General features: G+C 67.0%; 217 protein-coding genes, 1 tRNA gene and 1 riboswitch (2 of these 219 running past the window's edge). Of the genes, 107 read left to right on the top strand and 111 right to left on the bottom strand.

What is annotated here, in order from left to right; genetic code table 11:
- From GY40_RS06000 to GY40_RS05965, 8 genes are all read right to left on the bottom strand, one after another.
- Positions 1 to 207 carry the 5' portion of a thiosulfate oxidation carrier complex protein SoxZ gene (locus GY40_RS06000; protein WP_038359442.1) on the bottom strand. It extends 114 nt beyond the left edge of the window, so 207 of the gene's 321 nt are visible here — the first part of the coding sequence; it begins with the start codon at positions 205 to 207; the stop codon falls past the left edge of the window.
- Between the two features lie 3 nt (positions 208 to 210).
- Positions 211 to 570: a thiosulfate oxidation carrier protein SoxY gene (locus tag GY40_RS05995; RefSeq protein ID WP_051987558.1), complete on the bottom strand. Its 360-nt coding sequence runs from the start codon at positions 568 to 570 to the stop codon at positions 211 to 213.
- Between the two features lie 94 nt (positions 571 to 664).
- Entirely contained in the window at positions 665 to 1,129 is a 465-nt protein-coding gene (gene soxX / locus GY40_RS05990) for a sulfur oxidation c-type cytochrome SoxX (protein ID WP_051987557.1), read from the bottom strand.
- Entirely contained in the window at positions 1,107 to 3,290 is a 2,184-nt protein-coding gene (locus tag GY40_RS05985; RefSeq protein ID WP_038359436.1) for a xanthine dehydrogenase family protein molybdopterin-binding subunit, read from the bottom strand. The genes soxX and GY40_RS05985 overlap by 23 nt, the downstream gene beginning before the upstream one ends.
- A gap of 17 nt (positions 3,291 to 3,307) precedes the next feature.
- Positions 3,308 to 3,775 carry a (2Fe-2S)-binding protein gene (locus GY40_RS05980; RefSeq protein WP_038359435.1) on the bottom strand — a complete coding sequence of 156 codons (468 nt, stop codon included), beginning with the start codon at positions 3,773 to 3,775 and terminating at the stop codon, positions 3,308 to 3,310.
- A gap of 421 nt (positions 3,776 to 4,196) precedes the next feature.
- Entirely contained in the window at positions 4,197 to 4,979 is a 783-nt protein-coding gene (locus GY40_RS05975; RefSeq protein ID WP_038359432.1) for an ABC transporter ATP-binding protein, read from the bottom strand.
- 10 nt (positions 4,980 to 4,989) lie between these two features.
- Positions 4,990 to 6,033, bottom strand: a complete 1,044-nt coding sequence (locus GY40_RS05970; protein WP_038359430.1) for a FecCD family ABC transporter permease — start codon at positions 6,031 to 6,033, stop codon at positions 4,990 to 4,992.
- Positions 6,030 to 7,067: an ABC transporter substrate-binding protein gene (locus GY40_RS05965; protein WP_248311096.1), complete on the bottom strand. Its 1,038-nt coding sequence runs from the start codon at positions 7,065 to 7,067 to the stop codon at positions 6,030 to 6,032. The genes GY40_RS05970 and GY40_RS05965 overlap by 4 nt, the downstream gene beginning before the upstream one ends.
- A gap of 211 nt (positions 7,068 to 7,278) precedes the next feature.
- Positions 7,279 to 7,489: riboswitch (cobalamin riboswitch) on the bottom strand.
- A gap of 579 nt (positions 7,490 to 8,068) precedes the next feature.
- Here GY40_RS05965 and GY40_RS05960 point away from each other — a divergent pair.
- From GY40_RS05960 to GY40_RS05945, 4 genes are all read left to right on the top strand, one after another.
- Positions 8,069 to 8,785, top strand: coding sequence for a DUF3102 domain-containing protein (locus tag GY40_RS05960; protein ID WP_197062701.1), 717 nt, complete (start codon positions 8,069 to 8,071; stop codon positions 8,783 to 8,785).
- 129 nt (positions 8,786 to 8,914) lie between these two features.
- Positions 8,915 to 10,483 carry a Wzz/FepE/Etk N-terminal domain-containing protein gene (locus tag GY40_RS05955; protein ID WP_038359426.1) on the top strand — a complete coding sequence of 523 codons (1,569 nt, stop codon included), beginning with the start codon at positions 8,915 to 8,917 and terminating at the stop codon, positions 10,481 to 10,483.
- Between the two features lie 17 nt (positions 10,484 to 10,500).
- Entirely contained in the window at positions 10,501 to 11,793 is a 1,293-nt protein-coding gene (locus GY40_RS05950) for a polysaccharide biosynthesis/export family protein (protein ID WP_038359423.1), read from the top strand.
- A 98-nt stretch (positions 11,794 to 11,891) separates the two neighbouring features.
- The gene (locus GY40_RS05945; protein WP_051987556.1) at positions 11,892 to 12,497 is read left to right on the top strand and encodes a sigma-70 family RNA polymerase sigma factor; all 606 of its coding nucleotides are present in this window, start codon (positions 11,892 to 11,894) and stop codon (positions 12,495 to 12,497) included.
- Between the two features lie 220 nt (positions 12,498 to 12,717).
- On the opposite strand, the gene GY40_RS05940 is transcribed toward GY40_RS05945, so the two are convergent.
- From GY40_RS05940 to GY40_RS26475, 3 genes are all read right to left on the bottom strand, one after another.
- The gene (locus tag GY40_RS05940; RefSeq protein ID WP_081925179.1) at positions 12,718 to 14,652 is read right to left on the bottom strand and encodes an HlyD family type I secretion periplasmic adaptor subunit; all 1,935 of its coding nucleotides are present in this window, start codon (positions 14,650 to 14,652) and stop codon (positions 12,718 to 12,720) included.
- A gap of 90 nt (positions 14,653 to 14,742) precedes the next feature.
- On the bottom strand, positions 14,743 to 17,010 hold the full coding sequence (locus tag GY40_RS05935; RefSeq protein ID WP_248311095.1) for a type I secretion system permease/ATPase: 2,268 nt from the start codon (positions 17,008 to 17,010) through the stop codon (positions 14,743 to 14,745).
- A gap of 120 nt (positions 17,011 to 17,130) precedes the next feature.
- A complete protein-coding gene (locus GY40_RS26475) occupies positions 17,131 to 19,860 on the bottom strand; it encodes a hypothetical protein (protein WP_156115881.1) in 2,730 nt (909 codons plus the stop codon).
- Positions 19,861 to 20,221: 361 nt separating this feature from the next.
- On the opposite strand from GY40_RS26475, the gene GY40_RS27475 reads away from it, so the two are divergent.
- Positions 20,222 to 20,362, top strand: coding sequence for a hypothetical protein (locus GY40_RS27475; protein WP_156115880.1), 141 nt, complete (start codon positions 20,222 to 20,224; stop codon positions 20,360 to 20,362).
- Positions 20,363 to 20,470: 108 nt separating this feature from the next.
- Here the strand turns inward: GY40_RS27475 and GY40_RS05925 are convergent, their stop codons facing one another.
- The 4 genes from GY40_RS05925 to GY40_RS05910 are packed head-to-tail and all read right to left on the bottom strand — an operon-like array spanning position 20,471 to position 24,781.
- A complete protein-coding gene (locus GY40_RS05925) occupies positions 20,471 to 21,445 on the bottom strand; it encodes a hypothetical protein (protein WP_038359420.1) in 975 nt (324 codons plus the stop codon).
- 37 nt (positions 21,446 to 21,482) lie between these two features.
- Complete coding sequence (locus GY40_RS05920) at positions 21,483 to 22,664, bottom strand: glycosyltransferase family 2 protein (RefSeq protein WP_038360254.1); 1,182 nt, start codon at positions 22,662 to 22,664, stop codon at positions 21,483 to 21,485.
- 5 nt (positions 22,665 to 22,669) lie between these two features.
- A complete protein-coding gene (wecB, locus tag GY40_RS05915) occupies positions 22,670 to 23,995 on the bottom strand; it encodes a non-hydrolyzing UDP-N-acetylglucosamine 2-epimerase (RefSeq protein WP_081925176.1) in 1,326 nt (441 codons plus the stop codon).
- Between the two features lie 12 nt (positions 23,996 to 24,007).
- Positions 24,008 to 24,781, bottom strand: a complete 774-nt coding sequence (locus tag GY40_RS05910; RefSeq protein ID WP_051987553.1) for a WecB/TagA/CpsF family glycosyltransferase — start codon at positions 24,779 to 24,781, stop codon at positions 24,008 to 24,010.
- Between the two features lie 447 nt (positions 24,782 to 25,228).
- Between GY40_RS05910 and GY40_RS26470 the strand changes: the two genes are divergently transcribed.
- From GY40_RS26470 to GY40_RS05805, 21 genes are all read left to right on the top strand, one after another.
- On the top strand, positions 25,229 to 26,683 hold the full coding sequence (locus tag GY40_RS26470; protein WP_051987552.1) for an exopolysaccharide biosynthesis polyprenyl glycosylphosphotransferase: 1,455 nt from the start codon (positions 25,229 to 25,231) through the stop codon (positions 26,681 to 26,683).
- An 18-nt stretch (positions 26,684 to 26,701) separates the two neighbouring features.
- Complete coding sequence (locus GY40_RS05900; protein WP_081925172.1) at positions 26,702 to 28,048, top strand: glycosyltransferase family 4 protein; 1,347 nt, start codon at positions 26,702 to 26,704, stop codon at positions 28,046 to 28,048.
- A 41-nt stretch (positions 28,049 to 28,089) separates the two neighbouring features.
- Positions 28,090 to 29,103 (top strand): glycosyltransferase family 2 protein, encoded by a 1,014-nt coding sequence (locus tag GY40_RS05895; RefSeq protein ID WP_038359418.1) that lies wholly within the window; start codon positions 28,090 to 28,092, stop codon positions 29,101 to 29,103.
- Complete coding sequence (locus GY40_RS05890) at positions 29,100 to 30,512, top strand: O-antigen ligase family protein (protein WP_038359416.1); 1,413 nt, start codon at positions 29,100 to 29,102, stop codon at positions 30,510 to 30,512. Before GY40_RS05895 ends, GY40_RS05890 begins: the two co-directional genes overlap by 4 nt.
- Before the next feature lie 519 nt (positions 30,513 to 31,031).
- Positions 31,032 to 32,387, top strand: a complete 1,356-nt coding sequence (locus GY40_RS05885; protein WP_197062700.1) for a tyrosine-protein kinase family protein — start codon at positions 31,032 to 31,034, stop codon at positions 32,385 to 32,387.
- Positions 32,388 to 32,438: 51 nt separating this feature from the next.
- Positions 32,439 to 33,293 carry a glycosyltransferase family protein gene (locus GY40_RS05880; RefSeq protein WP_051987551.1) on the top strand — a complete coding sequence of 285 codons (855 nt, stop codon included), beginning with the start codon at positions 32,439 to 32,441 and terminating at the stop codon, positions 33,291 to 33,293.
- Positions 33,294 to 33,295: 2 nt separating this feature from the next.
- On the top strand, positions 33,296 to 33,946 hold the full coding sequence (locus GY40_RS05875) for a PIG-L deacetylase family protein (RefSeq protein ID WP_038359412.1): 651 nt from the start codon (positions 33,296 to 33,298) through the stop codon (positions 33,944 to 33,946).
- Between the two features lie 20 nt (positions 33,947 to 33,966).
- A complete protein-coding gene (locus tag GY40_RS05870; RefSeq protein ID WP_038359409.1) occupies positions 33,967 to 35,421 on the top strand; it encodes a lipopolysaccharide biosynthesis protein in 1,455 nt (484 codons plus the stop codon).
- 188 nt (positions 35,422 to 35,609) lie between these two features.
- On the top strand, positions 35,610 to 36,179 hold the full coding sequence (rfbC, locus tag GY40_RS05865) for a dTDP-4-dehydrorhamnose 3,5-epimerase (protein WP_038359407.1): 570 nt from the start codon (positions 35,610 to 35,612) through the stop codon (positions 36,177 to 36,179).
- A 36-nt stretch (positions 36,180 to 36,215) separates the two neighbouring features.
- Positions 36,216 to 37,544, top strand: coding sequence for an NAD(P)H-dependent oxidoreductase (locus GY40_RS05860; RefSeq protein ID WP_038359405.1), 1,329 nt, complete (start codon positions 36,216 to 36,218; stop codon positions 37,542 to 37,544).
- 93 nt (positions 37,545 to 37,637) lie between these two features.
- Complete coding sequence (gene rfbG / locus GY40_RS05855; protein WP_081925228.1) at positions 37,638 to 38,792, top strand: CDP-glucose 4,6-dehydratase; 1,155 nt, start codon at positions 37,638 to 37,640, stop codon at positions 38,790 to 38,792.
- A complete protein-coding gene (locus GY40_RS05850) occupies positions 38,716 to 40,170 on the top strand; it encodes a protoporphyrinogen/coproporphyrinogen oxidase (RefSeq protein ID WP_349236398.1) in 1,455 nt (484 codons plus the stop codon). The genes rfbG and GY40_RS05850 overlap by 77 nt, the downstream gene beginning before the upstream one ends.
- Complete coding sequence (locus tag GY40_RS05845; protein WP_038359400.1) at positions 40,167 to 41,627, top strand: polysaccharide pyruvyl transferase family protein; 1,461 nt, start codon at positions 40,167 to 40,169, stop codon at positions 41,625 to 41,627. Before GY40_RS05850 ends, GY40_RS05845 begins: the two co-directional genes overlap by 4 nt.
- A complete protein-coding gene (locus GY40_RS26465; protein ID WP_051987549.1) occupies positions 41,624 to 42,646 on the top strand; it encodes a glycosyltransferase family 2 protein in 1,023 nt (340 codons plus the stop codon). Before GY40_RS05845 ends, GY40_RS26465 begins: the two co-directional genes overlap by 4 nt.
- 595 nt (positions 42,647 to 43,241) lie before the next feature.
- Entirely contained in the window at positions 43,242 to 44,030 is a 789-nt protein-coding gene (locus GY40_RS05835; RefSeq protein WP_081925167.1) for a LuxR C-terminal-related transcriptional regulator, read from the top strand.
- 226 nt (positions 44,031 to 44,256) lie between these two features.
- A complete protein-coding gene (locus GY40_RS05830; protein WP_038359398.1) occupies positions 44,257 to 45,219 on the top strand; it encodes a carbohydrate kinase family protein in 963 nt (320 codons plus the stop codon).
- Between the two features lie 129 nt (positions 45,220 to 45,348).
- A complete protein-coding gene (locus tag GY40_RS05825; protein WP_038360230.1) occupies positions 45,349 to 45,819 on the top strand; it encodes a MarR family winged helix-turn-helix transcriptional regulator in 471 nt (156 codons plus the stop codon).
- Positions 45,812 to 47,065, top strand: coding sequence for an HlyD family secretion protein (locus GY40_RS05820; RefSeq protein ID WP_081925164.1), 1,254 nt, complete (start codon positions 45,812 to 45,814; stop codon positions 47,063 to 47,065). Before GY40_RS05825 ends, GY40_RS05820 begins: the two co-directional genes overlap by 8 nt.
- 44 nt (positions 47,066 to 47,109) lie before the next feature.
- Positions 47,110 to 48,657, top strand: a complete 1,548-nt coding sequence (locus GY40_RS05815) for a DHA2 family efflux MFS transporter permease subunit (RefSeq protein ID WP_038359395.1) — start codon at positions 47,110 to 47,112, stop codon at positions 48,655 to 48,657.
- 176 nt (positions 48,658 to 48,833) lie between these two features.
- Positions 48,834 to 49,058 (top strand): hypothetical protein, encoded by a 225-nt coding sequence (locus tag GY40_RS05810; RefSeq protein WP_038359392.1) that lies wholly within the window; start codon positions 48,834 to 48,836, stop codon positions 49,056 to 49,058.
- 200 nt (positions 49,059 to 49,258) lie between these two features.
- Entirely contained in the window at positions 49,259 to 49,834 is a 576-nt protein-coding gene (locus tag GY40_RS05805) for a WecB/TagA/CpsF family glycosyltransferase (RefSeq protein ID WP_038359389.1), read from the top strand.
- 73 nt (positions 49,835 to 49,907) lie between these two features.
- Here GY40_RS05805 and GY40_RS05800 read toward each other — a convergent pair whose 3' ends face one another.
- Complete coding sequence (locus tag GY40_RS05800) at positions 49,908 to 51,356, bottom strand: undecaprenyl-phosphate glucose phosphotransferase (RefSeq protein ID WP_051987547.1); 1,449 nt, start codon at positions 51,354 to 51,356, stop codon at positions 49,908 to 49,910.
- Between the two features lie 208 nt (positions 51,357 to 51,564).
- Complete coding sequence (locus GY40_RS05795) at positions 51,565 to 51,939, bottom strand: hypothetical protein (RefSeq protein WP_038359386.1); 375 nt, start codon at positions 51,937 to 51,939, stop codon at positions 51,565 to 51,567.
- 211 nt (positions 51,940 to 52,150) lie between these two features.
- On the opposite strand from GY40_RS05795, the gene GY40_RS05790 reads away from it, so the two are divergent.
- Together GY40_RS05790 and GY40_RS26460 are read left to right on the top strand one after the other, a co-directional pair.
- Positions 52,151 to 52,900, top strand: a complete 750-nt coding sequence (locus GY40_RS05790; protein ID WP_038360221.1) for an aspartate/glutamate racemase family protein — start codon at positions 52,151 to 52,153, stop codon at positions 52,898 to 52,900.
- A gap of 77 nt (positions 52,901 to 52,977) precedes the next feature.
- Complete coding sequence (locus GY40_RS26460; RefSeq protein WP_051987546.1) at positions 52,978 to 54,372, top strand: DUF2793 domain-containing protein; 1,395 nt, start codon at positions 52,978 to 52,980, stop codon at positions 54,370 to 54,372.
- Positions 54,373 to 54,378: 6 nt separating this feature from the next.
- Here GY40_RS26460 and GY40_RS05780 read toward each other — a convergent pair whose 3' ends face one another.
- Together GY40_RS05780 and GY40_RS05775 are read right to left on the bottom strand one after the other, a co-directional pair.
- Entirely contained in the window at positions 54,379 to 55,296 is a 918-nt protein-coding gene (locus tag GY40_RS05780; RefSeq protein ID WP_038359385.1) for a dihydrodipicolinate synthase family protein, read from the bottom strand.
- Positions 55,286 to 55,987, bottom strand: coding sequence for a GntR family transcriptional regulator (locus GY40_RS05775; protein ID WP_038359383.1), 702 nt, complete (start codon positions 55,985 to 55,987; stop codon positions 55,286 to 55,288). Before GY40_RS05775 ends, GY40_RS05780 begins: the two co-directional genes overlap by 11 nt.
- A gap of 199 nt (positions 55,988 to 56,186) precedes the next feature.
- On the opposite strand from GY40_RS05775, the gene GY40_RS05770 reads away from it, so the two are divergent.
- Positions 56,187 to 57,158 (top strand): Bug family tripartite tricarboxylate transporter substrate binding protein, encoded by a 972-nt coding sequence (locus tag GY40_RS05770; RefSeq protein ID WP_038359381.1) that lies wholly within the window; start codon positions 56,187 to 56,189, stop codon positions 57,156 to 57,158.
- 22 nt (positions 57,159 to 57,180) lie between these two features.
- Here the strand turns inward: GY40_RS05770 and GY40_RS05765 are convergent, their stop codons facing one another.
- The 3 genes from GY40_RS05765 to GY40_RS05755 all read right to left on the bottom strand — a co-directional run bounded on the left by GY40_RS05765 (position 57,181) and on the right by GY40_RS05755 (position 61,940).
- The gene (locus GY40_RS05765) at positions 57,181 to 58,602 is read right to left on the bottom strand and encodes a phosphomannomutase (protein ID WP_197062699.1); all 1,422 of its coding nucleotides are present in this window, start codon (positions 58,600 to 58,602) and stop codon (positions 57,181 to 57,183) included.
- Positions 58,603 to 59,070: 468 nt separating this feature from the next.
- A complete protein-coding gene (locus GY40_RS05760) occupies positions 59,071 to 60,489 on the bottom strand; it encodes a mannose-1-phosphate guanylyltransferase/mannose-6-phosphate isomerase (protein ID WP_038359378.1) in 1,419 nt (472 codons plus the stop codon).
- 104 nt (positions 60,490 to 60,593) lie between these two features.
- Entirely contained in the window at positions 60,594 to 61,940 is a 1,347-nt protein-coding gene (locus GY40_RS05755) for a UDP-glucose dehydrogenase family protein (protein WP_038359376.1), read from the bottom strand.
- Positions 61,941 to 62,084: 144 nt separating this feature from the next.
- Between GY40_RS05755 and GY40_RS27470 the strand changes: the two genes are divergently transcribed.
- Together GY40_RS27470 and pgm are read left to right on the top strand one after the other, a co-directional pair.
- Positions 62,085 to 62,246: a hypothetical protein gene (locus tag GY40_RS27470; RefSeq protein WP_156115878.1), complete on the top strand. Its 162-nt coding sequence runs from the start codon at positions 62,085 to 62,087 to the stop codon at positions 62,244 to 62,246.
- A 153-nt stretch (positions 62,247 to 62,399) separates the two neighbouring features.
- Positions 62,400 to 64,049, top strand: coding sequence for a phosphoglucomutase (alpha-D-glucose-1,6-bisphosphate-dependent) (gene pgm / locus GY40_RS05750; protein WP_038359374.1), 1,650 nt, complete (start codon positions 62,400 to 62,402; stop codon positions 64,047 to 64,049).
- Positions 64,050 to 64,158: 109 nt separating this feature from the next.
- On the opposite strand, the gene GY40_RS27465 is transcribed toward pgm, so the two are convergent.
- From GY40_RS27465 to GY40_RS05740, 3 genes are all read right to left on the bottom strand, one after another.
- Positions 64,159 to 64,317 (bottom strand): hypothetical protein, encoded by a 159-nt coding sequence (locus GY40_RS27465; RefSeq protein WP_156115877.1) that lies wholly within the window; start codon positions 64,315 to 64,317, stop codon positions 64,159 to 64,161.
- A 27-nt stretch (positions 64,318 to 64,344) separates the two neighbouring features.
- Entirely contained in the window at positions 64,345 to 64,599 is a 255-nt protein-coding gene (locus tag GY40_RS05745; RefSeq protein ID WP_038359372.1) for a hypothetical protein, read from the bottom strand.
- A gap of 337 nt (positions 64,600 to 64,936) precedes the next feature.
- Positions 64,937 to 66,073, bottom strand: a complete 1,137-nt coding sequence (locus tag GY40_RS05740) for a branched-chain amino acid ABC transporter substrate-binding protein (protein ID WP_051987544.1) — start codon at positions 66,071 to 66,073, stop codon at positions 64,937 to 64,939.
- Positions 66,074 to 66,365: 292 nt separating this feature from the next.
- Here GY40_RS05740 and GY40_RS05735 point away from each other — a divergent pair, with 292 nt between their 5' ends.
- The 6 genes from GY40_RS05735 to GY40_RS05710 are packed head-to-tail and all read left to right on the top strand — an operon-like array spanning position 66,366 to position 72,136.
- Complete coding sequence (locus GY40_RS05735) at positions 66,366 to 67,283, top strand: branched-chain amino acid ABC transporter permease (protein WP_038360211.1); 918 nt, start codon at positions 66,366 to 66,368, stop codon at positions 67,281 to 67,283.
- Positions 67,284 to 67,287: 4 nt separating this feature from the next.
- Positions 67,288 to 68,463, top strand: coding sequence for a branched-chain amino acid ABC transporter permease (locus tag GY40_RS05730; protein ID WP_038359370.1), 1,176 nt, complete (start codon positions 67,288 to 67,290; stop codon positions 68,461 to 68,463).
- A gap of 2 nt (positions 68,464 to 68,465) precedes the next feature.
- Entirely contained in the window at positions 68,466 to 69,284 is an 819-nt protein-coding gene (locus GY40_RS05725) for an ABC transporter ATP-binding protein (RefSeq protein ID WP_038359368.1), read from the top strand.
- A complete protein-coding gene (locus GY40_RS05720) occupies positions 69,271 to 69,969 on the top strand; it encodes an ABC transporter ATP-binding protein (RefSeq protein WP_038359365.1) in 699 nt (232 codons plus the stop codon). The genes GY40_RS05725 and GY40_RS05720 overlap by 14 nt, the downstream gene beginning before the upstream one ends.
- A 16-nt stretch (positions 69,970 to 69,985) precedes the next feature.
- Positions 69,986 to 71,134, top strand: a complete 1,149-nt coding sequence (gene argE, locus GY40_RS05715) for an acetylornithine deacetylase (RefSeq protein WP_038359364.1) — start codon at positions 69,986 to 69,988, stop codon at positions 71,132 to 71,134.
- 48 nt (positions 71,135 to 71,182) lie between these two features.
- Entirely contained in the window at positions 71,183 to 72,136 is a 954-nt protein-coding gene (locus tag GY40_RS05710; RefSeq protein WP_038360209.1) for a LysR family transcriptional regulator, read from the top strand.
- Between the two features lie 33 nt (positions 72,137 to 72,169).
- On the opposite strand, the gene GY40_RS05705 is transcribed toward GY40_RS05710, so the two are convergent.
- From GY40_RS05705 to mnmA, 6 genes are all read right to left on the bottom strand, one after another.
- Positions 72,170 to 72,844 (bottom strand): DUF1028 domain-containing protein, encoded by a 675-nt coding sequence (locus GY40_RS05705; RefSeq protein WP_038359361.1) that lies wholly within the window; start codon positions 72,842 to 72,844, stop codon positions 72,170 to 72,172.
- A 4-nt stretch (positions 72,845 to 72,848) separates the two neighbouring features.
- Positions 72,849 to 73,265, bottom strand: coding sequence for a RidA family protein (locus tag GY40_RS05700; protein ID WP_038359358.1), 417 nt, complete (start codon positions 73,263 to 73,265; stop codon positions 72,849 to 72,851).
- A gap of 42 nt (positions 73,266 to 73,307) precedes the next feature.
- Entirely contained in the window at positions 73,308 to 74,594 is a 1,287-nt protein-coding gene (locus GY40_RS05695; protein WP_038360207.1) for a flavin-containing monooxygenase, read from the bottom strand.
- Between the two features lie 358 nt (positions 74,595 to 74,952).
- Positions 74,953 to 75,029 (bottom strand) — tRNA-Met (locus GY40_RS05690).
- Positions 75,030 to 75,134: 105 nt separating this feature from the next.
- The gene (locus tag GY40_RS05685; RefSeq protein WP_038359356.1) at positions 75,135 to 75,776 is read right to left on the bottom strand and encodes a class I SAM-dependent methyltransferase; all 642 of its coding nucleotides are present in this window, start codon (positions 75,774 to 75,776) and stop codon (positions 75,135 to 75,137) included.
- Positions 75,777 to 75,818: 42 nt separating this feature from the next.
- Positions 75,819 to 77,003, bottom strand: a complete 1,185-nt coding sequence (mnmA, locus tag GY40_RS05680; RefSeq protein WP_038359355.1) for a tRNA 2-thiouridine(34) synthase MnmA — start codon at positions 77,001 to 77,003, stop codon at positions 75,819 to 75,821.
- 234 nt (positions 77,004 to 77,237) lie between these two features.
- Here mnmA and GY40_RS05675 point away from each other — a divergent pair, with 234 nt between their 5' ends.
- The 8 genes from GY40_RS05675 (at position 77,238) to GY40_RS05640 (ending at position 85,157) form a co-directional block, all read left to right on the top strand.
- Positions 77,238 to 78,722 (top strand): flagellar hook-length control protein FliK, encoded by a 1,485-nt coding sequence (locus tag GY40_RS05675; protein WP_038359352.1) that lies wholly within the window; start codon positions 77,238 to 77,240, stop codon positions 78,720 to 78,722.
- A gap of 15 nt (positions 78,723 to 78,737) precedes the next feature.
- Positions 78,738 to 79,403: a flagellar hook assembly protein FlgD gene (locus tag GY40_RS05670; RefSeq protein ID WP_038359350.1), complete on the top strand. Its 666-nt coding sequence runs from the start codon at positions 78,738 to 78,740 to the stop codon at positions 79,401 to 79,403.
- Between the two features lie 108 nt (positions 79,404 to 79,511).
- A complete protein-coding gene (locus GY40_RS05665) occupies positions 79,512 to 79,787 on the top strand; it encodes a CtrA inhibitor SciP (RefSeq protein WP_038359348.1) in 276 nt (91 codons plus the stop codon).
- A 200-nt stretch (positions 79,788 to 79,987) separates the two neighbouring features.
- Positions 79,988 to 81,685, top strand: a complete 1,698-nt coding sequence (gene fliF, locus GY40_RS05660) for a flagellar basal-body MS-ring/collar protein FliF (RefSeq protein ID WP_038359345.1) — start codon at positions 79,988 to 79,990, stop codon at positions 81,683 to 81,685.
- 86 nt (positions 81,686 to 81,771) lie between these two features.
- Complete coding sequence (gene fliG, locus GY40_RS05655) at positions 81,772 to 82,779, top strand: flagellar motor switch protein FliG (protein ID WP_248311119.1); 1,008 nt, start codon at positions 81,772 to 81,774, stop codon at positions 82,777 to 82,779.
- Position 82,780: 1 nt separating this feature from the next.
- Complete coding sequence (locus GY40_RS05650; RefSeq protein WP_051987542.1) at positions 82,781 to 83,380, top strand: FliH/SctL family protein; 600 nt, start codon at positions 82,781 to 82,783, stop codon at positions 83,378 to 83,380.
- A gap of 11 nt (positions 83,381 to 83,391) precedes the next feature.
- Positions 83,392 to 83,742: a flagellar motor switch protein FliN gene (gene fliN / locus GY40_RS05645; RefSeq protein ID WP_038359342.1), complete on the top strand. Its 351-nt coding sequence runs from the start codon at positions 83,392 to 83,394 to the stop codon at positions 83,740 to 83,742.
- 44 nt (positions 83,743 to 83,786) lie between these two features.
- Complete coding sequence (locus tag GY40_RS05640; protein WP_038359340.1) at positions 83,787 to 85,157, top strand: sigma-54-dependent transcriptional regulator FlbD; 1,371 nt, start codon at positions 83,787 to 83,789, stop codon at positions 85,155 to 85,157.
- A 15-nt stretch (positions 85,158 to 85,172) separates the two neighbouring features.
- Here GY40_RS05640 and GY40_RS05635 read toward each other — a convergent pair whose 3' ends face one another.
- The 3 genes from GY40_RS05635 to GY40_RS05625 form a co-directional block, all read right to left on the bottom strand.
- A complete protein-coding gene (locus GY40_RS05635) occupies positions 85,173 to 85,484 on the bottom strand; it encodes a hypothetical protein (RefSeq protein WP_197062698.1) in 312 nt (103 codons plus the stop codon).
- A 139-nt stretch (positions 85,485 to 85,623) separates the two neighbouring features.
- A complete protein-coding gene (locus tag GY40_RS05630) occupies positions 85,624 to 87,066 on the bottom strand; it encodes an MFS transporter (protein ID WP_038359336.1) in 1,443 nt (480 codons plus the stop codon).
- A 76-nt stretch (positions 87,067 to 87,142) separates the two neighbouring features.
- On the bottom strand, positions 87,143 to 87,448 hold the full coding sequence (locus GY40_RS05625) for a hypothetical protein (RefSeq protein ID WP_038359334.1): 306 nt from the start codon (positions 87,446 to 87,448) through the stop codon (positions 87,143 to 87,145).
- A gap of 246 nt (positions 87,449 to 87,694) precedes the next feature.
- Between GY40_RS05625 and flhA the strand changes: the two genes are divergently transcribed.
- Positions 87,695 to 89,824, top strand: coding sequence for a flagellar biosynthesis protein FlhA (gene flhA / locus GY40_RS05620; protein WP_038359332.1), 2,130 nt, complete (start codon positions 87,695 to 87,697; stop codon positions 89,822 to 89,824).
- A 122-nt stretch (positions 89,825 to 89,946) separates the two neighbouring features.
- Entirely contained in the window at positions 89,947 to 90,849 is a 903-nt protein-coding gene (locus GY40_RS05615) for a DMT family transporter (protein ID WP_038359329.1), read from the top strand.
- A gap of 4 nt (positions 90,850 to 90,853) precedes the next feature.
- On the opposite strand, the gene GY40_RS05610 is transcribed toward GY40_RS05615, so the two are convergent.
- The 3 genes from GY40_RS05610 to GY40_RS05600 form a co-directional block, all read right to left on the bottom strand.
- The gene (locus tag GY40_RS05610) at positions 90,854 to 91,891 is read right to left on the bottom strand and encodes a lysylphosphatidylglycerol synthase transmembrane domain-containing protein (protein ID WP_038359327.1); all 1,038 of its coding nucleotides are present in this window, start codon (positions 91,889 to 91,891) and stop codon (positions 90,854 to 90,856) included.
- 144 nt (positions 91,892 to 92,035) lie between these two features.
- Complete coding sequence (locus GY40_RS05605) at positions 92,036 to 92,428, bottom strand: CopM family metallochaperone (RefSeq protein WP_038359326.1); 393 nt, start codon at positions 92,426 to 92,428, stop codon at positions 92,036 to 92,038.
- Positions 92,429 to 92,506: 78 nt separating this feature from the next.
- Positions 92,507 to 92,947 carry a hypothetical protein gene (locus GY40_RS05600; protein WP_038359324.1) on the bottom strand — a complete coding sequence of 147 codons (441 nt, stop codon included), beginning with the start codon at positions 92,945 to 92,947 and terminating at the stop codon, positions 92,507 to 92,509.
- A gap of 70 nt (positions 92,948 to 93,017) precedes the next feature.
- Here GY40_RS05600 and GY40_RS05595 point away from each other — a divergent pair, with 70 nt between their 5' ends.
- A complete protein-coding gene (locus tag GY40_RS05595; RefSeq protein WP_038359323.1) occupies positions 93,018 to 93,632 on the top strand; it encodes a GNAT family N-acetyltransferase in 615 nt (204 codons plus the stop codon).
- Positions 93,633 to 93,819: 187 nt separating this feature from the next.
- Here the strand turns inward: GY40_RS05595 and fliJ are convergent, their stop codons facing one another.
- Positions 93,820 to 94,224: a flagellar export protein FliJ gene (gene fliJ, locus GY40_RS05590; protein ID WP_038359320.1), complete on the bottom strand. Its 405-nt coding sequence runs from the start codon at positions 94,222 to 94,224 to the stop codon at positions 93,820 to 93,822.
- A gap of 227 nt (positions 94,225 to 94,451) precedes the next feature.
- On the opposite strand from fliJ, the gene GY40_RS05585 reads away from it, so the two are divergent.
- Positions 94,452 to 95,675, top strand: coding sequence for an MFS transporter (locus GY40_RS05585; protein ID WP_156115876.1), 1,224 nt, complete (start codon positions 94,452 to 94,454; stop codon positions 95,673 to 95,675).
- Here GY40_RS05585 and GY40_RS05580 read toward each other — a convergent pair.
- The 3 genes from GY40_RS05580 to fliI form a co-directional block, all read right to left on the bottom strand.
- The gene (locus GY40_RS05580; protein ID WP_185747930.1) at positions 95,669 to 96,022 is read right to left on the bottom strand and encodes a DUF1304 domain-containing protein; all 354 of its coding nucleotides are present in this window, start codon (positions 96,020 to 96,022) and stop codon (positions 95,669 to 95,671) included. The two genes, GY40_RS05585 and GY40_RS05580, sit on opposite strands and share 7 nt — an antisense overlap.
- Positions 96,023 to 96,056: 34 nt before the next feature.
- A complete protein-coding gene (locus GY40_RS26455) occupies positions 96,057 to 96,530 on the bottom strand; it encodes a hypothetical protein (RefSeq protein WP_156115875.1) in 474 nt (157 codons plus the stop codon).
- A gap of 98 nt (positions 96,531 to 96,628) precedes the next feature.
- Positions 96,629 to 97,975 carry a flagellar protein export ATPase FliI gene (gene fliI, locus GY40_RS05570; RefSeq protein ID WP_038359316.1) on the bottom strand — a complete coding sequence of 449 codons (1,347 nt, stop codon included), beginning with the start codon at positions 97,973 to 97,975 and terminating at the stop codon, positions 96,629 to 96,631.
- A 344-nt stretch (positions 97,976 to 98,319) separates the two neighbouring features.
- Here fliI and ctrA point away from each other — a divergent pair, with 344 nt between their 5' ends.
- Complete coding sequence (ctrA, locus tag GY40_RS05565) at positions 98,320 to 99,021, top strand: response regulator transcription factor CtrA (protein WP_038359314.1); 702 nt, start codon at positions 98,320 to 98,322, stop codon at positions 99,019 to 99,021.
- Between the two features lie 242 nt (positions 99,022 to 99,263).
- On the opposite strand, the gene GY40_RS05560 is transcribed toward ctrA, so the two are convergent.
- The 6 genes from GY40_RS05560 to GY40_RS05535 form a co-directional block, all read right to left on the bottom strand.
- Positions 99,264 to 100,154: a CheR family methyltransferase gene (locus tag GY40_RS05560; RefSeq protein WP_038359312.1), complete on the bottom strand. Its 891-nt coding sequence runs from the start codon at positions 100,152 to 100,154 to the stop codon at positions 99,264 to 99,266.
- The gene (cheB, locus tag GY40_RS05555; RefSeq protein ID WP_038359311.1) at positions 100,151 to 101,260 is read right to left on the bottom strand and encodes a chemotaxis-specific protein-glutamate methyltransferase CheB; all 1,110 of its coding nucleotides are present in this window, start codon (positions 101,258 to 101,260) and stop codon (positions 100,151 to 100,153) included. The genes GY40_RS05560 and cheB overlap by 4 nt, the downstream gene beginning before the upstream one ends.
- Positions 101,261 to 101,327: 67 nt before the next feature.
- The gene (locus GY40_RS05550) at positions 101,328 to 101,693 is read right to left on the bottom strand and encodes a response regulator (protein ID WP_038359309.1); all 366 of its coding nucleotides are present in this window, start codon (positions 101,691 to 101,693) and stop codon (positions 101,328 to 101,330) included.
- A 29-nt stretch (positions 101,694 to 101,722) separates the two neighbouring features.
- A complete protein-coding gene (locus GY40_RS05545) occupies positions 101,723 to 102,220 on the bottom strand; it encodes a chemotaxis protein CheW (protein WP_038359307.1) in 498 nt (165 codons plus the stop codon).
- Complete coding sequence (locus tag GY40_RS05540; protein WP_038359306.1) at positions 102,217 to 104,844, bottom strand: hybrid sensor histidine kinase/response regulator; 2,628 nt, start codon at positions 104,842 to 104,844, stop codon at positions 102,217 to 102,219. The genes GY40_RS05545 and GY40_RS05540 overlap by 4 nt, the downstream gene beginning before the upstream one ends.
- A 94-nt stretch (positions 104,845 to 104,938) precedes the next feature.
- Positions 104,939 to 105,583: a histidine phosphotransferase ChpT gene (locus GY40_RS05535; RefSeq protein ID WP_038359304.1), complete on the bottom strand. Its 645-nt coding sequence runs from the start codon at positions 105,581 to 105,583 to the stop codon at positions 104,939 to 104,941.
- Positions 105,584 to 105,710: 127 nt separating this feature from the next.
- Here GY40_RS05535 and GY40_RS05530 point away from each other — a divergent pair, with 127 nt between their 5' ends.
- Positions 105,711 to 106,535, top strand: coding sequence for a 3'(2'),5'-bisphosphate nucleotidase CysQ family protein (locus tag GY40_RS05530; RefSeq protein WP_051987540.1), 825 nt, complete (start codon positions 105,711 to 105,713; stop codon positions 106,533 to 106,535).
- A 56-nt stretch (positions 106,536 to 106,591) separates the two neighbouring features.
- On the opposite strand, the gene GY40_RS05525 is transcribed toward GY40_RS05530, so the two are convergent.
- Entirely contained in the window at positions 106,592 to 107,149 is a 558-nt protein-coding gene (locus GY40_RS05525; protein ID WP_051987539.1) for a YHS domain-containing (seleno)protein, read from the bottom strand.
- A 296-nt stretch (positions 107,150 to 107,445) separates the two neighbouring features.
- On the opposite strand from GY40_RS05525, the gene GY40_RS05520 reads away from it, so the two are divergent.
- The 4 genes from GY40_RS05520 (at position 107,446) to GY40_RS05505 (ending at position 111,316) form a co-directional block, all read left to right on the top strand.
- Positions 107,446 to 108,039, top strand: coding sequence for a DUF1134 domain-containing protein (locus GY40_RS05520; RefSeq protein ID WP_038359302.1), 594 nt, complete (start codon positions 107,446 to 107,448; stop codon positions 108,037 to 108,039).
- Between the two features lie 132 nt (positions 108,040 to 108,171).
- Positions 108,172 to 109,416, top strand: coding sequence for a coiled-coil domain-containing protein (locus tag GY40_RS26450; protein ID WP_051987538.1), 1,245 nt, complete (start codon positions 108,172 to 108,174; stop codon positions 109,414 to 109,416).
- An 83-nt stretch (positions 109,417 to 109,499) separates the two neighbouring features.
- On the top strand, positions 109,500 to 110,441 hold the full coding sequence (locus GY40_RS05510) for a sugar kinase (protein WP_248311094.1): 942 nt from the start codon (positions 109,500 to 109,502) through the stop codon (positions 110,439 to 110,441).
- Positions 110,441 to 111,316, top strand: a complete 876-nt coding sequence (locus GY40_RS05505; RefSeq protein WP_038359298.1) for a TIGR01459 family HAD-type hydrolase — start codon at positions 110,441 to 110,443, stop codon at positions 111,314 to 111,316. The genes GY40_RS05510 and GY40_RS05505 overlap by 1 nt, the downstream gene beginning before the upstream one ends.
- Before the next feature lie 39 nt (positions 111,317 to 111,355).
- Here the strand turns inward: GY40_RS05505 and ribA are convergent, their stop codons facing one another.
- Positions 111,356 to 112,483 (bottom strand): GTP cyclohydrolase II RibA, encoded by a 1,128-nt coding sequence (gene ribA, locus GY40_RS05500; RefSeq protein WP_038359295.1) that lies wholly within the window; start codon positions 112,481 to 112,483, stop codon positions 111,356 to 111,358.
- 233 nt (positions 112,484 to 112,716) lie between these two features.
- Here ribA and GY40_RS05495 point away from each other — a divergent pair, with 233 nt between their 5' ends.
- Positions 112,717 to 113,292, top strand: a complete 576-nt coding sequence (locus tag GY40_RS05495; protein WP_051987537.1) for a cytochrome b — start codon at positions 112,717 to 112,719, stop codon at positions 113,290 to 113,292.
- 67 nt (positions 113,293 to 113,359) lie between these two features.
- On the opposite strand, the gene GY40_RS05490 is transcribed toward GY40_RS05495, so the two are convergent.
- Genes GY40_RS05490 through GY40_RS05475 form a run of 4 tightly spaced genes read right to left on the bottom strand, consistent with a single transcriptional unit; the run spans position 113,360 to position 116,614 of the window.
- A complete protein-coding gene (locus GY40_RS05490) occupies positions 113,360 to 114,199 on the bottom strand; it encodes a class I SAM-dependent methyltransferase (protein ID WP_038360195.1) in 840 nt (279 codons plus the stop codon).
- Positions 114,199 to 115,260: a glycosyltransferase family 4 protein gene (locus tag GY40_RS05485; protein ID WP_038359290.1), complete on the bottom strand. Its 1,062-nt coding sequence runs from the start codon at positions 115,258 to 115,260 to the stop codon at positions 114,199 to 114,201. The genes GY40_RS05490 and GY40_RS05485 overlap by 1 nt, the downstream gene beginning before the upstream one ends.
- On the bottom strand, positions 115,257 to 115,658 hold the full coding sequence (locus tag GY40_RS05480) for a 6-pyruvoyl trahydropterin synthase family protein (RefSeq protein WP_038359288.1): 402 nt from the start codon (positions 115,656 to 115,658) through the stop codon (positions 115,257 to 115,259). Before GY40_RS05480 ends, GY40_RS05485 begins: the two co-directional genes overlap by 4 nt.
- 56 nt (positions 115,659 to 115,714) lie before the next feature.
- Entirely contained in the window at positions 115,715 to 116,614 is a 900-nt protein-coding gene (locus GY40_RS05475; RefSeq protein ID WP_349236397.1) for a zinc-dependent alcohol dehydrogenase, read from the bottom strand.
- Between the two features lie 151 nt (positions 116,615 to 116,765).
- Between GY40_RS05475 and mdoH the strand changes: the two genes are divergently transcribed.
- The 5 genes from mdoH to GY40_RS05450 all read left to right on the top strand — a co-directional run bounded on the left by mdoH (position 116,766) and on the right by GY40_RS05450 (position 122,450).
- Entirely contained in the window at positions 116,766 to 118,595 is a 1,830-nt protein-coding gene (mdoH, locus tag GY40_RS05470) for a glucans biosynthesis glucosyltransferase MdoH (protein ID WP_051987536.1), read from the top strand.
- Complete coding sequence (locus GY40_RS05465) at positions 118,592 to 119,350, top strand: FkbM family methyltransferase (RefSeq protein WP_038359286.1); 759 nt, start codon at positions 118,592 to 118,594, stop codon at positions 119,348 to 119,350. Before mdoH ends, GY40_RS05465 begins: the two co-directional genes overlap by 4 nt.
- A gap of 227 nt (positions 119,351 to 119,577) precedes the next feature.
- Positions 119,578 to 120,357 (top strand): 2-oxo-tetronate isomerase, encoded by a 780-nt coding sequence (gene otnI / locus GY40_RS05460; protein WP_038359283.1) that lies wholly within the window; start codon positions 119,578 to 119,580, stop codon positions 120,355 to 120,357.
- Entirely contained in the window at positions 120,357 to 121,361 is a 1,005-nt protein-coding gene (locus GY40_RS05455; RefSeq protein ID WP_038359281.1) for a glucokinase, read from the top strand. The genes otnI and GY40_RS05455 overlap by 1 nt, the downstream gene beginning before the upstream one ends.
- Positions 121,362 to 121,403: 42 nt before the next feature.
- On the top strand, positions 121,404 to 122,450 hold the full coding sequence (locus tag GY40_RS05450) for an acyltransferase family protein (RefSeq protein WP_156115874.1): 1,047 nt from the start codon (positions 121,404 to 121,406) through the stop codon (positions 122,448 to 122,450).
- Between the two features lie 10 nt (positions 122,451 to 122,460).
- Here GY40_RS05450 and GY40_RS05445 read toward each other — a convergent pair whose 3' ends face one another.
- Positions 122,461 to 122,805: a hypothetical protein gene (locus tag GY40_RS05445; RefSeq protein ID WP_051987535.1), complete on the bottom strand. Its 345-nt coding sequence runs from the start codon at positions 122,803 to 122,805 to the stop codon at positions 122,461 to 122,463.
- A gap of 192 nt (positions 122,806 to 122,997) precedes the next feature.
- On the opposite strand from GY40_RS05445, the gene GY40_RS05440 reads away from it, so the two are divergent.
- Together GY40_RS05440 and GY40_RS05435 are read left to right on the top strand one after the other, a co-directional pair.
- A complete protein-coding gene (locus GY40_RS05440; RefSeq protein WP_038359278.1) occupies positions 122,998 to 124,809 on the top strand; it encodes an ABC-F family ATP-binding cassette domain-containing protein in 1,812 nt (603 codons plus the stop codon).
- 205 nt (positions 124,810 to 125,014) lie between these two features.
- Positions 125,015 to 125,761: an SDR family oxidoreductase gene (locus GY40_RS05435; RefSeq protein ID WP_038359276.1), complete on the top strand. Its 747-nt coding sequence runs from the start codon at positions 125,015 to 125,017 to the stop codon at positions 125,759 to 125,761.
- A gap of 61 nt (positions 125,762 to 125,822) precedes the next feature.
- Here the strand turns inward: GY40_RS05435 and GY40_RS05430 are convergent, their stop codons facing one another.
- Together GY40_RS05430 and GY40_RS05425 are read right to left on the bottom strand one after the other, a co-directional pair.
- Complete coding sequence (locus GY40_RS05430; protein ID WP_038359274.1) at positions 125,823 to 126,458, bottom strand: hypothetical protein; 636 nt, start codon at positions 126,456 to 126,458, stop codon at positions 125,823 to 125,825.
- An 87-nt stretch (positions 126,459 to 126,545) separates the two neighbouring features.
- Positions 126,546 to 127,439, bottom strand: coding sequence for a metallophosphoesterase family protein (locus GY40_RS05425; protein WP_038359272.1), 894 nt, complete (start codon positions 127,437 to 127,439; stop codon positions 126,546 to 126,548).
- Positions 127,440 to 127,795: 356 nt separating this feature from the next.
- Here GY40_RS05425 and GY40_RS05420 point away from each other — a divergent pair, with 356 nt between their 5' ends.
- The gene (locus GY40_RS05420; RefSeq protein WP_038359271.1) at positions 127,796 to 128,278 is read left to right on the top strand and encodes an NUDIX domain-containing protein; all 483 of its coding nucleotides are present in this window, start codon (positions 127,796 to 127,798) and stop codon (positions 128,276 to 128,278) included.
- Positions 128,279 to 128,322: 44 nt separating this feature from the next.
- Here GY40_RS05420 and GY40_RS05415 read toward each other — a convergent pair whose 3' ends face one another.
- On the bottom strand, positions 128,323 to 129,864 hold the full coding sequence (locus tag GY40_RS05415) for a lyase family protein (protein ID WP_248311092.1): 1,542 nt from the start codon (positions 129,862 to 129,864) through the stop codon (positions 128,323 to 128,325).
- A gap of 304 nt (positions 129,865 to 130,168) precedes the next feature.
- Between GY40_RS05415 and GY40_RS05410 the strand changes: the two genes are divergently transcribed.
- Complete coding sequence (locus tag GY40_RS05410) at positions 130,169 to 130,684, top strand: GNAT family N-acetyltransferase (RefSeq protein WP_038359269.1); 516 nt, start codon at positions 130,169 to 130,171, stop codon at positions 130,682 to 130,684.
- Here the strand turns inward: GY40_RS05410 and GY40_RS05405 are convergent.
- The 4 genes from GY40_RS05405 to GY40_RS05390 are packed head-to-tail and all read right to left on the bottom strand — an operon-like array spanning position 130,668 to position 137,556.
- A complete protein-coding gene (locus GY40_RS05405) occupies positions 130,668 to 132,758 on the bottom strand; it encodes a membrane protein (RefSeq protein WP_038359267.1) in 2,091 nt (696 codons plus the stop codon). The genes GY40_RS05410 and GY40_RS05405 overlap by 17 nt on opposite strands.
- 2 nt (positions 132,759 to 132,760) lie before the next feature.
- Positions 132,761 to 135,598 (bottom strand): DUF4159 domain-containing protein, encoded by a 2,838-nt coding sequence (locus GY40_RS05400; protein ID WP_038359265.1) that lies wholly within the window; start codon positions 135,596 to 135,598, stop codon positions 132,761 to 132,763.
- A 13-nt stretch (positions 135,599 to 135,611) separates the two neighbouring features.
- Positions 135,612 to 136,529: a DUF58 domain-containing protein gene (locus GY40_RS05395; RefSeq protein WP_038359263.1), complete on the bottom strand. Its 918-nt coding sequence runs from the start codon at positions 136,527 to 136,529 to the stop codon at positions 135,612 to 135,614.
- A gap of 4 nt (positions 136,530 to 136,533) precedes the next feature.
- Positions 136,534 to 137,556: an AAA family ATPase gene (locus GY40_RS05390; RefSeq protein WP_051987619.1), complete on the bottom strand. Its 1,023-nt coding sequence runs from the start codon at positions 137,554 to 137,556 to the stop codon at positions 136,534 to 136,536.
- A gap of 240 nt (positions 137,557 to 137,796) precedes the next feature.
- Between GY40_RS05390 and GY40_RS05385 the strand changes: the two genes are divergently transcribed.
- The 4 genes from GY40_RS05385 to GY40_RS05370 are packed head-to-tail and all read left to right on the top strand — an operon-like array spanning position 137,797 to position 140,526.
- Entirely contained in the window at positions 137,797 to 138,375 is a 579-nt protein-coding gene (locus GY40_RS05385) for a DUF1285 domain-containing protein (RefSeq protein ID WP_248311118.1), read from the top strand.
- The gene (locus tag GY40_RS05380; protein WP_038359262.1) at positions 138,372 to 139,025 is read left to right on the top strand and encodes a CoA pyrophosphatase; all 654 of its coding nucleotides are present in this window, start codon (positions 138,372 to 138,374) and stop codon (positions 139,023 to 139,025) included. Before GY40_RS05385 ends, GY40_RS05380 begins: the two co-directional genes overlap by 4 nt.
- An 11-nt stretch (positions 139,026 to 139,036) precedes the next feature.
- Positions 139,037 to 139,294: a DUF6111 family protein gene (locus tag GY40_RS05375; RefSeq protein ID WP_038359260.1), complete on the top strand. Its 258-nt coding sequence runs from the start codon at positions 139,037 to 139,039 to the stop codon at positions 139,292 to 139,294.
- On the top strand, positions 139,291 to 140,526 hold the full coding sequence (locus tag GY40_RS05370; protein WP_038359255.1) for a CCA tRNA nucleotidyltransferase: 1,236 nt from the start codon (positions 139,291 to 139,293) through the stop codon (positions 140,524 to 140,526). Before GY40_RS05375 ends, GY40_RS05370 begins: the two co-directional genes overlap by 4 nt.
- 41 nt (positions 140,527 to 140,567) lie before the next feature.
- Here GY40_RS05370 and hemF read toward each other — a convergent pair whose 3' ends face one another.
- Both hemF and GY40_RS05360 read right to left on the bottom strand, forming a co-directional pair.
- Positions 140,568 to 141,500: an oxygen-dependent coproporphyrinogen oxidase gene (hemF, locus tag GY40_RS05365; protein ID WP_038359253.1), complete on the bottom strand. Its 933-nt coding sequence runs from the start codon at positions 141,498 to 141,500 to the stop codon at positions 140,568 to 140,570.
- A complete protein-coding gene (locus tag GY40_RS05360; RefSeq protein ID WP_051987534.1) occupies positions 141,478 to 141,996 on the bottom strand; it encodes a tRNA (cytidine(34)-2'-O)-methyltransferase in 519 nt (172 codons plus the stop codon). The genes hemF and GY40_RS05360 overlap by 23 nt, the downstream gene beginning before the upstream one ends.
- A 119-nt stretch (positions 141,997 to 142,115) precedes the next feature.
- Here GY40_RS05360 and GY40_RS05355 point away from each other — a divergent pair, with 119 nt between their 5' ends.
- The 8 genes from GY40_RS05355 to GY40_RS05320 all read left to right on the top strand — a co-directional run bounded on the left by GY40_RS05355 (position 142,116) and on the right by GY40_RS05320 (position 150,432).
- A complete protein-coding gene (locus tag GY40_RS05355; protein WP_038359252.1) occupies positions 142,116 to 143,981 on the top strand; it encodes an ABC transporter ATP-binding protein in 1,866 nt (621 codons plus the stop codon).
- 189 nt (positions 143,982 to 144,170) lie between these two features.
- Positions 144,171 to 144,719: a ubiquinol-cytochrome c reductase iron-sulfur subunit gene (gene petA, locus GY40_RS05350; protein WP_248311091.1), complete on the top strand. Its 549-nt coding sequence runs from the start codon at positions 144,171 to 144,173 to the stop codon at positions 144,717 to 144,719.
- Positions 144,720 to 144,772: 53 nt separating this feature from the next.
- Entirely contained in the window at positions 144,773 to 146,056 is a 1,284-nt protein-coding gene (locus GY40_RS05345) for a cytochrome b (protein WP_038359251.1), read from the top strand.
- A gap of 7 nt (positions 146,057 to 146,063) precedes the next feature.
- Positions 146,064 to 146,948: a cytochrome c1 gene (locus tag GY40_RS05340; RefSeq protein ID WP_038359249.1), complete on the top strand. Its 885-nt coding sequence runs from the start codon at positions 146,064 to 146,066 to the stop codon at positions 146,946 to 146,948.
- Positions 146,949 to 147,194: 246 nt separating this feature from the next.
- The gene (locus tag GY40_RS05335) at positions 147,195 to 148,073 is read left to right on the top strand and encodes an S-methyl-5'-thioadenosine phosphorylase (RefSeq protein ID WP_038359248.1); all 879 of its coding nucleotides are present in this window, start codon (positions 147,195 to 147,197) and stop codon (positions 148,071 to 148,073) included.
- Positions 148,074 to 148,135: 62 nt separating this feature from the next.
- The gene (locus tag GY40_RS05330) at positions 148,136 to 148,672 is read left to right on the top strand and encodes an adenine phosphoribosyltransferase (protein ID WP_038360183.1); all 537 of its coding nucleotides are present in this window, start codon (positions 148,136 to 148,138) and stop codon (positions 148,670 to 148,672) included.
- 9 nt (positions 148,673 to 148,681) lie between these two features.
- The gene (gene mtnA, locus GY40_RS05325; protein WP_038359246.1) at positions 148,682 to 149,791 is read left to right on the top strand and encodes an S-methyl-5-thioribose-1-phosphate isomerase; all 1,110 of its coding nucleotides are present in this window, start codon (positions 148,682 to 148,684) and stop codon (positions 149,789 to 149,791) included.
- Complete coding sequence (locus GY40_RS05320; protein WP_038359243.1) at positions 149,788 to 150,432, top strand: class II aldolase/adducin family protein; 645 nt, start codon at positions 149,788 to 149,790, stop codon at positions 150,430 to 150,432. The genes mtnA and GY40_RS05320 overlap by 4 nt, the downstream gene beginning before the upstream one ends.
- A gap of 75 nt (positions 150,433 to 150,507) precedes the next feature.
- Here GY40_RS05320 and GY40_RS05315 read toward each other — a convergent pair whose 3' ends face one another.
- From GY40_RS05315 to ychF, 5 genes are all read right to left on the bottom strand, one after another.
- The gene (locus GY40_RS05315; protein ID WP_038359241.1) at positions 150,508 to 151,827 is read right to left on the bottom strand and encodes an MFS transporter; all 1,320 of its coding nucleotides are present in this window, start codon (positions 151,825 to 151,827) and stop codon (positions 150,508 to 150,510) included.
- A 46-nt stretch (positions 151,828 to 151,873) separates the two neighbouring features.
- Positions 151,874 to 152,569 carry an RraA family protein gene (locus tag GY40_RS05310; protein ID WP_038359239.1) on the bottom strand — a complete coding sequence of 232 codons (696 nt, stop codon included), beginning with the start codon at positions 152,567 to 152,569 and terminating at the stop codon, positions 151,874 to 151,876.
- Complete coding sequence (locus tag GY40_RS05305) at positions 152,566 to 153,273, bottom strand: FadR/GntR family transcriptional regulator (protein ID WP_051987533.1); 708 nt, start codon at positions 153,271 to 153,273, stop codon at positions 152,566 to 152,568. The genes GY40_RS05310 and GY40_RS05305 overlap by 4 nt, the downstream gene beginning before the upstream one ends.
- 212 nt (positions 153,274 to 153,485) lie before the next feature.
- Entirely contained in the window at positions 153,486 to 154,499 is a 1,014-nt protein-coding gene (locus tag GY40_RS05300; protein WP_038359237.1) for a MaoC family dehydratase, read from the bottom strand.
- A 22-nt stretch (positions 154,500 to 154,521) separates the two neighbouring features.
- Positions 154,522 to 155,619, bottom strand: coding sequence for a redox-regulated ATPase YchF (ychF, locus tag GY40_RS05295; protein ID WP_038359234.1), 1,098 nt, complete (start codon positions 155,617 to 155,619; stop codon positions 154,522 to 154,524).
- A 207-nt stretch (positions 155,620 to 155,826) separates the two neighbouring features.
- Between ychF and GY40_RS05290 the strand changes: the two genes are divergently transcribed.
- Positions 155,827 to 156,426 carry a DUF5666 domain-containing protein gene (locus GY40_RS05290; protein ID WP_038359231.1) on the top strand — a complete coding sequence of 200 codons (600 nt, stop codon included), beginning with the start codon at positions 155,827 to 155,829 and terminating at the stop codon, positions 156,424 to 156,426.
- A gap of 175 nt (positions 156,427 to 156,601) precedes the next feature.
- Here GY40_RS05290 and pth read toward each other — a convergent pair whose 3' ends face one another.
- The 6 genes from pth to GY40_RS26445 all read right to left on the bottom strand — a co-directional run bounded on the left by pth (position 156,602) and on the right by GY40_RS26445 (position 161,209).
- On the bottom strand, positions 156,602 to 157,216 hold the full coding sequence (gene pth, locus GY40_RS05285) for an aminoacyl-tRNA hydrolase (RefSeq protein ID WP_038359229.1): 615 nt from the start codon (positions 157,214 to 157,216) through the stop codon (positions 156,602 to 156,604).
- Between the two features lie 149 nt (positions 157,217 to 157,365).
- A complete protein-coding gene (locus tag GY40_RS05280) occupies positions 157,366 to 157,986 on the bottom strand; it encodes a 50S ribosomal protein L25/general stress protein Ctc (protein WP_038360177.1) in 621 nt (206 codons plus the stop codon).
- Positions 157,987 to 158,165: 179 nt separating this feature from the next.
- Entirely contained in the window at positions 158,166 to 158,729 is a 564-nt protein-coding gene (locus GY40_RS05275; RefSeq protein WP_038359226.1) for a VUT family protein, read from the bottom strand.
- The gene (gene queC / locus GY40_RS05270) at positions 158,719 to 159,447 is read right to left on the bottom strand and encodes a 7-cyano-7-deazaguanine synthase QueC (RefSeq protein ID WP_038359223.1); all 729 of its coding nucleotides are present in this window, start codon (positions 159,445 to 159,447) and stop codon (positions 158,719 to 158,721) included. The genes GY40_RS05275 and queC overlap by 11 nt, the downstream gene beginning before the upstream one ends.
- Positions 159,448 to 159,454: 7 nt before the next feature.
- Positions 159,455 to 160,399, bottom strand: coding sequence for a ribose-phosphate pyrophosphokinase (locus GY40_RS05265; RefSeq protein WP_038359221.1), 945 nt, complete (start codon positions 160,397 to 160,399; stop codon positions 159,455 to 159,457).
- A 228-nt stretch (positions 160,400 to 160,627) separates the two neighbouring features.
- A complete protein-coding gene (locus GY40_RS26445; RefSeq protein ID WP_051987532.1) occupies positions 160,628 to 161,209 on the bottom strand; it encodes a hypothetical protein in 582 nt (193 codons plus the stop codon).
- Between the two features lie 195 nt (positions 161,210 to 161,404).
- Between GY40_RS26445 and GY40_RS05255 the strand changes: the two genes are divergently transcribed.
- From GY40_RS05255 to GY40_RS05230, 6 genes are all read left to right on the top strand, one after another.
- Entirely contained in the window at positions 161,405 to 161,659 is a 255-nt protein-coding gene (locus GY40_RS05255; RefSeq protein ID WP_038359218.1) for an accessory factor UbiK family protein, read from the top strand.
- A gap of 304 nt (positions 161,660 to 161,963) precedes the next feature.
- Entirely contained in the window at positions 161,964 to 162,470 is a 507-nt protein-coding gene (locus GY40_RS05250; protein ID WP_038359216.1) for a type III secretion system chaperone family protein, read from the top strand.
- 120 nt (positions 162,471 to 162,590) lie between these two features.
- Positions 162,591 to 163,412, top strand: a complete 822-nt coding sequence (gene proC, locus GY40_RS05245; protein ID WP_038359214.1) for a pyrroline-5-carboxylate reductase — start codon at positions 162,591 to 162,593, stop codon at positions 163,410 to 163,412.
- Between the two features lie 165 nt (positions 163,413 to 163,577).
- The gene (locus tag GY40_RS05240) at positions 163,578 to 164,336 is read left to right on the top strand and encodes a hypothetical protein (RefSeq protein WP_051987531.1); all 759 of its coding nucleotides are present in this window, start codon (positions 163,578 to 163,580) and stop codon (positions 164,334 to 164,336) included.
- 151 nt (positions 164,337 to 164,487) lie between these two features.
- Positions 164,488 to 166,476 carry a methyl-accepting chemotaxis protein gene (locus GY40_RS05235; protein ID WP_038359211.1) on the top strand — a complete coding sequence of 663 codons (1,989 nt, stop codon included), beginning with the start codon at positions 164,488 to 164,490 and terminating at the stop codon, positions 166,474 to 166,476.
- Positions 166,473 to 166,832 (top strand): tRNA-binding protein, encoded by a 360-nt coding sequence (locus GY40_RS05230; protein WP_081925155.1) that lies wholly within the window; start codon positions 166,473 to 166,475, stop codon positions 166,830 to 166,832. The genes GY40_RS05235 and GY40_RS05230 overlap by 4 nt, the downstream gene beginning before the upstream one ends.
- On the opposite strand, the gene GY40_RS05225 is transcribed toward GY40_RS05230, so the two are convergent.
- Together GY40_RS05225 and GY40_RS05220 are read right to left on the bottom strand one after the other, a co-directional pair.
- Entirely contained in the window at positions 166,829 to 167,779 is a 951-nt protein-coding gene (locus GY40_RS05225) for a pyridoxamine 5'-phosphate oxidase family protein (protein ID WP_038359210.1), read from the bottom strand. The two genes, GY40_RS05230 and GY40_RS05225, sit on opposite strands and share 4 nt — an antisense overlap.
- Positions 167,772 to 168,401 carry a glutathione S-transferase family protein gene (locus GY40_RS05220; RefSeq protein WP_038359207.1) on the bottom strand — a complete coding sequence of 210 codons (630 nt, stop codon included), beginning with the start codon at positions 168,399 to 168,401 and terminating at the stop codon, positions 167,772 to 167,774. Before GY40_RS05220 ends, GY40_RS05225 begins: the two co-directional genes overlap by 8 nt.
- Before the next feature lie 111 nt (positions 168,402 to 168,512).
- On the opposite strand from GY40_RS05220, the gene GY40_RS05215 reads away from it, so the two are divergent.
- A complete protein-coding gene (locus tag GY40_RS05215) occupies positions 168,513 to 169,412 on the top strand; it encodes a LysR family transcriptional regulator (protein ID WP_038359205.1) in 900 nt (299 codons plus the stop codon).
- Between the two features lie 30 nt (positions 169,413 to 169,442).
- Here the strand turns inward: GY40_RS05215 and GY40_RS05210 are convergent, their stop codons facing one another.
- From GY40_RS05210 to GY40_RS05195, 4 genes are all read right to left on the bottom strand, one after another.
- Entirely contained in the window at positions 169,443 to 170,141 is a 699-nt protein-coding gene (locus GY40_RS05210; protein WP_038360166.1) for an alpha/beta fold hydrolase, read from the bottom strand.
- Positions 170,142 to 170,216: 75 nt separating this feature from the next.
- Positions 170,217 to 171,560 carry an ATP-binding protein gene (locus tag GY40_RS05205; RefSeq protein ID WP_248311117.1) on the bottom strand — a complete coding sequence of 448 codons (1,344 nt, stop codon included), beginning with the start codon at positions 171,558 to 171,560 and terminating at the stop codon, positions 170,217 to 170,219.
- 110 nt (positions 171,561 to 171,670) lie between these two features.
- Entirely contained in the window at positions 171,671 to 172,414 is a 744-nt protein-coding gene (locus GY40_RS05200; protein ID WP_038359204.1) for a response regulator, read from the bottom strand.
- A 134-nt stretch (positions 172,415 to 172,548) separates the two neighbouring features.
- Entirely contained in the window at positions 172,549 to 173,040 is a 492-nt protein-coding gene (locus tag GY40_RS05195) for a MarR family winged helix-turn-helix transcriptional regulator (protein WP_038360160.1), read from the bottom strand.
- A gap of 214 nt (positions 173,041 to 173,254) precedes the next feature.
- On the opposite strand from GY40_RS05195, the gene GY40_RS05190 reads away from it, so the two are divergent.
- A complete protein-coding gene (locus GY40_RS05190; RefSeq protein WP_038359202.1) occupies positions 173,255 to 174,142 on the top strand; it encodes a branched-chain amino acid aminotransferase in 888 nt (295 codons plus the stop codon).
- An 89-nt stretch (positions 174,143 to 174,231) separates the two neighbouring features.
- Here GY40_RS05190 and GY40_RS05185 read toward each other — a convergent pair whose 3' ends face one another.
- From GY40_RS05185 to GY40_RS05160, 6 genes are all read right to left on the bottom strand, one after another.
- The gene (locus GY40_RS05185) at positions 174,232 to 175,320 is read right to left on the bottom strand and encodes a DUF1176 domain-containing protein (RefSeq protein WP_038359200.1); all 1,089 of its coding nucleotides are present in this window, start codon (positions 175,318 to 175,320) and stop codon (positions 174,232 to 174,234) included.
- A complete protein-coding gene (locus GY40_RS05180; RefSeq protein WP_038359197.1) occupies positions 175,295 to 175,753 on the bottom strand; it encodes a molybdenum cofactor biosynthesis protein MoaE in 459 nt (152 codons plus the stop codon). Before GY40_RS05180 ends, GY40_RS05185 begins: the two co-directional genes overlap by 26 nt.
- A gap of 7 nt (positions 175,754 to 175,760) precedes the next feature.
- On the bottom strand, positions 175,761 to 176,048 hold the full coding sequence (gene moaD, locus GY40_RS05175) for a molybdopterin converting factor subunit 1 (protein ID WP_051987528.1): 288 nt from the start codon (positions 176,046 to 176,048) through the stop codon (positions 175,761 to 175,763).
- Entirely contained in the window at positions 176,045 to 176,656 is a 612-nt protein-coding gene (gene pgsA, locus GY40_RS05170; RefSeq protein ID WP_038360155.1) for a CDP-diacylglycerol--glycerol-3-phosphate 3-phosphatidyltransferase, read from the bottom strand. Before pgsA ends, moaD begins: the two co-directional genes overlap by 4 nt.
- 66 nt (positions 176,657 to 176,722) lie before the next feature.
- Positions 176,723 to 178,837 carry an excinuclease ABC subunit UvrC gene (gene uvrC, locus GY40_RS05165; RefSeq protein ID WP_081925147.1) on the bottom strand — a complete coding sequence of 705 codons (2,115 nt, stop codon included), beginning with the start codon at positions 178,835 to 178,837 and terminating at the stop codon, positions 176,723 to 176,725.
- 71 nt (positions 178,838 to 178,908) lie between these two features.
- Entirely contained in the window at positions 178,909 to 179,301 is a 393-nt protein-coding gene (locus tag GY40_RS05160; RefSeq protein ID WP_038359193.1) for a RidA family protein, read from the bottom strand.
- Positions 179,302 to 179,415: 114 nt separating this feature from the next.
- On the opposite strand from GY40_RS05160, the gene GY40_RS05155 reads away from it, so the two are divergent.
- The 7 genes from GY40_RS05155 (at position 179,416) to GY40_RS05125 (ending at position 185,107) form a co-directional block, all read left to right on the top strand.
- On the top strand, positions 179,416 to 179,994 hold the full coding sequence (locus GY40_RS05155) for a chloramphenicol phosphotransferase CPT family protein (RefSeq protein WP_038360152.1): 579 nt from the start codon (positions 179,416 to 179,418) through the stop codon (positions 179,992 to 179,994).
- 75 nt (positions 179,995 to 180,069) lie between these two features.
- Positions 180,070 to 181,089 carry an NADP-dependent oxidoreductase gene (locus GY40_RS05150; RefSeq protein WP_038359191.1) on the top strand — a complete coding sequence of 340 codons (1,020 nt, stop codon included), beginning with the start codon at positions 180,070 to 180,072 and terminating at the stop codon, positions 181,087 to 181,089.
- Between the two features lie 86 nt (positions 181,090 to 181,175).
- Entirely contained in the window at positions 181,176 to 182,015 is an 840-nt protein-coding gene (gene lgt / locus GY40_RS05145) for a prolipoprotein diacylglyceryl transferase (protein WP_038360149.1), read from the top strand.
- Positions 182,012 to 183,103 (top strand): class I SAM-dependent methyltransferase, encoded by a 1,092-nt coding sequence (locus GY40_RS05140; RefSeq protein WP_038359189.1) that lies wholly within the window; start codon positions 182,012 to 182,014, stop codon positions 183,101 to 183,103. Before lgt ends, GY40_RS05140 begins: the two co-directional genes overlap by 4 nt.
- Positions 183,104 to 183,153: 50 nt before the next feature.
- Positions 183,154 to 183,918: a peptidoglycan editing factor PgeF gene (pgeF, locus tag GY40_RS05135; RefSeq protein ID WP_038359187.1), complete on the top strand. Its 765-nt coding sequence runs from the start codon at positions 183,154 to 183,156 to the stop codon at positions 183,916 to 183,918.
- 159 nt (positions 183,919 to 184,077) lie between these two features.
- The gene (locus GY40_RS05130) at positions 184,078 to 184,347 is read left to right on the top strand and encodes a hypothetical protein (protein ID WP_318652234.1); all 270 of its coding nucleotides are present in this window, start codon (positions 184,078 to 184,080) and stop codon (positions 184,345 to 184,347) included.
- A 130-nt stretch (positions 184,348 to 184,477) separates the two neighbouring features.
- Positions 184,478 to 185,107, top strand: coding sequence for a 2-hydroxychromene-2-carboxylate isomerase (locus GY40_RS05125; RefSeq protein WP_038359183.1), 630 nt, complete (start codon positions 184,478 to 184,480; stop codon positions 185,105 to 185,107).
- Here the strand turns inward: GY40_RS05125 and GY40_RS05120 are convergent, their stop codons facing one another.
- Both GY40_RS05120 and GY40_RS05115 read right to left on the bottom strand, forming a co-directional pair.
- Positions 185,108 to 185,854 (bottom strand): SDR family oxidoreductase, encoded by a 747-nt coding sequence (locus GY40_RS05120; RefSeq protein WP_038359180.1) that lies wholly within the window; start codon positions 185,852 to 185,854, stop codon positions 185,108 to 185,110.
- Positions 185,847 to 186,662, bottom strand: coding sequence for a glycosyltransferase family 2 protein (locus GY40_RS05115; RefSeq protein WP_051987527.1), 816 nt, complete (start codon positions 186,660 to 186,662; stop codon positions 185,847 to 185,849). Before GY40_RS05115 ends, GY40_RS05120 begins: the two co-directional genes overlap by 8 nt.
- A gap of 394 nt (positions 186,663 to 187,056) precedes the next feature.
- Here GY40_RS05115 and GY40_RS05110 point away from each other — a divergent pair, with 394 nt between their 5' ends.
- A complete protein-coding gene (locus tag GY40_RS05110) occupies positions 187,057 to 187,710 on the top strand; it encodes an outer membrane protein (RefSeq protein ID WP_038359178.1) in 654 nt (217 codons plus the stop codon).
- Positions 187,711 to 188,029: 319 nt separating this feature from the next.
- Here GY40_RS05110 and GY40_RS05105 read toward each other — a convergent pair whose 3' ends face one another.
- The 4 genes from GY40_RS05105 to GY40_RS05090 form a co-directional block, all read right to left on the bottom strand.
- On the bottom strand, positions 188,030 to 188,635 hold the full coding sequence (locus GY40_RS05105; protein ID WP_038359176.1) for a glutathione S-transferase: 606 nt from the start codon (positions 188,633 to 188,635) through the stop codon (positions 188,030 to 188,032).
- A gap of 34 nt (positions 188,636 to 188,669) precedes the next feature.
- Positions 188,670 to 189,521, bottom strand: a complete 852-nt coding sequence (rlmJ, locus tag GY40_RS05100; protein ID WP_038359174.1) for a 23S rRNA (adenine(2030)-N(6))-methyltransferase RlmJ — start codon at positions 189,519 to 189,521, stop codon at positions 188,670 to 188,672.
- A gap of 70 nt (positions 189,522 to 189,591) precedes the next feature.
- Positions 189,592 to 190,257 carry a ribonuclease T2 family protein gene (locus tag GY40_RS05095; RefSeq protein ID WP_038359171.1) on the bottom strand — a complete coding sequence of 222 codons (666 nt, stop codon included), beginning with the start codon at positions 190,255 to 190,257 and terminating at the stop codon, positions 189,592 to 189,594.
- 10 nt (positions 190,258 to 190,267) lie between these two features.
- Positions 190,268 to 190,729: a hypothetical protein gene (locus tag GY40_RS05090; RefSeq protein ID WP_038359169.1), complete on the bottom strand. Its 462-nt coding sequence runs from the start codon at positions 190,727 to 190,729 to the stop codon at positions 190,268 to 190,270.
- 222 nt (positions 190,730 to 190,951) lie between these two features.
- On the opposite strand from GY40_RS05090, the gene GY40_RS05085 reads away from it, so the two are divergent.
- Positions 190,952 to 191,587, top strand: coding sequence for a pyridoxamine 5'-phosphate oxidase family protein (locus GY40_RS05085; RefSeq protein ID WP_051987526.1), 636 nt, complete (start codon positions 190,952 to 190,954; stop codon positions 191,585 to 191,587).
- Between the two features lie 15 nt (positions 191,588 to 191,602).
- Here the strand turns inward: GY40_RS05085 and GY40_RS05080 are convergent, their stop codons facing one another.
- On the bottom strand, positions 191,603 to 192,733 hold the full coding sequence (locus GY40_RS05080) for an iron-containing alcohol dehydrogenase (RefSeq protein ID WP_038359168.1): 1,131 nt from the start codon (positions 192,731 to 192,733) through the stop codon (positions 191,603 to 191,605).
- A 165-nt stretch (positions 192,734 to 192,898) separates the two neighbouring features.
- Entirely contained in the window at positions 192,899 to 193,813 is a 915-nt protein-coding gene (locus GY40_RS05075; protein ID WP_051987525.1) for a DMT family transporter, read from the bottom strand.
- A gap of 134 nt (positions 193,814 to 193,947) precedes the next feature.
- On the opposite strand from GY40_RS05075, the gene GY40_RS05070 reads away from it, so the two are divergent.
- Positions 193,948 to 194,265: a metalloregulator ArsR/SmtB family transcription factor gene (locus tag GY40_RS05070; protein ID WP_038359166.1), complete on the top strand. Its 318-nt coding sequence runs from the start codon at positions 193,948 to 193,950 to the stop codon at positions 194,263 to 194,265.
- 2 nt (positions 194,266 to 194,267) lie between these two features.
- Positions 194,268 to 194,810, top strand: a complete 543-nt coding sequence (locus GY40_RS05065) for an SRPBCC family protein (protein ID WP_038359165.1) — start codon at positions 194,268 to 194,270, stop codon at positions 194,808 to 194,810.
- Between the two features lie 63 nt (positions 194,811 to 194,873).
- Here the strand turns inward: GY40_RS05065 and GY40_RS05060 are convergent, their stop codons facing one another.
- The 5 genes from GY40_RS05060 to GY40_RS05040 all read right to left on the bottom strand — a co-directional run bounded on the left by GY40_RS05060 (position 194,874) and on the right by GY40_RS05040 (position 199,933).
- Positions 194,874 to 196,217: a chloride channel protein gene (locus tag GY40_RS05060; RefSeq protein ID WP_038359164.1), complete on the bottom strand. Its 1,344-nt coding sequence runs from the start codon at positions 196,215 to 196,217 to the stop codon at positions 194,874 to 194,876.
- 141 nt (positions 196,218 to 196,358) lie between these two features.
- Positions 196,359 to 196,883 (bottom strand): winged helix DNA-binding protein, encoded by a 525-nt coding sequence (locus tag GY40_RS05055; protein ID WP_038359162.1) that lies wholly within the window; start codon positions 196,881 to 196,883, stop codon positions 196,359 to 196,361.
- 160 nt (positions 196,884 to 197,043) lie between these two features.
- Positions 197,044 to 198,033, bottom strand: a complete 990-nt coding sequence (locus GY40_RS05050) for a TRAP transporter substrate-binding protein (RefSeq protein WP_038359159.1) — start codon at positions 198,031 to 198,033, stop codon at positions 197,044 to 197,046.
- A 40-nt stretch (positions 198,034 to 198,073) separates the two neighbouring features.
- Positions 198,074 to 199,381, bottom strand: a complete 1,308-nt coding sequence (locus GY40_RS05045) for a TRAP transporter large permease (RefSeq protein ID WP_038359157.1) — start codon at positions 199,379 to 199,381, stop codon at positions 198,074 to 198,076.
- Positions 199,382 to 199,384: 3 nt separating this feature from the next.
- Positions 199,385 to 199,933 (bottom strand): TRAP transporter small permease, encoded by a 549-nt coding sequence (locus GY40_RS05040; RefSeq protein WP_038359155.1) that lies wholly within the window; start codon positions 199,931 to 199,933, stop codon positions 199,385 to 199,387.
- Positions 199,934 to 200,156: 223 nt separating this feature from the next.
- Here GY40_RS05040 and GY40_RS05035 point away from each other — a divergent pair, with 223 nt between their 5' ends.
- Positions 200,157 to 203,753, top strand: a complete 3,597-nt coding sequence (locus GY40_RS05035) for a hydantoinase B/oxoprolinase family protein (RefSeq protein ID WP_038359152.1) — start codon at positions 200,157 to 200,159, stop codon at positions 203,751 to 203,753.
- 30 nt (positions 203,754 to 203,783) lie between these two features.
- On the opposite strand, the gene GY40_RS05030 is transcribed toward GY40_RS05035, so the two are convergent.
- Positions 203,784 to 204,578, bottom strand: coding sequence for a class I SAM-dependent methyltransferase (locus GY40_RS05030; protein ID WP_038359150.1), 795 nt, complete (start codon positions 204,576 to 204,578; stop codon positions 203,784 to 203,786).
- Positions 204,579 to 204,673: 95 nt separating this feature from the next.
- On the opposite strand from GY40_RS05030, the gene GY40_RS05025 reads away from it, so the two are divergent.
- Entirely contained in the window at positions 204,674 to 205,369 is a 696-nt protein-coding gene (locus GY40_RS05025; protein ID WP_038359148.1) for an SDR family oxidoreductase, read from the top strand.
- A gap of 13 nt (positions 205,370 to 205,382) precedes the next feature.
- On the opposite strand, the gene GY40_RS05020 is transcribed toward GY40_RS05025, so the two are convergent.
- A complete protein-coding gene (locus GY40_RS05020) occupies positions 205,383 to 206,000 on the bottom strand; it encodes a LysE family translocator (protein WP_038359145.1) in 618 nt (205 codons plus the stop codon).
- 90 nt (positions 206,001 to 206,090) lie between these two features.
- Between GY40_RS05020 and GY40_RS05015 the strand changes: the two genes are divergently transcribed.
- Positions 206,091 to 206,675, top strand: a complete 585-nt coding sequence (locus GY40_RS05015; RefSeq protein ID WP_038359142.1) for a GNAT family N-acetyltransferase — start codon at positions 206,091 to 206,093, stop codon at positions 206,673 to 206,675.
- 21 nt (positions 206,676 to 206,696) lie between these two features.
- Here the strand turns inward: GY40_RS05015 and GY40_RS05010 are convergent, their stop codons facing one another.
- The gene (locus GY40_RS05010; RefSeq protein WP_038359139.1) at positions 206,697 to 207,686 is read right to left on the bottom strand and encodes an alpha/beta hydrolase; all 990 of its coding nucleotides are present in this window, start codon (positions 207,684 to 207,686) and stop codon (positions 206,697 to 206,699) included.
- A gap of 330 nt (positions 207,687 to 208,016) precedes the next feature.
- Between GY40_RS05010 and GY40_RS05005 the strand changes: the two genes are divergently transcribed.
- The 6 genes from GY40_RS05005 (at position 208,017) to GY40_RS04985 (ending at position 215,639) form a co-directional block, all read left to right on the top strand.
- Positions 208,017 to 209,663: a methyl-accepting chemotaxis protein gene (locus GY40_RS05005; RefSeq protein ID WP_038359136.1), complete on the top strand. Its 1,647-nt coding sequence runs from the start codon at positions 208,017 to 208,019 to the stop codon at positions 209,661 to 209,663.
- Positions 209,664 to 209,748: 85 nt separating this feature from the next.
- Entirely contained in the window at positions 209,749 to 210,840 is a 1,092-nt protein-coding gene (locus GY40_RS05000; protein WP_038359135.1) for an ATP-dependent DNA helicase, read from the top strand.
- Positions 210,841 to 210,988: 148 nt separating this feature from the next.
- Positions 210,989 to 211,165, top strand: a complete 177-nt coding sequence (locus tag GY40_RS26955) for a DUF3311 domain-containing protein (RefSeq protein ID WP_081925143.1) — start codon at positions 210,989 to 210,991, stop codon at positions 211,163 to 211,165.
- A complete protein-coding gene (locus GY40_RS04995; RefSeq protein WP_038359132.1) occupies positions 211,162 to 212,673 on the top strand; it encodes a monocarboxylate uptake permease MctP in 1,512 nt (503 codons plus the stop codon). The genes GY40_RS26955 and GY40_RS04995 overlap by 4 nt, the downstream gene beginning before the upstream one ends.
- 189 nt (positions 212,674 to 212,862) lie before the next feature.
- On the top strand, positions 212,863 to 214,386 hold the full coding sequence (locus tag GY40_RS04990) for a DUF1800 domain-containing protein (protein ID WP_038359129.1): 1,524 nt from the start codon (positions 212,863 to 212,865) through the stop codon (positions 214,384 to 214,386).
- 5 nt (positions 214,387 to 214,391) lie between these two features.
- Entirely contained in the window at positions 214,392 to 215,639 is a 1,248-nt protein-coding gene (locus GY40_RS04985; RefSeq protein WP_038359127.1) for a DUF1501 domain-containing protein, read from the top strand.
- Between the two features lie 46 nt (positions 215,640 to 215,685).
- On the opposite strand, the gene leuD is transcribed toward GY40_RS04985, so the two are convergent.
- The 9 genes from leuD to rplS all read right to left on the bottom strand — a co-directional run bounded on the left by leuD (position 215,686) and on the right by rplS (position 222,557).
- On the bottom strand, positions 215,686 to 216,288 hold the full coding sequence (gene leuD, locus GY40_RS04980; protein WP_038359125.1) for a 3-isopropylmalate dehydratase small subunit: 603 nt from the start codon (positions 216,286 to 216,288) through the stop codon (positions 215,686 to 215,688).
- Between the two features lie 35 nt (positions 216,289 to 216,323).
- Complete coding sequence (locus GY40_RS04975) at positions 216,324 to 216,746, bottom strand: metallopeptidase family protein (protein WP_248311090.1); 423 nt, start codon at positions 216,744 to 216,746, stop codon at positions 216,324 to 216,326.
- Positions 216,747 to 216,763: 17 nt separating this feature from the next.
- A complete protein-coding gene (locus tag GY40_RS04970) occupies positions 216,764 to 217,009 on the bottom strand; it encodes a hypothetical protein (RefSeq protein ID WP_038359123.1) in 246 nt (81 codons plus the stop codon).
- 22 nt (positions 217,010 to 217,031) lie between these two features.
- Positions 217,032 to 218,450 (bottom strand): 3-isopropylmalate dehydratase large subunit, encoded by a 1,419-nt coding sequence (gene leuC, locus GY40_RS04965; protein ID WP_038359120.1) that lies wholly within the window; start codon positions 218,448 to 218,450, stop codon positions 217,032 to 217,034.
- Between the two features lie 108 nt (positions 218,451 to 218,558).
- A complete protein-coding gene (locus GY40_RS27460) occupies positions 218,559 to 218,732 on the bottom strand; it encodes a hypothetical protein (protein WP_156115872.1) in 174 nt (57 codons plus the stop codon).
- A gap of 55 nt (positions 218,733 to 218,787) precedes the next feature.
- Positions 218,788 to 219,846 (bottom strand): HlyD family secretion protein, encoded by a 1,059-nt coding sequence (locus tag GY40_RS04960; RefSeq protein ID WP_038359117.1) that lies wholly within the window; start codon positions 219,844 to 219,846, stop codon positions 218,788 to 218,790.
- 16 nt (positions 219,847 to 219,862) lie between these two features.
- Entirely contained in the window at positions 219,863 to 221,434 is a 1,572-nt protein-coding gene (locus tag GY40_RS04955) for an efflux MFS transporter permease (protein WP_051987616.1), read from the bottom strand.
- Positions 221,435 to 221,502: 68 nt separating this feature from the next.
- Entirely contained in the window at positions 221,503 to 221,952 is a 450-nt protein-coding gene (locus tag GY40_RS04950; protein ID WP_038359114.1) for a MarR family winged helix-turn-helix transcriptional regulator, read from the bottom strand.
- 209 nt (positions 221,953 to 222,161) lie between these two features.
- The gene (gene rplS / locus GY40_RS04945) at positions 222,162 to 222,557 is read right to left on the bottom strand and encodes a 50S ribosomal protein L19 (protein ID WP_038359111.1); all 396 of its coding nucleotides are present in this window, start codon (positions 222,555 to 222,557) and stop codon (positions 222,162 to 222,164) included.
- Between the two features lie 209 nt (positions 222,558 to 222,766).
- On the opposite strand from rplS, the gene GY40_RS04940 reads away from it, so the two are divergent.
- Positions 222,767 to 223,381, top strand: partial view of an SDR family NAD(P)-dependent oxidoreductase gene (locus GY40_RS04940; protein ID WP_038359109.1) — the 5' portion only. The gene runs 174 nt beyond the window's last position; only the first 615 of its 789 coding nucleotides appear in the window; it begins with the start codon at positions 222,767 to 222,769; its stop codon lies off the right edge, out of view.

The following is a 223,381-nucleotide window of genomic DNA, read 5'->3' as shown; positions in this document are numbered from 1 at the left end:
GGCGGCGACGCCGGTGTTCATGTCGATGCGAAAGATCTCGGCGCCGGCATAGGTCGCGGTCATCCGGTTGAGGATCTTGCGCGGCACGATGCCGCCCTTGCCGTCCGACTGGCCGCCGCGGTCCATGGGATGGCGGACCAGCACCTTGATCTCGACGGGTTCTCCCGCCTTGGCCTGGGGCGGCACGGTGATGCGGGCATTGAACATCGCTCAGCCTCCGTCGATGCAAGCGCTCAGCGTCACCACGACAGGCGCCCTGGCGATCGCGTAGCGCCCGTCGCTATGGGCAACCACCGCGGCGACGGTCTGCGACTGCGCGAGACGCAAGGTGATCGCCACCTCCGCCCGGCCCGCACGCGGCGAGAGATGGATCCGCGCCATGTCCGGAAAGGGGTTCTTGTCGGCAATCAGATGGATCCAGCGAACATGCGCCGCCTCGGTCATCGGGCTGTCGACGGCGATGCGCACATCCACCGAATTTCCATTCTCGACCAGCGCCGGGATCTCCAGCCTGACACCGCCTTCGGCCGGAACCGTGCCCTCCGTGACGCGCCGGACGAGATCGTCCATTGTTTCGGTTTCAGCGGCTCTGGACATCTCGGGCCATGTCGCCAGTGCCAGGCCCGCCGCAGCGATGGCGACCGCCTCCCGGCGGCTCAGGGCCTCACTGCGTCCTGAGCGAGGCGAGATAGGAAACGACATCCTCGATCTCCTGTGCCGAGAGCGCGGGCTGGCCGCGATAGGCCGACGCCACGTCTCGCATGTTTTCCGTACGGAAGTAGGGCGGCATCACCGTGTCGGGATCGAGCCGGGACATGTCGACCAACCGCAAACGGACCTGTCCGGTGTCGAGCCTTGCGCCTACTCCCTTGAGCGGCGGCCCGATCGAACCCTGGAAGGGTTCGGCCGGATCGTCGCCATGATGGCAGATCAGGCAGTTGCCGCGCTCGCGATCCCTGACGAGCGCCGCCCCGCGCGCCGCGTCGCCGACCTTCCCGGCCAGCGGTTCCGGTATGGTGTCGGCGACGATGCGGTAAGGCTCCAGCGCCGCCACCTGCCCGGCGAGCAGGGCGAGGACGATGGCCCCCGCCCAGCCCGCCGCGCGGTTAGGCCTTGCGCAGGTCGGCATTCTTCAACGGAAGCGAGCGGACGCGCTTGCCCGTGGCCGCGAAGATCGCGTTCAGGACGGCGGGCGCCGCGACGGCGATGGTCGGTTCGCCCACGCCGCCCCAGAAACCGCCCGATGGCACGATCACCGTCTCGACCTTCGGCATCGCCTCGAGGCGCATCACCTCGTAGGTGTCGAAGTTCTCCTGCTCGACGCGGCCATCCTTGATGGTGATCTCGCCATAGAGCGCCGCCGAAAGGCCGTAGACGAAGGAGCCCTCGACCTGCCGCTCGATCTGCGCGGGATTGACGGCGTGGCCCGGATCGGTCGCCGCGACGATGCGGTGGATGGTGAGCTTGCCATCGGCGCCGACGGAAACCTCCGCCACCGCCGCGACATAGGAGCCGAACCCCATGGTCTGGCAGATGCCGCGGAAGACACCGGCCGGCAAGGGCTTGCCCCATTCGGCGCGTTCCGCAGCAGCGTTGAGCACGGCAAGATGCTTGGGGTGGCTCTTCATCAACGAGCGCCGGAATTCGAGCGGATCCTTGCCCGTTTCATGCGCGAGTTCGTCGATGAAGCTCTCCAGATAGATCGTGTTCTGGTTGAGGTTGACGCCGCGCCAGAAGCCTGGCGGCACATGCGGGTTGCGCATCGCATGGTCGATCAGGAGGTTGGGAAAGGAATATCCGATCGAGGCTTCGGGGCCGGGGGCGTTGAGCCCCTGGAAAACGACCGGGTCGCGCCCGTTCTGGATGTTCTGCGGGAAGAGGCCGGCGACGATCGATTGACCGGAGATGCGCATGTGGAGCGCGGTCACATTGCCGTCCTTGTCGAGTCCGGCCCTGAGCTTGCATTGCGTGATCGGGTGAAAACGCCCGTGCAGCATGTCCTCCTCGCGCGACCAGATCAGCTTCACCGGCGTGCCGGGGATCTGCTTGGCGATGGCGACGACCTGCCTGACCCAGTCGTGCACCGCACCGCGCCGGCCGAAGCCGCCGCCGAGGTCGATCTTGTAGGCTTCGCATTTCGCCAGCGGCAGGCCCGAGGCTTCCGCGGTGGCGGCCAGCGCTGCCTCGCCGTTCTGCGTCGGCGTCCAGACCTCGCATTTCTCGGGGGTATAGAGCGCGGTCGCGTTCATCACCTCCATGCAGGCGTGATTCTGGAAGGGGTAGCTGTAGGTCGCCTCGATCACGCGGGCGGCTCCGGCCAACGCCCCCTTGGCGTCGCCATTCTGGTTGCCGACCACGGCGTCGGGCGCATCGAGCCCTTCCTTCAGCCAGGCCGCGATGCTTTCGCTCGTGACCTTGGCGTTGGGACCCTCGTCCCATTCAATCGGTAGCGCGTCGAGCGCGGTCTTGGCCTGCCACCAGGTCTCGGCAACGACGGTGACCGCGCTGTCCCCGACGGGCAGGACATGCTTCACGCCCGGCATGCCCCTGACCTTGGCCGCATCGAAGCTCTTCACCTTTCCTCCGAAGACCGGGCAATCCTTGATCGCGGCGTTGAGCATTCCCGGCAATTTGAAATCCATGCCGTAGATCTTCTTGCCGTTGGTCTTGTCGACCGTGTCGAGGCGGGGCAGCGCCTTGCCCGCGATCGTCCAATCCTTCGGGTCCTTGAGCGGCACCTCCTTCGGCGCTTCCAGCTTTGCGGCCGCGGCGGCCACCTGTCCGTAACGGAGCGAGCGGCCGGACGCCTTGTGCGTGATCACGCTCTTCTCGGCGCTGCATTCGGCCGCCGGCACCTTCCATTCGTTCGCCGCCGCCTGGATCAGCATCATGCGTGCCGCGGCGCCGCCCTTGCGGACATAGTCGTGCGACTCGCGGATGCCGCGGCTGCCGCCGGTCGAGAAATTGCCCCAGACGCGGTTGCGCGCGATGTTCTGGCCGGGCGTCGGATATTCGGTCGTCACCTTCGACCAATCGCAATTGAGCTCCTCGGCGACGAGCTGTGCGAGGCCGGTGAGCGTGCCCTGGCCCATTTCCGAACGGGCGATGCGGATCACCACCTTGTCGTCGGGATGGACGACGACCCAGGCATTGATCTCGGGGGTTCCCGCCTGCTGAGCGCCGGCAGGAATGGAAAAGCCGAAGGTGAAGGCGCCGGCAACCGCGGCCGAACCGGCGAGGATGTGGCGGCGGGATGGGCGGAAAGAACGGGGGGCGGATAAGACGGTCATGATCGCTCTCCTTTCCCTCAACCGCGGCCGAGCTGGCCGCCGGCGGCGACGTCGAGGATTGCCGCCTTGACGCGGACATAGGTGCCGCAGCGGCAGATATTGGTCATCTCGCTGGCGATGTCGGCTTCGCTCGGCTTCGGATTGGCCTGCAGCAGCGCAGCCGCGGTCATGATCATGCCGCTCTGGCAGAAGCCGCATTGCGGCACGTCGTGCTTGATCCAGGCCTGCTGGACCGGGTGGGTTCCGTCAGGGGAGAGCCCCTCGATCGTGACGATCTTCTGCTCCTCGGTCACGGCGCTGACCGGCAGCGCGCAGGAGCGCGTGGCGACGCCGTCGATATGCACCGTGCAGGCACCGCACTGGGCAACGCCGCAGCCATATTTCGTGCCGGTCAGACCGATCTGTTCGCGGATCACCCAGAGCAGCGGCGTGTCGCCATCGACTGCGACGTCCAGAATCCGGCCATTCACATTCAGCTTCGTCACCGTAAACCCTCCCGGTTCGGTTCAAGCAGGACGGCGAGAGAGCCAACGCGCCTCGCCGGAAGCCTCGGGATGCCGTGCGAGCATGCCGAGGATTTTTGAAGTGGAATGATTGAAACTCAGAAGTCCGGCGGCGCCAACGGCCAGCATCTGCCGATCACGTTTCGTGAGCGCTGCCAGAAGAGCGAATGCAGCGCCGTATCGTGCGAAAACGGCTTTTGCTCCGCGCAATTCGGACGCTTCTGCCCGCATAGCGGGTGCTCAGCCACCGTTGCGTGTTTCACGCAGATGTGAACCTCGGGATTGCCTGAGGCTGCGTGACGTCGTCGGGCGATAGCCCCGCCATCGGGACGAGACGCGGATCGCGTTCGATCACGCGAACGACATGGCGCCGCGGCCTGTCCTCGCAGGGCGCCGGGAGCGATTAAGACCGCTCTCTTCCCTCGGCCTCGATCAGGTATTCGATGTGACGCCGCCCGGACGCTCCGGGACGGATCGCGACCGCGACGCCGAAGATGCGTTGGATCGTTTCGCTTGTCAGGACCTCGTCCGGCGAACCCGCCGCCTCCAGCCTCCCTTCATGCAGCAGTGCGATCTCGTCGCAGAACATCGCTGCGAGGTTGAGATCGTGCAGCGCCATGATGCAGGTGATGCCGAGGCGGCGGATGAGGTTGAGGATCGCGAGCTGGTGCTGGATGTCGAGATGGTTGGTCGGCTCGTCGAGGATCAGCTCGCTCGGTTCCTGCGCCAGCGCCCGGGCGATATGGGCCCGCTGGCGCTCGCCGCCCGACAGCGTATGCCAGGACTGGTCGTGCCGCTCCGCGAGCCCGACCCGCGCCAGCGCTTCGTTCACCGCCGCCTCGTCCGCCGCGCTCCAGGATGCCAGCGCGGCGCGATGCGGCGTGCGGCCGAGGCGGACGACGTCGCAGACGGAGAGCTGGATCTCGGTCGTCGCCTGCTGCTCCACGAAGGCGAGGCGGCGCGCGAGATCGCGCCGCGCCACGCCGGCGATGTCACGCCCATCGAGCATGACGACGCCGCTCGCGACATTGCGCAACCGGCAAAGCAGCCTGAGAAGGCTCGATTTGCCCGAGCCGTTCGGACCGATCAGGCCAAGCACCCGGCCTGGCGCCGCCTGCAGCGTCACCCCGTCGATGATCATCCGGCCGGCGGTGCCCCAGCGCACCTCCCGCATCGCGAGCGTCATGTCGGCCCCATCATTTGGGTTTCCTGGCGCGATAGAGGATCAAGGCGAAGACCGGCGCGCCGAACAGCGCGGTGACCACGCCGATCGGCAGGATCTGCTGCGGGATCAGCACGCGCGACAGGATGTCGGCGAGGATCATGAAGATCGCACCGATGACGAGGCAGGCGGGCAAAAGCCGGGCATGGCCGGAACCGACGAGGAAACGGGCGGCATGGGGAATGATCAGCCCGACGAAGCCCACCGTTCCGACGATCGAGACCATCACGGCGGTCATCACCGCGGTCGTGGCGAAGAGCACGATTTTCACCCGCGTGACCGCGACGCCGAGCGAGGCGGCCGCGTCGACGCCGAAAGCGAAGGCGTCGAGCGCCTTGGCGTGCAGCATGCAGATGCCGAAGCCGATGAAGGCGACCGGCGCCGCAATCCACAGGTCCGGCCAGCGGACGCCGCCGAAATTCCCAAGGAGCCAGAACATCACGCCCCGCGCCTGCTCGGCGCTGGCGAGCGTCGTCACGATCGTGGCGGTCGCCGCGTTGAAGAGCTGCGAGGTGGCGACGCCGGCGAGGATGACGCGATCGCTCGCCCCGCCCGCTCCGGTCGCCAGGAGCGCGACCACCGCGAGCGCGGCGCAGGAGCCGATGAAGGCGCCGGCCGAGACCGTCAGCGCCGTGCCGCCGATGCTGACGCCGAGGATCAGCACCGCGACGGCGCCGGTCGAGGCTCCCGCCGAGATGCCGAGAACGTAAGGCTCCGCCAGGGGATTGCGCAGCAGCGCCTGCAGGATTGCGCCTGAGAGAGCGAGCGCGCCGCCGCACAACCCCGCCATCAGCGCCCGGCTGAGGCGATAGTCGAAGATCACGCCCTGCTGGATCGCGCTGACAGGCCAGTCGAGATCGAACAGCCCGTTGCCGAGCGCCTTCAACGCCGTCTCCAACGGGATGCGCATCTCGCCGATCGTCACCGCCAGCGCCACCGCGAAGGTGAGCGCCAGCAGCGAAACCAGCGCGACGGCGATCCGCGCCGGCCAGTTCGGGCCGTGGGCTGCGTGGCTCAAGGAGTCAGACCGAAGCCGGCGATCGCCTTGGCGAGCGTCTCGATGCCGTCCACCGTATCGAGCCCGGCGCGGGTCGCTCCGACATCCATGATGACGATGCGATTGTTCTTCACCGCGTCGAGCTTGCTGGCGACGGGGTCGGTTTTCAGGAAATCGAGCTTCTTCTCGATATCATCGGCCGGAAAGCGGCGGCGATCCATCTTCACCGTGACGATGACCGCGGGATTGGCGGCGGCGATGCTCTCCCAGCCGACCAGCGGCCATTCCTCATTGGTCGTGATGATGTTGCGCGCCCCGAGCTTCGACAGGATGTAGGCGGGCACGCCGTTCCTGCCGGCCATGAAGCCGTCGCCCTTGATGTCCTTGCTGGAGAACCAGACGACGACCGGCACGTCCTTGACCTTTGCATCCGCCACGGCCTGGACCGCCTTCTCCTCGCGCGCCTTGAGCTCGGCGACGAGCGTCTCGGCGCGGTCGGACACGTCGAAGATCTGCCCGAATTCGCGGATGTTGCGATAGACCAGCTCCATCGTGAACATCTGGGTGCGCACGCCGTCGCCGCCGCCGGAATTGTCCTTGCCGACGCAATCGGTCGGCGAGACATAGGTGGGCACCTTGACCTTGGCGAACTGATCGCGCTTGCCGACGATGCCGTTGGGGCCGACATGCCATTCGAACATTGCGGTGACGAGGTCCGGCTCCTGCGCGAGAACCGCCTCGAAGCTGGGGTCGTTGTCGGCGAGGCGCTTCACCTTGGCATTGACCGCCTCATAGGGCTTGGCGATGGGCGAGAACCAGACGGCGGTGCCGACGACGCGGTCGCCGAGGCCGAGCGCATAGAGGATCTCGGTCTGCGTCTGGCCGATCGAGACGACGCGCTTGGGCGCGGCGTTGAAGGTGATCGTCTCGCGGCAGTTCTCCAGCGTCAGCGGATACTGGGTCGGCGCTGCGACGGCCGCGCCCGCGGCCAGGCTGCCGAGGAATGCCAGGACGGGCCATTGAAGCAGGCGGACGAGAGGGCGCGCAATCGGCACAGAGGAAGCCTTATATGAAACATTGTTACATTTCTGATAGGGCGAGCGGCGCGCAGCCGTCAAGCTCCCCGCGACAGCGCGGCCGGCGGTCTTCATGAACATGGACTTCATCGCTCCCCGAGATGACGGATGCGGGAGCTGCGCAGGATGCGGACGGATGACGGCCGCATGGCCATCACCGACACACACCTCCGGAACACCCCGTCCGAAAGACGTCTTCGATGACCGGGGCAGGTCTCCTGGCTCGCGGGTCGACGCCGGTTCCGCCCGGCCTTCCCGGCGCGGCACGCGCCAGTGGACGATGGACGGAGAGCTCGCCGCTTACAGTTGCGGGGGCAGCCTCGGCTTTGGCGCAACGCGCCTCACCGAATTCCCTCTTAGCTCCAGGCTGAATCTGGAGAACCTCGATCACGTCCAACCTATAAGGTCGTGCCGCACCGTCAAGCTCGGTTCGGGACCATCATGATCGACGTCGATATGCCGCCGGCACTGTAGATCTGGGGCCCAGGCGCGGCGGCTTCGCAGACCGGTGTGATGTCCGGGCTTTCTCCGCTCGACGCAGCGTCACTGGCTATGTTGCTGCCCGGGTTTCTGGTTCGCCCTGCCAGGAGATCGGTTCACTGCGGGCGTGACCTTCCGGCAGCCAAGATCTCGCTTGCGGCGATTTCTGCCACGCGGCATCCCGTCTTGATACTTACGTAAGGTAATGTTTCTGAAGGGAGGCCGAGCTGCCATCAGGCGGGAGCTTCCGAAAAGCGAGGCTCATTTCGCTTGTCGCGGAGCGGAACGGGGGTAGCTCCGATTCTCCTAAAATATGATAAGTAACTGATATAAATTAGATTTTTATTTAATCTCTGTCGCCGCGCCGGCGTCGTAAACGGATCGCGTGTCGCCTCAAGGAGCTACTCCCTTTGCGCCGACGGGAACCCCTTTGCTCGCTTCACGGTGCAGTGCACCAAGCGTAAGCTGAATAGTACTGTGGGTTGAGTGAGGGTATAGCCGTGTTGCCGAATGCACAGCTCTCCGCGATAGAATTGCAGGATGCCGCTCAAAGGATCAAGGTCCTGCGTCGGGCTGCGACCGAACATGCTGTGGAAATCGGCCGCGAGCTCCTTCGCGTCAAGGAGCGGCTGCCCCACGGGGTCTTCGTCAAATGGGTCGAAAAGGCGTGCGAGTTCAAGATCAGGACCGCGCAGGACCTGATGAAGCTGGCGCGCGGCGCCGATTCCGATGCGAATGCGAAGCTCGTCGCGCTGATGGTTCCATCGACGCTTCGTGTCTATCTCGCCAAGACGACCCCGCCGGCGGTTCGCACCACCATCCTGCAGCGACTCGAGAATGGTGAGCGCGTGTCCCGCAGCGAGCTGCATTCGCAGGTCGTGGATACGCGCAAGACCAGGATGGAGGCGGTGCAGCGTCCGGCGCAGGAAGGATTCTCCTCGTCGTTTCTTCCCGCGCGCGAGCTTAACGGGCCCGCCGAAGGGAGGCGAAACGACCCGGGCGCGGACCGGGCCCGCAGGGTGGCTGAGCTGATTTTGCGGCGGCTCAGCCCGGAGGATTACGGGCTCATCATGGAGGAGATGAGCTGGGAGGTCTGGAACAGAGCCTTTGTCTGGATGAGAGCGGCGCGTGTTGTGGACGCCGAGCATCTGGAATTGGCTTTGCCCAGTACAGCGACGAATCAATCGTGCGAATTCGTTCCTGCAAAGCTGCAGTGAAAAATATCGAAGTTTTATCGTGACTTACAGTCCGCGTATTCGCGTTGTGTGACTTGCGAACGCCGTCTTTGAGGGAGCGGAGTTCCTGCAAAGACATCAAATGGTCGGTGGATACAGATCGGAAGCCCAATGTCGGTCTATATTGACGAGCGCCAGCCCTCCACAACATTCGGCCTTCTCAGCCTACGCCGCCGCTGGAAGCTCATTGCCGCATGTGTCGGTCTCGCGGCGATGCTTGGCCTGCTCTACACGGTGCTGAGGCCAGCGAGCTATACGGCGTCGACGCAGCTCCTGGTCTATGTGAAGGAAGTTCAGCCCGGCCCCGACCTCGTCATTTCCCTCGGGCGCGCCGATCTCACGCAGGTCGAGAACGAGAGCGAGGTCATCCGCTCGCGCGGTACCCTGGCCAAGGTCGTAGGGTCGCTGGACCTTACCGAGGATTCCGAGTTCGTTCCCGCGGCGACGGCGTTTCAGGGGCTCGCCCGGTGGCTTTCCGGCACGTCGCCAGCGACCTCCGACGGGAGCCGCGCGAAGCAGGAAGCCGCCATCGAGTCCCTCGCCAGGAGCATCGCGGTCAAGCGGGTCGGAACCAGTCACACGATCCTCGTCGACGTCACGACCTCCGATCCGGAGAAGTCCGCGCTCATCGCCAATGGCATCAGCCAGGTCATGCTCCAGGCGCGTCTCAACGCGGAGCAGGATGGCGAGCGCTCGCCATTGCTGCGCGAGCGGCTGCAGGGCTTGGGACCCAGCGTCTATGTGATGACGCCGGCGCTCGCTCCGGACAAGCCCAACGGACCGCGGAAGATCCTGATCATCATGGCTACGGTCATGGCCGGATTGGTGATCGGGGCGGCGCTGGTGCTGTTTCTCGACTTCCGGGACAAGACGATCCGCAGTGCCGCGCAGATTCAGCGTTTCGGCCTGGAGTGCATCGGCGCGATCCCCTTGTTCAAAAGCGGCAAGCCCGCGATTTCGAGCCAGGCTCGGCAGCGTGCCGGCCAGGATCGCCTGCCTGAAGCCTTGCTGGCGCAAACGCTTCTGCGGGCGACGGTCGCGATCGAGGCGGCCAAGGCACGCACCGTCGGCGTCGCCTCCTCGATCGCAGGAGATGGCGCGACGACCGTGGCGCGGCACCTCGCCCAGATGGCCGCGCGCAGCCAGAGGAAGGTTCTGCTCGTGGAGGCCGGCGGCAGCGAGACGTCGCGATCGTCCGCGAGGGAGATGTCCTCCGCGCCGGCATTCTCGGGGACGCAGCCGCAGCCGCTCGGCGGCAGCCTCTGGAACAATGGCGGCGACGGACCCGATCTTCTCATCACGCCTCCTCCCGGCACCGGCGAGGGCGTCGCCAACTGGTGGATGCATTGCGATCAGACATCGCTGGCAGCCTACGACCTGATCGTCGTCTGCCTGCCGGCCCTCGAACGCGGTCCCGAGTTTCGCATGGCCGCGCAGAACATCGACGGAATCCTGCTGGTGATGAAATGGGGCGGCGCCGAGATGGAGCGGATCGAGCGCGCCTTCACGGTCTCCGGCGCGGCGCCGTCGGATTTCATCGGAGCGGTTTTGAACATGGTCGATGACCGGATGATCGGCCGTTTCGGGGACAAGCTCTGGGAGGCGGAAGGGTTGATGGCCGCCGGACGAGGCCTGTTCGGGCCTGCGATGCCTATCGAGCCGGTTGCCGGATCGTCATGAAGCGGAGAGGTGCTACGATGAAGCGAAGCCGTTCATGGGTAAATGTCGTCGGGACAGTTTCACTGGTCCTGTTCACGCTCAACGGCAACACTGTGCGCGCGACGTCCGACTACGTCGTTCGGGCCGATGACAAGCTCAAGATCAAGATCTTTCAGTATCCTGAGCTGAGCGGTGAATACAAAGTCCGCGCGAATGGAACGATCTCCATCGCGCCGATCGGGGATATTCCCGTCAACGGCCTTTCGACCAAGGAAATCGCGGGCCAGATTGCCGAGCGCTTCGTGCGCTCCGGCATTTCCGATAAGCCCGGCGCCTCGGTCGAGGTCCTCGAGACCCGGCCGGTCTATGTGCTGGGCGACGTGCAGAAGCCCGGCGAGTATCAGTTCCGCCCGGGAATGACCGTTCTGCAAGTCGTCAGCCTGGCCGGCGGGTGGCTGCGGTTCAGTGACCCCGGCCTGATGCGGCTCGACCGCGACAGCATCAACATCACCGGCGATATGCGGAATCTCGTCAGGCGGTATTACGAGCTGACGGCGCGCCGGGCCCGCCTGAACTCCGAGCTGGTGATGAGGAGCGACATCCAGTTTCCGCCCGAGCTTCTCGCCCGGTCGCAGAGCGATGGCGGGGTGAGACAACTGATCGACGAGGAGCGTTCGCTCCTGAACATCCATGTCGATTCCCTGAAGACCCAGATCGACAGCCTGGAGCAGAACCGGGCCCTGTATGAGCGCGAGATCGAGGCGATCAAGCGCCAGATCGAGGCCAACAAGGTCCAGGTCGCGAGCGTCGAGAAGGAGCTCAAGGAGGTTCGGGATCTGGTCAAGCGTGGCCTGACGACCATCAGCCGCCTGGCGAACCTCGAGCGCATGCAGGCGCAGCTCGAAATGAACGAGCAGGGCTTCCAGACGCTGATCCTGCGGTCGCGCCAGAACATCACGCAGGCCGACCAGAGGATCTTCGACCTGAAGAGCGAGCGCAACGCGTCCCTGACCGCCGAGGTGCAGAAGGTCCGGATGGATCTCGACGAGGTCAGCGTGAAGTTCGACACCAACCGGAGTCTTCTCGTGGAGGCCAAGGTGACCGTCCCGACGCTGATCGGAAACTCCGACGGCCCCGTCGAGACCCGCAGCCTGACGGTCGTCCGCATTCAGGACGGAAAGTCCGAGACGATCGACGCGCCGGAGAGCATGGAGCTCCTGCCCGGGGACGTGCTCAGGGTCCAGCGGAGCATCATCCCCGGAGGAGGGCTCGGCATCGCCGGTCCGCTCGAGCAGACCAACATGATGATGCCGGCCAAAGTGAAGCAGTAACGGTTCGGCTGCGCGGTCCGCGCTGCCGGGAACGCAGGCTCGTTTCGTCTGCGAGCGGTGGATGGTTTTGTCTCGTGGTTGTGAGTGGGAGATCGACGATGGCCTGCGGAGACAATAATTCCGGGAAGTTGGAAGCCGGCTCTCTCTCCCTTCAGCAGCAAATGCTGACTTTCGAGCCGCAATTGCGCGCCTATGCCATGTCCCTCAGCCGAAGCGCGGACAGGTCAGACGATCTCGTGCAGGAAACGCTGATGCGCGCGATCAGCAAGATCCACACCTTCCGGCCCGGCACCAATCTCGGTGCCTGGCTGACGACGATCTTGCGAAACTGCTACCTCTCCGATCTGCGCCGGCGGCGCCACGAGGTCGAGGACGCCGATGGCTGCTATTCCGAGTCGCTGCGCGCGGCGCCGGAGCAGGAGGGCCTGCTGGAATACAAGGAGTTCTGTGCGGCCCTGCGCGAAATTCCGTTCGATCAGCGCGAGGCGCTGATGCTGGTCGGCGCGGCGGGGCTTTCCTACGAGGATACTGCGACGCTTTGTCGAACCACCACCGGAACGATCAAGAGCAGGATCAACCGCGCCCGTTCGCGGCTGGCAGCCCTGCTCGGGATCGACAACATCAGCGAGATCGGTTTCGACAGCCGGGTCCGGGCGGTCATGGCGGTCCATCAGGCCGCCGGCGCGACACGGCGGCTTGCCTGAACGCACCGGGAAGACCGGCTTTCGGAGACGCCGAAAAGAGGGACGCCCATGGCATCGGGCCGAATGCGAAATCCGGCCCGATGCGAAGCTTTCGGTTTGGGTCCCCCCGGGCCGGCTCCTGGATCATTTCCGCGGTTCTCTGAATCGCAGGAATGATCCATCTCTTTGTTTTATAGCATTTTCTTTACGCGAACCGGTGTCCGTTTCGCTCGAAAATGCCTTAGCGTTCCCGCATGCTGTCGTGCTGGTAGCGGGAGAGCGGCGAGAGCAGATAGCTGATGATCCGCCGCCGGCCGGTCTTGACCTCCGCCGTCACGGCCATGCCGGGCGACAGGTTGACCTGCTTGTCCTCGATCGCGAGTTGCGTGCGGTCGAGCGAGATGCGCGCGGCGTAGAGGAGTTCCTGCCCGCGCGGTTCGCTGCTGTCGTTTCCCGCTCCCGAGGTTTTGTCACCGGCGGTGTCGGGAATCTTGTCGCGCGGGATGGCATCCTGCGAGATGCTGAGGATGGTGCCGCGCAGCAGGCCGTAGCGGGTGAAATTGAAGGTGTCGATCTTGACGGCGGCTTCCTGGCCGGCGCTGACGAAGCCGATGTCGCGGTTCGAGATCATCGCCTCGATTTCCAGCCGGCTGTCTGCCGGAACGATGTACATCAGCGTCTGCGCCGGCGTGACGACGCCGCCGATCGTATGAATCGCGAGCTGCTGCACGATGCCGTCGACCGGGGCCGTCAGCCTCTGCAGGTTCCTGCGCTGCTCGGCCTTGACGATGTCCCGCCTGAAGCCGGCCTCCTTCTGCTGGGCCTTGGTCAGGTCGTCGAACAGGGTTCGCTCGTACTCCGCCACGGTCTTCGCGCGCGTCTCGGTCAAGGCGGTGACCGCGGCATTGGTTTCGCTGCCGCGCTTCTCCTGAACGAGGATGTCCTGACGCTGGCCGACGAGATCCTGCAATTCGGTGAGATAGGTGACCTTGGAGCCGAGCTCCTTCTGGAAAAGCTGCTCGCGAATCTCGACGCGTTGCTGGAGCGGCACGAGCGTGTTCTTCAGCTTGTCGACGGAGGCCTGAATCGTGTCGCGCTCCGCCGCCTTCTGCGCCAGCTGCCCATCGATGCTCGCGAGCTTGGCCTTCTGCTCGCTGCTCTGGCTGAGGAGGAGGCCGCGATACATCTGCACCAGGTCAGCAGACGCGTCCTTGGGTGGAGTAAACGCCGAAAGGGGGTCTTCCTTGTTGGCGATCGCCGCCCGCAGCCTCGCGATATCGAGGCGAGCGGCCATCAGATCGCTCTGCAGATGCCCGACCTCGGCATCGGCGGTCGTCGAGTCGAGATCGACCAACACGTCGCCTGCCTTGACGCTCTGGCCGTCGCGGACCTTGATCTCGCGCACGACACCGGTCTCGAAGGGCTGGACCATCTTGGTCCGGTCGCTGGGGATGATCTTTCCGGGCGCGACGGCGACGATGTCGACGGTGCCGATGCAGGCCCAGAGCAAGGCGGCGGCGAAGATGGAAACGATGCTCAGGCCGATGATGCGCCCGAGTGGGGAGGGCGGCGTCTCGACGATTTCGAGCGCTGCCGGCAGAAATGCGAGCTCCAGGGAGCGCAGGTGCTTCTCATCGGTCGATCGGGCGATGACGGCCTGCTGAAGGGCCTGCGAGCGCGTGGCGAGGCTCGTCACGGCGGCGCGGGTGTTGCGAGCGCCCCATTCCGCCGTCGATGTCAGAGCCTGACGCGCCCTGATCGCCACGGCCCTGTCGAGGCGCGGCATGTTCTCGGCAGCCGTCTTCGCCTGCTTCAGCAGGACCAGACGCCCGCCCCATTGGTCTTCGAATTCGGCCCGCGTCATCAAGGTCGGCTGCGTGATGTTCGACGCGACGACGACCGCGTTCTCGTGATTGACCTTTCCGAGCAGGAGGAAGCCGCCGTTGCGAAGCGCCGCAATGCAAGGCAGCGGAAGCTCGGCCAGCTTGTCCCATGTCGCGGAGAAGGAGCGGGCGACAAAGCCATAGGCCCGTGCGCCCTTCAGGATCTCGGTGACGCCGACGGCGCCGTCACCGAGATGGTTGCGAAGGTCTTCCTTCGTGGCGATGGCGCCGCGCAGGCGCAGCAGCATCTCCAGTGCGAAAAGTCCCGATTGATCGTTCGTGAGCGCGTGCATGGCTTTTTTCTCGTCGCCGCTGCTTTCCCAAGGGAAATCAGCGCGGCGTAGAGGCTCCCGGGGTTGTGGAGGATGCGGTCATCCGACGTCTCAAAGATGCTTGTGGGTACGGGCGGTGGCCAGGTTGGACGGCTGATGCCCCGCGAGCGTTGTCAGTGGGGAGGGCCCCCACGCCCCGGATCGGGACGCGGCCTGACCCGCCGCGGCTTGCGTGTTTGCGGCCTCCGGCAATCCGGACTGAAGCCGATGCAAGGTGGCGTAGCGGCCGCCGGTGCGCATCAGTTGCTCGTGAGTGCCGTCCTCGATCAGGCGGCCGCCTTCGATGGTGACGATGCGATCGGCCATCCGCAGGGTGGAGAGACGGTGCGCGATGACGAGCACGGTCCGGGAGCGCGCGATCTGCGTCATGTTCTGCTGGATGATGTGCTCGCTCTCGTAGTCGAGCGCGCTCGTCGCCTCATCGAAGATCAGGACGCGGGGATCGGTCGCCAGGGCCCGGGCGATGGCGATACGCTGCCGCTGCCCACCCGACAGGCTACCGCCGCGCTCACCGACGATTGTGTCGTAGCCCTCCGGCAATTTGAGGATGAAGTCGTGCGCGCCCGCCAGTTTCGCGACTTCGATCACCTTGTCCGCCGGAAGGGCGGGGTCGGCCAAAGCGATGTTGTCGCGCACCGAGCGGTTGAACAGGATATTGTCCTGCAAGACGACGCCGATCTGGCGACGCAGCCAGGACGGGTCGATCTGGGCGACGTCGATACCGTCGACCAAGACCCGGCCGCTTTCCGGCACGTAGAGCCTCTGGGCGAGCTTGGCCAGCGTGCTCTTGCCGGAGCCTGAGGGCCCGACGATCCCGATCATCTGCCCAGCCGGAATGCTCAGGCTGACCTTGTGGAGGATCTCCGGGCCGTCGATCCGGTAGCGGAACGTCACATGCTCGAAGCTGATGTCGCCGCGGATGGCGGGAAGGGCCGTCCGGGAGGGATTATAGGCAGGCTCGGGGGTGGTGTTCAGAATATCGCCGAGGCGGGCGATCGACAGCCGCGCCTGATGGAAGTCCTGCCAGATCTGGGCCAGTCGCAGGACGGGTCCGCTGACGCGGCCGGCGAGCAGGTTGAACGCGACGAGCTCGCCCACCGAAAGGTTGCCGGCGATGACCAGCTTAGCGCCGACATAGAGGATCGCTGCGGTCACCAGCTTGCTGATGAGCTGAACGGCCTGGCTGGCGACGTTGCCCAGGCTCAGCACCCGGAAGCTCGCGGCGATATAGGCGGCGAGCTGCTCCTCCCAGCGCTGCTGCATCTGGGGCTCGATCGCCATGGCCTTGAGCGTTTCGACCGCTGTCACGCTCTCGACCAGGAAGGCCTGGTTCTCGGCGCCGCGGGCGAACTTGTCGTCGAGATAGCGGCGGAAGAGCGGGGTCACGCCCACGGATATCGCGATGTAGAGCGGCAGCGACGCCAGCACGATCCAGGTCAGCAGCGGCGAATAGAAGAACAGCGCGGCCACGAAGACGATCGTGAAGAACAGGTCGATGACGAGCGTCAGCCCCGAACTCGTGAGGAAGTTGCGGATGTTCTCGAGCTCACGCACGCGGGCGACGGAATCGCCGACGCGACGTGCCTGGAAATAGCCGATCGGCAGCGCCAGCAGATGGCGGAACAGGCGCGCCCCGAGCTCGACGTCGATCCGGTTGGTGGTGTGCGAGAACAGATAGGTCCTGAGCGCGCCGAGGACGACTTCGAATACGGCAATGGCGACCAGCCCGATGACCAGCACGTCCAGCGTGCTCATGCTGCGATGCACGAGCACCTTGTCGATGACGACCTGGAAGAACAGGGGCGAGATCAGGCCGAAGAACTGGAGGAAGAAGGACGCGATCAGGACTTCGCCGAGGAGCCAGCGATATTTGTGGATCGCGCCCATGAACCAGGTGATGTCGAAACGGCGGGCGAGGTCGGTCAGCGTCGCGCGCTTCGTCATCAGGACGAGCCGGCCGTCCCAGATCGCTTCGAGCTCGGCCCGCGACATCACACTCGGCCGCGGGGCGTTCGGCGCCTGGACGAGGATCTGGTCCTCGCCGCAGCGGCCCAGGACCAGGAAGCTGCCGTCGCGCATCGCGGCGATCACCGGCAACGGCGTGCGCGCCAGCCGCTCCCAGCTCGTCGTCACCGAGCGGGCCTTGAGGCCCAGGCCCTTGGCGCATCGGATCATTTCCGAGACCCCGATCGGCCGACCGGGAAATTGATGCTGGATCTGTTCCGGAAGGACGCTCACGCCCTGGCTGCGCAGGATGAAGATGAGCGCAGTCAGGCCGTCGTCAGATCGCGGATGGGTATCGTTATCGGGATTTTCCAAGTGGTGGCCCCGCATACATGCTGTTTGAGGCGTGCGCGCGAGGAAGGCCTCGCGCGCACGGGACATTTTTTCGAATTCGTGTCGGTGCGGAGGCGCCGGACCCGGCGCCTCCGCTTTAAGTCAGCCGCGTGGCTTCGCGAGCGTCTGGGTGGAGGAGTTCAACCAGGCCTGCGTCATCGCCCCGAAGGACGTCGGCGCGGGCGTGGCGAAACTCGACGCCGCGTACTGATTGAGCAAAGCGAGCTTCGACATCGCCGACCCCTGGGACGGATCGGCGCTCGCGCCTCCATCCTGGGAACCGGAGTAGCCGAGCGTCCTGCCGCTGCCGAAGGCGGCATCCGTCACGCTGCCGCCATGGCCGCCGAACCACTGCTGCGACGCCGTCTGCGCGGAGGTGCCGGACGTCACCGTCGCGGGGGGCGCGAGGTCGGACGCCGCGGAGGCGACAGTCTTGGCCAACGGATTGACCGACGCCGTACCCGCCGACGCATCGGCGGCGATGGTCAGCACGCCAGCCGGCTGATGCGGCGCGCCGGCAATGTTGACGCTCTTGCCCGCGCGGTCCGTCACGCCCTTCAGATCGTATCCCGAGACTTCGAGATCGGGCGCGCTTTCGCCGGCTCCCACCACATATTTGAACTGCAGGGTGTTGGTGCCGGAACCGCTGACGTATTTGGCGGTGCCGCCGCTGCTCAACGACAGGGACGGCGCGCCGTTGACGGTCATCGCGTCCTTGAAGTTGACGGACAGCCAGACGGTGTCGCCCGCCTTGACGGTGCCGCTGCCGTCGCTGATGCCGGAACCGCTCGCGGCGATCCATTGCACCTTGGGCGCCGTGGGGTCGCTGGCCGTCGTGGCGCCGACGGCCAGAACCCCGGCCGGCTGATGTGGCGCACCGGCAATATCGACGGCATTGCCAGCCCGATCCTTGACGCCGCCCAGATTATAGCGGGCGACTTCGAGGTCGGAGGCCTTCTCGCCGGCCTGCACCTTGTAGTCGAACTGCAAGGTGCTGGTCCCCGCGCCGCCGACATATTTGGCGGTGCCGCCGCTGTTCAGCGACAGGGTCGGAGTCCCGCTGACGGTCATCACGTCGTTGAAGTTGACCGAGAGCCGAACGGTGTTGCCGGCCTTGACGGTGCCGGTGCCGTTGCTGAGCTCGGTTCCGGTCGCGGCGATCCACTGGACTTTCGCCGCGGAGCCGCCGACGGCCAGCACTCCGGCCGGCTGAAGCGGCGCGCCGGCAGCATTGGCGGCATTGCCCGCCAGGTCCGTCACACCCTTCAGATTGTAGCCGGCGACCGCGAGGTCGGAGGCTTTCTCGCCGGCCTTCACCACATAGTCGAACTGCAGCGTGCTGGTGCCTGCGCCGCCGACATATTTGGCGGTGCCGCCGGTGTTCAACGACAGGGTCGGCGTGCCGTTGACGGTCACTCCCTCGTTGAAGTTGACCGACAGCCGGACGGTGTCGCCGGCCTTGACGGTGCCGGTGCCGTTGGTGATGCCGGCACCGGTCGCGGCGATCCATTGCACCGTCGGCGCCGTGGTATCCTTCGGCGTCGTGGTGCCGGTCGAGGTCGAAGTATCGACGACCAGTGTTCCCGCCGGCAGCGTCGGAGCGCCGTTGAGGTCGACAGCGTTGCCGGCCTTGTCCTTCACGCCGGAGAGGTCGTAGCCGCTGATCGCGAGATCGGCGGTGTTCTCGCCGGCGGCGACCTTGTAGTCGAACTGCAAGGTGTCGGTGCCGGTACCGCTCACATATTTCGCGGTGCCCTTGTCGTTCAGCGACAGGATCGCGGTGCCGCTGACATCGACCGCCTCGCTGAACTTCAGCGTCAGGCGCACGGTGTCGCCGGCCTTGACGGTGCCGGTGCCGTTGACGACGCCGGGGCCGTTGGCCGCAACCCACTGCACGGTCGGCTTGGTGGTGTCGGTGGTCGGCTGGGTCGTGACCGGTGGCGGGTTGGTGATGACCGGCGGCGGATCGGTGACCGTGCCTCCCGTACCGCCCGTGCTTCCGGAGCCCGAGTTATTGGACACACCCTGCAGCAGGGGGGTGATATTTCCCATGTCGTGCCACAACGCGGTCATCGTCGCGTCGTCGTAGGCGTTGGCCTGCGCGCGAATATTGGTCGTGCCGCCCGCCACATCGATGACATAGGCGCCATAGGTCTGCATGGCCTTGAAGACCTGCTGGCCCAGCGGAGAGAGGCCGGCAGGCATCGGGGTGCCCGGCGGAATCGCGAGGAGCTGCCCTTCCTGGACGATACCCGACGCGTTGCTGCCGTCGCTGGAGATGGCCTGGCCGACGGCGCCGGGCTTGGCGAGCGAGAAATCGACGGCGAGCTGCAGCGCGTGATCGATCACGCCGTCATCCGTTTCCGCCTTGACGAGCAGACCGCCGAGCTGACTGGCGCCGGCAGCCGTGATGCCCGCGCTGAGGAAGGGCGACTTGGTGCCCCAGCCATCGCCGGTGACGATGTTTTCGGACCCGAACGACGCAGCCGATGCTGTCGTGTTGCTGGTCCGGTTGAATTGCCAGAAGTTGTACGCGATGTCGCCATCGATGACGATCAGTTCGCCGTCAGTACCCGCGGCGCCGTTCGCCGCTGCCGGCATGTGAACACTGACGGTGCCGCCAGGATAACCCCATCCCGGGGGGTAGGTGACTTGAACCAGCGGGTCAGAGGCGGAAGCAACGTAAACCGAAGGAGAGTAACTATCCCATGCTACACTGTAATTGTATCCCGTCGAGGCGGGCCATCCAAGTTTAGTGAAGGTTGCATTGCTTGATACTGGAGTATTCCAACTCGAAGACGCAGAAAATGGGCGAGTTTCGAGTGAGGTCATATGCCTATATTCCTTAGCTTATCCAGGAGGAACGGCGTGCGGGTATGGATAGGCCAGGCAGGTATTTAACGCCGTTCCGAGGAGACAACGCAGCGATTAGCCAGGCATGCTGCGAGATCGGCGGGTGGATGACGGGTCATCGCCATATCACAGGCGGCGAATCATATTCCCATCCACTAACGAACGTGGCCAGATATCGTGTTTGGAATATGATGCCAAAGAGAAAATGTCGCGACGTCGATTTTTGTGGATATCCCGCCGGTCTCTGTGGATGCGGATGTTGACATCATGTATAATATGGTTAACGCGTCGCGTATGCGTGCCATATATCGCCGCCTAGACCTGACGCATGGCAAACGCCATGCCCGATGCGCTGTGCAGGCGCGACCTGCTTCGAGTCAATAGGCTCGGTTGCCGCAAAGTTGCCACGATTGAGCCGATTTCGGCGCTTTTCGATCCGACGCAGGCAAAGGCGCCGGGCCTCGTCGAGATGAACGGATGAGCCTCACAGGGGCATTGTGGCTGATCCCGGTATCGCGGAGGCGGTCTTGCGTTGCCGGCGAGACAGGCGCGGTGATCGGGAGACCCTTACGGCCGTGTTGTTGGCCGCTCAGTCGGCCGGCCGCCTCACACGCTGAAGCAGCGGCGATATCCGGGTCAGGTCCTGCTGGAGCGCCGTGATCGTTGCCTCGTCATAGGCATTCGCCTGGGCGCGCAGGTTCGTGATGCCCCCGGCCACGTCGATCACGAAGGCGCCGTAGGTCCTGTAGGCGCGAAAGACCTTCCGCCCGAGCGGCGACAGCCCCGGCGGCATCGGTACGGTGGCCGGGATGGCCAGGCGTTCGCCTTCCTGGACGAGGCCCTCCGGATTTCTGCCGTCACCGTTGATCGCCTCGCCGATGCGGCCCGGCCGCGCCAGGGCCGCATCGATCGCGATCTGCAAGGCGTGCGTTATTTCACCCCGATCGGTCTCGGCCTGAACCAGCAGGCCGGCAAGCTGGCTCGAGCCGGCCGCCACGATGCCCGCGCCGAGAAAGGGCGATGTGCGACCCCAACCGTCGCCGGTGACGATGTCCGCCGCAGCGTAGGACCGCGCGGTGGCCCTGTCGGCGCTCAACCGCTTGAACTGCCAGAGATTATGGACGGTGCCGCCATCGATGACCAGCAGTTCGCCGTCGGTCCCCTGGGCGCCATCGACCCCGACCGGGATGCGAATGCTGGCGACACCGGCGGGACGCCCCCAGCTTGCCGGGTGTTCGACGGATACGACGGGGTCCGAGGCCGAGCTGACGTGAATTGCGGGCGAGTAGCTGTCCCAGGCCACGCCGAAGAGGGCGCCGGGTGGCCAGGCGAGCTTTTCGAAGGTCGCATCCGGCGCGATCGGCCTGTTCCAGGAGGAGCTCGCCGCGAAGGGCCGCTGGCCGAGCGTGAATGTGCAGGGCTGCCTGCCGCCGCCGGCGCCGCACGCATTGTTCGCCAGAGCGGGTGAGCAGCACCCCATCGCGATCGCGAGGGAAATGGCGAGCCGCGCCAGCGCCCGGACCGGCGGGGCATGAAGGACAGGCGGTGCGCGGCGTGGTCTCATCCGGCCGAGTTCCAGAGCGATCGGTCCGCATCCGTCATCACCGCTCCGTCCGGATCCAATCGACCTGGCGATGAATGAAGAAGCGGATGAAGGAGGGGATCTTGAGCAGGCAATAGGCCGGGCCCGCCGCCAGCTCGCGCCCGGAAATGATCTCCTGGCCGAAACGCCGCCACGCGACGACGATCGCTCCGGCGAAGCCGGCCAGCACGACCGAGGAGGCGACGAGCGGGCTCGCCGCACCCGTCGCGGCGAACCAGGAGAGGTTCAGGCCGCCTATCAGCATCAGGGACAGGGCCAGAAGCGTCAGGGGCGGAATGCACAGGTCGAGCGTGAATGCGAGGAGGTGCAGGCTCGGTTTCGAGACCACACGCCGGATCAATGGCAGGAAGAACTGCCCGATGACCGCCAGATGTCCATGCTCCCACCGCGTGCGCTGCTGGCGCTTGCCCGTTTCCCCCTGGGGAAGCTGGCTGACGACCTGCGCGTCCGGGCAGAAGAGCGGCGATGACCCGGCGAGCGCAAGCTCGGCACCGAATTTCTGATCTTCTGCGAGATGGCCGGTTGCGAGATCGAGCCGGGTGACGAGGGCGAAGGGCAGCGCCATGCCGGAGCCCATCAACTGGCAAGGCCAGCCGAGACGCGCGGAGCCCAGCGGCCGCACGAAGGTCTTGATCGTCCAGGCCAGCCGGGAAACCTTGTCGGCCGAGCTCGGCAAGGGAGGCGCCAGCATCGTATAGCGCGCCTGGACCGGGCGCCCCGTCGCGACGCAACGCTTCGCCAGAAACTCGAGCGTCCCGGGCGCGACCTCGCAATCGGCGTCGACGACGATGACGACTTGCGGCGGATCGGCCGCGAGGGCGCGAATGCCGTGATCCAGCGCGTAGCCCTTTCCGAGCCGTGTCGTGTCCTGACGGATGACGACCTCCGCCCCCGCGCTCGAAGCGATGCGCGCGGTGTCGTCGGAGCAGTTGTCGGCCACCACGAGCAAGTGCCCCGCGGCAGGCAATTGAGCCATGATCGAGGCAATGCTGCGCGCGATGACGGCTTCTTCGTCATGGGCGGGCATGACCGCCACGAAACGCGGACAGGGCGTGGAGATGATCGCCACGGACCGCCTCGCGGGCAGGAGTGCCGCGCCGATCTGGACGACGAGGAAGGCGACCGGGATCGCCGTCAGGAGACCAAGAGCGAGCAGAGCGTGGGTGACTGCGTCGACCATGGCGATCACGACGATCCCGGTCCCTGAAGTCCCGATGGCATCAGCGCGACCGTGTCGGCCGCGAGCGCCGTCTCACGGCGCGCGCGGCGCGGTTTGGCGGCGGTGGCGAAGCCTTGCGGCGTTGCGGATGGGCCGGCGTTGAGGACGGCTGCGACCGACGAACGGGCTGCATGCGGGAAGGTTTCGAGCACCTTGGCGGGGTCGGTCCGCTCGCGGCGATCCGTGCTGCCGAGCGACCGGGCCAGGACGTCGAGGATCTGTTCGGAAGCATGGCCGTCGCCGAACGGATTCCTGGCCTGGGCCATGGCGCGATAGGCTTCGGGGTCCGTGAGCAGCTCCTTGCAGGCCGAAACGATCGAGTCGACTTCCGTTCCGACGAGGCGGGCGGTGCCGGCTTCGACGGCTTCCGGCCGTTCGGTCGTATCGCGCAGGACGAGAACCGGCTTGCCGAGCGCAGGCGCCTCTTCCTGGACGCCGCCGGAATCCGAAAGGATGATGTGGGCGCCATTCATCGCCAGCACGAATTGCTCGTAGCCGAGCGGCTCGATCAGCGACACGCGCGGATGCGAGCCCAGCATCGGGCCGACCACCTGGCGGACGCGCGGACTGAGATGCACGGGGCAGACCACCCGTAGGTTCGGGAAACCCTGCAACAGGATCAGGATCGCCTCGCAGATGCGCTGCATCGGCTCGCCATGGTTCTCCCGGCGATGGGTGGTGAGAAGGAGCGTCTGCGCTGCCGCGCGGCGCACCGGCTTGGGGGCTGCCTTCGCCAGCGTGAGGAACAGCGCGTCGATCGCAGTGTTCCCGGTGACCCAGATCGTCTCCGCCGGCACATTCTCCTTGAGCAGGTTGTATCGCGACGTTTCGGTCGGCGCGAAATGATAGTCCGCGATGACGCTCGTCAGGCGGCGATAAACCTCCTCCGGAAAGGGCGCGCGCTTGTCATAGGTCCTCAGCCCGGCTTCGACATGGGCGACGGGGATGTTTTCGTAGAATGCCGCCAGCGCCCCGACAAAGCTCGTCGTGGTGTCGCCCTGCACGACGACGACATCGGGCCGGGCCTTGGCGATCACCCGCTGCAGGCCTCCCAGCGCCGCCATCGTGACATGGGCGAGGTTCTGGTCTTTGCGCATGATGTTGAGGTCGGCGAGGATCGGCAGGTCGAAATAGGTCACGACCTGGTCGAGCATTTCCCGGTGCTGGCTGGTGCGCACCGCCAGCACCTCGAAACGTTCGGGGTCGGCATTCGCCTTCAGGATGAGCGGCGCGAGCTTGATGGCCTCGGGCCGCGTGCCCATCACGACGAGAATTCGCTTGCGGGTTGCCATCTCAATCCTCGTTCAGGGTCGCGGGACGACGCGCCGGGGATGGGAGATCTGGGCGATAGCGCTCCAGGAAATCAGGCCGAGGAACTGGGAGTTCGTGATCAGGTAGCGCCTGAACAGCCGGCGCGGTTCCTGGATGAGACGGTAAGCCCATTCGAGCCCGGCGCGCTGGATGAAGGCGGGGGCCCGCTTGCGCCGTCCCGCGATGACATCGAAGCTGCCGCCGACGCCGATGACGACCCGCGCGCCGAGATTGTCCCACTGCTCCTCGATGAAATATTCCTGCCGCGGCACGCCCATCGCGACGAAGAGGAGTTCGGCGCCGCTTTCCGCCACGGCCCGCGCGCGGGCTTCAGCCTGCTCGGGGCCGAAATAGCCATCGGCATAGCCGCGGACATCGAGCCCGCGATGCCGGTCCTGGAGCACGTTGACGGCCTCGCGCACCGTGCTGCTCTCGGCGCCGAGAAAATAGACGCCGACCCCCTCCTGGACGGCGCGGGCGCAGAGCTGGTCGATCAGATCGATGCCGGCGACACGCTCGGGCAAGGGCTGCTGCCGGAGATGCGAGGCCCAGACGAGCGGCTGTCCATCGGCCACGATCCATCGCGACGAATCGACGAAGCGTTGCAGGCGCGGGTTGGACCGCATCATCATCAGGATCGCGACGTTCACCGTCGAGAGGATGCCGCGCTCTCCGGCCCGGATGGCCCGCATGAGCTCCTCGACGGTCTGGTCGGCCGAGAGCTTGTCGAAGCGGCCGTTCAGGATCTGGACCTGAGCCGGTGGCATCGCTTCAGATGGGAGGAGCCCGGTGGCCTCGGATACGGAAAGCCGTGCAGCGTCTGATGGCATCACAAATCCCTCAGGCAAGAGCCGCTAAGCGAACACGGCAAATTGACTTAGGCCGCGCGGCGGAGGTCGCCGCAGGCCGTGCTGCATGCCGTTTGGTAAGATAATGGTCGATGCAGTGCATTTGTTCGCGCAAAACGCGGTTTCATCGTTCTCTTGATGTCTTAACTGAGCGATCTGCGCGTTAACGAGACAATGTAATCTACGCCGGCACGCTCGGTGCGAATGTCAAAAGCGCAACAGGTTGCGCTTTTGCTCTCTGGAGCCGGAGTACCTTCCGTAAGGAAATCTAATTTTGCCGGCGCGAAGAACTTGCGCCCTGTCGGCCGCATTAAGGCTCTGCGGATGTCGAGCGTTTGATGGGCGGCCGGAGCATTTGGCGAAGCAATGTCAACCAACGCGGTTTATCATCGGGTCCAGCATCTCTCCGCGACCGCGCTGACGCATAGAACACAGTTGTTCTGGACCGTCGTCGTGGCCGCCCTCGAGATGATCGTGATCGTCACCTGCGCCTATGGCGCGTTTGTCGCGTATTCGGCGGCTGCGTACGGGGTGATTTTCTTCCGGATCGACTATGCCCTGGCCTCCGTGTCGGTGGGGGCGCTCTATGTCGCCTTGTGCATCGCCGACAATCAATACGATCTGCTCGGCCCGGAATGGAACGAGCGCAGCCGGACCCGGGGCGGTGTCGCCATCGCCCTTTCATGCGTCATCCTGCTGACGATCGGTTACGTGACCAACAGTCTCGGCGGCTATTCCCGCGGCACGTTCCTGGTGCAATTCCTGGCCACGCTGCTGGGACAGGTCGCCATCAGATCCTGTCTCCGGCAAGTCATCGATCAGGTTCGCTGGCGCGGACATTGGCGCCGGGAAAGCATGGTCGTGCTGGTCATGCCCGGCGCGCGAGGCGTCAGACATGTTCGCGCGCGGCTGGCGGCGCGGCACGAACATATCGTGCGCTGGTACGATTTCCCGTCAGTGACCGATCTGGCCGATGGAGGGGCCTCGTTGGAGGTACAACTTTCGGCGATCCGGGGTGAATGCCGGGCCTTGCCCATCGACGCCGTGCTGATCCTGTTCGGCTCGGACAACATGGAGGTCGTCTCGAACGCGGTCGAGGAGCTGTCGGAACTTCCGGTCCGGATCCAGCTGCTGCCGGTCGAGCTGGCCGAGCTGATGCGGCGCAGTCGCGTCGGAACCTATGGCCATCTACGGGTGCTCGAATTGTTCTGCGGGCCCTGCTCGCTGCGCGACCGGTTCCTGAAGCGCAGCTTCGATATCGTCGTCGCCTCGGCGCTGCTGGTGATGTTGTGGCCGCTCTTCGCCGTCGTCGCCGCCTTGATCAAGCTTGAAACGCGCGGTCCCGTGCTCTTCCGGCAGACGCGCCACGGCTTCAATAACGAGCCGATCCAGGTCCTGAAATTCCGCAGCATGACGACGTTCGACGACGCGCATGACGAATTTCGGCAGGCGGTCCGGAACGATCCGCGCGTCACGCGCGTCGGGCGAGTGCTGCGGCGGACCAATATCGACGAGCTACCTCAGTTGATGAATGTGCTGAGGGGCGAGATGTCCCTGGTCGGGCCACGGCCGCATGCGGTTGCCCATAATCACATGTTCGCCGACCAGATCCGCCGGATGTTCAGGCGCCACAACGTCAAGCCGGGGATTACCGGCTGGGCCCAGGTCAACGGCCTGCGCGGCGAAACCGATACCTTCGAGAAAATGCAGAAGCGGATCGAGCACGATCTCTACTACGTCGACAACTGGTCGTTCTTCTTCGACCTCAAGATCATGATCATGACGGTCATATCGAAGCGCGCGCATATCGACGCCTATTGAGCGAGAGGGGAAGAGGCGATGCGTGTCTGCTACTTCGTGTCCGAATATCCCGCCGTTTCCCACACCTTCATGCGGCGGGAGATCGTCGAGCTCGAGCGGAACGGAATCTCGGTTCTCCGCGTCTCGCTCCGGGGCGGGGACCGCAAGCTGGTGGACCCGGCCGATATCGGCGAGAAAGCCCGCACCCGCTACATGCTTGACGGCGGCATGGTCAAGTTCGTGACGGCTCTCGCCAGCGCGCTCGTGCGAAGGCCCGCAGCCCTGATGCGCGCGACCGTCGCCGCCTTCGGGATGATGCGGCGCTCGAGCCGCCCGGCGCCGCTCCATCTCGCCTATCTCGCGGAAGCGCTTGTCCTCGCACGCTGGGTCAGCGAGCAGGACATCCGGCATATCCACGCGCATTTCGGGACGAATGGCGCTGAAGTCGCCATGCTCTGCCATATCCTGACCGGCGTGCCCTACAGCTTCACCGTGCACGGCCCGGATGAATTCGACAGGCCCGAATATCTTGGCTTCCCGGCCAAGGTGAAGCATGCCGCTTTCGTCTGCGTCATCAGCGAGTTCACCGGAAGCCAGCTCTGCCGCTGGATCCCCACGGAGGAGTGGGCGAAGATCAAGCTGGTACGTTGCGGGCTGGATGCCGATTTCCTGGCCACGCGGCCTCCCCGGACCGTCCCGAAGAACCAGCTCGTGACCGTCGGTCGGCTCAGCGAGCAGAAGGGGCACCTGATTCTGCTCCAGGCGCTCGCCGTCCTTGCGCGTGAGGGCATGCCGTTCAGGCTGACCGTGGTTGGAGACGGCCCGCTGCGGCCGCAGCTCGAGCGGAGCATCCGGGAATTGGGGCTCGAACAGCATGTCGAGATGGCGGGCTGGATGAGCAATGCGCAGGTGCGCGCCGCGATACGCGAGGCGCGGGCCCTGGTCCTGCCGAGCTTCGCCGAGGGGCTGCCGGTCGTCCTGATGGAGGCGCTGGCGCTCGGCCGCCCGGTCGTGACGACCTATGTTGCGGGCATCCCGGAGCTGGTCACGGATCAGGTCTGCGGCTGGCTCGTTCCGGCGGGAAGCGTCGATCGGCTCGCCCGTGCCATCGGCGAGTGCCTGGACGCCCCGGACTCGCTCGTCCAGGCGATGGGGGAGGCCGGGCGCGAGCAGGTGCTGGAGCAGCACGACATCGTTCGGGAATGCCGGAAGCTGGCGGCGTTGTTCAAGGCAGGCGCGTTCGAGAGGACGATCCCCTTCGACAGCGCCGAACGGGTGGAGGATCTCCCAGACGCCTATGACCCGGCGTTCGCCGGCAGCCATGCGATGAGGCTGGGCGAAGTGGTGACGCTTCGGTCCGGGCATTCGGGCTGGGTGAAGCGATGATCCCGACCTGCTCTGCCATCGGCTGGATGAGGAGTGCCTGAATGATCGACGTCACCGTCATCGTTCCGACGCATAACCGCCGGCGCATCCTGCCTCAGGCGGTCCATTCCATTCTGCGCCAGCAGGGCGTCTCGATCGAGCTCATCGCGGTCGACGATGGCTCGACCGACGAAACGGGCGCCTGGCTGGATCGGCTCGCCGCCGGCGATGCCAGAGTGAGGGTCGTGCACCACGCGCAGCCGCGTTTCATCTCGGGCGCGCGCAACGCCGGCATCGCCCAGGCGGCCGGGCGCTGGGTCGCTTTCTGCGACGATGACGATCTCTGGGCGCCGGACAAGCTGGCGACGCAGCTTGCCGCCATGCGGGCCAGTTCGGCGCGATGGGCCTGCACCAGCATCGTCGCGGTGGACGAGGATCTCGCGGTGATCGGGCATGGTCACGTCAAGGGCGGGGACGTTCTGGCGGGCCTGCTGGAAAGCAACGGAATCCCGACAGGGTCGACGGTGATCGCGGAACACGATCTCGTCCGGGATGTCGGTGGGTTCGATCCGGCGCTGCGCGGCTCCGAGGATTGGGATCTGTGGATCAGGCTGGCTCAGCACTCGCCGCTGGCCGCGGTCGATCGCCCCCTCGTCGCCTATCGCCTGAGCCGGCAATCGCTGTCGATGGATGTCGGTCCCATGCGCGCTGGCCGCCTGGTCATCGCGGAGCGATACGCGGCGCTGGCGGCAAGGCATGGCGTCACGTCAGACGAAGCGGGACATGAACGCTATCTCGCCAAGCAGCTCCTGCGGGCGGGGGCGCGGTGGCGGGCAGCGTCCATTTTCACCTCGCTCGCCGTCAGGCATGGGCGGTGGCGGGAGCTGCCGCGCGTGGCCGCCGCGCTGATGGCGCCGCGCGCGACGGACCGGATCGGACAGGCCCGGGCCGCCGCCGCGGTTCCGGCGTTGTGGCGCCAGGAGGTCGAGCTCTGGTTGCGGCCGATCCGCGAGGCAGGCCGGGCAGGCGAGCAACGCAACCCGATTTGGGCCAGAGCCAGGGAGATGGAGGCATGAAGTCGGTACCCAGCCCCGTCGATGCCATCCATGGCGGCGTGCTCCAGCACGATACCGAGCGCTCCTGGCCGACAATGTCGGTCCGCGAGGCCAATAACGAGGCGATCTGGCGGCTGCTGCGCGCCGTCGTGTTCGGCGTCCTGCTGGTCCGGGCCTCTTCCGACCCGATCTTCAACCTGCTGGGAGGCGATTCCGGCGCCGCCTCGATGGGGGTCGGAGCGCTCTTCAACGTGGTCGCGATCGCGGTCGCGGTCGTGCTTCTCGCGCAGACGCCGCTGCGGGCGCCGTTCCCCGTCCTCGCGATCTGGGGCCCGTTCCTGCTGATCGCCTTCGGCTCGACGCTCTACGCGCCGGATTTCAAGGCAGCGGTGCGGCTCGCCTCCGTCCTGCTGACCTATTGGGCGTTCTTCGCGATGCCGTTCTTCCTGTTGCGTTCGTCGCTGGACGTCACGCGGTTCGTTCTCGTGGTGATCGCCTCGTCGATACCGCCCTCGCTCTATGCCTTCGTGGATATCGCGCGCGGATTGTCCAATTTCAGCGAGTTTCGTTTGCAGAGCACGTTCTCGCATCCGAACATCTACGCGTTCTATCTCGTGCTGCAGGTGGGCCTTGCGCTCTATGTCCGGGCCTCCCGGATCCTGCGCGTGCCGCCGCTCATTCGCACGCTGGTGACGCTCTACATCCCGGCCCTGATCTTCTTCCTGCTGCTGACCAAGACGCGCAGCGCCTGGGGAGCGTGCGGGCTGATGTGCCTGGTGTACGCGGTCAAGATCGATCGCCGTTTTCTTCTGGCCCTGTTGCTGGTGCCGGTGCTGTTCGTCGGGAATCCGAGCCTCAGGGAAAGGCTGGCGGACGTCACCGCGGCGACGGAAGTCGACAACTTTTCGCAGCTGAATGATGACAACCGGCTGAACTCCTATGTCTGGCGGCAGGCGTTGTGGGAGTCCGCCATTCCGGTCGTGCTGGAACGACCGCTGCTGGGCCACGGGCTGGAGTCGTTCAAGCCAGCGACGCCGAGCTTCTTTTCGCTGATCGGCCCGCAAGGCATCGACGGCCATAACTTCTATCTGCAGGCCAGTTTCGAGATGGGGCTGCTTGGCCTGCTCGCGCTCATCTGGCTGCTCGGCTGCGTGGCTTATCGCCTCGTCAAGGGGCTGCGGCGCGATCCGCCCGGACTCCTGATCATCCTGTGCATCCTGGCGACCTATCTGCTCGAGTCCTATTCGGACAACATGCACTTCTACCTGTCGTTCAACTGGTACTTCTGGTTCGTCATGGGCACGATCTGTGCCTGGCTCTACAAGGACGAGGCTGTCGCGACGCCCGTCCGTCCCGGCCACGGGGTCGCCTGGCGGCGGGAAGGCCGGCATGGGACCGGCGCGACCGGACGAACCGACCACGTCGCCTAAGGATCTCGCCACGGCAGTGGATTCCGCTTCGCCCGCCTGTGAATGGCGGGCTCGCGGCCCCATCGCATTTCGCGGCCATCCATCCGGCGATTTTGCGTTCCGATCGAATGCTTAGACGCAGGAACGGGGCGGGGTACCCGGCGTTTTCTCTGTGTAGGTCACTGCAGGCGCAGCGCGCCGGGTGGGGAGGGGGACGGAAGGCCGGCGATCCGGCTCCGTGACGACGCGACCGCGCCGGCCAGAAGCCTCTTCTCATCCTCGTGTCTGCCATCCCGAACCGGGCGTCGGAAACGGGCCCCTTTTCGATTGAAAGACATGCTGGACACGATAAGCCATCCGCAGGTCGTCCATAGCACGGAGAGGCTCGAGAGCCGGATCAACGTGCGGCCACGACCGTCCTTCGGCCTGGGAAGCCTCCGGAGCCGCAAGCGGCTGCTGGGCATCGGCACGCTGGCCTGCCTGGCGCTCGCCGCGCTCTATGTCGGGGTGCGCCCGACGACCTACACGGCATCCAGCCAATTGCTGATCTATATCAGGCAGGTCCTGACCGGCCCCGACCAGGCGATCCTTCCGGGCCGGGCCGACCTTCCGATGGTCCAGAACCAGATCGAGCTGCTGCGCTCCGGAAACGTGCTGGCGAAGGTCGTCGAGACGTTGCAGCTGACGAAGGATCCCGAATTCCTCCGTAGCCTCCGCTCGCCGCCCGAGGCGCAGAAGCGCGATCCGGTTGCCACGGATACCGACGCCGCCGCGTTCCGCGCGGCCTTGGTGGCACTGAACAGCAAGCTCAGCATCCGCCAGGTCGGCACGAGCCATCTGGTCACGGTGAGCTTCCAAGCCTCGACCCCCGAGAAGGCCGCGCGCATCGTCAACAGCGTGATCCGCATCTATCTGCAGGAGCGGGCACGGGCCTCGGACGCGGCCTCGTCCAAGGCGCCGACGCTGCGCGAGATCTATCAAAGCCTCGGCCCGAGCGCTCAGGTGATTTCGGAGGCTGAGCTGCCGGTCAAGTCTGATGGGCCGCCGGCGGCATTGATCCTCGTCGCCGCGGCATTGTTCGGCCTGGGTACCACGGCTGCCCTCGCCCTCGTGCTCGATGCGCTCGATGATACGATCCACGACGCGCACCAGATGGAATATGTCCTCGGCCTGGAATGCCTGGGCGTCGTGCCCCGCTTCGCGAATGTCGACAACGGGAGCGAGGATGCCGCGGCGCGGCGTCTGCTCGCGGTGGAAGGGCCGGTGCTGCGACGCGCGGCTGCGACGGTGCAGGACGCTTCGACCGGCGAGCCCCGGACGATCGGCGTGACCTCGGTCCTACCGGGCGAGGGCGCGACGACGCTCGCGATCGGGCTGGCCATGGCGTCGGCCGCGTCGGGAAAACGTGTCCTGCTGATCGACGCCGTGCTGGACAATCCCGCGATCTCGCGCTGGGTTGCGAGCCTCTCATGCGCTCCGCCCCGGCCGGGAGCCAATCCGGAGCCCGCGGTCATCGGCGACGTCGTCAAGGTGCAGGCCGGGCTGCATGTCCTGTCGCTCGCCGAAGGATACGGCGAGGCGTCCCGCCTGATGCCTCGCGGCCTGCTGGACGACATCCTGAACGCCGCAGAAGCGTCCTACGACATGGTGATCGTCGACATGCCCTCGCTCGCATCCGGACCGCAGGTGCGCGCCGCCGCTCAATCGCTGGATGGCTTCCTGCTCGTCGTGAAATGGGGCGCGACCAAATCCGAACTGGTCCGGCAGGCTTTCCGGTCCGCCGGTCAGGCCGAGCCCAAGTTTATCGGGACGATGCTCAACATGGCCGATGAAGCGACGATGAAACGTTATGGATACAAGCGTTCTGAAGAACTGAAAGTCGTGATCGCTTCCTGACTTAAACAAATGCCGGGGCTGGGCCGCGAGCATTTACTGAAGGAGAGTATCATGAAGGTCGTACTCTTTTGCGGTGGCATGGGCATGCGGCTGCGGGGCTATGTCGACGATGTCCCGAAGCCGATGGTGCAGATCGGGTCGCGCCCCATCCTCTGGCATCTGATGAAGTACTACGCCCATTTCGGGCATAAGGATTTCATCCTCTGCCTGGGCCACAAGGGCTACGCCATCAAGGACTATTTCCTGAAGTACGACGAGTCGATCTCGAACGACTTCGTCTGGTCCCGTGGCGGCCAGAAGATCGACTTCATCAACCGGGACAGCGACGACTGGACGATCACCTTCGTGGAAACCGGTCTGCATGCGACGATCGGCGAACGCCTGAAGGCGGTCCAGCCCTATCTGCGCGGCGAGGAGTACTTCCTGGCGAATTACGGCGACGGTCTCAGCGACCTGCACCTTCCGACGATGATCGGCGAGCTGCAGCGGAGCGATGCCGTGGCCTCGCTGCTGCTGGTGCAGCCGACGGCGAGCTTCGACATCGTTAGGACGACGCCCGAGGGCAAGATCGCCGAGGTGGCGGCGTTGAGCAATTCCGACATCTGGATCAATGGCGGCTTCTTCGTCTTCCGCAACGAGATCTTCGACTACATCAACCCGGGCGACGAGCTGGTGCGGGAGCCGTTCGCGCGGCTGATCCAGCGCCAGGCCCTGCTGGCGCATAAATGCACCGGATTCTGGCAGTGCATGGACACCTTCAAGGACAAGCAGCGCCTCGAGGAGCTCAACGATACCAACCCGCCTTGGAAGGTGTGGAAGGACTGCGCCACCATCTCGTATCCCGCGATGGCGCCGGTGGCTCCTGCGATCACGCCGGTCGCTCCCACGATGACGCAGGTGGCGTGACCATGCTGCGCCTGAAGCCGGATGGCGGCGCTGCGTCGCCGCTGCAGATCCTGTGTCTGGGATGTCATTCCGACGACATCGAGATCGGCTGCGGCGGAACGGTGCTGCAGATCGCGGCGGAGCGCGAGGCGGTGTTCCATTGGGTCGTCTTCAGCGCCAACGGAACCCGCGCCGCGGAAGCGGAGAACGGGGCAAGGCAATTCGTCGACCCCGCCCGCATGAAGCGGGTCATCCTGAAGGATTTCCAGGACGGCTACATGCCGTTCGTCGGAGCCGACATCAAGAACGTCTTCGAGGAGCTGAAGCGAGAGGTCTCGCCGGACATCATCTTCACCCACAACCGTCACGATTCGCATCAGGACCACCGGCTGATCGCCGAGCTGACCTGGAACACGTTTCGCAGCCATCTGATCCTGGAATACGAGATTCCGAAATATGACGGGGATCTCGGACAGCCGATCGTCTTCAACGCTCTTTCAGATGAAATCTGCGAAAAGAAGGTCGATCTGATCCTCGATACGTTCAAGTCCCAAGGCAACAAGCACTGGTTCGACCGCTCGACCTTCATGGCGCTGATGCGGTTGCGCGGAATGGAATGCAACGCGCCGAGTGGATACGCCGAGGCCTTCTATGCCCGGAAGCTGATGCTCTGAACCGGCAATCGAGAAACGTCATGCATGATCTGAAGGGCAGGACTGTTCGCGCCGGGCTCATCAATGTGGGCTCGCGCGGGCTCGGCTTCACGGTCCGCATCGCCTCGCTCATGATCCTGGGCCGGCTGCTGACGCCCGAGGATTATGGCCTCGTCACCATGGTGACGGCGTTCACCGGCGTGCTGAACATGTTCGGTTGCTTCGGCCTGTTCCAGGCCGCGATCCAGCGCGAGGAGCTGAGCGAGGTCGAGTCGTCGTCGCTGTTCTGGCTGAACCTGATCTTCGGCGCCTTGCTGACGCTGATCGCCATCGCCGCCGCGCCGCTGGTCAGCGCGTTCTACAACGAGCCGCGCCTGCTCGAGATCATGGACGTGATCGCCTTCACCTTCATCATCACCGCCGCCGGCGTCCAGCAGGGCGTGCTGCTTCAGCGTCGCATGGCGTTCGGGACCTCGGCGAAGATCGAGATCAGCTCGCTGCTGATCGCGACGGTGGTGTCGATCGGGATGGCCATGGCCGGCTATGGCTATTGGTCGATCGTCTCGATGACGATCACGCTGCCGCTGGCCACCACCATCGGCCTGTGGCTGGCGACCGGCTGGATTCCGGGCCGGCCACGGATCGCTTCCGGTATCCGCTCCATGCTGCGCTTCGGCGTCGGGACGACAGCGACCGGCTTCCTGTCCTACGTCACGAATAACATCGACAAGCTTCTGCTCGGGCGTGTCTGGGGCACGGAAGCGACCGGTCTCTACAGCCGCAGCTTCTATCTGATCAATTTCCCGACCGAGAATCTGAATGTGACGATCGGAGAGGTCGCCTTCGCGGCGCTGTCGCGGACCAAGGGCGATCTCGATCGCTTCCGGCGCTACTTCCTGAAAGGCTATTCGCTGGTGGTGACGCTGACCTTGCCGTTGACGGTCGTGTGCGGGCTCTTCGCCGACGACCTGATCCTGGTGGTCCTGGGCCCGAAATGGATCGGCGCCGTCGAGATCTTCAGGATCCTCGCTCCGACGATCCTGGTGTTCGCGATCTCGAATCCGCTGGGCTGGCTGCTCAACGCGCTCGGATTGGTCCGGCGCGGGGTGTATATCGGGCTGTTCTCCGCCCCGCTGATGATCGCGGGCGTGCTGATCGGGCTTCCTTACGGGCCGCATGGCGTCGCATTGGCTTATTCGACCGTCATGGTGCTCAAGGTCATTCCGATCACGATCTGGGCGCTGCGCGGGACCGGGATTCGATACCGCGAGTTCGTCGGGGCGCTGGCGAACCCTTTGGCCGCAAGCGTGGTCGCGGGCGGGTTCGCCTATGCGGTGCATGCGCTCACGGCGCCGGCGCTGTCGCCGGTGCTGCGCCTCATGCTGGATGTGGGCTCGTTCGGCGTGGCCTATGTCGCGGCGCTGCTCCTGATCGCGGGCGAGAAGGCTTTGTATCTCGACCTCTTCCGCGCATTGAGAACCGCGCCTTCCGCCTGACGCGCGCCCCGCGAAATCCACCCGCCCCCAATGCCGTGAAGCATAGAGCCCGCAGGTCGGGTCTATGCCGTTGCGGCATCTGCCTGATATTCAAAGCAATATTCTGGTTTGTTGCGATCTTGAGGCGGAACTCGGGCGCTCCGACGAGCATTGTTCAGGTATAGGGTCACGAATTTCAGAGGTGGGGGATGCACTTCGCCAAGACCAGCGTCGAGGGAGCCATGGTCATCGACCCCGCTCCACATGTCGATGCGCGGGGCCGCTTCATGCGGGCCTGGTGCCTCCAGGAATTCGCCGAGCAGGGCATCGCGTTCGAGCCCGTTCAGGCGAACATGGGGATCAGCACGAAGCGCGGCACGATCCGCGGCATGCATTTCCAGGAAGCGCCCGACGGGGAGGCGAAGCTGGTGCGCTGCACGCGCGGAGCGATGTTCGACGTCGTCCTCGACATGCGGCGGGATTCACCGAGCTACGGTGCCTGGTGCGGCGTGAAGCTCAGCGGCGACAACGGCCGCATGCTCTATTTGCCCGAGGGCTGCGCGCATGGCTACCAGACGCTCGAGCCGGACACCGAGATGCACTACATGACCTCGGCCTTCTACACGCCCGGCGCCGCCAGGGGCGTTCGCTTCGACGACCCGGCCTTCGGCATCGCCTGGCCTTTGGCCGTGACCGAGATTTCCGAACAGGACCGCAACTGGCCGCCGGCGCTGATCGTGCCCGGCCATGTCGAGGCAGATGCGCGCCTGACGGCGTGATCGTCTTCGCAGGCGTTATCGGAGGGGAACCAGGCTATGGCTGTCGATACCGTGTTGCGGGAGCGCGAGGCGGCGGGTCGTCCGATCCGCGTGGGAATGGTCGGAGCAGGTGCCACCGGGCGCGCGATCGCGCTCCAGCTCGGCACGCCGGTGCCTGGAATGCGGCTGGTCGCGATCGCCAACCGGACGCTCGAGAATGGCGAGCGGGCCTTTCGCGAGGCGAATATTCACGGCTGGACCCGCGTCTCGACGGTGCGGGAGGCCGACCGGGCCATCGAGGACGGCGTCCCCGTTCTGACGGACGACCCGGCCGTTCTGACTGCTTGTAGGGCCATCGACATCGTCCTGGAGGTGACCGGAACGGTCGAGGCGGGCGCCGCGGTCGTTCTCGATGCGATCGCGCATCGCAAGCATGTGGTGATGGTCAATGCCGAGCTTGACTCGCTGATCGGGCCCATCCTGAACGAGCGGGCCCGCGAGGCCGGCGTCGTGCTGACCAATACCGACGGCGACGAGCCCGGCGTCGCCATGACGCTGCTGCGCTATCTGCGGACGTTGGGACTCAAGCCCGTCGCCGCCGGCAACATCAAGGGCATGGTCGATTACTACCGCAATCCCGACACGCAGAGGGCATTCGCCGAGAAGAACGACCAGGACCCGCGCAAGGTCACGTCCTTCGCCGATGCCACGAAGCTGTCGATGGAAACGACGGTACTGGCCAATGCGACGGGCTTCCATGCGGGCCGTCGCGGCATGTACGGGCCGGCTTGCAAGGATGTTCGGGAGATCGCGGAGCGCCTGCCGGCGCAGGCGATGCTCGAAACGGGGCTGGTGGACTATGCCTTGGGCGCTGCGCCCCACACCGGAGCCTTCGTCGTCATCCATGAGGAGGCGCCGCTGAAGCAGGCGCAGCTCGCCTATTACAAGCTCGGAGACGGGCCGTTCTACGTCTTCTACACGCCGTTCCACCTGCCGCATCTCCAGATCGCCTCGACCATCGGGCGCGCGGTCATCCAGCACGATCCGACCGTGGCGCCGCTGGCGGGGCCGGTCTGCGAGGTCGTCACGATGGCGAAGCGCGATCTCAAGGCCGGCGAGCGTCTCGACGGCATCGGCGGGTTCTGCGCCTACGGCCTGATCGAGAACGCGGTCGATGCGCGTGCCGCCGACGCCTTGCCGATCGGCCTGTCCGAGAACTGTGTCCTGCGGCGCGACAAGAAGAAGGACGAGGTCGTCTCGTTTGACGACGTCGTGCTGCCGGCGGGGCGCCGGGCGGATGTGCTCTGGCGCGAACAGCAACTGCGGTGGCCGATGCGCGAAGCGGAAGCTTCGCCGCAGCGCGTCCTCGTCGAGGCGGTCTCCTGACATGCACAGCCGCGGCGGAAACAGGCTTTCACGCGCGGCCCGGTGCATTCCGGAACAGCCGGGTCATTTCATCGATATGGGGCTATGTCGGCCATGCTGAACCGTTCCTTCTGGCAGAACCGCAAGGTCTTCGTCACCGGCCATACCGGTTTCAAGGGCAGCTGGCTGTCGCTGTGGCTGCACGCGCTCGGCGCCGATGTGACGGGCTATGCGCTCGATCCGCCGTCGGAGCCGAGCCTCTTCGAGCAGGCGAGGGTCGGCGAGTGCGTCCGCTCGATCCGCGGCGACGTCCGGGACTTCGAGCATCTGAAGTCCGCGCTCGCCGCATGCAATCCCGACGTGGTCATCCACATGGCCGCCCAGTCCGTGGTCCGCTACGGCTATGACGAGCCGGTCGAGACCTATGCGACCAATGTGATGGGGACCGTCCATCTGTTCGAGGCGGTGCGCCAGCTCGGGCGCCCCTGCGTCGTGGTCAATGTCACCAGCGACAAATGCTACGAGAACCAGGAGTGGGTCTGGGGCTATCGCGAGAGCGACCCGATGGGCGGGCATGACCCGTATTCCAACTCCAAGGGCTGCGCGGAGCTGGTGACCGGCGCCTATCGCGACTCCTATTTCCCGCCGGCTGCGCTGTCCAAGCATGGCGTCGCGCTGGCGAGCGTGCGTGCGGGCAACGCCATCGGGGGCGGCGACTGGACCGCCAACCAGCTCATTCCGGATCTGGTCCGCGCCTTCCTGGGCCGCCGGCCCTGCCGCATCCGCAGCCCCGCCGCGATCAGGCCCTGGCAGTTCGTGCTGATGCCGCTGCACGGCTATCTGCTGCTGTGCGAGCGGCTCGCCGAGGACGGAGCCCGCTTCGCCTCGGGCTGGAATTTCGGGCCGGCGGAGACGGATGCCAGGCCGGTGTCGTGGATCGTCGACAAGCTCGTGTCGCTGTGGGGCGAAGGCGCATCCTGGACGCTGGATGGCGCAGCGCATCCGGTCGAGGCGCAATTGCTGCGCCTCGACACCTCCAAGGCGAGGGCGGGCCTCGGCTGGCACCCGGTTCTGCAGCTCGACCAGAGCCTGGCCTGGATCGTCGAATGGTATCACGCCTTCCAGGCGGGGAACGATCTCCAGTCCCTCACGCGCCGGCAGATCGAGCGCTACGAATATCTGCTGCAGGACCATGCGGAGCGGAACGCTTCAGGAGCGCGGCCGAAGGCGGCTGCTCCGGCGCCTCTGCTCCCGATGGCCGAAGGCTGATTCCGCAACGGTGCCACAGCTCAGGGAACGCGCATCCATGTCGAACGTCGTCGTACTTGGAACTGGAATGGCTGGCTTCGGTGCGGCGCACCGACTCCGGGAGGAGGGCATCACGCCCGTCATGTACGACAAGAATTCGTATTATGGCGGCCATACGATGTCGTTTCGTCACGAGCCGGGCTTCACCTTCGATATCGGGCCGCACATCTCCTTCACCAAGGACGAGCGCATCCAGGAGCTGTTCGCCGACAGCGTCGATCAGCTTTACGAAACCATCCAGATCAACCTGAACAACTACTGGCGGGGCTACTGGCCGCAGCATCCGGTCCAGCTTCATCTGCATGGCCTGCCGGAGGAGGTGATCGTGAAGGTGATCGCCGACTTCGTCGAGGAGCGGCAAAAACCGGAGGGGCCGATCAACAACTACAATGACTGGCTGGTCGCCAGCTTCGGCTCGACCTTCGCCGAGCTCTTCCCGAAGCAGTACACGCGCAAATACCATCTCACGACGGCCGAGAACATGAGCACCGACTGGTTGGGGCCGCGAATCTACCGGCCGACGCTGGAGGAAGTGCTGCGGGGGGCGATTTCCGCCTCGTCGCCGAACATCCATTACATCACGCATTTCCGCTACCCGAAGCAGGGCGGCTTCGTGTCCTATCTGCGGGACTTCGTGCCGAAGGGAAACATCAAGCTCAATCACGAGCTGACATCGATCGATCCTAGGATCAGCGAGATCGAGTTCTCGAACGGCGTCCGGACCCGCTACGACGCGCTGATATCGTCGGTGCCGCTCCCGGACCTCATCCGCATGATCAAGGGCGTGCCGGCCGACGTGCTGGAAGCCTCGCGCAAGCTCGCCTGCTCGTCCTGCGTCCTGGTCAATCTCGGTGTGGACCGCGCGGATATCTCCAGCGCGCATATGTCGTATTTCTACGACGAGGACATCTGCTTCACGCGCCTCGGCTTCCCGCACATGCTCTCCGAGGACAATGCCCCGAAGGGTATGGGAAGCATCCAGGCGGAAGTTTATTTCTCCGACAAGTACAAGCCTTTCACAGGCAAGCCCGAGGACTGGATCCAGCCGGTCATCGACGATTTGCGCCGCTGCGGGCTGCTGCACGACGGCGACCAGGTCGTGTTCAAGACGGCAATGTATCTGCCCTACGCCAATATCATCTTCGATCTCGATCGCGCCGCCGCCCTCAAGACGGTTCACGGCTATCTCGACGAGATCGGGATCGCCTACTGCGGCCGCTATGGCGACTGGGGCTACATGTGGACCGACGAGAGCTTCAAGAGCGGCGAGGCGGCGGCGGAGGCCGTCCTGTCGCGTTCCGCGGCGCTCGACGTCCGACAGAGGGCGCGTATTGCATGAGCGGCAAGATCGACATCGATGTTCGCGCCGGCGAGCCCGTCGATCTGTCCGGGTCCGGGCTGCAGGAGTTTTGCGTCAGTTCGGTGGCCACCGGCTCCTCCAAGCCCAGCCGGGTCGGGCTCCTGGCCCATTGCGGCACGGGCAATCTGGGCGACGAGGCCTCCATCACGGCGGTGCTCGACAACATCACGCTCCGGTCGCCCGGCGTGTCGGTCGTCGGCCTGTCGATGGACCCCGAAGACACCACGCGCCGGCTCGGAATTCCCTGCTATGCGATGCGTCAGCGGGTTTTCCCGTTCCAGCGGGAATGGTCGTCGGCATCGCACCCCGTGGGTCCGGGCGGGTTCGCGGGGCGGCTGAAGGCGACCGTCAAGAAAACGGGGCCGCTGTTCCACATCGCCAATGCGCTGAGGCATGCGCTGGTCGTATGGCCCTCGCAGTTCTTCCGCGAAATCATGTTTCTGCTGCGTTCGCTGCTTCTGGTCTGGGAGCTCGACATGCTCGTCATCGCCGGGGGCGGACAGCTTCTGGACTGGGGCGGTCCCTGGGCGTTTCCCTACACGTTGTTCAAATGGGTCCTTCTCGCCAAATGCGCCAACGTCCAATGCATCTTCGTGAACAATGGCGCGGGTCCGCTGGATTCCTCCCTGAGCCGCTGGTTCGTCCGGCGTACGCTCGCCATGGCCGACTATGTGTCCCTGCGCGACGGCGCGTCGGGCGATCTGCTGCGGAAGATCGGCTTTCGCGGCAAGATGAAGGTCGTTGCCGACGCGGTGTGGGGCCTTCGGCTGCCGGAGCGGCCGGCGAAGGAGCCGGTCATGCCGAGCACTCAGCTCGTGATCGGCGTCGGGCCGATGGCCTATGGCGATTCAAAGCGGCACTGGGTCAATGACGACCAGGGCTATCGACGGCTGATCGACAACCTCGCTGCGTTCTGCGGGCAGATGCTGGCGCGGGGACATCGGATCAGGCTCTTCAGCAGCGATATCTGGTTCGATTCCCAGGCCATCGCCGACCTCGACGCCGCCATCCGGCAGAGCTTTCCCGCGCTGGCGCCGGATCGTGTCATGCGGGAACCGGTCGAGAGCATCGCCGACATGCTGGCGGCGCTCTCCCATGTGGATTTTTACGTCACCTGCCGCTTTCACGGTGTCGTGTTCGCGTCGTTGCAGACCGTGCCGACCATCGCGCTTGCACCCCATCCCAAGGTCACCACCCTGATGGAAAGCCTGGGCTTGTCGGATTACTGCGTCGATATTGCCCGCTGCGACGCGGCGGATCTGGTCGCCAGAGCCGATCGGCTGATTGCCGACAGGGACGGAATCAAGGCACGCATCGGTGTGCGCGCCGCACAGTTCAAGTCGCAGCTCAATCTGCAGTTCAACGCCTTGTTCCTGGCGAATGAGAAAACTTGCGCCGAGGGAACGAGATATTCTCAAGAGGGGGCCCTGAGATGAACGCGCAAACCGGTCCGTTGGTCAGCGTCGTGACACCCGTCTACAATGGCGCGGAATTCCTCAGGGAATGTATCGAAAGCGTGCTGTCCCAAACCTATCGGAATTGGGAATACATCATCGTCAACAACGCCAGCACTGACGGCACTCTCGAAATCGCCGAGGAGTATTGCCGGCGGGACAGCCGCATCCGCGTCGTCAGCAACGAGACGCTGCTGCCGATCATCGCCAATCACAACAGGGCTTTCGGCCTCATCTCGAAGCAGAGCAAATATTGCAAGGTCGTTTCGGGCGACGACTGGATCTATCCGGAATGCCTCGAGAAGATGGTCGCTCTCGCCGAAGCCCATCCATCCGTCGGTATCGTCGGCGCATACCAGCTCAGCGGCGGCGCGGGCATCTGGTACGTTCGGAATGTCGGCCTGCCCTACGCGCAGACGGTCGTCCCAGGGCGAGAGGTCTGTCGGGCCCATTTGCTCGGTACGCTGAGGGTATTGGGAAACCCGTCATCGGTCATGTATCGATCCGATCTGATCCGAAATTCCGACGAATTCTTTCCGAATCCGACGCATGAGGCGGATATCAGCGCGTGCCTCAAGCATTTGCGCTATGAAGATTTCGGCTTCGTGCACCAGATCCTGGGTCATGAACGGATTCATCGCCAGACCGCGACGGCTGTTTCGCTCGAAAACAATGCCTATGTCTCGGCGGAAATCAGCGACTGCCAAGAATATGGCGGCTGGTATCTGACCAAGCAAGAGCTCGAAACACGGGTCGACGAGCTGCTCGACCAGTATTACGCCTATCTCTCCTCCAGCGCGTTCAAGTTCCGGGACAGGAAATTCTGGAATTACCACGCCGGACGGCTGCGGGATCTCGGACACCGGTTCGACGGGCGGAAGCTTTCGATGGGAATTGCCAGAAAGGCGATGGATCTGATCCTGAACCCAAAGGGAACGGTTCAGATTCTGAGCAAACGAATTCGCCTGCATTACATGTTCAAGGGAGTTCGTGCGCCGTAAATCGACAGGACTCAGCGATACTTTCTTCGTATTCGGCCGCGCTTTAAGTCCACCTCGTTCGCTGAGATCGAGCCGACGTCGCTGGCTTTCGCCAGCTGACGTTAAGGATGGCAGGCCGGAAACCGTTCTGGAATGGCTAACGGATCGTTAATTGACTTGCCGGCGAGACTTTTTTGGATAACAATCCCTTACGTAGATGCCGATGGATGGATCGCCTGTCGATCCGTTGCCTAGTCTGCCTTATGGCGCGCTGATGAGCTGCCGCGCCTTATGCCTGCGCTAATCGCTATGTCTGACGATCTTTCATGCTCGTATCTGGCGTCTTATGTCTCCGTATCTCGCGGAGTTGTATCATTTTTTACTCTGATTTAGATCGTATTAACTGGTATTAAAGGGATTCTTTCTTGTGGTTTCTGCGTGATATTTCTGCGTAAATGAATGCAGTGTGGTCGGCGATATGTGACGAGAGGAGGTTTCGAGATAAATTCCAAATGAGACTTCGGTCTCATCATCTTAACAAGAAACAAGAATAGTAAGCAGATTTACCGGGGGCGTCAGTTTGAGTTGTGTTTGCCCTTTCGGCGGGAGGTTTCAAATGAGGGAGAGCAAAGCCTTCGGGATCGTTCTCATAGGGAAGTATTCTCTGATGCGAGAGGGGGTTCATCGCGTTCTTCAAGAAAACAACTTTCGTATCATCGACTCGATCTCCGGAATCGACCAGCTGAGCGGTAAGTCTCGTGTCCAGAACAGCCTTTTTCTTGTCGTCTACACCAACGACGCTTTCGATCTCATCATCGGAGAAATCGAACTTGTGAGGGATCGGTATCCGGATGCGCATATCGCGGTCGTCGCCGATCGCTATGGACCGGCTGAGCTCGCGGCGGTCTTCAAGGCCGGTGCCAGCGGTTACCTCGTCAACACCAATTCCTGCGATGCCTTCGTCAAATCCATCGAACTGGTGATGCTGGGCGAAACGGTCTTCCCGCCGACGTTCCCTTCCGCGGTTCCCGCCGCAAAAAAGCCCCGCCGCCCTAAGGCCGGTCCCGCCGCGGGCGAGGATGACAGGGCGTCTCCCAGCTCTCCCCCGGATGAGACGGTCGCATCGCTGCTGTCGCCACGGGAAATGGGGATCGTCAGCTGCCTGGTCGATGGGGATTCCAACAAATCCATCGCGCGCAAGATCGGCATCGCCGAAGCCACGGTGAAGGCCCATGTCAAAGCGATCCTGCGCAAGATCCGGGTCCAGAATCGAACCCAGGCCGCGATCTGGGGAATGAACAACGCGCTGCTGCTGCAACCGGCCAACAACAATGCCCGGGCGGCCTCCGCCAGCGCCGGAAAGAGACTTCCGGATTCCGCTGCCGGTGTCGGCGCCTATCAATAGCGAAAAGGCCGGACGGGGCGTGTGACATCGGCCTTGCCCGGCTCGACATCGTCGCGCCCTTCGGATTGGTGCAAGGCGCTCGCCGTTCTCGCGCCATCTCCCGTAGTTTCGGCATCCCGTCGAAAATGCTCGAATGCCATGGCCAGCCGGCTGGCGGCATGGCATTCGATCGGTTTGCCCGGTGGCCGAAACCTTGCCGCCCCTGCAGGGAAAGCAGCGATTCGTCATGTTCCTGGTTTGCGGCGAAGCCCTGATCGATCTTTTCGTCGCTCCGGCGGACGGGAACGAGATGCCGGCGCGGGCCGTCGCGGGCGGTTCGCCCTTCAACCTTGTCGTCGGCCTCGCGCGGCTCGGCATGCCGGCGGCTTTCCTGGGCGGTCTTTCGCGTGACCGCTTCGGCGCATTTCTCGCGGAACGGCTGACGAAGGAAGGCGTCGACGGGCGCTTTCTGGCGATAAGCGACGGGCCGACGACGATCTCCGCCATCGTCACCGCGCAGGACGGCCAGCCGGGCTATTCCTTCCACGGCGAGGGGGCCGCCGATCGCCGGCTCGTGCCGGCCGATCTGCCGGCCGTGCTGCCGCCGGAGATCACGGCGCTGACCTTCGGCTCCTATACGATGGCGGTCGAGCCGGTCGCTTCGACGCTCGCGGCCCTGGCCGAGCGCGAGGCGGGCCGGCGGGTCATCAGCGTCGATCCCAATCTGCGGCCGATGATCGTCGGCGACATGGCCCGCTGGGCCGAGGCGGCCGAGCGCTTCTACCGCGTGGCGACGATCATCAAGGCGAGCGAAGAGGATATCCGCATCGCCTGGCAAGGGCAGCTCTCGATCGGCGAGGCTGCATCCTACTGGCTCGAGCGTGGTGCCGGCCTGGTCGTCATCACAGAAGGGGAGCGGGGAGCGACCGCTTTCAACGCCGCCGGGCAGGTTTCGGTGCGGGGGCGCCCGGTGCGGGTCGTCGATACCGTCGCCGCCGGAGACAGCTTCCATGCGGCGCTGCTGGCGCAACTCGCGAGGGCAGGGCGGCTGAGCCCGGCCGCCATCGCGGCACTCGATCTGCCCGCACTTGCCGAGCTGCTCGATTATGCCACGGCGGCGGCCGCCGTGACGGTCACGCGACGCGGCGCCGACCTGCCGACGGATGCCGAAGTGCAGGCGGCTCGCGCGGAATGTCCCGGTTGCCAATGAGGCGATGCAAAGCCGTACGCGGCTTCGATTCTTAGCCGCGACATTGCGCCACAGCCTCCGCCCTCAGACTCTTTCGAACGTCGCTTGGCGAGACTAAGCGCCAATATTATATAGATGCTTATGACAAGCATGCCTACAAAACCGCCACCGACCGTGGGTTTTCTGCTCCATGATGTCGCGCGCCTTTTGCGCAAGCGTTTCGAACAGCATGCGCGCGATTCCGGGCTGACCCGTTCGCAATGGCAGGTGCTCGCCTATATCGACCAGAATGCCGGCATTCAGCAGGGTGCGCTGGCCGAGCTCATGGATGTCGAGCCCATCACGGTCGGGCGCATCGTCGACAAGCTCGAAGGTTGTGGGCTGGCGGAGCGCCGGCCGCACGCGACCGACCGGCGCGTCTGGCAGCTTTATCTGACGCAGAAGGCCGGGCCGAAGCTGACGGAGCTGCGCGCGCTCGGCGAAATCACGCGGGCAGAGGCGTTCGGCGACATTCCGCAGCCCGAGCGCGAACAGCTTCTCGCGACGCTGGGACAGATGAGAACCAATCTCACGGCCGCCTGCCAGATGCGGGTGGCCGAAAGGCAGGTCCAAAATGGATGACGCAGCCAGAAAGACCGAGGCGGCCGCCCAAGCCGTCCGTGACGAGGAGGCCGAGCCCGGCTCCCCAGGCAATGTGACCGAGATCAGGCGCATCGAGCCCAAGGCGCCCGCCCAGCCGCAGCCGGCGGCGAAGGCGCCGGAAACTACCACGCCGACCGCTCCTCCCCAGGCTGCGACGGCCCCCGCGCCGCCGGCCCGACGCAGCCGCACGCGACGCTTGCTCTTCGCGCTTCTGCCGATCGCGCTCGTCGCCGGTGGCTATTACTACGTCGTCGGCGGACAGGTGATGTCGACCGACAACGCCTATGTGCAGGCGGACATCCTCGGCATCTCGACCGATGTCGCCGGCATCGTCAGCGAGATCGACGTCCGCGACAACCAGACCGTGAAGGCGAGCGACGTGCTGTTCCGACTCGACGACAAGCCGTTCCGCTTCGCGCTGGAGCGGGCCGATGCGCAGATCGGCGTGGTCCGCAACGATCTCGAAGCGTTGAAGGCCAGCTACAAGACCATGCAGAGCCAGATCGAGCAGGCTCGCACCGACATCGCCTTCTACGAGACCGCCTTCAAGCGCCAGCAGGACCTCGCCACCAAATCCGTCGCCTCCCAGGCGACCTACGACCAGGCCAAGCATGATCTCGATGGCGCAAGGCTCAAGCTGGCGCAGCTCGAAAGCCAGCTTGCCGGCATCGCCGCCAACCTCAACGGCACGCCCGATGCGCCGGTCGAGGAGCATCCGCGCTACAAGGACGCCGTCGCGGCCCGGGCCGAGGCGCAGCGCCAGTTCGAGCACACGACGGTTCGCGCGCCGATGAACGGCGTCGTCACCAATGTGCCTTCGCTGCAGAAGGGCCAGTATCTGGAGGCGGCGACCAGCGCGTTCAGCCTCGTCTCGACCGACCATGTCTGGATTCAGGCCAATCCGAAGGAGACCGAGCTCACCTGGGTGAAGCCCGGGCAATCGGCGGAAGTCTATGTAGACACCTATCCGGGCGCCGCCTGGAAGGGCACGGTCGACAGCATCAGCCCGGCCTCGGCCGCGAGCTTCTCGCTGCTGCCGGCGCAGAACACCAGCGGCAACTGGGTCAAGGTGGTGCAGCGCATCGCCATGCGCGTGAAGATCGACACGCCCGCCGACCAGCCCCAACTGCGTGCCGGCATGAGTGTGACGCTCGACGTCGACACGGGCCATGAGCGCGGTCTGCCGAGCTTCATCTCGGGCGCCTTCGGCAAGAGCGCCAAGTAGAGCGCGCCAAGTAGAGTAAGACCAGCAAACAGAAGAGGCCTGTCATGGCCAGCTCAGCCGCCGCGACGACCCCGGTTGCCAATCGCGGTGCCATCACCGCCTGCGTGATCCTCGCGGTCATCATGCAGGCGCTGGACACCACCATCGCCAATGTCGCGCTGCCCTATATTCAGGGCAGCGTCTCGGCGAGCGCCGACCAGATCAACTGGGTCCTGACCTCCTATATCGTCGCGGCGGCGATCATGACGCCGCCCTCGGGCTTCCTCGCCGCGCGTTTCGGCCGCAAGCGCGTGCTATCCGTCGCGATCGTCGGCTTCGTCGTGGCCTCGATCCTGTGCGGCGCGGCCCAGTCGCTGACGCAGATCGTCGGATTCCGTTTGTTGCAGGGCTTTTTTGGCGCCGCGCTGGTGCCGCTCTCGCAGAGCATCCTGCTCGATATTTACACGCCGGAGGAGCGCGGCTCGGCGATGGCGCTGTTCGGCGTCTCGGTCATGGTCGGGCCGGTGCTCGGCCCCGTGCTCGGCGGCTGGCTGACCGAGAACATCTCCTGGCGCTGGGTCTTCTACATCAATCTGCCGCTCGGCATCCTGGCGCTGGCGGGCGTTTCGATCTTCGTCACCGAGACCAAGTCCAGCGCCCTTGCCAAGCTCGACTGGATCGGCTTCGGCTCGCTCAGCCTCGCGATCGCGGCGCTGCAGCTCTTCCTCGACCGCGGAGCGCAGCTCGACTGGTTCGACTCGCTGGAGATCATCTTAGAGGCGACGGTCTGCGTCGCGGCGGTCTACGTCCTGGCGGTACACACCTTCACGGCGGAGAACTCCTTCATCAAGCCGCGCATGTTCCTCGACCGGAACTTCAATGTCGGGCTGATCTTCATCTTCGTCGTCGGCATCTGCTATCTGGCGTCGCTCGCGCTGCTCACGCCTTTCCTGCAGACGCTGCTGGGCTATCCGGTGGTGACGGCCGGCATCGTCATGGGGCCGCGGGGCCTTGGCACCATGGCCTGCATGTTCCTGGTCGGGCGATTGATCGGAAAGGTCGACATCCGCATCCTGCTCGGCGCCGGGCTCCTGGTTAGCGCCTGGGCGATGTACGACATGACCGGCTGGACGCCGGATGTCTCGCAGCAGACGATCATCGTGACCGGCTTCATCCAGGGCGCCGGGCTCGGCCTGCTCTTCGTGCCGTTGACGACGATCACCTTCGCGACGCTGCCGGCGGAGTATCGCGGGGACGGCACCGGGCTTTACAATCTCTCGCGCAATATCGGCTCCAGCGTCGGCATCTCGCTGGTCAGCTACCTCTTGACCCGCAACGTGCAGGTGAACCACGCCGAGATTGCCAACTATGTGACCCCGTTCAACCGCATCTTCGACATGCCGGCGATCAGGCATGCCTGGGACCCGACGACGCTGGCCGGCCGCGCGGCGCTGGACGAGGTGGTGACGCGGCAGGCGACGATCATCGCCTATGTCGACGACTTCAAGCTACTGATGATCCTGTGCCTGGCAGCCTTGCCGTTCCTCGCGCTGCTGCGCACGCCGCGCCAGCAGGCGGCCCCGTCCGACGATCACGCGATGGTGATGGAATAACGCTGCTGCCGAGCGGCCGATGGCCGTTTTATTCAGTGGGAGCCGCGGTCCATCAGGCAATGTCGCGGACAAATTCACCTTAGGTCATTTCTCGGCTTGCACTTTGCCTGCGTCTCGCATTGGATCAGAGATGCGAGGAGCAGGTTTACGGTTCGTTAACGGTAAGAGATCGTTTTATGCGTTCGATGCGTGTCCGGCCACCCGTGACGGTGCCGATCCGGATGCCCTCCGTACGGGACATCCCGCCGCCTGCCAACGACAACCGCCCCGTCGAGCACGAGACGGTGGCGAGCCTTCTGATCGGCCGTTCGCTGCTGATTATCGGCGTTCTGGTCGCGGCCGGGCTCATGCTCGGCTGGGCCGGGTGGCTGGGGCGAGCCGTCTGGCGAACGCTGCATTGATGCCGGGGCGTCCTCCGGCCGCCTGAGGCCCGAGGACGCTGACCCAAAATCGGTCACCTTTGGTTGCGACACATCTGAACGGATATCTAAATTTTTAAGGAAGTAGCCGCTTCCTGTCTCTGACGGCAGCGGGCAAGCCCAGGCAGCAATGCAAGGCCATATCGCTGCCGGATGCCCGTCTCGAGCGAAATGGGGACAGCGTGACGTCGGACTCGATCGAACAGCAGATTGAACAGGCCGTGCGGGCCGATGCCGCCCGGCGCGAAACGGGTTTGGAAGACGCGCTGCGCCGCTGCGAGAGCGCGGGCGAGGCGGTGTTCCTGTTCGGTGGTGACAGCGCGACGATCCATGTGCTGCGCAGCCGCATCCGCTCGGCCTTTCCCGGCCTGCGCCTTGCGGGCATCTGCGACGCCGATTTCTCCGGCCCGGCCGGCCGCGCGATCCTCGACCATATTGCCGCCTGCGCGCCGGACGTGGTCATCGTCGACGTGGCTCCGAAGCGCCACCGGGCGCTGATCGCGGAATTCGCGGCCCATGGGCTGCATACGGGCCTCGTCAACCTGCCCGGCACCTTCGCGCGCCACGCGGCCGCGCAGCCGCAGACCGGTGCCACGGCGGCAAGCCTCGCTGCCCGGCTACCCTCGCGGATCGGTCAAGCCATGAGCGGTTTCGCCGCGGCCATGCGCTTTTCCGGCATCATCGCCCGCCAGCTCGTTCATGACGTCGCCCCGCGCCCGGTGTCGCAGGCCTATCACGCGCTCCGCCGCGACGGCTGAGCCGGCTTTTCTCCGCAACAGCTGATTTTCCCGAGAAGCGGAATCCGCTTCTCGGCCGATGCTGCGATGACCGTCACACCGCGTTCCGGAACGCCTTGGAACTGAACACCGTCCGGAACAGGATGGCGAGGTCGAGCGTGAACGACCAGTGGTCGATATACCAGAGGTCATGGGCGACGCGCGCCGCCATCTTCTCGTCGGTGTCGGTCTCGCCGCGCAAGCCGTTGACCTGCGCCCAGCCGGTGATGCCGGGCTTGACGTTGTGGCGGCGGGCGTAGAGCGCGATCTTGCGCTCGAACTCCCGGTCATGCGCCAGGGCATGGGGGCGCGGGCCGACCAGTGACATATGGCCGGCCATGACGTTCAGCAATTGCGGCAATTCGTCGAGATTATAGCGGCGCAGCACCCGGCCGATGCGGGTAATGCGGGGATCGTCACGCCGCGCCTGCACGATCACGGCGCCGTCGTCGGTCGTCGTCATGGTGCGGAACTTGAAGATGCGGAACGCCGCCTGATTGAAGCCATGGCGGCGCTGGCGGAACAGCACCGGGCCGGGTGAATCGATCCGGATCGCCAGCGCGATCAGCAACAGCAGCGGCAGCAGCAACAGCCCGGCCAGCGCCGCAGCGGTGAGATCGAAAGCCCGCTTGCAGGCGATTTCGACCGGCGACAGCGGAGCACGCGTCAGGCGCAGGCTCGAAAGCGCGCCGGCGCTGACGAAATGCGGCTGCTCGAAGCGGCTCATGATCTTCTCGGGCGCGAGATGGATCGCGACCGGCATGTTCATGAATGCGTCGACGCAGGCCTCGATCGTCTCATGGTCCGACCAGGGCACGGCGATGAAGACTGCGTCGGGCCGCTTCGCCCGGCAACTGGCGGCGGCGGCCGCGAGATCGGCCGCAAGGGCTTCGCGCGGATCGCGGCGCGGTTGCTGCGGGTTGAGGAAGGCCACGTCGACGATGGCGCTGCCGGCATTCCATGGCTTGCAGCGGTCGACGAAGGACATGACTTCCTTCTCCCGGCCGATCAGAAAGACGCGCTCGGAGGTGATCCGGCCGGTGCGGCTTCCCGCCGAGATCAGGCGGACGATGGCCGAACGGGTCAGCACGATGGCTGGAATGCCGGCGAGATAGCTCGTCAGGAGGACGGCCCGCGAATAGTGATCGGCGATCTTGGCGAGGACAAGCAGCACCAGGAACGCGACGAACGCGATGTTCCAGGCCGAGAAGGCCGCCGCGACCTGGCCTTTCGTCGAGAGGTAATTGCCGATCTGGTAGCGTCCGCGCATCAGGTTGACGAAGACGAACAGCGCCGCCAGCGTGCCGGCGAGTTCTGGAGTCCGCTCGTCCACCTGGAAAGAGCCCTGCATCGCAAGATCGGTCGACCAGTCCATGGCGTAGACCAGGGCCACGACGAGGACGCCGTCGCACGCCGCCGTCAGCAGGCCGAGCCAGTGCCGCCAGCTTCTCGCAGGGCCTCGGGGCAGCGCCAACGGTGCCTGCCTGAGATGGTCGACGCTCATATTCGCCCAGTCCTTGCCGCTTTGTCTCCCGCTTTCGGCGCGAGGACCGAGATATGCGGGAGCAGTCGGCGACGCAACCGCAAGCGCCATGCCGCGCGGCATTGCACCGGATCGGTGCGAATTTCAATCAGTGCGTGTAGTTTCCGGCGAAAACGACGCGAGATCACGCCGAAAAGGCGACGGCGTGTTCCGTTACGGCACAGCCTCTTCAGGCCAGGCTGCGCAGGCGCCGTGCCAGATAATCGAGGGAGACGGCAAGGCCGCCGCCGGTCAGGGTCCCCAGAATCTTGACCACGGCATCGTGGGGCCGGCCATGGCGCGTCGCCTCCCAGGTCTGGGCCCATTCGAGCCCGAGCGCGAGAAGCACGATGCCGCCCAGCACGAACCAGCGCTGGCGCGGATAGGCGAAGGCCAGCGCGCCGCCGGCTGCGAGATAGGCCATGAAGCGTTCGACATCCGCCCCCACATCCGGGAGATGGGGACGCAGCTCGATCGGCGACAGCGTCGAGACGAGGATGACGGCCAGCGCGCACCAGCCGAGGAAGGTCGCGAGGCGGCGCAGATGGTCGAAGGGATCGGTCAAGGAATCAGAATCCAGAGGCGCGAATCGCGGCTACGCAAACAACGGGCCAGAAGCAGGTTACGCAACCGATTTTTTGGCGAGCGACGTGCTTTATGGTCTTACGAACACGGCAAAGCAATGGCGCAAGCGCGACTTCGCGGTCACCATCATGCTATCGCCGCCATTTGGAACAATCGCCCGGCGCGGGCGCAACGATCGCAACGGAATGCCGATGACAGACGAAGCCCGTTCCGGACCCGCCTCCCGCATCGCTCGCGGCGGGAGGGCGATCTATGGGGTGCCGCTGGGCATCCTGATGCTGGAAGCGCGTTTCCCGCGGATTCCCGGCGATATGGGCAACGGCACGACCTGGCCCTTTCCAGTGCTCTACCATGTCGTCACGGGAGCGAGCCCGGAAAAGGTGGTCCTGAAGGGAGCCGCCGGGCTTTTGCCGGATTTCGTGGCGGCAGCGCGAGAGCTGGTCAGGCTCGGCGCGGAAGCGATCACCACCAATTGCGGCTTTCTATCCCTGTTTCAGCGCGAGCTCGCGGCCGCGGTGAACGTTCCGGTCGCGACATCGTCGCTGATGCAAGTGCCGTGGGTGCAGGCGACGCTGCCGCCCGGAAAGCGCGTTGGTCTCGTCACCGTCTCGGCCGCGACGCTGACGCCGGCGCATCTCGAGGCCGCCGGCGTGCCGCTCGACACGCCGGTCGCCGGCACCGAAAATGGCCGCGAATTCTTCCGCGTGCTGATCAAGGCCGAGAAGGATGACATGGATGTCGAGCTTGCCCGGCAGGATGTGGTCGAGGCTGCGCTCGATCTCGTGGCGCGGCATCCCGATGTCGGCGCGATCGTGCTGGAATGCACCAACATGCCGCCTTATGCGGCGGCCGTGCAGCAGGCGACGGGGCTGCCGGTCTACGACATCTATTCGCTGATCACCTGGTTCCATGCCGGCTTGCGGCCCCGGAGCTTCGGTTAACCCGTACCGGAACTTATCCCCGGCGCTTCGGGCGCCTGCATCATCCAGCCTCGCATCGTCCGATCCCGCGAGGCCCCATGATCGTCACGCCCCGTCTCTCGCTGCCGCTGCTTGCCGCCGGCCAGGCGCAGAAACATGTCACGCACAACGATGCGCTGATGCGCCTCGACGCCCTGATCCATCTGGTCGTCGACAGCCGCAGCCAGTCCGCGCCGCCAGGCAGCCCGAGCGAATTGTCGGCCTATATCGTGCCGGCCGGCGGCACCGGCATCTTTGCCGGGCGTGCGGGTCAGGTGGCGTTGTTCGAGGATGGCGGCTGGATCTTCCTCACGCCGCGAGTCGGCTGGCAGGCCTGGATCGCCGACGAGGCCGAGCACACTCTCTGGACGGGCACGGAATGGCGCAGGGCCAGCCCGCTCAGCGGCCTTGGCGCCGAGAAATGGGGCGTCAACGCCACGGCCGACGACAGCAACCGGCTGGTGGTGTCGTCGGAGGCGAGCCTGTTCAACCATGCCGGCGGCGACCATCGGCTCAAGCTCAACAAGGCGAATGCCGGGGCGACGGCGAGCGTGCTGTTTCAGTCCAACTGGTCGGGGAGGGCGGAGTTCGGCCTCGCGGGCGACGACGATTTCCGGGTCAAGGTCAGCCCCGATGGCTCGGCCTGGCACGATGCGCTCGCCATCGACCGGGCCGGCGGAGGGGTCGCGCTGCCGGGCTCGCCCTGGGCGGCAGGGCAGAACCTGCTGATCAATGGCGACATCCAGATCAATCAGCGCGGCTTTGCCGGCGGGGCGCTGGCGGCGGGCGCCTATGGCTTCGACCGCTGGAAGGCGGGTGCCAGCGGAGCGAACCTGTCGCTCAGCGGCTTCACGGTGAGTTTGAATACGGGCGCGATCCTGCAACCGGTCGAGCTGGCGGCGTGGGGGATTTCGTCCTTCGCGGGCATGACGCTCGCGGTTTCGGTGGAGGGGCTGAGCGGCGGCGATCTCAGCGTCAGGGTCGGCAGCCAGTCCGGTACGATCAGCGCCGGGGCCGGGCGGCGCTTCGTCGTGCTGACGCCTGTACCGGGGGATAGCGGCCCGCTCGTGGTGAGCCTGGCGCCAGTGGCCGGGGCGGTGAGCTTCGCGCGCGTCAAGCTGGAGATCGGCCGCATCGCGACCCATTGGTCGCCGCGTCCGATCGGCGCCGAACAGCAGCTCTGCCGGCGCTATCACTGGCGGCCGGGCGGGACGGTGCTGATCGACGCCTATCAGGCGGCCGGCGCCGCTGCACGCCAGATGCTGCCGCTGCCCGTGCCGATGCGGACGACGCCGACGGTGAGCTATGGCATCTCGCAGGACATCAACGTGCAGGGCTCCGACCGCGGCATCGTCGCTTCGTCGCCGGAATGGGCCCAGGCCTATGTCACGGCGCAGGCGCAGGGCCGGGTGCGGGCGGCCTTCGACACGATCGCCTTCGACGCGGAGCTGTGAGGCCGGCTACTCCGCCGCAGCTTTCGCAGCCCCCCAACCCGACACGATGGCGCGCAGTTCCGCCCGCTCGGCCGCGTTGAGTTCCGGCAGGCCGGGCAGGCGGACCGGGCCGACATCGATGCCGAGCAGTCCCAGCGCTTCCTTCACCACGGTGACATTGGCGCCGTTGCCGTATTTGGTGCGCAGCTTCTCGAAGCCGGCGATGGCGTCGACCTCGCGGCGCGCGGCGTCGTAGTCGCCCGCTTCCAGCGCGCGCCAGACGGCGAGCGAGCGCGCGGGGACGACATTGACGAGCCCCGAGGTGAAGCCGCGCGCGCCCAGCGCATGGAAGGGCGCGGCCCAGCCCTCGGCGAGACCGCAGATCCAATTGGCGGAAGTGCCTTGCGTCTCGCGCACGCAATCGGCCAGCAGCATCATGTTGGTGGAGGCGAATTTCACGCCCGCGACATTGGGATGGGTCGCGACGCGGATCAGGTCGGTCACGCCGATGGCGTCGGAGCGGATATAGGCGACGAGCGGGATCGTCAGCGCCTCGGCGATGGCGAGGATGTAGTCGGCCTGGGATTGCGGCGCGGCGAAGGGGTCGAGCGGGTGATGCACCATCGCCGCGTCGCAGCCGGCCCTGGCCGCGAGCCTGCCGGTCGCGACAGCTTCGCGCAAAGACCGCCCGATGCCGGCCGTGACGAGCGCCCTGCCGGCGGCGGCTTCGGCCGCGACGGCGTGGGAGCGTTCCACCTCCGCCGTCGTCATCGGGTAGAATTCGCCGGTGTTGCCGGCCGAGACGATGTTGTGGATGCCGGCCTCGGCGATTCCGCGCACGATCCCGCCCGTCAGCGCCCAGTCGGCCTCGCCATCCGCCTTCCAGGCGGTGACATGGACGCCGGAAATGCCGCGCAGTGCGCGACGCACCTTGTCATTCGTCATAGTCCAGTCCCTCCGCATCCGCGCCGAAGACGAGCCGCACATGGGCTTTCCCCGAACGGACGATGTGTTGGCGCATCCTGCGTTCGGCGAGCGCGGGATCGCGCGCCAGCAGCGCCTCGCAGATGCCGCGATGCTCCGCGAAACCCCGGCGGCGCTCCGCCAGCTCCGAATGAAGCGCGATGCGCTGGGCATGGTCGTACATCCGCTGCCCGTCGAGGCGGCGCTCCAGATAGGTGCAGCCCGAGATGCGGTGGATCGCCTGATGATAGGCGCCGTTGAGCGCGACGAGATCCTCCAGCTCGCCATGCTCCGTCGCCTGCTCCATCTCCGCGATCAATCGGGAGAGCTCGCGTCCGCCGGCTTCGGTCAGGCGGTTGGCGGCGATATGGGCCATGACGCTTTCGAGTGCGGCGCGTCCGAGCGCCATCTCCAGCGCTTGCCGGGCGGAGAACTCGACGAAGACGCCGCGCCGCGCCTCGGTCCGCACCAGCCCCTCGCTCTCGAGCTTGCGGATCGCGTCTTTCACGGGGGTGGTGCTGACGCCGAGCATCTCGGCGAGATGGCGCTCATTCAGCCGCTCGCCATTGCGGAAACGCCCGGCGACGATGGCCCGGCGCAGGCGCTCATGGACATGCTCGCGCAGGGAACGCAGCAGGTCGGGCGCAACGGGTTCGACGGCGGGCTGCAACATTCACTCTTCCGGCGCGGCGGAAATGGGGAAGCCGCTGCCGATTCCCCAGGGCGGCATCGTTGATCAAACAGCATAATCCGGTTGGCACGGCAATCTGAAATTTCAGATTTCAAATCCGCAGCCCTGTGTTATCCCTTGGCGCAAGCGCCCGCTCACGAGGCGCAAGGCGGATTCTCCGCATCAGGGAGGAATGAAACCGATGAGCATCACCCGCAGAACCATCATCGCCGCGGCTTGCCTTGCCGCGGCCGGGCCCGCTTTCGCGCAGGGCGAGTATCCCGGCAGCAGGGTCGTCACCATCGTCGTGCCCTTTGCGGCCGGCGGCACCACCGACATGCTCGGGCGCATCCTCGCCGACCGGCTCGGCGCACGCCTCGGCGGCAGGTTCATCGTCGAGAACAGGGCCGGGGCGGGCGGCAATACCGGCGTCGCCGCCGTGGCGCGGGCTCCGGCGGACGGCTACACGCTGACGATGGGCACAGTCTCGACCCATGCGATCAATCCGGCTGTTTATTCCAGGCTGCCTTTCGACCATGTCAAGGATTTCGCGCCGATCTCGCAGGTCGCGAGTGTTCCCAACATCCTGATGGTCAATATCGACCTGCCGGCGAAGAGCGTGCCGGAACTGATCGACCTGCTGAAGAAGAATCCGGGCAAGTACTCCTTCGGCTCCTCGGGCGCCGGCACCTCGACCCATATGGCGGCGGAGATGTTCAAGGTGGCGACCGGTACCGACATGGCCCATGTGCCCTATCGCTCGAGCGGGCAGGTGACGCAGGACCTGCTCTCCGGCCAGATCCAGGTCAGCTTCGACAACATCACCATCGCCTGGCCGCATGTGCAGGAGGGCAAGATCCGGGCCCTGGCGACGGCGACGCCGAAGCGACTCGAAGTGGCCAAGGATCTGCCGGCGCTGGCCGAGTTCATTCCGGGTTACGACGCCAGTTCCTGGCACGGTTTCTTCGCGCCCGCCGGCGTGCCGAAGGAGATCGTCGCGAAGCTCTCGGCGGAGACGCAGGCGATCATGAAGGAGCCGGCGGTGATCGAGCAGCTCAGGAAGCTCGGCGTCGATCCGGTCGGGTCATCGCAGGACGCATTCGCCGCCCATATCGCCGCGGAGACGACGCGCTGGGCCGAGGTCGCGCAGAAGGCGAATGTGAAGATCGAGTGAGGCGGCGCCCGCCGCCTTGCTGTCAGCGGGTCTGTGCCGCCGCGAAGGCGAGGTTTTCGGCGAGGAGCGCCTCGGCGGCCTCCTGCGTCGGCGCCTCGACATAGACGCGCAGCTCGGGCGCGTTGCCGGAAGCGCGGAAATGAGCCGTGGCACCATTGCCCAGCGTCAGGCGCAGGCCATCGCGGCGGTCGCGCGCCGCGACACCGCCGCGGCTCGCAAAGGCCGCATCGCGGAAGGCGGGATCCTCCGCGTCGAGCCTTGCGATGAGCGCCGCGGTCCTGTCCTGCGGAATCTCCTGCAGGCGGTTCGACAGGGCGATGGCAAAGCGGGCCTCCGCCGCGATGGCGCTCAGGGCCTGGCCGGATTGCCGGGCGAGCGCGAGCGTCGCCAGGATGGGCAGCATGGCGTCGCGCGTCGGCAGGGCGGGCAGGCGGCGGCCGTCACGCTCGACATCCGAGCCGAGCAGCACGCCGCCATTGGCTTCGAAGCCGACGATCGTCGTGGCACCCTCGGCCCTGGCCTGCTCCATGCCGGCGATGACATAGGGCGAGCCAACGCGGGTGCGGACGACCTTGTCGAACAGGCCGGGACGGTCGAGCGCCGAGTTGGAGGTGACCGGCGTGACGATCGCATCGGCGCCGAGGAAGCGCGCGGTCAGGGCTCCGACGAGATCGCCGCGCAGGAAGCGGCCGTTCTCATCGGCGACGAGCGGCCGGTCCGCATCGCCATCGGTCGAGACGATCGCATCGAGCGCCCGCTCGCCCGCCCATCGACGCGCGAGCTCCTCGTCCTCCGGCCGCAGCGCTTCGGTATCGACCGGGATGAAGTGCTCGCTGCGCCCGAGCGGAACGGGCGTGGCGCCGAGCCCCGCAAGCACGTCGCAGATGACGTCGCGGCCGACGGAAGAGTGCTGATAGACGCCGACGACCATGCCGCCCAGCGGTGAGGGCCCGAAGAAGTCGAGATAGCGCGCCTTGTAGGCCGCCAGCGCTTCATATGTGTCCGTCGCCACTGTTGCTTCGGGCACGGAGGAGAGGGCGAGGCGGGCCTGCCAGTCCAGGATGCGTCCCTCGTCGGCTTTGTCGATCTCACCGGCGGCGCGATAGAACTTCAGCCCGTTGCGATCGTCCGGGATATGGCTGCCCGTCACCATGATGGCGGGGGCGCGGCGCTGGATGGCGGCGAGCGCCAAGGCCGGGGTCGGCAGGGCGCCGCAATCGACCGGAACCAGGCCGGCGTCGGAAACGGCCTGCGCGCATTGGGCGGCGATGAGCGGGCTCGACGAGCGCAGATCCCGCCCGATCAGGACCTCGCCCGCGGGCCCCGCCGCATCGTCCTCGCGGATCATGGCGCAGAAGGCGCGGACATGGCTGTAAGCCGGCAAGCCGATGAGCTCGCTCACCAGGCCGCGCAGGCCGGAGGTTCCGAATTTCAGGCTGGTCATGGACAGGATACCAAGATCTCGCGGTTCGCGGCTGCAGGGTAGAGCATCTTCGAGTGGGGAGGATACCGGTTCGGGTGAAGAAAATGCCACGGAACAAGGGCTAGAGCGGTTCCGGCCTTAAGACATTCGCCGTACGCCTCGGCGCCGCAATGGCTGCTACAGGGCCTCGGAGAGGTCCGTTAAAATTGAAATATCGATTCACCCGGCTTTAGGGCCTGATCGTGCAGAACATCGTGGCGCGGCAGATATCGCGCCTGCTGCCAGGGAGACGGCATCGATGCTCACGATCGCGACGATTTGGTTGGGTTGCCTGGCGATCTTCCTGCAGCTCGCCGATTCCGCTCCGGAGCTGGGTTGGCACGACTGAGTCGTCCGTCGCTAGCGCATCGCGGCGACGGAAAGGCTTGCGTCGCACGCGCTTGAAGGCGGGCGACAACGTCGCGGTGGTGGCGCTCCGGCGCGTCTTGCTCAGGCGCGTGCGTAGATGTCCTCGATCCGGACGATGTCGTCCTCGCCGGTGTAGGAGCCGACCTGAACCTCGATCAGTTCGAGCGGAATCTTGCCGGGGTTGGCCAGGCGGTGCGTGCAGCCGATCGGCAGGTAGATCGATTCGTTCTCGTGGATGTAGGAGACGGTGCCATCCAGCGTCACCTCGGCCGTCCCCGAGACGACGACCCAGTGCTCGGCCCGGTGGAAGTGCTTCTGCAGGCTCAGCAGGCCGCCGGGCTTGACGTTGATGCGCTTCACCTGGAAGCGGCCGCCGAGGTCGATACGCTGATACCAGCCCCAGGGCCGGTACATGCGCAGATGCTCGGTCGCCTCGCGGCGGCCCTCTTTCTTCAACCGCTCCACCAGCCCCTTGACCTCGGCGGCGCGCGCCTTGGTCGTGACCAGGACGGCGTCCCGCGTCGTGACGACCACGGCATCATCGAGGCCGATGACCGCCGTCAAGATCTCGTCGCTGCGGATCAGCGAGTTGCGGGTGCCGATGGCGACGACCGGGCCTTCCAGCACATTGCCAGCCTCGTCCTGGGGGCGGATCGTCTGCAGCGAATCCCAGCTGCCGACATCGGACCAGCCGAAGCTCGCACGCAGCACGCCGGCATGGCGCGTCTTCTCCATCACGGCATAGTCGATCGAAACCTTGGTGGCCTCGGCGAAGCCTTTCGGGTCCAGCCGCAGGAAGTCGAGATCCTTGGTGGCCGCCGCCAATGCCCGGGTTGCGCCGGACAGCACCTCGGGCACGAAAGCCTCGAGCTCTGCAAGCATCCGCTCGGCCGAGAAGATGAAGTTGCCGCTGTTCCAGAGGAAGCCCTGCTCGACATAGCCCAGCGCAGTCTCGACGTCGGGTTTCTCGACGAAGCGGGCGACGGTGTTGGCGCCCTCGCTCTTCAGCGGCTTGCCGGGCTCGATATAGCCATAGCCGGTGGCAGGCTCGGTCGGCACGATGCCGAAGGTCATGATCGGGCCGTCCGCGGCAAGGCTCGCGGCGCGCTCGCAGTCGCGGCGGAAGGCCTCGACATCGGGGATGACGTGATCGGCGGCGAGCGCAAGGCAAAGGCCCTTCTCGTCCTTCTGCGAGACCAGCAGCGCGCCGATGGCGATCGCAGGAGCGGAATCGCGACGTTCGGGCTCCAGCACGATGTCGCCGGCGACGCCGACGGCCCGCATCTGCTCGGCGACGACGAAGCGGAATTCGTTGTTGGTCACCACGATGGGATCGGCGAAACCGTCGCCTTTCACCCTGAGCAAGGTCGCCTGGAAGGTCGAAAGCCCATCATCGAGCAATGCGATGAACTGCTTGGGCATGGAGTCTCGCGACAGCGGCCACAGCCGCGTGCCAGCGCCGCCGGCCATGATCAAGGGGGTGATGAGGCGGGAGGTCATCAGAGTATCGGACTCCAAATCAGGTTTTAGCCGCGTCGGCCTCAGGGCAGGGGCATGTTTCATGCCATATGCCGGCAAGGACCTACAGACTGTTCAGATTTCGATCAGGCTGCGTCGATGGCGTGGGAGGAGACCGGGTCGGAAATGCCGCGGCCGATATCGGCGTAGACGAAGCCCTTCTCGCGGACCTGCTCGCCACGATAGATGTTGCGCAGATCGATCAGGATCGGCGACCTCATGAGCGTCCTGACCCGATCGAGATCCAGCGCCCTGAAGATGTTCCATTCGGTGACGATCACGGCCGCATCGGCATCTTCGACGCATTCATAAGCATTGTCGCAATAGGTGACGGCGCCGGGCAGGACCGCCTTTGCCTGCTCCATGCCTTCGGGATCGAAGGCGCGGATCGTCGCGCCTGCGTCCTGCAGCGCGGTGATGATCGAGAGGGAGGGGGAATCGCGCATGTCGTCGGTGTTCGGCTTGAAGGTGAGGCCGAGCACCGCGACGGTCTTGCCCCGAACCGAGCCGCCGCAGGCCGCCACGACCTTGCGGCCCATGGCGCGCTTGCGCTGTTCGTTCACCGCGGCGACCGTCTCGACGATGCGCGCAGGGGTGCCGTAATCCTGAGCCGTCTTGATCAGGGCCAGCGTATCCTTGGGGAAGCAGGACCCGCCATAGCCCGGCCCGGCATGCAGGAACTTGCCGCCGATGCGGTTGTCGAGGCCCATGCCCCGCGCCACGTCCTGGACGTTGGCGCCGACCTGCTCGCACAGATCCGCCATCTCGTTGATGAAGGTGATCTTCGTCGCCAGGAAGGCGTTGGCGGCGTATTTCGTCAGCTCGGCGGTGCGGCGGCTGGTGTTCAGAATGGGCGCGCTGTTGAGATAGAGCGGACGATAGACATCCGCCATCACCTGCTGGGCGCGGGCGTCCTCGGTCCCGATGACGATGCGGTCGGGGCGCTTGAAGTCCTCGATCGCGGCGCCCTCGCGCAGGAACTCCGGGTTCGAGACCACGGCGAACTCGGCTTCCGGCCGCAATTCGCGCACGATCCGCTCGACCTCGTCGCCGGTGCCGACCGGGACCGTCGACTTGGTGACGATCACCGTGTAGCGGCCCAGCGCCTGCGCGATCTCGCGGGAGGCGGCATAGACATAGGACAGATCCGCGAAACCGTCGCCGCGGCGGGAGGGGGTGCCGACCGCGATGAAGACCGCGTCCGCTGCGCTCACGGGGCCGGCGAGGTCAGTCGTGAAGGACAGCCGGCCAGCGGCGGCGTTGCTGCGCACCAGTTCCGTCAGGCCAGGTTCGAAGATCGGAATCTCGCCGCGCTTCAGCGCTGCGATCTTGCTCTCCTGCTTGTCGACGCAGACGACCTCATGGCCGAAATCCGCGAAGCAGGCGCCGGATACCAAGCCGACATAACCCGATCCGACCATCACGATCTTCATCACCAACTCCAAAGAAACCTATTTCGCGCCTGCGACACATATATTGCCTTGGACGTCAGTACGAGGGCCAACCGTATCTCGTCGCGGGGCGCAGCCTGTCCTGCCGACCGCGGGGACCGGTCGGAATTCCCACACATCGCTCAAATGCGAGCGATTGCCTGCACCGAAGCGCAAATCCGGAGGGGCTACACCGAGATCAGTTTCTCGGGGTCTGGTCTCGTGCTCATCTATCTCGGCATCGTCTGGCTCGGCTGCGCCGCCATCTTTCTCGAACTCGCCGAACGCGCTCCGGTGATCGAAGGCTGACGCGGCCGATCGGCCCGGCGCGGGTTTCGCTCCCGGGCGCTTGGCAGAAGCGCGCTCGCGAGCTGCCGTGCTCCGGCCTTTTTCGCTCGCGACTTTGCGGACCTGCCGTCTATAACGGGCGGCGCATTGGCTGGCCTGCAACCGAGATACTCAATGACCGATACCGTGAGCCCCTACGCCGGAAAGCGGCTCGACCCCTCCATGCTCGTCGATGTCGCGGCACTGCAAAGGGCCTATTTCGACCAGCCTGATCCGTCGCAGCGTTCGCAGCAGGTGGCGTTCGGCACGTCGGGCCATCGCGGTTCGGCCTTCTCCGGATCGTTCAACGAGGCGCATATTCTCGCCATCGCCCAGGCGCTCTGCCTTTATCGCCGCGAACAGGGCACCGACGGGCCGCTTTTCGTCGGCATCGACACCCATGCGCTCTCGCGCAACGCCTTCGAGACGGTGCTGGAGGTCTTCGCCGCCAATGGCGTGACCACGATGATCGACGAGAAGCTCGGCTTCACGCCAACGCCCGTCATCTCCCACGCCATCCTGACCTATAACCGCGGCCGCTCCTCCGGGAAGGCGGACGGCGTCGTCATCTCGCCCTCGCATAATCCTCCCGCCGATGGCGGGCTGAAATACAACCCCCCTCATGGCGGGCCGGCCGATACCGACGCCACCGGCTGGATCGAGAAGAAGGCCAACGCCTTTCTTGCGGAGAAGCTCGCCGGCATCGCCCGCATTCCCTATGACAAGGCGCTGAAGAGCGAGCATGTCCGGCGGTACGACTACATCAGCGGTTACGTCGCCGATCTCGCCGATGTCGTCGATATGGAGGCGATCGCGCGGGCGGGCGTCTCGATCGGGATCGACCCGCTCGGCGGTGCCGGGCTCGACTATTACCAGCCGATCATCGACCGCTACGGCCTGAAGGGGACTATCGTCAGCAAGGCAGTCGATCCGACCTTCGGCTTCATGACCGCCGACTGGGACGGCAAGATTCGGATGGACTGCTCCTCGCCTTATGCGATGGCGAGCCTGATCGGCATGCGCGACCGCTTCGACGTCGCCTTCGCCAACGACACGGATGCAGACCGGCACGGCATCGTCACCCGCAGCAGCGGGCTGATGAACCCGAACCACTATCTCGCCGCGGCGAGCGCCTATCTCTTCGCCAACCGCCCCGGCTGGCGTGCCGACGCGGCCATCGGCAAGACGGTGGTGTCGAGCGCGATCATCGACCGCGTCGCGGGCAAGCTCGGGCGCCGGCTGGTCGAGGTTCCGGTCGGGTTCAAATGGTTCGTGGAGGGGCTGATCTCGGGCGATTTCGGCTTCGCGGGCGAGGAAAGCGCCGGCGCCTCCTTCCTGCGCAAGGACGGCACCGTCTGGACCACCGACAAGGACGGGCTCATCCTCGGCCTGCTCGCCGCCGAGATCACCGCGAAGACGGGAAATGATCCGGGCGTGCTCTACGACAAGCTGACGGCCGAGCTCGGCAAGCCCTGCTATGCGCGCGTCGACGCTCCCGCGACATCGGCCCAGAAGGCGGTGCTCAAGAACCTCTCGCCGAGCCAGATCACGACGAAGGAGCTGGCGGGCGAGCCGATCACGGCGATCCTGAGCGACGCTCCCGGCAATGGCGCCCCGATCGGGGGCCTCAAGGTGACGAGCGCCGATGGCTGGTTCGCCGCGCGCCCCTCCGGCACCGAGGAGGTCTACAAGATCTACGCCGAGAGCTTCCGCGACGAGGCGCATCTCGCCCGCATCCAGGAAGAGGCGCGGCAGATCGTCGGCGCGGCCTTCGCGGCGGCCTGACCAGCCGCTGGGGTGTCTCCGGTTGCGCAATAACCTCAATGGTTGCGATTGACGGCCGTCCTTCGTCCGTCGTCGCGAAGGCTGGCTGAAATCGGTGCGCGCCCGGGCCTCAGACGCTCGCGGCGAACAAGCGCCAGGCGATCCAGACGAGGAAAGCGATCCAGGCCGTCGTGACGATGCCGACCAGGGCGAGATAGGCGGCCGAAACGACCTTGGTGGTGAGCGTCTCAGGCGAGGCGTTGACGGGAGGGGGCGTTCGGTCGGTCATGGTCCGCGATCGAGGGATTGGCCCTTCTCACCAGTCGATGGGGTCGGAGATCGTCGGGCGGCGGCCCGGCGTGGTCTCGCGTAGCATCAAGCCGATCTTGCGCTTGTATTCATCCCACGAAGAAAGGATGCGTCCGCATTTGGTGCAGGTCACGTCGCTGTTCTGCTCCAGCCGGCCGGGAACCGAAATGCTCGCCGATCCGCAGGTGTCGCACTGAAAGCCGTCCCGCCCCATCATGATCTCCTCAAACTCACCGAGCCCGGGCCGGCTCGTCGGCGCCATGAACCGGCATGGCAGATGACTGGCGCCTGAACGCTTCGATCCGTGGCGCGCCCTCCTCCTTGCGAGCACCGAGGCGGGGCGGGACCGAGGAGGCTGATGCGATGGACGGGCGGGCTGCGGCGGCCATGTCGAATGCCGTGCTTCTGTGGGGACGGCTGGCGGCCGAGACGGCGCGCTCGATCACGGCAAGCAAGGCATTGCCGGATGGCAGGCTACGCCAATCGCCGGCGCCTCCGTGAGAGAAGGCCAGGAACGTCGCAAAGAAAAATGGGCCCGCGCTTTGCGCGAGCCCATTGCCTGGAGAAAGCGGCCGCCAAAGCGCGGCCGGACATCGGCGTCAGCGTGTCGTCCAGGCGCCGTTCTTGACCGTGCGAAGCTCGAGTTCGACCGGCAGCTTGGTCTGGCCGTTCTCGTCGAAGCTGGTATGGCCCATGGCGCCGTCGTACTGGGTCTCGCGGATCGCCTTGGCGATGGCGGCCTTGTCCTTGGTGCCGGCCTTCTTGATCGCCGCGACGATGATGTTGGCGGCGTCGAAGGCATTTTTGGTGTAGGTCGTCGCCGGTTCGGCGAAGTTCGCGGCCTGGTAATCCTTGGTCAGCTTTTCGAGCTGCGGATTGCCCTTTTCCTTGACGATGCCGGAGACGGTGCCTTCGGCAGCCGGGCCGGCGATCTTGATGAAGTCGGCGTCATGGAAGCCGTCGACGCCGATCATCGGCACGGTCATGCCGAGTTCGACCATCTGCTGGCGCACGAGGCCGGCCTCGGTGACGACGCCGCCGAAATAGATCGCATCCGGCGCGCCGGCCTTGATCTTGGTCAGCAGCGCGCGAAAGTCCGTGGTTCCGACCGGGGCGGCCTCGGCGGCCAGGATGGTGCCGCCGGCGGCCTTGTAGAACTTTTCGAAGTTCTGGGTGTTGGCGACGCCGTAATCGGAGGTGTCGGAGACGATGGCGATCTTCTTGCCGACGCTCTCGACCGCCCATTTGGCCAGGGGCTCGTTGGTGTTGACCAGCGTCGTCACGACACGCGACACCATCGGGTTGTTGCGCTCGGTGATCTTGGGCGAGATCGCGCCCCAGACGACGAACGGCACGCCGGCGCGCTGGAAGACGGGGATCGTGGCCAGCGCGACGCCGCTGTTCCAGTGGCCTGTGGCGGCCAGCACCTGCGGATCGTTGGTGAGCTTCAGCGCCGCGGCGACACCGGTCTGCGGGTTGGCAGCGTCGTCGAGGACCACGGCCTCGAGCTTGAAGGGCAGGCCGGCCTTGTTCGCCTGGTCGATGGCGAGCTGGAAGCCGTTGCGGGCCGAGAGACCCTGCTGCGCATTGCCGCCGCTGAGCGGGCCGATGAAGCCGATCTTGACGGTCTCCTGGGCCGAGGCGGCCATGGCCCCGACCACGACCGCCGCGCTGACGACCGATACGCGCAGCAATGCCGAAAAAGAGCCGTTTCCGGCGCCGAACTTGAAATTCATGATCCCCTCCAGGACGGATTTTGGAGCTCCCGCGGTCAGCCGGGCAGGCGGGCCTAGGATGCCTCGGCGGACAATCCGTCCTTCCCGAAAGGGGAAGCAAATCGGATATTTGGAAGCCCCGGCCTAGCTTTGCCTAAGTAGCTGGCCGGACGGGGCGCGAGCAGGTCCGGTACCCTGCCTCAAGACAAGCAAAGCAGAGATTCCGAAATTACGACTCCTGTCCGCTTGCGGGCTGGTGCACAGCCCAGGAAGCGGCCACGACATGGCCGCCAAGACAAAGAGAGGGACCGGAATGACCGAGCAGCTCCTGCAACAGATCCTGAACTGGATCACGCTCGGCTCGATCTATGCCCTGATCGCGGTCGGCTTCAGCCTGCTCTTCGGGGTGCTGAACATTATCCATTTCTCCCATGGCGACGTGGCGCTGATGGCGCCCTTCCTGGCGCTGGCGCTGGTGCAGACCTTCGCGACCGCGATCGGGGCCGCGGCCTCGCCCGGCGTCATGCTGCTGGCGGTCGCCCTCGCAATCGCGCTCACCGGGCTGCTCGGCGTCCTGCTCGATTTCGTCGTCATCCAGCGTTTCCGCAATGCGCCTGCGATGATGGCGCTGGTCGCGACGGTTGCGCTCGGCATCGTGCTGCGCGATCTGATCCGCCATCTTTTCCCCAACGGCTCCAACCCGCATGCGGTGCCGCGCCTCGTCCAGGGCAGCGTCGACATGCTCGGGGTGACGGTACCGGCCTTCAACCTCGTCGCGATCGCGGTCTCCGGGCTTTGCGTTTCCGGGCTTTTCTACCTGCTCGGCAGCACGCGGCTCGGCCTGCACATCAAGGCCGTTTCCCAGGACCGCGACGCCGCTCGCCTGCTCTCGATCGCGCCGGGCCGGATCTTCCGGATCACCTTCTTCATCGCTTCGGCGGTCGGCGCCATCGGTGGCCTGTTCTTCGCAGGCTATGCCGGCATCGTGCGGTTCGACTTCAGCGTGGATGTCGGCCTCATCGGCTTCTCGGCCGCGGTCGTCGGCGGGCTGGGCTCGATGCCGGGTGCGATCATCGGCAGCCTGGTGATCGCCGGGCTCGACACGCTGGTGCAGGCGGTGGTGCCGAACGGCGCGGCCTATCGCCTCGTCTTCGTCTTCCTGTTGGTGATCGGCGTGCTGGTGTTCCGGCCGGCCGGCCTCTTCGGCCGCACCGTCGTCGAGAAGGTCTGAGCCGATGACGGATATGACAATTCCCGCCCGCGCGACGCTCGGCACCGCCGGCGGCCTCGCTTTGGTCGCTCTGACGGAGATCGCCGGCGCGGCCTTCCTGCGCCAATTCCTGCTGGTCGACGACTGGCGCGCGGTGGTCGGCCTGCTCGCCCTGTTCGCCGGCGCGCTGGTCGCGATGCAGCGCCTGCCGGTGATCGAGGCCAATATCGAACAGGCCTTCGGCGCCAACCGGCGTTTCGCGATGCTGTTCGGCACGGCGATCGTGCTCGCCTTTCCCTTCGTGCTGCAGAACAGCAGCTATGCGCTGCACCTCCTGATTATCGCGCAGCTCTACGCGGTGCTGGCGCTGGCGCTGAACTTCCAGCTCGGCAGCGCCAACATCCCGAACTTCGCCACCGGCGCCTCCTACGGCATCGGCGCCTATGCCTCGGCGCTGCTTGCCCTGAACTGGGACGTCAGCTTCTGGCTCGCCTTGCCGGCCTCGGCGGTGGTCGCGACCATCTTCGGCTTCCTGCTCGGCATTCCCTCGATGCGCACGCGCGACAGCTATCTGGCGCTGGTCACGATCGCCTTCGGCGTGGTCGTCCACCAGCTCCTCAACAATCTGGAATTCACCGGCGGTCCCAACGGGCTGGTCGGCATCCCGGCGCCGGAGCTCTTCGGCCACTCCTTTGCCTCGCCGCTGGTCATCTTCGGGCATTCGCTGCCGTCTCAGGCGAATTTCTACTATCTCTCGGCGCTGCTCGTCGGCGTCTCGATCCTATTCGCCGGGCGCCTGCACCATTCGCGGATCGGCCTGGCGTGGAACGCGCTCAGGGCCGACGAACTCGCGGCCCGCTGCCAGGGCATCAACGCGACCTGGTACAAGGTGCTGGCCTTCGCGGTCGATGCGTTCCTCGCCGGTTTCGCGGGCACGATCTACGCCTTCTATGTCGGCTTCATCTCGCCCGACAACTTCACCTTCCTGGTCTCCGTGACGATCATGACGATGGTCATCGCCGGCGGGATGGACAACACGCTGGGCGTGATCGTCGGCGCGTTTCTGCTGACGCTGCTGCCTGAGAAGCTGCGCGCCTTCTCGGACTACCGCATCCTGTTCTTCGGCATCACCGTGATCGCCTTCCTGATGATCCGCCCGCAGGGAATCTTCCCGCAGCGCCTGCGCCGCTACGGAGGCTGACAATGAACGCGCCAGTCACTCCAGAAAGCCGGGCCCTGCTCGAGGGCAAGGATCTGACCATGCGCTTCGGCGGCCTGGTCGCCATGGCCGAGGTCGACTTCTCGCTGCGCAAGGGCGAGGTGCTGGGCATCATCGGCCCGAACGGGGCCGGCAAGTCGACCCTGCTCAACATCATCACCGGGCTGTACGTTCCGTCCTCAGGCGAGGTCAGGCTGGAGGGCGAGCTGCTCAACGGGCAGCCGGCCCATCGCATCGTCGCCAAGGGCATCGCGCGGACCTTCCAGTCGAGCCGGCTCTTTGCCGACCTCTCGGTGCTCGACAACGTCATCATCGGCCGCCACACCCATATGAAGACCGGGATCTTCGACGCTATCTTCAACCGCCGAAAGGCCGAGGCCGAGCTCGACGCGGCGGCGGAACTGGCCGAGCGTCTGCTCAAGGCGGTCTCCCGCGAGCTCCACGCCCAGCGCCACCGGCCGGCCGGGGAACTGCCACAGGCCGACCGCAGGCGTCTCGAGATCGCGCGCGCGTTGGCCAGCGAGCCCAAGGTGCTGCTGCTCGACGAGCCATCCTCGGGCATGGACGATTCCGACACCGACGCGCTGATGGACGATATCCGCTCGGTCTGCGCCGAGCGGCCGGAGCTCGCCCTCATGATCATCGAGCACGACATGCGCCTGATCGCGTCGCTGCCGCAGCGGGTGCTCGTCCTCGATTACGGGCAGAAGCTCGCCGAGGGCACCTATGAGGAGGTCCGCCTGATCCCGCGCGTGCAGGAAGCCTATCTCGGCCGGAAGGGAGCGCAGCATGCTCAGGCTTGAGAACGTCGACACCAATTACGGCGTCGTGGCGATGCTGCGGGACGTCTCGCTCAATGTCGAGCCGGGCGAGCTGGTCTGCATCCTCGGGCCCAACGGGGCGGGCAAGACCACGATCTTCCGGGCCATCTCGGCGCTGCTGCCGCTGGCGCGCGGGCGCATTGCGATCATGGGACAGGATCTCAAGGGCTCGCGCACGGAAGCGCTCAGCGCGCTCGGCGTCGGCTTCGTGCCGGAGGGGCGGCGCCTGTTCGGCGACATTTCCGTCCGTGACAACATCCGCCTCGGCTACGAGGCGCAGGGGCACCAGGCCGGCTTCGAGGAGCGGCTGGAGGAGATGCTGGAGCTGTTCCCGCGGGTGCGGGAGCGCATCCGGCAGCGCGCCGGCACGCTCTCGGGCGGCGAGCAGGCAATGGTGGCGCTGGCGCGCGCGCTCGTCGGCAAGCCGAAATTCGTGATCATGGACGAGCCCTCGCTGGGCTTGTCGCCGAAGCTGATCGACGAATATTTCGACACGGTCGCGGCGGTGAACCGCGGCGGCACGACCGTGCTGCTGATCGAGCAGAACGCCGAGATGGCGCTTTCCATCGCCCATCGCGGCATCCTGCTCACCAAAGGCCGGGTCGTGGCGGCGGGCAGCGCCGCCGAGCTGCTCGGCAGCGACGCCGTCCGGCATCTCTATCTTTGAACCGGACGGGGTGGTCATGGACACGCTGGCGATCCTCGACAGGCTGGTGGGTTTCGCCACCGTCAGCCGCGATCCGAACCGGCCGCTGATCGATTTCGCGCGCGGCTTCCTCGCCGGGCACGGCATCGAGAGCGAGATCGTCGAGGCCGAGGACGGGCGCAAGGCCAATCTCTTCGCCACCATCGGCCCGAAGGATCGGCCGGGCGTCATGCTGTCGGGCCATACCGACGTCGTGCCGGTCGACGGCCAGGGCTGGAGCCACGACCCGTTCCGGCTGCGGGTCGCGGACGGGCGCGCCTATGGGCGCGGCGCGGCCGATATGAAGGGCTTCGTCGCCTCGGCGCTCGCGCTGGCCGCGCGTGCCGCGACGCGGAAGCTCGAAACGCCGCTGCACCTCGCCTTCAGCCATGACGAGGAGATCGGCTGCGTCGGCGTGCGCTCGCTGATCGACCGGCTGGCGACGCGCCCGTTGCGGCCGAAGCTCGCGATCATCGGCGAGCCTACTTCGATGGCGATCGCGACCGGGCATAAGGGCAAGCTCGCGGCGCGGGCGACCTGCTGCGGCGTCACCGGGCACTCCGCCCTGGCGCCCAAAGCCCTGAACGCGATCCATCTCGCCTGCGACTTCGTCGGCGCGCTGCGCGGGCTGCAAGGCGAGATCGAGCGGGACGGCCCGCGTGACGGCGATTACGACATCCCCTACACGACGCTGCATGCCGGGCGCATCGAGGGCGGCACCGCGCTCAACATCGTGCCGGAGCGCTGCACGGTCGATTTCGAGATCCGCAACGTCGCCGAGGACGATCCCGAGGCGATCCTGACCCGGCTGATGGACGAGGCGGCCGCACTCGTCGCCGCGCAGCGGGCACGCTTTCCGCAGGCCGATATCGGCTTCGAACGGCTGAACGACTATCCCGGGCTGGCGACGCCGGCATCCTCCGAGGCGGTCGCCTTCCTGAGCGGGATCCTCGATGAGAGCGCACTGCGCAAGGTCGCTTTCGGCACGGAGGGCGGGCTGTTTTCGCAGCGTCTCGGCATTCCCGTGCTGGTCTGCGGGCCGGGTTCGATGGAGCAGGGGCACAAGGCCGACGAGTTCATCGCGCTCGACCAGCTCGCCGCCTGCGACCGGATGATGGACCGGCTGCTCGGGCGGATCGCGGCCTGAGGTGCTCCGCTTTGCGGGCCAGCTTCTCCCGTGCTTTATGCTGTCGCGATGCGGTTCTCCCTGCGCCAACTCGAATATTTCATCGCGGCCGGCGAGACGGGCAGCATCACCGTCGCCTCCGAGATGATCCATATCTCGCAGCCCTCGATCTCGACCGCGATCTCGCATCTGGAGCGGGAGCTGAACGCGCAGCTCTTCATTCGCCATCACGCCCAGGGCCTGTCGCTGACACCGGTCGGCCGCGCGCTGTTGAGCGAGGCGAAGCGGGTCGTGGCCCAGGCGGAGAGCCTCTACACCGTCGCCTCGGAAACGACCGGGACCGTGCGCGGCACGCTCTCTCTGGGCTGCATGGTGACGCTGGCGCCGATGCTGGTGCCGGAGCTGAGCAACAGTTTCGTCGCCGCCTTCCCCGAGACCACGATCCGCTATGTCGAGGGCAATCAGGAGGATCTGCTGAGGGGGCTGCGTCGCTCCGAGGTCGATGTGGCGCTGACCTATGATCTGCAATTGCCCGACGATATCGCCTTTGCGCCGCTGGTCAGCCTGCCGCCGCATATCATCGTGGCGGATACGCATCCGCTGGCGCGCCAGAGCGCTGTCACCCTCGCGGAGCTCGCGGACCAGCCGCTCGTGCTGCTCGACCTCCCGCTGAGCCGCGAATATTTCCTCGCCTTGTTCATGACGGCCGACGTGGTGCCGACGATCGTGGCGCGTTCGGCCCATCCCGATCTGGTGCGGGCCTTGGTCGCCAATGGCGTCGGCTATTCGCTGTTCAACGTCCGGCCGCGTTCGGATCAGTCGCTCGACGGGCGCAGGCTGGTCTCGGTCCGGCTCGCCGGCCAGCACCGCCCGATGACCATCGGCGTGGCGACGCTGGCGGCGCTCGCCAAGTCCAAGCTGATCGAGGCTTTCCAGGCGCATTGCGAAGCTTGCATCTCGCGCGCCTACATCCCCGGCATGATCGCGCCGGTGATGACCGACCGGCCGCGTATCGAGCCTTGACCTAACTGAAGCCAGCAGGCGATGGCTGGGCGCTCATTCGTCTCCGGGAACGCCGTAGGAGGGCGCCTGCCGCGGATCGAGCGCGCGCTGGATATAGGCGTCGAGCTGCGGCTTGTAGACCTCCCAGGCGCTCGCCACCGCCTCGATCGGGCAATCTTCCGTCCAGTCACAGCGCAGATCGGCGACCGGCCAGCTGACCTTGTCGACGATCTTCATCCCCGCCGAATGGACCGGTCCGGCTTCACCACCGGCGGCAAGGCCGGCCCGCATCGCGGCGATCAGCCTGTCGCCGAGATGGCCGGAGGAGGCCAGGAAACCGTCGACGATCGCCTGCGGCACGCCGTCATTGGCGAGAAGGTTGCCGCCGGAGGCAACGTCACGGGCCTGCGCCTGCGTCCAGATGCCCAGCGAGTTCGGGCCGGAGTGGATCGCCGTCTCGCCGTCGCGGTCGACCGCCAGCACCTGCCGGTATTCGATGAATTTCCCGCGCCTGCGGACTTCGGCGATGGCGTCCGTGGCGCGCATGCCGCCTTCCATCAGGTCGAGCGCCAGCGGGCCCAGCGTCGGGTCGGTGACGTTCTGCGAGGCCACGGCCCCGACACCGGCGCGCGCATAGGCGCAGCGCGCCGCGACCGCCGGCGAGGAGGAGGAGATCGCGACCCCGAACATGCCGGTGCGGGTGCAGCGGGCGACCAGCGAGAAGGTCATGCGATCACTCCGGGATCACGGCGGTGCCGTCGATCTCGACGAGCCATTCCGGCCGGGCGAGCGCCTGCACCACGAGCCCGGTCGAGACCGGATGCACGCCTTTGATGTACTCGCCCATGGTGCGATAGACCGCCTCGCGATGGCGGACATCGGTGATGTAGACCACGACCTTGACCAGATGCTCCATCGAGCCGCCGGCCTCCTCGATCAGCTGCTTGATGTTCTGCATGACCTTATGGGTCTGTTCGACCGGGTCGTGGCTGTCGATGTTCTTGGCATCGTCGAGGTTCTGCGGGCACTGGCCGCGCAGCCAGACGATCTTGCCGCCCTGGGTGACGACCGCCTGGGCGAGGTCGTTGTCGAGCTTCTGCTCGGGATAGGTGTCCCTGGTGTTGAACTTGCGGATGCGGGTATGCGCCATGTCGGCCTCCGTCGGAACTCTGTGTTTCGTTGGTCGTAGCGGTCAGGCCGGTTCGAACTCGCGCCGGGCGGCCTCGTGATAGGCCATGTACTGCCGCTGGATCACGATCTGGTCGGCGACGTATTTCGCATCGTGCCAGACCCCCCAGATGAAGCTGGAGCCGCGCCGCGACTGCCAGGGCAGGCCGAGGAAGTAGATGCCGGGCTCGCAGGAGACGCCGCGCTGGTGCCTGGGCTTGCCGCTCTCGTCGAACGCGTCGACCTGCATCCAGCCATAATCGGCGAGGAAGCCCGTCGCCCAGATGATCGTGCCGATGCCGGCGTCCGCGAGATCGAGCGACAGGATCGGTCGGGCGATGCAGTCGGCATCCGGAACCCTGACGCGCGCCTGCGGCTCCTCGGGAAGATCGAGGCCGTTGCGGGCGACATAGGCGTCCGCCTCGTCGAGCAGAGCGTCGTGGTTCTCGTCGCCCGCCCGCAGGTTCTCGACGAGATCGGGAGCGAAGCGGATGACGCCGTCCGCACAGGATTCCGTGCGTCCGACCAGGACCATGCCCTGCGCGGCCAGGCGGCGGAAGTCGATGGTGTGGCCGCCCTGCGCGCCGCTGACGGCGATGGTGACATGCTCTTTGCCAGGCTCGCGCGCCGCGGCGTCCCATTTGCCGAGCACGCCCAGCCACCAGCAGAAGTCCCGGCCGCGATAGGCCCGCGGCGGCCGGTCATGCGGGCCGACCGAGAGATAGACGCGGCGACCCGCCTGCATCAGCTCTTCGGCGATCTGCGCGCCGGAGGAGCCGGAGCCCACGACCAGAACGGCGCCTTCCGGCAACTGGGCGGGATTGCGATAGCCGGTGGAATGCATCTGCAAGATGTCGGTCCCGGCCGGCACGACCGTCGGAATCACCGGCGTCTGGAAGGGGCCGGTCGCGGCGACGACGCGCTCGGCCTCGATCACGCCGTCCGACGTCTCCACGCGGAAGCCGGAGCGGCCGGCATTGCGTTCGACCTTCAGAACCTCGACGCCGCAGCGGATCGGCGCCGCGATCTTCTTCGCATAGGCGACGAAATAATCGGCGACCGTTTCCTTGCCGGGGAAGTCGTCCGGGCCGACGCCGCCTTCGACATCGGCGAAGGTCATGCCCGGGAAGCGATCGTGCCAGGCCGGTCCGTTGGCGACGAGGGAATCCCAACGCTCCGAACGCCAGCGCTCGGCGATGCGCTGCCGCTCCAGGACGAGATGAGGCACGCCGCATCGGCCCAGATGCTCGCTCATGGCGAGCCCCGCCTGGCCGGCGCCGATGACGAGCGTATCGACCTTCTCAACTGACATCATCCGCCCTTGCCGATCTCGAAAGCTTCCGCGCGAGGAGGCGCGCTACGGCATTGGTCTAGAGGGCGGCCCGAGCCTGGAAAAATACGAATTCTTGCGGCAGTGCTTAGGAAGCGCTGAAACGGTCGGATCGTCCGGGCGCGGCGAAGCGCTCGGGGAAGAAGGATGGCTCGGCCCGCGCCCTGCGAGCTTTACGGAGAAGAGTCGAAACCGCCCGCGCGACCTGATCGCGACAGCGACGGATCATTCGGCCGAGGCCGGGAAGGATTCAGAGATGTCTATCGAAAGGCCACCTGACGAAGCTCGTCGGCGGCGACCATTTCCCGACCCGCCGCATGGGGGGATAGGGGGGAATTGATGGTAGCGGGAGAGGGACTTGAACCCCCGACACGCGGATTATGATTCCGCTGCTCTAACCAGCTGAGCTACCCCGCCACATGTTCCGGCCGTCGCCGTCGGCGACCCGTCACAGGGGCGCGGTATAGGGGGCGGGGACGGCCCTCGTCAAGCCTCGTCCGGGATTATCCCGCGCGAGCCGGATCAGGTCGGGAGCGAGGCGCGCTTGCGCAGCCGCACGACCTTGAAATAGCCGCGGCCGATATGGACCGTGTCGTAGCGCCCGGTCCGGGCCGCCCAGTCCGTCAGGCGGCTGACCTTGAAGTCGCTGCTCCAGCCGATCGCCCGCGCCAGCGGCGCCACGGCCGCCCAGAAGGGCGCGAGCGCGCCGCCATCGTCGACGAGGCGGCTCGAGATGACGATCTCGCCACCCGGCTTCAGCACACGGTCCATCTCGGCCAGCGCCTGCTCGGGGTCAGGGACGAGCGTGATCACGAATTGCGCCGTCACCGCGTCGAAGCGCTCCGCCTCGAAGCCGAGCCGGCAGGCATCCATCACAGTCAGGCCGCGAACATGGCCAAGGCCGCCGGAAGCGACCTTGCGGTTCGCGACCTTCAGCATGTCGAGCGAGAGGTCGGCCCCGACGACGCGGGATTCCGGCGTGAAATAGGGCAGGGTCAGCCCGGTGCCGACGCCGATCTCGAGAATCTCGGGTCCGCAGGCGCAAGCCGCCGCCACGGCCTCGCGCTGCGGCCGGGACAGCATGCGCTGATAGATCTTGTCGTAGAACTTGGCCCAGGTGGCATAGGCGCGCTTCTGGGTTTCGAGGTGGTCTGTCACCGGCATCGACGATTCCGAACAGGCAAGGTGAGCGACGCGGCCGCTGCGTCAGGACAAGGCGAGCGCCGCCGGGGAGGGCGAGGCGGGCATGGCGAGCGGCCGGCGCAGGATCGTGCCGCCGCCGAGCACCTGCGCTCCGGGGCCGGCATCGGTATAGATGACGCAGGCCTGGCCGGGCGAGACGCCTTCCTCATCGGTGGCGAGCTCGATGCGCAGCCCCTCGTCGTCGCGGAAGAGCCGCGCCTCGCGCGGTGCACGCGTCGAGCGGACGCGCACGGCAACGTCGAGCCCTTCCGGCGGAAGCGCGTCGAGCGCCATGCCGCCGAGCCAGTTCAGATCACGCAGGCGGACCTCGCGCACGCTCAGCGCCTCGCGCGGACCGACGATGACGCGGGCGTCATCGGCATCGAGCCGCAGAACGTAAAGCGGCTCGGCGGCGCTGAGCCGCAAGCCCTTGCGCTGGCCGACGGTGTAGTGGAGCACGCCGTCATGCTGGCCGAGCACGCGCCCGTCGAGATGGACGATCTCGCCGGGGCGGGCGGCGCCGGGCTTCAGCCGCTCGATCACGTCGGCGTAGCGGCCGTTCGGGACGAAGCAGATGTCCTGGCTGTCGGGCTTGTCGGCAATGGCGAGGCCGAGCTCGGCGGCAAGCGCGCGGGTCTGCGCCTTGTCGATGCCGCCCAGCGGGAAGCGCAGCAGGTCGAGCTGCTCCTGCGTCGTGGCATAGAGGAAATAGCTCTGGTCGCGATTCATGTCGGCGGCGCGGAACAGGCCGCGATGGCCATCGCCGAGATCGCGGCTGACGACGTAATGGCCGGTCGCCAGCGCATCGGCGCCGAGTTCCTTCGCCAGATCGAGCAGGTCGCGGAACTTTACGGTCCGGTTGCACTCGACGCAGGGGATCGGCGTCTCGCCGGCGAGATAGCTCTCGGCGAAGCGCTCGATCACCGCGTCGCGGAAGCGGCTCTCGTAATCCAGCACATAGTGCGGGATGCCGATGGTCTCGGCGACGCGGCGGGCATCGTGGATATCCTGGCCGGCGCAGCAGGCGCCCGCCCGATGGACGGCCGCGCCGTGATCGTAAAGCTGCAGCGTGACGCCGACCACGTCGTAGCCCTCGCGCTTCAGCAAGGCGGCCACGACCGAGGAATCCACGCCGCCCGACATCGCCGCGACCACGCGCGTGGCCGAGGGCGGCTTGGCGATATCGAGGGAGTTGAGGGCCGTGGTCATTCGGGATCGAGGTTCAGGAGCGCGTTTCGCGCGATTGGCGGTTCTATATCGGCTTTGGCCGCCTGCGGCCAGCGCGATCGGCAAATCCTGCCGGCCCGATGGAGGTGAAGGCGGATTCTGCCGCCGGAAACGCAGGACGTGACGGGCTAAGCCATTGAAATATAGGCGGCCGCCCCTGGCGCGCAACTTGCTGACCGCAAGCGGGTGCCCTTTGCCCGCGTTGCGGAACCGTTCATGCCTGTCGAAACCGTGTTCAACACCTCGCCCGCCAAGGAGACGCCGGCGCCGCGCCGCCGTCCTGCCGAGGCCGGCGCTGCCGGAAGCGGCGAGGGCTTCTCCCTGCCGGAGACGGCCGACGCTTCGTCGGGCTCGCCGGAGCCGAAGAAGGGCGCGGCTGTCGACGGCACGCGGGCTGCAACTCAACCGCAGGACGCGAAGGCCGCGGCGGAGGCGACGGCCGGCAAGCCCGGCAAGGCCCCGGAATCTGCCGACGCGGCGACACCGACGCGCTCTCCGCCCGTCCAGCCGGATTCCTTCATCGGCACGCTGGCCGAGCTCCTCGCCGCCGCGCAGGGGCAGGGCGCCTCGCCGGAGGGCAAGGCCACCGGAACGGCGGAAGCCGGAGAGAAGGGCGGCAAGAAGGCCGGCGAGAACAAGGACAAGAAAGCCGAAGGCGCGGAGGCGGCGTCTGCGGACAAGGACGCCAGCGACAAGGTTTCCGGCGAAGCGGCGGTTGCGCCGGTGGATCAAAAGCCTGTCCCGCAGCCGGTCGCGGCAGTCCTGTCGCTGTCCTTGCCCGCAGCGACGGCTGGCGGCGAGAAGCCGGACGAGGCCGCGGCTGCGAAAGGCGGAGCCGTGCCGGTCGGAGCGGGGCCCGTCACGAAGGCACAGCTCCAGGCCGAACGCGCCCTTGCGGCTCAGGCCGGCAGTGCCGATGCGTCGGCGGGCAAGCCGGCTTTCGGCGCCGCGCTGACCGGAGCCACGCCGGGCGAGAGCTCGCAGCATGCTGGGCAAGCCCACAAGTCCGTCGATGCCGATGCCGCCGTTGCCGGCGCGAAGGCGGATGCCGCGCAGGGGCTTCCTGCCCAGGGGCCTGCTGTCGTGGCCGGCGAAGCCAAGCCGGCCGAAGCCGCGCAGCAGGCGCTGGCGCCGATCGACCTTACCACGCTGGTCCAGCAGGCGGTGGGGGGGACCGGGACGGTCCACTCCCTGTCGCCGCTCGACCAGGCTGCTGCCACGCCGAACCCCGCCCTGCCGTCCGGAGCAGGTCAGGCCGCGCTCCCGGCGACGCCCCTGCATGTCGTGCCGATCGAGATCGGCCTGCGCGCGCTTTCGGGCGCCCGGCAATTCGATATCCGGCTCGATCCCGACGAGCTCGGGCGCGTCGACGTCAATCTCTCCATTTCCGACAAGGGCGAGGTCAGCGCCCGCCTCGTCGTCGACCGCGTCGAGACCCTGCATCTGCTGCAGCGCGATGCGCGCACGCTGGAGCGGGCCTTCGAGCAGGCAGGGCTCAAGCCCTCCGATAGCGGCATCGATATCAGCCTGCGCGATCCGTCCGACCAATCCGCCTTCCGGCAGCATCGCCAGCAGGAGGAGGCGCCGCAGCGTTCGCGCCAGCCTTCCCTTGCCGAGGCCGGCGACGATGCCGTTCTTCCCACGACACCCGTGCCGCAGCGCCGCCTCGTGCGGCTCGGCGGCGTCGATCTCAGCATCTGAGCGAGGACAGACAACATGGCCGTTTCAGGTGTGAATGGATCCTCCGGCTCTTCGAATACGTCGAGCAGCTCCTCGAGCAGCAGTTCGATCGCGGGCAATTTCGACCAGTTCCTGCTGCTGCTGACGACGCAGCTCAAGAACCAGTCGCCGCTCGACCCGATGGACACCAACCAGTTCACCGCGCAGCTCGTGCAGTTCGCCGGCGTCGAGCAGCAGCTCAAGACCAACGATACGCTGGGCTCGCTGCTGAGCCTCAGCGCGGCCGGCACGGCGACGAATGCGGTCAGCTTCGTCGGCTCCAACATCACGGCGGACGGAGCGACCGCTCTCCTGAAGGACGGCAACGCGTCCTGGAAGGTCAATTCCTCAGCCGCCGGCCAGGCCACGATCACGATCAAGGATTCGAACGGCAGCGTCGTGCAGACGATGACCCGCAGCCTCGCGGCCGGCGACCAGAGCCTGGGCTGGGACGGGACGACCTCGATCGGCACGAAGGCGCCGGACGGCGCCTATACCGTCAGCATCCAGGGCACGAGCGTCGCCGGGCAAAGCCTGACGGTGAAGACGCAGATCAGCGGCGTGGTCGACGGCGTCGATTTCACCACCTCGATTCCAAGCCTCAAGATCGGCTCCATCAGCGTGCCGCTCGACAAGGTGAAGAGCGTCACCCGGTCCGAATGAGGTGACGCGAATCAGACGCGGACATCCCGCGCGATCGTTTTAGGTAAATCTTAAAACCGGAAGGTTAGGCTCGCCTTCAGTAGCTCTGTTGAGTTGTGTGAGTGTACCATGACCGAGCCATTGCGACCGCGGGTTAAATACGTGATCGGACCGGACGGAAGTCCGCTGACGATCGCGGATCTCCCGCCGATGAATACAAGGCGCTGGGTCATCCGGCGCAAGGCGGAGGTGGTCGCGGCGGTTCGCGGCGGCCTGCTCAGCCTCGAGGAAGCCTGCCAGCGTTACACTCTGACGGTCGACGAGTTCCTGAGCTGGCAGATGTCGATCGACCAGCATGGGCTCGCCGGTCTGCGCACGACCCGCATCCAGCACTACCGCCAGTAAGCCGGCGGCATCCTCCCCCGTTTTTCAGGGCGTCGGTCTCCGGACCGGCGCCTTTTTCGTCTGCGCCGGCCCCGGCTCGTCAAATGATTAATGGGATGGAGGCAAAAATTAACCGCCCGCTAACCATGCGCTGGGAAAAACTTGCCTAGTGGGCGGCGCAACTCGCGCAGCCCCCGCGGCTTTGTGGAACGGATGGCGGCGTGAGCGGGCTTATCGAGCAGTTTGCGAAATTCGGTGCGGCGCGTCTGGCGGCGATGCTGGCCGTCACGCTCGTGCTCGTCGGCTTCTTCGGCTTCGTCATGCTCAAGATGTCGCAGCCGGCGATGAGCGTGCTGTTCTCCGATCTCTCCAGCCAGGACACGAGCGCGATCCTCAAGGATCTCGACGCGCGCGGGATCAAATACGAATTGCGCGGCGACGGGCAGACGGTGCTGGTGCCCAAGGACGACGTGCCGCGCCTGCGGCTCGACCTCGCCGGCAAGGGCATCCCGGCCGGCGGCGGCGTCGGCTACGAGATCTTCGACAAGGGCGACGCCTTCTCCTCCACCAGCTTCGTGCAGAACATCAACCATCTGCGCGCGCTGGAGGGCGAGCTGTCGCGCACCATCCGCTCGATCAGCCGGGTGCAGGCGGCGCGCGTGCATCTCGTCATTCCCGAGCGGCGCCTGTTCGAGCGTGACCGCGAGCCGCCGCGCGCCTCGATCGCGCTCAAGCTCGCCGGCGATCTCGATGCCGCCCAGGTCCGGGCGGTCCGCCATCTCGTCGCCTCCGCCGTGGACGGGCTGAAGCCGGAGCGCGTCTCGATCGTCGATGAGCGCGGCCGGCTGCTGGCCGACGGCGCTCGGGACGAGCAGAGCATTCTGGGGCTCGGCCTCGACGAGCGCCAGACCGCGATCGAGAAGCGCATCAAGTCGCAGGTCGAGGATATCGTCGCTGGCGTGGTCGGCTCCGGCCGGGCGCGGGTGCAGGTCTCGGCCACGCTCGATGCGAACCGGGTCGAGAGCCGTTCCGAGAGCTTCGATCCGGAAAGCCGCGTCGTCCGCTCCAGCCAGAACCGCACCGAGGCTTCGGCGACGGCTGAGGGCGGCAACGGCACCGTCACCGTCGGCAACGAACTCCCCGGCGCGCAGCAGACGAACGGCGCGCAGCAGAACCAGCGCGATTCCTCCTCGAAGAACGAGGAGGTGGTGAATTACGAGATCTCGAAGACGACCCGCACGGAGCTGCAGGAGGGCGGGCGCATCAAGAAGCTCTCCGTCGCCGTGCTCGTCGACGGCAACTACAACCGCGGCCAGAACGGCGAGATGGCCTATCAGCCGCGCGGCAACGAGGAGCTCGACCGGATCAGCGAGCTGGTGCGCACCGCCGTCGGCTTCGACCAGAATCGCGGCGACAAGGTCGAGGTCGTCAATCTGCGCTTCGCCGAGGCGCCGCAGGCTCCGGGCGACCTGACCGAGCCGACGCTGATGCAGCAGCTCCTGTCGTTTAGCCGCGAGGACCTCGTCCGCTTCGCCGAGCTCGGCGTCATCTCGCTGCTCACGCTGATCGTTCTGATGACCGTCGTGCGTCCCCTGCTGAAGCAGGTGCTTGCGTCCGACAACAGCGTCGGCGTGCGGCCGATCCCGAGCTTCATGCGCAACGGGACGCTGGTCGGGCCGGATGGCGAGCCCACCGGTGATCCGGCGGTGCCCGGCCGTGCCGTGGCCACGGTCGGTCCGAATGGCGAGCTCGTTTCGTCCGAGGTCGAGATGCCCTCGGAGCGCATGCTCGCCATCGCCCAGGTCAAGGGCCAGCTCAAGGCGCAGTCGGTCGAGAAGATCGGCGCGCTCGTCTCCCAGAACCCGGCCGATTCTGTCGCGGTGCTGCGGAGCTGGATCCATGAGCGAGCACCGGCATGACGGGCCGCTGAACCATGGCAGACACACGCTCCCTCGCGACGCGCAGCACCGGCCTTCCCGACGCCATCGAGGGCGGCGGCTTCGGCATGATGACGATCGCCCAGATGACCGGGCCGCAGCGCGCCGCCGTGATCCTGCTCGTTCTCGGCGAGGAGCACGGCAAGACGATCTGGCAGGAATTCGACGACGACGAGATCCGCATCATCACCCGCGCCATGGCCGAGCTCGGCACCGTCGATGCCGACGAGGTCGAGCGGCTGATGCTGGACTTCGTCGGCAAGCTCTCCAGCGCCGGCGCCGTCACCGGCTCCTTCGACCGCACCATCTCGCTGCTCGAGAAGATCCTGCCGAGCGATCAGGTCGCCCTGATCATGGAGGAGATCCGCGGGCCGGCCGGCCGCAACATGTGGCAGAAGCTCGGCAATATCGATGCCGTGGTGCTCGCGAACTTCCTCAAGAACGAATACCCGCAGACCATCGCGGTGATCCTGTCCAAGATCCGGCCGGAGCATGCCGCCAATGTGCTGCGCAACCTGCCCGGCGATCTCTCGATCGAGGTGGTCGGCCGGATGCTGCGGCTTGAATCCGTGCAGAAGGAAGCGCTCGACCATATCGAGAACACGCTGCGCACCGAATTCGTCTCGACCTTGACCCAGACGCGCCGGCGCGACCCGCACGAGATGATGGCCGAGATCTTCAACGGCTTCGACCGGCAGACGGAAATCCGCTTCCTGTCCGCGCTCGACGCCTCCAACCAGGAAGCGGCCGAGCGCATCCGCGCCCTGATGTTCACCTTCGAGGATCTGTCCAAGCTCGATCCCGCCGGGTTGCAGACGCTGATGCGGCAGGTCGACAAGGACGTCCTGGCGCGCGCGCTCAAGGGCGCCAGCCAGCCGATGCGCGACTTCTTCTTCGGCGCCATGTCCCAGCGCGCCGCCAAGAACATGCAGGACGACATGGAAGGGCTGGGTCCCTTGCGCCTCAAGGAGGTCGACGAGGCCCAGACCAAGCTGGTGACGTTGACCAAGGACCTCGCCGACAAGGGCGAGATCGTGCTGTCGAAGGGTAATGCCGAAGACGAGTTGGTGTACTGAGATGGCAAAGGCGACCGCGACGAAATTCATGTTCGGGACCGACTTCCGCGAGGGCAGCCGCAAGGCCGCCAGCGAGGCCGATCTCGGCGCGGCCCGGGCCGAGGGGTTCCACGCCGGCCTGGAGCAGGGCCGCAACGAGGCCGAGGGCCAGCTCAGCGGATTTGCGGGGCAGCTCGTGCGCTCGGCAGAGCGGCTCTTCGCGCTGGAGGCGGCGCGCATGGCCACCATCGAGGAGCAGGCGGCGCAGGTCGCTCTCGCTGCGGCGAAGGCGCTCGCCGGCGCGGCCCTGGCCGAGAAGCCGATGGCGGCGCTGGAGCAGGCCGTGCGCGAATGCATCGTCCATGCGCGGCAGGCGCCGCATCTCGTCCTGCGCGTCCCCGAGGCGTCGGTCGAGACGGCGGAGGAGCTCGTCAAGCGGATGACGCGGGAGCACGGCTTCGCCGGGCGCCTGATCGTGCTGGGCGAAGCCGATATCCGCCCCGGCGACGGGCGGATCGAATGGGCCGAAGGCGGCTTCGTGATGGATGGCGAACAGCTCTCGGCGCTGATCGAGCAGGCGGTCGCCAGTGTTTTCCCCGGTGGCAGCCGTCCCGGGCAGTGAAGGTTTGAGCCATGAGCCAGCAGAACGATCTCAATCTGCCGCCCCTCAACCAGGCTGATCTGTCGTTCGATCAGAACGATACCTCGGTTGCGCGTTCGGGCCCGGTGCCGGTCAAGACGGCGGAGGATCTGGAACAGGTCTTCGACGTGCCGGTCACGGTTTCGGCCGTGCTCGGCTCCTCGAAGGTGGCGGTCGGCGATCTCCTCCAGATCGTGCCCGGCACCGTGCTGGAGCTCGACCGGCGGGTCGGCGAGGCGATCGACATCTTCGTCAACGAGCGCCTGGTGGCGCGCGGCGAGGTCGTCGTCGTGGAGGAGCGGCTCGGCGTGACCATGACCGAAATCATCAAGGCGGACCGGTGAACGTGCGGCCGCCTTCACGAACAGCAAGCAAAAGGACCTGAGCCATGCGCCTCATCATTGCCGGCGGTCTCAAGGGACAGATCATCGCCGCGGCCAAGATCGCGATGTCGCACGGTGCGGCTGTGACCCATACCGAAGGGCTCGACCAGACGCTCGCGGTGCTGCGCGCCAAGGGCGCCGATCTGCTGATGATCGACGTGGTGCAGCCGATCGCGGCCTATGTGGCGGCGCTGGAAGCGGAGCGCATCCGTACGCCCATCATCGCCTGCGGCACCTCGACCGATGCCCGCGCGGCGGTCGCCGCTATCCAGGCCGGCGCGCGCGAATACGTGCCGCTGCCGCCGGACCCGGAGCTGATCGCGGCCGTGCTGGAGGCCGTGGCGGCCGATCAGACCAGCCTGATCTGGCGCGACCCGGCGATGGAGCGCGTCGTCCAGCTCGCCTCGCAGATCGCGCGCTCGGAGGCGCCCGTGCTCGTCACCGGCGAGAGCGGTACCGGCAAGGAGGTGATCGCACGCCATTTGCACCAGAAATCGGCCCGCAAGGACAGGCCCTTCGTCGCGGTGAACTGCGCGGCGATTCCCGACAATCTGCTCGAATCCGAACTGTTCGGCCATGAGAAGGGCGCCTTCACCGGTGCCATCGCCCGCCGCGTCGGCAAGTTCGAGGAGGCCAATGGCGGCACGCTCTTGCTCGACGAGATCTCGGAGATGGATGTCCGTCTGCAGGCGAAGCTGCTGCGCGCCCTGCAGGAGCGGATGATCGACCGCGTCGGCGGCGCCCAGCCGGTCAAGGTCGATATCCGCATCATCGCGACCTCGAACCGCAATCTGGGGGATGCGGTGCGCGAAGGCTCTTTCCGCGAGGACCTGTTCTACCGGCTCAATGTCGTGCATCTGCGCCTGCCGGCGCTGCGCGAGCGGCCGGGCGACATCCTGGCGCTCGCCGAGCATTTCGGAAAGAAATACGCCGAGGTGAACGGCTTGCCGGCCCGGCCGATCGCGACTGACGCGCGCAAGCTGCTGCTGGCCAATGCCTGGCGGGGCAATGTTCGCGAGCTGGAAAACACCATGCATCGCGCGGTGCTGCTGGCGAGCGGGCCGGAGATCACGGCTTCGGCTGTCCTAACGCCCGAAGGCGAGGCGCTCGGGCCTGCCGCCACGGTTTCGCGGGATGCCGCGGGCCGGGCCGCGCAGACGGCGGAGGCGATGACGCGTTCCCTGGTCGGCCACACCGTCGCCGATGTCGAGCGGGAGCTCATCCTCGACACGCTCGACCATTGCCTGGGCAACCGGACGCATGCAGCCAAGATCCTCGGGATCTCGATCCGCACGCTGCGCAACAAGCTCGGCGAATACACCGCCTCCGGCATCCCTGTGGCGGAGCCGGGTCAGACCCGCATCAGCGCGGCCTGACCCGGAGAGCGGTTCCTACCAGCGCCGACGATAATAGTAGCGCGGGCGGGCATAATAGCGGGGCCGGTAGTAGTAGCGCGGCCGATAATAGGGCCGCCGGTAGTAGCGATAGCGCGGCCGGCGGTAGTAGTAGTACTGGCTGAATTCGGCGTCGGTCTTGTCCAGCGCCTCCTTCGTCTCCACCGGGACGGCTTCGGCGTCCTTGAGCGGCGCGCCTTCCGGCGGCAATATCCGAGCCGGCTGCGCGGCTTCGGCGGCGGCGATCCCGCCAAGGCCGGCGGCGGCAAAGCCCCCGACCAATGTCATCAGGAATGAGCGTCTGTCCACGACGGCCTCCAGACTGTCTTCACCACATCTCCCCCTGCATTCATAAGGGCGGAATGCAGGTGGGGAGTAATGCATTTAAATGATGATTTGTTCCCTCTGACGTCTTTTCGGCCCGCATGGTTATTGCCTGCGCGGAACCTCAATCCACTGCGTTAAGAGGCCGCGCGACGCTTTCGAGCGGTTGGCGCTCGGCCCGCACCGCGAAGCGCGCCGCGATGACGGCCGCGGCGAGCATCAGCGCCGCGCCGAGCAGATAGCCGCCGAAGACGCTGCCGCGCGAGCCGGTGTCGATCAGGATGCCGAAGAGCCAGGGGCCGGCGATGCCGCCCGCGCCGGTGCCGATCGCGTAGAACACGGCGATGGCGAGCGCCCGCATCTCGACCGGGAAGGTCTCGGACACCGTGAGATAGGCCGAGCTCGCCGCTGCCGAGGCGAAGAAGAAGACGACGCTCCAGCACAGGGTGAGATGAGAGGCTGTGAGCCAGTCGCGCCAGAACAGATAGCCGGTGCCGGTCAGGAGCAGGCCTGAGAGCGCATAGGTCGCGGCGATCATGAAGCGCCGGCCCCGGGTGTCGAAGAAGCGTCCGATCAGCAGGGGACCGAGGAAATTGCCGGCCGCGAAGGGCAGGATGAACCAGCCGACCGCCTGCGACGACACATGATAGAAATCGGTTAGGATCAGCGCGTAGGTGAAGAAGATCGCGTTGTAGAAGAAGGCCTGCGAGACCATCAGCGCGAGGCCGACCAGCGCCCTGTCGCGATGCAGGACGAAGAGTGCGCGGAAGACCTCGCGCAGCGGCGTCGCGGCGCGCGGGCGCAGCCGGGTCGGCGGCAGGACTTCTCCGGCGGGCGGGATGAAGCCGGAGCGGCGCTCGATATCGGCCACGATCGCGGCGGCGCGCTCATGGTGGCCGTGGCTGATCAGCCAGCGCGGGCTTTCGGGAATCCATTGCCTGAGGATCAGGATGACGAGGCCGAGCACGGCACCGATGAAGAAGGCGAGCCGCCAGCCATGCTCGGGCTCGATATGGGCGGGGTCGAGCAGCACGATGGCGCCGAGTGCGCCCAGCGCGGCGCCGACCCAGAAGGAGCCGTTGATGACGAGATCGGTCCAGCCACGGACGCGGGCGGGGATCAGTTCCTGAATCGTCGAATTGATCGCCGTGTATTCGCCGCCGATGCCCATCCCCGTGAGGAAGCGGAAGGCGAGGAAGCTCCACAGGTTCCAGGAGAACGCGGTGGCGGCCGTGGCCGTGAGATAGACCAGGACGGTGATGGTGAAGAGCTTCTTGCGGCCCAGCCGATCGGTGAGCCAGCCGAAGAAGACGGCGCCCAGCACGGCGCCGGCGATATAGGCGGCGCCCGCCATGCCGATCTCGGTATTGGTGAATTTGAGGACCGGGCTTTCCTTCAGCGCTCCCGACACCGCGCCGGCGAGAGTGACCTCGAGCCCGTCGAGAATCCAGGTGATGCCGAGCGCGACCACGACGAGGGTGTGGAACCGCGACCAGGGCAGGCGGTCCAGCCGCGCCGGCACGTCGGTTTCGATGACGCCTTCCCGGCTTCTGTCCGGCGCTGTCATGCCGGCGTCCTCCAATCGTTCTGGCGGTGTGCCTCGAAGGGAAGGGGCGGCACCGATCGGCGCCGCCCCTCGGCTGTCAGCGGACGTAGTAGACGCGGCCGTTGCGGACCACGCGGCGCGGGCGGCGATGCATTGGCGGATGCCGCCGGTGATGCATGGGCGGAGGGGGGCGGCGGTGATGGCGCGGCCGCCCGTGATAATACTGGGTGAAGGCCGCGTCGGTCTCGTCGAGGCCGGCCTTGAGAGCGGGGTCTATGGCGCCGGCGGCAGGTTCGACAGGCGACGGGGCCGTTTCGACCAGGTTCTTCGCCAGGGCGGCACCGCCGATGCCGGCAACCGCGAGACCACCGAAAAGGCTCGTCAGAAAGGATCGTCTGTTCAAGATTTCCTCCGATATCGTTGGGATTTGGCAGGGTCTTGCCGCCCGCCGGCAAGTTGGAACGGCGAATGCGGCCACAACGCGGCCTTTCGATAACCATCCGTTCATCGGAAGGTTCCGGCCCGACATTCTTTCGCGTCTTAACAATTCGTTCACCATGAACCCGGCAAGAATTGCCGGGTCGCGCTCCGCTCCGGAGCGCGCGGCGTCCGTACGCGGATGACGACCGGCGAGAGGGCGGGGCGGTCGATGACCGATGTGACGGCAGGTCAGGGAGGCGGCTTCAACCTTCCCGATCGCAACGCGATGGGAAAGCTGTTCAACCGTCCGGACTTGTTCCTGGCGATCGGCGTCATGGGCATCCTGGTGGTGCTCATCTTCCCGATGCCGGCGGTCCTGCTCGACCTGTTGCTGGCGCTGTCGATCATCCTGTCGGTGCTGGTGCTGATGACGGCGCTCTTCATCGAGGAGCCGCTGGAGTTCTCGGCCTTCCCGACGGTGCTGCTCATCGTCACCATGTTCCGGCTGGCGCTGAACCTCGCCTCGACGCGCCTCATTCTCGCCCATGGCCATGAAGGCACCTCTGCGGCGGGGCATGTCATCGAGGCCTTCGCCGGCTTCGTGATGAGCGGCAATTTCGTGATCGGGGTGATCGTCTTCACCATCCTGATCATCGTCAATTTCGTCGTCATCACCAAGGGTTCGGGCCGTATCGCTGAGGTCGCCGCACGGTTCTCGCTCGATGCAATGCCGGGCAAGCAGATGGCGATCGATGCCGACCTCTCCGCCGGGCTGATCGACCAGGAGACGGCGAAGCTGCGGCGCCGCGCGCTCGAAGACGAATCCTCCTTCTTCGGCTCGATGGACGGCGCCTCGAAATTCGTGCGCGGCGATGCCATCGCCGGCCTGCTCATCACCTTCATCAACGTGCTCGGCGGCATCATCATCGGCGTGGCGCAGCAGGGGCTGAGCTTCGGCCAGGCGGCGCACAACTACACCCAGCTCACGGTGGGTGACGGGCTGGTCAGCCAGATCCCGGCGCTGATCGTCTCGACCGCCGCCGGCCTGCTCGTCTCGAAGGCGGGCGTGCGCGGCGCGGCCGACAAGGCGCTCGGCAAGCAGCTCTCGGGCTATCCGAAGGCGCTCGGCATGTCGGCGGCTGTGATGCTGCTGATCGCGGTCCTGCCCGGCATCCCGATGCTGCCCTTCCTGCTGCTGGCGGGCGGCGCCGCTTTTCTGGCCCGCCATTTCGGCCGCGCCGCCAAGCAGCGCGCCGATGAGACGGCGCAGGCGGAGGCGGCGCAGGCCAGCGGGGCGGTGATGCCCGACGGCACGCCGCGCGAGGAGACGCTGAACGACCTCCTCAAGATGGACGAGCTCAAGATCGAGATCGGCTATGCGCTGCTGCCGCTGGTCAACGCGCCGGGCGGGCAGGACCGCCTGACCGATCAGGTCCGGGCGCTGCGGCGCCAGCTCGCAGCGGAGCTCGGCTTCGTCATGCCGGCGGTCAGGATCGTCGACAACGTCCAGCTCGAGGCGAACCACTACTACATCAAGATCAAGGAGATCGATGCCGGCCATGGCATCGTCTATGCCGGCCAGTATATGGCGATGGACCCGATGGGCGGCACGGTGAACCTGCCCGGCCACAATGTGCTCGAGCCGACCTTCGGCCTGCCGGCGACCTGGATCGACTCGGCGCTGCAGGATGAGGCGCAACTGCGCGGCTATACCGTCGTCGACGCCGCGACGGTGATCTCGACGCATCTCACCGAGGTGCTGAAGTCGAACATGCCGGAGCTGCTCTCGCATGCCGAGGTGCAGAAGCTGCTGCGTGAATTGCCGAAGGACCATGCCGATCTCATCAAGGAGATCGTGCCGAACCAGATCTCGACCACCGGCATTCAGCGCGTGCTGCAATTGCTGCTGGCCGAGCGCATCTCGATCCGTGATCTCGGCACCATCATCGAGGGCATCGCGGAGGTCGCGGGCGGGATCAAGAACCCGCGCGACATCGCCGAGCATGTCCGCGCCCGGCTCGCCCGCCAGATCTGCGCGCAATTCTCCGACGGCAACGGCGTGCTGCCGATCATCACGCTGTCGCCGGCCTGGGAAAGCGTCTTCGCCGAATCGATCATCGGCCAGGGCGAGGATCGCCATCTCGCCATGCAACCCTCGCGGCTGCAGGAGTTCGTCCGCCATGTCCGCGACAAGTTCGAGGACGCGGCGCGCATCGGCGAAATGCCGGCGCTCGTCACCTCCGGCATGGCGCGTCCCTTCGCCCGGCAGATCATCGAGCGCTTCCGGCGCGAGACGCCCGTGCTGTCGCAGAGCGAGATTCATCCCCGCGCGCGGTTGAAGACGGTCGGCAGCGTCTAGCGCTCCTCCCGACGAAGGCTGGCCTTCCTGTCGGGTTCCGAGCGCAACGCCTCCCGTTTCCACGGCCCCCTAATGCCTGCCGTGCAATGGTCAGCGTCCGGCCGCACCGCTAAGCGACAGTGATGAGCCGGAATGCCGCCCTCTTCGCCGTGATGTGCCTCGTTTGGGGGCTGACCTGGCTGCCGGTGAAGGTTGGCGCCTCGCATGTGCCGCCGGTGTTCCTGGCCGCCGTCCGCTTTTCGCTTGCCGGCGTGCTGATGCTGCTCTGGGCCGGGCGCGACCTGCCGAAAGTGCCTGCTGGAGCCTGGCCGCGATTGATCGTCACGGCGCTGCTGCTCAACACCGCGAATTACAGCCTGCTGTTCTGGGGCACCGCCCATGCGCCGACCGGGCTCGCGGCCATCGTCAATTTCGCGACGATCCCGATCTTCACCCTGCTGGCGAGCCGCGCGATCGAGGGCGAGCGCATCGACGCGCGCAAGCTCGCCGCGATCGGGCTCGGCACGGTGGGGCTCGGCTTCCTCTTCGCGACGCGGGCGCTGGGCGGGCTTTCGGCGGTGCATGGCGATCCGCTGGAGGCGGTTGGGCTCGCCGCGGTCGCCTTCGGCACCTTGTTCTACTGCACGGGCGCGGTGCTCTCGCGGCCGATCGCGGGCACGATGCCGACGCTGACGCTGGCCGGCTGGCAGACGCTGATCGGCGGCATCGGACTGTCGGCTGTGTCGGCCCTGGTCGAGCCGGTCGGCCGTGCCGATTTCGCTGCGCTGGTGCGTTCGCCCGTGCTGCCTGCCGTCGTCTTCCTCATCATCGGCGGCTCGCTGATGGGCTTCACCATCTATATGCGGCTGCTGAGGGATTGGGGCGCTTTCCGCGCCGGGCTCTACGCCTTCATCAGCCCGGCGATTGCCGTCGGCGTCGGCGTCATCGTCCTGAGCGAGCCCTTCGGCGTCTCCGAGGCAGTCGGCGCGCTGCTGATGTTCGGTGCGGCGGCGATCGCGCTGAAGCGCCCGGAACGGGCGCGCTGACCCGTCAGGGCGGCGGCGCGATGCGGGTGCTGCGCTTGAGCTGCGCACGCTCGAAGGCGACCACGATCGGCAGCGAGATCACCAGCGGCAGGATGAGATAGAACAGCCGCCAGATCAGCAGGGCGGCGAAGACGGCAGGTGCCGGCACGCCCGGCATCACCGCGAGGAAGACCGCCTCCATCACGCCGACGCCGCCGGGAACCTGACTCAGCAGGCCGGCGGAGAAGGAGAGCAGGAAGGCGCCGAGCACGACCATGAAGCCGGGATTGCCCTGGTCCGGCAGGGCGAAATAGATGATGCCGGCGGCGCCGGCGAGCTCGAGCGGCGCGGCAAGATATTGTCTCGCGACGATGCGCAGCCGCGGATAGATGACCTCGAACTTGCCGATCTTCACCGGCCTGAACTTGAGCCAGGAGCCGATGGTGTAGAGCGCGACGAAGACGAGCATGCCGACGCCGATCAGGCGCGCCGTGCCGTCGCCGATGGCGAACCATTTCGACAGCCGCGTCAGCGGCCGCAGGATCTCCGGCTCGTAGACCAGCACGATTCCCAACAGCAGCAGCGTGCCGAAGGCGAAGGTGAAGGAGCAGAGCGCGATCAGGATCGCGACATCCGCCGCCGTCAGCCCCTTCGCGGTATAGGCACGGTAGCGCACCATGCCGCCCGAGAAGACCGAGGCGCCGATATTGTGCGAGAGCGCATAGGTCACGAAGGAGCAGAGCGAGATGTAGAGCCAGGAGATGCCCTTCTCCTTGCGCAGATGCATCAGGGCGATGCGGTCGTACCAGGCGAGCGCCGCATAGGCGACGAGGGTGGCGAGCGCGGCGTGGAAGAAGGCGTTAGGCGGGATCACCGCGATCTTGTGGCCAATGCGGTGGGCGATGATCTTGATGCTCTGCCAGAGATTGGCGTTCTGGAGCAGAGCCTCGATGGCCGCGTCCGTGCCGGCCTCGGCCTTGAGCTTGTCCCAAAGCAGCTCGACGGACCAGACGACCGCGACGAGCCCGATGATCGGCCAGAGATAATCGAGATAGCGTTTCATGAAGGCCGCGACGGGAGGGACTTCGAAAGGGCTTGGCAAGCAGGCCCGCGTCGTCACCGCAGCGGCGCGAACCTTCACGTCCTCTTGCCAGCGAGGAGGGCCGAGGGCAAGCGGCGTTGCCGCCGCCTGCCGGATTGATAGCGGCTACTTGCCGTTTTTCCTGAGCCATTCACGCATCTCGCCGACCTCCTTCTCCTGGTCGCGGATGACGTTCTCGGCGAGCTTGCGGATCTCGGGATCCTTGCCATGGGCGAGGACGACCCGCGCCATGGCGATGGCGCCCTGGTGATGCGGGATCATGCCGCGCACGAAATCGGCATCGGCATCGCCGGAATAGGAGATGTCCATGTCCTTGTGCATTTTCGCGTTGGCTTCCTTGAAGGCCTTGGTCGCGGCGCTGTCCGTGCTCGCGCTGTCCATCTTCATGGTGCCGCCGCCATGGCCCTGATGCTGGGCCAAGGCCTGCTCGACAAAGCCGGGGCCGGCGAAGGCGGCTGCGAGTGCGAGCGCCGCGAGGGACGATTTGAAGCGATTCATTGTTCGGATTCCTGTGAGAACGAATGACGGCTCGCACCGGCAACGGTGTCTGAAGCCGCCTGAAAACGGGAAAAGGATTCAGCTTCGCGCGAGCCCGCTTCGGGGCGGCGGCTTGGCCGGCTCGGTCGAGATGCCGGCGCGCGTCTCGACCAAAGCGAGGCCGGGCCGTGACCAAAGAATCGTCCGCGAGGGCAGGGCGATCACGGGCGCTTCCGCGATCAGGCCGCAGCCGATGATGCAGCAGATCGGCGGCGCGCCGGCGGGATGCCCCTTCGCGGAAGGCGAAGGCTGGTGGCAGGGTGCAACTTCGGTGGCGGTCAAGGCGCTCGCGGCGGGTGTTCCGAGCGGGTTCGCCTGATGCTGGCCTGAGGCCTTCACGGGCATGCGCATCAGTGAAGCGGCGAGCGTGACATGGGGGACCACGGCGAGGCACATCACCAGGAGCGCGAACAGCAGGCGCAGCCGCTGCCCGTTCCCGTACCGCCGATCCGGCGGCGATATGCTCCTGCCATGCGTCATCGCACCATGATCTTTCGGCCGGGATCGTGTCATGATCGCGGCAGACTCAAAACCACCATCGGATGCCGCCTTGACGCAGACCCTGACCATCAGCCTCACTGGTACCACGGACCTACCGCCCGGCAAGATCGCCGCGGTCGTCACGTCGCTGGAAATGTTCGCGAAGCCGGCCGAGCGGCCCGACCCGCCGGGAACCGGGGCTTTCTCCCTCGAGCCGATCGACGGGCGCGATACGGAGCGCTATCTCGCCCTCTACCGGCTGCTCGGCGAGCGCTGGATGTGGTTCAGCCGCCTTACCGAGCCGCGTGCCGAGCTGGAGGCGACCCTCACCGATCCATCCGTCGCGATCTATGCCGCACGTTATGAGGGGCGCGATGTCGGGCTGTTGGAACTCGATTTTCGCGAGGCGGGGGAGGCGGAGCTCGCCTTCTTCGGGCTCGACGAGCCCGTGCTCGGCAAGGGAGCCGGACGCTGGCTGATGAACCGGGCGCTGGCGCTGGCTTGGGCGAAGCCGATCTCGCGCTTCTGGGTGCATACCTGCACCATCGACCATCAGGGCGCGCTCGCCTTCTACCAGCGCTCGGGCTTCAAGGTCTTCAAGCGCGGCATCGAGGTGAACGACGACCCGCGGCTGGCGGGCCAGATGCGGCGGGATTGCGTGCCGCACCACCCGGTCGTCGCCTGAGGGCGCGATCCACCGCCGTCATGCTCGGGCTTGACCCGAGCATCTCGGAAATCAGAGCCCTCTGGTCATGAGATTCTCGGGGCAAGCCCGAGAATGACGCCCTGTCCCGGTCGGCCGTATCGCCGGCAAACAAAAAAGGCGGAAGCCTGTGGGCTTCCGCCTTCTGATAGCTTTCGGCCGGAAGCGCTCAGGCCCGCGAGCGCAGCCCGATGGCGTCCATCGTCGCCTGGTCGCGGGCGGCTTCGGCGGCGCGCTCGGTCGCCCGTTCGCGGTCGTCGAGGATCTCGACCTTCTTCATCTCCTCGAAGGCCTCCTGCAATTCGGCCTTGGCCTCGTCGAGCTGGCCCTGCAGGTTCTCGGCCGACTGGCGCAGATTGTCGCGCCGGCCAAGCGCCGCCTTGGCGTAGGTCGGATAGGCGAAATGCGCGGGATCGGAGATCCCGGCGCGTGCTTCCTCCGAGTGGATTTCACGATCGAGATCGGTCGCCATCCGATTGAAGTCGGCGATCATCATCTCGATCTGGCTCACCCGGCGACGTTTTTCGTCGACCTGGAAGCGCTTCAGCCGCAGAAGCGTCTCTCGCGACTTCATCTCGTTTTCAACTCCTGATCGCGCATGGTCGCGGCCGACCCCTCGGCCTGCAACCGGAAAACTCCGCGAGACGGCGTCACAATAGGCGCAAGGAGGTTGACCCTTTCTTACCGGAAAGGACTGCCTTTTCTGCATGTTCAAGTCGCATCCGCGCTGCTGCCGCGGCGTGACAGGATGATCTAGTCAGTTTCCGGCGGTCAGCTGGCCGTTCTTTCGGGTTCCTCGCCTTGCCGTCCTCATCTCGTTTTTCCGGCCACGGGCCTTTGCTATGCGGGCTGGTCGCGACGCGGCTCATCGGCTGGGGCACGACCTTCTATTCACCCTCGGTGCTGATGCAGGCGCTCGACCGCGATCTCGGGCTCAATGCCGAGATCGTCTTCGGCGGCATCACCATCCTGCTGGTGACGGGCGCGCTGGTCGCACCCGCGATCGGCCGCGTGCTCGACCGGGAAGGGACGCGCCGCTCGATGTGCGTGGGCGCGATCATCTGCGCATTGGGCTTCGCGGTGCTGTCCATGGCGCAAGGGCCGATCAGCTATCTGGCGAGCTGGTTCGTGATCGGGATCGGCCATGCGATGTCGCTCGCCAATGTCGGCAACGTCGCCGTCGCGCAGCTCATGGGCGAGCGGACACGGCGGGTCATCGGCCTGATGATGCTGGTGACGGGGCTGTCCTCCAGCCTGTTCTGGCCGCTGACGGCGATCCTCATGGATGCCTTCGGCTGGCGCGCGACGCTGCTCGTCTTCGCGGCGATGCAGCTCTTCATCGTGCTGCCGATCTATGCGGCGGTTCCACGCTTCCACGGACATCCTGCGCCGGCGGCCACCGGGACCGCGCCAGCTTCCTCCCTCGAGACCGGGCGGGTCGAGCCCGGAAAGCGGCGGATGGCGTTCTGGCTGACGGCTTTCGCCTTCTCCGCCAGCGGCCTGGTTTCCTGGGGGCTGCCGCTGCATCTCATCAGCCTGTTCCGGGAGGGCGGCCTGACGCAGACGGAGGCGGTCTGGATCGCGACGCTGGGTGGACCCGCCACCATCGTCGCACGGGCGATCGACGCCACGCTGGGCGAGAGGCTGCCAGTGGAGCGCGTCGCGCTCTTCGGCCTGCTGCTCGGGCCGCTCTGCTGCCTTATCCTGCCCCTGGCGCCGACGGGGATCGTGGCGGCCGGAATCTTCGTCGCGGTTTTCAACGCGGCGCTCGGCGTCATTTCCGTGGCGCGTGCGACGCTGCCGCTCGCGCTCTTCGGGCGGCGTGGCTTTGCCGCGATGCTCGGCCAGCTCACCGTGCCGCAGAACATCGCCTTCGCGGTGGCGCCGCTGCTGTTCGCGGTGCTGATCGAGCGTCTCGGCGCCAGTGCGACGCTGATCTTTTCCGCCGTGATCCAGTTCTTCGGCTTCTTCGCGATGCTCGCGCTGGCGCGGATGCTCGCGCGGGCGCCGGCCGTCTCTCAATAACCGGCGAGCAGGGCCAGCAAGGCGAGCGCCGCCGGCAGGGCCTGAATGTAGAGGATCTTGCGGCTCGCAGTGGCCGCGCCGAAGAGGCCTGCGACGAGCACGCAAGCCAGGAAGAACAGCTTGATCGAAAGGCCCGCCGGCCCGAGCCAGAGGCCCCAGCCGAGCCCTGCGGCGAGGAAGGCGTTGTAGAGGCCCTGATTGGCCGCAAGCACCCGCGACTGCTTGGCGAATTCCGGCGTGAGGCCGAAGGCCCGGCGTCCGCGCGGGGTATCCCAGAGCCAGATTTCCAGCACGGCGATGTAGACATGGATCAGGGCTACGAGCCCGGTCAGGATGGTGGCGATCAAGCTCTGGGTCTCCGGTCGGCGTTCGCAGCGGGCTTCAGCGCAGCTCGATCTTCACGACGTCGCGCACGGCCCGCGCGCCGCGCTTGTCGCCGGGAGCGACGAGGCGCCAGTCCTGGTCGAGCGGCTTGCCGTCGATCGCCGTCACCAGGAGCAGGGGCAGATTGCCGAAATCCGGATGGATCTCGCCGATCGAGAAGGCAATGCGATAGCCGTCCCGGGCATTGACGAGGATGGTCTTGGCGAGCTGAGCCTTGAGATCGAGGCCGTCGAAAACCTTGTTCGCCTGCAGGACGTCCCACAGCAGCACGCCCCTGTAATGCGCGGTCGATGGGCCCTTCGAAGTGGCGAAGGTGACGTCGCGGTCGACGTTGGGAAGGGTGGCTACGGTCCGGGGCGATAGGGTGATCGCGGAAGGTCCCGCCCCGATCAGTTCCAAGGCGGGCTCCGTGGCCCGCGCAGCCGCAGAGCCCGAGAGCAGCACGAACAGGATCAGGAAAGAGCGCAGCATCGAGATGTCCTTCCGCAGGCGGGCCACCGTAACATAGCGTCCCCTGCCGGCGTCAGGGCCTCGGCCTGTCATAGGGCGTCCTCCTGGCAATGCCGTGCTCATGCGCCTTCGCTCATGATCGCTGCGAGGCGGGCATAGCTTTCCGGAAGCGAGGTCGCATCGTCCTTGGCCTGCTTGAGGAAGGCCTCCAGCGCCGGGTTGAGGCGGATCGCCTCGTCGACCTCGGCCGAGGCGCCCTGGCGATAGGCGCCAAGGCGAATCAATTCCTCCATGTCGGCATAGGTCGCGAGCGTGGCGCGCGCCTTCTGCACGACGGGGTAATAAGCCGGGTCGCAGGAGCGCGGCATGGTGCGCGAGACCGATTTCAGGATGTTGATCGCCGGATAGCGGCCGCGCTCGGCGATGGAACGCTCCATCACGATATGGCCGTCGAGGATGCCGCGCACCGCGTCGGCGACCGGCTCGTCATGGTCGCCGCCATCGACCAGCACGGTGAAGAGGCCGGTGATGGCCCCGTCTTCGGTGCCTGGTCCGGCACGCTCCAGAAGGCGCGGCAATTCGGCGAAGACGGTCGGCGTGTAGCCCTTGGTCGTCGGCGGCTCGCCGGCGGCGAGCCCGATCTCGCGCATCGCCATGGCGAAGCGCGTCACCGAATCCATCAGGCACATCACCTGCAGGCCGCGGTCGCGGAAATATTCGGCGAGCGTCAGCGTGGTGAGCGCCGCCTGCTTGCGCATCAAAGCAGGCTCGTCGGAGGTCGCGACGACGACGATCGAGCGGGCGAGGCCCTCCGGCCCGAGGTCCTCCTGCAGGAACTCCTGAACCTCGCGGCCGCGCTCGCCGACGAGGCCGATGATGTTGACGTCGGCGCGGGCATAGCGGGCCAGCATCGAAAGCAGCACCGACTTGCCGACGCCCGAACCGGCGAAGATGCCCATGCGCTGGCCGAGGCAGCAGGTCAGGAAGGCGTTGAGCGCGCGCACGCCGAGGTCGAGCGGCTTGCCGACGCGGCGCCGGGCGTGGGCCGGCGGCGGATCGGCGCGAAAGGCGTAGAGCGTGTCGCCCTGCGGCAGCGGCGGGCCGCCATCGACCGGACGGCCGAGCGCATCGACGACGCGCCCGAGCCAGGCCGAGGTGGGCGAGAGGCCCGGCTGCGCGCGGTCGACATAAGCCGGGCACCCGCGGCGCACACCGTCGAGACCGCCGAAGGGCATGACCAGCGCCTTCTCGCCCGAAAAGCCGACGACTTCGCAGGGGACGCGCGTGTCCGGCGCGATCTCGATGCCGACCCGGCCGCCCAGGCTCATCGCGCCGATGGGACCGGCGACCTCGACGAGCAAGCCGCGCACGCCGATGACACGGCCATAGACCGTCATTCCGTCCAGGCCGTCGATGGCGGAGGCCAGGGCCGAGAGCCGTCCAGTACCGTGTGAAGGGTTGCTCATAAGGCCTTCGTCAACCTTTCGTTTACCTCTGTGATTAACACTGTGTTTCGAGATCGCTGCGTGTCGCGGGGCTTTTGCTGCCCCGTTTCCCGAGGCGGTCTCCGCGAAACGGCGTTTTCGCGGAGGAGTGCTCGTCGATCCGTGTCAAATTCGACTCACCTGGACAAGGATCGTTCACTTTCTCCAAGGAAGCCCTTGCGCTCGGGAATCACGGTTTGTTAACCAATTCACCGTAGCGTGTCGCGTGGCGTTTCATCGGGCAAGTGCGTCGTCGTCCGGTTCCGGGCTGGTCCGGGCGAAAAGAGCGATCAACCTGCCCTGCGGGCGAAATTGGGGACGTGGACATGCGGGTTCTGCTGATCGAGGACGATAGCGCGACCGCTCAAAGCATCGAGCTCATGCTCAAATCCGAGAGCTTCAACGTCTATACGACGGATCTCGGCGAAGAGGGCGTCGATCTCGGCAAACTCTACGACTACGACATCATCCTGCTCGATCTGAACCTCCCCGACATGTCGGGTTACGAGGTTCTGCGCAGCTTGCGGGTCGCCAAGGTCAAGACGCCGATCCTGATCCTCTCCGGCCTCGCCGGGATCGAGGACAAGGTGAAGGGCCTCGGCTTCGGCGCCGACGACTATCTCACCAAGCCGTTCCACAAGGACGAGCTGGTCGCCCGCATCCATGCGATTGTGCGTCGCTCGAAGGGCCACGCCCAGTCGGTCATCACCACCGGCGATCTGGTCGTCAATCTCGACACCAAGACGGTCGAGGTCGATGCCGCCCGCGTGCACCTGACCGGCAAGGAATACCAGATGCTGGAGCTGCTCTCGCTCCGCAAGGGCACGACGCTCACCAAGGAGATGTTCCTCAACCATCTCTATGGCGGCATGGACGAGCCCGAGCTCAAGATCATCGACGTCTTCATCTGCAAGCTGCGCAAGAAGCTGGCGAACGCCTCGGACGGCAAGAACTACATCGAGACGGTCTGGGGCCGCGGTTATGTGCTGCGCGAGCCTTCCGACGTCGAGGAACGCATCCCGGCCTGACGCATTCCCGTCGCTTCGTCGTCATGCGACGGTCACGCGGCAGGGAGATAAGAGTTTTGACCTGATCGTCGGATGTACACGACAGGTCGACGGGACCCCGCCGCAAGGCGGGGTTTTTGTTTATCGGGCTCTTTCTGGACCAAGTCTGCCGGGCCAGATCGGAAACGGCCCGGATCGTTCGGAGTGCTTCCGGCGGCGCCTCGCCCCTCGAAAACCTTCGCCTCGAGAACCTTCGCCCAGCTTCAATGTGCGGTGGCGTTGCGACCGGGCGCGCGCCGATCGAGGGGGCGGGGAAATGCGGGTGTCGCCGCCGGCCGTGGCCCGGTCGCCGGCCGGTAAAGCCCGCGGTGCTGCGGGTCAGGCTGCAACGCCGTCACGAGGCCGACGACGGTTTCCGTCGCTCCCAGGACGAGGCCTCCCGCCGGCGCGAGCCGCTGGGCGAGGAGGTCCAACGCCTTCTCCTTCGTCGGCACGTCGAAATAGATCAGGACGTTGCGGCAGAACACGATGTCGAAGCGGCCGAAATGGTCGTTGCGCTCCAGCAGGTTGTGCTGGCGGAAATCGACCTTCGCACGCAGCCGGTCGGCGATCTGCCATTTGTCGCCGCGCTGGCTGAAATGCTTCAGCAGCATCTGGATCGGCAGGCCGCGCTGCACCTCGAACTGGCTGTAGATGCCGGAGCGTGCCTTCTCCAGCACGTCGCCGGAGATGTCGGTGCCGAGGATCTCGATCTTCCAGCCGGCAAGGCGCTCGGCCATGTCGTCGATCAGCATGGCGAGCGAATAGGCCTCCTGGCCGCTCGAAACCGCGGCGCACCAGATGCGCAGCGAACGCGAAGCCGCGTTGGCAGCGAGCTTTTCGGGCAGCAGGACATCACGGAAGAGGTCGAACGGCGTGCGGTCGCGGAAGAACAGGGTCTCGTTGGTGGTCATCGCCTCGACCACGGCGGCCTCCAACTGGGGATCGCGGCCGAGCCGCATTCGCTGCATCAGCACCTCGATGCTCTCGATGCTGCGGCGCCGGCACAGGATGCTCAGGCGGCTCTCGGCGAGATAACGCTTGTCCGTGCCCAGAGCCAGGCCGGAACGCTGCCGCAGCAGCAGGCGCAGGAAGGCGAAGTCCGTTTCCGTCATGCCGGCGGCGCTCCCCGCAGGAGAGCCCGGATCGCGCCACCGATCTCGTCGAGTGGCGCGACCGCGCTGGCGTGGCGGGCACGCACGACCGAGCCGGGCATACCCCAGATCGTGCTGCTCTGTTCATCCTGCGCGACGACGGCGGCCCCGGCCTGGCGCAGGGCCGCGGCGCCGTCCGTGCCGTCGCTGCCCATGCCGGTGAGCACCAGCCCCAGCGCCGCGGCGCCGAGATGGCGGGCCGCATCGCCGAACAGGACATCGACGGCCGGGCGACAGAAATTGACCGGGGGGCCGTCGCTGATCGCCGCCACGATATGGCCGAGCCTCCGGTCAATGCCGAGATGCCGCCCGCCCGGCGCGATGTAGACGGTGCCGCGCGCCAGGCGCTCGCCATCGAACGGCTCGCGTGTGGGGATGCCGACATGGCTTGCGACCTGCTCGGCGAAGGAGGCCGTGAACAGGGGAGGCATGTGCTGGACGACGAGCGTGGTGATGTCCCTCAGCGCGTCGCCGATGTCGAAAAGGACCCGAGCGACGGCGCGCGGGCCGCCGGTCGAGGCGCCGATCAGCAGATAGCGCGGCATAGCCCAGACGAGGGGCCGCAGATCGGTATGGCCGGCCGGCCAGCCGAGATCGACCTCGGGCGGCAACGTCCCCGGCTGGGTCGCGGATTGGGCGATGTTGCCGAGCTTCAGCAGGAACTCGCTGCGGAAGTCGAGCGACAGCGTCATGCCGGCGCGGCTGTCGGGCTTGGAGACGAGATCCATCGCGCCTTTCGTCATGCATTCCAGGGCGAGGCGCGTATTGCGCTCGTTCAGCGTCGCCGCGAGCAGGATGCTGGTGTGCGGGCTTTCCCGCAGGATGTGCGGCAGGGCGCTGGGGCCATCGACGCCACGCATGTCGAGATCGAGCACCAGCACGTCCGGCTTGAAGCGGCCGGCATGGGCCAGCGCCGTCTCGCCGTCTCCGGCCACGGCGACGACATGGAAGTTGCCGGTTTCGCCGAGCCAGCGCGCGAACAGTCCGCGCACGACCGCCGAGTCATCGGCTATGACGACCGTCTTGTGCCGGCCGGAACCGGGCGAGGCTGAACGCGAAACGATCATGCTGGCGCAACCCGGTTGCGGAAAGGCGTCGTCGTCGAAGGCGAGGAAGCGTTGCGAGCCTGGAGGCTCAGAGCAGCCCGACCTGATGGAACTTGGACGCCACGATCTCCTTGTCGAACGGCTTCATGATGTATTCGTCGGCACCGGCATGCATGGCCCGCGCGATATGGGCGATGTCGTTCTCGGTGGTGCAGAACACGACCTTGGGCCGCTTGCCGCCGGGCATCTGGCGCAGCGTGCGCAGGAATTCATAGCCGTCCATGATCGGCATGTTCCAGTCGAGCAGCACGGCGTCCGGCATCTCGCCCTTGCAGGCGTCGATGGCGCGCGCGCCGTCTTCCGCCTCGGCGATGCGGAACTGCAACCCTTCGAGGATGCGGCGGGCTACTTTTCGGATCACCGCCGAGTCGTCGACAACGAGGCAGTACTTCATGGTCTGTCTCCAGAAACTCTGCCGGGCACTCAGGCTGCGGCTTGCAGGTCAAGGTCAAGAACGGCGTCGAGATCGAGGATGACGAGCAGTTCGTGGGGGAGGCGGTGGACGCCGCCCGCCAGCGCGGCCCATGTCCTGTCGAGATTGACGGGCAATGGCTCGAGGGTCGAACGATCGAGCCGCACGACCTCGCCGACGGCGTCGACGATCAGCGCATAGGCCTCGCCGCGATGGTCGAGGCCGATCGCCGTCAATTCGGCATGTCTCTGGTCGAGCGTCTCGGGGACCGGGCAACCCAGCCGGCTGCGCAGGCAGATCGCGGTGACGATGCGGCCGCGCAGATTGAGCAGGCCGACAATGTCCGGCGGTGCCCCGGGAACGAGCGTGATGCGATGGGTGATGAAGACGTCGCGCACGCGCTCGATCGGCAGCCCCAGCAGCTGTCCGCCGATCCGGACCGTCACATAGTCCAGCGAATCCGCGAAATGCGGCGCCGGGCCCTGGTCATGGCTCGGGCTTCCGGTCATGCGGCGTCCCTCATCGCGGAGCCGCTGGCGTTCAATTCGCCCAGCAGGGCGCGGCGGTCGAATTTGGCGACGATTCCGTCGGCGCCGGCCTCGGTCACCCGGCGGTGCAGTTCCGGCGTCGCGCAGGTCGTCAGGCCGAGAAGCCGCAGCGGATTGTCGCGGGGGCGGGCGCGCAGCGCGACGATCAGCTCCAGCGCGGCCTCGAGGTCGCGGTCGAGATCGACGAGGACGATGCCGACCTCCGGCGCCATCGCCGCCTGCGAGGCGGCGTTGCCGTCCGCCGCGGTGGCGAGGATGCGACCCGAGGCCCGCAGCACGGGGCTCAGCATCTCCCGCAGGAACTCCGAGGGCTCCACCAAGAGGACATGCTCCGGCGCCGCGCTTGCCCGGCCTGCGCCGGTCCAGCCGGGCTCGCCGAGCGGCAGGTAATGGGCGAGATCGACGATGTCGGTGGCCCGACCGCGCAGGATCGCCGAACCGATCACGCCCCGCTCGCCGGACGTCGCCAACTCCAGCTCGAATTCTTCGTCGACGATGTCGATGATGGTCTCCACCGCGAGCGCGGCGGTCTGCTCGCCATTCGAGACGATCACGAGGGGCTGGAGCCCTTCGCGCAGCAGCGTGGTTTCGCCAAGCGGCGTCACCGGGACGAGGCGGTTGCGATAATGCAGGAGCGTGCGCCCCGCGCCGTGCTGGAAGCTGTCGGCATCGACCTCCTCCAGCCGCGTGACGAGCGAGAGCGGCAAGGCCTGGATCCGGTCGGCACCGGTGCGGAACACCAGCATCGTGGTGCGCTCCCCACTCGCCATCGGCGCCGGCGCGGCTTCCGCCTCGTCATCGGCCGCATCGGAACCGGCCGCGCCGACGAGGCGGGCGATGCCGTTGGGATCGACGATCAGCACGACGGCGCCGTCACCGAGGATGGTGTTGCCGGAGAAGAGCGGGATGTGCCGAAGCTTGCTCGACATCGGCTTCACCACGATTTCCTCGGTGTGGAAGACGCCGTCGACGAGGATGCCGAACTGGCGCTCGCCGATCTGGGTGACCACGATGAAGCCGTCGGCGCCGTCCTTCTTGGCGCCGCCCATCAGCTCGCCGAGCGCGACGATCGGCAGGAGCCGCCCGCGCAGGCGCAGCACGGGAGCGCCGTTGATGTCCTCGAGACGGTTCTCGTCGCCGGCCTTGACGCGCACGAGCTCTCGCACCGCCGTCTGGGGGATCGCATAGCGCTCCTCGCCGGCGACGACGATCAGGGCCGAGATGATGGCGAGCGTCAGCGGGATCTTGATGGTGATCGTCGTTCCCTGGCCGGGGCGGCTGGCGATGTCGACGAGGCCGCCGACCGAATCGACATTCGCCTTGACGACGTCCATGCCGACGCCGCGCCCGGACACGGCCGTGATATTATCGACCGTCGAGAAGCCGGGATGGAAGATGAAGCGGGCGATCTGGGCGTCGCTCATTCTCTCGATCTCGGCTTCGGTCGCGAGGCCGGCGGCGATCGCCTTGCGGCCGATGCGCCCGACATCGAGGCCGCGCCCGTCGTCGCCGACCGCGATCGTGACCGAGCCGCCTTCATGCCAGGCCGAGACGCGGATCGTGCCGTGCTCGGGCTTGCCGGCGGCGCGGCGCTCCTCCGCGGACTCCAGCGCATGGTCGGCGCAGTTGCGGACCATGTGGATCAGCGGATCCTTGATCAGGTCGAGGATCTGCCGGTCGAGTTCGGTGTCGGCGCCCTCGGTCACCAGCTCGATGCGCTTGCCGAGCTCGCTGCTCAGATCGCGCACGATGCGCGGCAGCTTCGCCCAGGCGCTGCCGATCGGCTGCATCCGGGTCTTCATCACGCCGTCCTGCAATTCGGCGGTGATCAGCGAAAGACGCTGCAGGGGAGCCTTCAGCCCGGCATCTTCCCGCTGCCGCGAGACTTCGAGCAGCTGGTTGCGGGTCAGCACCAGCTCCGACACCATCGTCATCAGATGTTCGATGGTGTCGACCGCGACGCGCAATGTCGGGGGGCCGCCGGTGCGCTGGCCCGCGCCTTCCTCGGCAGGGGCCTGTGGCTTGGTCTCGATGCGGCCATCCGGTCCGCGTTGCGGGTCGGGCACGCTGCGGAAGACGATGTCGTCGGAAGCGGAGGCGCTGGGCGAGGCGAGGGCGGCGGCTTCCTGGGCCTTGCCGTGGCGCGCGAGATAGGCCGCGACGGGATCGACGAACACCTCGTCGGGCGGCGACTGGACCAGCTCGGCCTTGGCATGGCTCGCAAGCGCCTGAAGCTCGCCGATCAGCGTCTCGTCGTTGCCCTCCGGCTCCTGCCCCTTTTCGGCCAGCTCGGACAGGATGTCCTTGATCCGGTCGATCGTCTCCAGGATCGCGGTGACGGCGCTCGGCTTGACCGTCGCGCCGTCGCGGAACTGGCCGATCACCGACTCGGCCGCATGGGTCAGCGCCTCGAGCCGGGGCAGGCCGATGAAGCCGCAGGTGCCTTTGACGGTGTGGACGAGGCGGAAGATGTTCCGCAGGATGTCGCGGTCGTTGGGATTCTGCTCGAAACGGACGAGCTCCCGATCGACCGTGTCGAGATTCTCGCCGGTCTCGGTCAGGAACTCTTGCAGCAGCTCGTCCATGCAGGAAGATCACTCAACGCGACGCACTGCGGGAACTAAAGCAGCAGAAGGGTTTATGATCGGTTGAAACCCGACCTCGACTGCGGAGTTTCGCTCAGGCTTCCGCCTTGGCGGCCTTGATCGTGACCATGTCGCCCTCGATCGCGAAGGTGATCGCCATGCCGGCGGCCCGGGCGACCATGCCGGCATAGAGCGGCTGGACGGCGTGGGCGTCGATCGCGCCGCTCTCGGAACGACCCGCGATCAGCTCCTCGACATGGGCCGGGATGCGGGCATGCGAGCCGGTCGCGGTGATCTCGAAGGAGCCCTGTTCGCCCTCGACGACCGCGCGCGAGACCAGCTTGCCGCCGCGCGGCACGGCCTGCGTCGCGATGAGCAGGAGGTTCAGCAGCAGCTTGACCTGGTTCTTCGGCAGGAGGGCGCGCGGCGCCTCCCAGTCGAGCGAGAGCTTCTCGTCGTTGAGGAAGCCGTTGGCGACGTTGCCGGCATCGCCGAGGTCGATCATCGCGCCGGCAGAGCCGGCCGCGCCGAAGGCGAGGCGCGCGAATTGCAGGCGGGCCGAGGCGTTGCGGGCGCTCTTCTTGATCAGCTCGAGCGCGAAGTCGCGCATCGAGGGGTCGTCTTCCTCCAGAACTTCCAGGGCATTGACAATCGCGCCCACCGGGCTGATCACGTCATGGCAGACGCGGCTGCAGAGAAGCGCGGCCAGGTCGAGCGGATCGAGCGAGATGGCGGTCATGAAGGTGGAATCCCGGGATGTGCGATGCGCCGACGGCGTGGCGCCGTTGCTCCCTGGTATGGTGCCATCTTGGTTTTCATGTGGTTAATCCCCATATCCCGGACAAAGTTTCAAAGGATGGGCCGCCATGATCGGCCGTGAGGATCCCCGCCTGCGCGATCGCGACGGGCTGGGACGCAAGCTCGCGGAAGCTGCCAGCGCCAGCGCCGCCGTATTGCTCGCCATGCGCGCCGCTTGCGACGTCAAGCTCAAGAAGGACGGTTCGCCGGTCTGCGCGGCCGATCTCGCGGCCGACCGGGCGGCGAAGGACGCGCTTGCGCGTCTGCTCCCCGATTTTCCCGTCATCAGCGAAGAGACGGTCGACAGCGTGAAGCCCGACGCGGTCTTCATCCTGCTCGATCCGCTGGACGGCACGCGCGAGTTCCTTGCCGGCGGCGACAGCTACTGCGTCGCGATCGCCATCGTGGTCGATGGCCGGCCGATCGCCGGTGCCATCGCCGCCCCGGCGCTGGGGCGCCTCTGGTTCGGCGGGGAGCACGCCTATATGCAAGGTTTCGCGGCGGATGGCTCGCTGACGGGGGCGGCCAGCCGCGTTGCGGTCCGCGCTCTCCCGGAGGAGGGGCCGGTCGTTCTGGTGAGCCGCTTCCACGGCGACGGGCGCAGCGACGGCATCACCGCCACCATGTGCCGCGGCAAGGGCGTGCCGATGTCGTCGGCCGTCAAGTTCGGCCTGATCGCCAGCGGCGAGGCCGATCTCCATGTCCGCTGCGGGCAGACCATGGAATGGGACACCGCGGCGGGCGATGCCATCCTGTCGGCGGCTGGCGGGATCATCCTGACGCTCGATGGCGCCGTTCCCCGCTATGGCCGGACGGAGCAGCAGTTCCGCAATCCGCCCTTCGTCGCCGCGTCGAGCGAGGGGCTGGCGCGGCGCGCCATCGCCGGCTGCTGAAGCCGCGACCCGGATGGTCGCGGGCGGCTTCCTGAAAAAGGGCTGAGGCTAAGGTCTCAGCGCGCGACAGTGCGCAGCACGGTGCTCCAGCGAGCCTCGGCGGCGCCGAGCAGCGAGCGGTCCTGCAGGAAGCGCCTGCGGTTCTCATCCGAGCGGAACAGGAACAGGCGGGAGCCGACGACCGCGAACCGGCTCGGATCGCTGTCGACCGCCACCCCGTCGGCGACGCCGGTCGGATCGAAGCCCGCGAAGGCCGGGGCGTAGATGCCGGGCGCATCGCGGAAGGCGGCGAGATTGGCGGCCGAGGCGAAGCGCCAGACGATCCCGCCCTGGATCAGCTCATGGTCCGGCTGCCCGGCGATGGGCCTGCCTTCGAGGTGGTAGGCCACCGGATCGAAGCCGTTGAGCGCCAGGCCGGTGCGCTGGTCGCGCTGCATCGTCTCGCCGAGCGAGGGAAGCGGCGGCAGGCCCGCGGGCAGGCCGTTCTCAAAAACGATGACGGCAGGGGCTGTGGCCGGGGCCGGGGTATTGGCCAGCGCGGCCCGGGCGAGAAACGGCAGCGAGACGCAGCCGATGGCGAGCAAAACCCAGCTTTGCCATGTTGCGGCCTTCATCGCGGGCAAATCCTCGTCTTCCCTCGGTCATGGGCCGGTCGGCTCCGTCCAAATCTTCACGGCTTGGATAGATTTGCAACGTATCAGTTTGGTTAGCGAACTGATTCGCTTTTGTCGGATGTCGCGTTTTCGATGTCCGGCAGCGAGCGGCGGATTGCCCAGGATCGGCCCGCCTTCCGGCCCGCGTGGCGCCTTCCAAAGCAGGTTGCAGAGCAACCGCCGGGCGCCGATCGGACGGACCAACACACCGCTCTGGTGTCCGGTTCTGCCGGCCGCCCTGTCCGGAGATCTTGTTCATGATCCAGACCCGCCGCAGTCTCATCAAGGGCGGCCTCGCCGTGGCCGGAACCGGCCTCGCAGGGCTGCCGATCCCGGCGATCGCGCAGGCGCAGAACTATGACAACCAGCGCTCCTTCTCGCAGAACGAACTCGTCGGCTCCGGCCACAAGTTCTTCGGCAACGTCTCGCGCGGCCTCGCGCTGGCGATCGAGGAGGCGGTGCGGCGCTGGGGCGAGCCGAACGGCTATATCCTGGGACAGGAGGCGTCCGGTGCCTTCGTCGGCGGGCTGCGCTACGGCGAGGGCACGCTCTACACCCGCAATGCCGGCGACCGCCGCACCTTCTGGCAGGGACCCTCGATCGGCTTCGATTTCGGCGGCGAGGGCGCCCGCACGATGATGCTCGTCTACAACCTGCCGACGGTCGAGGCGATGTATCAGCGTTTCGCGGGCGTCGACGGCTCGGCCTATTTCATCGGCGGGTTCGGCTTCACCGCGCTCACGGCGGGGGGCGTCACGGTGGTGCCGATCCGGACCGGGGTGGGCTGGCGGCTGGGCGTCAATCTCGGCTACCTCAAATTCTCGCCGCAAGCGACCTGGAACCCGTTCTGAGGCTGCAGCCGGCCTAGCAGCGCGGTTTCCGACGCTGCGGATGCTGCCGCCGCCCATCGGCTTTTTCTGGCCATGGCGGGGTGGGCGTGGCAGGATTCGGCTTGAGTTGGACCGGATGCGGAGCCGCAAGCCTTGATCGAAGCCGCCATGCTGTTCGCGCTCGGCTTCCTGTGCGCAGCCCTGCTGGCGCTGGCGGCCGTGCCCGCCCTGTCGCGCCGGGCGGACCGCCTGGCACGCAAGCGCGCCGAAGCGGCCTTTCCGCTCTCCCTCGCCGAGATCGCGGCCGACCGCGACCATCTGCGCGCCGAGCTCGCCGTGCGGATGCGCTCGGCCGAGCAGGAGGCCGAGAAGGGTTTCGCCGCCAAGGCCGGCGCGATGCAGGAAGTCGGCCGACGCGACATGGAGATCGGCCAGCTCAGGCGCGACCGTGCCGAGCGCGACGACAGGATCGCGAGGCTCGATGCTGAACTGGCGCAGACGCGCGGCCAGCTCGACGAAACCCGCACGGCCCTCGAGACCGAGCGCAGCGGCCACGCTGCGACGACGGCGACGCTGGAAAAGCGGATCGCGGATCTGGCCGCGCTCGAACAGAGCCTCGCCGAGACCCGGCAGGCGCTGACTGGCACCGGTGCCGATCTCGACGAACGGTCCGGCGAGCTCGCCCGGGAACGCGAGACGGTCGGGCGCATCGAAGCGGCGCTGGCGGAGCGCGAGGCGGAGCTGACAAAGCAGCGCGACGAGCATGAGCGGCTCAGGCTCGCGCAGGTCGAGGACCGCACGCAGATCATGGTGCTTCAGAGCGAGCGCGACGAATTCGGAGACCGGCTGGCGGTGACGGAGGAGCGTCTCTCCCGCAGCGAGGCCGCGCTCGCCGCGATGACGGCCGAGCGCGAGGGCGAGCGGCTGCGCGCGAATGCGCTTGCGGCGCGTGCCGAGCAGGCCGAGGCGGGGCTGGCGGCAGCGGATGCGCGCGGCAGCCTCGCGGCGAACGAGGCGCAGCAGGCATCGCGGCTTCTCGAGCGGGAGCGGGCCGAGCACAAGCAGGCACATGAGCGGATCGACAGCCTGGAGGGCTGGCTCGTGGAAGCGCAGCACGCTCTGGCGACGTCCCGCCGCGAGCATGAACAGGAGATCGCGACCGTGACAGGATCCAAGCAGGAGCACGAGGCGCGCATCGCGGCCTTGCATGCCGAGCTGCAGACGCTCGAAGGCGCGCTGGAGCAGGCGCGCAGCGACGGGATGGAGGCAAAGCGCGAGCTCGCCGCCCTGCGCAAGAGCACGGCCGCCCAGGGCGGCAACATGGCGCTACGGCAAGAGATCATTCGGCTGGCAGACCGATTGATGGACCAGCCGACCGGGCGCGACGCGGCGGAATGAGGCGAAAAGCGGTTTCCATGCGCGGGGCCTTGTTCTAGGAGAGCTTGCCCGCGCGCCGCGCCATCTCAATGGTTTTAAATCCCGTGACCGACAGTCCCATCGACCTTCTGTGCCTCGGCGAGCCGCTCGGCGAGTTCAATGCGACGCGGGCGGAATCCGGCGCCTTCCAGTTCGGCCAGGGTGGCGACACGTCCAACTGTGCGGTGGCGGCAGTGCGCCAGGGGATGTCCGTCGGCTATCTCGGGGCGCTCGGCAACGACATGGCCGGGCAGTCGGTCCGCGCGCTGTGGCAGCGCGAAGGTGTGAACGACGCCCATGTCGCGACGCATCCGAGCGCGCCGACCGGGCTCTATTTCGTCGATCACGGGCCTTCGGGCCATGTCTTCTCCTATCTGCGGGCTGGTTCGGCCGCGAGCCTCTACGGGCCGGGCGACCTGCCGCTCGGGATGATCCGCTCGGCGCGGATCATCCAGGCGTCGGGCATCAGCCAGGCGATCTCGGCCAGTGCCTGCGACGCCGTGTTCGCGGCCTTTGAGACGGCGCGCGAGGCCGGCGTGCTGACCGCCTACGACACCAATCTGCGCCTCAAGCTCTGGCCGTTGGCGCGGGCCCGCGCGATCATCCACGCCGCCTGCGCGATGGCCGACATCGTCCTGCCGGGCTTCGACGACGCGACGCAGCTCACGGGTCTCAACCAGCCCGACGCCATCGCCGATTTCTATCTCAAGCTGGGCGCGCGGGTCGTGGCGCTGACGCTCGGCCATGAGGGCTCGCTCGTCGCTACGCCGGTCCGGCGCGAGCGCTTCCGCCCGATCAAGGTCGATGCGATCGATGCGACCGGCGCGGGCGACTGCTATGACGGCGCCTTCCTCGCGGAATATCTGCGCACGGGCGATGCCTTTGCGGCCGGCGCCTATGCCAATGTCGCGGCTGCCCTCTCGACGCAGGGCTATGGCGCGGTGGCGCCGCTGCCGCGGCGCGCCGATGTCGAGGCGCGGATGGCGAGCGAGGCCAGGAACTCCTGATGCAAGACCTCCTGACGAGCGTGCCGATCCTGAAGCATGCGGACGCACTGCTCGAACGCTACGACGTGCTGATCAGCGACGTCTGGGGCGTCATCCATGACGGGCTCTGGGCGCTGGAGCCGGCCTGCGCCGTCTTGACCGCTTTCCGGGAGCGCGGCGGCGCCGTGGTGCTGCTCTCGAACGCGCCGGGACCGTCGCAGCACGTCGCAAGCGTGCTCGACGCCAAGCGCGTGCCGCGCGGAGCCTGGGACAGGCTCGTCACCTCCGGCGACGTCACGCGCTCGCTGATCGCCGAAAGTCACCACAGCCGCGTCTATCATATCGGCTGGCAAAGCGACCGGGCGCTGTTCGCCGGTCTCGATGTCGAGCTGGTCGATGAGGCGCAAGCCGACCTCGTGGTCGCGACCGAGCTCAACGACTACCGCAACGAGACGCCGGAGCAGTACCGGCCGCTGCTCAGCCGTTTTGCGGAGCGGGGGCTGCCCTTCATCTGCGGCAATCCCGATCTCGTGGTCCATGTCGGCGAGGATCTGCTGCCCTGCGCCGGCTCGCTCGCGATGATCTATGAGGAGCTCGGCGGCAGCGTCGCCTGGGCCGGGAAGCCGTACCGCCCAGCCTATGAGCTCGCGCTCGCGGCTGCTGCCGAGCTGCGCGGCGGGCGTTCTGTCGAGTCGAGCAAGGTGCTGGTGATCGGGGATGCGGTCCGCACCGATCTCGCCGGCGCACGATTGATGGGCTTCGACAGCCTGTTCATCGCCGGCGGCATCCATCGCGACGAAACGATGCGCGGCGGAGAGGTCGACCCGGCCGGGCTCGCCAGGGTGCTGGACGGCCTGCCTGTGCAGCCTGTGGCGGCGATGGCGGCGCTGGCTTGAGCGCTGCGAACAGGGTCGCCGGCTCGATCGGGCCCTGATTCAGTCCTTGGGCGCGGCGCGCGCCATCAGCGCATCCATGTCGATGAGATGCCCGGCGCGGTCGCGCTTGGAGGCGAGATAGCGGACGTTGTGGGCGTTTGGCCGCCCGAGCACGCGCTGGCTCGCCGCGACTTCCAGGCCGGCGGCTTCGATCGCGCCGATCTTTTGCGGGTTGTTGGTGAGCGCGACGACGCTGGTGACGCCGAGCTGTTTCAGCATCGTCGCCGCGAAATCGAAATGGCGCTGGTCGAGGTCGAAGCCGAGGACTTCGTCGGCATCGTAGGTGTCCCAGCCCTGGCTCTGCAGCTTGTAGGCGCGCATCTTGTTGGAGATGCCGTTGCCGCGGCCTTCCTGGTCCAGATAGAGCAGGATGCCGCCCCCATTCTCGGCCATCCACTGCACGGTTTCGCGCAGCTGGTCGCCGCAATCGCATTTCAGCGAGCCGAAGAGATCGCCGGTCAGGCAGGCGGAATGCAGGCGCACCGGCACGGCGGTGTCGAGATCGGGCTTGCCGACGATGATCGCGACCTGATCGCGCAGGCCTTCGCCGCCACGGAAGACGACGAACTCGGTCTCCGGCGCACCTTCCAGCGGCACCGGAGCGCGGCCAACGATCCTGAGCGAGGCGGCCTGCGCGGCGCGGTAAGCGTTCACCGCCTCGATATCGGCTTCGACGAGGGATTCACCGGCAACGGCTTCTGCCGTCACGGGCACGACCAGCGCGGCCGGCAAGACGAGCGACAGCCGCGCCAGCTCGAGCGCTGCGGTGTCGAGCGCGGAAGCCGGCGCGACGGGGGCGTCCATCCGGCTCTCCAGCTTGAGGGCGAGATCAGCGACACGCTCGAGGTCAATGGTCGGCAACGCGAAAATTCCGGCCTCCGTCCGGCCCTTGGCGCCGAGACGGCGCAGCCGCGCCGGGCTGAGCACGAGATGGCCGTTGCCCGCGGCGAGAGCGTCGAGATTGCGCACCAACTCGGCATCGGCGAGCTCGGCCGACAGCGCCAGGGCAAGCTGTGCACCTGCGCGCAGGAGAACCGGCCGGCCGGCGCGAAACTCGGAGATGGCCCTTTCGACCTTCACCAGCAGGGTTTCCCCAGGGCGGCCGAAGAGCGTACGCGACTCAAGCATCGAAAATTCCGTCAGTCAGATCGCTGGGATCAGGATGTGTCGGGAGTTCCAACGAATTCAGGATATATGTAATCACGATCCGCCATTCCACCAACGTCTCGCAGCGGCGGCGGTTCCGCGATCAAATCCGTGTCATGACCTTGGGTTCATCGCGGGCGGGCATGCAGCGGTATAGGTCCGCGACATTGAATGTGCGATGAATATCCGGCTGGACGCAGGTTCAGGAGGCTCCAATGGACGCTCGAGCGGCAGGAAGCAGCACGGTGCGCCCCGTCTATGGCGGCGTCGCCCGAACGTTTCACTGGGTGACGGTGGTGGCGGTGCTGGCGATGCTGCCTCTCGGCCTTGCCATGACTTATCGCGGCAACACGCTGAACATCTGGGACGGGACCACGGACGCGCTCTACAGCGCCCACAAGCTCATCGGTTTCCTGCTGTTGTGGTTGACGGCCGGTCGCCTGATCTACCGGTTCCTGCATGGCGTCCCGCCCGACGAGCCGTCATTGGCGTGGTGGCAGAGGGCGGGCTCGCATCTCGTCCACTGGCTGCTCTACGGGCTCCTGCTCGTCGTGCCGCTGCTCGGCTGGATCGGCGTCTCGCTGTTTCCGGCGCTGACCGTGTTTAATCTGTTCGACCTGCCGGCTTTGACGTCGCCCGATCAGGCGGCTGCCGGCCGGGTGCTCGGGATCCACGGAAAGCTCGCGCTGATGGCGGGCGCCATTGTCGTGCTGCATATCCTGGCGGCGCTCTACCACCATTTCATCCGCCGCGACGGGGTGCTGCGCCGGATGTGGCCGGGGCTGGATTAAAGCTCGCTGATTTTGCCCGGGACGACCCGCGCTTCAGCGAAAACGCAGCAAGCTCCAGGCAAGCGGTTCAGACCGGTCGCGCCCAGAGGTCCTGATGCCCGATCCGGGCGGACGCGGCGGCTTGGCGCGCCTCCAGCCAGGCGGCAATGGCAGCCGGCTCGACCTGTCCTGTTTCGCGCACCGCATCAGTGATGCCGCGGGCGAGGGCGTCGCGCAGGTCGCGGTGGCCTTCATCGAGCAGCCAGGCGCTGTCCGCCGTCGAGACGGCGAAGCCCGATTTGCGGAAGGCCTCTGCCATGATGTCGCAGGCTTCCGGGCCGGCTGCGGGGCCGAAGCCCTTGTCCAGGTGCTGATGGTGCTTGAATGCGGCCAGCATGCGGGCATCGCTGCGATGGGCCGGCTTCCAGTTCTCGCGCCCGTCATAGGTCAGCACCGTGTAGAGCGGCAGCTTCTGGCTCGCCAGCGCGGCGACGAAACGCTCGATCCAGCGCTTGGAGGTGAGGTCGAAGAGGGCGGCGGCCGTCACGAGGTCGGGCCGCCAGCCGAGGACCCAGTCGAGATCCTTGTCGAGATCCACCTGGCGGGTGTCGACGGTGATCGTCTTGCCGTCCTTGGCCAGGACGAGCTCTTCGCCTTGCTCGCGCGCCTCGTCAGCCCAGCCGACCAGGCGCTCGCGCGCCACGGCCAGCAGATCGGCGTCGTGATCGACGAGCGTCCAGTGCTGCCGTTCGGGGAGGACGGCATAGCTGCCGCGCAGGTTCGCGCCGGCGCCGCAGCCGAGGTCGAGCACGGAAAGCGACGGCTTCGCCGCAAAAAAGGCGCCGACCGCCGCGAGCAATTGCGGATTGCGTGCCGCATGATCCGCCGGCTCGCGCAAGGCGAGCCATTCCGGAGAGAACCCAGCCATCATCCCACCTTTCGGCCGCCGTCGCCGAGGCATGCCTCCGCGACGATCCGTGCCGTATCCCGCCAGCGCGGCAGCGCCGATGCCGCCGCCCAGGCGGCATCGGCCCGCCGGAGGCGTTCAGCCGGCGCATCAATCAGGGTTGCGAGGGCCTTGGCAAGTGCTGTCGCGTCACCGGGGAGGATCTTGAGGGCCGCCGCCTCGGGCAAGGCATCCGCGCCGGCGCCGCTCAAGGTGCAGACGATGGGCAGACCGCGCGCGAGCGCTTCCGTCAGCACCATGCCGTAGCCCTCATAGAGCGACGGCATGACGAAAAGATCGGTCCTGTCATAGAGTTCCGCGAGCTTTTGCGAATCCACGGCACCGACAAGCAAGATGCGGTCCGCCAGCCCGGAGCGGGCGATTCGGGCGCACAGCTCCTCCGCCAGGCGGGGGGCGTAGTCCGGCGAACCGGCGATAGTCAGGGTCCAGTGCCGGTCGGCGATGGTGGCGAGGGCCTCGATGAGGACGTCGTAGGCCTTGCGGGGGATGATCGAGCCGACGGCGAGCAGCCGTAATTCGGAGCCGTCGGCAGCGGTCGCCCGAGGGGCGGGATCGGTGCCGGGTACGGCGACGGCGATGCCATCCTGCGCGACGCCGTAGTCCGCGACGAGCGTGTCGCGCGTCGCCGGGCTGGTCACGACGACGGCACGCGCATGGCGCAGCGCCAGCCTCTCGCTGTGCCGCAAAGCCGCGATCGTCTCCGGATCCAGGCCGGTTTCCAGCGCGAGCGGGTGGTGAACGAGGGCGACGAGGCGCTGCGAGAACCGCGCCGCGAGCGCCTCGGGGAACGCGCCGAAGGCCAGCCCGTCGACCAGCAGCACGTCGTCGGGGGCGGTCTCGGCGAGAAGCCGTTCGGTCGTCGCCAGATCTGCCGATGTCGGGAAGGGAAAGGTGGGGGGCAAGGCGAGGTGGCGGGCGGTGACGCCGGCGGCCCGCCATTCCCGCAGGAGGCGCCGGTCATAGCCGTAGCCGCCGGTCGGGGCGTCGATGTCGCCGGGGATGGCGAAGACGATGCCGCTCACGCGGGCGCGCCCTCGTAGCTGGCGCGGGCGAGATCGGTCTCGTGGAGGGTGACGCGGATGCGGGCGAGCCCGGCCCCGTCGGCGCCGAGCGCGCCGGATTTGGCGGCTGCCGCCATCGCGTCGAAGATGTGCTTGCAGAGGAATTCGGTCGTGGTGAGCACGCCCGCGAATTGCGGCAGCGCGTCGAGGTTCTGGTACTTCAGTGGTTTCAGGGTTTCGGCGAGCACGTCGAGCGCCGCGCCGATATCGACCACGACGTTATGCCGATTCAGCGCCTCGCGGAAAAAGGCGACATCGACCACGAAAGTGGCACCGTGCATGTTCTGCGCCGGCCCGAAGAAGGGATCGGGCAGGGAATGGCCGATCATGATGCGATCACGGACTTCGACGGAAAACATGGCGCACTCCTGCTGCCGGCGGGGCGGGCTGTCTTGGTCGCCTGACGGATGCGCCGTCAATACCGGAGCGCCGCCGCCAGCCCGTTCCAGCCGCAGGACAGCACTGCGGGAAGCCGCGAGGGGGCTTCGCGGAAGGGGATTTCCTCCGTGATCAACGCATCCAGCCGGTCGTCGGCGAGGAGCGCCATCGCCACCCGGGCGCGACGCGCACAGTCCCAGCGCGAGCGGCGCGAGGCCGGGATCATTCCGACCTGCGAGGCGATCAGCCGGAGGCGCCGCGCATGGAAGGCGCCGCCGAGCGGCGCCGGCACGGTTCCCGCGCCATACCAGCTCAGCTCGACGATGCGGGCTTCGCGCCCGGCGCAATCGATCGCGGTGGCGAGCCCGTCGGCGCTGGCGCTGGCATGGAAGACGATATCGGCGTCCCGCGGCGCAGCGCCGGGCAGGGCGAAGCGGATGCCGAGCCGTTCGGCCGTCGCCTGCCGGCAGGGTTCGACATCGACGAGCGTGACCTCGGCGCCGGGAAGACGCGCGGCGAGCCAGCCGACCAGCAGGCCGAGAACGCCGCCGCCGACGATCACGATGCTGTCAGCCGGGCCGGAACCGGCATCCCAATGCGCATTGAGCGCGGTTTCCATGTTTGCGGCGAGGATGGCGCGGCGCGGGGGCACGTCGTCCGGGACGAGGATCAGGCGATCGCGCGGCGCCACGAAGCGGTCCTGATGTGGATGCAGGCAGAAGACGGTGCGGCCGATGAGGTCAGGGGGGCCGGCATCGACCCTGCCGACGGCGCAGTAGCCGTATTTCACCGGGAAGGTGAAGGCGCCCTCCTGGAACGGGGCGCGCATCCGGTCATGTTCGGAAACCGGCACGCGGCCCTCGAAGATCAGCTTCTCCGTGCCCCGGCTGATGCCGCTCCACAGTGTTGTGACGAGGCAGTCCTCGGGCCCCGCCAACGGCAGGGGCACCTCATTCAGGCTGCATTCACGGCGCGAGGCATACCAAAGTGCCAAGGCTTTTGCCCTTGCGTCAGCCGTGGTTGCGGTCTTTAGCTCCCGCGCCATCCCGATCCGATCCCGTCCGTCCGAGCCCGCCTGCTGCCGATCCATGACAGATACCGTCACGAACCAGCACCTCGCTCCGACCACGTTCCCGCGGGTCGCGCAAGATGTCGAGCCGGTCGGCCTGACGCCGGCGGGCCTTCAATCCGTCGCGAGCCTTCGGAAACGGCGGTTCGCTGTGCTCGCGCTCAATCTCGGCACGCTGGTGGCGCTGCTCGCCGGGCTGGCCGAGGTGCTTGGCACCGGCGGCTGGAGCGCGGCGGATGTCGTGATCTTCACGGCTTTCCTGTTTGCCGCGCCCTGGACGGTGCTCGGCTTCTGGAACGCGGTGATCGGCCTGTGGCTGCTGCACGGCCGGCGCGATGGCCTGAAGGCGGTGGCGCCCTTCGCCGCGGATGGCGGGAAGCCGGCGTCGCTGATGCTGCGCACGGCTGTGCTGATGACGCTGCGCAACGAGGATCCCGCGCGGGCCTTCCGGCGGCTCAGGGCAGTCAAGGACAGTCTCGACGCCACGGGCGAGGGCGTCTGGTTCGACTATTTCGTGCTGTCGGATACCAGCGAGCCTGCCGTGGCGGCTGCCGAGGAGGCGCTTGCCGGCGCATGGGTGCAGGAGATCGGCGAGCCGGCGCGATTGACCTATCGCCGGCGGGTGAGCAACGCTGCTTTCAAGGCCGGCAACATCCGGGATTTCTGCGAGCGCTGGGGCGATCGCTACGAGCTGATGCTGCCGCTCGATGCCGACAGCGTCATGTCGGGCGACGCCGTGCTCGGGTTGGCCCGAATGATGCAAGCGTATCCGAAGCTCGGAATCCTGCAATCACTGGTGGTCGGAATGCCCAGCCGCTCCGCCTTCGCCCGGATCTTCCAGTTCGGCATGCGCCACGGCATGCGGCCCTACACCATGGGCGCTGCGTGGTGGGGGGGCGATTGCGGGCCGTTCTGGGGCCACAACGCCATGGTGCGGATCGCGCCCTTCCGCGATCATTGCCATCTGCCGATGCTTCCGGGCGGTCCGCCGCTTGGCGGGGCGGTGATGAGCCATGATCAGGTCGAGGCGGTGCTGATGCGCCGGGCCGGCTACGAGGTTCGGGTCTTGCCGGTGGAGGGTGGCAGCTGGGAGGAGAACCCGCCGACCATGCTCGACTACGCCAAGCGTGACCTGCGCTGGTGCCTCGGGAACCTGCAATATCTCAAGCTGCTCGACCTGCCGGCATTGAAGCCGATGAGCCGCTTCCAGCTCGTCTGGGCGATCCTGATGTTCCTCGGCCTGCCGGCCTGGACCTTGATGATCGCGCTGCTACCGTTCAAGGTCTTCGAGGATCGCGCCATCGCCGATTATCCGGTCGTTCTGGCGGCAGGGCTCTATGGGCTGTTCCTGACGATGCATTTCGTGCCGAAGCTCGCCGGCTTTGCCGATACGCTGCTGGAAAAAGGCGGTGCCGCGCGCCATGGCGGCGGCACCCGCTTCCTTGCATCGGCCGTCATCGAGACCGTGTTCGGCTTCCTGCAGAGCGCCGTCTCCAGCCTGCGCACGACGCTGTTCATGATCGGGCTTGCCTTCGGCCGGGCGCACATCGGCTGGAACGGGCAGGCGCGCGATGCCCATGCGCTGTCCTTCGGCACGGCCTGCGCCGGCCTGTGGCCGCATCTCCTGTTCGGAGCCTATCTCTTCGCGACGCTGGCCTGGCTGTCGCCGACGGTCCTCCTCTGGTCGCTGCCGCTGACGGCCGGCTATGTGCTGGCGATCCCCTTCGCGATACTGACGGCGCTGCCGGCCGCCGGGGCCTGGCTGGCGCGACATGGGCTCTGCGCCATTCCGGAGGATTTCGCGCCGCCGCCGGTGCTGGCGGCCATCGGTGCGGGAGAGCGCGGATGAACGCCGTCGCCTATCCCAAAGGTACGGTGAAGGCGCTCTCGCGCAGCCTGAGAATGCATTATGGCGACAAGGAACGTCAGGCGGCGATGGACCGGCTCCACGGCGCCTTCCTGACGCCCGGCGACCTCGTCTTCGACATCGGCGCCCATGTCGGCGACCGGATCTCGTCCTTCCGGCGCCTCGGCGCCCGCGTGGTGGCGCTGGAGCCGCAGCCGGGACCGGCGCGGATCATCCGGCTGATCCATCGGCGCGACCCGCGCGTGACGCTGATCGAGGCGGCCTGCGGCGACCATGAGGGCTCGATCGCACTCAGGATCGACAGCGCCAATCCGGCGGTCTCGAGCGCCTCGGCCGCCTTCATCGGCGCGGCGACCGATGCAGAGGGCAGGGCGGGGCAGGGCTGGGATCACGAGATCACGGTGCCTTGCACAACGCTCGACAAGCTGATCGCGCGATACGGCCTGCCGCATCTGCTCAAGATCGATGTCGAAGGCTTCGAGGCGCATGTGCTGGCCGGGCTGACCAAGCCGGTGCAGGTGATCTGCTTCGAGTTCAAGACGATCCAGCACGATGTCGCCGAGGGCTGTCTGGCGCTGCTGGAAACGCTCGGGCGCTATCGCTTCAACGTCGCACTTGGGGAGACCCAGAGGCTCGCGCTGGCGGAGGCCGTCACGGCCGAGGCGATGGGGGATTATCTGCGCGGGCTGCCTCGGACAGCCGGCTCGGGCGACGTCTACGCCATCCTGCAGAGCTGAATCCATCACCGCATAGGCTATCCGTCGGAACGCATCGCCGCCGTGTCGCGTTGGGTCATGACGCGGCCGGCTCGGCGCGCTAGCTTGCGCCGGTCGTTCAGACCTTGAGCGTTCCCGCGTTTCTCCGAAGCGTGGAAAGGCTCTCGATCCTTGTCGTGTCGCATTGTCTTCAGGCGAACCGGTATCCGCTTCGCTCGAAACTACTCTAAGTCTGCCAGAGGCCGTTCATGCCGCGCTTTGCCGCCAATCTCTCGATGATGTTCACGGAGTGGGGCTTCCTCGATCGTTTCAAGGCTGCGTCGGAAGCAGGGTTCGAGGCCGTCGAATTCCTGTTCCCCTATGAGCATGCGCCCGAGCAGGTCGGGCTGGCGCTGGCCGGCGGCGAGTTGGAGCAGGCACTGTTCAACCTGCCGCCGGGCGACTGGGCGGCCGGAGAGCGCGGCATCGCGGCGCTGGCCGGGCGCGAGGCGGAGTTCAAGGCTTCCGTCGATACGGCGCTGGCCTATGTCCATGAGACCGGCGTCCCACGCCTGCACATGATGGCGGGGCTTGCCGACCCCGACGACCCGACCGCACAGAAAACCTATCGTGCCTCGATCGCCTATGCCGCCGACAGGCTCGGCGAGCACGGCATCGACCTTCTGCTCGAGCCGATCAACGGCAAGGACATGCCGGGCTATTTCCTCAACGATTTCGACCGGGCCGCCGCTTATGTGCGCGAGGCCGGGCGGCCGAACGTGAAGCTGCAATTCGACATGTATCACTGCGCGCTGATCCATGGCGACGTGTCGGGCAAGCTCAAGGCGCTCTACCCACTCGTCGGCCATGTCCAGATCGCGCGGGCCAATGGCCGGCACGAGCCCGATGCCTCCGGCCCCGACTATCCCCGGCTCTTCGCCGAGCTCGACGCGCTCGGCTATGGCGGCTTCGTCGGCTGCGAGTACAAGCCGGAGCACGGGACGCTGGAGGGGCTCGGCTGGTTCGCGCCCTGGCGAAAGCCGCTCTGATGCGCCCGCCATCGATCGCCTATCCCGTCCTGCTCGCCGATATCGGCGGCACGAACTGCCGGCTCTCGCTGGCGGGGGATCCAGACAGCCCGCAGCGTGCCCTGGCGCGGATCGGCACGGGCAGCTACCCGACGCCGGAAGCGGCTTTCGAGAGCGTCATCGCCGAACTGCCGGAACGGCCGCGCTCGGCGATCCTCGCCGTGGCCGGGCCGCTCGATGGCCGCAGCGCCCAGTTGACCAATGCGAGCTGGCAGTTCGACGGGCCGCGGATCGCCCAGGCTCTCAGCTTGAACCAAGGGCTCCTGGTCAATGATTTCGAAGCCCTCGCGGCTTCCCTCGCGGTCTTGAATCCGGGCGATGTCGAGACGCTGGTCGAGGGTGATCCGGAGCCGGAGGGGGTGAAGCTCGTGCTCGGTCCGGGTACGGGGTTCGGCGCCTCGGCGTTGCTGACGCGCGGCGAGCGCGGTTTCCTGATCCCGACCGAGGCAGGGCATATCGGCATTGGCCCGGAAGACCCGACGGAACAGCGGATGTGGCCGGTGCTGGCGGCCGGGCTGCCGCGCCTCACGGTCGAGCATCTGCTCAGCGGCGACGGGCTCGTCCGCCTCCACCGCGCCGTGGTCGCAACCTCGGGCATGGCGGAGGCCGATACCAGCGCTGCCGATATCAGCCGCCTCGCGCTGGACGGAAATCCGGCGGCGCTGATGACGGTCGTCTGCTTCTGGCGCCTGCTCGCGCGCGTCGCGGGCGATCTCGCCCTCTCGTTCAAGGCGACGGGCGGGGTCTTCATCGCGGGCGGCATCGCGCCAAAGCTCCTGCCGCTGGCCGATCGCGCGACCGTCAAGGCCGTCTTCGCGGGCAAGCCGCCGATGGAGGCTCTCGCGGCGCGCTTCGCCCTGCATGTCATCACGGCGCAGGATGCCGCCGAGCAGGGGCTTGCGGCGATCGCGGCCAATCTGCCGCGTTTCGGCCTCGACGATCCCAAGCGGTTGTGGTTTGGCTGAGCGCCTTCCACAGACCCGTCCTTCGGAAAACATCGAGATCGCGTGCAGCCCATCCATTCCATTCAGGTCCTGCGCGCGCTCGCGGCGTTCATGGTCGCCGTGCACCATGTCCAGCCCGATGCCGCCATCGTGGCGGAGCGCGCGGGGCTCGCCTTCGCCCGCAACGACATGCTGCCCTGGATGGCCGGAGTCGATATCTTCTTCGTCGTCTCCGGTTTCATCATGGTCCATGCCTCGCAGGACCTGTTCGGGCGGCAGGGTGCTTCGCTCACCTTCCTGAGGCGGCGCCTCGCCCGCATCGTGCCGCTCTACTGGGCGATGACGACGCTGTTCCTGCTGGTCGGCCTCGCCGTTCCGGCGCTTCTCAATTCGGGCGCGCCGAGCTTCGGCCAGATCCTCGGCTCCTATCTGTTCTGGCCCATGGTCTCGACGCAAGGGGTGGTGCAGCCGGTCTATTCGCTGGGCTGGACGCTGAATTACGAGATGCTGTTCTACGCCCTGTTCGCCGTCGGGCTCCTGCTGCCGGCGCGCTGGACCTTGCCGGCGGTCGCGCTGGCGCTGGCGCTGCTGGTCGCAGCGGAGAGCCTGGGCGGGCCGACGCCGTTGCCCTTCGCGTTCTGGGGGCAGCCGATCGTCCTCGAATTCGCCGCCGGCATGGGTATCGCGGTGTTGCGCGGGCGAGGCTTGCGCCTGCATGGCGTGGTGCGGATCGCGGTCGCGGCGGCCGGCGTTGCGGTGCTGGTTGCCGCGGCGCATGTTCCGGGAACCGATGGCGGCTGGAGCAGCGTGCTCTGGCGCGGATCGGCGGCCCTGCTGCTGGTGCTGGCGGCTTCCTGCGGCCGGGAGGGCATCGTACCGCTGCTGCCGGTCAAGGCGCTGGCGGCGGTCGGTGACGCCTCCTATGCGCTCTACCTCGTCCACCCCTTCGTGATCCGGGGCATGCGCGAGGCCGTGCTGCGGGTGGGGCTGGCCTGGCCGGCGCTTTACATCGTGCTCGCGCTGACCGGCGCGGTCGTCGCGGCGCTGCTGCTCCATCGCTGTTTCGAGCGGCCGGCGACGCGGCTGGCGCGGCACTGGCTCGGGGGCTGAACCCGACCTCTCAGCTCAGCTTCATGCCCTTGAGCGACTGGCCGACGACGCCACCGTCCTTGCGCCGTTGGGCGCGCCTGGACTTGATCGTCTCGACATGCTCGGGCTGCGGATAATAGCCGCGCTCCATGATCTCGAGCGAATATTCCTCATAGGTCAGGCCGAGCGCCTCGGCCTTCTCCTGCCGGCTGATGGCGACCTCGCGCGGCTTCTTCCAGGCCTTGCGATGGGCGAAGCGCCAGTCGAAATAGCGGCCGATCGTGCCCTTGCCGGTTTCCGCGCGCCGCTTGCGTTCTTGCAGCGGCGGCCCGCCATTGTGGCCGATTCCGATGGGGCGCGGGCGGGCTGACGGCATGGGCTGGCTTTCGACTCGATGCGAGGGCCACGATAAGGGCGCGATTTCGGCTGGCAAGCAGCATGCCATGCCCGGTGGGCGTGACAGCAGCGCCTGCACTCTCGTCTTCATGCAGCATCGGATCGATCCGAAAAGTGGTTTCCACTTTTCGGTCCGATGCTCTATCCCGCAGGCCAGTTCACAGGACGAACCATGGCCCCTTTGCTGCATCTGCGCGACGTCGCGCTCACCTTCGGCGGACAGCCGCTGCTCGAAGCGGCCGAGATATCCGTTTCGGCCGGCGAGCGGGTCAGCCTCGTCGGGCGCAACGGCTCGGGCAAGTCGACCCTGCTCAAGATCGCTGCGGGGCTCGTCGAGCCCGACCATGCCGAGCGCTTCGTGCAGCCCGGCGCGACCATCCGCTATTTGCCGCAGGAGCCGGATTTCACCGGCTACAAGACCTCGCTCGCCTATGTCGAAGCTGGCCTTGGGCCGGGTGACGACGCCTATCGTGCGCAATATCTCGTCACGGAACTCGGCCTGACCGGGGAGGAGGATCCCGCCACCATGTCGGGTGGCGAGTCCCGGCGCGCGGCGCTGGCGCGGGTGCTGGCGCCGGAGCCGGACATTCTGCTTCTCGACGAACCGACCAACCATCTCGACCTGCCCGTCATCGAATGGCTGGAGCAGGAATTGAAGTCGTTGCGCTCGGCCATGGTGCTGATCAGCCACGACCGGCGCTTCCTGACCTCGCTGTCACGCGCCACCGTCTGGCTCGATCGCGGCGTGACGCGGCGGATGGAGAAGGGCTTCGGAGATTTCGAGGCCTGGCGCGACGAGGTGCTGGCTCAGGAGGAGCTCGACCGCCACAAGCTCGACCGCAAGATCGCGCGTGAGGAGGACTGGCTGCGCTATGGCGTCAGCGCCCGGCGCACCCGCAACCAGCGCCGGCTTGGCGAGCTGTTCGCGCTGCGCGACCAGCGCCGCACCGCACGCGTCGCCACCGGCAATGTCCGGCTGGAGGCGAGCGAGGCGCAGACCTCCGGCAAGCTCGTGATCGAGGCGGTGGATGTCGCCAAGGCCTATGGCGATAACGTCGTCGTCAAGAACCTGTCGCTTAGGGTGGCGCGCGGCGACCGGATCGGCATCGTCGGACCGAACGGGGCCGGCAAGACCACGCTGATCAATTTGCTGACCGGCGGGCTTCAGCCCGATTCCGGCACGGTGAAGCTCGGCACCTCGCTGGAGATGATGACGCTCGACCAGCGCCGCGAAAGCCTCGATCCGGCGACGCCGCTGGGCGATGCGCTGACCGGCGGCGGCTCGGACCAGGTCATGGTCGGCGGCCAGCCGCGCCATGTCATCTCCTATATGAAGGACTTCCTGTTCCAGCCTTTGCAGCGTGGCACGGCGGTCGGCGCGCTCTCGGGCGGGGAGCGCGGGCGCCTGATGCTGGCGCGCGCGCTCGCGAAGCCCTCGAACCTGCTGGTGCTGGACGAGCCGACCAACGATCTCGACCTCGAGACGCTCGACCTGTTGCAGGAGCTGCTGGCCGATTATCAGGGCACGGTGCTGCTGGTCAGCCATGATCGCGACTTCCTCGACCGGGTCGTCTCGGCCGTGCTGATCTCGGATGGCGACGGGGTCTGGACCGAATATGCCGGCGGCTATTCCGACATGCTGACGCAGCGTGGGCGCGGCGTCGGCGCGAAGGCGAGGGCCGTCGAGAAGCCGTCCGCCGCCACGCCGAAATCCGCTCCCTCGGCCGCGCCCGCCGCTTCGAGCGCCAAACGCAAGCTCTCCTTCAACGAGAAGCATGCGCTCGAAACGCTGCCGAAGAAGATCGAGGCGTTGCAGGCGGAAGCCGCCAAGCTCAACGCCGCCGTGGCGGGCGATCTCTACACCCGCGACCCGAAGCTCTTCGCCAAGGCGACGGCGCGGCTGGAAGAGGTCGCGCGCGAGATCGGCGACGCGGAGGAGCGCTGGCTGGAGCTCGAGATGCTGCGTGAGGAGATCGGGGCGTAACCCCTCGCCGTCATGCTCGGGCTTGACCCGAGCATCTCGTAAACCAGCGCTCTCTCGTCATGAGGTTCTCGGGTCTGCGCTTCGCTTCGCCCGAGAATGACGAGTAGCCATTCGATTTCCGTATCCGGCCCCGCCCAAAAGCGCATTTACGACCGCGCTCAATCGTTTCAAACATCGCGGCAAATCGAGATCACGAGGAACGACCATGAGACTGAAGGGCAAAACGGCGCTGGTGACCGGCGCGGCACAGGGTTTCGGCTTCGGCATCGCCGAGACTTTCGTGCGCGAGGGCGCGCGCGTCGCGGTGCTCGATATCAACGGCGACAAGGCGAAGGAGGCCGCGAAGGCGATCGGCCGCAAGGCTTTCGCCGTCACCTGCGATGTCGGCAAGGCCAAGAGCGTCGACAAGGCGGTGGAGAAGATCCTCGCCAAGGTCGGGCGGCTCGACATCGTCGTCAACAATGCCGGCACGACCCATCGCAACAAGCCGATGACCGAGGTGACCGAGGAGGAGTTCGACCGGATCTTCGCGGTCAATGTGAAGTCGATCTACCTGATGGCGCGGGCGACCGTGCCGCATTTCCGCGAGCATGGCGGCGGCGTCATCCTGAATATCGGCTCGACGGCGGGCGTGCGGCCGCGCCCGGGCCTGACCTGGTACAATGGCTCGAAGGGCGCCGCGAACCTGATCTCGCAATCGATGGCGGTCGAGCTCGCGCCGGACAAGATCCGCGTCAACGCCATCGCGCCGGTCGCGGGCGAGACGCCGCTGCTGGCCACCTTCATGGGGGAAGACACGCCGGAGCGGCGCGCGCAGTTCACGGCCTCGATTCCGTGGGGCCGCTTCTCGACGCCGCAGGACATCGCCAATGCCGCGTTGTTCCTCTGCTCGGACGAGGCCGACATGGTGACCGGCAGCGTGCTGGCCGTCGATGGCGGGCGCTGCGTCTGAGCGGGCCGGCTACAGCATCGGCTTTTCCCGAAAACCGCAGTCCGCTTTTCGGGCCGATGTCCTATTTCAGACCGCGCCGGCCGAATTCGGTTCGCCGGTGCGGCACCGGCGCCTGACGGGCCGAGCCGAGGAAGCCCGGTGGGCGGGCGGGGACGGGCACCATCGGGATCGGCCTCTCGCCGGCGATCGCCTGTTCCATGGCCAGCGCGAGCTGCGTATCGACGCGCCCCGGGTCGCCGTCGGCCGAGATGAAGCGGCCGGGTGACGAACCGGCGCCGCTGCGCGCCTCGGCGGGGGCGGATGGCGCGTACAGGAGATAGAACCAGAAGCCGCCCAGCAGGAGATAGACCAGGCCGGCATGTTCCGTGCCGTCCAGCGGGCTTTCGTTCGTCCGCACGATCAAGGCCTGGATTTGCAGGGCGAGCGCCGTGCAGGTGACGATCAGGTAGATGCCGGCCAGCAATTCGCCACCGCCGGCGTCGCGGTTGCGGCGGATGGCATAGCTGACGCGCTTGTATCCGAAAAAGGCGCCGACCAGGAAAGCCGTCGCGGCCAGCCGGTAGCGCCCCTGTCCGGGTGGACCGAAGAAGGCCTCGTGCTGGACTGCGACGCAGGTCAGCAGGACCGCGGTCTCGGCCAGGCCGAGCAGACTTGACCTGACGAAGAACTGGCTGCGGCCGAGCGTTCCGGCAAACATCGCACGCTCCTTCCCTGAAGAGAGCCTACGACCTGCGCGTGAAAGGCGGGTAAATGCGGAGGGAGCAAAAGTAACGTTGTGCCGGCGTTACACGGGCTTTGCGTGCAGCGCGATCGTCTGGCGGAGCATGACCGTTCCGTCAGGCTCGAAGCCGCGCTGCTCCAGCGTGATCTGCGGCTTCCCGGCATCGCCGTCGATATGAAGGAGATGCCAGGTGCCGAGCTCGCCATGGCCGAGCGGGCCGAGCGAGGCGGAGGGCACGCCGACGATCGGCATGTCGTGCTCCGGGCCCGGGCGCCAGGCCAGCGAGAACATGTGGTTGTGGCCGTGCAGGACGAGGTCGGCGCCCTTCTGCTTCAGCATGGCCTCGAAGGCGGCAGCATCGACCAGTTCGCGGCCACGCTTGGCGCCGCCGACATAGGGCGGGTGATGGATGAGGATGACGCGGATCAGCTTCTCGTCGCGGGCGCGGTCGAGCAGCGCGCCCGTCCTGGCGATCTGCTCGCCGCCGACGCGGCCCGTCGCCATCAGCGGCAGGGTCGGCACGGCGCTGCTGACGCCGATCAGGGCCACCGGCCCGCGGCGGCGATACCAGGGATAGGCGGCGACGTCGTCATCGCTCGCCGACCAGGGCGCCAGCAGGCTGGCGAGCGCCTTCAGCGAGGAGCGCGCATAGGCGTCGTGATTGCCCGGCACGAAGCTGACCGCCTCGCGGGGGCCCAGCGTGTCAAGGAAGGAGACGGCTGTCTTGAACTCGTTCGGCAAGCCGATATGCGCGACATCGCCGGTGCAGGCGACGTGATCGGGAGCCTGCGCATGGATATCGGCGACGATCCGCGCCAGGATGTCCATGTCATGCGCATGCCGGCGCTTGCGGCGCCAGTTGACATAACCGGTCGCGCGCTTGCCGAGAAGCTGATGCAAAGAAAACCCGGCCAGCGGGCCGAGATGCGGGTCGGACAGGTGCGCGAGCTTGAACACGCTCCAGCGCTTGCCCTCACGGCAGGCCCCCCGTCAAGCGCGCAATTCAGCGCGGTCGGCGGGGCGGACAGGCGATCTTAGTTGGCAGCGCCGGTGAGCTCGGACACGATGCGGGAATCGGTCATCGTGACGGCGGGCTTCCAGACATAGGCCGGCTTGGCCTTGAAGCGGGAGATGATGAAAGAGAGCAACATGGTTCGGGTTCCAGCGGACAGGCGTTTCTATGCGCTCTCATTTGGGGCGCGTTTGTGACAGGGCCAGAGTTAATCTAACGCGTCCGTTATGCAGTTTTTGCATAGACAATTCATCTGGGATGGGAAAACGAGCCGATGGAGCCATCACCGCCCGAAAGGGCTATGCGTGAAGAGCCCGGCCTTTCATGGGCGCGCCGGATGCTGGGGCGCCTGCTGCATCTTTATTTCCGGCTGGTTCGCAGCGTCACCTTCGGGGTGCGGGTGGCTGTGATCAGCGAAGCCGGCGAGGTCTTCCTCATCCGCCACACCTATGTTCCCGGCTGGCATCTTCCCGGTGGCGGGGTCGAGGTGGGGGAGACGGTCCTGGACGCATTGGCGCGCGAGCTGCAGGAGGAGGCCTGCATCACGCCGACGGGCACGCCCCGCCTGCACGGTATCTATTTCAACCGCCGCGTCTCGCGGCGCGACCATGTCGCGCTCTATGTCGTGCGGGCCTTCCGGGTGGATAGCGTCAAGAGACCCGATCGCGAGATCGCCGAGGCCGGCTTCTTTCCGCTCGACCACCTGCCGGAGGGCGTGACGGCCGGGACGCGCCGTCGGCTGGAGGAGATCGCCAAGGACCTGCCGCCGGCCGCCGATTGGTGAGGCGGGCCGGAAGGGCGCCCGAAGATCGTCCGTTCGCGCTCGTGTCAGTTGGCGCTTTTGGCGAGCGCGGTGAAATCCGCGTCGAGCCTGGCGAGAGCATCGGCGATCCGCGCGCGCTTCTCCTTGACCCAGCCATCCTGCTGGTCGAGGCGCTGCCGGGCCTCGCGCAGCATGCGCTCCATTTCGGCCGGCTGCGGGCCGCCGGAGGTGGCTCGGTTCTTCACGATGGCGACGGGATCGAGCGTCGCGCGGAACTCGGCCTCGCTCATCGGCAGCTCGGCCGGCGAAAGCTGCATTTCGGCGGCGGCCTTGCGGTAGATCGCCTGGGCCTGCGCATAGGGGAAATCGGTCGGCTTGATGGCGTTGAGCTTGGCGTAATCGACGACCTCGGAGGCGAAATGGTGCCCGGCGCGGAAGGGCAGCTTGTACCTCCGCATCAGCACGTCGGCGAGTTCCTGGGAGGCGGTCCAGTCGCTGTTGAGCTCGTCCAGAGCCCGTTCGGGATCGATCGCCAGCGCCTTCAGGATGCGGTCGAGATCCTGAAGGGTCCTGGTGGCGCTGTCGATCATCGCGCTGTTGGCCTTGGCGTCCTTGGGGTCGGGCATGCCGGGCGGGATGTTGTGGGCCTTGAAGACCGGGCCCATCGCCAATGTGAGCGCTGTCGAGGCCTGCTCGCGCGTGCCGTTGAGCAGGCCGGGATTGCGCTTCTGCGGCATGGCGCTCGACACATAGGTGGTGCCGCCGCCGGTGGTGCCGCCTTCTTCGCGCAGGAGAATCCAGGGGCGTGGCTGCGCATATTGCGTCATCACGTCCTGGATGTAGCCGCCGGTGTGGAGCGCGATGCCGGTGACGATGGAGCCCGCTTCGACGGGCAGATCGGCGGCCGCGATCTGCGAGGCATCATAGGCGTTGTCGACGAGGGCGCCGAAGCCGAGATAATCGGCCATGCGCTGGCGGTCGAGCGGCCAGCTCGTGCCGTTGAGCACGGTCGTGCCCATCGGCGAATGGTCGAGCCGGGCGTAGAACTCGCGGATGCGCTGGGCATCCCTGTCGAAGCCGGCGACGAGGCCGAGCAGGTAATGGCCATAGCTGTTGGGCTGGGCGGCGACGCCGTTGGTGTAGTTGGGGACGATGGTGCCTTGATGCGCCGCGGCCAGCTCGACCATCGTCCGCATGGTCTTGCCGAGCTGGTCGGCCAATGCCAGCAGCCGGTCGCGCATGATCGCCGCGCGATAGGTCGCGTGCATGTCCTGGCTTGAGCGGCCGGCATGGATCAGCGTGACCTCGACACCGGCCTCCTTGATCATCAGCGGCTCGAAGGTGATGACGGTCGAGGGGCGCCTGACGCCGGGCTGGTTGCCGGCCTCGATCACCCGCGCGATGCCCTGTGCGATCTTGGGGGCGAGCGCCTTGTCGAGCAGGCCCGCCTGGCTGTTGATGACGGTGCTCGCCTTGTTGATCTCGCCGAGCCAGAAGAATTCGTCGCGCGGCGGAGCCTTGTTCGGCCCGCCTTGCTGCTGGGCTCCCGCAGGCAGCGCGCAGGCGACCGCCAGGGCCGCGATGCCCGCCCGCATCAGCTTGTTCATCATGAGGTTTCCTCCGTTTTCGGGGAGGCGCCTGCGCATCGGCATGCTCTGGCCCGCCCGCTTGTCGTTGCTCTTGCAGGTCGAGGAGGAGTTGAAACCAATCGCTGCGAGGCGGCAAGCCGGCCATGGCTGCGCAGGAAGCGATGGACGCCCATGCGAAGCTCTGCTAGAGGCGCGCTCGATGAACGACCTTCACAGCCAGAGCGACCTGCGACGACCGATGCGCTGAATGCGCCTCCCGGCCTGAGCGCCCGCGCGCCCGGCCTTCGTCATTATCCCGCCGCTGCTGTTTTCTCCGGTCGTCATGACATCCCTGCCTTTGACCATTCGCCACGAGCTTCCCGTGGACCAGGCCGCCATCGAGCGGCTGCATGAGCGCGCCTTCGGCCCCGGCCGCTTCGCGCGCACCGCCTTCCGTCTGCGCGAAGGCGTGCCGCCCGATCCGGCTTTGTCCTTCGCGGCGCATGTCGGCACCTTCCTCGTGGGCTCGGTCAAGGTGACGCCGGTCGCCGCCGGCGGACATACGGCGCTGATGCTCGGGCCGCTGACGGTCGATCCGGCCTTCGAGGGCAGGGGGATCGGCGCGGCACTGATGAACCGCTCGATCGAGGCGGCGCGCGCGGCCGGGCACGACCTCGTCATGCTGATCGGCGATGCGCCCTATTACGCCCGCTTCGGCTTCAAGGTCATTCCGCCGGGGCAGCTCATCCTGCCCGGCCCTGCCGATCCCTCGCGCTTCCTGGCGCTGGAGCTCGTCGAGGGCGTGCTGGCGCAGCGGCGCGGGGCGGTGAGCCCGCTACGGGCTACGCCTCGCGCCTGAAGCGCCTTCCGCTCTCGCCGAGCCAGCCGGCGACGAGCGCGCCGAACAGGATCGCGAGCCCGATCAGGCCGACGAAGAGCGGCGAGATCTGGACGCCGCGGACGATGCCGGAATCGCTGATCCTGAGGCCGATCCAGTCGGCGCCGGCGAACTGGCTGCCGGAGCGTACCGGGACGATGCGCGGAACGTTGACGCCGGAATCGCCTTCATGGCCGATGCGGCGCGAGGAGCCGCCGGTCGACTGGGCCAGCGCCTGCAGCGCGTTGGGATCGCTGACCACATCCATCAGCTCGCGCGGATTCTCCGGCCCGACGCTGGCGAAGGCGGTGAGGTTGTCGGCGGTGAGGCGATAAAGACCCTGCTGGTCCGTCGGGATACGGGCGGTGAAGAGACCGGGTTGTCCGGCTTCGAGCGCGACCTGCCGCGACCCACCGTCGGGGCCGGTGATGGTGACGGGGGAGGGATTGTCGCCCAGCGTCTGGCGCTCGACCTCGACGATGCCGTTGCGGGCGGTGGCGCGCAGCGCCTCCTCCTCCAGCTCCGGCTCCTTCATCAGCCAGTGGCTGAGGCGCCTGAGCAGGTCGAGATAGGGGCCGCCATTGCGGAAGCCGCGGGCCCAGAGCCATTCATGGTCGGAGAGGAAGAGCGCGACACGGCCCTTCTGCTCGCGTGAGAGCATCAGGAGCGGGCGGTCGCCGGGGCCGGTCATCACCGGGGCGGCACCGGCTCGCGCCTGCGCGCCGACCATGCGCAGCCACTCGCCCCAACGCGGCGGATCGACCTCAGAGCCCGGCAGGTCGCGGGTGACGGGGTGGCGCTTGCCGAGGTCGCTGACGCGGGCGCGATAGGCCTCGTCGATGACGCTGCCATCCGGCACGGCCGGCAGGATCTGGCCGAGCGGCGTGCGCGCGAGCGTCTGGCCGCCGGCATATTCGGGGCCGGCGGCGACGAGCAATGCCCCGCCTTCGCGGACATAGCGGACGATGTTGTCGAAATAGACCAGCGGCAGGATCGACTGGTTGGCGTAGCGGTCGAAGATGATCAGGTCGAATTCCTTGATCTTGACCTGGAACAGCTCGCGCGTCGGAAAGGCGATCAGCGACAATTCGTTGATCGGCGTACCGTCCTGCTTCTCCGGCGGACGCAGGATGGTGAAATGGACGAGGTCGACATTGGCGTCGGCCTTGAGCAGGTTGCGCCATGTGCGCTCGCCCGGATGCGGCTCGCCCGAGACCAGCAGCACGCGCAGTTTGTCCCTGACTCCTTCAATTGTAATAACCGCGCGGTTGTTGGCGAGCGTCAGTTCGTTGTCGAGCGGGGAGGCCTCGATCTCGACGACGTTCGGCCCGCCGCGGTCGATGCGCACCGGCACCTGCACGACCTGCCCGGTCGCGACCTCGCGGCGGGCGACGATCTCGCCGTCGCGACGGATGGTCAGCCCGGCGCGGCCGGGGCCGCCCTTGTCGACGACGCGCAGCCGGATGATCTGGTCCTTGCCGACGATGCCGAAGCGCGGCGAATCGACCAGCACGATGCGCCGGTCGATCTCGGCGTTGCGGCCGGTGGTCAGGACATGCAGCGGCGCACGCAGGCCGAGCACCTCGGCATTGGGCGGCGCGTCATGGGCGAGGCCGTCGGTGATCGCGATGGCGCCGGCGACGCGTTCGGAAGGCACATCGGCGAGGCTGTTGGTCAACGCCTCGAACAGGCGGGTGCCGTCGCTCGTGCCCTGCGCGTCGCGGACGTCGACGATGCGGGTCTCGACATTGGGGATGCCGCGCAATTGCCGTTCGACATCGGCCAGGGCGGCGTCGGTCTGGGCCGTGCGGTCGGCGAGGCGGTTCGAGGCCGAGCGGTCGACCACGACCGAGACGACGTCCTTCACCGGCTCGCGGTCCTCGAAGACGAGGGAGGGGTCGGCGAGCGCGATGGCCAGCACCGCCAGCGCGAGCGCGCGCAGGATGGCGCTGCGGCCGGCCAGCGCGATGGCCGCGCCTGCGGCGACGGCCGCCAGCACGGCGAGGCCGATCAAAAGCGGCAGCGGGATCAGCGGGGCGAAGGAGAAGCTCCACATGGCTATTGCCCCAGCCTCTCGAGCAGAGCCGGGACATGGACCTGGTCGGCCTTGTAGTTGCCGGTCAGCGCATACATCACGAGATTGATGCCGGCGCGCAGGGCGAGCTCGCGCTGGCGCGGATCGGAGCCCGAGAGCGGAACCAGCCCCTCACCGCGCCGGTCGATTGCCCAGGCGGCGGCGAGATCGTTCGAGGTGATGACGATGGGCGAGACGTTGTCTCCGGCGCGCGCCGGGCGGCGGCCTTCGTCATCGGCGGGCGGCAGGGTCTCGACCCAGGTGGTGCCGGTGTCGTAGCGGCCGACGAGCCCGTTCAGGATGTAGAAGGTCTTGGTCAGGACGTGGTCGGCGGGCAGGGGCTCGAGCTCGGGAATATCGAGCGTCTGCAGCATGCGCTTGAGCTGGTCGCCCTCGGGCGTCGTGCCGCCGCCGGGCCGGGCGCTCATGGCGTCGCGCGTGTCGAAGATCACGAGGCCGCCGCCCTTCATATAGGCTTCGAGCTTGCGCAGCGTCTCGGCCGAGGGGATCGGGCGGCCGGCGACGATCGGCCAGTAGAGCACGGGGAAGAAGGCGAGCTCGTCACGCTCGACATTGACACCTACGGGGTCGCCCGGTTCGAGCGCGGTGCGGGCGCCGAGCACGGTGTTCAGACCCGTCAGCCCGGCTTTCGAGATGTCGTCCACCGCCCTGTCGCCGGTGACGACATAGGCGAGCCGCGTCATCGCGCCATTGGCGAGGAGCTCGCGCGGGATTGGCGGAAGGGCGGCTTGCTGTGCGGCGGATGGCGTTTGCGCCGGGGCGGGCTGAGCTTCAGCGCGATCGGGAAGGAAGGCGCCGGCCAGGGCGAGCGTGAGCAGGATTACGGCCGGCGCGGCGGTGCGCCGGGCACGACCGAAGCCGAGACGGCCGCCGAGCCAGAGCGTCGCGAGCGTGTCGGCGACCAGCAGCAGCAAGGCGAGGACGAGCAGCGGCGGGCGGATGTCGCGCGCGATCGGCTCGTCGATCGGCAGGATGGGAGCGCCGAGGCTGGCAAGGTCGAGCGCGGCGATCCTGTCGTTCGGGGCAAGCGCATTCACGGCGAAGGAGCCTTCCGTGGGGCCGTAGAGGCCGGGCGGATGCAGCAGCGTCGCGCGCCCGGCGAAGTTGCGGGCGACGGGCTGGCTCGTCGCCGGCGGGCTGCGGAACTGGCCGAGACCGTCGAGTACGCGGGTCGGCGACAGCGTCTCGGCCCGGACTTCCTCGCCCTGCGTGTCGGCGGTCGTTCCGGCGCCGGCGAGATTGACGACCTTGCGCAGCATTTCGACGAAGAGGCCGGAGAGCGGCAGGTTCGACCAGGTGGTGTCGGCGGTGACATGGAACATCGCGATGAGCCCGTCGCCACGGTGCTCGCCGGTGACGACCGGCGTGCCATCCTCTAGCGCCGCCCAGGTCTTGCGGGAGAGGTTCGGCTCGGGCTCGGCCAGGATCTGCCGATTGACGCGGAGCTCGGCGCCGATGGTCAGGCCGAAGAAGGGGCTCTCGCGGGTGAAGGCGGCGAGCTTGCGCGGCGTGTCCCAGGAGAGGCCGCCGCCGAGCGTGCGCCCGCCACGACGCAGCTTGACCGGGGTCAACTCGTCGGAGCTGGCCGCCAGGCGCGGGCCGGCGAAGCGCAGCAGCACCCCGCCGCGCTGCACGAAATCGCCGATCTTCGCGGTCGTCTCGCGGTCGAGCGCGCCGATATCGGCGAGCACCAGCACGGAGAGGTTCTGCGCCAGCAATTCGCCGATCGGGTCGTTCGAGCCCTGGCGCGGCTCGCGGATCTCGGCGAAGGGCTGGAGCGCGCGCGAGACGTAATAGGTCGGGGAGAGCAGCGGCTGGGCGGTGTCGGCCGTGGTGCCCGAGACGATGCCGACGCGGCGGCGCTTCGAGCTCTCGTCGAGCAGGGCGACGGCTCCGGCGCTGCGGATGCCGGCGAGCTCCAGACGCGAGACGGCGTTGCGCACCTCGATCGGCAGGGTCAGGCGCGCGGTGGTTTCCAGCGCCGAGCCCTCGAAGACGAAGGGGGCGTCACCGAGCGACAAGCCTTTCAGGTCGAGCGCGCGGACTGTGCCGGTGGCGGGAGCGGCGGCGTTCGGGCGCAGCACCTTCACCGTGAGAGCTCCAGCCTGGTTCTCGGGAGCCGCCAGAGCGAGCTGGATCGCCGGGCCGGCATGGATGGCGAGGCGACGGTTGCCGGCAACCTGCTTCAGCCGGGACAGGAAGGGGCCGGGGTCACCGATCGCGAGCCCGTCCGACACCCAGACGATCTCGGCCTCCGGCGCATTGCGCAGGACGTTCTCGATGCGGGGCAGGTGGGCGGCGCGGTCTGGCGCATGCGGTTCGAGCGTCATGGCCCGCAGGCGCTCGAGAGCGGTGCGTGGATCGAGCAGCGAGATTTCCGCCGGGTTCTCGGCCAGGCCCACCACGGCGACGGTGCGGCCTTCGCGGGTCGCGGCGGCGATGCGGGATTCGGCGACGGCGATGCGCTCCGCCCAGTCGGGCGCGGCAGCGAAGCCGTTATCGACGAGGAGCAGCACCGGGCCGCGCGCCGGCCCGGCATCGCGGGGCGGATTCCAGACCGGGCCGGCAACCGCGAGGATGGCGAGCGCGGCCACGGCCATCCGCAAGGCGAGCAGCCACCAGGGCGTATGCGCCGGCGTCTCCCGCCTCGGGACGAGGTCGGCCATGATCTTGAGCGGCGGGAAGTCGATGCGGCGCGGGCGCGGCGGCGTCACCCGCAGCAGCAGCCAGAGCGCCGGCAGCAAGGCGAGCGCCGCCAGCGCCAGCGGTGCGGAGAAGGTCAGGGGAAGGGCGCCGAACATCTCGCGTCCCTCCCTAGAAGCCGGAAGCGCCGCGCGCGGCGGCAATGAGGCTGGCGACGCGCAGCACGCCTTCGCTCGCCGGCCGGTCGGTGCGGTGGAGCGTCAGGGTCCAGCCGGCCTTGCGGCAGGCCTCCTTGATCGCCTCACGATGGGCGGCGAGCCGCTGGCGATATTCCTCGCCCCAGGAACCGGCATCGCCGACGCGCAGGGTCAGCCCGTCCTCGAGGTCGAAAAGCTCGGCCTGGCCGGTGAAGGGAAAGGTCTCCTCGATCGGATCGGCGATCAGCAGGACATGGCCGCGCGCGCCGCTCGACGACAGGGTGCCGATGCGCTGCGCCAGCGAGGCGGAGGGCGAGAGCCCATCGGTGATGATGATCGCATCGGCGAGCCTCGGCAGCGGCATCGCTGGAGGCAGATCGTCCTCCGCGTTCTTGCGGTCGGCGACGATGGCCTGGGCGAGCAATTCGATGATGTTGCGCGAGGCGAGCGGCCGGGTCAGCCCGAGATGGCCGATGCGCTCGCCGCCTTCGACCAGCGTCTCGGCCAGGGCGAAGCCGGAGACGAGGGCGCGGTCGATCTTGGAGGTGAGGGCGAGCGAGGAGGCGAAGCCCATCGAAGCCGAGCGGTCGATCCAGAGCCAGACGGTGTGGGAGGCTTCCCATTCCCGCTCGCGCACGAAAAGGTGGCCGTCACGTGCCGAGCGGCGCCAGTCGATGCGCGAAGCGGATTCGCCGGCGACCAGCGGCCGGTATTGCCAGAAGGTTTCGCCCGGCCCGGCTCGGCGGCGGCCGTGAATGCCATGGACACTGGCCGAGACGCGGCGGGCTTCGAGGATGAGGCGGGGCAGGCGCGCGGCAAGGTCGAGCGAAGCGGTGAGGACGGGCCTCGCCGGCTGTCGCTCGGTCTGACTCAGGACACGCGTGCGCAGCATCAGCCTATCCCAGCCGTTCCACCAAGCGGCCGATCACGCCCTCGACGGTCTCGCCATCGGCGCGCGCGGCGAAGGTCAGCGCGACACGATGCTTGAGGACGGGGGCGGCGAGCGCGACGACGTCGTCGACCGAGGGGGCGAGCCGGCCCTCGACGAGCGCGCGGGCGCGGGCGGCCAGCGTCAGCGACTGGCTGGCGCGCGGGCCGGGGCCCCAGGCGAGCTTGTCGGTGATGGCCGCGTCGCCCTCGCCGGGACGCGCGGAACGGACGAGGTCGAGGATGGCATCGACCACGGCATCGCCGACCGGCAGACGGCGGACGAGCCGCTGGATCGACATCAGAGTCTCGGCCGTCATCGCCTGCGAAGGCTTGTATTCGGTGGCGCCGGTGGTCTCCAGCAGGATGCGCCGCTCGGCCTCGCGGTCGGGATAGCCGACATCGATCTCGAGCAGGAAGCGGTCGAGCTGGGCTTCCGGCAGCGGATAGGTGCCTTCCTGCTCGATCGGGTTCTGGGTGGCGAGGACGTGGAAGGGGGCGGGCAGGTCGTAGCGCTCGCCGGCGACGGTGACGTGGTGCTCCTGCATCGCCTGCAGCAGGGCCGACTGGGTGCGCGGGCTCGCGCGGTTGATTTCGTCCGCCATCAGGAGCTGGGCGAAGACCGGGCCCTTGATGAAGCGGAAATGGCGCTTGCCGTCGCTCGACTCGTCGAGAACCTCCGAGCCGAGGATGTCGGACGGCATCAGGTCGGGCGTGAACTGCACGCGCCGGGCCGAGAGGCCGAGCACCGTGCCCATCGCCTCGACGAGCTTGGTCTTGGCGAGGCCGGGCACGCCGACAAGTAGGCCGTGGCCGCCGGCCAGCAGCGTGATGAGCGAGAGATCGACCACCTTCTGCTGGCCGAAGATGACCTGGCCGATCTCCTTGCGGGCCGAGCCGATGGCACTGAGCGCGGCCTCGGCCGCCTCGACGATGCCCGTATCGAGGTCGATCGGCGAAGTGCTCTCGTTTGCCCGGGCTTGCGCCGCCATGTCGATCTCCTTCACCCTTGCATCCTTGCTGCTTTCGGGACGCACATCGCAGGACGCGAACCCGACGGCATGTTCCACCGTTGAATGTGGACGGGCCGTTTTGCAGTCTCAAGCGCCGATTGCGGCGGTACACATAAACTCGGCTTCACGATTATGTGGAGTTCAAGGCGGAAACACGATGCAACCAATATGCCGCGGACGAAAACGGCGGGGCTTTCGATGACGGCGCCGGGCAATGCGATGGAAAGGCTGATGGCGGCGCTCGGGAGCGGAACGCCCGGCAAACCGCGCGGCTTGCCGCCTGTCGAGCGCTGGAACCCGCCCTTTTGCGGCGATCTCGACATGCGCATCGCCGCCGACGGCACCTGGTTCTATCTGGGTACGCCGATCGGCCGGCCGGCGCTGGTGAAGCTGTTCTCCTCGGTTCTCAAGCGCGAGGGCGACGAGCACTTTCTCGTGACCCCGGTCGAAAAAATCCGCATCCGGGTCGACGATGCGCCTTTCCAGGCCGTGGAGATGCAGGTCGACGGTGAGGGCGACGGGCGCACCCTGGCCTTCAGGACGCAGGTCGACGACCTGCTCAGCGTCGGGCCGGAGCATGGCCTGCGCTTCGAGCGGGCTGCCAAGGACGGGCTGAAGCCCTATGTGCATGTCCGGCGTGGGCTCTGGGCCCGGCTGACGCGGGCCTTGACCTATGACCTTCTGGCACTCGGCGAGGTGCGGGAGGTCGCGGGCGAGGCAATGTTCGGCATCGCGGCCGCGGGGCATTTCTATCCGGCTCTGCCGGCAAGCGAGATCGAGGGCCTCGATATCTCATGACATCAGGGAAAGCCCTCAATCTCAGCGCCGAGGTCTTCGCGGCGTTGGCGCGGGAGCGCCTGCGGCCCGAGCCGCCTCTGCTCGGCGATGTGATCGCCCGGCCGCGCGGCGACCATGAGAATCAGCCGCAGCCCGTGCCCATTCCCGACGAGGAGCGGGCGGTTCCCGCCGCCGTGCTGATCGGCGTGGTGGCGCGCGCGGCGGGGCCGACCGTGCTGCTCACCCAGCGATCGGCGGCTTTGCGCAACCATTCGGCGCAGGTCGCCTTTCCGGGCGGACGGGTCGATGCCGTCGACGGCTCGCCAGTCGTGACCGCGCTGCGCGAGACGGAGGAGGAGATCGGGCTTGCCCGCGAGCATGTCCGCACGCTCGGCTTCCTCGACGCCTATCTGACCGGAACCGGCTACCGCATCGTGCCGGTGGTCGCGCTGGTCGAGCCACCGTTCTCGCTGACGATCAACCACAACGAGGTCGACGAGGCCTTCGAGACCCCGCTCTCCTTCCTGCTCGACCCCGCCAACCACAAGCGCGAGGGGCGCGAGTGGCAGGGCCATATGCGCACCTACTATGCGATGTCTTTCGGGGATCGCTATATCTGGGGCGCGACCGCCGGCATCATTCGTAACCTTTACGAGCGGCTGGCGGGCTGAAGGACGAGAGAATGCTGCGCGCGATCATCGAAGAGGTTCTGCTCTTCGTCCTGCCCTTCTGCATCTTCGCGGGCTATCTCGTCGTCCGGCGGCGCAACCCCTTCGATGTCGAGCACTGGAGTCGCCATGCCTTCTGGCTGGCGGTCGTCGGGCTCGCGCTGGTGATCGGCATCCTCGCCGTCGAGGGCTTCATGACGAAGCGCAGCCAGGGCGCCTACGAGCCGCCGCATATGGAGAACGGCGTGCTCGTGCCCGGCCGGTTCCGATGAACGCTCCGGCACAGGACAGGATCGCGGCCTTCCTGGCGCGACCGGTTCTGGTGCGCCTGCTCGCCGCGCTCAACGGCGAGGGCGAGGAGACCCGCATCGTCGGCGGTGCCATCCGCAACCTGCTGCTCGGCGAGCCGATCAGCGATATCGATCTCGCCACGACCGCCCTGCCGAAGGAAACGATCCGGCGCGGCCGGGCGGCGGGCTTCAAGGCCGTGCCGACCGGCATCGCGCACGGCACGGTGACGCTCGTCGGTGGCGGCGCGAGCTTCGAGGTGACGACGCTGCGGCAGGATGTCGAGACCGACGGACGCCGGGCCAAGGTCGTCTTCGGCCGCGACTTCACCACCGATGCGACGCGACGCGACTTCACCATCAATGCGCTCGGGCTCGACCGGGACGGCCGGGTCCATGACTATTGCGGAGGCCTCGCCGACCTCGCCGCGCGCCGCGTACGCTTCATCGGCGATGCCGCGACCCGCATTCGCGAAGACTACCTGCGCATCCTGCGCTTCTTCCGCTTTCATGCGCGCTATGGCGCAGGGGGGCCCGATTCCGAGGGGATTGCGGCCTGCATCGCCGGGCGGGATGGGCTCGGGGGCCTGTCGCGCGAGCGGGTGCGGGCGGAGCTGATGAAGCTGCTGGTCGCGCCGGGCGCCTCGGCCACCTTGCAGGCGATGGCGGGGGCCGGGCTGCTGATGCCGGTGATCGGCGGGGTGCCGCATCTCTCCCGTTTCGCGGCTGTGGCCGGGGATGGCGGCGAAGGTGTCCATCCGGCGTTCCGGCTGGCGGCGCTGTCGGTCGCGGTGAGCGAGGACGCCGTAAGGCTGCGCGAGCGATTGAGGCTGTCCAACGAGGAGTTCGACCGGATCGAGCGAATCGCCGCCGCGCTGGAAAGCCTCGGCGGGCAGCCGGGCCTGCCTCCCGTCGTCTCGCTGCGCCATGCCGCTCAAAGCACGGGGAGCGATGCGGTCGCCGCCGCACTGGTCCTGCTGAGCGCTTCGGCCGGGAAAGAGGCCGGACATGACGTGCAGCAGCTCATCGCCGAGCTCGCCAGGACGCCGCCCTTCCTGCCGACGGGCAAGGACGTCGTCGCGCTTGGCGTCCCGCCCGGGCCTCGTGTCGGACGGCTGCTGGAAGCAGCCCGGCGGGGCTGGATCGAGGCCGGCTGCCCGGCCGGCATGGATGAGCAGATGGGGTTTGTCGGAGAGATCGTAAGGTCGGCCCGGTAAGCGCCGGTTCCCCCATGCCCCGCTTGGCGAGGCTGCGCGCCTTACGGCCAGCGCACCGTCGGCGGCATCGAGGACAGGATGGAATCGACGTTGCCGCCGGTCTTCAGGCCGAAGATCGTGCCGCGGTCATAGAGCAGGTTGAACTCGACATAGCGGCCGCGCCGGACCTGCTGCTCATGGCGCTGTGCCTCGCTCCAGGGCTTGCCGATGTTGCGGCATAGGACGTTCGGATAGATGTCGAGAAACGCCTCGCCGACGGCGCGGGTGAAGGCGAAGTCGGCTTCGACATCCCCGGTCCAGATATAATCGTAGAAGATGCCGCCGATGCCGCGCGGTTCGTTGCGGTGCTTCAGGAAGAAGTACTCGTCGCACCACTCCTTGAAGTTCTGATAATCCGCGACCTTCGGGAAGCGGTCGCAGGGCCGGCGCATCGCCGCGTGGAAGTCGCGGCTGTCGGGATCGTCCTGCGTGCGGCGGGCGTCGAGCACCGGCGTCAGATCGGCGCCGCCGCCGAACCAAGGCCGCGTCGTCACCACGAAACGCGTGTTCATGTGGACGGTCGGGGCGTTCGGGTTCCAGGGGTGGGCGATCAGCGAGATGCCCGTGGCGTGGAAGCGCGGATCGTCCGCAGCGCCGGGAATCTGCGCGGCGAAGTCGGGATGAAAGCTGCCATGCACCGTCGAGACATGGACGCCGACCTTCTCGAAGACGCGGCCCTTCATGATCGACATCACGCCGCCGCCGCCCGGCGCGCCGTCATGATTGGTGCGCTGCCAGGGCTTGCGGGCGAAGCGGCCGGGCGTGGCATCGGCCTCGGGCGCGAAGGGACCGGCGGCCTCGTCCTCAATCTGCTCGAAGGCCGCGCAGATCCGGTCGCGCAGATCCGCGAACCAGGCCGCCGCGCGTGGCTTCAGCGCGGCGACGGCGGCAGCATCGACGGGAGCGGAGGTTTCAGCGGGGCGGCGCGTGCTCATGATCGGTCCGGTTGGCTTCTGCGCGGCCGGGAAAGCCGCCTGTCTGTCGCAATGCCTCGCCCATTACCATCGCGGCGGCCAGCGCGACATTGATCGAGCGCAAACCGGGGCGCATCGGGATATGCAGGCTCGCCTGCGCCGCCTCGCGCACCTCAGGCGTCACGCCGGCGGATTCGCGCCCGACCATGACGATGTCGTTCGGCCGGAAGGCGAAATCCGGCAGGGCGACATCGCCATCCGTCTCGGCCAGCACGAGCCGGCGTCCTTCCGCCCGGCGCCATTCCTCGAAGGCCCGGAAGGAATCATGGCGCGCCACGGTGGCGCGCTCGAGATAGTCCATGCCCGAGCGGCGGAAATGTCGGTCCGAGACATCGAAGGCCGCCGGCTCGACGATATCGACGGCGAGGCCGAGACAGGCCGCCATGCGGATCATCGTGCCGGCGTTCTGCGGAATGTCCGGCTGGAAGAGCGCGAGGCGGAGAACAATGGCTGTCATCGGGCTGCTGTCATGGGCTGGCGGGCCGACATGCGTCAAGCAGGGTGGTCTTCGGTCTGAATCGAACCCATATCTCGCTCTGAATTTCGCCGCGATATCGACCCAGAGGAGGGCGGTTCATGTTCGCATCGCTTTTCCGCTGGCTCGAGAGCCGCATCGACGTCTTCGCTCCCTTCGACGAGCGGGAGACGCCGCCGCGCGGCGTCTGGCCGTTCATGTGGCATCACATCAAGGGCGTGAAGGGCTGGATGGCGGTGATCATGATCACCGGCCTCGGCTTCAGCGGCATCGAGGCGGCGATGTATCTGATGGTCGGCTGGTTCGTCGACCTGCTCTCGACCCAGTCGCCCGAGACGATCTTCCGCGACCATGGCTGGGTGCTCGCGGGGGCGGCCTTCCTGCTCGTCGTGGTGCGGCCGCTGATCTATTTCGCCAACCACGCCATCGTCGACCAGGTTGTGGTGCCGCAGATCACCAACCAGATCCGCTGGCGCAACCATGTCTACACGCTCGGCCACGCGCTCTCCTATTTCCAGAACGATTTCGCCGGGCGGCTCTCGGCCCGCGTCATCCAGGCGGGGCAGTCGATCCGCGGCGCGACCATCGAGGTCATCGACGACCTGTGGTACGCGCTGGTCTTCGCCACGGTCGCGATCGGCTTCTTCGGCAAGACCAGCCTGTGGCTGGCGCTGCCGGTCGTCGCCTGGCTCGGAGCCTATGTGGCGCTGCTGGTCTATTTCGTGCCACGGGCCAAGAAGCGCTCGGAGGCGAATTCGCTCGGCCGCTCCAGCACGACCGGGCGCATCGTCGATTCCTATACCAACATCCTGACGGTGAAGCTGTTCGCGCGGGCCGATGCCGAGCGCTCGGCCGTGCGCGAATCGCTGGGATGGTGGAACGAATCCTTCCTCAATCTCTCGCGCCTGATCACGGGCGTCAGTGTCATCCTGCAGGCGATGAACAGCCTGCTCGTCGTGGCGACGGCGTGGCTGGCGCTCTGGTTGTGGAGCCATGGCGAGATGACGCCCGGCGCGGTCGCGGCGGCCATCGGCCTGGTGCTGCGCCTCGTGCAGATGTCGAGTTGGCTGATCCATCTCGTGCGCGGCATCTTCGAGAATATCGGCTCGGTGCAGGAGAGCATGGAGACGATCGCCAAGCCGCACGACCTGCCGGATGCACCCGGCGCCGTGCCGCTGGTGATCGACGAAGGGGCGATCCGCTTCGACAAGATCCGCTTCAACTACGGCAAGGGGGACGGGCTGTTCGACGGGCTCGACCTGTCGATCAAGCCCGGCGAGCGCGTCGGGCTTGTTGGCCCCTCCGGCGCGGGCAAGTCGACGCTGGTGAACCTTCTGCTCAGGCTCTACCCGCTCGAGGGCGGGCGCATCCTGATCGACGGGCAGGACATCGCCCATGTCACGCAGGATTCGCTGCGGGCCCAGATCGGCATGGTGACGCAGGACAATTCGCTGCTGCACCGCTCGATCGGCGACAACATCGCCTATGGCCGCATCGGCGCGGGCGAGGCCGAGATCGCGACCGCGGCGACGCAGGCCGAGGCGCACGACTTCATTGTCGGCCTGCACGACCAGGACGGCCGCAAGGGCTTCGATTCGCGCGTCGGCGAGCGCGGGGTGAAGCTCTCCGGCGGCCAGCGCCAGCGCATTGCGATCGCCCGCGTGCTGCTGAAGGATGCGCCGATCCTGATCCTCGACGAGGCGACTTCGGCGCTCGATTCGGAGGTCGAGGCGGCGATCCAGCAGCAGCTCGCGGCGCTGATGCAGGGCAAGACGGTGATCGCGATCGCGCACCGGCTCTCGACCATCGCGGCGCTCGACCGCCTGATCGTGCTCGACAAGGGCCGGATCGTCGATACCGGCAGCCATGAGGAGCTGATCGCGCGCGGTGGGCTCTATGCCCGGCTCTGGGCCCGCCAGTCCGGCGGATTCCTGGCCGCGGCCGATCCGGAGAAGCTCGCGGTCTGAGCCCTCGCCAGCCGCCTGTGCGCCATGCGCTGACGGGACGCTCGCGACAGTAGACTTCGTCAAATCTGCATGTCAAAGAGCCCAAGGTGACGCACCGCCGCATTGCGGAGGTTGCGACGCGCCCCTATGAGGGCGATAGGCGACAATTTCGAGCTGTTCCAGCTCGCAAGACGTATGAGGGATTGGATCGTGGCGCACGCGACCGATACATCGACCGGAACAACCCGCCGCGACTTCCTGCTGCTCGCGACCGGCGCCGCCGGCGCGGTCGCGGCCGGCTCCATCGTCGTTCCGCTGATCAGCCAGCTCGCGCCCGACGCCCAGACCATCGCGGCCGGCGCGCCGGTCGATGTCGATCTGGCGCCGATCGCGGCTGGCCAGGCGATCAAGATCTTCTGGCGCGGTAAGCCCATCTTCGTGCGCCACCGCACCAAGAAGGAGATCGACGAGGCGCTCGCCGTCGACGTCAGCACGCTGCGCGACCCGCAGACCGACCAGCAGCGCACCAAGGCCGGCCACGAGCAGTATCTCATCGTCTTCGGCAACTGCACCCATCTCGGCTGCATTCCGCTCGGCACCGCTCCGGGCGAGTCGAAGGGCGATTTCGACGGCTGGTTCTGCCCCTGCCATGGCTCGCACTACGATTCCTCCGGCCGCATTCGCAAGGGCCCGGCACCGCTCAACCTGCCGGTTCCGCCCTATGCCTTCACGGCGGACACCAAGATCAAGATCGGCTGAGCGATGCGCTCGACGCTTTCCCGACAGATTGAGACAGCCTTGAGGCATTCTTCATGAGTGGTCACAGTTCATACGTTCCGAAGACCGGCATCGAACGCTGGCTCGACGCGCGCCTGCCGATCATCCGGCTGGCTCATGATTCGGCGGTGTCCTACCCGGTTCCGCGCAACCTGAACTACCTGTGGACCTTCGGCGGCATCCTGGTGTTCATGCTGGTGGCGCAGATCATCACCGGCGTCATCCTGGTGATGCACTACACGCCGCATGCGACGATGGCCTTCAACTCCGTCGAGCACATCATGCGCGACGTGAACTATGGCTGGCTGCTGCGCTACCTGCACTCCAACGGCGCCTCGATGTTCTTCGTCGCGGTCTATGTGCATATCTTCCGCGGCATCTATTACGGCTCGTACAAGGCCCCGCGCGAGGTGCTCTGGATCCTCGGCGTCGTCATCTTCCTTTTGATGATGGCCACGGCCTTCATGGGCTACGTGCTGCCCTGGGGCCAGATGTCCTTCTGGGGCGCGACCGTCATCACCAACCTGTTCTCGGCCCTGCCGGTGGTCGGCGAGACGATCGTGACCTATCTCTGGGGCGGCTACTCGGTCGACAATCCGACGCTGAACCGCTTCTTCTCGCTGCACTACCTGCTGCCGTTCATGATCTTCGGCGTCGTCGGGCTGCACATCTGGGCGCTGCACGTCGTCGGACAGAACAACCCGACCGGCGTCGAGGTGAAGAACGTCGAGAAGGACACCGTTCCGTTCACGCCCTATGCGACCATCAAGGACGTGTTCGGCATGGTCGTGTTCATGATTGTGTTCGGCTGGTTCGTGTTCTATCAGCCGAATTTCATGGGCCACGCCGACAACTACATCCAGGCGAACCCGGCCGCGACGCCGGCGCATATCGTGCCCGAATGGTACTTCCTGCCGTTCTACGCGATCCTGCGCGCCATCCCCGACAAGCTCGGCGGCGTCCTCGCCATGGGCTCGGCCATCGTGGTGCTCGCCTTCCTGCCCTGGCTCGACACCTCCAAGGTCAAGTCGATGAACTACCGGCCGATCGCGCGCCAGCTGTTCTGGGCCTGGGTCATCGTCTGCATCGGGCTCGGCTATCTCGGCGCGATGCCGCCGGAGGGCGGCTACGTCATCGCCTCGCAGATCTTCACCGTGCTGTATTTCGGCTTCTTCGTCGCGCTGTTCGTCGTCGGCCTGTTCGAGCGTCCGAAGGCGCTGCCGACCTCGATCGCCGACTCCGTGCTGGCCTCCGCCAAGAACGGCTCGGCCGTCCGCATGGCGGCCGCCACCGCTGCCGAACCGAACGTCAAGGGCTGACGGAACCATGAGCAGAACATCGTTTCGTCTGGCCCTGACGGGTCTCGCCGCCGGCCTTGCCTTCACGGCACTGTCGCTTCCGGCCGCCCGCGCGGCGGAAGGTCGTGTCGAGCCGCCGCAGCTCAGCTGGAGCTTCTCGGGCCCGCTCGGCAAGTTCGACCGGGCGCAGCTCCAGCGCGGCTTCAAGGTCTACAAGGAAGTCTGCTCGAGCTGCCACGGCGCCAGCCTCGTCGCCTTCCGCAACCTGTCGGAGCCCGGCGGCCCCGAATTCACGCCCGGCCAGGTCGCGGCGCTCGCGGCGACCTACCAGATCAAGGACGGCCCGAACGAGACGGGCGAGATGTTCGACCGGCCGGGCCGCCCGGCGGATCGTTTCCCCTCGCCCTTCCCGAACGAGCAGGCGGCCCGTGCGGCCCAGGGCGGCGCCTATCCGCCGGACTTCTCGGTTCTGGCCAAGGCGCGCACCTATGAGCGCGGCTTCCCGCGCTTCATCTTCGACATCTTCACCCAGTATCAGGAGCAGGGCCCGGACTACATCCACGCCCTGATGGTCGGCTACAAGGAGCCGCCCGCCGGCTTCCAGGCTCTCCTGCCCGGGCAGAATTACAACGAATACATGCCCGGTCACCTGATCGCGATGCCGAAGCCGCTTTCGGACGGTCAGGTCGAATATCCGAAGGGCGCGGACGGCAAGCCGCAAGTGCCCGAGACGGTCGACCAGTACGCGCGCGACGTCGCCGCCTTCATGGTCTGGATGGCGGAGCCCCATATGGAGCAGCGCAAGCGCATCGCGCTGTGGTTCATGCCCTTCCTCGTGATCCTCGCCTTCCTGCTCTACTTCAGCAAGAAGAAGATCTGGTCGCGCATGCCGGATGGCTCGCCGGCCCATTGAGGCAACAGGACATCCTTCTGGAAAAGGCTCCGCTCGGCGGGGCCTTTTTCTTTTGGGGCCTCCGTTTCCGCCCATCTTGCGGGTCCTGTATTGCGAGCGTCATCGAAAGGTGATCCCTTCCGCGCCCGCACCGGAACGCCGCGCGTCCTATCGGGCGCGGCAACGGCGATCGACCTATTTGTTACCGCATCGGTTGTCCCCGAAAAGTGGCTTCCACCTTTCGGCCGATGCTTGAGGGAAGCATTCATGAGCGAAGCCGTACTCGGAATCATCGGCGGATCGGGCATCTACGATCTGCCGGGCCTGACGGATATCCGCGAGGAGCGGATCGAGAGCCCCTGGGGCCAACCTTCCGATGCGCTGCGGATCGGCCGGATCGGCTCGACGAAGATCGTCTTCCTGCCGCGGCACGGGCGGGGCCATGCGCTCTCTCCCTCCGACATCAACTACCGCGCCAATATCGACGTGCTGAAGCGGGCGGGCGTGACCGATCTCGTCTCGCTCTCGGCCTGCGGCTCCTACAAGGCCGAGCTCTATCCGGGGCTCTTCGTGCTGGTCGACCAGTTCGTCGACCGTACCAGCCGGCGCGAGAGTTCCTTCTTCGGCAAGGGCTGCGTCGCCCATGTCTCCGTCGCCCATCCGGTGGGGCCGGGTCTGCAGAACCGGCTCGCCGAAGCGGCTGAAGCGGAGGAACTGCCCTTCGTTCGGGGCGGCACGCTGGTGACGATGGAAGGGCCGCAATTCTCGACCTATGCCGAATCGATGACCTATCGCGGGCTTGGCTATGACCTGATCGGCATGACCGCGATGCCCGAGGCCAAGCTCGCGCGCGAGGCCGAGATCACCTACGCCACCGTCGCGATGGTGACGGATTACGATTGCTGGCACGAGCTGCATGGCGCGGTCGACGTCGCCTCCGTCGTCGCGGTGCTGCATGAGAACGCCGACAAGGCGCGCCGCCTCGTCGCTCGCCTGGCCGCGGACTTCTCGGCCGAGCGCGAGCCTTGTCCTGCCGGCTCGCACAACGCCCTCGACAACGCGATCATCACGGCGCCTGCCTTCCGCGATCCGGCCCTGTTGGCCAAGCTCGACGCCGTCGCCGGACGGGTGCTCAAGAGCGCGTGATGGCCGCACCCTTGACGAAGCGGGCCGGGCGTCCGACCAAGGCGCTCGACCACGCGCCCGGGATGCCGCCCATGAATCTCGCCGACACGATCCGTGCCATCCCGGATTATCCGCGGCCCGGCATCATCTTTCGCGACATCACCACGCTGCTCGGCGATGCGCGTGCCTTCCGGCGCGCTGTGGACGAGCTGGTACAGCCCTTCGCGGGCTTAAAGATCGCCAAGATCGCCGGCATCGAGGCGCGGGGCTTCATCCTCGGCGGCGCGGTGGCGCACCAGCTTTCGGCCGGCTTCATCCCGGTGCGCAAGAAGGGCAAGCTGCCGGGCGAGACGCTGCGCGTGACCTATGCGCTCGAATACGGCACCGATGAGATCGAGGTGCATCGCGACGCGGTGCAGCCGGGCGAGCGCGTCTTGCTCGTCGACGATCTGATCGCGACCGGCGGCACGGCGGAAGGCGCGGTCAATCTCCTGACGAGGCTCGGCGCCGAGGTGGTGGCGGCGTGCTTCATCGTCGACCTGCCGGAGCTCGGCGGGGCCGACAAGATCCGCCGGCTCGGCGTGCCGGTCCGGACGCTGGTCTCCTTCAGCGGGCATTGAGCGCAGACAATGAAGATCAATGGCCAGCATTACCGGACGATCTGGCTCGCACAGGACGGCTGGCGCGTCGTCGTCATCGACCAGACGCGGCTGCCTTTCCGCTTCGAGACGGTGGCGCTCGGTTCGGCCGAGCAGGCCGCCGACGCGATCCGCAACATGGTGGTGCGCGGCGCGCCGCTGATCGGCGCAACGGCCGCCTATGGCGTGGCGCTGGCGATGCGGGCCGACGCGTCCGACACGGCTCTGGACGTGGCGTTGGCCCTCCTTGGCGCCACGCGGCCGACGGCGGTCAATCTGCGCTGGGCGCTCGCGCGCATGCGGCGCGTGCTGGCACCGCTTGCTCCGGCCGCCCGCGTCGAAGCAGCTTATGGCGAGGCGGCTGCGATCTGCGACGAGGATGTCGCGCTCTGCCGCGCCATTGGCGGGCATGGCCTGCCGTTGGTCCGCGAGATCGCGGCGCGCAAGCCGGCGGGCCAGCCCGTCAATATCCTGACCCATTGCAATGCCGGCTGGATCGCCACGGTGGACTGGGGTACGGCGCTGGCGCCGATCTATCTGGCCCATGATGCCGGCATTCCGGTCCATGTGTGGGTCGACGAGACGCGCCCGCGCAACCAGGGCGCGGCGCTGACGGCCTATGAGCTCGGCGCCCATGGCGTGCCGCATACCGTGATCACCGACAATGCCGGCGGCCATCTGATGCAGCGGGGGCAGGTCGATCTCGTCATCGTCGGGACGGATCGCACCACGGCGAGCGGCGATGTCGCCAACAAGATCGGCACTTACCTCAAGGCGCTGGCGGCGCATGACAATGGTGTGCCGTTCTATGTCGCGTTGCCCTCGCCGACGATCGACTGGAGCATTCGCGACGGCCTGCGCGATATTCCGATCGAGGAGCGCGCCGGTCGCGAGGTCACGCATCTCGCCGGGCTGGCGGAGGATGGCGAGGTGAGGGCGGTCAGGGTCGTGGCGCCGGGCAGCGCGGTGGCGAACCCGGCCTTCGACGTCACGCCGGCGCGGCTGGTGACGGGGCTGATCACCGAGCGTGGCGTCTGTGCCGCGAGCAGCGAGGGGCTGGCGGGGCTGTTCCCGGATCTGGCGTGTGGAGCGGCGGCATGAACGAGCAGGCGTTGCGGGCAGAGATCGTCGGGGTCGCGCAGGCGATCGACCGGGCTGGATTCTGCCCCTCGAAATCCGGCAATGTCTCGGCGCGCTTCGAGGGCGGTTTGCTGGTCACGCCGTCCGGGCTGCCCTATGCGCAGACCAAGCCGGAGGATCTGATCCATCTTTCGCTCGACGGCGCGGTGCTTTCGGGCGCGCGCAAGCCATCCTCGGAATGGCCGTTCCATGTCGAGATCTACAAGGCGCGGCCGGATGCGCAGGCGATCGTGCACACCCATTCGCCGCGCGCGACGGCGCTCTCCTGCACGCGGCGCGGCATTCCGGCCTTCCACTACATGATCGCGCTCTGCGGCGGGGCGGATGTGCGTTGCGCCGATTATGCGACCTTCGGCACGCCCGAGCTTGCCGCCAATGCGGTGCAGGCGCTGGAGGGTCGCAAGGCTGTGCTGCTCGCCAATCACGGCGTCATCGCGCTCGGCGGCTCGCTTGCCGGCGCGCATCAGATCGTCGCCGAGGTCGAGAACCTCGCCGGGCAGTATCTCGACATCCTCGCCGCGGGGCTCGAGCCGGTCATCCTTGACACCGAGGAGATGGCGCGGGTCTCGGCGAAATTCGCGGGCTACGGCAAGGTCGGCTGACGGCGCGGCGGCTTTCGCAAAGCCGGAGCATCCGCACGGGCTCGTGCAAGCCGAGCCCGTGCGGGGCGTTGAGGCTCAATCGTGGATCGAGCGATGCTTGATCACCAGGACCGCGATGATCGTCAGGGCGCAGCAGGCCATCAGATAGGCGGCCACCAGGGTCGGCTTGCCGCCCGCAGCTGCGACCAGCGATGCCGCGATCAGCGGCGTGGGGCCCGCGACGAGCACGCCGTTGAGCTCACGCGACATGGCGAGACCGGAAAAGCGATAGCGCGTCGGGAACAGGTTCGCCAGGAACGCGCCCTGCGCGCCCGCCATCGCCCCGAAGCCGATGCCGTAGCCCAGGCCGATGCCCACCGTGGACCAGACCACGCTGTGCGTGTCGAACATCCAGAACAGCGGATAGGCCAGGAGGAGCACGAACAGAGCCCCGCCGGCATAGACCTTGGCGCTGCCGATGCGATCGGCCAGCGCTCCCATGAGCGGCACGCCGGCGATGCCGAACAGCGAGCCGATGGTGACGGCGACCAGGCCCTCGGTGCGGGACATGCCGACCGTGTTGATCATGTAGCTGAGCGAGAAGGCGCTCAGGATATAGGCGTTGGCATTGTGGCCGGTGACGCTCAGGAAGCCGAACAGGACCTCGCGCGGGCTGTTGCGGAAGAGCTCGCCGAGCGGCACGCGCTGCTCGTGGCGCTTCGCCTCGGCGCGGGCCATCGCCGCGACATATTCCGGCGTCTCGTCGAGATGCTTGCGGATATAGAACGCGACCAGGAACAGCGCGCCCGAGATCAGGAAGGGAACGCGCCAGGCCCAGCCGAGCAGCACATCCTCGGGCAGATAGGAGATCAGCAGGAAGGAGAGCGTCGCCAGCATGATGCCGACGAGCGTCGCGGCATTGGGCAGCCCGGTGTAGAAGGCGCGCTTGCTGGGCGGCGCGTATTCCGCGACGAGGACGATGGCGCCGGCGAGCTCCGCGCCCGCGCCGAAGCCCTGGATCAGGCGCATGAGCACGAGCAGGATCGGTGCTGCAAGGCCGATGCTTTCATAGGTCGGCAGCAAGCCCATCAGCACGGTCGCCAGACCCATCAAAGTGATGGTCAGGATCAGGGCCGGCTTGCGGCCGAACGTGTCGCCGATATGCGAGATGACGATGCCGCCGACGGGGCGCGCGAAATAGCCGACCGCGAAGGTCGCGAAGGCGGCCAGCACGCCGGTCGTCGGCGAGAGGTTGGGAAAGAACAGCTTGTTGATGATCACGCCCGAGGCGGCGCCGTAGAGCGCGTAGTCGTACCATTCGATCACCGTGCCGACCGTCGCTGCGGTCACGGCCTTGCCGAGATTCGCCCGGCCGGCCTCGGTCGCCGCCGGCGTGGAAGCGTCTGTCGTCGTCATATCTGTGGGCGTTCCTCTTTTGATTCTGTCCGTTCGCGGTGCCCGCTCACATGATTCCGGTCTTGGCGAAGATCGCGGTCGTCGTCTCGCCCGCCAGGATCATGTCCCGGACGTCGTTCTCGCCGCGCACCTTGTCGAAAGCTGCCGCCAGAACGTCCTTTTCGTGCCTGGCCGGGACGATGACGACGCCATCGATATCGGCGACGACGAGGTCTCCGTTCTCGACGCGACAGCCATTGCCGAAGCGCAGAGGGCAGCGATAATCGATGACGCGGCCGCGCACACGCTGGTCTTGCGCATAGCTGCCCGCCGAAAAGATCGGGAAGCCCAGACCCAGGATCTCGCGGGTATCGCGGTGGTAGCCGTCCAGCACGGCGCCGACCGCGCCGAGCTTGGCGGCACGCGTGCTCATCAGGCCGCCCCAGAGCGCATAGGTCGGCGAGGAACCGGTGCAGATATAGATCTCGCCGGGCTTGAGGTCGTCGAGAGCCTCGAACATCAGGCCGAAGGGCTCGGCGCCGCCGCGCACGGCGGTGTCGCCGGCGCAATCGGCCTCCTGAACCGTCATGGCCCTGCCGGCGATGACGGTTCCGGGCACCAGGGCCCTGATCTCGGGCGGAAGGAACTGGCTCGTCAGCCCCATCGCATCCATCACGTCGCCGAGAACGGCGGTGTACAGCTTGGCCTTGATCTCGGCGAACAGGGCTTCCTCCGGCGAGGCGATAGCGGGATTGGCAGTCATGATGGTCCTCGGTTCTGGGTGAGCGCGCGCTCGAAGCGGCCTATGGCGGAGGCGAAATGCGCGGCCATGCCGGCGCGGGCACGTCCGGGATCGCCGGCGATGACGCCGGCAGCCGTTTCAAGATGGACTTCGACGATCACGCCCCATTCCTCGGCATTGCGGGCGAGGCTGAGGCCGCTGCGGGTCGACCGGCTGGCGACCTCGCTGATGCCGGCGAGCAATGAAGCGAGCAGATGGTTGCCGCTCGCCTCGGCCAGGGTCTTGTGGAACTGGATATCGAGGCGCCAGAAGGTCTCGACATCGCCGCGCGCTGCTCCGAGCGCCGCTGCCAGCCTTTCCAGCTCGGCAGCCTGTTCAGGGCTACGGTTCAGCGCGGCGAGCTCGGCCGCGACCTCCTCGAGCCCGCGCCGCACATTCATCACGTCCAGCATCCTGACCTGGCCGATCGCGAGGCCATGATTCATCAGATTGGCGAACGGCGCCTGCGCCAGGGCTGACACGGTCGGGCTGCGCCCGCTCGACACGGTGATGAGGCCGCGTCCGGCCAGCGCATTCGTCGCTTCGCGAACGGCCGGCCGGCTCACTTCGAACTGGCGTGCAAGCTCCGACTCGCTCGGCAGGGCGTCGCCGGGGCCGAGTCCTTCCTCGAGGATCAGCCGGACGATGTAGTCGGCGACCTGATCTGAAATGCGTACCTGTTTCACGCGATCGCGCCCGGAATTTCAGGGCGTGAGTTCTCGTTTGAGCTTGCTTGTCTGTCAAGCTGTATGACAGGTTTGGCGCGACTTTAATGTGAATGGCGCTCGGCGGCGCTGAGAAGGTCGGGGCTGAGAAGTCGGCTGCCGCAAAATTGCCGATTGGGGCGATGCGGGGGAATCTGCCCGCGCGCTTCGGAGCCGCGACCGAGACGATGCGCTTACGCCGGCTTCCGCTCGACGAACACGCAGCCGTCGAAGCTGAAGACCTCTTCACCGCGCTGGTTGACGCCGGTGTTGCGGTGGAAGAACAGGCCCCATTGCGGGCGCGAGGCGCTTTCGCGCTTGTCGGCGACTTCGGAAAAATAGGTGATGCAGTCGCCGGCGAGGACCGGCTTCGACCAGCGCAGGTTCCTGAAGCCGGGCGAGGGGCCGAGACGCGCCGGGCGGCCGGTCGTCATGGCGAGCTGGCGCTTCCGATGCGAGACCATGGTCGCCATCCAGACCGCCGCCGTATGCCAGCCCGAGGCCGCGAGCTGGCCGAAGAGGCTGGTGCGCGCCGCCACCTCGTCCATATGGAAGGGCTGTGGATCGAAGCTGCGGGCGAAGGCGACGATCTCGTCGGGCGTGAAGACGAAGCTGCCGAGCTCGTAGCGCCGGCCGATCTCCAGCTCCTCGAAGAAGCGCGTCGGTTCGGGGGCTTCGGCCGGCGCGATCAGCGGGCTTTCCGAAGCGGGGCGTTCGTAATGCGGCGCATGGGCAAGCCAGTCGCCGCTGGGCTGGGCTGCGACATCGGAACCCCTGCGGCCGAACATGATCCAGTTGGTCTGTTCGAGGACGGGCTCGTCGCGCTGGTTGAGCAGTTCGAAGCGGAAGCGCACCAAACCCATCTCGGGACGGGAGCGCGAGGCTTTGGTTTCGAGCACGGTGCGCCGGGCGCTCAAGACATCGCCGGGGAAGACGGGCCTGAGCCATTTCACCTCGTCGATGCCCGGCGCGCCCATCGCGGTCGAGCCGAGCAGGAAGTCCTCCGCGATCAGCCGCATCAGCAGCGCGCAGCTATGCCAGCCCGAGCCGATCAGCCGGCCGACGAAGCTCGCCTTCGCCGCTTCCGGGTCGGTGTGGAAATCCTGCGCATCGTAGCGCGAGGCGAAGGCGATGATGTCGTCCTGCGAGACGGCGATGCCGCGCGTATGGACGCTTTCGCCGACGACGAAATCCTCGAACTGCAGCATCGGCCGGCCCCCTGCTCGCGCCTCAGTTCGCGAAGCGGAAATGCAGCACGTCGCCGTCGGCGACGACGTATTCCTTGCCTTCGAGCCGGAACTTGCCGGCCTCGCGCGCGCCTGCCTCGCCCTTGTTGGCGACATAGTCGTCATAGGCGATGGTCTCGGCGCGGATATAGCCCTTCTCGAAATCGGTATGGATCACGCCGGCGGCCTGCGGCCCTTTGGTGCCTTGCTCGATCGTCCAGGCGCGGGCTTCCTTCGGGCCCACGGTGAAATAGGTCACGAGGTTGAGCAGCTTGTAGCCGGCGCGGATCACGCGGTTGAGGCCGGGCTCGTCGAGGCCGACCGCTTCGAGATAATCGGTCTGCTCCTCCGGCGGCAGCACCGCGATCTCGCTCTCGATCTTGGCCGAGACGACGACGGCGACGGCACCTTCTTCGGCCGCGCGCGCCTTCACCAGTTCGGAGAAATGATTGCCCTTGTCGGCGCTCGCCTCCTCGACATTGCAGACATAGAGCACGGGCTTGGAAGAGAGCAGGCCGAGAAGCTCGAAGGTGCGACGCTCGTCCGCTGCGACCTGGACGAGGCGGGCCGGCTTGCCGTCGCGCAGCAGCACGAGGCAGCGATTCATCAGATCGGCCAGTTCCTTGGCCTCCTTGTCGCCGGACTTCGCCTTTTTCTCGAGCGGCTGGACGCGCTTCTCCAGGCTTTCGAGATCGGCCAGCATCAGCTCGGTCTCGATCGTCTCGATGTCGTCGATCGGCGAGATCTTGCCCTCGACATGGGTGATGTCGCCGTCCTCGAAGCAGCGCACGACATGGGCGATGGCGTCGCATTCGCGGATGTTGGCGAGGAACTGGTTGCCGAGACCCTCGCCGCGCGAGGCGCCGCGCACGAGGCCGGCGATGTCGACGAAGGTGAGCCGCGTCGGGATGATCTCCTTGGAGCCGGCGATGCCCGCGAGCTTCTCGAGCCGCTCATCCGGCACCGCCACGTCGCCGACATTCGGCTCGATGGTGCAGAACGGGTAGTTCGCGGCCTGCGCCGCCGCCGTCTGCGTCAGCGCGTTGAAGAGGGTCGACTTGCCGACATTCGGCAGGCCGACGATTCCGCATTTGAAGCCCATGATCGCCTATCCGATGCGCTGCTGCGGCCGAAAAGGCGGGCGCGCGCGATGTTGCAGAAATGATGGCGTCTTATTGGGGGGAGAGCGCCGTAAACACAAGGGGCAGGGCCGAATGGCAGGGCAGCGGCCTCACGGGAACGTGCATGGCGGCCGGCCGACGGCGCGTGCTGGATCGCTCAGCCGAGACATCTCGATAGGATCGCTCCCATGCTTCGCCTGCCATCCGTTGCCACCATCGCGTTGCTGGCCACCTCCGCAGTACTTGCCCAGACGCCCGGTACGCGGCTGCGCGGCGAGGTCGAGGCCATGAGCGGTTCGGTGCTGACGCTCAAGACTTCCGACGGCCGGGAGGCGAAGGTTGCGCTGGCCCCGGGCTTCTCCGCCGGCGGCGTGGTGCCCGCCAAGGCCTCCGACATCGCCAAGGGCGCCTTCATCGGCGTCGGTGCCAAGCCGCAGCCGGATGGGACATTGCTGGCGGTGCAGGTGATGATCTTCCCCGAGGCGATGCGCGGGACCGGTGAGGGGCATCGGCCATGGGGCGTGCTGCCGGACGCGACCATGACCAATGCGACCGTGGCCGATACGGTCTCGCGGGTCGATGGTGCCAATCTCGTGCTGAGCTATCCCGGTGGCGAGCAGAAGGTGACGATCACGCCGGACGCTGCCATCCTGATGGCCGCGCCGGCCGATGCGGCGGAGCTCAAGCCCGGCGCGCAGGTCGCGATGACGGCAAGCCGCCAGGCCGATGGCAGCTACAGCACGAGCCGGATCACCATCGCCAAATCGGGCGCCAAGCTGCCTTACTGAAAGAGATTATCTTTTCGGCAGGAGCCCCGTCATTCCGGACAGGCGGCGAACCCGCGCCGATCCGGAATCCATCGGAGGGCTCGGCAGTCTGCAATGGATTCCGGGTCTGCGCTTCGCTTGCCTGGAATGACGAAGTCATTTCCGGACTAACGACGGCGTTCTTCGGATCCGGACGTCAGCCTTCGCTCTTCTCGCCCAGCCGTTTCACGGCGGCGTGGCCGCGCGCATCCATGAAGAGATGCACCTTGTTCTGGAAGCCGGCATCGTCATGGGCGGCGAGGAGAGGGGCGAAGTCGGCGCAGGCGGTGCAGAGATCCTCGACCCAGGGCTGCTCGGCCTTGCCGAAATCGTTCAGTACATAGCCGTGGACCAGCTCCTTCAGGCCGGGATGGCCGATGCCCATCCGCACGCGGCGATAATCGTTGCCGATGGCCGCAGTGGTCGAGCGCAGGCCGTTATGGCCGGCATTGCCGCCTCCCAGTTTGATCCGCAGCTTCGCGGGGGCGAGGTCGAGCTCATCATGGAAGACAACGACATCGGCGGGCGCGATCTTGAAGAAGCGGGCGGCCTCGCCGATCGCGCGGCCGGATTCGTTCATATAGGTCTGCGGCTTGAGCAGGATGACCTTCTCGGTGCCGATCGTCGCCTCACAGGCCTCGGCCTGGAAGCGCGAGCGCCAGGGGGAGGCGCGATGCAGGCGGGCGATCTCGTCCACGGCCATGAAGCCGATATTGTGCCGGTTGCGGGCATAGCGCGCGCCGGGATTGCCGAGGCCGGCGAAGATCAGCATGGCGGGACTCCGGCAGGCTTATCGATTCAGCATGGGGCTCGGCCGAAAAGCACAAAGCACTTTCGGTCCGATGCCATAGCAAAACGGCCGGGGGAGCCCGGCCGTCTCGTGATCGTTCCAGGTGAACGGCGCCGGGCGGCGCCGTTTCATCAGGCCTTGGCTTCGGGAGCGGCTTCCGCGGCTTCGGCAGCGACGGGCTCGGCCTCGACGGTCGGCGCAGAGATCGTGACGATCGTAGCGTCAGCGCCAACGGTGAGCTTGGCGCCCGCCGGAAGCTTGATCGCGTCGGCGTGGATGGAGTCGCCGACGTTCAGGCCGGCCACCGACACGTCGATGGACTCCGGAATGCTGTCGGGCTCGACGGTGACTTCGAGGGCGTGCTCGACGATCTGGACCAGGCCGCCGCTCTTGACGCCGGGGCTCTGCTCCTGACCGACGACGTGAACCGGAACCTGGACCGTGACGGTCTGGCCCTTGGCGACGCGCAGGAAGTCGACATGGATCGGGAAATCCTTGACCGGGTCGAGCTGGTAATCGCGCGGAATGACGCGCTGCTTCTTACCGGCGACTTCGATCTCGAAGATCGTGGTCAGGAAGTGGCCGCCGAAAATCAGCTGGCGGGTCTTGTTGGCGTCGAGCGCGATGGCTTCGGGAGCGGCGCCCCCACCATAGATCACGGCAGGCGTCTGGCCCTGGCGGCGAACAGCACGGGCGGCCCCCTTGCCGACCTGTGCGCGCGCCGAAGCCTCGATTTGCTTCACGGCGGTCATGTTGGATGTCCTTGACTTGTAAAATGACAAGGCCGCCTCGTGGCGGCCATCGGATGGCGCGCCCAGAGCCTCCAAGGGTGTCAGCCGGGCGCGTGGCTGCTCATAGGCGAAAACCATCGCGATCTCAAGTCCGTTCAGGCCGCGGTCTCGAAACCGGGGCGGCCTGAACGACGGAGAGGTCAGGCGGCGACCAGGCCCAGGCGTTCGTCGCGACGGCGCAGGAGCTGCATCAGGGGCAGGGCGATCACGATCATCCAGGCCTTGCCGATCACCTGGCCGGCAAGGAAGTCGAGACTGCCGAAAGCCAGATGCAGGAAGATGACGCTGTCGACGACCAGCCCGACGAAACCGGAAGCGACGACCGCGGTGACGAAGCGCCGACGCTGCAGCGGCGTATAGACGGCGAAATCGGCGAGCTCCGACAGAGTGAAGGCCGCGACGGAGGCGATCACGATCGCCGATGGCGCCAGCAGCGCGGAAATCAGCGTGCCGATCGCGATGGCGGCAAGGCCTGCGGCCGGGCCCAGGCGCCGCTGAACGATGTCGCGCAGCACCAGCGCGAGCCCGATCATCAGCACACCGCTCGGGGCGCTGATGCCGGGCCAGACCGGGACGAGGCAAGGGCCCTGCGGCACGCAGACCGTGCCGACATTGCCGATCATCCAGTTCGCCGCCGGGATGGTGAGGCCGAACAGGACGAGCGCGATGACGCCCTCTGTCAGCCGCTGACGATCACGTGTCATAAGATGGTCCGCTGTTGCCGGGTGCGGCCAAATAGGCCGCAAAGCCTTTCGCACGCAAGTCGCAGGCCGGGCAATGCCCGCAGCCATAGCCCCAGCCATGCCGCGTCGCCCGGTCGCCAAGATAGCAGCTATGGGTCTCTTCGAGAACGAGGTCGAGCAGGGCCTGGCCGCCGATCTCGCGGGCGAGAGCGAAGGTCTGGGCCTTGTCGCGCCACATCAGCGGCGTGTGCAGGACGAGCCGCCGGTCAAGGCCCAGGCCGAGCGCGACCTGCATCGCCTTGATGGTGTCGTCGCGGCAGTCGGGGTAGCCGGAATAGTCGGTCTCACAGACGCCGAGCACGATGTGGCGCAGGTTGCGCCGGTAGGCGAGCGCCGCCGCGAAGGTGAGGAAGATCAGGTTCCGGCCGGGAACGAAGGTGGTCGGCAGGCCCGTCTCGGCGAAGACGATCTCGGTCTCGCGGGTCAGCGCCGTCTCGGAGATGGCGCCCAGCGCCGTAAGATCGACGACATGATCCGGTCCGAGCCGCTCGGCATAGGTGGCGGCGAGGGCGGGCAGCTTCGCCCGGATCGCCTGGCGGCATTCCATCTCGACGCGATGACGCTGGCCGTAATCGAAGCCGATCGTCTCGACCGCGTCGAAGCGGTCGAGTGCCCAGGCCAGCGCGGTGGTCGAATCCTGACCGCCGGAGAACAGCACCAGGGCGCGCGACTCTCCCAAGGCGGGCTCAGTCGAACAGGCTGGAGACGCTGGTCTCGCTCGCCGTGCGCTCGATCGCCTCGCCCATCAGCGCTGCGATGGAGATGACGCGGATGTTGCGAGCGACCTTGACCGCCTCGGTCGGCATGATCGAGTCGGTGATGACCAGCTCCTTGAGCTTGGAGCTGGCGATACGCGCCACCGCTCCGCCCGAGAGCACGCCATGGGTGATGTAGGCGAAGACCTCCTTGGCGCCCTGCTCGAGCAGGGCCTCGGCGGCGTTCACCAGCGTGCCGCCGGAATCGACGATGTCGTCGATCAGGATGCAGGAACGGCCCTCGACGGAGCCGATGATGTTCATCACCTCCGACTCGCCCGGCCGGTCACGGCGCTTGTCGACGATGGCGAGCGGCGCGTCGATGCGCTTGGCCAGCGCACGCGCACGCACCACGCCGCCGACGTCCGGCGAGACGACCATGGCGTTCTTCCATTCCAGCCGGTCCTTGATGTCGCGCGCCATCAGGGGCGCGCCGAACAGGTTGTCGGTGGGGATGTCGAAGAAGCCCTGGATCTGGCCGGCATGGAGGTCGAGCGTCAGCACGCGGTCGACGCCGGCATGGGCGATCAGGTTGGCGACGAGCTTGGCCGAAATCGGCGTGCGGCCGGAGGCTCGCCGGTCCTGCCTGGCATAGCCGAAATAGGGGATCACCGCCGTGATGCGCTTGGCCGAGGAGCGGCGCAGCGCGTCGGTGACGATCAGCAGCTCCATCAGGTGGTCGTTGGTGGGGAAAGAGGTGGACTGGATGATGAAGACATCCTGCCCGCGCACATTCTCCTGAATCTCGACGAAGACCTCCATATCGGCGAAGCGCCGGACGGACGCCTTGGCGAGCGGAATGCTGAGATGGTTGCAGATGGCTTCGGCGAGCGGCCGATTGGAATTGCCGGCGACGACTTTGAAATGAGAGGCCATGCCGTGGCGTACCGTTGGAAGAGGCGGGGCGCGAGCCAGCAGGGCGGGCTCAGTTGGAAGCGCTCTTAACAGCGCCGCCGCATGGAGTCGACCGCTGCGCTGCAATATCCGCATGCAAAACATATGACAAAGAAGGGCCGGCGGCATGTCCGGCCCGCGGAACGGGGAATGAAGCCCTCGGATGCGGCTGTCGAGGAGGGCCGGTTGGCTCAGTCCCCGGATGCGATGTCAGAGCCGCTTGCCGTTGCCTACCGAGGCGGTGTGGGTCGCGGTATCCTTGCCGCCGGCCTTCGCCTTGCCGCCGCTCTTCTCGGCCGGCCCCAGCGCGGCCTCGGCGGCAGGCGTCGTGACGAGGAAGCCCGCGATCGCGTCCATCGAATCCGAGGCGGCCTTGGCGACGACGGTCTGGTCGATGCCGGCCCAGGGATCGGAACCGCCGCCGCGCTTGCCGATGCTCTCGCCCTGGACGCGCTGGGCGCGCTGCTTGGTCGAATCATAGACGTCCCAAACGAAGGCGAGCGCGGTCTGGCCGTCCTCGGTCGGCTGGGCGGTGAGATAGCCCTTCACCCGGAAGCGCGCCGGCTTGTCGCCCGGCACGATTTCCATCTTCCGCTCGGCCGCCGCCTCGCCGAGCAGGCCGGCGAAGTTCGTCGTCACGTCGTCGGGAGCGCCGGAGATGCTCTGGACCGAGACGGGGACGCCAGGCGCGTCGACGCGGGGGCGGGCCGCGGTCTGGGTGGTTTCCTGGCAGCCTGCGAGGGCAAACGCGAAAACCGGCCCCAGAGCGAGGCCGCTCAAACGATGAAACATGACGCCTCCCGCCCTTTGGGCTGTGGATCGCTGCGAACTACCCTGTGCGCTCTTTCTAGGCGCATCGCCGGGCAAGGTCCAGATCGGGCGGTGAGGCGATCGTCCCGTCGCCGGCCGCGGCTTTCGATTGCGATGCGGGCTGGCTTCTCCCATATAGGCCGGAAAGCGGATGCCCCATCCGCCCGGGAGACAGCCATGGCCAGCACCAGCAACCGCTTCCTCGACGACATCGCCCGCCTCGCGACCGATGCGGCCGGCGCCGCGCAGGGCGTGCGCCGCGAGGTCGAAACCGTCGTCAAGACGCAGATCGAGAAGCTGCTGCGCGAGCTCGACGTCGTGAGCCGCGAGGAGTTCGAGGCGGTGCGCGAGATGGCCCTGATCGCCCGCGAGGAGAACGACAAGCTGGCGGCGCGGCTGGCGGAGCTCGAGGCGAAGCTCGCCAAGTCCTGACCGGGGTACCCTGACCTAAGGTTTGCGTGTCCACAGCCAAGTGCTGTGGACAGAGCCTGCGAGGGATTGAGCCCGGCGCCCGAATCCGCGGAGCTTCGGCGCTGTGTTGGGAGCGTCACAGCGCCTGCGCTATCGTCGGTGGAAAGAATTGATTCGCTAAGCAGATTCACTCTGCCGAGGCGGACGGGAACGCTCCTCCCCGGAGCGTTGCGGAGGTGAGTTGCGTTCCTTCGGCTTTCCAGTCGCCGTGTTCCTCTTCTCGAACGCGCCGGATGCGCCAGTATCCGGATGGTGGACCTAGGGCATGATGGATCTCGATATGGATGCCGATGCGGATCGGCCCTCCAACCCTCTCGACCTGTTCGAACGACTCGCTTCCCTCAACAACTGGACCTTCGATCGCGACAGCGAGGACGAGCTGTCGGTCTCGGTGACCGGCGGCTGGGCCGAGTACCATGTGGCGATCACCTGGCTCGCCGAGGTGGAGGCCCTGCACATCGCCTGCGCCTTCGACCTCAAGGTGCCGGAACGGCGCCGCGGCGAGGTGCTGCAACTCGTCAGCCTGGTCAATGAGCAGCTCTGGCTCGGCCATTTCGACCTCTGGAGCAGCGAGAGCATCGTGATGTATCGTCATGCGCTGCTCCTCTCCGGCGGCGCGGAACCGACGGACGAGCAGGCCGCGGCCCTGATCAAGAGCGCGATCGACGCCTGCGAGCGCTACTATCAGGCCTTCCAGTTCGTCGTCTGGGCCGGCAAGACCGCCAAGGAAGGGCTCGAAGGCGCGATGCTGGAAACGATGGGCGAGGCCTGAGGGCACCGCACCGCGCGTCATGGCCGGGCTTGACCCGGCCATCTCTTGCAGGCTCTGGTCCTGAAATGCCTGGGGCAAGCCCAGACATGATGTTTCGTTCCCAGCCGCCGAGGGCCTGCCATGACCGCTTCCTTGCCGCAATCGCTCGTTCTGATCGGCGCGGGCAAGATGGGTGGGGCCATGCTGGAAGGCTGGCTGCGCATCGGCATCCCGCCCGCCGGCATCAGCCTGATCGACCCTAAGCCGTCGGATGAGATCGTCGAGCTCGCGGGCGAGAAGGGGATGCGGCTGAACCCCTCGGCGAAGGAGATCCCGCCGGTCGAGGTGCTCGTGCTGGCGACCAAGCCGCAGATGCTCGACACGGCCGCTCCGGCCGTGCAGGCTTTCATCCATCCCAAGACACTGCTGATCTCGATCCTGGCGGGCAAGACGCTGAGCGACCTCGCCGCGCGGCTGCCAAATGCGGGCGCGATCATCCGCGCCATGCCGAACCTGCCGGCCTCGGTGCAGCGCGGCGCGACGGCGGCTGCGCCGGGCAAGGGCGTCAGCGCGGCGCAACGCGCGACCGCCGACGCGCTGCTCGCCAGCATCGGCAAGGTCGAATGGCTCGACGACGAGGCGCTGATCGACGCGGTCACGGCGGTGTCGGGCTCGGGGCCGGCCTATGTCTTCCATATGGTCGAATGTCTTGCCGCGGCCGGCGTCGAGGCGGGGCTTCCGGCCGATGTCGCCGAGCGGCTGGCGCGCGCCACCGTCGAAGGGGCGGGGGAATTGCTGTTTCAGTCGCCGCTGCCGCCCGGGACGCTGCGCCAGAACGTGACCTCTCCCGGCGGTACGACGGCGGCGGCGCTCGAAGTGCTGATGTCGGAGGACGGCCTCAAGCCGTTGATGCGCAAGGCCGTCGCTGCTGCCAAACGTCGCGCCGGCGAGCTTTCCGGCTGACGCCGTTCGGTTTATTGTTGAAAGGCGAGCGATTTCAGCCTCTTGCGTGAGGGGTCTCGTCGCGCGATCCGGCGTCCGCCGCGCGCGAAAATGCGCCGGGCGGTCTTCCACCTGCCACGATGGCGGCTTACCTTCTCTTGAGAGCGAAGCGAGAGGAGCAGAGCCATGGCCCGCAAACCCGTTTCCACCAAGGCCGAAGCCGCCGAGGCGACGGCCAAGGAAGCCAGCAAGCCGGCCGATCCGCGCAAGCGGGCTGTCGATGCGCTGATGAACCTGGCCGCAAGCCGGCCATGGGGCGAGATCGAGCTTCCTGATATCGCGACCGAGGCGGGGCTGACGCTGGCGCAGCTGCGTGGGCTTTTCCCGTCCAAGCTCGCCATGCTGGGTGGCGTGACCCGCATCGTCGACGATGCCGTGCTCGCGGGGATGTCGGACGATCTCGCCGCCGAGCCCATCCGGGAGCGGCTCTTCGATCTCGTGATGCGTCGGCTCGACGCGATGGCGCCCTATAAGGCAGCTCTGCGCAGGATCGTGCCGGTCATCCGCCGCGATCCGCTGGCGCTGGCGGCGCTCAATCGCGGTGCGGTGAATTCCTGGCGCTACATGCTGGCCTCCGTCGGCATCCCGACGGAAGATTCGCTCGGGGCCTTACGCGTGCAGGGCGCGGTGCTGCTGATGGCGCGTGTCTCCGACACCTGGCTGGATGATGACGAGCCGGAGCTGTCGAAGACCATGGCGCGGCTTGACCGCGAGCTGAAGAGCGCCGGCCGCATCATGGCGCGGGTCGAGGATGTGCACCGGCTGACGGCGCCGTTCCGGGGGCTGGCGCGGGCGATCTGCTCGGGCCGCCCGCTGAAGGCGCGGCGGCGCGAGCGGGCTTCCGAGCGTGGCGAGGACAACGAGGATTACGCACCGGCGATCTGACCGGCGCTGCCCCTGCGGAAAGGTCCGCGGGCGGGCGTCGCTTCCGCCTGCGCCGGCAACCCCCGAACATGGCCGAAACGCGACGATTTTAAGCGCGCTTTAGGCAATTCATGGGAAAGGACGACACTTCTCCTCGCGTGCAGGACAGGCGATGTCGTTCTTCCGGAAAATTGCGACCCTATCGATCGGTCGTTCCTTCGCCCTGATCGCGGGCCTGGCCGTCATTATCGCGGCCGGAGGCGTCGGCTACACGCTGAACGCCGCGCACACCGAAATGCTCGCCCTGAAGCGCGCCGAGATGAAGAACGCGGTCGAAGCCGCGGCGACCACGGTGAAGAGCTATCTGGCGCGGGCCGAGGCCGGCGACCTCAAGGAGGACGACGCCAGGAAGATGGCCATGGAGGCCATCGGCAATGCGCGCTTCGACAACGGCAACTACTACTTCATTGTGAATTACGACGGCATCAGCGTGCTGCATGCCAACAAGAAGATCCAGTCGACCGATATGAAGCCGCTCAAGGATGCGGACGGCAAGTTCTTCGTGCAGGACATGGTCGCGCTGGCGAAGGCGAAGGGCGAGGGCTTCCTCGACTATGGCTGGCTCAAGATCGGCGACAGCCAGCCTTCGCTGAAGATCTCTTACGTCATCGGCATTCCGAAGTGGCAATGGGTGGTGGGCACGGGCGCCCATGTCCAGGATGTCGACGCGGCTTTCCTCGGCATGGTCGGCGGCGTCGCCAAAGTCCTGGTTCCGCTGGGTCTGCTCATGCTCGGTCTCGTCATCGTCCTCAGCCGCCGCGCCTCGCGGATGCTGACCGCCTTGTCGTCCTCGATGAACGAACTCGCGGCGGGCGATCTCCAGGCCGAGATCGCGCATCAGCAGCGGCCGGACGAGATCGGCTCCATGGCGCGCGCGCTCGTCGTCTTTCGCGATCAGGCGCTGGCCAAGGAGGTGATGGAAGCGGACAAGCTGCGCGCCGAGGAGGAAGCGGCCGGACACCGCAGTGCGGCCGACACCGAGAGGCGGCGCAACGAGGCCGACCGCGTGGAGCAGGCGCGTGTGCAGGCCGATGTCGTCCAGGCGCTGGGAGCGGGGCTCGAGCATCTGGCCGGCGGCGATCTGACCTATCGGATCGACGAAGCGTTCTCGGCCGAATACGTCAAGCTCAAGGATGATTTCAACGCCGCCATCGCCAAGCTGCAGGACGCGATGCGCCAGATCGCGACCAATACCGAGAGCATGAAGGCGGGCTCGGTCGAGATCAGCCAGGCGGCGGACGATCTCGCCGGCCGCACCGAGCAGCAGGCCTCCTCGGTCGAGGAGACGGCCACCGCGCTCGACCAGCTCACCGCCACCGTGCGCCAGACCGCCGAGAGCGCGCGCCTCGCCAACCAGGCCACCGAGCAGGTCAAGACCGAGGCCGAGCAGTCGACCAGCATCGTGCGCGATGCCGTGACGGCAATGGGCGGCATCGAGAAATCGGCCCAGGAGATCTCGCAGATCGTCGGCGTGATCGACGAGATCGCCTTCCAGACCAATCTGCTGGCGCTCAATGCGAGCGTCGAGGCGGCGCGCGCCGGCGATGCCGGCAAGGGCTTCGCCGTCGTTGCCTCCGAGGTGCGCGCCCTGGCGCAGCGCTCGGCTTCGGCTGCCAAGGAGATCAAGGGGCTGATCGACGCTTCGACCCTCGAGGTCGAGAAGGGGGTCGCGCTGGTCGGGCAGACCGGCGGGGCGCTGCAGCGCATGGCCTCCGAGATCGCGCGTGCCACTGGCCTCGTCGCCCAGATCGCGGGCGCTGCACAGGAGCAGGCCTCCGGCCTCCAGGAGGTCAATGCCGCGGTCGGCGAGATGGACCAGGCGACGCAGCAGAACGCGGCCATGGCCGAGCAGTCCACCGCCGCGGCCCATTCGCTGTCGCAGGAGGCCGACCGGCTCTCGGCGCTCGTCGCCCGCTTCCAGATCGGCGGCGACGCCGCCAGGCTGCAGGCGATTGCCCGGACGATGCAAGCGGCGGTCGCTCCGGCCACACCGGCACCGCGCCCGGTTGCGCCACGGGTCGCAAAGGTTTCCGCCGGCGTGGCGGCTGCCGCCCGCAAGCCCGATCTCGATGCCCATGACAAGGGGTGGGAGGAATTTTGAGCGCGTCCCAGGAAACAGCCGCGACGATCGGCTTTGACGATTTCCTCAAGGTCGATATCCGCGTCGGTACGATCGTCGAGGCGGAGCCTTATCCGGAAGCGCGCAAGCCGGCGATCAAGCTGGTGATCGATTTCGGCGGTACGATCGGGCGGAAGAAATCCTCCGCCCAGATCACCAAGCACTATCGGCCGGAGGATCTGCCCGGCCGGCAGGTGCTCGCCGTGGTCAATTTCCCGCCGCGCCAGATCGGCAAATTCATGTCGGAGGTGCTGACGCTGGGCATGCCCGACGCCGATGGCGAGGTCGTGCTGATCGGCCCCGGCCATGCCGTGCCGGATGGCGGGCGGCTGTTCTAGACAGCGCTGGCCAAAGCGGGTTGGTCCCAGAGGCCGGTCTGCAAGGTGGTCGGCGCGTAAGCCGGTGCTGACCAGCGCAGCGGTAGCGCATTTTCACGACGCCAGCCGCGCCTGACATGAAAGCGCCAGAGCCGCTCCGCGCCATCGAGGCGGGCGGCTTCCGGATCGTTCCAGAGAATCTCGACTGCACCCTGGAGCTGCAGCACCGTGCCCGTGCGGAAATCGACGAAGAGCAATGCGGCGCGCGGTTCACGCAAGAGATTGCCCAAGGTGTTGAAATAGCTGTTCCCGGCGAAGTCCGGCACCGTCAGCGCATCGTCGTCGATGCGGACGAAGCCGGGTCTGCCGCCACGGTGGGACATGTCGATACCGGCGGCCGCACCTGCATCCGTCCCGGCAGCGCTCGCCACAAAAAAGGTATCGGCTGCCGCGATCAGCTGTCGTGCCGGTGCGTCGAGACGGGTGAACTCTACCGCTTCAGCCGACCCCGGCACTGTCCAACCTTCGATCGTGCGGGTCTGGATGTATTTGGCGCAATTTCCGAAACTCTGAGTGACGGCGACGGAGAAGCCGGTTTCTCCGACCGCTGCGATCGTTCCGTTGGCGCGATTGCGCCGCCGCGTCTCGAACTGGATGCCGAGAAGGCCGATTCCCGCTCCAGCTTGGAAGGCCTCGGCGGCAGGGTCCTGCGTCGAGGGCAGCGCCCTGACGATGAGGGTGTTCGGCGTCGGGCTCTCGATCAAGCCCGGATGCCCGGTCAGCACTGTCGCGAGCGGCCAGCCCTGCGCGTCCAGAATGCCGGCGAAGAACCAGGGCAGCTCGGCGAAGAACAAGCGGTGCTGATCCGGCATGAAGCCACGGATGCCGTCGCCGCGCGAGAACTGGCCGGCGCGTGCCTGCGCCTCCAGCTCGCCGCCATGGAAGGGCGTGAGGGATGCGTCAATCATCGCTGGTCTCCTCGGGCAAGGGCGAAGGCGGGATTGGCTTGAAGAAGGACAAGGCCTCGATGCGGGCGAGCCAGGCCCGCAGGGACGGATAGGACGCGAGCGACAGCCCGCCTTCCGGCGCATGAGCGACATAGGAATAGCAGGCGAGGTCGGCCAATGTCGGATGGTCCGCTGCCAGGAAGCTGCGCTTGCTGAGATGCGCCTCCATGAAGGGGAACAGGCGCTCGGCAACGCGCCGGGCCCTTGCCTTGTCGTCGCACAGGCCGAACTGAACGATCATGCGGGCCGTCGCCGGACCGTGCATGACCTCGCCTGCTGCAATGGACAGCCAGCGCTGGACCTGGGCGGCTTGCAGCGGGTCGAGCGGTAGCCAAGGACCCTGTGGATCATAGCGCCGCGCGAGATAGACCATGATCGCGTTGCTGTCGGCGAGAGCGAGATCGCCGTCTTGAAGCACCGGAATCTGGCCGAGCGGATTGAGCTGGAGAAAGGCCTCGCTTCGGCGGACATCGGCCGGGGCCGCCTCGAAGCGATAAGGCAGGCCGAGTGCCCGCAGCAGCAGCTCGACGCGGTGGGTGTGACCTGAGAGGGCCGTGCCGTGAAGCGTGATCTCCGTGTGCATCGCCGATCTCCCTGCAGCCGCCATATGCGCCGGGGATAAGATCGTCATTTCGCCATTCGAGCGAAATCTGCTATCCATTGAAATCAGAATTCCAAAATCTGAAACAATGTCATGGACCGGCTGGACGAGCTCGCCATCTTTGTCGCGATCATCGAGGCCGGCAGTCTTGCCGGCGCGGCGCGACGCCTGCGCCGCTCGCGCCCGGCCGTGACCCGCGCGCTCGCGGCGCTGGAGGATCGCGTCGGACAGCGGTTGATCACCCGCTCGACCCGCCGCTTCATGCCGAGTGAGGCCGGCCGTGAACTCGCTATTGCGGCGCGCCGCGTGCTCGGCGATTACGCGGCTTCGCTTGGTGGCGTCTCCGAGGCGCCGGTCAGCGGATTGCTGCGCATCACGGCGCCGCTCTCCTTCGGGCGACGCCATGTCACGCCGCTGGTCTCGGAATTCCTCGATCTTTATCCGCAGGTGCAGGTCGAACTGGTGCTGGCCGACCGCAATCTCGACCTGATCGAGGAGGATCTGCAGGTCGCCGTGCGGATAGGGCCCCTGCCGCATTCGCGTTTTCGCGTGCGCAAGGTCGGCGAGGTCAGGCGCATCCTGGTGGCTTCGCCGGCTTATCTGGCAGGGGCGCCGCCGTTGCGGCGGCCCTCGGACATCGCCGCCCATGAGACGATCGTCAGTGTCGCCACGACCCCGATCATGACCTGGCAGTTCGGCGGCGCCGGGCGGCGCAGCCGTGTGGCGCTCACGCCCAGGCTGATCGTCAACGAGGTCGAATCGGTGCTGATCGCGGCACGGGCAGGGCGGGGCCTGGCCCGCCCGCTCTCCTATCAGGCGGCCGACGACATCGCCGCCGGAACGCTGGAGCGCCTGTTGCCGGAATTCGAGCCAGAGGCGCTGCCGGTGCAATTGGTGACTCCCGGCGGCCGGCATCCGCTGCCACGGGTGCGTGCTTTCATCGACCATGCGGTCGAACGCCTGCCGAAGCTTGCGCCGATCGGCGCCGCGTAAGGCGCGCAGACCGTTCCGGCATCGGAGGCTCTAACGCAACGAGCCGGCGAAGCCCGCTATCGCTGAAACGACCTGACCCTCGCGGCCGATGAAGCCGTGATAGGCGCGCGCCTGGCAGGGATTGCCCGTCGAGGATCCGCCGTCGATCCAGAGCAGGCGCGCCTTGCCGCCGGTCCATTGCTGAAAGGCGACGGCCGATTCCGGCAAGGTGACGCGGCACGTGTCCTGGCGGTGATGAATGATCAGCGTCGGCGGCAGGCGCCCGGGATCGCCGATCATGCCGCGCGCCTCGTCGAGCATCGACGAGGCGAAGACGATGCCGTCAGGCCGCGCCGGCAAGGTCCCCGCGACCTTGAGCGCGCCGCGGCTCATCGCGACGACGATCACCCGCGGCGCGATGGCGCGCATATATTCGACCGCCTTGGCCGGGTCGGCATTGGCGTCGAGCGTGATGCTGGCGATGCCGCTGCGCAGATAGGCGCTACGTGTCCTGACGATCCAGTTGCCGTCACGTGCGACGCTGCCATCCGAGCCGATGCCGACATAGCCGTCGCCGCCCGTGAGGAGCACGAGGCCGGCGCGGGCCTTTCCGGCTGGCTTGTCCAGCAGGGCCCGGCCTCCGCCGAACAGGCCGCCGCCGAGATCGACGACCTCCTCGGCGCGGGCTGCGGCGATCGAAAGGAGGAACGACGCCACCAGAAGCGCTGCAACGGTCCGGAATGTCTGCATGGCGAGCCCCAGCAAGCAAATTTTGAGACCAGTTACGGCTCCGGGCCGATAAGTGTCGAGTCGCTTTCCGCTACGTCAGACCGGCAGCCGCACCGTCGCGCGCAGGCCGCCGAGCGGGGAATCGCCGAGCATGATGTCGCCGCCATGGGCGCGGGCGATGTCGCGAGCGATGGCGAGGCCGAGGCCGGTGCCGCCGCCATCGACATTGCGGGCCTCGTCCAGGCGGAAGAAGGGGCGGAAGACCTCCTCGCGCTGGTCCGGCGGAATGCCGGGGCCGTCATCATCGACGGTCACGATCAGATAGCGCGCGTCATGGGTGGCGCGGATCGCGATGCGGTCGCCATAGCGGGCGGCGTTGGAGACGAGGTTGGTCAGCAGGCGGCGGAAGGCATCGGGCCGCACGACGACCAGCGGATCGCCCATCACCTCGAGCGCGGTCTGGTGCCCCTGCCGCTCGGCATCGGCCTTCAGCTCCTCGAGCAAGGCGCGGATATCGGTCTCGACGGGGACCTCGCCGGCATCGCCGCGCGCGAAGGCGAGATAGTCCTCTAGCATGCGGCTCATCTCGTCGACATCCTTCTCGAGCGCTTCGATCTCGGATGATCGTTCCAGGAGCGCGAGCGAGAGGCGGAAGCGGGTGAGGATGGTCCGAAGGTCGTGGCTGACGCCGTTGAGCATCGTGGTGCGCTCGCCGATGGCGCGCTCGACACGGCGCTTCATCTCGATGAAGGCATTGCCGGCTCGGCGGACCTCGCGGGCACCGCGCGGGCGGAATTCGGCGTCGCGCCCCTTGCCGAAGGCTTCCGCCGCATCGGCGAGCTTGAGGATCGGCCGGATCTGGTTGCGCAGGAACAGCACCGCGATGGTCAGGAGGATCAGCGAGGTGCCGATCATCCAGAGCAGGAAGATGTGGCTGTTCGAGGCATAGGCCGCGTTGCGCCGGGTCAGGATGCGCATCACGTCCTTGCCGAGCTTGATGCGGATCTCGATCAGGCTGGAGCGGCCGACCGTGTCGAGCCAGAAGGGGCGCGCGACCTGCTGGCTGAGCTCGGTCGAAAGCGCGTTGTCGAGCAGCGAGAAGAAGGGGCGGGGGCCGGGAGCGGGCAGGTCGGTATCGGGAATGATGTCGACATCCATGCCGAGCCGCTCGGCGGCGATGCGCGAGAGCGTCGTGATGTCGGCATCCTGCGGATAGCTTTCATAGACGTCGATCAGCATGGCGATGTCGGCCGAGACGGCGGCGGAAAGCCGCTGTGTCACCAGCTGCCAATGGCGCTCCATGAAGACATAGGCGATGACCGATTGGAGCAGCACTACAGGCGCGATGACGATGACCAGCGCGCGCGGGTAAAGCCCCTTGGGCATGTAGCGCGCCACGATATGGAGCGGCCGGCCGATCTGTCTCAGGACCGGCTTGATGGCGCTGTTGGCCCGGTGTGCGAGGCGGGGCAGGGCGGAGCGGGCGCGCGCGAGCCACGTCGTCGCGACCTGCAGCGCGCCTCGTCCTTGTCCGTCCTGCTGAACCGGTGTCACGTCCTGTCCGTCAACAGCCTGTAGCCGACGCCGCGGACGGTCTGGAGGTAGAGCGGATCGGCCGGGTCGCGCTCGATCTTGCGGCGCAGACGGTTCATCTGCACGTCGACGGTGCGGTCATTGGCGGCGGAACCCTGCGCGGCCAGCTCCTCGCGCGGCACGACCTCTCCGGCGCGCTCGGCCAGCGCCGTCAGGATTTCGCGCTCGCGCTCGGTCAGGCGGATGGTCTCCTCGCCCTTGCGCAATTCGCCGCGTGCCAGCCCGTAGAGGAAGGGGCCGAAGCGGACGAAATCCGGCCGCGTGCCGGATTGCGCGGCCTCGACGACCACGGTGCGCTTCAGGATATTGCCGAGGCGCAGCAGCAATTCACGCGGTTCGAAGGGCTTTGCCAGATAATCGTCGACACCGATCTCCAGCCCGTTGACCCGGTCCTTGCCATCGGCGCGGGCGGTCAGCATCAGGATCGGCACGGCGGAACCGCCGCGGAAGCGGCGGGCGAAGTCGAAGCCGTTCTCGCCCGGCATCATCACGTCGAGCACGATGGCGTCGAAGACGAGGTTGTCGAGGCGCGTATCGGCTTCCGCGGCATTGGCGGCCGTGGTGACGCGGTAGCCGTTGTCGCCGAGAAAGCGCGCCAGCAATTCGCGCAGGCGCCGGTCGTCGTCGACGACGAGCACATGCGGGGCCTCATCGGGCAATATCTTGCGGGCCGGCTTCGCCGGGGCTTCCATTGCGATCATCCGAGCGTCTCTATTCGTCGCGCATCCCTTGGCGCGACCCTCCGGCCCTCATAGCACAGGGCGATGACGGGGTCGTCAATCGATCGCAGGAGCCCGGCTGCCCGGTGGCCGCAGGGCCGGCGCGGCATCGCGGCTCAGGCGCCGGAGAGCAGTCCCTGCACCTTCGGACGTTCGGACGGGTCGATCAGCGCGGCGAGATAACGCGCGATGGTCTCGGCCGCTTCGGGGCCGACATTGTCGAGCGCCGCCATGATCCGCTTCGACTGGAGCTGGACGAGGCGCTGCGCCAGATCCTGTCCGGCCGGCGTGGTGTGGAGATGGCGCTGGCGCTTGTCCTGGCGCCCGGTGCGCTGCTCGATATAGCCCTTCTCGACCAGCTCCTTCAGCACGCGGTTGAGGCTCTGCTTGGTGATCTGGAGGATGTCGAGCAATTCGGCGATGGTCAGCCCCGGCCGGCGCTGCACGAAATGCAGCACGCGGTGATGGGCGCGGCCGAAGCCGTAATCGGCGAGGATACGGTCGGGATCGCCGACGAAGTCGCGATAGGCGAAGAAGAGCAATTCGATCAGGTCGAAGGGGACGGGCGCAGCCGTCGCCGGCAAAGGGGCTGCCCCCTTTGGCACGATCGGTTCCGAGCGGGTCTGGCTCTGGGCCAAAAAAGCTCTCCAGAAATTTAGGTCAACGTTGTTGACATATCTCAGACGGAAGATTACCAGTCAAGCGCGCTGAGCGAACGATTATTTCAAAGCGTGTCGTTGCAGCGCAGCTTTAGACCCATGCTTGCGTTCCGGATTCGGCTGTGCCGGAGTTCGGATGAGGAAGCACCCAGGAGAAGGTCCCATGTCAGTCATTCCTTTCGACCAGCGCGATGGCGTCATCTGGTTCGACGGCAAGCTCGTGCCCTGGAAGGACGCGAAGATTCACGTACTGACCCATGGGCTCCATTACGGCTCCTGCATCTTCGAGGGCGAGCGCTCCTATGACGGCGTGATCTACAAGTGCACGGAGCACTCCAAGCGCTTCCACAAGTCCGCCGAGATCATGGATTTCACCATCCCCTATTCGGTCGCCGAGATCGACGAGGCCAAGTATCTCTGCCTGAAGGAAAACGGGCTCAAGGACGCCTATATCCGCCCGGTCGCCTGGCGCGGCTCGGAGATGATGGCGGTGTCCGGCATCAACAACACCATCCACACCGCGATCGCGGTCTGGGAGTGGCCGAGCATGTTCGACATGGCGGCGAAGCTGAAGGGCATCCGCCTCGATATCGCCGACTATCGCCGGCCGGACCCGGCCTGCGCGCCGGTCCATGCCAAGGCGGCGGGACTCTACATGATCTGCTCGCTCTCCAAGCACAAGGCGGAGCGCGCGGGCTATGCCGACGCGATGATGCTGGACTGGGAAGGCAATGTCGCCGAATGCACCGGCGCCAACATCTTCTTCATCAAGGACGGCGTGATCCACACCCCGCTGGCCGACCGCTTCCTCAACGGCCTGACTCGTCAGTCGGTGATCGAACTGTGCCGGCAGCGCGGCTTCGAGGTGGTGGAGCGGCGCATTCGGCCGGAGGAGCTCGAAGGCTTCAGCGAGTGCTTCATCACCGGCTCGGCCGCCGAGGTGACGCTGGTCGCCGAGGTGGGTCCGTACAACTTCATCACCGGCAATATGGGCAAGGTGATCATGGAAGATTACTCGGCGGCGGTGCGCCCGCAGTCGAAGGCGGCGTGAAACAGCGCCCTTGTGCCCGGGTCTGACCCGGGCCTCTCCTTCAGAATATCCCGGTGCCGGCGTTTCAGCCGGCTCCGGGAATGGCATCCTCAGCGGTTCGCGCTGCGATACAGCGTGATCCAGTCTTCGGGCGCGATGCCCCGGCATTCGCCCATCATGGCGAGTTCGGTGCGCGCGAAATCCTTGCCGGTCCAGGCATAGCCGCCGCTCACGCCGCAATCGCCGATGCCGCGCCCCTTGGCGAAGAAGGCGAGATGGCCGGTGCGCGGATCGAAGCTGGCATTGGTCAGTTCGTTGCCGTCGTTGCCGTCGCCATCCGCGAAGCGCAGCGGCGTCGCCTTGGCGGGCTCGTTCTCGGGCATGACGAAGAACGACGACGACAGATTGTAGGCTCCGCGCAAGCAGGCGAGCGCCACCAGGGTCCGCTTGTCACTCAGCGCCCAGGCTTCGTCATCACTGGCCGCATCATCCTCGCAGGCATCGGGGCTGCGTTTCTTCAATTCCGCGCGCAGCCGCGCGGCCTGCTGCTTCGCCGCCTTCATATCGAGCATGGGCGGTGCCGGCGTGGCTGTGACCACCGGCAGGGCGGGAGCAGCCGGAACGGTGGCATTCGCGCCCTTGCGGACGAGCGCCGTGGTCGTGCCGAGCCGCCCCTGCTGCTCGTCGATCCAGAGCATCGCGGCGACGGAGCCGGCGAGCGAGATGCTGCCGGCCATGCCGGGTGCGGCTGCCGTCAGCTTCGCCGCCTTGCGGGCAGCTTCGATCAGCGCGGCGGTGTCCTCGGCCGAGAACGTCACCGTGACCACATCGCCATCCGCCGCTGCGGAAAGCGGCTTGCCGCCGGCCGGGAAGGCGGCGCCGTCGAGTTTGAGCTGGATCGTGGCGGGCGGCTTCTTCCAGTCGCCGCGAAGCCTGAGCAGGAGGCGGGCCCTGCCGTCGGGGCCGGCAGGGCGTTCGAGCCGCAGATAGGCGACCGTCTCGGCCGCCTCGGGCGGCAATGACATCGCCGTGCAGGTCTTGACGTTGTCGCAGCCGGCTATCCAGTCGCGGAAGGTCTTGGGATCGTTCGCCGCGACGGCCGCGGTAACGGCGCTCAGCCACAGGCCAGCCGCAAGGGCGAGCCGGCCGGGGCTCTTCGTCCTGTTCGGAGCTTTACCGGTTCCAGCGCTCTGCCGCATCGTCGTCGCCCGCCTTGGCTTCGACCCAGCCGCCGAGCGTGCCATCGGCGCGGTGCTCGCGCTTCCAGAACGGGGCGCGGGTCTTGAGGTAATCCATCATGAAATCGGCGGCCTCGAAGGCGGCGCGGCGGTGTGCGGAGGCCGCCAGCACCATTACGATCTGTTCGCCCGGGCGGACCAGGCCGTAGCGGTGGATCGCGACGAGGCCGAGCAATGGCCAGCGCGCTGCTGCCTCGCACGCGACACGGGCGATCTCGGCCTCGGCCATGCCGGGATAATGCTCCAGCTCGAGCGCGGCGAGCGTGCCGGCTTCATCGCGGCAGAGCCCGATGAAGGACACGACGGCGCCGATATCGGCGCGGCCGTAGCTCAGCGCCGCGATCTCGTCCGAGAGGTCGAAATCCTCGTGCTGGATGCGGATGATGGGCGTCATGGCGGCCTCAGCCGCCGGTCATCGGCGGAAAGAAGGCGATCTCGCGGGCACTGCCGAGCGCGGCATGCGGCTTGGCGTGGACCTGATCGAGCGCGGCACGCACCACCGCCTCATTGGCGAAGGCCGCCTCGTAGTTCTCGCCACGCGTTTTCAGCCAGCGCACGAGATCGGCGATCGTGGCGAGATCGGCTGGAATGTCGAGCGTCTCGCTGGGCACTCCGACGCGTTCGCGCATCCAGGCGAAATAGACGAGCTTGACGGTGCGGGTGGCCGCCAGGGGCGCGGTGGCGTTCATGGCATGCGCTCGTCCTGCTCGACGAGATGGCGGATGCCGGCGTTGAAATAATCCCAGCCGGTGTAGATCGTCAGGCCCGCCGCCGCCCAGAGCAGCACGATGCCGATCTGCGTGTTGCCGGGCAGGACCTTGTCGCCGGCCGGGCCCACGACGAGAAAGCCCAGCGCGAAGAGCTGCGCCGTCGTCTTCCATTTCGCGACCTTGCTGACGGGGACGCTGACCTTGAGATCGGCCAGGAACTCGCGCAGGCCGGAGACCAGGATCTCGCGGCAGAGGATCACGATGGCGGCCCAGAGCGTCCAGCCCTCGATCTGGCCGGTATAGACCAGCATCAGCAGCAAGGCGGCGACGAGGAGCTTGTCGGCGATGGGGTCGAGCATGCGGCCGATCGCCGATTGCTGGCTCCAGGCGCGGGCGATGTAGCCGTCGAGATAGTCGGTGATGGCGGCGACCGTGTAGATTCCCAGCGCGAGCCAGCGCATCCAGTCGTCGCGCGGCCAGAACAGGATCGCCACCAGCGCCGGAATCGCCAGGATCCGGCCGTAGGTGAGGAGGTTTGGCAGCGACCAGGGGCCCCGCCGCCTGATGGCGTCTGGAAGAATTGTCACGGCGAACACCAAAGCAAGGCCGCGGTCGCAGCGTCAACACGCAAAACCGCGAGGGCGTCAGAAAGCTCAGGCATCGTGAAAGAAATCATGCACGGCCTTGGCGGTGGCGGCGTTGACGCCGGGGGTGCGCATGAGGTCGTCGAGCTTGGCGCGCTGGATCGCCTTCACCGTACCGAAATGCAGCAGCAGCGCCCGCTTGCGGGAGGGGCCGATGCCGGGGATCTCGTCGAGCGGGTTCTTCATCGTCTCGCGCTTGCGCTTGGCGCGATGGGTGCCGATGGCGAAGCGATGGGCTTCGTCGCGCAGGCGCTGGATGAAATAGAGCGCGGGATCGCGGGGCTGCAACTTGAACGGCTCCTTGCCGGCCATGTGAAAGGTCTCGCGCATGGCGTTGCGGTCGGCCCCCTTGGCGATGGCGACAAGCGGGATGTCGACGGCGCCGAGCTCGGCCATGATCTTGCGGGCCGCCTCGAACTGGCCCTTGCCGCCATCGACGATGACGAGGTCGGGGCGGGACGGGAAGCCATCCTCATCCTTGCGCGGCTTGGCCGCCTTTCGTTTTTTTCCGCCCGAGCCCTCATCCTGAGGAGCGCCGGCAGGCGCGTCTCGAAGGATGGTCGTCGAGGCTCCGTCGCCCTCTGGAGCATCCTTCGAGACGGCCGCTGACGCGACCTCCTCAGGGTGGGGGCTCAGAGGAATCCCTTCTTCCTTCGCCAGTTTTGCGAATCTCCGCGTCAGCACCTCGCGCATCATGCCGAAATCATCGCCGGCGATGGTGTCGGTCGAGATGTTGAAGGTGCGGTAGTGGCTCTTCATGAAGCCGTCGGGCCCGGCGACGATCATGCCGCCGACCGCGTTGGTGCCCATGATGTGGGAGTTGTCGTAGACCTCGACGCGGCGCGGGGCAGTCTCCATGCCGAAGGCGGCACCGAGCGCGGCGAGCAGCGCGCTCTGGCCGGCATTGTCGGCGAGCTTCCGGGAAAGCGCCTCGCGGGCATTCTTGACGGCATGGGCCATCAGGTCGGCGCGCTCGCCGCGCTTGGGATGGGCGACCTCGACCTTGCGGCCGGCCCTCGCCGAGAGCGCCTGGCCGATCAGTTCGATCTCTTCGACCGGATGCGAGAGTAGGACGAGGCGCGGCGGCGGCTTGTCGTCGTAGAACTGGGCGACCACCGAGGCGAGCACCTCGGCCGGGGTCAACGAGCGGTCGGCGCGCGGGAAGAGGGCGCGATTGCCCCAGTTCTGATGGTTGCGGAAGAAGAAGATCTCGACGCAGAACTGCCCGGCCTGCTCGTCGATGGCGAAGACGTCGGCCTCCTCCACGCCTTGCGTGTTGATGTCCTGCCCGGCCTGCACGGCCGAGAGCGCGGCGAGACGGTCGCGGTAGCGCGCCGCCTTCTCGAATTCGAGTTCCTCGGCGGCGGCCTGCATCCGGGTCGAGAGCAATTGCTTCACTGCGGAGGAGCGGCCTGAGAGGAAATCACGGGCCTGGCCGGCGAGCGCCTGATAATCGGGGATCGAGACCTCGCCGGTGCAAGGGCCGGCGCAGCGCTTGATCTGGAAGAGCAGGCAGGGGCGGGTGCGGTTCTCGTAGAAGGAATCCGAGCAGGTGCGGATCAGGAAGGCCTTCTGGAGCGCGTCGATGGTGCGCGTCACCGCCCAGACCGAGGCGAAGGGGCCGAAATAATCGCCCTTGCGATGACGCGAGCCGCGATGCTTCAGGATCGCCGGCGCCTCGTGATCGCCGGTCAGCAGGATATAGGGGAACGACTTGTCGTCGCGCAGCAGCACATTGTAGCGCGGCCGGAGCTGCTTGATCAGATTCGACTCGAGCAGCAGCGCCTCGGTCTCGGTGCCGGTGGTGACGAACTCCATATTCGCCGTCTCGGCGATCATCCGCGCCACAGCATTGGTGTGCGCCATGCCGCGGGCGTAGGAGGTCACGCGGTTCTTCAGGCTCTTGGCCTTGCCGACATAGAGCACCTCGCCGGCGCGATCGAACATCCGGTAGACGCCCGGCCTGTTCGGCAGGTGCTTGGCGAATTGCTGGATGACCTCGATGCCGGCCTTGAGCGCGCCGGGGGCGGCCTCGGCAATGTCGAGCGCCGGCTCGGCGGGGAGGGCGTCCTCCTCGTCCTCGAACTCGTCCTGCGGTAGATCGTCCTGACGTTCGCGACTCATGGGGCTCATGTAGGATGCACGAGCCGTTTCGTCATGTCAGGAGCCGGCGTCCTCCCGCGATATCGCTTGGATCACGCCGCCGCGATGCAATCGATCTCGATGTCGAAGGGACCGAACCACTCGGGCACGCAGAGGAAGATGCGAGCGGGAGGATCTTTGGGAAAGTAGCGCGCGTAAACCTGGTTCACCGTCGCGAAATGAGCGGCGGAGGTGCAATAGACGTTGCATTTGAGCACGTTGCCGAGCGATGAGCCGGCGGTTTCGAGACACAGCTTCATCTGGTCGAGGACGATCTCGGTCTGACGCTCGATCGGCGCCTGGACGATCTCGCCGGTGGCGGGGTCGAAAGGCGGGATGCCTGAAACATAGAGCGTGTCGTTGTGGCGGACGACTGTCGAAACCGGCACCTTCAGACGTTCGCCCCAGCTCGAAAACGGCTCGACTCGGATGATGTCTCGACTCATCGGGCGGGGCTCCTGTCTTGCTTTCGGCGGCGTGCTGCAAAGCTTAAAGGGAGCCGTGTGCGCTGCAACGCGGAACGCTACGGAACCGACCGAAGGATCATGCGGAAGATGGCGATGACGACCTGGCAACCGCCGCGCCGCGGCCGCATCATCCTGCTCAACGGCGCCTCCAGCAGCGGCAAATCTTCGCTGGCGCGGGCTCTGCAGAGCCGGATCGACACGCCGTTCTGGCATATCTCGATTGACCATCTGCGCGATTCGGGCGTGCTGCCGACGGCGCGCATCCGCAGCAAGGAATTCGACTGGCGCACCATGCGCGAGCCGTTCTTCATCGGCTTCGAGCGCTCGCTGCTCGCCTATGTCGAGGCGGGCAACGACCTGATCGTCGAGCATATCGTGGAGAACGCGGCCTGGTTCGAGCGTCTGGTCAGGACGCTCGCCGGGCAAGACGTGTTCTTCGTCGGCGTGCATTGCGCGCTCGAGGAACTGGAGCGACGCGAGATCGCGCGCGGTGACCGGCCTCTCGGCGATGCGCGGCGCGATTTCTCGCGCGTCCATTCCTACAGCTCCTATGATTTCGAGGTCGACGGCATGGCCGAGGTTTCGGACAGCGCCGACAAGGTGATCGCCGCCTGGCAACAGCGTACGCGACCATCGACATTCGAACTGGTGAGGCGACAGCTCCGATTTTGAGCTGCCGATCCGGCGGGGCGGCGCCATACTGGCAGGCTATAGCGTTTCGTCGTTCGTCAGGGAGGATCGCAATCCATGTCGCAATTCGAAAACACCCGGATCGTCCTCGCCTCACGACCGGAGGGACGTCCGACGCCGCAGAACTTCCGGCTCGAGCAGGCCGCCATCCCGGCGATTTCCGAAGGGCAGGTGCTGCTCAAGATCCTGTATCTCTCGCTCGACCCCTATATGCGCGGGCGGATGAGCGCGGCGAAATCCTATGCCGCTCCAACCGACATCGGGCAGGTGATGGAAGGCGGCACCGTTGCCGAAGTCATCGAAAGCCGCGACCCTGCCTTCAAGCCCGGCGATATCGTGCTGTCCTATTCCGGTTGGCAGTCGCATGCCGCGGCCAGCGGCTCGCAATTGCGCAAGCTCGACCCGGCGAACGCGCCGGTGACGACGGCACTCGGTGTGCTCGGCATGCCGGGTTTCACCGCCTATGCCGGGCTGCTCACCATCGGCCAGCCCAAGCCGGGCGAGACGGTCGTCGTCGCGGCGGCGAGCGGGCCGGTCGGTTCGGCCGTCGGGCAGATCGCGCGGATCAAGGGTGCACGGGCGGTCGGCATCGCCGGCGGACCGGAGAAATGCGCTTTCGTGCACGAGACCTTCGGCTTCGATGCGGTGATCGACCATCGTGATCCCGACATGGCCGGCAAGCTGGCGGCTGCGTGCCCGAACGGCGTCGATGTCTATTTCGAGAATGTCGGCGGCCATGTCTGGGATGCGGTCTTTCCGCTGCTCAACACCTTCGCGCGCATTCCGGTCTGCGGCCTTGTTGCGCAGTACAATGCGAGCGGGGACTTCCCGGGGCCGGACCGGCTGCCCACGCTGATGCGCGAGGTACTGTCGAAGAGCCTGACGATCCGCGGCTTCATCCAGCGCGAATTCGTCGCAGCCCAGGGACCGGCCTTCCGCAACGAGATGGCGAGCTGGATCGCGGATGGCAGTGTCAAATACAAGGAAGACGTCGTTCAGGGGCTGGAGAACGCGCCGGAAGCCTTGATCGGCCTGCTGGAAGGCAAGAACTTCGGCAAGCTGATCGTCAAGCTTTGAGGCGCGGCGCGCCACGCGCCAGCCTTTTTCCTTGACCATTGAGCGGGCGCGCGGCCATCACCATGCGCCCGCCATCGGACCTCGCCATGCCCGTCTTCGCCATTCCCTTCCCGATGATCGACCCCGTCGCGGTCGAGATCGGGCCCCTCGCGATCAAATGGTACGGGCTCGCCTATGTCGTCGGGCTGCTCGGCGGCTGGTGGTATGCCCGGCTGCTCGTGGCGACGGACCGGCTCTGGGGCAAGCGGCCGCGGCCGAAACCGGTCGAGCTCGACGATATGCTGCTCTTCGTCGCCTTCGGCGTCGTGCTCGGCGGCCGCACCGGTTTCGTGCTGTTCTACGATCTGCCACGCTACATCCAACGGCCGCAGGACATCCTGGCGATCTGGCAGGGCGGCATGTCCTTCCATGGCGGGCTGATCGGCGCGACGCTCGGTTTGTGGCTCTTCGCCAAAAGGCGGGGCTATCCCGTGCTGTCGGTGTTCGATCTGGCCGCAGCGGTGGTGCCGATCGGGCTTTTCCTCGGGCGCATCGCCAATTTCATCAATGGCGAGCTCTGGGGCCGGGTGGCACCGGATTTCCCGCTGGCGATGGTGTTCCCGAATGGTGGCCCGTTGCCGCGCTATCCAAGCCAGCTCTTCGAGGCTTTCTCCGAGGGCATCCTGCTCTTCGCGCTGGTCAACCTGCTGGTCTGGACGGGCTGGTTCCGCAGGCCCGGCTTCGTCGCCGGCGTCTTCGGCATCGGCTATGCGCTGGCCCGCATCGCCTGCGAGTTCTTCCGTGAGCCCGATCCGCAGCTCGGCTTCCTGTTCGGTCGTTCGGTCGATGCGCTCTCGGGCGGCATCACCATGGGCATGCTCCTGTCCCTGCCGGTGCTGGCCGCCGGGATCTGGCTGATCGCGACGAGCCGGCGCGAGGCGGCGTGACCACGCTCAAGGCGGAGCTCATCCGCCTGATCCGCGACGAGGGGCCCTTGCCCATCTCGCGCTTCATGGCGCTGGCGCTCGGCCATCCGCGCCATGGCTATTACATGACGCGCGATCCCTTCGGGCAGGAGGGGGATTTCACCACGGCTCCCGAGATCAGCCAGATGTTCGGCGAGCTTATCGGCCTCTGGTCCGCGCATCTCTGGCAGGCGATGGGTGCGCCCGCGCGCTTCCGGCTGGTCGAGCTCGGTCCGGGGCGTGGTACGCTGATGGCGGATGTGCTGCGGGCGACGCGGATCGTGCCCGGCTTCCACGCCGCGCTCTCGGTCCATCTCGTCGAGACGAGCCCGGTGTTGCGGGCGAAACAGGCCGCGACATTGAGCGGAACCGAGCCTGTCTGGCACGATGCCGTCGCGACGGCGCTCGACGGGCCGGCGATCGTGCTGGCCAACGAACTCCTCGACGCGCTGCCGCTCGACCAGTTCGTGATGACGGCGGAAGGCTGGCATGAGCGGCTGGTCGGGCTGGATGATCATGGAGGGCTTGCCTTCGGACTGGCGCTGGTCGGCGAGGATTCGCTGAAGATCGCCGCGCCGGCCGGCAGCGTTTTCGAGCAGCCCTTTGCCGCGCTCGACGTCGTTGCGGAGGTCGCGCGCCATCTCGCGAATGCGGGCGGCGGTGCCTTGTTCATCGATTACGGCTCGATGCATTCGGGTCTCGGCGACACGCTGCAGGCGATGAAGCGGCACGCCTTCGTCGATCCGCTGGCCGAGCCGGGCGAGGCGGATTTGACGGTGCATGTCGATTTCGAGCGAATGGGGCAAGCGGCCCTGAAGGCCGGTGCGGCGCTGCACGGGCCGGCGACGCAGCGCGATTTTTTGCTGGCGCTCGGTCTGGCGCAGCGCGCGCAGACCCTGTCTCAGAAGGCGGACACTGCGCAGCGCCAAGCGATATCGGATGCGTTCGACCGGCTGATTGCGCCGGGCGAGGCCGGTATGGGCGATTTGTTCAAGGTTGTGGCGTTCTCTCATCCAGCCCTGCCGCCGCTGCCCGGATTTGACCTTCATCGGCTGCCAGAGCAGGGCTGAGAGCTGCGAAGGCCGGGGTACCCGGGATTCGCGCCAGACGGGACGACGCCATGTTCATCACCTCCGCCGAACTCGCCGCCGAAGCCGGCATCCGCCACGCCTTCTTCACACGCGAGGGCGGCGTCTCGACGGGCATCTACGCTTCGCTCAACGGCGGGCTCGGCTCCTCGGACGATCCGGCTGCGGTGCGGGACAACCGGGCGCGGATGGCGCGGCATCTCCATGTCGAGCCCGACCAGCTCGTCAGCGTGCATCAGGTGCATTCACCCGATGTCGCCGTTGTCACCGGCCCTTGGCAAAGCGAAAAACCCCGGGCGGATGCGATGGTGTCGATCTCGCAGAATGTCGCGCTCGGCATTTCGACGGCCGATTGCGGGCCGATTCTCTTCGCCGACAGCGAGGCACGTGTCATCGGCGCCGCCCATGCCGGCTGGAAGGGCGCCTTCGGCGGCGTCGTCGGCGCGACCGTGAAGGAGATGGAAAAGCTCGGCGCGCGGCGCGAGCGCATCCTTGCCGTGCTCGGGCCGACGATCAGCGCGGCGGCCTATGAGGTCGGGCCGGAATTCATCGAACGCTTCAAGGCCGAGAACCGGACCTATTCGCGCTTCTTCACGCCATCCGAGCGCCCGGCCCATGCGATGTTCGACCTGCCTGCCTTCATCAGGCTCAAGGCGCAGGAGGCTGGCATCGGCCGATTCGTCGATCTCGGATTGTGCACCTATGGCGACGAGCGGCGCTTCTTCAGCTATCGGCGCACGACGCATCGCGGCGAGCCCGATTACGGCCGGCTGATCTCGGCGATCACCCTCGACTGAGCAGGAAGCGGTTGAGGAAACCGCCGCGCCGCTTGCCGACAACCCCAGGTCGAGGCATCATCGTCGTTGCAAGCTGGCTGGAATGCATCGCTTCCCCGGCTCAGAGACGTTCTTGGCGCGGTGCATTCGTCTGCGGGGGCCGATATGGAACAAATCTTGATGAACCTGATCGCCGGTGCGATCGGTGGCAACGCGGCCGGCAAGGCCACTCCCAGCTTCGATCTCGGGACTTTGGGCAACACGATTTCCGGGCTGGTCGGCGGCGGCGTGCTCGGCCAGCTCATCCCCCTGGTGCTGCCGGCCATCAGCGCGGCCGCGCAAGGCGGAAACCTCAGCGTCGGCGGCATTCTCACCAACCTGATCGGCGGCGGCGTCGGCGGCGCGGTCCTGACCGCGATCATCGGCGCCGTGAAGAACAAGGCGGCCTGAGGGCGCCGGCACATCAGCGTCCCCGTTCGGGGACGCTGCGCGGAGCGGGGTTGCGCGGCCAGGCGTTGCGCAACCGCAGGGACGGCTGCGAAGCTGCGGCGTTTCCGCTGCTCCTGCCGGGTGTCCCGTCGTGCCACGCTCAATCCAATATTACTTCTCGCTGCATTCGCCCTGGACCTATCTGGGCAACGAGCTCTTCCACGAGATCGCGCGCAGGCATGGCGCGAGCATCGTCTACCGCCCAATGCCGCTGCGCTCGGTCTTCGACGAGACCGGCGGATTGCCGCTGCCGAAGCGGCATCCCGTCCGCCAGCGCTATCGCCTGGTCGATCTGCAGCGCTGGCGCGAGCGGCGCGGGCTGCCGCTCGTGCTCGAGCCGAAGCATTTCCCGTTCGATCCCTCGCTGGCGGACCGCGTCGCTGTCGCGATCCTCGCGGCCGGCGCCGATCCGGCCGGCTTCATCGCTGATGTGATGGCAGGCGTCTGGGCACGCGAGGAGGATATGCGGGAACCGGAGGCGATTCGGGCCTGCGCCGTGCGTGCGGGCTTCGATGGCGAAGCCCTGCTGGGGCAGGCCGCGAGCGAGCCCGTGCGGCAGCGCTATGAGGCGACGCTCTCGGAGGCCGTGGCGGCCGGTGTCTTCGGCGCGCCGAGCTATGTGCTCGACGGCGAGGTGTTCTGGGGGCAGGACCGGCTCGAACTGCTCGACTCGGCGCTGTCGAGCGGGCGTGCGCCCTATCGGCCGGACGGCGCGGTCTGATCAGTCGACGATATCGGGCGTGCGCCAGCCCAGATGCTGGCCGGCATCGACGGCGATCATCTGCCCGGTCACCGAGCGGGCGCGGGCCAGATACAGCACCGCCTCGGCGATCTCCTCCGCGGCGACGCGGTGGCCGAGCAGCGTCGCCGCCGCTTCCTGCTCCATCAGCCGCTGTCCGTCATGCGGGTTGGGAAAGGTCGGGCCGGGGCCGACGGCGTTGACCCGGATGCGCGGCGCCAGCGCCTGGGCCAGCGTGACGGTCGCCGTCAGCAGGGCGGCCTTGGTCAGCGTGTAGGAATAATATTGCGGCGTCAGCTTCCAGACGCGCTGGTCGACGATGTTGACGACCGCCCCGTTCGCATCCGGCGGCAGGCGCTCGGCCATGGCGCCGATCAGCAGGGACGGCGCCCGCAGATTGACCGCGAACTGACGATCCCAGATTGCGACGTCGAGCGAGCGCACATCGTCGATAACGAAGCTCGAGGCGTTGTTGACCAATAGCGTGACCGGCCCGAGCGCGGCTTCGACCGACGGCAGCAGATCGCGAACCGCTTCGGCATCGGCGAGATCCGCCTGAAAGACGCCGCAGGAGCGCCCCGCCGCCGTCAGGCGATTCGCCAGTTCCTGCGCTTCGCTGCGGCCGCTGCCGTGATGGATCGCAACGGCATAGCCGGCATCCGCCAGCCGCTCGACGATGGCGCGCCCGATTCGCCGCGCCCCGCCGGTGACGAGCGCGACCTCAGTCATCGTTGGCGCGTTTGCCGGCGGAAGCGCCCGGCGGCGTGATGCCGGCGTCGCGCTGCAGGCGTCTTTCCCAATGCTTGGCGGCGCGCAGATAGCGGTAGAAGGCGAAGTTCATCGCGGTCATAAAGCCGTAGAGCCCGCGCAGCGCGTGCCGGCGGCCGATATAGGCCTTGATGAAATTCGCCGGGAACTCGGCGAGGAGGCGGAAGACTGAAATGGTCTCACCGCGCGCGTCGAGGTCGTCCGCCTGAGCGTCGCTATAGGCGTTGAGCTTCTCCATCTGCTCGCCGAGCGAGCGCACCGAGAAGTGATGGATCGTGCCCTTCAGCTTGCCGACCCGCGCATCGGGCTCGAGATCGACGCGATCATGGACCGGGGACAGCGAGTAGCGTCCCTTCGACTTGCGGTAGAGCCGCACGGGCGCCAAGGCATAGGCGAAACGATGCGGGGCCTTCTCGCCGGGAAAAATCTCCGCGATTCGCGTCTTGTAGGCGTCGGCCGGCGGCATCCCGGCCTGGAACAGGGCCGCGATCTCGGCAGCGAGATCGGGCGGCAGCACCTCGTCCGCATCGAGATTGAGCAGCCAATCATGGCGGCACTGATCCTCGGCGAAGCGCTTCTGGCGGCCATATCCGGGCCATGGATTGAAGATGACGCGAGCGCCGAGCGCCTCCGCCACGGCCTGCGTGCCATCGGTCGAGCCGGAGTCCACCACGACGATGTCGTCGCTCAGGGAGCGGGCCGCCGTGATGGTGTGGCCGATGCGGTCGGCTTCGTTCAGCGCGATGATGAAAATGGAAAGAGGCGGCACGGTCTCGTTCGATCCCTGAGATTTCAACGCTTAAGCACGCTTGACGAAGGGCGGCAAGACGAGTGCGCCGAGGTTCTTCGCGCATGAAAAAAGATTCGTACCGGTCGAGGAACCTTGCGCAAGCCGGGGCGTTTCTCGACCGGTTCTCCATGGCCGCCGAGATGCCAGCGGCGTTCTATTAGTATTCGATTTACCATGCTGGCTTTCACGGCCGTGGTTAACTCGGCTTTACCTATTTGCATTCAGTTATCGCATTCGTGCCGCATTTCTGCCGCGGTCTGCAAGGTAGATGTGCTTCCGGTGCAACAGACAAAAGCGACGACAGGTTCTATACCATCGTCATCGAAATCACCCGCCGGGCTTTCCGGCGACCGCGACGACTAAGGAGTTTGTCATGAAGAAGTATCTGCTCGCGAGCGTTGCCGCTTTCGGCATCATCGCTGCCGGCGCCGCCTCGGCTGCCGACCTGCCGTCGCGCAAAGGCCCGGTCGCTGCCCCGGTCTACATCCCGCCGGTTTTCACCTGGACCGGTTTCTACGTCGGTGGCAACGCCGGCTACGGCTGGGGCAACGTGAACGCCAACGGCTTCACCAACGTTGGTGACGTCGATGGTTTCACCGGCGGCGGCCAGATCGGCTACAACTACCAGATGGGCCAGTTCGTGCTCGGCCTCGAAGCCGACCTGCAGTACGCTGACCTGAGCAGCGGCAACAGCTTCAGCGGCATCAACGTCAAGACCGACTACTTCGGCACGGTCCGTGGCCGCGTCGGCGTCGCCTTCGACCGGTTCCTGCCCTACATCACCGGTGGTTGGGCTTACGGCAACGTGAAGACCTCGATCCCGGGTCTCGGCTTCTCGTCCGACAAGACCCACACCAACGGCTGGGTCATCGGTGGTGGTCTTGAGTACGCTGTCACCAACAACATCATCGCCGGCGTCGAGTACCTCTACGTCGACCTCGGTGAGAAGAGCGTTCTCGCCGGCTCGGGCACCAAGGTCGGCACCGACTTCTCGGTCGTCCGCGCCCGCCTGAGCTACAAGTTCTGATCCGATCACATCGGATTTGAGCAACCCGGTGGCCTCGGCCACCGGGTTTTTTGTTGTGCGCGAGACATGCGCTTCGACAAGGCCACAAGAATAAAGCCCGGCGCTTTCGCGAGCGCCGGGCTTCTTTCGATCGGGGGAGCGTTGGCGAGCAGAGCAGGGCCGTCTTGGAGCACGCCGATTGATACGGAGCTACGCGGTCATCCCGGGCTTGACCCGGGATCCATGCCGAAGTGTGTCCGATCAAGGTTCAGGCATGGATCCCGGCTCTTCGCTTCGCTCCGGCCGGGATGACCCGCATTTCCATGAAACGCAGCAGAGTCTAGCTCTTGACGCGCGTGCTTTCGAAAGCCGGAACGCGGGCCGCGAAATCATCGAGCCAGGCGACCAGCTTGGGATAGTCGGCGCGCCAAGTGCCCGCGAAGCGTAGATCGAGATAGCCGAGCGCGCAGGCGAGCGCGATCTCGCCGATGCGCGGGTGGTCGGTGAAGGCGGGCGGATCGGTCTCCAGCGTGGCGAGTGCCCGCGAGATCTTGCCGGTCTGATGGGCGAGCCAGTCGGCGTTGCGACCCTCTTCCGGCCGGAAGCGTCCCTCATAGACCTTCAGCAACGCCGCGTCGCAGATGCCGTCGGCGAGGGCCTGCAGGCGGAGCTGGGCGAAGCGGGCCTCGCCGGCCGGGATGAGTTTTCCGCCGCCGGCGAGATGGTCGAGATAGTCGACGATCACGCGCGAATCGAACAGCGTCATGCCGTCTTCCAGCACGAGCGTCGGAATCTTGCCGAGCGGATTCTGCCGGCGCAGCGGCTCCGCCGGATCGGTGGTGTCGGCCACGACGATCTCGATACGGTCCATCAGGCCGAGTTCGAGGGCCGCGATCTTGACCTTGCGGCCGAAGGGCGAGGCGGGGGAGGAGCGCAGGACGAGCATCGGTCGGGAATCCTGGAGGAAAAGGAGAGGGCGGTCAGCCGTCGGAGCGGATCGGCTCGCATAGATAGCGCGGCCGCTGGCCCTGTGCGAGCCGCTCGGTCAGCGCGGGCAGCAAGATCTGCATGTCCTCGGCGAGCTTCCAGGGCGGATTGGCGATCAGCAGGCCGGTGGCGCCGAGGCCGCCGGCGGCTTCGGGGCGATCGACGTCGATCTCCAGCCGCAGCAGGCGGCCGATATCGGCATCCAGCACCTCCTCCACCATCGTCGCGACGGCGCGCCGGTCCTTGATCGGGTACCAGAGCATGTAGATTCCCGTCGGCCATTTGCGATGGGCGGCGATGAACTGCGTGGTCAGCGTGGCGAATTCGTCCTTCTCCTCGAAGGGCGGGTCGATCAGCACGAGGCCGCGCCGTTCCTTCGGCGGGGTGTTGGCGCGCAGCGCGGTCCAGCCGTCGATGGCCAGGGCCTTGCTCCGCGAGTCCCGCCCCAGCACCTCGGCCAGCTTGCGATAGGTCGGCGGATGGAGCTCGGCGGCGATCAGCCGGTCGAACGGGCGCATGGCGTGGCGGCAGAACCAGGGCGAGCCCGGATAGGCATCCGGCCCATGCTCGGCGCGGACCGCGGCAAGGACTGCCCGGTAGGGCGCGAGCAGCGCCTCGGCGGCGGGGGCAAGCGGCGAGCGGTCGAGCCGCGCCACGCCATCCTTCCATTCATGCGTCCGCAGCGCCTCTTCCGAGCCGAGATCGTAGCGGCCGACGCCGGCATGGGTGTCAATGACGCGATAAGGCGTCGGCTTGGCGTCGAGATGCAGCAGGATGCGCGCAAGGACGGCGTGCTTCAGCACATCGGCGAAATTTCCGGCATGGAAGCCGTGGCGGTAGTTCATGCGCCGCTTCTAGAGCATCCGCCCGAAAAGTGGGATGCGGTTTTCGGAGACGCGGAGGCGATAATCCGTGTCAGCGCGGCGCGACAACGGTGAGCTCGCGCGCCCGGCAGCCAGAACGGTCGACCTCCTGGCAGGTGCGGAAGTCGCGCAGATCCTTGCTGAGGCAGATGCGGACCTCCTGCAGCACGCCGCGCTTGCAGGAGACGGACATCATGTCCGTGCGCAGGCCCGGATTGGCGGCGACGAAGGCGCGTTCGAGGTCGAGGACCGTCCAGCTCCGGTCGCTGTCGGCCTTGGCGAGGGCCGGCGGGACGACGACCTTGTCGCGGGCGCGGCGGGCATCGCGGAAATAATCGGCAGGGCTGGATCCGGAGCAGGTGCCGTGCTTGCGCCACTCGTAGCGGGCAAGGCCCTCGGTCGGATAGACGCCCTCTGCCTCCGTCATCGCCATGCGCGAGGGCGACCGGCCGGAGGGGCCGCAATCGCTCGGAAAGCCGCGCTCATATTGCGGCCAGAGGCCGTGAACGACGAAGCGCAGGCCGCTGCCCCCGGCGCATTGCTCTCGATTGCGCGTGCGGTCGCCGTCGAGCTCGCAGAAGCCCGGCGACCAGGAGAGCGCAAGCACATAGAAATCGAAGTCGCCCGGCGCGCCGCCGCGCTGGCCGAAGCCTTGCGCCTGCGCGGCGCTGGCAAGGCAGAGCCAGGCGAAGGCCGCCAGGGCGATGCGCCCGATCATCGCAGGACGCTCAGGGCCGGGCCATCTTGCAATCGGGTGCGTAGGAGCGCTCCCTGTCGAGGCCGGCGACGCACCAGTTCACGTTCCAGGTCATGCCGAACAGGCCGAGATTTTCGCGGACCGAGTAATCGACACGGTGATAGATGCCATTGTTCAGCAGCAGGCGGGCCGAGCAGAAGCGCCGCGGAATGAAGTCGGCGCCCCAGGGGCGGAAGCCGAGCTGCGCGATGCGGTCATAGGAGAGCGCCCGCAGCGGTCCCCAGAACTTGGCCTCGCGCGAATCGAACCAACTCGACAGATGGGAGAGCACCGCCGGGTCGTCGCAGCCCGGCAGATTGCCGTACATCGGGACGATGCGCGCCTCGGCGCGGTCCGGCGGCGCGACATAGCGGCCTCCGGCAGCCTCAGCGGCACTGAGGCCCGCCAGGCAGGCGAGCGAGACAAGGGCGGTACGGAGCAGGGCGCGGCGCATGGAATCAGGCCTCGTAAAGGCAGAACGCTGGTTGCGCTTACGATGGCTCCCCGCCCGGCAAGGGTCAAGGCATCGCGCTTCGCGAGACCGCGATGCTGCGCGGCCGTGGCATTTCGGCCCGCCCGCCGGCCAGCCTTGCGTTCGGCGTAGGGCGCGGGCAACGCGCGCGGGCTGGCCGGACAGGCCAGCTTGGGTGACAATCGCGGCAACGAGGGAGGTAACATGGACGATTGCTTCGACGACCCCGCAGCGCGCATCGAGGATGCCGCCTCGCTGCGCAGCCATATCGGCCCCGTGAATCCGGTGGCGGCGAGCAAGGTGCTCGACCGGCTCGACCGCTTCTGCCGCGACTTCATCGCGCTATCGCCCTTCCTGGTGCTTGCAAGCAGCGACGGCGAGGGTGGGGTGGATGCGAGTCCGCGAGGCGATGGGCCCGGCTTCGTGCGCGTGCTCGACGAGCGGACGCTGCTCATCCCCGACCGGCGCGGCAACAACCGCGTCGACAGCTTCGGCAATGTCCTGGCCTCGCCGGGCGTCGGCATCGTCTTCATGGTGCCCGGCATCAACGAGACGCTGCGGGTCAACGGCAAGGCGCTGATGACGCGCGATGCCGAGCTGCTCGCCCCCTCGACGGTGCAGCAGCGGCCGCCGCTGACCGGGCTGATCGTGACGGTCGAGGAGGCTTATTTCCACTGCGGCAAGGCGCTGATCCGCGCGAAGCTGTGGGACCCGTCCAGCCAGGTGCCGCGCCACAGCTTCCCGACACTCGGCCGCATCGTCGCCGAGCAGACCCGGATGGTCGAGGCCGAGGAAGCCGATCGCAATCTCGAAGAGGCCTATCGCAGCCGCCTCTATTGAGGCGGCTGCTCTTCGTCAGAAGGAGGCTTCGAGCATCGCGGCATAGTCGGCCGCCGTCGCCGGGCGCGGATTGGTCGCGCTCGAATGGTCCAGCGTCGCGGCCTCGGCGATCGCCGGGATGACGCTGCGCGGCGCGCCCATCGCCGTGAGGGTGGCGGGCATGCCGAGGCTGGCGACCAGCTTCGCGATCCAATCGGCCAAGTCGGTGTCCGGGGCGAGGCCGAGCACGCGCCGGATCTCGGCATATTTCGCTTCAGCGGAGGGGGCGTTGAAGCGCAGCACGGCCGGCAGCAGCACGGCGTTGAGTGTGCCGTGATGCAGCGAGACCTCCTTCAATCCGCCAAGCGGGTGCGAGAGGGCGTGAACGGCGCCGAGCCCCTTCTGGAAGGTCATGCCGCCTTGCAGGGCGGCCATCATCATCTCCTTGCGGGCCTCGCGGTCGGAGCCGTCCTTCACGGCGCGGCCGATATGGGCGACGGCGCGCCTGAGGCCGTCGAGCGCGATCGCCTCGGCCGGCGGGTTCTCGCGCGGGCTGAGATAGGTCTCGATGCAGTGGGTGACGGCGTCCATGCCCGTGGCGGCGGTGAGCCAGGCCGGCAGGCCCATGGTCAATTCAGGATCGCAGATGGCGAGGCGCGGGATCAGATGCGGCGAGATGAAGCCGAGCTTGCGCCCATCCTTCAGCGTGATCAGCGCGGCGCGGCCGACCTCGCTGCCGGTGCCGGAGGTGGTGGGGATCGCGACGACCGGCGCGACCCCGGCCGTGACCTTGGGAATACCGCCGAGGATGGCCGCATAGGTTTCCAGCGGGCCGTCATGGGTGGCGAGGAGGGCGACGCCCTTGGCGAGGTCGAGGGGCGAGCCGCCGCCGATGGCGACGAGGCCGTCGCAGCCATGCTGGCGATAGAGCGCCAGCGCCGTTTCCACCGCCTCCTCTGTCGGGTTTGTGGGGGTGTCGCCGAAGACGGGCGCGTTCTTCAGAACGCCGGCATGCCGGCTCACCGTATCGACGAGGCCGGCGGCGACGATGCCCTTGTCGGCGACGATCAGCGGCCTGGCGATGCCGAGCCCGGCCAGATCGGCCTCGATGCCGGCGATCTCGCCGAAGCCGAACTTGATCGTCGTGAGATAGGTGATCAGCGCCATGGTTTCCTCCGGCCCCGGATTCGGTCCGCTTCGCGAGCGCGGCAGGGCATCGGGCATTCTTGGCCTGCCATGCGGGTCGGTGCCAAGCCCGTCGCTACGAACTCAGCGCAGGGCGGTCAGGCGACAGGCGGGGCCGCGCGTCGCAAGGCTAGTCGGCGGGATGTCTCAGGCGCTGCCGGCATGTGCGCTCCGATCGCGGGATGCGGCTCGGCCGGCGATGCCCGCCGCGCGCCGCTCCAGCAGCATCAGCGCGAGGCCGGCCGCGACGATCAGGGCGGCGCCGCACAGCATCAGCGGCGTCGGCCAGTCGCCGAAGAACAGCCAGCCGAAGAGCAGGGCCCAGATGATGAAGGTGTATTGATAGGGCGCGACCACCGACGCCTCGGCCAGCTTGAGCGCGCGCGTGACGCACAGATGTCCCAGCAGGGCGACGATGCCGAGCAGGCCGAGCAGGGCGAAATCGCGCGGGGTGGGCATCACCCAGCCGAGCGGCAGCAGGGCCGTGCCGAGGAGCAGCGAGCCGAAGGTCTGCCAGGCGACCAGCGTGACGTCGGGCGTGCCGCGCAGCTTGCGTCCGGCGATCAGCAGCGCCGCGAAAAGCACGCTGCCGGTCAGCGCCAGCAGCGCCGGGGGCGAGAAGCTCGCGCCCGATGGCGCCAGCGCCAGCGCGACGCCGAGGAAGCCGAGGCCGGCGGCGGCCCAGCGAGCGGGGTCGACACGCTCGCCGAGCAGCAGGGCCGCGAGCAGGACGGCCCAGACCGGCGCGGCCATCCAGAGCGTCATCGTATCGGCCAGCGGCAGATGGGCGACGCAGACATAGAAGAGCGTCGATTCTGTCGCGCCGATCGCCGTGCGCAGAAGCTGCAGGCGCGGGCGCTCGGGCCGCAAGGTGCGGCGGATGCCCTGCCTGAGGATGAAGGGCGCGAGCACGAGCAGCGCGGCGGCGCTGCGAAGCAGCATGAGCTGGCCGGGCGTGTAGGTCGAAACCAGCCATTTCCCCATCACGTCGTTGAGGGAGAACAGCAGGATTCCGAACAGCATCACAGCGATGCCGGTCAGGGATGCGTTGCGGGGGATCATGATGGGCAGGGTTCCTCGGGCGCGCTTCCACTGGCCCAGGCGCCGCGCACTGGCAACCCCGGCAGACGGCATGGCGCCATGCAGACCATAATTTAATTGTTGACTTAATTAAGTTAATGACGAATTATCAGTCCATGGATCGTTTTGCCGCCCTCGCCGAACCGACACGCCGCCAGATCGTAGAGATGCTGGGGGAGAGGCCGCTGGCCGCGGGTGAGATCGTGGCGCGATTCCAGATGAGCGCGCCGGCTGTCTCGCAGCACCTCAAGGTGTTGAAGGAAGCGGGGCTCGTGCGGGTCGAGGTGGCCGGGCAGAGGCGGATCTACAGCCTCGATCCGGCCGGGCTCGACGCCTTCGAGGCCTGGGTGCGCAAGGTGCGCGGCTTCTGGGGCGCGCATCTCGATCTGCTGGAGAAAGAACTGGCAAAGCCCGATGCGGGCGAGGGAGAGTAGCCATGAGCGCGTATGGTGTTGTTCTGGAAAGCGGCGCGGTGCGTTTCGAGCGATTGCTGCCGGGGCCGATCGAACGGGTCTGGGCCTATGTCACCGAAGGCGACAAGCGGGCGACATGGTTCTGCGGCGGCGATGTCGAGCCGCATGTCGGCGGCGAGGTCGCGCTGTTCTTCAAGCATTCGCGGATCACCGACGAGCCGCCGCCGGAAAGTGCCCGCAAGATGAACGATGAGGGCAAGCTGATGACCGGCACGGTCACGGCCTGGGAGCCGCCGTATCGCTTCGCCTTCAACTGGACCGGCATGGGCGATCCGGATTCGGATGTCGAATTCGCGCTGTCGCAGGCTGGTGACAAGGTCCGCCTCGTGCTGACGCATCGCCGGCTGGCGACGAAGGACCGGATGGCGATGGTCTCGAGCGGCTGGCATCTGCATCTGGGCCTGCTCGAGGATCAGCTCACCGGCGCCAGGCCCCGCGGCTTCTGGTCCGTGCATGAGCGGCTCCAGGCCGAATATGCCGAGCGGCAGAAGGACGCGTCGATCTGACCGGGCGCCGCTGCCCGTACGAAGAAGGCCCGGCACTCGCCGGGCCTTCCCGCAAGCCGGGGATCACGCCGTCGATGGCGTCGCCTGGACTCGCCGCTGGCGCAGGACATCCGCGATGAAGAGGCGCGACAGCGCGTGATAGAGCGGCTCCCGCGTGATCAGCCGCGCGGTCCCGTAGCCGAGCACGGATGCCGCCATCAGCGCGATGACATTGTCGTGGTTGCCGGTCATCTCGAGGATGATGACGAAAGCCGTCATTGGCGCCTGAACCACGCCCGAGAAATATCCGGCCATGCCCAGGACGGCGGCAAGACCGATCGGAGAGCCGAGAAGGGCGCCCAGCGTGCTGCCGAGCCCGGCGCCGACCGACAGGGACGGCGCGAACAGCCCGCCCGGAATGCCGGAGACGGACGAGGCCAGACTCGCCAGGAATTTCGCCAGGAAGAAGGAGGCCGGTAGCGGCGTGCCTTCGATGGCGCTGCGCGCCTGGGCGTAACCCGTGCCGAAGGTCGTTCCGTCCGAGGCGACGCCGATGACGGCGACGAGGCAGCCGGCGGCGACCGCGACGATCAAGGTGCGCCGGAGCGGAGTTGCGGCCCGCCAACGTCGGATACGCCGCGTCAGCGCGACCATGAGGCTGCTGAAACAGGCCCCGAAAGCGCCTCCGAGGACGCCGCAGCAGAGCACCAGAAGCCCGTCGCGCCTGAGTTCGGCCGTCGCGTTGGTAAAGCCGAAATAGGTGTAGTTCCCGACGATGGCCAGCGAGGCGAGGCCGGCGATGATGACCGCCGAGAGCACGATGCCGTTGGTGCGGGCCTGGTAGGTCCGGCTCATCTCCTCGATGGCGAAGACAATGCCGGCGAGCGGCGTGTTGAACGCGGCCGCGATGCCGGCGGCAGAGCCCGCCAGAATGAGGCCGCGCGCCTGCACCATGCCGCCCCAGCGGGCCACCTGCAGCATAATGGAGGCGCCGACCTGCACCGTCGGTCCCTCGCGTCCGATCGAGGCGCCGCAGAGCAGGCCGATGATGGTCATGACGATCTTGCCGGTCGCGATGCGCAGCGACAGGAAGCGGGAGCGCTCGGCGTCGTCGCGCAGGTGGCGCGCGGCGATGGCCTGGGGAATGCCGCTGCCCTGAGAGCCCTGGACGAAGCGCGCGGCAATGAAGGCGCACAGGCCGAAGCCCAGGGGCGTCACCAGCAGGGGCAGGAAGCGCAGCCCGTCCTGCCGGCCGGCTATCTCCGAAAAGAGCTGCTGAGCTTCGTCGGCCAGCCGCGCGAAGCCGGCGCTGACAAGGCCGATGGCGAGCGCCCCGAGCCAGAAGACCAGCCGCTGCCGCCAGTAGCGGGGCGTGACGACCAGGGCGCGCGAGCGCCGGAGCAGTCGCATTTTGCCTGGGCCGCGCACGTCATCCTCTCCGCAAGCCGATATCGGGACAGCCGGCTATAGCAGGATTGCCGCCAGGGGTGTCGAGCGACGATCGGCATGGCAGGCCTGCGCTGTCCGGTGTCCTCTGTCGCTCCGCGAGACGGCAGGCGGAGCGGGTTCCTAGAGGCTCGCCGCTGCCCGTGCGGCCTGGTCATACTGGCCGGAGAGGGAGCGCATCATTGCGGCGATCTCGGAGAGTCGGGCCGGGTCGGCTCCGGTGGCGCGGACGGACTTGACCAGGAGCTGCTCGCGGATCTGGGCGTAGCGTCGGCAGGCTTCCTCGCCGGCCGGCGTGACCTCGACGGTCTTTTCCTTGCCCTTGCGGCCACCCTTGAGGAGCTTCAGCCGTTCGAGCTTCTTCAGCGAATAGTTCACCAAATGCGTGTCCTCGATATTGAGGACGAGGCAGATATCGGCGAGCCGCTTCGGCTTGCCGCGGTGGTTGACGTTGTGCAGCACGAGCACGTCGAGCGGCGACAGGTCGGGCATGCCGGCCGCCGCCATGCCGCGCACGATCCAGCGCTGGAAGGCATGCACGGTCATGCTGAGCGCGAACTCGAATTCCGAGAGCGCCGGCAGCGCTCCGGATGCGAGATGGCCGGAGGAGACGATGGGGCCGAGATCGTCGGAAAAGGGAGAAGTCATCGCACTCGTCCTGAGTGAAGTCGCTGGGTCATCCGGACAAGCCGCGAAGCGGCGCCGATCCGGGATCCATGCCTGAACCGTTCCGGCATGGATCCCGGGTCTCCCTTTGGTCGCCCGGGATGACCGCGCTCTTGATAGAAGCGTGGCGGAGCCGCTCGCCTCACATCTTCTTGTAGGCGTCGATGATCGCCTGGCCGTCGGCGCCGGCCTTCTTCAGCCAGTCGGCGGTCAGCGTCTCGCCCGCCTTCTTGAAGCCGCTCGCCAGCTCCGGCGAGGGCGGCTGCACCTTCATGCCCTTGGCCTTGAGCTGGTCGATGTACCAGCCGGCCTTGTCCTGCCACATCTTCCAGCCGCGCTCCTCAGCGGTGGCGGCGGCCTTGAGGATCGCCTCCTGCGTCGGCTTGTCGAGCGCGTTGAAGGCGGCCTTGTTGACGAAGGTGGCGTCCTTCGGGATCCAGGCCTGCACGTCGTAGAAGTGGTCGAGCGATTCCCAGACCTTGGAATCGTAGCCGGTGCCGCCCGACGACATGAAGGAGTTGACCACGCCGGTGGCCAGTGCCTGCGGCAGCTCGGCAGCCTGAATGGTGACCGACTGCATGCCGAGCAACTCGCCGAGGCGGGCGGTGCCGACATTGTAGGCGCGCCACTTCAGCCCCTTCATGTCCTCGACCGTGTTGATGTCCTTCTTGGCGTAGACGCCCTGCGGCGCCCAGGGGACCATGAAGAGCAGCTTGATGCCCTGCGCGTCGAGCTTCTTCTCGATCGCTCCCTTGGAGGCGGCATAGAGCTTCTTCGACTGCTCGAAGCTCGTGGCCAGGAAGGGCACGACGTCGATGCCGAAGACCGGATCCTCGTTCTCGTGGATCGACATCAGGATCTCGCCCATCTGGGTCTGCCCGCTGGCGACGGCGCGCTTGATCTCGGGCGCCTTGAACAGCGCGGCATTGGCATGAACCGTGATCTGGAGCTTTCCGCCCGTCGCCGTCTCCACGTCCTTGGCGAAGAGGGCGAGGTTCTCCGTGTGCGGGTTGTCGGTCGGATAGGCGTTGGGCAGGTTCCACTTGGTCTGCGCCGCGGCGGGGGCGGCCATGGCGAGCGCGCTGACGCCGAGCGCGAAGGCTGCTCCCGTCAAGGTTCTGCGATTGATCATGCTGACATTCCCTCTCTCTGGTTGATTGTGATTGTGACGCTCACCGATCCGGGAAAGCGAGGTTCGGCAGGTAGAGCACGATGTCCGGGAAGGTGGTGATGATGATGACGGCGACGTTCAGCAGAAGGAAGAACGGAAAGGCCGCCTTCGCAATCGTCATCGTGTCCTTGCCGCTCATGTTCTGCAGCACGAACAGATTGAAGCCGACCGGCGGGGTGATCTGCGCCATCTCGACATGGATGACGAGGTAGACACCGAACCAGACGAGGTCGAAGCCGGCTTCCTTCACCATCGGCAGCACGATCACCGCCGTCAGCACGATCATCGAGATGCCGTCGATGAGGCAGCCCAGGATGATGTACATGCAGGTCAGCGCCAGCACGAGCATGTGCGGGGAAAGCGACTGGCCCTTGACCCAGTCTGCGAGCGCCGCCGGGATGCCGGTATAGGCCATCGCCGCCGTGCAGAACGCCGCGCCGGCCAGGATCAGCATGATCATGCAGGTCAGGCGCGTCGCGCTCATCACGCTTTCGAAGAAGGTCGACCAGGTCAGCGTGCCGCTCCACCAGGCGAGGAACAGCGCGCCCGTCACACCCCAGGCGGCGCATTCCGTCGCCGTCGCGAAGCCGAGGACCAGCGACAGGAAGACGGCGGCGATGAGCAGCAGGCAGGGCGCGAGCTTGGCCGATTGCCGGATCTTCGCCATGAACGCCATCGGCGGGTCGCGCGGGGGTATCTTCTTCGGGTTCAGCAGCGACCAGATGATGACGTAGCCCATATAGAGCGCCATCACGAGCAGGCCGGGCAGGAAGCCGCCGAGGAAGACCTGCAGCACGGAGACGTTGGCCGTGACGGCATAGACCACCATCGGGATGGATGGCGGAATGAGCAGGCCGAGCGTGCCGGAGCCCGCCAGCGTGCCGATGCTGATGCCCTCGTCATAGCCGCGCTTCTTCAGCTCCGGCAGGGCGATCTTGCCGATCGTGGCACAGGTCGCCGCCGAGGAGCCGGAGACGGCGGCGAAGATGCCGCAGCCGACGATATTGGTGTGCACGAGGCGGCCCGGCAGCCATTGCAGCCAGGGCGACAAGCCCTGGAACATCTGGGCGGAGAGGCGTGTCCGGAACAGGATCTCGCCCATCCAGATGAACAAGGGCAGCGCCGCCAGCGTCCAGGAGGCCGAGGCGCTCCAGACCGTGGTGGCCATCACCTGTCCGATCGGGACGTCGGTGACGAGGATCATGGCGAGCAGGCCGACAAGGCCGAGACCGACCGCGATCCAGACACCGCTGGCGAGGATGACGACGAGGAAGCCGAGCAGCACGATGGAGAGGATGGGAAGGCTCATCGCTCAGACGCCCCCGCCCTGCGCGACACGCTCGATCAGCTCTTCCGTCGTCTTCGGCGGCTCGGGCTCGTAGGTCGGCTTGCCGCCGCGCGCCACGGTGACCCATTCCTCGGCGATGGCGATCAGCAGGATCGCGAGTCCGAGGACCATGCCGCTCTGCGGGATCCAGAGCGGCACGGAAACCACGCCGGTGGACATGTCGAAGAACTGCCAGGAATCATAGGCGAGCTTGCCGGCCTGCCAGGTGAAATAGGCGATGAAGGCGGCCGCGATCGTCAGCGAAACCAGCTCCGCGATCCGACGTGGCCGGCCGTGCAGGCGCTCGAGCAACAGCCCGACGCGGATCATCTCGCCCTTCCTGAAAGTGTGGGCGAGGCCGAGGAAGGCCATCGCGACCAGGGACCAGGCGGTGAAGTCGTCGCCCGAAGGGACGTTGAGATTGACCTCTCGGCCGAGCGACAAGAGCATCATCAGCACGAAGATGCCGACGAGGAACAATCCCGCGAGATAGCCGGCGGCGAGGTAGAGGAGGTCGAGCGTTCGGCGGGTCATCGCGGCGCCGCTCCCCGCAAGGCGGGGCACACGCCCCTGATTGTCAGGACCGTTCGCATCGTCGCATCCTCCACCTTTCGCTGGAGAGGCCCCTCAGCCTTCTTCCAGCCACAATTGGGATCGTAGCCGGCGAAATCGGCTTGTCAACACAACATCGACGATTTATCGATGAAATGTCGGCGTTGATCACCCGCCGGCAAGAGGCGCGGGGGAGAGCTTTCCGATGACGGCACGCTGGGACTTCTGGATCGATCGCGGCGGCACCTTCACCGACGTGATCGGGCGCGATCCTGCTGGCAATCTCCATGCCAGGAAGCTGCTCTCGGAGAATCCCGGCGCCTATCGCGATGCTGCGGTGCAGGGCATCCGTGACCTGCTCGGCCTGAAGGCCGGCGAGCCCATCCCGGCCGGAGCCGTCGGCGAGGTGCGCATGGGCACCACCGTTGCCACCAACGCGCTGCTGGAGCGCAAGGGCGACCGCACGCTGCTGGTCACCACCAAGGGCTTTCGCGACGCGCTGCGCATCGGCTACCAGGCCCGGCCCGACATCTTCGCCAAGCAGATCGTCAAGCCCGAGCAGCTTTATGAAGACGTGCTGGAGGTCGAGGAACGCGTGCTCGCCGACGGCACGGTCGAGCGTGTGCTCGACGAGGCGGCGGTCCGCGCGGCCTTGCAGGCGCAGTTCGATGCGGGCTTCCGCGCCGTCGCCATCGTGTTCATGCATGGCTACCGCTACAGCGCGCATGAGCAGGCAGCGGCTCGCATCGCCCGCGCAATCGGCTTCCCGCAGGTTTCCGTCAGCCACGAGGTCTCGCCGCTGATCAAGCTGGTCGGGCGCGGCGACACCGCCGTGGTCGACGCCTATCTCTCGCCGATCCTCGGCCGTTATGTGCAGCAGGTGTCGGAGGAGCTCGACGTCGCCCGCACCGGCGCGCGCCTGATGTTCATGATGTCTTCGGGCGGATTGACCGCGGCCGAGCTGTTCCAGGGCAAGGACGCGATCCTCTCCGGCCCGGCCGGCGGCGTCGTCGGGCTTGCCGAAACCGGTCGCTCGGCCGGGTTCGACAGGGTGATCGGCTTCGACATGGGCGGCACCTCGACCGACGTTGCCCATTTCGACGGCGAATATGAGCGCGCCTTCGAGACTGAGGTCGCCGGCGTGCGCATGCGCGCGCCGATGATGCTGATCCATACGGTTGCGGCCGGTGGCGGCTCGATCCTGCATTATGACGGCGCGCGCTTCCGCGTCGGTCCGGATTCGGCGGGTGCCAATCCCGGTCCGGCCGCCTATCGCCGTGGCGGGCCGCTCGCGGTGACCGACGCGAACGTCATGGTCGGCAAGCTGATCCCATCCTATTTCCCGGCGATCTTCGGGCCGAAGCAGAACGAACCGCTCGATGTCGCGATCGTCCGCAACAAGTTCGCGGTGCTGGCTGCGGAAGTCGGCGATGGCCGCTCGGCCGAGGAGGTCGCGGACGGTTTCATCCAGATCGCGGTCGCCAACATGGCCGAGGCGATCAAGAAGATCTCCGTCCAACGTGGCTATGACATCACCCGCTATGCGCTGAACTCCTTCGGCGGCGCCGGCGGCCAGCATGCCTGCCTCGTGGCAGACGCGCTCGGCATCAAGACGGTGCTGTTGCATCCGTTCTCCGGTCTGCTTTCGGCCTATGGCATGGGGCTCGCCGAGATCCGCTCGACGCGGACGGCCGCGCTCGATGTTGCGCTCGACGGCGAGGCCAAGGCCGCCATCGACGCCGTGGCGGAGAAGCTCGCGGCCGAGACCCGCTCGGAAGTCGCCGGCCAGGGCGTGGCGGAGGGCGATATCGCGATCCATACCCGTGCCCATATCCGCTATGCCGGCACCGACACGGCCATTGCAGTCCCCGCCGGCACGCACGCTGTGATGCAGGAGGCCTTCCAGACCGCGCACAAGGCGCGCTTCGGCTTCATGGACGAGACCAAGGCGCTGGTCGTCGAGGCGGTCGAGGTCGAGGCCGTCGGCGGCGGTGCGAAGTTCGAGGAAGCCTCGGCCGGCGAACAATCGGGCGAGCCGGCGGTGGCCGAGCGCACGCGCTTCTTCGCCAAGGGCGCATGGCACGAGGCGGCGATCGTCCGCCGGGAGGCGATGAAGCCCGGCCAGAGCGTCGCCGGCCCGGCGATCATCATCGAGCCGAACCAGACCGTCGTCGTCGAGGAGGGCTGGAGCGCCAAGCTCACCGCCAAGGACCATCTCGTCCTCGTTCGCGTCAAGGCGCTGGTCCAGCAGGCGGCGATCGGCACCAAGGCCGATCCGGTGATGCTCGAGATCTTCAACAACCTGTTCATGTCGATCGCCGAGCAGATGGGCGTGACGCTGCAGAACACCGCCTATTCCGTGAACATCAAGGAGCGGCTCGACTTCTCCTGCGCGGTCTTCGACCAGACCGGCGCGCTCGTCGCCAACGCGCCGCATATGCCGGTGCATCTGGGTTCGATGGACCGCTCGGTCGAGACCGTGATCGCCAACAACCCGGTGATCAAGCCGGGCGATGTCTACTGCTTGAACGCACCCTATAATGGCGGCACGCATCTGCCGGATATCACGGTCTGCACGCCGGTCTTCGACGCGCAGGACAAGAACATCCTGTTCTGGGTGGCGAGCCGTGGCCACCATGCCGATGTCGGCGGCACGGCGCCGGGCTCGATGTCGCCGCTGGCGACCAATATCGAGGAAGAGGGCGTCTATATCGACAACTTCAAGATCGTCGATCAGGGCCGCTTCTGCGAGGAAGACCTCGTCAAGCTCCTGACCGGCGCGCGCTATCCCGTCCGCAACGTCGTGCAGAACGTCAACGATCTGAAGGCGCAGATCGCCGCCAATGAGAAGGGCGTGGCCGAGCTGAAGAAGATGATCGGCTCCTTCGGCCTCGATGTCGTGCAAGCCTATATGGGCCATGTCCAGGACAACGCGGCCGAGAGCGTGGCGCGGCTTCTCACCAAGCTGCATGATTCCGAGTTCACCTATCCGATGGACCAGGGCTGCGCGATCAAGGTGAAGATCACCATCGACCGTGAGAAGCGCGAGGCGACGGTCGATTTCACCGGCACCTCCGAGCAGCGGCCGGACAATTTCAACGCCCCGGCGCCGGTGACGCGGGCCGCCGTGCTCTATGTCTTCCGCGTCATGGTCGATGACGCGATCCCGATGAATGCGGGCTGCCTCCGGCCGATCAAGATCGTCGTGCCGGAAGGCTCCATGCTGGCGCCGCGCTATCCGGCTGCGGTGGTGGCGGGCAATGTCGAGGTCTCGCAGGCGGTGACGAACACGCTGTTCGGCGCGCTCGAAGCCATGTCGGCCTCGCAGGGCACGATGAACAACCTGACTTTCGGCAACGATCAGTATCAATATTACGAGACGATCTGCTCGGGTTCGCCGGCCGGTCCCGGCTTCAACGGCACCTCCGGCGTGCACGTCCACATGACGAATTCGCGCCTGACCGATCCGGAGATCCTCGAGACGCGCTTCCCGGTCGTGCTGGAGGATTTCCACATCCGCCTCGGCTCCGGCGGCAAGGGCGAATGGACGGCGGGCGACGGCACCAGCCGCACCATCCGCTTCCTCAAGACGATGGACTGCGCCATCCTCGCCTCGCATCGCAAGGTCCGCCCCTTCGGCGTGAAGGGTGGCGAGCCCGGCGAGCTCGGCAGGACGCTGGTGCGCCGGCTCTCGGGCGCGATCGAGGAGCTGAAGCCCTCCGACCAGACGCTGCTCCAGGCCGGCGAGGCGGTCACGGTGATCACGCCGACGGCCGGCGGATACGGCAAGGCGAAGGGCTGAAGCTGTGACAACCTTGGGACGTCGGGCGCCTCAGTGCCGCGCCGGCGCCCGGCCCTTCACGGCGTTGGCCCGCGCGACATAGGACGCGCCGCCATCGCCTGCGATGGTGATGCGCGCGCGGACCTTGTCCTTGAGCAGAGCCACCGTCTGCGCGGGCAGGGCGGCAATGGCCGGCGCGACGGTCGAGCCGAGCGTGCTCGCATGCCAGAACGCGTCGAAATCGGCGAAATGGCGGCGCACGCTGATCTCGCGCGTCTCGACACCGCTGAGCCCGGCCTGTGTCCAGAGTTCGGCCAGGCTTTCGATCCGTGAGACGTCGGCGCTCGGCGGGCGCGGCGGCGTCATCCCGAGCGCCTTGAGTTCTGTCAGCACGGGGTCGAGCGGAAAGCCACCGCCCGGCATGTCCCAGGCATAGGCTGCGACGAGGCCGCCGGGCCGCGTGACGCGCACCATCTCCGCCACGCCCTTGGCCGGATCGGGCACGAAGAAGATCACCAGGGCCATGATCGCCGCATCGAAGCTCCTGTCCGGGTAGGGCAGGTCCATGGCGTCGCCCAGCGTGAATTCGGCGAGGCTGGCGACGGGGCGCTTGCGGGCATAGTCCAGTTGCCCCGGCGACGGATCGATGCCGCTCAAGGCTGCCGGTGCGCAGCGATCGAAGAGCAATTGCGTGGAGGCGCCGTTTCCGCAGCCGATATCGGCCCAGCGCAGACCTTCGGGCGCGGCGAGCCAGTCAAGGAAGACATCCCCGGCAAGGCGGCTCCACTTGCCCATCATCTCTTCATAGGCGGCGCCGTCGTTGAAGCGGATCTGCTGCTCGGTCATGGCGACGGCCTTTTCCAGCGGTTCGGGATGGGACGATCGATCTGGAAATAGGAGCGGCAAAGCCATACCTCCAGTCCACCTTTCGGAGAACGCACATGCCACAGACCTGGATGATCACCGGTGCCAATCGCGGCATCGGGCTTGCCATCACGACCCAGCTCCTGCTCCGGGGCGACCATGTCATTGCCGCGGCGCGCGATCCGCAGGCGAAGGCGCTGGCGGAACTCGCCTCCGCGCATGCGGGCCAACTCACGCCGCTGGCGCTCGATGTGACGTCCGATGCCAGCGTGGCCGCAGCCAAGCATGCGCTCGCCGGCCGGGCGATCGATGTGCTGCTCAACAATGCCGGCCTCTACGGGCCGCGCGACCGGCAGAGCGGCCTCGATGTCGATTTCGATGCCTGGCGCGAGGTTTTCGAGGTCAATGTCTATGCGCCGGTCAGGGTGGCGCAGGCCTTCCTGCCGAATCTCGAGGCCGGGCAGGGGCGCAAGATCGCGACGATATCGAGCCGCATGGGGTCGATCGCCGCCAACCCCGGCAATGCATTGATCTATCGTTCGTCCAAGGCCGCGGTGAACATGGCGATGGTGGTGTTCGGCAACACCGTGCGCGAACGCAATGTCAGCGTGCTGCTGTTCCATCCCGGCTGGGTCCAGACCGATATGGGCGGCGGCGGCGCCGACATCACGCCGGCCGAAAGCGCCGCCGGCCTGATCCGCACCATCGACGCCTCCGGCATGGCGGAGACCAACAGCTTCCGCGACTACACGGGCGAAACAATCGCCTGGTGAGGTCGTCTGCCGCTCAGTTCGCCCGCGTCGAGGCGAGCCAGAGGCCGCCGCCGATCAGCAGGCTGCCGCTGAACTTCGACATCAGCCGGACGCGCCTTTGCGAGAGCAGATGGCCGGCGCGGCCGGAGAGCAGGGCGTAGGTGCCGTCGCTCAGTGCCGCAAAAGCCAGCGCGGTGGCGCCCATGATGGCGATCTGGGTGGCATGGTCGCGCGTGGGGTCGAGGAATTGCGGAAAGAAGGCGCCGAAGAACAGCAGCGTCTTCGGGTTGCTCAGGGCGACGAGCGCACCTTGCAGGAAGAAGCCGCCACGGGGCGGCTTCGCCGGGACTGTCCCTTCCATGTCGGCGCCGGCCGAGCGGAACATCTTCCATCCCAGCCAGATCAGATAGGCGGCGCCGGCCAGACGCAGCCATTCGAACCAATGGCCCAGCGCCGCGGCGACCGAGCTCAGTCCGATGCCGGCGACCACGACCATGATCGCGAGCCCGGCCTGCGTTCCTGCCACATTGAGGAGGCCGGCGCGGGTACCGTGCTTCAGGCTGTTGGCGATGATCAGCGTGACCGTGGGACCGGGAACGATGATGATGACGATGCAGGCGAGGAGATAGGCGGCATAGACTTCGAGCGACATGGCGCGGGCCTCCGATTTTGTCGCTAGTGATCTGCCGATATCGAGTTTCTGTCCAGTCACGCCGTATCGTTGCCGAGCGGGAGTTTTGCGATGAGCCAGGCCAGTTTTGCCGTCTTGCCGCTGACGCCGGAGCGCTGGAGCGATCTGGAGGATCTCTTCGGGCCGCAGGGGCCTTGCTACGGCTGCTGGTGCAATCATTTCCGCATGCCGCAGCGCTTGCGCGTGCCGCTGCTCGGGGAAGGCGCGCGCCGGCTGTTCGAGGAACGGGTGAAGCAAGGTCCACCGCCGGGTGTGCTGGCTTACGCCGGGGACAAGGCCGTCGGCTGGCTTCAGATCGGGCCGAGGGCGCATATCCCCGAATGGAACAATCCGCGGCGCGCCTCGACGCCACTGCCGGACGCGCCGGCGGAGGATGAGCGGAACTGGGCCGCCTCGTGCTTCTTCGTCCGCAAGGGATTTCGCGGCAAGGGCGTCACGGGTGCGCTGCTCGACGGCGCGATCGATTTCGCGCGGGCGAGCGGCGCGCGCTTGATTGAAGCCGCCGCAATGGAGAACCAGGACAAGCGCAGCCCGGAAGGGCTCTATGTCGGGCCGGAAAGCGTTTTCCGCCGCGCGGGTTTCGTCGAGGTGGCGCGGCAGAAGCCGGGACGGCCCTTGCTCAGGCTGATGATCTGAGCGCGGCCGGCCGGTCGGATCTCAAGGCCCGAGACCCTGAAGGAAGGCCGTCAGCCGGTCGAGCGCCTGCCGGCCCTCCGGACGGTCGAGGTCGAACTGGTATTCATGCGGCAGTTTCGGCTCGGTTTCGGCCGGGAAGAACAGCGTGTCGACCTTGACGCCACGGTCGCGCAACGCCTGGGCCATCATCACCGATTGCGGCGCCAGCGGGTCGCCATTACCGGCCGAGATGAAGCTCGGCGGAAAGGCCTCGGTGACATAGCGCGGAACCGCCGCCTCGGTGATGCGATCGCTGTCGAGCGGGTCCGACGTTCCGAAATAGGCGAAGAGAATCGAGCGCAGGAAACTGCCGAAAGGGCCGGCGAAGTCGAGGGCGGTGGGGTCGAAGACGCCACAGAACAGGACGACGCCCTTGAGGAGGGAGGGCTCGACCGCGGGCCGGAGGCCAAGCGTCGCGGCGTAGTCCTTCCCGGTCAGGCCGGCCGCGAGCTGGGCCGCGATATGGGCGCCGGCCGAATCGCCTGCGAGCACCATGGTGCTCGCATCGATGCCCAGCCGGGCGGCTTCGCGCTGCAGGAAGCCGAGGGCCTTGTTCGCCTGCAGCACCGGCGTGGGATAGCGCGCCGCCGGCGCGAGGCTGTAGCCGATGGCTACGGTCGGGTAGCCCTTGCCGGCGACGATCCTGAGATAAGGAGCCACGTCCTGCCGGTCCCCGCCGACGAAGCCGCCGCCATGGATCCAGACCAGGACGGGGCGTCCCGGCCGTGCCCCCTCGGGCGGCAGATAGATGTCGAGCCGCTCGTCGGCGGCGTCTCCATAGGCGATGTCGCGCTGTTCCCGGATCCCGGCCGGGACATGCTTCGCGAGAGCCGCGCCGGTCTTCGAGGCGCCATAGGCAAAGCCCGCGCGGGTCAGCAGCGCCGACGGCCAGGGCGAGAGCACGAAGGCCGCATAGGCGGCAAACGCGACACCGAGACAAAGCAGGAGAATTCGGATCGCGCGCGGCCTCATGGAACGGACGCTAGAGATTCGCCGGAATATTGACCAGAGCGCATGCCGGTCGGATCGCTGCGCGGTCGAACCGGATCAGGGGTTCTCCACCCCTATCCGGCGGCTCTGCCGGCCGCGAATGCCGGCGCCGAAGGAAGTCGCCCGCTCAGGGGGCGTCGACGCCGGATGCGATCTGTTCTCCGGCTAAATATTTGAATTATATATTTTTTCTTCCTGCTCCAATCCGCTTTTTCGATCTCCCGTTAACCCGTCATTCGTTCGCATCGGCGAAAGAGAGGGCGCACTACAGGTGGGATGATGAGACGGCGACCGGGACTGACGGCAAAGATCATGATGCTCTTTGCACTGCTGAGCATCGCGGCTGCGCTCGGCCTCGTCAGCGTGCTAGGTGGACTTGACGATGTCCGTCGCATCGACCGGGAGGCCTTTTCCGGCATCACGCTCGCCAGCAGCGCCTCGCTGCTCGCCAGCCGGGTTGCGAACGCCTCTCTGCTCGGCCGCCTCGATGCCGACGCCTCGGCTGCCGAAATCGCGGCGTCGCTGGAGAAGCTCGATGCCGCCATCGAACTCGTCGATGCCGCGCGCGCGCATTTCATCTCGGCGTTGCCGAAGGCCATGATCGAGGCGAATCCGACGCTCGACGCGCGCATCAACACTTTCATCGCCTTCCAGCGCGGTATCGTCGATATCGGCCAGCGCGTTTCCGCCAAGGCGGCGGTGCTGGAGGCCGGCGCGGAGGAGGCGCGCCTCAATGTCAGCCAGATCATCGCCACGACCTCGGCGATGCGCGACGCCCTGGCGGCGACGGCAAGCGAAGCCGGAATCCGCGCCGGCGAGCGGGCGGAGCTGGTGCGATTGCGCACCATCGTCATGGCGCTCCTGCTGCCCTTGGCGGGCGGGCTCGCCGCGCTCCTGCTACTCAGCCGCCATCTGACGCGCCCCTTGCGTGAGCTGATGATCTCGATCCGCGAGACGACGAGTTCCGACAGGGTCATCGCCGTACCGCATTGCGGCCGCTCCGACGAAATCGGAGAGCTCGCCCGCACGGTCCAGCAGCTCAGCGAGGTCCGTGCGACCCTGGTGACGCGAGAGACGGAAGCCGGACAGGCCCGCCAGCACCAGCAGCTCCGCAGCCGGGAGCTGGCGCGCATCGCCGACGAGTTCGAGGCGCAGCTCGGCCTGCTGCTCGGCGAGATCGGACGGGCGAGCGAGACGCTGCGCACGACGCTTCAGGATGCCGCCGTGCGGGTCAACCAGGTTTCCAGGAGCTCGGAGATCGCGGCGGCGTCCGTGACCGGCGCCGGCGAGGAAGCGAACCGCACGACGGAAGCCGCCCTGCGGATGGAGTTCGTCATCGGGCAGATCAACGACGAGGTCAGGCGGGTCTCGATGATGGCGAGCGCGGCGAGCCAGGAGGCGAGCGGCACGCAGAAGCTGGTCGCCGAGCTCGCCGAGAAGGCCACGCAGATCCGGGACGTCGTCGGCATCATCGAGGCCGTGGCGCGCCAGACCAACCTGCTCGCGCTCAACGCCACGATCGAGGCCGCGCGCGCCGGCGCGCATGGCCGCGGCTTCGCGGTGGTCGCCTCCGAGGTCAAGGCGCTTGCCGGCCAGACTGCCGAAGCGGCATCCCGCATTGTCGGCCGGATCGCACAGGTCGACGCGGCTCTGTCCCATGCCGCCGGCGCGGTCTCGACCATCGGCAACAGCATCGGCACGGTCGAGCAGACCGGGACCGAGATCGCGACCATGGTCGACTCCCATGCCGAATTGCTCGGCTCGCTCGGCGAGACGGTGGCGCGGATCTCCAGCGTCACCGGCACGGCCGCGATGGCGATGGCGGAGATCGCCGCCGCCAATATGCAAACCGTCAATCAGGCCGATATGGGAGCGCTGAGCGCGCGCAATCTCGACGAGCGCATCACCGCCCTGCAAATGGAGGCCAGCGCCTTCGTCCGGCGCCTGCGCGCCGCCTGAGCCCGGGAACCGACGCCGCCGGGCTTGCCTTCGCGGCGCGACTCGGCCCCTTCTGCGGCATGTCCGTCATGATCGTTTTCAACCGATGAGCTGGTCGCTCCAGCAGGATGCCGCATTGTCGGCGGTGGCGCGCTGGCTGCAGGCCGGTGATCCGCAGGTGTTCCGCCTGTTCGGCTATGCCGGCACGGGCAAGACGACGCTCGCGCGCCACATCGCCGAGGCGGTGGACGGAGACGTCGTCTTCGCCGCCTATACCGGCAAGGCCGCGCTGGTGCTGCGCAACAAGGGGTGCGCCGAGGCGCAGACCATCCATTCGCTGATCTACCGCTCGCGCGGCGTCGACGAGGAGAGCCCGATCTTCGCGCTCAACCGCGACAGCCAGGCCGCCAAGGCCAAGCTCATCGTCATCGACGAATGCTCGATGGTGGACGAGGAGCTGGGCAAGGACCTGCTCTCCTTCGGCACGCCGGTGCTGGTGCTGGGCGATCCGGCGCAGCTGCCGCCGGTGAAGGGCGGGGGCTTCTTCACCGAGCAGGAGCCGGACGTGATGCTGACGGAGGTCCATCGCCAGGCGGCGGACAATCCGATCGTGCGGATGTCGATGATCGTGCGCGAGGGCGGCCGGCTCGACTATGGCGATTATGGTCCCAGCCGCGTCATCCGGCGCGACGAGGTCAATCCCGAGGTCGTCATGGGGGCCGACCAGGTTCTCGTCGGGATGAACAAGACGCGCCGCAACTACAATGCCCGCATCCGCCAGCTCATGGGCCGCACCGAGACCAATCCGGTGGCGGGCGAGAAGCTGGTCTGCCTGCGCAACGACAAGAGCAAGGGCTTGCTCAATGGCGGCTCCTGGATCGTGCAGGAGATCAAGACCTCGAAGAAGGGGCTCGTCACCATGCGCGTGACGCCCGAGGACGATACCGCGGCCAAGGCCGTGAAGGTCTCGGTGCTGCCGAACTTCTTCGACGGTACCGAGGAGGAGATCCCCTGGGAGCTGCGCAAGCACACCGACGAATTCACCTTCGGCTACGCGCTGACGGTGCATAAGTCGCAGGGCTCGCAATGGGACGATGTCGTGCTCTTCGACGAGAGCTTCGCCTTCCGCGAGCACCGGGCGCGCTGGCTCTATACGGGGCTGACGCGTGCGGCCGAGACGATCACTGTAGTGATGTAGGACGCGGCGTTGCGCTACGGCGCGGGGCCGATTTGGTGTTTTCCGTCAAAAGGATGAGAGCCGGGCCCAGCCTGCCCATTTTTGCTGTTGAAGATGATCGCGGACAGGCAGATGCTGCGGATGCGGCCTGAATCTGGGGACCTCCCCCATGAAATATCTACTTCTCCTCATCCCCTGCATCGCCTGCCTCTGGGTGCCGCTCTATAACGGCATCGAGCCGAGACTGGCCGGCATTCCGCTGTTCTACTGGTTCCTGATGCTGATGATCCCGGTCTCGTCGGTGTTCATCTGGCTCGCTTCCAAGGTGGAAGGCAGCGACTCATGATCGACCATCTCAACTGGCCGGCGACGGCCGTCTTCGTCTTCTTCTTCGCGCTTGTCACGGTGATGGGCTTCGTCGCCTCGCGCTGGAAGTCCGGCAATCTCGAGGAGTTGCACGAATGGGGGCTGGGCGGGCGGCGCTTCGGCGCCTGGATCACCTGGTTCCTGCTCGGCGGCGATCTCTACACCGCCTATACGGTCATCGCGGTGCCGGCGGTCGTGTATGCCATCGGCGCCTATGGCTTTTTCGCGGTGCCCTACACGATCCTGATCTATCCCTTCATCTTCCTGACGATGCCGCGGCTTTGGAACGTCGCGCATAAGAAGGGCTACATCACCGGTTCCGACTTCATCTACGGTCGTTACGGCAACAAGGGCCTCGAGCTCGCGGTCGCCTTCACCGGCATCCTCGCGACCATGCCCTATATCGCGTTACAGCTCGTCGGCATGGAGAAGGTGATCCAGGCGCTCGGCTTCCAGGGCGAGGGCATGATGTCCCATCTGCCGCTGACGATCGCCTTCGTCATCCTGGCGCTCTACACCTACAAGAGCGGGCTGCGCGCGCCTGCCATGATCGCCTTCGTCAAGGACATCATGATCTACGTCTTCGTCATCGCGGCGGTGGTGATCGTGCCGGCCAAGCTCGGCGGCTACGGCGCCGTCTTCGATGCGGCTGCGAAGGCCTATGAGGGCAAGCCGAACCAGGGGCTCATCCTCTCGCCCGCCCAGATCGCGCCGTTCATCACATTGGCGATCGGCTCGGCGATGGCGCTGTTCATGTATCCGCATTCGATGACCGGCGTGCTCTCGGCCTCGGGGCCGAAGGCCCTCCGACGCAACGCGATCGCGCTGCCGGCCTATTCGCTGGTGCTGGCGCTGATTGCGCTGATGGGGTTCATGGCCCATGCCGCGGGCATCGAGGTCACCAATCCGCAGGATGCGGTGCCGCAGCTCTTCCTGAAGATGTTTCCGTCCTGGTTCGCCGGCTTCAGCTTCGCGGCCATCGCCATCGGCGCGCTGGTGCCGGCGGCGGTGATGTCGATCGGCGCGGCCAATACCTTCACCCGCAATATCTGGCGCCCCTTCGTCGAGCCGGAGATGTCGCCGGGCCGCGAGGCGTCGCTGGCCAAGCTGATGTCGCTGATCGTCAAGGTCGGTGCTCTGGCGGTGATCGTGTTCATGCCGACCAAGTTCGCGCTCGACCTGCAGTTGCTCGGCGGCGTCTGGATGATCCAGATCTTCCCGGCCATCGTCTTCGGCCTCTATACGAGCTGGTTCAGCGGCGAGGCGCTGCTGGCGGGCTGGGTCGTCGGCTTCGGGCTGGGCACCTACCTGTCCTGGGGCCCGACGGCCTGGGTGCCGACATCGCTCGTCCTCGGTTATGGCGCCTATAACGGCATCGTCGCCGTCGTGGCGAACACGGTCGTCGCCGCCGTGCTGTCGCTGGTGCTGCGCCGGGCGCGGGGCAAGATCATCACCGGTGACTTCGCGGACGCTCCCCGCTCGGCTTGAATGGTCGGCACGGGGCGCCACGGCTTGATCGGAGCGGGGCCTCGAGCGTTTTCCGGGCTCCAGCGATCGCTCGACCGGCGGCTGGCCGTCCTCGCATTGCCGAACATTGCCGATTTGTCATGAAACCCTTCGGTTTTTCGCCATAGTCGCCGCCGATGCTGATGCGCATGGTCAGCGGAGGCCGACGGCATGGCGGGACCGGACGATCTGAAGGCGGGGGCCGTCGCCCTCCAGCGTTTCGGCGTCGGAGCGAGGCCGGGGCAGGGCGAGGCGATACGCCGGGAGGCCCGCGACCGATTGCTGGCCGAGATCGCGGCCGGCCCCGTCCCGCAGCCGCAGGGCGTGGCCTTTTCGGGTGCGGCCGAGATCGGGCAGGCGCTCTACGCATTCGAAGATCAGGAAAGGATCGCCCGGGAGGCCAAGCGCGTCGCCGCGCAGCAGGCGCAGGCCGCATCGCCGGGAGCGCAATCTGCGGGCATGCAGGTTGCCGGAGCGGGGGCGATGTCCGGCCAGATGGAGGTTGCCCAGGCGCCGGCGGAGGTCAAATCATCCAGCCAGAACCAGGCCGCGCAGCCGGCCAAGCCGCCGCCCAACGAACCGGCACTGCCCTTCCGGACCTATCGCGACGAGGTGAAGTCGCGCGTCGATCTCGCGCTTGCGGCCGAGACGGGCTTCGGCGAGCGGCTCGTGATGTTCTGGTCGAACCATTTCTGCATCGGCGCCACCAAGAGCAATATCTGCCGGATCATGGCCGGCGCCTATGAGCGCGAGGCGATCCGCCCGCATGTCTTCGGCCGTTTCGAGGACATGCTGATCGCGGCCGAGAGCCACCCGGCGATGCTCGACTTCCTCGACAACCGCCAGTCGATCGGCCCCAACTCCCCGGCCGGGCGGCGGCAGCGGCGCGGGCTCAACGAGAACCTCGCCCGCGAGATCATGGAGCTGCATACGCTCGGCGTCTCCGGCGGCTACAACCAGGCTGACGTCACCAATCTCGCCCGGATCATCACCGGCTGGACGGTGGTGGGGCGCGAGGGCGTGCTCGGCTTTCCCGGCTCCTTCGCCTTCAATGCCGGGCTCCACGAACCGGGTGTCACGCCGCTGCTCGGCCGCTCCTACGACCAGCCGGGCCGGGCGCAGGGCGTCGCGGCGCTGACCGATCTGGCGCGCCATCCCTCGACCGCCCATTTCATCGCGACCAAGCTCGTGCGCCATTTCGTGGCCGACGATCCGCCGCCGAAGCTGGTCGACCTGCTGGCCGCGACCTTCCGCCAGAGCGGCGGCGACCTGCCCAGCGTCTATCGCGCGCTGATCGGCAGCGACGAGGCCTGGAAGGCGCCGGCGACCAAGGTGCGTTCGCCGCAGGAATTCCTGCTGGCCTCCTATCGCGCGACGGGGCTGCAGCCCAATCCCGGACAGATCCTCGGGCCGCTCGGCACGATGGGGCAGCCCTTCTGGCAGCCCTCCGGCCCGAACGGCTATGCCGACACCAACGCCGCCTGGGCCTCGGCCGAGGGCATCAAGACGCGCATCGACGTCGCTGCCGGCTGGGGTCGGCAGACGGCAAACGCGGTGCCGGATCCGCGCAGCCAGGCCGACGACATTCTCGGCCCGATCCTGTCGCCCGAGACGAAGCAGGCGGTGGCGCGCGCCGAAAGCAGGCCGCAGGCGATCGCACTGCTGCTGATGTCGCCCGAATTCCAGCGGAGGTGACGGTGATGGATCATCACGACGATGACGATTGCGAACGGATGACGCCGTCGCGCCGCGCCGTACTGGGTGCGGCGGGTGCGCTGTTCGCCTGGTCCTTCGTGCCGAAATTCGCCTATGCGGCAGCCGGCGCGCGCGATCCGCGCTTCCTCGTCGTGGTGCTGCGCGGCGCGCTCGACGGGCTCTCGGCCGTGCCGCCGATCGGCGATCCCGGCTATGCCGGCCTGCGCGAGGGCATCGCGCTCGCCAAGGACGGGCCGGACGCGGCGCTGCCGCTCGACGGCTTCTTCTATCTCCATCCTGCGATGCCGAACCTGGCGCGGCTGTACAAGTCAGGGCAGGCGGCGATCGTCCATGCGGCCGCGACCGGCTATCGCGAGCGCTCGCATTTCGACGGGCAGGACGTACTGGAAAGCGGCCAGCCCGGACCCGGCCATACGGCGACGGGCTGGCTCAACCGCCTTCTCGCCAGCCTGCCGGCCGGCGAGGGCATCGCGCGAAAGGGCGTGCTCGGTGTCGGCGTGGTGCCGCCGCTGGTGGTGCGCGGCGACGCGCCGGTGCTCGGCTGGGCGCCGCCGCGCATGGCGCGCGCCGGGAGCGACCTGACGATGCGGCTCGCCGATCTCTATGGCCAGCGCGATCCGCATCTGGCCGCGGCGTTGCAGCAGGCGATCGAGACGGAAGGCCTGGCGCAGCGGCGCGGCATGGACGGCAAGATGGGCGGTGGCGGGCCGGATTCGGTCGACGGCATGCGTCGCATCGCCGAGGGCGCGGCCGGACTCGTCGGCGCCGATGACGGGCCGCGCATCGCCGCGCTGGCCTTCGAAGGTTGGGACACGCATGCCAATGAGGGCGGGGCCAAGGGCCGGCTCGCGACGCTCCTCGGCGGGCTCGACGGAGCCTTTGCGACCTTCGAGCAGGGTCTTTCGCCGGTCTGGAAAGACACGGTGGTGATGGTGGTGACGGAGTTCGGCCGCACCGCGGCGGTGAACGGCACCACGGGCACCGATCACGGCACCGGCACGGTCGCTTTCCTCGTCGGCGGAGCGGTCAAGGGCGGGCGCATGATCGCCGACTGGCCGGGGCTGAAGCCCGAGCAGCTCTACCAGAACCGCGATCTCAAGGCGACGACCGACATCCGCGCCGTGGCCAAGGGCGTTGTCGCCGACCTGTTCGGGCTATCGGGGCCGGTGCTGGCGGAAAAGGTGTTTCCCGGCACGGGCGATTTGGGGCCGATGCGCGGGCTGGTGATTTAGGTTCTTCCCCTCTCCCGCGAGGGGAGAGGGGAGCGTTGCGAGCGCCTCAGGCCCAGGCGCGCTGCTTCAGCTTCTCTTCATAGGCGTCGATCTTCGGCGCCTTCTCCATGGTCAGGCCGATATCGTCGAGACCGTTCAGCAGGCAGTGCTTGCGGAAGGGGTCGATCTCGAACCTGATCTCGCCGCCGTCGGGGCCCTTGATCGTCTGGTTCTCGAGGTCGATCGTCAGCGTCGCGTTGGAGCCGCGCTCGGCATCGTCGAACAGGGCGTCGAGCTGCTCGGGCGTGACCTTGATCGGCAGGATGCCGTTCTTGAAGCAGTTATTGTAGAAGATGTCGGCGAAGCTGGTGGAGATCACGCAGCGGATGCCGAAGTCGAGCAGGGCCCAGGGCGCGTGCTCGCGCGAAGAGCCGCAGCCGAAATTGTCGCCGGCGACGAGGATTTCCGCCTTGCGGTAGGCCGGCTGGTTGAGCACGAAATCGGGGTTCTCCGAGCCGTCATCCTTGTAGCGCATCTCCGAGAACAGCGCGGTGCCGAGGCCGGTGCGCTTGATCGTCTTCAGATACTGCTTCGGGATGATCATATCGGTATCGACATTGACCACCTTCAGCGGGGCCGGCGTCGAGGTCAGGGTGGTGAAGGGCTGCATGGTGCGGTTCCTGTGCTTGTCCTGCGCGCCCGGCCTCAGCCGGCCGCCTGTTCGATGGCTTCCATGTCCTCGTCGGAGAAGCCGAAATGGTGGCCGATCTCATGGATCATCACATGGGTGACGATGGCGCCGAGGCTCTCGTCGTGCTCGGCCCAGTAGTCGAGGATCGGCCGGCGATAGAGGTGGATGGTGTTGGGCATCTGGCCGGTCTGGGGCCCGAAACCCTGTTGCGGCAGGCCGACGCCGGTGAAGAGGCCGAGCAGGTCGAAGGGGCTCTCCGCCTCCAGCTCCTTCAGCACGTCGTCCTCCGGGAATTCGGTGACGTTGAAGACGACGTCGGCACAGAGCGCGCGGAACTCCTCCGGCAGGCGGTCGAACGCGGCCTGGGCCAGGTCGTCGAACGCCTCCAGCGACGGGGCTTTCGCTCCGTCCCAGTCGATCCGCGCTGTCTTCGCCACGGCGGCATCCATCTCCGTCACCAGAACTTCAGTTGATGGCCGAGCCACCAGGCCAGCACGATCACGCCGAGGAGCGAGAGCGCACGGCCGATGCGCCGGCCCCAGAGCTCGATCCTGTCGCCCTCCGGCGCGTCGGTGCCGGAGAAATGATCGGCTGCCCTGCCCATCGAGGAACCGAGCAAGGTCTCGCTGTCGCGCTTCACGCGCTCCAGCGCGGCCTTGGCCTCGGCCTCGCGGGCGGCTTCGCGGGGATCGTTCGACATGGCGCTCTCCCCGCTGGACCGTTCAGCCGAGCGTGCGGACGTCGACGAAGCGGCCGGTCAAGGCCGCCGCCGCCGCCATCGCCGGCGAGACGAGGTGGGTGCGGCCGCGATAGCCCTGACGACCCTCGAAATTGCGGTTCGAGGTCGAGGCTGCCCGCTGGCCGGGCTTGAGCTGGTCGGGGTTCATGCCGAGGCACATCGAGCAGCCGGGCTCGCGCCATTCGAAGCCGGCGGCGATGAAGATCTTGTCGAGACCCTCGGCCTCGGCCTGCTCCTTCACCAGGCCGGAGCCGGGGACGATCATGCCGTAGTCGAGGCTCTCATGGATCTTCTTGCCCTCGACGATCTTCGCGACGGTGCGCAGATCCTCGATGCGGCCATTGGTGCAGGAGCCGATCCAGATCACGTCGAGCGGGATGTCGGTGATCTTGGTGCCGGCGGTCAGGCCCATATACTCCAGCGCACGCTTCTTCGAGGCGCGCTTGACCTCGTCCTGGATCAGCTCGGGATCGGGAACCGCGCCGGTGACGGAGATCACGTCCTCGGGGCTCGTGCCCCAGGACACGATTGGCGGCAGGTTGGCGGCGTCGAGGCGGACGACGCGGTCGAAATGCGCGCCCTCGTCGGAGCGCAGCGTCTCCCAGTAGCGCACGGCGGCATCCCAGGCGGCGCCCTGCGGCGCCTTGGGGCGGCCCTTCAGATAGGCGAAGGCCTTCTCGTCGGGGGCGACCATGCCGGCGCGGGCACCGCCCTCGATCGACATGTTGCAGAGCGTCATGCGGCCTTCCATCGTCAGGCCGCGGATGGCTTCGCCGGCATATTCGATCACCGAGCCGGTGCCGCCGGCGGTGCCGATCTCGCCGATGATGGCCAGCGTGATGTCCTTGGCGCCGACGCCGGGCGCGGGCGTGCCGTCCACCTGGACGAGCATGTTCATCGCCTTCTTCTGGATCAGCGTTTGGGTGGCGAGGACGTGCTCGACCTCCGAGGTGCCGATGCCATGCGCCAGCGCGCCGAAGGCACCGTGCGTCGAGGTGTGCGAGTCGCCGCAGACGATCGTGGTGCCGGGCAGGGTGAAGCCCTGCTCGGGGCCGACGATGTGGACGATGCCCTGGCGCTTGTCGAGCTCGTTGAAATACTCGACGCCGAATTCCTTGGCGTTCTTCGCCAGAGCCTCGACCTGGATGCGGCTTTCCTCTTCGGCGATGCCCTTGGAACGGTCGGTCGTCGGGATGTTGTGGTCGACGACGGCGAGCGTCTTCTCGGGCGCGCGGACCTTGCGGCCGGTCATGCGCAGGCCCTCGAAGGCCTGCGGGCTCGTCACCTCATGGACGAGGTGGCGGTCGATATAGAGCAGGCAGGTGCCGTCATCCTGCCGGTCGACGACGTGGTCGTCGAAGATCTTGTCGTAAAGCGTGCGGGGAGCTGAGGTCGCAGTCATGGCTTGATCTCGGTCTGTTCAAATCTGATCTGGAAACGAGAAAGCCGGCGTTGAAGGCCGGCTTGCAAAAACGCTACGCCTGTCGCCGGCCGCGCGATGCGGCCGGTCTCAGGCGCCGGTAAGGCCTGCGGCGATGGAGGCTGTGAAGCGGCCGAAGAAGCGCCAGGGCAGGCGGGCATGATCATGCAGCGCGGCGAAGTCCTGCGTCGTCGGCAGAGGCGGCAGATGGCCCTCTCCCTGCACGGCGCAGAAGCGCTGGAACTGATGCACACACGGCGACATGGCTACTGTGTAGCAGTTCCAAGGAAGCCGGACAATCGATCCACTCGCGGAGCCGTCATTTGCCGGACGCGGGGCCCGGCGCCGCCGTGTCGACGCTGACGACCACCGACATGCCGGGCGTCAGCCGTTCCGCCAGAGGCTGGCCCGGGTCGACGGCGATGCGCACCGGGACGCGCTGGGCGATCTTGATGAAGTTGCCGGTGGCGTTGTCAGGGCGGATCACGCTGAACTCGGAACCGGCGGCCGGCGAGAAGCGCTCGATATGGCCGCTGAGCTTCGCATGGCGGAGTGCATCGACGGTGAAGCTCACCGGCTGGCCCACACGCATGCCGGCGAGCTGCGTCTCCTTGAAATTGGCGATGACCCAGACCTGGGCGGGCACGAGCGCCATGAGCTGGGTGCCGGCTGAGACATATTGCCCGAGCCGGGCGGAAACCTCGCCGAGGCGTCCATCCTGCGGGGCGAGGATCCGGGTATTGATCAGGTCGATCTCGGCAAGATGAACGGCGGCTTCGGCCCCCTCGACCGCCGCGATGAGCGACTGGCGGTTGACGATCGCGGTCTGGATATCCTGCCGCGCGACTTCGGCGGCAGCGTTGTTGGCGGTGAGGGAGGCGCGCGCCTGGTCGAGCGCCTGCTGGCTCTGGTCGGTGCTGGTCTGGTTGACGACGCCGCGCTCGCGCAACGGCTCGATCCGGCCCCAATTCGCCTCGGCGGTACGCAGGGCCGCTTCGGCACTGGCGACATTCGCCACTGCGGCGCGCAGCCGGGCTTCGGCCGTGGCGCGGGCCTGATCGGAATTGGCGAGGCCGGCACGCTGGGCGGCGAGGCCGGCACGGGCCTGTTCCAGCTTCTGCGCGAAGATCCGGTCGTCGATGCGCAGCAGCAGGTCGCCCTGTTTCACCGTGGCGAAATCCTGCACCGGCACTTCCGCGACATAGCCGGCGAGCTGCGGCGCGATCACCGTGACCTGGCCGCGCACATAGGCGTTCTCGGTGCTCTCGATGGCGCTCGCGAAGGGTGGCAGCCGCCAAGCGTAGAGGACGAGAGCGACGCCGGCGAGGCCGATCGCCAGCGCGATATAGGTCGAAAGGGAGCGGAACAGGCGGGTCATGGTCGCAAGCGGAAGGTCAGGTTGTCGCGGAGGCGGCCGGCGCGGCCGAGCGTGCCTTCCATTGCAGGAAGGCGAGATGGGTGAGAAGGCCGGCCAGGGCGAGGCCGGCGATCAGCGAAATCAGCAGGAAGGCGTCGTTATAGGCCAGCACCGTCGCCTCCCGCGTCGCCTGCTGGGCCAGCAGCGACACGCCTTCCGCCCGCGTCAGCGTCGGGTCGGTCAGCACATGACCATAGGCGCTGCCGAGCTGGCTGACGCGCTGCGCGACCAACGGGTCGGACAGGGTGAAATGCTCGGTCAGCACATTGTAGTGGAACGTCGTTCTCAGCGTGATGAAGGTGCCGAAGATCGCCGAGCCGAACAGGCCGCCGATGCTCTGCGTGAACAGGAAGACGGTGAAGAAGCTCAGGATGTAGATCGGCCCGCGTACGATCGCCGCGCCGAGCCCCTGGGCCATCGCGGCTGGCAGGAAGAGCGCCGAGCCATAGGCGACGAGCGACTGGCTGAGCCAGATGTCGTCCGGCCGGGTCAGGCTGGTGGCGCCGCTGTCGAGCCAGGCGCCAAGCGCGACGCAGGCGAGCGCGGCCCCGTAGAACCCGTTCTCACGGCCGGGGCGCAGCAGCGCGGCGCAGGTCAGGCCGCCGGCGATGATCGCGGCGAGGATGATCGCGTAGAGCGGTACGGTCTGCTCGTTCTGGATGCCGAGCGCCTGGAAGAAATTCGAGGCGCCGACGGTCTGCTCCGCCAGGACGAGGCGCAGCAGCAGCAGCGTGCCGGCGAAATGCAGCGTGGTCGGGCTGGTCAGCCAGCGAATGTCGACGAGCGGGCTTTCGCGGTGCAATTCGATGATCGCGGCCAGCATCAAGCAGACCATGGCGACGGCAAGGAGCCAGCCGAGCCAGGGCGCCTCGAGCCACCAGTAGAGGCGGCCCAGGCTGAGCGCGACGGCGATGCTGCCGAAGCCGATGGCGATCAGCAGATAGCTGACGATGTCGAAGGGGCCGATCCATTTGATGCGCGGCGGCGTCGCCAGCGGCAGCGCGTAGACGAAGCCGAAAGCCAATAGGGCCAGCCCCATCTCGATCATGGTGAGGCTGTGGAAGCCGCCGAGATCGAGCAGATAGGGCGAGATCAGCCGCGTCACGGGGATGCCGAGCGTGGTGTTGGTCAGCGCCAGCGACAGGCCGACGGTCAGTTTCCGCTGCGGCGGCATCGGCTCGATCATGTAGAAGAAGGCGAGCGAGGACATCGGCGCCGCCGCCATGCCGCTCATGAAGCGCACGGCGACGGCCGATTGCAGATCCTGGACGAAGAAGAAATTCAGGGCGGCGGCCAGCACGAAGCCGGCGATGCTGATCTCCGCAAAATTGCGCAAGCCATACTGCATGCGGATCTTGATCAGCGCGATCGAGAGCGAGACGTTGGGCGCCATATAGGCGGCGACCAGCCAGTTGGTCTCGGCGACGGTGGCGCCGAGCTCGCCCTGGATCTGGTAGATGTTGGTGTTGACGATGTTCTGGCCGATCTGCTGCGTCATCGCCAATGTGACCGAGGCGAGCATGTAGGCGAGCGCGCGCGGCACCGGCATGGTGAACCAGCCCTGCGTCGGGGCAGGGGTCGGCGCAGCGGCTGGCGCGGAAGCGGGCTCTGCCGTGCTCATGGGGCGGCGCTCCGCCCGGCGGCGATGTTGCGGGACGTCCGGCGCAGGACATCGAGTGCCATTTCCAGCTCCCGCGGCGCGATGCCCTGCAGGATATCAGCACGCAGGGCGGCGAGGAAATTCAGGATGTCCTCGGCTTGAGCGCGCGCCATGGGCGTGAGGAACACGCGGCGGGCGCGGCGATCCCCTTCGACGGCGCGGCGCTCGATCATGCCGTTGCGCTCGAGCCCGTCGAGCAGGCGCACCAATGTCGGCTGCTCGATGTCGAGGAGGCCGGCCAGATCGGACTGGATCGGCCCGTCCTCACGGGCGAGCTCCATCAGCAGCCGGGCACGGGACCAGGTCAGGCCCATGTCGCGGGCGCGCTCGTCGACGAGAGTGCGCAGCTTGCGGTTGACGGCCGCGAGCTCGGCGGTGAAGGCGGCCTGGAGCTGTGTCTGATCCATAGGATGAATATCAATAGCAAGCTAATGATTGGCATGCTTATAGGAGCGTAATGCGCATATCAAATGAAAATTATACGCGCCGATATGCGTTTATTGCATTCGACTGGGCGGCCATCATTCCGGGTGCCCCTGCGCCACGAAGCGTTGCGCGCAACAAAAAACGCGGCCCCGAAGGACCGCGTTCCTGAATTCTCGAAGGGGGCCGCGGCTTACTTGCCGGCGGCCTTGCCACCCTTGGCGGGGCGGGCCTCGACGCGCTCGGCGATGCGGGCCGACTTGCCGCGGCGATCGCGCAGGTAATAGAGCTTGGCGCGACGCACCTTGCCCTTACGGATGACCTTGATGGAATCGAGGTTCGGCGAGAAGAGCGGGAAAACGCGCTCGACACCTTCGCCATAGGAAATCTTGCGGACGGTGAAGCTCTGGTTGAGGCCGCCGCCGTTGCGGGCGATCACGACGCCCTCATAGGCCTGGACGCGGCTACGCTCGCCTTCCTTGACCTTGACGTTGACCTGCACGGTGTCGCCGGGCTGGAAGGCCGGGATCTCGCGACCTTCGCTCAGTTTGGCAATCTGCTCGGCATCGATCTGCTCGATGATGTTCATGGGTCTCTCCATGGCCGTATTCGCGCGGAAGCGCGGGCTTTCGGCTCGCTGTTTTCAGTTGAGTGCGGGGCCATACAGGAGAGTCCGGCATTTGTCGAGCGGGAATGCCGGCAAGGCGCATGCGGGCCGGCGATCTTGCGGGCGGGGCTTCGCGAAGCATAGCTTCCGGGCGCCATTTCCCGATCACGTCCCATTGTCCGGATGCCCGCATGATCAGCACAGTTTCCAAGGTCGCCCTCGTCACCGGCGCCGCGCGCGGCATCGGGCTGGCGACGGCGAAGCGCTTTCTCGCAGATGGCTGGTGCGTCGGCCTGCTCGACATCGACGGGGCCGGGCTGGAGCGGGCCGTGGCGGAGATCGGCAAGCCGGAGGAGACGCTGGCGCTGGCCTGCGACATCGCCGATCCGAAGCAGGTCGCGGGCGCTTTCGACGCGCTCGTCGCGCGCTTCGGGCAGCTCGACGCGCTGGTCAACAATGCCGGCACGGCCGTGTTCAAGCCGCTGCTGGAGACGACCCATGAGGAATGGCAGCGCGTGCTCGCGGTCAACCTCACCGGGCCCTTCCTGGCGACGCAGCTTGCGGCCCCGCTGATGGCCGACCGAGGCGGCGGCGCCATCGTCAACATCACCTCGATCTCGGGCCTGCGCGCCTCGACGCTGCGCGTCGCCTACGGCACCTCCAAGGCCGCGCTGGCGCATCTGACGAAGCAGCAGGCGGTCGAATTGTCGAGCCTCGGCATTCGCGTCAACGCGGTCGCGCCGGGCCCGGTCGAGACGGCGATGGCGAAGGCCGTGCACAGCCCGGAGATCCGCGCGGACTATCGC

Source organism: Allobosea sp. UNC402CLCol, from assembly GCF_000745475.1.
In the GTDB taxonomy this organism is placed as follows: domain Bacteria; phylum Pseudomonadota; class Alphaproteobacteria; order Rhizobiales; family Beijerinckiaceae; genus Allobosea; species Allobosea spartocytisi.
This window is presented reverse-complemented; position numbering and strand designations above follow the sequence as displayed.

What these genes read in the sequence shown, in the direction of transcription:
- GY40_RS05045 (WP_038359157.1), bottom strand. Translation starts at nt 199,381, where the DNA reads ATGAGCCTTCCCATCCTCTCCATCGTGCTGCTCGGCTTCCTCGTCGTC.
- GY40_RS05160 (WP_038359193.1), bottom strand. Translation starts at nt 179,301, where the DNA reads ATGAGTCGAGACATCATCCGAGTCGAGCCGTTTTCGAGCTGGGGCGAA.
- GY40_RS05215 (WP_038359205.1), top strand. Translation starts at nt 168,513, where the DNA reads ATGGACCGGCTGGACGAGCTCGCCATCTTTGTCGCGATCATCGAGGCC.
- GY40_RS05975 (WP_038359432.1), bottom strand. Translation starts at nt 4,979, where the DNA reads ATGACGCTCGCGATGCGGGAGGTGCGCTGGGGCACCGCCGGCCGGATG.
- GY40_RS05315 (WP_038359241.1), bottom strand. Translation starts at nt 151,827, where the DNA reads ATGACGACGACAGACGCTTCCACGCCGGCGGCGACCGAGGCCGGCCGG.
- GY40_RS05850 (WP_349236398.1), top strand. Translation starts at nt 38,716, where the DNA reads ATGCGGAGCGGAACGCTTCAGGAGCGCGGCCGAAGGCGGCTGCTCCGG.
- GY40_RS05405 (WP_038359267.1), bottom strand. Translation starts at nt 132,758, where the DNA reads ATGTGGAGCTTCTCCTTCGCCCCGCTGATCCCGCTGCCGCTTTTGATC.
- GY40_RS05490 (WP_038360195.1), bottom strand. Translation starts at nt 114,199, where the DNA reads ATGGCTGGGTTCTCTCCGGAATGGCTCGCCTTGCGCGAGCCGGCGGAT.
- GY40_RS26470 (WP_051987552.1), top strand. Translation starts at nt 25,229, where the DNA reads ATGTCAACCAACGCGGTTTATCATCGGGTCCAGCATCTCTCCGCGACC.
- GY40_RS05505 (WP_038359298.1), top strand. Translation starts at nt 110,441, where the DNA reads ATGCAAGACCTCCTGACGAGCGTGCCGATCCTGAAGCATGCGGACGCA.
- GY40_RS05835 (WP_081925167.1), top strand. Translation starts at nt 43,242, where the DNA reads ATGAGGGAGAGCAAAGCCTTCGGGATCGTTCTCATAGGGAAGTATTCT.
- GY40_RS05480 (WP_038359288.1), bottom strand. Translation starts at nt 115,658, where the DNA reads ATGTTTTCCGTCGAAGTCCGTGATCGCATCATGATCGGCCATTCCCTG.
- GY40_RS05770 (WP_038359381.1), top strand. Translation starts at nt 56,187, where the DNA reads ATGAGCATCACCCGCAGAACCATCATCGCCGCGGCTTGCCTTGCCGCG.
- GY40_RS05940 (WP_081925179.1), bottom strand. Translation starts at nt 14,652, where the DNA reads ATGCACGCGCTCACGAACGATCAATCGGGACTTTTCGCACTGGAGATG.
- GY40_RS05640 (WP_038359340.1), top strand. Translation starts at nt 83,787, where the DNA reads ATGCGCCTCATCATTGCCGGCGGTCTCAAGGGACAGATCATCGCCGCG.
- GY40_RS04985 (WP_038359127.1), top strand. Translation starts at nt 214,392, where the DNA reads ATGGATCATCACGACGATGACGATTGCGAACGGATGACGCCGTCGCGC.
- GY40_RS05390 (WP_051987619.1), bottom strand. Translation starts at nt 137,556, where the DNA reads ATGGCGGCGCAAGCCCGGGCAAACGAGAGCACTTCGCCGATCGACCTC.
- GY40_RS05070 (WP_038359166.1), top strand. Translation starts at nt 193,948, where the DNA reads ATGGATCGTTTTGCCGCCCTCGCCGAACCGACACGCCGCCAGATCGTA.
- GY40_RS05685 (WP_038359356.1), bottom strand. Translation starts at nt 75,776, where the DNA reads ATGCCGGTGACAGACCACCTCGAAACCCAGAAGCGCGCCTATGCCACC.
- GY40_RS05550 (WP_038359309.1), bottom strand. Translation starts at nt 101,693, where the DNA reads ATGAAGTACTGCCTCGTTGTCGACGACTCGGCGGTGATCCGAAAAGTA.
- GY40_RS05530 (WP_051987540.1), top strand. Translation starts at nt 105,711, where the DNA reads ATGATCGGCCGTGAGGATCCCCGCCTGCGCGATCGCGACGGGCTGGGA.
- mtnA (WP_038359246.1), top strand. Translation starts at nt 148,682, where the DNA reads ATGAAGATCAATGGCCAGCATTACCGGACGATCTGGCTCGCACAGGAC.
- GY40_RS05440 (WP_038359278.1), top strand. Translation starts at nt 122,998, where the DNA reads ATGGCCCCTTTGCTGCATCTGCGCGACGTCGCGCTCACCTTCGGCGGA.
- GY40_RS05300 (WP_038359237.1), bottom strand. Translation starts at nt 154,499, where the DNA reads ATGCTGCAGTTCGAGGATTTCGTCGTCGGCGAAAGCGTCCATACGCGC.
- GY40_RS05790 (WP_038360221.1), top strand. Translation starts at nt 52,151, where the DNA reads ATGACAGACGAAGCCCGTTCCGGACCCGCCTCCCGCATCGCTCGCGGC.
- GY40_RS05910 (WP_051987553.1), bottom strand. Translation starts at nt 24,781, where the DNA reads ATGCCACCGGCTCAGGTCCAGATCCTGAACGGCCGCTTCGACAAGCTC.
- GY40_RS05335 (WP_038359248.1), top strand. Translation starts at nt 147,195, where the DNA reads ATGAGCGAAGCCGTACTCGGAATCATCGGCGGATCGGGCATCTACGAT.
- GY40_RS05010 (WP_038359139.1), bottom strand. Translation starts at nt 207,686, where the DNA reads ATGAGGCCGCGCGCGATCCGAATTCTCCTGCTTTGTCTCGGTGTCGCG.
- GY40_RS04950 (WP_038359114.1), bottom strand. Translation starts at nt 221,952, where the DNA reads ATGGATCAGACACAGCTCCAGGCCGCCTTCACCGCCGAGCTCGCGGCC.
- GY40_RS05430 (WP_038359274.1), bottom strand. Translation starts at nt 126,458, where the DNA reads ATGTTTGCCGGAACGCTCGGCCGCAGCCAGTTCTTCGTCAGGTCAAGT.
- GY40_RS27470 (WP_156115878.1), top strand. Translation starts at nt 62,085, where the DNA reads ATGCGAGCGATTGCCTGCACCGAAGCGCAAATCCGGAGGGGCTACACC.
- GY40_RS05495 (WP_051987537.1), top strand. Translation starts at nt 112,717, where the DNA reads ATGGACGCTCGAGCGGCAGGAAGCAGCACGGTGCGCCCCGTCTATGGC.
- GY40_RS05150 (WP_038359191.1), top strand. Translation starts at nt 180,070, where the DNA reads ATGTCGCAATTCGAAAACACCCGGATCGTCCTCGCCTCACGACCGGAG.
- GY40_RS04990 (WP_038359129.1), top strand. Translation starts at nt 212,863, where the DNA reads ATGGCGGGACCGGACGATCTGAAGGCGGGGGCCGTCGCCCTCCAGCGT.
- GY40_RS05290 (WP_038359231.1), top strand. Translation starts at nt 155,827, where the DNA reads ATGCTTCGCCTGCCATCCGTTGCCACCATCGCGTTGCTGGCCACCTCC.
- GY40_RS05255 (WP_038359218.1), top strand. Translation starts at nt 161,405, where the DNA reads ATGGCCAGCACCAGCAACCGCTTCCTCGACGACATCGCCCGCCTCGCG.
- fliJ (WP_038359320.1), bottom strand. Translation starts at nt 94,224, where the DNA reads ATGAAGTCGCGAGAGACGCTTCTGCGGCTGAAGCGCTTCCAGGTCGAC.
- GY40_RS04995 (WP_038359132.1), top strand. Translation starts at nt 211,162, where the DNA reads ATGATCGACCATCTCAACTGGCCGGCGACGGCCGTCTTCGTCTTCTTC.
- GY40_RS05090 (WP_038359169.1), bottom strand. Translation starts at nt 190,729, where the DNA reads ATGCGCCGCGCCCTGCTCCGTACCGCCCTTGTCTCGCTCGCCTGCCTG.
- GY40_RS05250 (WP_038359216.1), top strand. Translation starts at nt 161,964, where the DNA reads ATGATGGATCTCGATATGGATGCCGATGCGGATCGGCCCTCCAACCCT.
- GY40_RS05225 (WP_038359210.1), bottom strand. Translation starts at nt 167,779, where the DNA reads ATGATTGACGCATCCCTCACGCCCTTCCATGGCGGCGAGCTGGAGGCG.
- GY40_RS05825 (WP_038360230.1), top strand. Translation starts at nt 45,349, where the DNA reads ATGCCTACAAAACCGCCACCGACCGTGGGTTTTCTGCTCCATGATGTC.
- GY40_RS27460 (WP_156115872.1), bottom strand. Translation starts at nt 218,732, where the DNA reads ATGTCGCCGTGTGTGCATCAGTTCCAGCGCTTCTGCGCCGTGCAGGGA.
- GY40_RS05075 (WP_051987525.1), bottom strand. Translation starts at nt 193,813, where the DNA reads ATGATCCCCCGCAACGCATCCCTGACCGGCATCGCTGTGATGCTGTTC.
- GY40_RS05705 (WP_038359361.1), bottom strand. Translation starts at nt 72,844, where the DNA reads ATGACCTTCTCGCTGGTCGCCCGCTGCACCCGCACCGGCATGTTCGGG.
- GY40_RS05395 (WP_038359263.1), bottom strand. Translation starts at nt 136,529, where the DNA reads ATGCTGCGCACGCGTGTCCTGAGTCAGACCGAGCGACAGCCGGCGAGG.
- GY40_RS05995 (WP_051987558.1), bottom strand. Translation starts at nt 570, where the DNA reads ATGGACGATCTCGTCCGGCGCGTCACGGAGGGCACGGTTCCGGCCGAA.
- GY40_RS05520 (WP_038359302.1), top strand. Translation starts at nt 107,446, where the DNA reads ATGATCCAGACCCGCCGCAGTCTCATCAAGGGCGGCCTCGCCGTGGCC.
- GY40_RS05875 (WP_038359412.1), top strand. Translation starts at nt 33,296, where the DNA reads ATGCTGCGCCTGAAGCCGGATGGCGGCGCTGCGTCGCCGCTGCAGATC.
- moaD (WP_051987528.1), bottom strand. Translation starts at nt 176,048, where the DNA reads ATGAACGCCACCGCGCCCCTGGCGGCCACCCGCACCGTCAAGCTCGTC.
- rfbC (WP_038359407.1), top strand. Translation starts at nt 35,610, where the DNA reads ATGCACTTCGCCAAGACCAGCGTCGAGGGAGCCATGGTCATCGACCCC.
- GY40_RS05560 (WP_038359312.1), bottom strand. Translation starts at nt 100,154, where the DNA reads ATGACGGAAACGGACTTCGCCTTCCTGCGCCTGCTGCTGCGGCAGCGT.
- GY40_RS05535 (WP_038359304.1), bottom strand. Translation starts at nt 105,583, where the DNA reads ATGACCGCCATCTCGCTCGATCCGCTCGACCTGGCCGCGCTTCTCTGC.
- GY40_RS05025 (WP_038359148.1), top strand. Translation starts at nt 204,674, where the DNA reads ATGCCACAGACCTGGATGATCACCGGTGCCAATCGCGGCATCGGGCTT.
- fliG (WP_248311119.1), top strand. Translation starts at nt 81,772, where the DNA reads ATGATGACGATCGCCCAGATGACCGGGCCGCAGCGCGCCGCCGTGATC.
- GY40_RS05465 (WP_038359286.1), top strand. Translation starts at nt 118,592, where the DNA reads ATGAACGCCGTCGCCTATCCCAAAGGTACGGTGAAGGCGCTCTCGCGC.
- GY40_RS05955 (WP_038359426.1), top strand. Translation starts at nt 8,915, where the DNA reads ATGTCGGTCTATATTGACGAGCGCCAGCCCTCCACAACATTCGGCCTT.
- GY40_RS05775 (WP_038359383.1), bottom strand. Translation starts at nt 55,987, where the DNA reads ATGTTGCAGCCCGCCGTCGAACCCGTTGCGCCCGACCTGCTGCGTTCC.
- ychF (WP_038359234.1), bottom strand. Translation starts at nt 155,619, where the DNA reads ATGGGCTTCAAATGCGGAATCGTCGGCCTGCCGAATGTCGGCAAGTCG.
- GY40_RS05065 (WP_038359165.1), top strand. Translation starts at nt 194,268, where the DNA reads ATGAGCGCGTATGGTGTTGTTCTGGAAAGCGGCGCGGTGCGTTTCGAG.
- GY40_RS05120 (WP_038359180.1), bottom strand. Translation starts at nt 185,854, where the DNA reads ATGACTGAGGTCGCGCTCGTCACCGGCGGGGCGCGGCGAATCGGGCGC.
- GY40_RS05190 (WP_038359202.1), top strand. Translation starts at nt 173,255, where the DNA reads ATGTCAGTCATTCCTTTCGACCAGCGCGATGGCGTCATCTGGTTCGAC.
- GY40_RS05085 (WP_051987526.1), top strand. Translation starts at nt 190,952, where the DNA reads ATGGACGATTGCTTCGACGACCCCGCAGCGCGCATCGAGGATGCCGCC.
- GY40_RS05355 (WP_038359252.1), top strand. Translation starts at nt 142,116, where the DNA reads ATGTTCGCATCGCTTTTCCGCTGGCTCGAGAGCCGCATCGACGTCTTC.
- GY40_RS05945 (WP_051987556.1), top strand. Translation starts at nt 11,892, where the DNA reads ATGGCCTGCGGAGACAATAATTCCGGGAAGTTGGAAGCCGGCTCTCTC.
- GY40_RS05900 (WP_081925172.1), top strand. Translation starts at nt 26,702, where the DNA reads ATGCGTGTCTGCTACTTCGTGTCCGAATATCCCGCCGTTTCCCACACC.
- GY40_RS05525 (WP_051987539.1), bottom strand. Translation starts at nt 107,149, where the DNA reads ATGAAGGCCGCAACATGGCAAAGCTGGGTTTTGCTCGCCATCGGCTGC.
- GY40_RS05755 (WP_038359376.1), bottom strand. Translation starts at nt 61,940, where the DNA reads ATGAAGATCGTGATGGTCGGATCGGGTTATGTCGGCTTGGTATCCGGC.
- GY40_RS05415 (WP_248311092.1), bottom strand. Translation starts at nt 129,864, where the DNA reads ATGAACAAGCTGATGCGGGCGGGCATCGCGGCCCTGGCGGTCGCCTGC.
- mdoH (WP_051987536.1), top strand. Translation starts at nt 116,766, where the DNA reads ATGACAGATACCGTCACGAACCAGCACCTCGCTCCGACCACGTTCCCG.
- GY40_RS05710 (WP_038360209.1), top strand. Translation starts at nt 71,183, where the DNA reads ATGCGGTTCTCCCTGCGCCAACTCGAATATTTCATCGCGGCCGGCGAG.
- GY40_RS05675 (WP_038359352.1), top strand. Translation starts at nt 77,238, where the DNA reads ATGCCTGTCGAAACCGTGTTCAACACCTCGCCCGCCAAGGAGACGCCG.
- GY40_RS26455 (WP_156115875.1), bottom strand. Translation starts at nt 96,530, where the DNA reads ATGCTGCGCTCTTTCCTGATCCTGTTCGTGCTGCTCTCGGGCTCTGCG.
- GY40_RS05040 (WP_038359155.1), bottom strand. Translation starts at nt 199,933, where the DNA reads ATGACCCGCCGAACGCTCGACCTCCTCTACCTCGCCGCCGGCTATCTC.
- GY40_RS05180 (WP_038359197.1), bottom strand. Translation starts at nt 175,753, where the DNA reads ATGACGCCCATCATCCGCATCCAGCACGAGGATTTCGACCTCTCGGAC.
- GY40_RS05360 (WP_051987534.1), bottom strand. Translation starts at nt 141,996, where the DNA reads ATGACAGCCATTGTTCTCCGCCTCGCGCTCTTCCAGCCGGACATTCCG.
- GY40_RS05545 (WP_038359307.1), bottom strand. Translation starts at nt 102,220, where the DNA reads ATGACCGGAAGCCCGAGCCATGACCAGGGCCCGGCGCCGCATTTCGCG.
- GY40_RS05925 (WP_038359420.1), bottom strand. Translation starts at nt 21,445, where the DNA reads ATGAGACCACGCCGCGCACCGCCTGTCCTTCATGCCCCGCCGGTCCGG.
- mnmA (WP_038359355.1), bottom strand. Translation starts at nt 77,003, where the DNA reads ATGACCACGGCCCTCAACTCCCTCGATATCGCCAAGCCGCCCTCGGCC.
- GY40_RS04955 (WP_051987616.1), bottom strand. Translation starts at nt 221,434, where the DNA reads ATGCCGGTGCCGCGCGCGCTCGCCTACATGCTCGCCTCGGTCACATTG.
- rfbG (WP_081925228.1), top strand. Translation starts at nt 37,638, where the DNA reads ATGCTGAACCGTTCCTTCTGGCAGAACCGCAAGGTCTTCGTCACCGGC.
- flhA (WP_038359332.1), top strand. Translation starts at nt 87,695, where the DNA reads ATGACCGATGTGACGGCAGGTCAGGGAGGCGGCTTCAACCTTCCCGAT.
- GY40_RS05765 (WP_197062699.1), bottom strand. Translation starts at nt 58,602, where the DNA reads ATGACCAGCCTGAAATTCGGAACCTCCGGCCTGCGCGGCCTGGTGAGC.
- pth (WP_038359229.1), bottom strand. Translation starts at nt 157,216, where the DNA reads ATGCTGATCTTCGCCGGCCTCGGCAATCCCGGCGCGCGCTATGCCCGC.
- GY40_RS05095 (WP_038359171.1), bottom strand. Translation starts at nt 190,257, where the DNA reads ATGATCGGGCGCATCGCCCTGGCGGCCTTCGCCTGGCTCTGCCTTGCC.
- otnI (WP_038359283.1), top strand. Translation starts at nt 119,578, where the DNA reads ATGCCGCGCTTTGCCGCCAATCTCTCGATGATGTTCACGGAGTGGGGC.
- GY40_RS04960 (WP_038359117.1), bottom strand. Translation starts at nt 219,846, where the DNA reads ATGACCCGCCTGTTCCGCTCCCTTTCGACCTATATCGCGCTGGCGATC.
- GY40_RS05080 (WP_038359168.1), bottom strand. Translation starts at nt 192,733, where the DNA reads ATGGCGCTGATCACCTATCTCACGACGATCAAGTTCGGCTTCGGCGAG.
- GY40_RS05105 (WP_038359176.1), bottom strand. Translation starts at nt 188,635, where the DNA reads ATGCTCGTCCTGCGCTCCTCCCCCGCCTCGCCCTTCGGCCGCAAGGTC.
- GY40_RS05670 (WP_038359350.1), top strand. Translation starts at nt 78,738, where the DNA reads ATGGCCGTTTCAGGTGTGAATGGATCCTCCGGCTCTTCGAATACGTCG.
- GY40_RS05435 (WP_038359276.1), top strand. Translation starts at nt 125,015, where the DNA reads ATGAGACTGAAGGGCAAAACGGCGCTGGTGACCGGCGCGGCACAGGGT.
- GY40_RS05310 (WP_038359239.1), bottom strand. Translation starts at nt 152,569, where the DNA reads ATGACTGCCAATCCCGCTATCGCCTCGCCGGAGGAAGCCCTGTTCGCC.
- GY40_RS05615 (WP_038359329.1), top strand. Translation starts at nt 89,947, where the DNA reads ATGAGCCGGAATGCCGCCCTCTTCGCCGTGATGTGCCTCGTTTGGGGG.
- GY40_RS05320 (WP_038359243.1), top strand. Translation starts at nt 149,788, where the DNA reads ATGAACGAGCAGGCGTTGCGGGCAGAGATCGTCGGGGTCGCGCAGGCG.
- GY40_RS05385 (WP_248311118.1), top strand. Translation starts at nt 137,797, where the DNA reads ATGGAAAGGCTGATGGCGGCGCTCGGGAGCGGAACGCCCGGCAAACCG.
- GY40_RS05745 (WP_038359372.1), bottom strand. Translation starts at nt 64,599, where the DNA reads ATGGCGCCGACGAGCCGGCCCGGGCTCGGTGAGTTTGAGGAGATCATG.
- soxX (WP_051987557.1), bottom strand. Translation starts at nt 1,129, where the DNA reads ATGCCGACCTGCGCAAGGCCTAACCGCGCGGCGGGCTGGGCGGGGGCC.
- GY40_RS05055 (WP_038359162.1), bottom strand. Translation starts at nt 196,883, where the DNA reads ATGACTTCTCCCTTTTCCGACGATCTCGGCCCCATCGTCTCCTCCGGC.
- GY40_RS26955 (WP_081925143.1), top strand. Translation starts at nt 210,989, where the DNA reads ATGAAATATCTACTTCTCCTCATCCCCTGCATCGCCTGCCTCTGGGTG.
- GY40_RS05650 (WP_051987542.1), top strand. Translation starts at nt 82,781, where the DNA reads ATGGCAAAGGCGACCGCGACGAAATTCATGTTCGGGACCGACTTCCGC.
- pgeF (WP_038359187.1), top strand. Translation starts at nt 183,154, where the DNA reads ATGTTCATCACCTCCGCCGAACTCGCCGCCGAAGCCGGCATCCGCCAC.
- GY40_RS26465 (WP_051987549.1), top strand. Translation starts at nt 41,624, where the DNA reads ATGAACGCGCAAACCGGTCCGTTGGTCAGCGTCGTGACACCCGTCTAC.
- uvrC (WP_081925147.1), bottom strand. Translation starts at nt 178,837, where the DNA reads ATGAGTCGCGAACGTCAGGACGATCTACCGCAGGACGAGTTCGAGGAC.
- GY40_RS05110 (WP_038359178.1), top strand. Translation starts at nt 187,057, where the DNA reads ATGAAGAAGTATCTGCTCGCGAGCGTTGCCGCTTTCGGCATCATCGCT.
- GY40_RS05740 (WP_051987544.1), bottom strand. Translation starts at nt 66,073, where the DNA reads ATGAATTTCAAGTTCGGCGCCGGAAACGGCTCTTTTTCGGCATTGCTG.
- GY40_RS26460 (WP_051987546.1), top strand. Translation starts at nt 52,978, where the DNA reads ATGATCGTCACGCCCCGTCTCTCGCTGCCGCTGCTTGCCGCCGGCCAG.
- GY40_RS05890 (WP_038359416.1), top strand. Translation starts at nt 29,100, where the DNA reads ATGAAGTCGGTACCCAGCCCCGTCGATGCCATCCATGGCGGCGTGCTC.
- GY40_RS05420 (WP_038359271.1), top strand. Translation starts at nt 127,796, where the DNA reads ATGCGTGAAGAGCCCGGCCTTTCATGGGCGCGCCGGATGCTGGGGCGC.
- hemF (WP_038359253.1), bottom strand. Translation starts at nt 141,500, where the DNA reads ATGAGCACGCGCCGCCCCGCTGAAACCTCCGCTCCCGTCGATGCTGCC.
- lgt (WP_038360149.1), top strand. Translation starts at nt 181,176, where the DNA reads ATGCCCGTCTTCGCCATTCCCTTCCCGATGATCGACCCCGTCGCGGTC.
- argE (WP_038359364.1), top strand. Translation starts at nt 69,986, where the DNA reads ATGGACACGCTGGCGATCCTCGACAGGCTGGTGGGTTTCGCCACCGTC.
- proC (WP_038359214.1), top strand. Translation starts at nt 162,591, where the DNA reads ATGACCGCTTCCTTGCCGCAATCGCTCGTTCTGATCGGCGCGGGCAAG.
- GY40_RS05830 (WP_038359398.1), top strand. Translation starts at nt 44,257, where the DNA reads ATGTTCCTGGTTTGCGGCGAAGCCCTGATCGATCTTTTCGTCGCTCCG.
- GY40_RS05015 (WP_038359142.1), top strand. Translation starts at nt 206,091, where the DNA reads ATGAGCCAGGCCAGTTTTGCCGTCTTGCCGCTGACGCCGGAGCGCTGG.
- GY40_RS05220 (WP_038359207.1), bottom strand. Translation starts at nt 168,401, where the DNA reads ATGCACACGGAGATCACGCTTCACGGCACGGCCCTCTCAGGTCACACC.
- GY40_RS05370 (WP_038359255.1), top strand. Translation starts at nt 139,291, where the DNA reads ATGAACGCTCCGGCACAGGACAGGATCGCGGCCTTCCTGGCGCGACCG.
- GY40_RS05035 (WP_038359152.1), top strand. Translation starts at nt 200,157, where the DNA reads ATGACGGCACGCTGGGACTTCTGGATCGATCGCGGCGGCACCTTCACC.
- GY40_RS05340 (WP_038359249.1), top strand. Translation starts at nt 146,064, where the DNA reads ATGAGCAGAACATCGTTTCGTCTGGCCCTGACGGGTCTCGCCGCCGGC.
- GY40_RS04970 (WP_038359123.1), bottom strand. Translation starts at nt 217,009, where the DNA reads ATGTCGAACGATCCCCGCGAAGCCGCCCGCGAGGCCGAGGCCAAGGCC.
- GY40_RS05375 (WP_038359260.1), top strand. Translation starts at nt 139,037, where the DNA reads ATGCTGCGCGCGATCATCGAAGAGGTTCTGCTCTTCGTCCTGCCCTTC.
- GY40_RS05920 (WP_038360254.1), bottom strand. Translation starts at nt 22,664, where the DNA reads ATGGTCGACGCAGTCACCCACGCTCTGCTCGCTCTTGGTCTCCTGACG.
- fliI (WP_038359316.1), bottom strand. Translation starts at nt 97,975, where the DNA reads ATGAGCAACCCTTCACACGGTACTGGACGGCTCTCGGCCCTGGCCTCC.
- cheB (WP_038359311.1), bottom strand. Translation starts at nt 101,260, where the DNA reads ATGATCGTTTCGCGTTCAGCCTCGCCCGGTTCCGGCCGGCACAAGACG.
- GY40_RS05265 (WP_038359221.1), bottom strand. Translation starts at nt 160,399, where the DNA reads ATGGCCTCTCATTTCAAAGTCGTCGCCGGCAATTCCAATCGGCCGCTC.
- GY40_RS05275 (WP_038359226.1), bottom strand. Translation starts at nt 158,729, where the DNA reads ATGACACGTGATCGTCAGCGGCTGACAGAGGGCGTCATCGCGCTCGTC.
- GY40_RS05540 (WP_038359306.1), bottom strand. Translation starts at nt 104,844, where the DNA reads ATGGACGAGCTGCTGCAAGAGTTCCTGACCGAGACCGGCGAGAATCTC.
- GY40_RS05860 (WP_038359405.1), top strand. Translation starts at nt 36,216, where the DNA reads ATGGCTGTCGATACCGTGTTGCGGGAGCGCGAGGCGGCGGGTCGTCCG.
- GY40_RS05280 (WP_038360177.1), bottom strand. Translation starts at nt 157,986, where the DNA reads ATGACCGCCGTGAAGCAAATCGAGGCTTCGGCGCGCGCACAGGTCGGC.
- leuC (WP_038359120.1), bottom strand. Translation starts at nt 218,450, where the DNA reads ATGACTGCGACCTCAGCTCCCCGCACGCTTTACGACAAGATCTTCGAC.
- GY40_RS05030 (WP_038359150.1), bottom strand. Translation starts at nt 204,578, where the DNA reads ATGACCGAGCAGCAGATCCGCTTCAACGACGGCGCCGCCTATGAAGAG.
- GY40_RS05345 (WP_038359251.1), top strand. Translation starts at nt 144,773, where the DNA reads ATGAGTGGTCACAGTTCATACGTTCCGAAGACCGGCATCGAACGCTGG.
- GY40_RS05020 (WP_038359145.1), bottom strand. Translation starts at nt 206,000, where the DNA reads ATGTCGCTCGAAGTCTATGCCGCCTATCTCCTCGCCTGCATCGTCATC.
- pgm (WP_038359374.1), top strand. Translation starts at nt 62,400, where the DNA reads ATGACCGATACCGTGAGCCCCTACGCCGGAAAGCGGCTCGACCCCTCC.
- GY40_RS05630 (WP_038359336.1), bottom strand. Translation starts at nt 87,066, where the DNA reads ATGACAGCGCCGGACAGAAGCCGGGAAGGCGTCATCGAAACCGACGTG.
- GY40_RS05235 (WP_038359211.1), top strand. Translation starts at nt 164,488, where the DNA reads ATGTCGTTCTTCCGGAAAATTGCGACCCTATCGATCGGTCGTTCCTTC.
- GY40_RS05700 (WP_038359358.1), bottom strand. Translation starts at nt 73,265, where the DNA reads ATGGCGCATACCCGCATCCGCAAGTTCAACACCAGGGACACCTATCCC.
- GY40_RS05665 (WP_038359348.1), top strand. Translation starts at nt 79,512, where the DNA reads ATGACCGAGCCATTGCGACCGCGGGTTAAATACGTGATCGGACCGGAC.
- GY40_RS05200 (WP_038359204.1), bottom strand. Translation starts at nt 172,414, where the DNA reads ATGATCGCAATGGAAGCCCCGGCGAAGCCGGCCCGCAAGATATTGCCC.
- GY40_RS05950 (WP_038359423.1), top strand. Translation starts at nt 10,501, where the DNA reads ATGAAGCGAAGCCGTTCATGGGTAAATGTCGTCGGGACAGTTTCACTG.
- GY40_RS05845 (WP_038359400.1), top strand. Translation starts at nt 40,167, where the DNA reads ATGAGCGGCAAGATCGACATCGATGTTCGCGCCGGCGAGCCCGTCGAT.
- GY40_RS05695 (WP_038360207.1), bottom strand. Translation starts at nt 74,594, where the DNA reads ATGTCAGTTGAGAAGGTCGATACGCTCGTCATCGGCGCCGGCCAGGCG.
- GY40_RS05870 (WP_038359409.1), top strand. Translation starts at nt 33,967, where the DNA reads ATGCATGATCTGAAGGGCAGGACTGTTCGCGCCGGGCTCATCAATGTG.
- GY40_RS05720 (WP_038359365.1), top strand. Translation starts at nt 69,271, where the DNA reads ATGCTCAGGCTTGAGAACGTCGACACCAATTACGGCGTCGTGGCGATG.
- GY40_RS05210 (WP_038360166.1), bottom strand. Translation starts at nt 170,141, where the DNA reads ATGCAGACATTCCGGACCGTTGCAGCGCTTCTGGTGGCGTCGTTCCTC.
- GY40_RS05380 (WP_038359262.1), top strand. Translation starts at nt 138,372, where the DNA reads ATGACATCAGGGAAAGCCCTCAATCTCAGCGCCGAGGTCTTCGCGGCG.
- GY40_RS05730 (WP_038359370.1), top strand. Translation starts at nt 67,288, where the DNA reads ATGACGGATATGACAATTCCCGCCCGCGCGACGCTCGGCACCGCCGGC.
- ctrA (WP_038359314.1), top strand. Translation starts at nt 98,320, where the DNA reads ATGCGGGTTCTGCTGATCGAGGACGATAGCGCGACCGCTCAAAGCATC.
- GY40_RS05725 (WP_038359368.1), top strand. Translation starts at nt 68,466, where the DNA reads ATGAACGCGCCAGTCACTCCAGAAAGCCGGGCCCTGCTCGAGGGCAAG.
- GY40_RS05400 (WP_038359265.1), bottom strand. Translation starts at nt 135,598, where the DNA reads ATGTTCGGCGCCCTTCCCCTGACCTTCTCCGCACCGCTGGCGCTGGCG.
- GY40_RS05800 (WP_051987547.1), bottom strand. Translation starts at nt 51,356, where the DNA reads ATGAGCGTCGACCATCTCAGGCAGGCACCGTTGGCGCTGCCCCGAGGC.
- GY40_RS27475 (WP_156115880.1), top strand. Translation starts at nt 20,222, where the DNA reads ATGCCCGATGCGCTGTGCAGGCGCGACCTGCTTCGAGTCAATAGGCTC.
- GY40_RS05610 (WP_038359327.1), bottom strand. Translation starts at nt 91,891, where the DNA reads ATGAAACGCTATCTCGATTATCTCTGGCCGATCATCGGGCTCGTCGCG.
- rlmJ (WP_038359174.1), bottom strand. Translation starts at nt 189,521, where the DNA reads ATGAACTACCGCCACGGCTTCCATGCCGGAAATTTCGCCGATGTGCTG.
- GY40_RS05780 (WP_038359385.1), bottom strand. Translation starts at nt 55,296, where the DNA reads ATGACGAATGACAAGGTGCGTCGCGCACTGCGCGGCATTTCCGGCGTC.
- GY40_RS05445 (WP_051987535.1), bottom strand. Translation starts at nt 122,805, where the DNA reads ATGCCGTCAGCCCGCCCGCGCCCCATCGGAATCGGCCACAATGGCGGG.
- GY40_RS05820 (WP_081925164.1), top strand. Translation starts at nt 45,812, where the DNA reads ATGGATGACGCAGCCAGAAAGACCGAGGCGGCCGCCCAAGCCGTCCGT.
- GY40_RS05050 (WP_038359159.1), bottom strand. Translation starts at nt 198,033, where the DNA reads ATGATCAATCGCAGAACCTTGACGGGAGCAGCCTTCGCGCTCGGCGTC.
- GY40_RS05130 (WP_318652234.1), top strand. Translation starts at nt 184,078, where the DNA reads ATGAACCTGATCGCCGGTGCGATCGGTGGCAACGCGGCCGGCAAGGCC.
- GY40_RS05240 (WP_051987531.1), top strand. Translation starts at nt 163,578, where the DNA reads ATGGCCCGCAAACCCGTTTCCACCAAGGCCGAAGCCGCCGAGGCGACG.
- GY40_RS05155 (WP_038360152.1), top strand. Translation starts at nt 179,416, where the DNA reads ATGACGACCTGGCAACCGCCGCGCCGCGGCCGCATCATCCTGCTCAAC.
- GY40_RS05455 (WP_038359281.1), top strand. Translation starts at nt 120,357, where the DNA reads ATGCGCCCGCCATCGATCGCCTATCCCGTCCTGCTCGCCGATATCGGC.
- GY40_RS26445 (WP_051987532.1), bottom strand. Translation starts at nt 161,209, where the DNA reads ATGTTTCATCGTTTGAGCGGCCTCGCTCTGGGGCCGGTTTTCGCGTTT.
- GY40_RS05735 (WP_038360211.1), top strand. Translation starts at nt 66,366, where the DNA reads ATGACCGAGCAGCTCCTGCAACAGATCCTGAACTGGATCACGCTCGGC.
- GY40_RS05880 (WP_051987551.1), top strand. Translation starts at nt 32,439, where the DNA reads ATGAAGGTCGTACTCTTTTGCGGTGGCATGGGCATGCGGCTGCGGGGC.
- GY40_RS05005 (WP_038359136.1), top strand. Translation starts at nt 208,017, where the DNA reads ATGATGCTCTTTGCACTGCTGAGCATCGCGGCTGCGCTCGGCCTCGTC.
- GY40_RS05600 (WP_038359324.1), bottom strand. Translation starts at nt 92,947, where the DNA reads ATGACGCATGGCAGGAGCATATCGCCGCCGGATCGGCGGTACGGGAAC.
- GY40_RS05410 (WP_038359269.1), top strand. Translation starts at nt 130,169, where the DNA reads ATGACATCCCTGCCTTTGACCATTCGCCACGAGCTTCCCGTGGACCAG.
- GY40_RS05185 (WP_038359200.1), bottom strand. Translation starts at nt 175,320, where the DNA reads ATGCGGCAGAGCGCTGGAACCGGTAAAGCTCCGAACAGGACGAAGAGC.
- GY40_RS05815 (WP_038359395.1), top strand. Translation starts at nt 47,110, where the DNA reads ATGGCCAGCTCAGCCGCCGCGACGACCCCGGTTGCCAATCGCGGTGCC.
- GY40_RS05000 (WP_038359135.1), top strand. Translation starts at nt 209,749, where the DNA reads ATGAGCTGGTCGCTCCAGCAGGATGCCGCATTGTCGGCGGTGGCGCGC.
- ribA (WP_038359295.1), bottom strand. Translation starts at nt 112,483, where the DNA reads ATGCTTGAGTCGCGTACGCTCTTCGGCCGCCCTGGGGAAACCCTGCTG.
- GY40_RS05895 (WP_038359418.1), top strand. Translation starts at nt 28,090, where the DNA reads ATGATCGACGTCACCGTCATCGTTCCGACGCATAACCGCCGGCGCATC.
- GY40_RS05810 (WP_038359392.1), top strand. Translation starts at nt 48,834, where the DNA reads ATGCGTTCGATGCGTGTCCGGCCACCCGTGACGGTGCCGATCCGGATG.
- GY40_RS27465 (WP_156115877.1), bottom strand. Translation starts at nt 64,317, where the DNA reads ATGACCGACCGAACGCCCCCTCCCGTCAACGCCTCGCCTGAGACGCTC.
- wecB (WP_081925176.1), bottom strand. Translation starts at nt 23,995, where the DNA reads ATGGCAACCCGCAAGCGAATTCTCGTCGTGATGGGCACGCGGCCCGAG.
- GY40_RS05330 (WP_038360183.1), top strand. Translation starts at nt 148,136, where the DNA reads ATGCCGCCCATGAATCTCGCCGACACGATCCGTGCCATCCCGGATTAT.
- GY40_RS05605 (WP_038359326.1), bottom strand. Translation starts at nt 92,428, where the DNA reads ATGAATCGCTTCAAATCGTCCCTCGCGGCGCTCGCACTCGCAGCCGCC.
- rplS (WP_038359111.1), bottom strand. Translation starts at nt 222,557, where the DNA reads ATGAACATCATCGAGCAGATCGATGCCGAGCAGATTGCCAAACTGAGC.
- fliN (WP_038359342.1), top strand. Translation starts at nt 83,392, where the DNA reads ATGAGCCAGCAGAACGATCTCAATCTGCCGCCCCTCAACCAGGCTGAT.
- GY40_RS26475 (WP_156115881.1), bottom strand. Translation starts at nt 19,860, where the DNA reads ATGACCTCACTCGAAACTCGCCCATTTTCTGCGTCTTCGAGTTGGAAT.
- GY40_RS05760 (WP_038359378.1), bottom strand. Translation starts at nt 60,489, where the DNA reads ATGACCTCCCGCCTCATCACCCCCTTGATCATGGCCGGCGGCGCTGGC.
- GY40_RS05985 (WP_038359436.1), bottom strand. Translation starts at nt 3,290, where the DNA reads ATGACCGTCTTATCCGCCCCCCGTTCTTTCCGCCCATCCCGCCGCCAC.
- leuD (WP_038359125.1), bottom strand. Translation starts at nt 216,288, where the DNA reads ATGCAGCCCTTCACCACCCTGACCTCGACGCCGGCCCCGCTGAAGGTG.